At 43.8% G+C, this 212,045-nt stretch carries 186 protein-coding genes, 3 tRNA genes, 1 other RNA gene and 1 pseudogene; 88 read left to right on the top strand and 103 right to left on the bottom strand.

The features are described 5' to 3' along the window. Positions 1 to 389 precede the first annotated feature (389 nt). On the bottom strand, positions 390 to 1,271 hold the full coding sequence (gene pssA / locus EV690_RS15660) for a CDP-diacylglycerol--serine O-phosphatidyltransferase (RefSeq protein ID WP_131913946.1): 882 nt from the start codon (positions 1,269 to 1,271) through the stop codon (positions 390 to 392). A gap of 157 nt (positions 1,272 to 1,428) precedes the next feature. On the opposite strand from pssA, the gene EV690_RS15655 reads away from it, so the two are divergent. Next, positions 1,429 to 1,707, top strand: coding sequence for a hypothetical protein (locus tag EV690_RS15655; RefSeq protein ID WP_131913945.1), 279 nt, complete (start codon positions 1,429 to 1,431; stop codon positions 1,705 to 1,707). A gap of 23 nt (positions 1,708 to 1,730) precedes the next feature. On the opposite strand, the gene clpB is transcribed toward EV690_RS15655, so the two are convergent. The 3 genes from clpB to rluD form a co-directional block, all read right to left on the bottom strand. After that, entirely contained in the window at positions 1,731 to 4,304 is a 2,574-nt protein-coding gene (gene clpB, locus EV690_RS15650; RefSeq protein WP_131913944.1) for an ATP-dependent chaperone ClpB, read from the bottom strand. Between the two features lie 84 nt (positions 4,305 to 4,388). Next, the gene (gene pgeF, locus EV690_RS15645; RefSeq protein ID WP_131913943.1) at positions 4,389 to 5,111 is read right to left on the bottom strand and encodes a peptidoglycan editing factor PgeF; all 723 of its coding nucleotides are present in this window, start codon (positions 5,109 to 5,111) and stop codon (positions 4,389 to 4,391) included. Between the two features lie 17 nt (positions 5,112 to 5,128). Next, positions 5,129 to 6,100: a 23S rRNA pseudouridine(1911/1915/1917) synthase RluD gene (gene rluD / locus EV690_RS15640; protein WP_131913942.1), complete on the bottom strand. Its 972-nt coding sequence runs from the start codon at positions 6,098 to 6,100 to the stop codon at positions 5,129 to 5,131. A gap of 126 nt (positions 6,101 to 6,226) precedes the next feature. On the opposite strand from rluD, the gene EV690_RS15635 reads away from it, so the two are divergent. Then, positions 6,227 to 6,967, top strand: a complete 741-nt coding sequence (locus EV690_RS15635; protein WP_131913941.1) for an outer membrane protein assembly factor BamD — start codon at positions 6,227 to 6,229, stop codon at positions 6,965 to 6,967. Between the two features lie 47 nt (positions 6,968 to 7,014). On the opposite strand, the gene EV690_RS15630 is transcribed toward EV690_RS15635, so the two are convergent. Then, positions 7,015 to 7,353 carry a P-II family nitrogen regulator gene (locus tag EV690_RS15630; protein ID WP_131913940.1) on the bottom strand — a complete coding sequence of 113 codons (339 nt, stop codon included), beginning with the start codon at positions 7,351 to 7,353 and terminating at the stop codon, positions 7,015 to 7,017. Positions 7,354 to 7,477: 124 nt separating this feature from the next. Between EV690_RS15630 and EV690_RS15625 the strand changes: the two genes are divergently transcribed. Further along, positions 7,478 to 8,017: a GspH/FimT family protein gene (locus EV690_RS15625; protein WP_165872780.1), complete on the top strand. Its 540-nt coding sequence runs from the start codon at positions 7,478 to 7,480 to the stop codon at positions 8,015 to 8,017. Here the strand turns inward: EV690_RS15625 and EV690_RS15620 are convergent. From EV690_RS15620 to murJ, 10 genes are all read right to left on the bottom strand, one after another. Continuing rightward, positions 7,985 to 8,407 (bottom strand): type IV pilin protein, encoded by a 423-nt coding sequence (locus EV690_RS15620; protein ID WP_165872779.1) that lies wholly within the window; start codon positions 8,405 to 8,407, stop codon positions 7,985 to 7,987. The genes EV690_RS15625 and EV690_RS15620 overlap by 33 nt on opposite strands. After that, the gene (locus tag EV690_RS15615) at positions 8,392 to 8,793 is read right to left on the bottom strand and encodes a hypothetical protein (protein WP_131913937.1); all 402 of its coding nucleotides are present in this window, start codon (positions 8,791 to 8,793) and stop codon (positions 8,392 to 8,394) included. Before EV690_RS15615 ends, EV690_RS15620 begins: the two co-directional genes overlap by 16 nt. After that, complete coding sequence (locus tag EV690_RS15610; RefSeq protein ID WP_131913936.1) at positions 8,787 to 9,728, bottom strand: PilW family protein; 942 nt, start codon at positions 9,726 to 9,728, stop codon at positions 8,787 to 8,789. Before EV690_RS15610 ends, EV690_RS15615 begins: the two co-directional genes overlap by 7 nt. Continuing rightward, complete coding sequence (locus EV690_RS15605; protein WP_165872778.1) at positions 9,671 to 10,111, bottom strand: hypothetical protein; 441 nt, start codon at positions 10,109 to 10,111, stop codon at positions 9,671 to 9,673. The genes EV690_RS15610 and EV690_RS15605 overlap by 58 nt, the downstream gene beginning before the upstream one ends. 114 nt (positions 10,112 to 10,225) lie before the next feature. Beyond that, on the bottom strand, positions 10,226 to 11,161 hold the full coding sequence (gene ispH / locus EV690_RS15600; RefSeq protein WP_131913934.1) for a 4-hydroxy-3-methylbut-2-enyl diphosphate reductase: 936 nt from the start codon (positions 11,159 to 11,161) through the stop codon (positions 10,226 to 10,228). Between the two features lie 2 nt (positions 11,162 to 11,163). Then, complete coding sequence (gene fkpB, locus EV690_RS15595) at positions 11,164 to 11,604, bottom strand: FKBP-type peptidyl-prolyl cis-trans isomerase (RefSeq protein WP_131913933.1); 441 nt, start codon at positions 11,602 to 11,604, stop codon at positions 11,164 to 11,166. Then, positions 11,601 to 12,098, bottom strand: a complete 498-nt coding sequence (gene lspA / locus EV690_RS15590) for a signal peptidase II (protein ID WP_131913932.1) — start codon at positions 12,096 to 12,098, stop codon at positions 11,601 to 11,603. Before lspA ends, fkpB begins: the two co-directional genes overlap by 4 nt. Then, positions 12,099 to 14,915 (bottom strand): isoleucine--tRNA ligase, encoded by a 2,817-nt coding sequence (gene ileS, locus EV690_RS15585; protein WP_131913931.1) that lies wholly within the window; start codon positions 14,913 to 14,915, stop codon positions 12,099 to 12,101. Further along, positions 14,912 to 15,874 carry a bifunctional riboflavin kinase/FAD synthetase gene (gene ribF / locus EV690_RS15580; RefSeq protein ID WP_131913930.1) on the bottom strand — a complete coding sequence of 321 codons (963 nt, stop codon included), beginning with the start codon at positions 15,872 to 15,874 and terminating at the stop codon, positions 14,912 to 14,914. The genes ileS and ribF overlap by 4 nt, the downstream gene beginning before the upstream one ends. A gap of 50 nt (positions 15,875 to 15,924) precedes the next feature. Beyond that, complete coding sequence (gene murJ / locus EV690_RS15575; protein ID WP_131913929.1) at positions 15,925 to 17,502, bottom strand: murein biosynthesis integral membrane protein MurJ; 1,578 nt, start codon at positions 17,500 to 17,502, stop codon at positions 15,925 to 15,927. Between the two features lie 184 nt (positions 17,503 to 17,686). On the opposite strand from murJ, the gene rpsT reads away from it, so the two are divergent. After that, positions 17,687 to 17,947 (top strand): 30S ribosomal protein S20, encoded by a 261-nt coding sequence (gene rpsT / locus EV690_RS15570; RefSeq protein WP_131913928.1) that lies wholly within the window; start codon positions 17,687 to 17,689, stop codon positions 17,945 to 17,947. A gap of 72 nt (positions 17,948 to 18,019) precedes the next feature. Here the strand turns inward: rpsT and EV690_RS15565 are convergent, their stop codons facing one another. The 4 genes from EV690_RS15565 to nhaA form a co-directional block, all read right to left on the bottom strand. After that, positions 18,020 to 18,295: an ArsR/SmtB family transcription factor gene (locus EV690_RS15565; protein WP_207907530.1), complete on the bottom strand. Its 276-nt coding sequence runs from the start codon at positions 18,293 to 18,295 to the stop codon at positions 18,020 to 18,022. Between the two features lie 35 nt (positions 18,296 to 18,330). Then, positions 18,331 to 19,230 carry a transcriptional activator NhaR gene (gene nhaR / locus EV690_RS15560; protein ID WP_131913961.1) on the bottom strand — a complete coding sequence of 300 codons (900 nt, stop codon included), beginning with the start codon at positions 19,228 to 19,230 and terminating at the stop codon, positions 18,331 to 18,333. Positions 19,231 to 19,566: 336 nt separating this feature from the next. Continuing rightward, a complete protein-coding gene (locus EV690_RS15555; RefSeq protein WP_131913927.1) occupies positions 19,567 to 19,926 on the bottom strand; it encodes a hypothetical protein in 360 nt (119 codons plus the stop codon). Positions 19,927 to 19,936: 10 nt separating this feature from the next. Then, positions 19,937 to 21,139 carry a Na+/H+ antiporter NhaA gene (gene nhaA / locus EV690_RS15550; protein ID WP_131913926.1) on the bottom strand — a complete coding sequence of 401 codons (1,203 nt, stop codon included), beginning with the start codon at positions 21,137 to 21,139 and terminating at the stop codon, positions 19,937 to 19,939. A 217-nt stretch (positions 21,140 to 21,356) separates the two neighbouring features. Here nhaA and EV690_RS15545 point away from each other — a divergent pair, with 217 nt between their 5' ends. Beyond that, positions 21,357 to 22,208: a thymidylate synthase gene (locus EV690_RS15545; RefSeq protein ID WP_131913925.1), complete on the top strand. Its 852-nt coding sequence runs from the start codon at positions 21,357 to 21,359 to the stop codon at positions 22,206 to 22,208. Positions 22,209 to 22,399: 191 nt separating this feature from the next. Here the strand turns inward: EV690_RS15545 and lgt are convergent, their stop codons facing one another. From lgt to rppH, 3 genes are all read right to left on the bottom strand, one after another. Next, positions 22,400 to 23,209 carry a prolipoprotein diacylglyceryl transferase gene (gene lgt / locus EV690_RS15540; protein WP_131913924.1) on the bottom strand — a complete coding sequence of 270 codons (810 nt, stop codon included), beginning with the start codon at positions 23,207 to 23,209 and terminating at the stop codon, positions 22,400 to 22,402. Between the two features lie 80 nt (positions 23,210 to 23,289). Continuing rightward, on the bottom strand, positions 23,290 to 25,545 hold the full coding sequence (ptsP, locus tag EV690_RS15535; protein ID WP_131913923.1) for a phosphoenolpyruvate--protein phosphotransferase: 2,256 nt from the start codon (positions 25,543 to 25,545) through the stop codon (positions 23,290 to 23,292). Positions 25,546 to 25,720: 175 nt separating this feature from the next. Further along, the gene (gene rppH, locus EV690_RS15530; protein WP_131913922.1) at positions 25,721 to 26,260 is read right to left on the bottom strand and encodes an RNA pyrophosphohydrolase; all 540 of its coding nucleotides are present in this window, start codon (positions 26,258 to 26,260) and stop codon (positions 25,721 to 25,723) included. A gap of 673 nt (positions 26,261 to 26,933) precedes the next feature. Between rppH and mutH the strand changes: the two genes are divergently transcribed. Continuing rightward, positions 26,934 to 27,608 (top strand): DNA mismatch repair endonuclease MutH, encoded by a 675-nt coding sequence (gene mutH, locus EV690_RS15525; RefSeq protein WP_131913921.1) that lies wholly within the window; start codon positions 26,934 to 26,936, stop codon positions 27,606 to 27,608. A gap of 230 nt (positions 27,609 to 27,838) precedes the next feature. Further along, entirely contained in the window at positions 27,839 to 28,162 is a 324-nt protein-coding gene (locus tag EV690_RS15520; RefSeq protein WP_131913920.1) for an isoamylase early set domain-containing protein, read from the top strand. Positions 28,163 to 28,312: 150 nt separating this feature from the next. On the opposite strand, the gene rplS is transcribed toward EV690_RS15520, so the two are convergent. The 6 genes from rplS to EV690_RS15490 form a co-directional block, all read right to left on the bottom strand. Beyond that, positions 28,313 to 28,666, bottom strand: a complete 354-nt coding sequence (rplS, locus tag EV690_RS15515; protein WP_131913919.1) for a 50S ribosomal protein L19 — start codon at positions 28,664 to 28,666, stop codon at positions 28,313 to 28,315. Positions 28,667 to 28,704: 38 nt separating this feature from the next. After that, positions 28,705 to 29,466, bottom strand: coding sequence for a tRNA (guanosine(37)-N1)-methyltransferase TrmD (gene trmD / locus EV690_RS15510; protein WP_131913918.1), 762 nt, complete (start codon positions 29,464 to 29,466; stop codon positions 28,705 to 28,707). A gap of 8 nt (positions 29,467 to 29,474) precedes the next feature. Then, positions 29,475 to 30,002, bottom strand: coding sequence for a ribosome maturation factor RimM (gene rimM / locus EV690_RS15505; RefSeq protein ID WP_131913917.1), 528 nt, complete (start codon positions 30,000 to 30,002; stop codon positions 29,475 to 29,477). A gap of 24 nt (positions 30,003 to 30,026) precedes the next feature. Beyond that, positions 30,027 to 30,278 carry a 30S ribosomal protein S16 gene (gene rpsP / locus EV690_RS15500; RefSeq protein ID WP_131913916.1) on the bottom strand — a complete coding sequence of 84 codons (252 nt, stop codon included), beginning with the start codon at positions 30,276 to 30,278 and terminating at the stop codon, positions 30,027 to 30,029. Positions 30,279 to 30,407: 129 nt separating this feature from the next. Continuing rightward, entirely contained in the window at positions 30,408 to 31,547 is a 1,140-nt protein-coding gene (gene tyrA, locus EV690_RS15495) for a bifunctional chorismate mutase/prephenate dehydrogenase (RefSeq protein WP_131913915.1), read from the bottom strand. Beyond that, on the bottom strand, positions 31,540 to 32,622 hold the full coding sequence (locus tag EV690_RS15490; protein WP_131913914.1) for a 3-deoxy-7-phosphoheptulonate synthase: 1,083 nt from the start codon (positions 32,620 to 32,622) through the stop codon (positions 31,540 to 31,542). The genes tyrA and EV690_RS15490 overlap by 8 nt, the downstream gene beginning before the upstream one ends. A 285-nt stretch (positions 32,623 to 32,907) precedes the next feature. Between EV690_RS15490 and EV690_RS15485 the strand changes: the two genes are divergently transcribed. From EV690_RS15485 to EV690_RS15475, 3 genes are all read left to right on the top strand, one after another. After that, positions 32,908 to 34,563, top strand: coding sequence for a sensor histidine kinase (locus EV690_RS15485; protein ID WP_131913960.1), 1,656 nt, complete (start codon positions 32,908 to 32,910; stop codon positions 34,561 to 34,563). Then, positions 34,541 to 35,254, top strand: coding sequence for a two-component system response regulator BtsR (gene btsR / locus EV690_RS15480; RefSeq protein ID WP_131913913.1), 714 nt, complete (start codon positions 34,541 to 34,543; stop codon positions 35,252 to 35,254). Before EV690_RS15485 ends, btsR begins: the two co-directional genes overlap by 23 nt. A 134-nt stretch (positions 35,255 to 35,388) precedes the next feature. Then, positions 35,389 to 36,816 carry a carbon starvation CstA family protein gene (locus EV690_RS15475; RefSeq protein ID WP_131913912.1) on the top strand — a complete coding sequence of 476 codons (1,428 nt, stop codon included), beginning with the start codon at positions 35,389 to 35,391 and terminating at the stop codon, positions 36,814 to 36,816. A 61-nt stretch (positions 36,817 to 36,877) separates the two neighbouring features. Here the strand turns inward: EV690_RS15475 and hldE are convergent, their stop codons facing one another. Continuing rightward, entirely contained in the window at positions 36,878 to 38,314 is a 1,437-nt protein-coding gene (gene hldE, locus EV690_RS15470) for a bifunctional D-glycero-beta-D-manno-heptose-7-phosphate kinase/D-glycero-beta-D-manno-heptose 1-phosphate adenylyltransferase HldE (RefSeq protein ID WP_131913911.1), read from the bottom strand. A gap of 143 nt (positions 38,315 to 38,457) precedes the next feature. On the opposite strand from hldE, the gene lpxL reads away from it, so the two are divergent. Then, on the top strand, positions 38,458 to 39,396 hold the full coding sequence (gene lpxL, locus EV690_RS15465) for an LpxL/LpxP family Kdo(2)-lipid IV(A) lauroyl/palmitoleoyl acyltransferase (protein ID WP_131913910.1): 939 nt from the start codon (positions 38,458 to 38,460) through the stop codon (positions 39,394 to 39,396). On the opposite strand, the gene glnE is transcribed toward lpxL, so the two are convergent. The 3 genes from glnE to EV690_RS15450 form a co-directional block, all read right to left on the bottom strand. Beyond that, positions 39,390 to 42,254 carry a bifunctional [glutamate--ammonia ligase]-adenylyl-L-tyrosine phosphorylase/[glutamate--ammonia-ligase] adenylyltransferase gene (gene glnE, locus EV690_RS15460; protein WP_131913909.1) on the bottom strand — a complete coding sequence of 955 codons (2,865 nt, stop codon included), beginning with the start codon at positions 42,252 to 42,254 and terminating at the stop codon, positions 39,390 to 39,392. The two genes, lpxL and glnE, sit on opposite strands and share 7 nt — an antisense overlap. Further along, the gene (locus tag EV690_RS15455; protein WP_131913908.1) at positions 42,251 to 43,774 is read right to left on the bottom strand and encodes a methyl-accepting chemotaxis protein; all 1,524 of its coding nucleotides are present in this window, start codon (positions 43,772 to 43,774) and stop codon (positions 42,251 to 42,253) included. Before EV690_RS15455 ends, glnE begins: the two co-directional genes overlap by 4 nt. A gap of 374 nt (positions 43,775 to 44,148) precedes the next feature. Next, positions 44,149 to 45,660 carry a CYTH and CHAD domain-containing protein gene (locus EV690_RS15450; RefSeq protein WP_224054989.1) on the bottom strand — a complete coding sequence of 504 codons (1,512 nt, stop codon included), beginning with the start codon at positions 45,658 to 45,660 and terminating at the stop codon, positions 44,149 to 44,151. A gap of 297 nt (positions 45,661 to 45,957) precedes the next feature. On the opposite strand from EV690_RS15450, the gene EV690_RS15445 reads away from it, so the two are divergent. From EV690_RS15445 to EV690_RS15425, 4 genes are all read left to right on the top strand, one after another. Next, positions 45,958 to 46,635 carry a TIGR00153 family protein gene (locus EV690_RS15445; RefSeq protein WP_131913906.1) on the top strand — a complete coding sequence of 226 codons (678 nt, stop codon included), beginning with the start codon at positions 45,958 to 45,960 and terminating at the stop codon, positions 46,633 to 46,635. 24 nt (positions 46,636 to 46,659) lie between these two features. Then, positions 46,660 to 47,922 (top strand): inorganic phosphate transporter, encoded by a 1,263-nt coding sequence (locus EV690_RS15440; protein WP_131913905.1) that lies wholly within the window; start codon positions 46,660 to 46,662, stop codon positions 47,920 to 47,922. A gap of 465 nt (positions 47,923 to 48,387) precedes the next feature. Further along, positions 48,388 to 49,002, top strand: coding sequence for a TIGR04211 family SH3 domain-containing protein (locus EV690_RS15435; protein WP_131913904.1), 615 nt, complete (start codon positions 48,388 to 48,390; stop codon positions 49,000 to 49,002). Between the two features lie 302 nt (positions 49,003 to 49,304). Then, positions 49,305 to 50,735 carry a sugar porter family MFS transporter gene (locus tag EV690_RS15425; protein WP_131913903.1) on the top strand — a complete coding sequence of 477 codons (1,431 nt, stop codon included), beginning with the start codon at positions 49,305 to 49,307 and terminating at the stop codon, positions 50,733 to 50,735. Between the two features lie 16 nt (positions 50,736 to 50,751). Here EV690_RS15425 and EV690_RS15420 read toward each other — a convergent pair whose 3' ends face one another. Beyond that, entirely contained in the window at positions 50,752 to 51,306 is a 555-nt protein-coding gene (locus EV690_RS15420) for a general secretion pathway protein GspB (RefSeq protein ID WP_131913902.1), read from the bottom strand. Continuing rightward, a complete protein-coding gene (locus EV690_RS15415; RefSeq protein WP_131913901.1) occupies positions 51,303 to 52,871 on the bottom strand; it encodes an ExeA family protein in 1,569 nt (522 codons plus the stop codon). The genes EV690_RS15420 and EV690_RS15415 overlap by 4 nt, the downstream gene beginning before the upstream one ends. Positions 52,872 to 52,945: 74 nt before the next feature. Between EV690_RS15415 and EV690_RS15410 the strand changes: the two genes are divergently transcribed. Continuing rightward, positions 52,946 to 54,163, top strand: a complete 1,218-nt coding sequence (locus tag EV690_RS15410; protein ID WP_131913900.1) for a multifunctional CCA addition/repair protein — start codon at positions 52,946 to 52,948, stop codon at positions 54,161 to 54,163. Between the two features lie 60 nt (positions 54,164 to 54,223). Here the strand turns inward: EV690_RS15410 and EV690_RS15405 are convergent, their stop codons facing one another. From EV690_RS15405 to EV690_RS15395, 3 genes are read right to left on the bottom strand one after another with little or no spacing between them, the layout of a single operon-like run. Next, entirely contained in the window at positions 54,224 to 55,402 is a 1,179-nt protein-coding gene (locus EV690_RS15405) for an FAD-dependent monooxygenase (protein WP_131913899.1), read from the bottom strand. Between the two features lie 17 nt (positions 55,403 to 55,419). Further along, positions 55,420 to 56,628: a 2-octaprenyl-6-methoxyphenyl hydroxylase gene (gene ubiH / locus EV690_RS15400; protein ID WP_131913898.1), complete on the bottom strand. Its 1,209-nt coding sequence runs from the start codon at positions 56,626 to 56,628 to the stop codon at positions 55,420 to 55,422. A gap of 14 nt (positions 56,629 to 56,642) precedes the next feature. Then, complete coding sequence (locus EV690_RS15395; protein ID WP_224055039.1) at positions 56,643 to 57,200, bottom strand: UPF0149 family protein; 558 nt, start codon at positions 57,198 to 57,200, stop codon at positions 56,643 to 56,645. Between the two features lie 201 nt (positions 57,201 to 57,401). On the opposite strand from EV690_RS15395, the gene zapA reads away from it, so the two are divergent. From zapA to serA, 6 genes are all read left to right on the top strand, one after another. After that, positions 57,402 to 57,704 carry a cell division protein ZapA gene (gene zapA / locus EV690_RS15390; RefSeq protein ID WP_131913896.1) on the top strand — a complete coding sequence of 101 codons (303 nt, stop codon included), beginning with the start codon at positions 57,402 to 57,404 and terminating at the stop codon, positions 57,702 to 57,704. Between the two features lie 6 nt (positions 57,705 to 57,710). Further along, positions 57,711 to 57,891: non-coding RNA, 6S RNA (gene ssrS, locus EV690_RS15385), on the top strand. 167 nt (positions 57,892 to 58,058) lie between these two features. Continuing rightward, on the top strand, positions 58,059 to 58,829 hold the full coding sequence (locus EV690_RS15380) for a DUF481 domain-containing protein (RefSeq protein ID WP_131913895.1): 771 nt from the start codon (positions 58,059 to 58,061) through the stop codon (positions 58,827 to 58,829). An 11-nt stretch (positions 58,830 to 58,840) separates the two neighbouring features. Further along, positions 58,841 to 59,467, top strand: coding sequence for a 5-formyltetrahydrofolate cyclo-ligase (locus tag EV690_RS15375; protein WP_224054988.1), 627 nt, complete (start codon positions 58,841 to 58,843; stop codon positions 59,465 to 59,467). 33 nt (positions 59,468 to 59,500) lie between these two features. Next, positions 59,501 to 60,154, top strand: coding sequence for a ribose-5-phosphate isomerase RpiA (rpiA, locus tag EV690_RS15370; RefSeq protein WP_131913894.1), 654 nt, complete (start codon positions 59,501 to 59,503; stop codon positions 60,152 to 60,154). A 237-nt stretch (positions 60,155 to 60,391) separates the two neighbouring features. Next, positions 60,392 to 61,624: a phosphoglycerate dehydrogenase gene (serA, locus tag EV690_RS15365; RefSeq protein WP_131913893.1), complete on the top strand. Its 1,233-nt coding sequence runs from the start codon at positions 60,392 to 60,394 to the stop codon at positions 61,622 to 61,624. 49 nt (positions 61,625 to 61,673) lie between these two features. Here serA and EV690_RS15360 read toward each other — a convergent pair whose 3' ends face one another. From EV690_RS15360 to tkt, 4 genes are all read right to left on the bottom strand, one after another. Next, positions 61,674 to 62,342 (bottom strand): SIMPL domain-containing protein, encoded by a 669-nt coding sequence (locus EV690_RS15360; protein WP_165872776.1) that lies wholly within the window; start codon positions 62,340 to 62,342, stop codon positions 61,674 to 61,676. A gap of 440 nt (positions 62,343 to 62,782) precedes the next feature. Further along, a complete protein-coding gene (gene fbaA / locus EV690_RS15355; RefSeq protein ID WP_131913891.1) occupies positions 62,783 to 63,859 on the bottom strand; it encodes a class II fructose-bisphosphate aldolase in 1,077 nt (358 codons plus the stop codon). A 125-nt stretch (positions 63,860 to 63,984) separates the two neighbouring features. Then, entirely contained in the window at positions 63,985 to 65,148 is a 1,164-nt protein-coding gene (locus tag EV690_RS15350; RefSeq protein ID WP_131913890.1) for a phosphoglycerate kinase, read from the bottom strand. Between the two features lie 541 nt (positions 65,149 to 65,689). Then, positions 65,690 to 67,681, bottom strand: a complete 1,992-nt coding sequence (gene tkt / locus EV690_RS15345; protein WP_131913889.1) for a transketolase — start codon at positions 67,679 to 67,681, stop codon at positions 65,690 to 65,692. Positions 67,682 to 68,599: 918 nt separating this feature from the next. Here tkt and clcA point away from each other — a divergent pair. The 9 genes from clcA to EV690_RS15300 all read left to right on the top strand — a co-directional run bounded on the left by clcA (position 68,600) and on the right by EV690_RS15300 (position 76,363). Next, positions 68,600 to 70,030, top strand: coding sequence for a H(+)/Cl(-) exchange transporter ClcA (gene clcA, locus EV690_RS15340; protein ID WP_131913888.1), 1,431 nt, complete (start codon positions 68,600 to 68,602; stop codon positions 70,028 to 70,030). A 95-nt stretch (positions 70,031 to 70,125) separates the two neighbouring features. Then, a complete protein-coding gene (gene metK, locus EV690_RS15335) occupies positions 70,126 to 71,277 on the top strand; it encodes a methionine adenosyltransferase (protein WP_131913887.1) in 1,152 nt (383 codons plus the stop codon). 58 nt (positions 71,278 to 71,335) lie between these two features. After that, complete coding sequence (locus EV690_RS15330) at positions 71,336 to 71,833, top strand: SprT family zinc-dependent metalloprotease (protein WP_131913886.1); 498 nt, start codon at positions 71,336 to 71,338, stop codon at positions 71,831 to 71,833. Positions 71,834 to 71,848: 15 nt separating this feature from the next. Next, positions 71,849 to 72,583: a 16S rRNA (uracil(1498)-N(3))-methyltransferase gene (gene rsmE, locus EV690_RS15325; RefSeq protein WP_131913885.1), complete on the top strand. Its 735-nt coding sequence runs from the start codon at positions 71,849 to 71,851 to the stop codon at positions 72,581 to 72,583. Then, complete coding sequence (gene gshB / locus EV690_RS15320) at positions 72,583 to 73,542, top strand: glutathione synthase (RefSeq protein WP_131913884.1); 960 nt, start codon at positions 72,583 to 72,585, stop codon at positions 73,540 to 73,542. The genes rsmE and gshB overlap by 1 nt, the downstream gene beginning before the upstream one ends. A gap of 27 nt (positions 73,543 to 73,569) precedes the next feature. After that, complete coding sequence (locus EV690_RS15315; protein ID WP_131913883.1) at positions 73,570 to 74,133, top strand: YqgE/AlgH family protein; 564 nt, start codon at positions 73,570 to 73,572, stop codon at positions 74,131 to 74,133. Between the two features lie 5 nt (positions 74,134 to 74,138). Beyond that, positions 74,139 to 74,558 (top strand): Holliday junction resolvase RuvX, encoded by a 420-nt coding sequence (gene ruvX, locus EV690_RS15310; RefSeq protein WP_131913882.1) that lies wholly within the window; start codon positions 74,139 to 74,141, stop codon positions 74,556 to 74,558. A gap of 263 nt (positions 74,559 to 74,821) precedes the next feature. Then, the gene (gene sbmA, locus EV690_RS15305; RefSeq protein WP_263433859.1) at positions 74,822 to 75,838 is read left to right on the top strand and encodes a peptide antibiotic transporter SbmA; all 1,017 of its coding nucleotides are present in this window, start codon (positions 74,822 to 74,824) and stop codon (positions 75,836 to 75,838) included. 348 nt (positions 75,839 to 76,186) lie between these two features. Next, a complete protein-coding gene (locus tag EV690_RS15300; RefSeq protein WP_131913880.1) occupies positions 76,187 to 76,363 on the top strand; it encodes a DUF3545 family protein in 177 nt (58 codons plus the stop codon). 626 nt (positions 76,364 to 76,989) lie between these two features. Here the strand turns inward: EV690_RS15300 and EV690_RS15295 are convergent. Continuing rightward, a complete protein-coding gene (locus EV690_RS15295; RefSeq protein WP_131913879.1) occupies positions 76,990 to 77,547 on the bottom strand; it encodes a DedA family protein in 558 nt (185 codons plus the stop codon). A gap of 279 nt (positions 77,548 to 77,826) precedes the next feature. Between EV690_RS15295 and EV690_RS15290 the strand changes: the two genes are divergently transcribed. Beyond that, a complete protein-coding gene (locus EV690_RS15290; protein ID WP_131913878.1) occupies positions 77,827 to 78,837 on the top strand; it encodes an NAD-dependent epimerase in 1,011 nt (336 codons plus the stop codon). 300 nt (positions 78,838 to 79,137) lie between these two features. On the opposite strand, the gene EV690_RS15285 is transcribed toward EV690_RS15290, so the two are convergent. The 7 genes from EV690_RS15285 to pepA form a co-directional block, all read right to left on the bottom strand. Further along, complete coding sequence (locus EV690_RS15285; RefSeq protein ID WP_131913877.1) at positions 79,138 to 80,865, bottom strand: ArnT family glycosyltransferase; 1,728 nt, start codon at positions 80,863 to 80,865, stop codon at positions 79,138 to 79,140. Positions 80,866 to 80,869: 4 nt separating this feature from the next. Continuing rightward, on the bottom strand, positions 80,870 to 81,544 hold the full coding sequence (locus EV690_RS15280) for a TVP38/TMEM64 family protein (RefSeq protein ID WP_131913876.1): 675 nt from the start codon (positions 81,542 to 81,544) through the stop codon (positions 80,870 to 80,872). Next, positions 81,541 to 82,272: a glycosyltransferase family 2 protein gene (locus EV690_RS15275; RefSeq protein ID WP_131913875.1), complete on the bottom strand. Its 732-nt coding sequence runs from the start codon at positions 82,270 to 82,272 to the stop codon at positions 81,541 to 81,543. The genes EV690_RS15280 and EV690_RS15275 overlap by 4 nt, the downstream gene beginning before the upstream one ends. 560 nt (positions 82,273 to 82,832) lie before the next feature. Further along, positions 82,833 to 84,011 (bottom strand): lysophospholipid acyltransferase family protein, encoded by a 1,179-nt coding sequence (locus EV690_RS15270; protein WP_131913874.1) that lies wholly within the window; start codon positions 84,009 to 84,011, stop codon positions 82,833 to 82,835. Positions 84,012 to 84,088: 77 nt separating this feature from the next. Further along, a complete protein-coding gene (locus EV690_RS15265) occupies positions 84,089 to 86,944 on the bottom strand; it encodes a valine--tRNA ligase (protein ID WP_131913873.1) in 2,856 nt (951 codons plus the stop codon). Positions 86,945 to 86,995: 51 nt separating this feature from the next. Beyond that, positions 86,996 to 87,433, bottom strand: coding sequence for a DNA polymerase III subunit chi (locus tag EV690_RS15260; protein ID WP_131913872.1), 438 nt, complete (start codon positions 87,431 to 87,433; stop codon positions 86,996 to 86,998). Positions 87,434 to 87,480: 47 nt separating this feature from the next. After that, positions 87,481 to 88,986, bottom strand: a complete 1,506-nt coding sequence (gene pepA / locus EV690_RS15255; protein ID WP_131913871.1) for a leucyl aminopeptidase — start codon at positions 88,984 to 88,986, stop codon at positions 87,481 to 87,483. Between the two features lie 165 nt (positions 88,987 to 89,151). Between pepA and lptF the strand changes: the two genes are divergently transcribed. From lptF to EV690_RS15205, 10 genes are all read left to right on the top strand, one after another. Beyond that, on the top strand, positions 89,152 to 90,264 hold the full coding sequence (gene lptF / locus EV690_RS15250) for an LPS export ABC transporter permease LptF (protein ID WP_131913870.1): 1,113 nt from the start codon (positions 89,152 to 89,154) through the stop codon (positions 90,262 to 90,264). Next, positions 90,248 to 91,324, top strand: a complete 1,077-nt coding sequence (lptG, locus tag EV690_RS15245) for an LPS export ABC transporter permease LptG (RefSeq protein ID WP_131913869.1) — start codon at positions 90,248 to 90,250, stop codon at positions 91,322 to 91,324. Before lptF ends, lptG begins: the two co-directional genes overlap by 17 nt. 141 nt (positions 91,325 to 91,465) lie before the next feature. Further along, positions 91,466 to 91,552 (top strand) — tRNA-Leu (locus EV690_RS15240). Between the two features lie 568 nt (positions 91,553 to 92,120). Next, positions 92,121 to 92,423 (top strand): hypothetical protein, encoded by a 303-nt coding sequence (locus EV690_RS15235; protein WP_131913868.1) that lies wholly within the window; start codon positions 92,121 to 92,123, stop codon positions 92,421 to 92,423. A gap of 22 nt (positions 92,424 to 92,445) precedes the next feature. Continuing rightward, entirely contained in the window at positions 92,446 to 92,847 is a 402-nt protein-coding gene (locus EV690_RS15230; protein WP_131913867.1) for a phage holin family protein, read from the top strand. Next, positions 92,837 to 93,088: a hypothetical protein gene (locus tag EV690_RS15225; RefSeq protein WP_131913866.1), complete on the top strand. Its 252-nt coding sequence runs from the start codon at positions 92,837 to 92,839 to the stop codon at positions 93,086 to 93,088. The genes EV690_RS15230 and EV690_RS15225 overlap by 11 nt, the downstream gene beginning before the upstream one ends. Before the next feature lie 20 nt (positions 93,089 to 93,108). Further along, complete coding sequence (locus EV690_RS15220; protein WP_131913865.1) at positions 93,109 to 93,669, top strand: BON domain-containing protein; 561 nt, start codon at positions 93,109 to 93,111, stop codon at positions 93,667 to 93,669. Between the two features lie 42 nt (positions 93,670 to 93,711). Then, positions 93,712 to 94,158, top strand: coding sequence for a hypothetical protein (locus EV690_RS15215; RefSeq protein WP_131913864.1), 447 nt, complete (start codon positions 93,712 to 93,714; stop codon positions 94,156 to 94,158). Positions 94,159 to 94,420: 262 nt separating this feature from the next. Continuing rightward, the gene (locus EV690_RS15210; RefSeq protein WP_131913863.1) at positions 94,421 to 95,758 is read left to right on the top strand and encodes a sigma-54 interaction domain-containing protein; all 1,338 of its coding nucleotides are present in this window, start codon (positions 94,421 to 94,423) and stop codon (positions 95,756 to 95,758) included. Between the two features lie 292 nt (positions 95,759 to 96,050). Beyond that, on the top strand, positions 96,051 to 97,292 hold the full coding sequence (locus tag EV690_RS15205; protein ID WP_131913862.1) for an L-lactate MFS transporter: 1,242 nt from the start codon (positions 96,051 to 96,053) through the stop codon (positions 97,290 to 97,292). Between the two features lie 61 nt (positions 97,293 to 97,353). On the opposite strand, the gene EV690_RS15200 is transcribed toward EV690_RS15205, so the two are convergent. Beyond that, positions 97,354 to 98,139, bottom strand: a complete 786-nt coding sequence (locus tag EV690_RS15200; protein ID WP_131913861.1) for a LytR/AlgR family response regulator transcription factor — start codon at positions 98,137 to 98,139, stop codon at positions 97,354 to 97,356. Between the two features lie 16 nt (positions 98,140 to 98,155). Next, positions 98,156 to 99,805 (bottom strand): LytS/YhcK type 5TM receptor domain-containing protein, encoded by a 1,650-nt coding sequence (locus EV690_RS15195; protein ID WP_165872781.1) that lies wholly within the window; start codon positions 99,803 to 99,805, stop codon positions 98,156 to 98,158. 332 nt (positions 99,806 to 100,137) lie between these two features. Between EV690_RS15195 and gpmA the strand changes: the two genes are divergently transcribed. The 4 genes from gpmA (at position 100,138) to EV690_RS15175 (ending at position 105,209) form a co-directional block, all read left to right on the top strand. Continuing rightward, a complete protein-coding gene (gpmA, locus tag EV690_RS15190; protein ID WP_131913860.1) occupies positions 100,138 to 100,893 on the top strand; it encodes a 2,3-diphosphoglycerate-dependent phosphoglycerate mutase in 756 nt (251 codons plus the stop codon). Positions 100,894 to 101,045: 152 nt separating this feature from the next. Continuing rightward, on the top strand, positions 101,046 to 102,119 hold the full coding sequence (locus tag EV690_RS15185; protein ID WP_131913859.1) for an FUSC family protein: 1,074 nt from the start codon (positions 101,046 to 101,048) through the stop codon (positions 102,117 to 102,119). Between the two features lie 115 nt (positions 102,120 to 102,234). Further along, on the top strand, positions 102,235 to 103,689 hold the full coding sequence (gene glgA / locus EV690_RS15180) for a glycogen synthase GlgA (protein ID WP_131913858.1): 1,455 nt from the start codon (positions 102,235 to 102,237) through the stop codon (positions 103,687 to 103,689). 68 nt (positions 103,690 to 103,757) lie between these two features. Then, entirely contained in the window at positions 103,758 to 105,209 is a 1,452-nt protein-coding gene (locus EV690_RS15175; protein ID WP_131913857.1) for a M17 family metallopeptidase, read from the top strand. Here the strand turns inward: EV690_RS15175 and EV690_RS15170 are convergent. The 3 genes from EV690_RS15170 to EV690_RS15160 all read right to left on the bottom strand — a co-directional run bounded on the left by EV690_RS15170 (position 105,170) and on the right by EV690_RS15160 (position 109,621). Continuing rightward, complete coding sequence (locus EV690_RS15170) at positions 105,170 to 105,940, bottom strand: tRNA-uridine aminocarboxypropyltransferase (protein WP_131913856.1); 771 nt, start codon at positions 105,938 to 105,940, stop codon at positions 105,170 to 105,172. The two genes, EV690_RS15175 and EV690_RS15170, sit on opposite strands and share 40 nt — an antisense overlap. 147 nt (positions 105,941 to 106,087) lie before the next feature. Then, a complete protein-coding gene (locus EV690_RS15165) occupies positions 106,088 to 107,695 on the bottom strand; it encodes a bifunctional diguanylate cyclase/phosphodiesterase (protein ID WP_131913855.1) in 1,608 nt (535 codons plus the stop codon). A gap of 507 nt (positions 107,696 to 108,202) precedes the next feature. Beyond that, entirely contained in the window at positions 108,203 to 109,621 is a 1,419-nt protein-coding gene (locus EV690_RS15160) for an FAD-dependent oxidoreductase (RefSeq protein ID WP_131913854.1), read from the bottom strand. 267 nt (positions 109,622 to 109,888) lie between these two features. On the opposite strand from EV690_RS15160, the gene EV690_RS15155 reads away from it, so the two are divergent. Beyond that, positions 109,889 to 110,413 carry a DUF2937 family protein gene (locus tag EV690_RS15155; protein ID WP_165872775.1) on the top strand — a complete coding sequence of 175 codons (525 nt, stop codon included), beginning with the start codon at positions 109,889 to 109,891 and terminating at the stop codon, positions 110,411 to 110,413. A gap of 4 nt (positions 110,414 to 110,417) precedes the next feature. Here EV690_RS15155 and EV690_RS15150 read toward each other — a convergent pair whose 3' ends face one another. After that, entirely contained in the window at positions 110,418 to 111,572 is a 1,155-nt protein-coding gene (locus EV690_RS15150) for a GNAT family N-acetyltransferase (protein ID WP_131913852.1), read from the bottom strand. A 74-nt stretch (positions 111,573 to 111,646) separates the two neighbouring features. Here EV690_RS15150 and EV690_RS15145 point away from each other — a divergent pair, with 74 nt between their 5' ends. After that, positions 111,647 to 112,348 (top strand): hypothetical protein, encoded by a 702-nt coding sequence (locus EV690_RS15145; protein WP_131913851.1) that lies wholly within the window; start codon positions 111,647 to 111,649, stop codon positions 112,346 to 112,348. Between the two features lie 25 nt (positions 112,349 to 112,373). Here EV690_RS15145 and EV690_RS15140 read toward each other — a convergent pair whose 3' ends face one another. Further along, a complete protein-coding gene (locus EV690_RS15140; RefSeq protein ID WP_131913850.1) occupies positions 112,374 to 112,700 on the bottom strand; it encodes a hypothetical protein in 327 nt (108 codons plus the stop codon). A gap of 597 nt (positions 112,701 to 113,297) precedes the next feature. Between EV690_RS15140 and EV690_RS15135 the strand changes: the two genes are divergently transcribed. Next, positions 113,298 to 114,215, top strand: a complete 918-nt coding sequence (locus EV690_RS15135; protein WP_165872774.1) for a LysO family transporter — start codon at positions 113,298 to 113,300, stop codon at positions 114,213 to 114,215. Here the strand turns inward: EV690_RS15135 and arcB are convergent. From arcB to EV690_RS15120, 3 genes are all read right to left on the bottom strand, one after another. Beyond that, positions 114,205 to 116,592 carry an aerobic respiration two-component sensor histidine kinase ArcB gene (gene arcB / locus EV690_RS15130; RefSeq protein WP_131913848.1) on the bottom strand — a complete coding sequence of 796 codons (2,388 nt, stop codon included), beginning with the start codon at positions 116,590 to 116,592 and terminating at the stop codon, positions 114,205 to 114,207. The genes EV690_RS15135 and arcB overlap by 11 nt on opposite strands. A gap of 114 nt (positions 116,593 to 116,706) precedes the next feature. Next, a complete protein-coding gene (locus EV690_RS15125; protein WP_131913847.1) occupies positions 116,707 to 118,554 on the bottom strand; it encodes a sensor domain-containing diguanylate cyclase in 1,848 nt (615 codons plus the stop codon). Between the two features lie 137 nt (positions 118,555 to 118,691). Continuing rightward, the gene (locus EV690_RS15120; RefSeq protein WP_131913846.1) at positions 118,692 to 119,609 is read right to left on the bottom strand and encodes a TIGR01212 family radical SAM protein; all 918 of its coding nucleotides are present in this window, start codon (positions 119,607 to 119,609) and stop codon (positions 118,692 to 118,694) included. A gap of 395 nt (positions 119,610 to 120,004) precedes the next feature. On the opposite strand from EV690_RS15120, the gene gltB reads away from it, so the two are divergent. The 5 genes from gltB (at position 120,005) to EV690_RS15095 (ending at position 128,498) form a co-directional block, all read left to right on the top strand. After that, positions 120,005 to 124,471 (top strand): glutamate synthase large subunit, encoded by a 4,467-nt coding sequence (gene gltB, locus EV690_RS15115; RefSeq protein ID WP_131913845.1) that lies wholly within the window; start codon positions 120,005 to 120,007, stop codon positions 124,469 to 124,471. A gap of 21 nt (positions 124,472 to 124,492) precedes the next feature. Then, positions 124,493 to 125,905, top strand: a complete 1,413-nt coding sequence (locus tag EV690_RS15110) for an FAD-dependent oxidoreductase (protein WP_131913844.1) — start codon at positions 124,493 to 124,495, stop codon at positions 125,903 to 125,905. A gap of 160 nt (positions 125,906 to 126,065) precedes the next feature. Further along, the gene (locus tag EV690_RS15105; protein WP_131913843.1) at positions 126,066 to 126,584 is read left to right on the top strand and encodes a YbaK/EbsC family protein; all 519 of its coding nucleotides are present in this window, start codon (positions 126,066 to 126,068) and stop codon (positions 126,582 to 126,584) included. A 19-nt stretch (positions 126,585 to 126,603) separates the two neighbouring features. Next, positions 126,604 to 127,380: a hypothetical protein gene (locus tag EV690_RS15100; protein WP_131913842.1), complete on the top strand. Its 777-nt coding sequence runs from the start codon at positions 126,604 to 126,606 to the stop codon at positions 127,378 to 127,380. Beyond that, positions 127,377 to 128,498: an ATP-binding cassette domain-containing protein gene (locus tag EV690_RS15095; RefSeq protein WP_131913841.1), complete on the top strand. Its 1,122-nt coding sequence runs from the start codon at positions 127,377 to 127,379 to the stop codon at positions 128,496 to 128,498. Before EV690_RS15100 ends, EV690_RS15095 begins: the two co-directional genes overlap by 4 nt. Before the next feature lie 42 nt (positions 128,499 to 128,540). On the opposite strand, the gene EV690_RS15090 is transcribed toward EV690_RS15095, so the two are convergent. Both EV690_RS15090 and EV690_RS15085 read right to left on the bottom strand, forming a co-directional pair. After that, a complete protein-coding gene (locus EV690_RS15090; RefSeq protein ID WP_131913840.1) occupies positions 128,541 to 129,827 on the bottom strand; it encodes a peptidoglycan DD-metalloendopeptidase family protein in 1,287 nt (428 codons plus the stop codon). Between the two features lie 300 nt (positions 129,828 to 130,127). After that, entirely contained in the window at positions 130,128 to 130,568 is a 441-nt protein-coding gene (locus tag EV690_RS15085; RefSeq protein ID WP_131913839.1) for a Fur family transcriptional regulator, read from the bottom strand. A 212-nt stretch (positions 130,569 to 130,780) separates the two neighbouring features. Here EV690_RS15085 and EV690_RS15080 point away from each other — a divergent pair. From EV690_RS15080 to EV690_RS15060, 5 genes are all read left to right on the top strand, one after another. Further along, positions 130,781 to 130,856: transfer RNA gene (locus tag EV690_RS15080), tRNA-Phe, on the top strand. A 4-nt stretch (positions 130,857 to 130,860) separates the two neighbouring features. Then, positions 130,861 to 130,936 (top strand) — tRNA-Asn (locus EV690_RS15075). 128 nt (positions 130,937 to 131,064) lie between these two features. Beyond that, positions 131,065 to 131,763 carry a 5'-methylthioadenosine/S-adenosylhomocysteine nucleosidase gene (mtnN, locus tag EV690_RS15070; RefSeq protein WP_131913838.1) on the top strand — a complete coding sequence of 233 codons (699 nt, stop codon included), beginning with the start codon at positions 131,065 to 131,067 and terminating at the stop codon, positions 131,761 to 131,763. Continuing rightward, on the top strand, positions 131,760 to 132,716 hold the full coding sequence (locus tag EV690_RS15065) for a cobalamin biosynthesis protein CobD/CbiB (protein WP_131913837.1): 957 nt from the start codon (positions 131,760 to 131,762) through the stop codon (positions 132,714 to 132,716). Before mtnN ends, EV690_RS15065 begins: the two co-directional genes overlap by 4 nt. A gap of 20 nt (positions 132,717 to 132,736) precedes the next feature. Beyond that, positions 132,737 to 133,531, top strand: coding sequence for a cobalamin-binding protein (locus tag EV690_RS15060; RefSeq protein ID WP_165872773.1), 795 nt, complete (start codon positions 132,737 to 132,739; stop codon positions 133,529 to 133,531). 197 nt (positions 133,532 to 133,728) lie between these two features. Here the strand turns inward: EV690_RS15060 and cobA (EV690_RS15055) are convergent, their stop codons facing one another. From cobA (EV690_RS15055) to asrA, 4 genes are read right to left on the bottom strand one after another with little or no spacing between them, the layout of a single operon-like run. Continuing rightward, positions 133,729 to 134,460, bottom strand: coding sequence for a uroporphyrinogen-III C-methyltransferase (gene cobA, locus EV690_RS15055; RefSeq protein ID WP_165872772.1), 732 nt, complete (start codon positions 134,458 to 134,460; stop codon positions 133,729 to 133,731). Between the two features lie 13 nt (positions 134,461 to 134,473). Further along, complete coding sequence (asrC, locus tag EV690_RS15050; RefSeq protein WP_131913834.1) at positions 134,474 to 135,484, bottom strand: sulfite reductase subunit C; 1,011 nt, start codon at positions 135,482 to 135,484, stop codon at positions 134,474 to 134,476. A gap of 10 nt (positions 135,485 to 135,494) precedes the next feature. Beyond that, positions 135,495 to 136,310, bottom strand: a complete 816-nt coding sequence (asrB, locus tag EV690_RS15045) for an anaerobic sulfite reductase subunit AsrB (RefSeq protein ID WP_224054987.1) — start codon at positions 136,308 to 136,310, stop codon at positions 135,495 to 135,497. Continuing rightward, positions 136,307 to 137,356, bottom strand: a complete 1,050-nt coding sequence (gene asrA, locus EV690_RS15040) for an anaerobic sulfite reductase subunit AsrA (RefSeq protein ID WP_131913833.1) — start codon at positions 137,354 to 137,356, stop codon at positions 136,307 to 136,309. Before asrA ends, asrB begins: the two co-directional genes overlap by 4 nt. A gap of 413 nt (positions 137,357 to 137,769) precedes the next feature. On the opposite strand from asrA, the pseudogene EV690_RS15035 reads away from it, so the two are divergent. Continuing rightward, a pseudogene (locus EV690_RS15035) lies at positions 137,770 to 137,973 on the top strand (AraC family transcriptional regulator); the annotation flags it as partial. A 37-nt stretch (positions 137,974 to 138,010) separates the two neighbouring features. Here EV690_RS15035 and EV690_RS15030 read toward each other — a convergent pair. From EV690_RS15030 to erpA, 3 genes are all read right to left on the bottom strand, one after another. After that, the gene (locus EV690_RS15030; protein WP_131913832.1) at positions 138,011 to 139,036 is read right to left on the bottom strand and encodes a S66 family peptidase; all 1,026 of its coding nucleotides are present in this window, start codon (positions 139,034 to 139,036) and stop codon (positions 138,011 to 138,013) included. Between the two features lie 35 nt (positions 139,037 to 139,071). Next, a complete protein-coding gene (locus tag EV690_RS15025) occupies positions 139,072 to 140,289 on the bottom strand; it encodes an MFS transporter (RefSeq protein WP_131913831.1) in 1,218 nt (405 codons plus the stop codon). A gap of 881 nt (positions 140,290 to 141,170) precedes the next feature. Next, positions 141,171 to 141,503: an iron-sulfur cluster insertion protein ErpA gene (gene erpA, locus EV690_RS15020; protein ID WP_131913956.1), complete on the bottom strand. Its 333-nt coding sequence runs from the start codon at positions 141,501 to 141,503 to the stop codon at positions 141,171 to 141,173. Positions 141,504 to 141,705: 202 nt separating this feature from the next. Here erpA and hemL point away from each other — a divergent pair, with 202 nt between their 5' ends. Further along, complete coding sequence (hemL, locus tag EV690_RS15015; RefSeq protein ID WP_131913830.1) at positions 141,706 to 142,986, top strand: glutamate-1-semialdehyde 2,1-aminomutase; 1,281 nt, start codon at positions 141,706 to 141,708, stop codon at positions 142,984 to 142,986. Positions 142,987 to 143,033: 47 nt separating this feature from the next. On the opposite strand, the gene EV690_RS15010 is transcribed toward hemL, so the two are convergent. The 3 genes from EV690_RS15010 to mrcB form a co-directional block, all read right to left on the bottom strand. Beyond that, the gene (locus EV690_RS15010; protein ID WP_131913829.1) at positions 143,034 to 144,929 is read right to left on the bottom strand and encodes a HAMP domain-containing methyl-accepting chemotaxis protein; all 1,896 of its coding nucleotides are present in this window, start codon (positions 144,927 to 144,929) and stop codon (positions 143,034 to 143,036) included. 567 nt (positions 144,930 to 145,496) lie between these two features. Next, positions 145,497 to 146,222: an OmpA family protein gene (locus EV690_RS15005; RefSeq protein ID WP_131913828.1), complete on the bottom strand. Its 726-nt coding sequence runs from the start codon at positions 146,220 to 146,222 to the stop codon at positions 145,497 to 145,499. A 197-nt stretch (positions 146,223 to 146,419) separates the two neighbouring features. Continuing rightward, positions 146,420 to 148,741, bottom strand: a complete 2,322-nt coding sequence (mrcB, locus tag EV690_RS15000; protein ID WP_131913827.1) for a penicillin-binding protein 1B — start codon at positions 148,739 to 148,741, stop codon at positions 146,420 to 146,422. A 215-nt stretch (positions 148,742 to 148,956) separates the two neighbouring features. On the opposite strand from mrcB, the gene EV690_RS14995 reads away from it, so the two are divergent. From EV690_RS14995 to EV690_RS14985, 3 genes are all read left to right on the top strand, one after another. Continuing rightward, on the top strand, positions 148,957 to 150,234 hold the full coding sequence (locus EV690_RS14995) for an O-acetylhomoserine aminocarboxypropyltransferase/cysteine synthase family protein (RefSeq protein ID WP_131913826.1): 1,278 nt from the start codon (positions 148,957 to 148,959) through the stop codon (positions 150,232 to 150,234). A gap of 87 nt (positions 150,235 to 150,321) precedes the next feature. Continuing rightward, the gene (locus EV690_RS14990) at positions 150,322 to 151,113 is read left to right on the top strand and encodes an AraC family transcriptional regulator (RefSeq protein WP_131913825.1); all 792 of its coding nucleotides are present in this window, start codon (positions 150,322 to 150,324) and stop codon (positions 151,111 to 151,113) included. Between the two features lie 66 nt (positions 151,114 to 151,179). Next, a complete protein-coding gene (locus EV690_RS14985) occupies positions 151,180 to 151,824 on the top strand; it encodes a LysE family translocator (RefSeq protein WP_131913824.1) in 645 nt (214 codons plus the stop codon). 196 nt (positions 151,825 to 152,020) lie between these two features. Here the strand turns inward: EV690_RS14985 and EV690_RS14980 are convergent, their stop codons facing one another. The 7 genes from EV690_RS14980 to lsrA all read right to left on the bottom strand — a co-directional run bounded on the left by EV690_RS14980 (position 152,021) and on the right by lsrA (position 158,647). Then, on the bottom strand, positions 152,021 to 152,761 hold the full coding sequence (locus EV690_RS14980) for a beta/alpha barrel domain-containing protein (protein ID WP_131913823.1): 741 nt from the start codon (positions 152,759 to 152,761) through the stop codon (positions 152,021 to 152,023). Next, entirely contained in the window at positions 152,751 to 153,059 is a 309-nt protein-coding gene (gene lsrG / locus EV690_RS14975) for a (4S)-4-hydroxy-5-phosphonooxypentane-2,3-dione isomerase (RefSeq protein ID WP_131913822.1), read from the bottom strand. Before lsrG ends, EV690_RS14980 begins: the two co-directional genes overlap by 11 nt. Before the next feature lie 122 nt (positions 153,060 to 153,181). Further along, the gene (gene lsrF / locus EV690_RS14970) at positions 153,182 to 154,060 is read right to left on the bottom strand and encodes a 3-hydroxy-5-phosphonooxypentane-2,4-dione thiolase (protein WP_131913821.1); all 879 of its coding nucleotides are present in this window, start codon (positions 154,058 to 154,060) and stop codon (positions 153,182 to 153,184) included. A 12-nt stretch (positions 154,061 to 154,072) separates the two neighbouring features. Then, a complete protein-coding gene (gene lsrB, locus EV690_RS14965; RefSeq protein WP_131913820.1) occupies positions 154,073 to 155,098 on the bottom strand; it encodes an autoinducer 2 ABC transporter substrate-binding protein LsrB in 1,026 nt (341 codons plus the stop codon). After that, complete coding sequence (locus EV690_RS14960) at positions 155,088 to 156,116, bottom strand: ABC transporter permease subunit (protein WP_317986197.1); 1,029 nt, start codon at positions 156,114 to 156,116, stop codon at positions 155,088 to 155,090. Before EV690_RS14960 ends, lsrB begins: the two co-directional genes overlap by 11 nt. Beyond that, positions 156,113 to 157,096 (bottom strand): autoinducer 2 ABC transporter permease LsrC, encoded by a 984-nt coding sequence (gene lsrC / locus EV690_RS14955; RefSeq protein ID WP_131913818.1) that lies wholly within the window; start codon positions 157,094 to 157,096, stop codon positions 156,113 to 156,115. Before lsrC ends, EV690_RS14960 begins: the two co-directional genes overlap by 4 nt. A gap of 48 nt (positions 157,097 to 157,144) precedes the next feature. Further along, on the bottom strand, positions 157,145 to 158,647 hold the full coding sequence (lsrA, locus tag EV690_RS14950; protein WP_131913817.1) for an autoinducer 2 ABC transporter ATP-binding protein LsrA: 1,503 nt from the start codon (positions 158,645 to 158,647) through the stop codon (positions 157,145 to 157,147). A gap of 240 nt (positions 158,648 to 158,887) precedes the next feature. Between lsrA and EV690_RS14945 the strand changes: the two genes are divergently transcribed. Both EV690_RS14945 and lsrK read left to right on the top strand, forming a co-directional pair. Then, entirely contained in the window at positions 158,888 to 159,853 is a 966-nt protein-coding gene (locus EV690_RS14945) for a sugar-binding domain-containing protein (RefSeq protein WP_224054986.1), read from the top strand. 49 nt (positions 159,854 to 159,902) lie between these two features. Then, complete coding sequence (lsrK, locus tag EV690_RS14940; RefSeq protein ID WP_131913954.1) at positions 159,903 to 161,453, top strand: autoinducer-2 kinase; 1,551 nt, start codon at positions 159,903 to 159,905, stop codon at positions 161,451 to 161,453. 4 nt (positions 161,454 to 161,457) lie between these two features. Here the strand turns inward: lsrK and hrpB are convergent, their stop codons facing one another. Next, positions 161,458 to 163,920, bottom strand: coding sequence for an ATP-dependent helicase HrpB (gene hrpB / locus EV690_RS14935; RefSeq protein ID WP_131913816.1), 2,463 nt, complete (start codon positions 163,918 to 163,920; stop codon positions 161,458 to 161,460). A 100-nt stretch (positions 163,921 to 164,020) separates the two neighbouring features. Here hrpB and EV690_RS14930 point away from each other — a divergent pair, with 100 nt between their 5' ends. The 9 genes from EV690_RS14930 to panD all read left to right on the top strand — a co-directional run bounded on the left by EV690_RS14930 (position 164,021) and on the right by panD (position 170,843). Beyond that, positions 164,021 to 164,533, top strand: coding sequence for a 2'-5' RNA ligase family protein (locus EV690_RS14930; RefSeq protein ID WP_131913815.1), 513 nt, complete (start codon positions 164,021 to 164,023; stop codon positions 164,531 to 164,533). A 20-nt stretch (positions 164,534 to 164,553) separates the two neighbouring features. Beyond that, positions 164,554 to 165,294, top strand: a complete 741-nt coding sequence (gene sfsA, locus EV690_RS14925; RefSeq protein WP_396022815.1) for a DNA/RNA nuclease SfsA — start codon at positions 164,554 to 164,556, stop codon at positions 165,292 to 165,294. 125 nt (positions 165,295 to 165,419) lie between these two features. Then, a complete protein-coding gene (gene dksA, locus EV690_RS14920) occupies positions 165,420 to 165,866 on the top strand; it encodes an RNA polymerase-binding protein DksA (protein ID WP_131913813.1) in 447 nt (148 codons plus the stop codon). Positions 165,867 to 165,904: 38 nt separating this feature from the next. Then, positions 165,905 to 166,780 carry a tRNA glutamyl-Q(34) synthetase GluQRS gene (gene gluQRS / locus EV690_RS14915; protein WP_131913812.1) on the top strand — a complete coding sequence of 292 codons (876 nt, stop codon included), beginning with the start codon at positions 165,905 to 165,907 and terminating at the stop codon, positions 166,778 to 166,780. Between the two features lie 69 nt (positions 166,781 to 166,849). Further along, the gene (gene pcnB, locus EV690_RS14910; protein WP_396022821.1) at positions 166,850 to 168,247 is read left to right on the top strand and encodes a polynucleotide adenylyltransferase PcnB; all 1,398 of its coding nucleotides are present in this window, start codon (positions 166,850 to 166,852) and stop codon (positions 168,245 to 168,247) included. After that, a complete protein-coding gene (folK, locus tag EV690_RS14905) occupies positions 168,247 to 168,753 on the top strand; it encodes a 2-amino-4-hydroxy-6-hydroxymethyldihydropteridine diphosphokinase (protein WP_131913810.1) in 507 nt (168 codons plus the stop codon). Before pcnB ends, folK begins: the two co-directional genes overlap by 1 nt. A 31-nt stretch (positions 168,754 to 168,784) precedes the next feature. Beyond that, positions 168,785 to 169,582: a 3-methyl-2-oxobutanoate hydroxymethyltransferase gene (panB, locus tag EV690_RS14900; RefSeq protein ID WP_131913809.1), complete on the top strand. Its 798-nt coding sequence runs from the start codon at positions 168,785 to 168,787 to the stop codon at positions 169,580 to 169,582. A gap of 5 nt (positions 169,583 to 169,587) precedes the next feature. Next, positions 169,588 to 170,433, top strand: a complete 846-nt coding sequence (panC, locus tag EV690_RS14895; RefSeq protein ID WP_131913808.1) for a pantoate--beta-alanine ligase — start codon at positions 169,588 to 169,590, stop codon at positions 170,431 to 170,433. Between the two features lie 29 nt (positions 170,434 to 170,462). Further along, a complete protein-coding gene (gene panD / locus EV690_RS14890) occupies positions 170,463 to 170,843 on the top strand; it encodes an aspartate 1-decarboxylase (RefSeq protein WP_131913807.1) in 381 nt (126 codons plus the stop codon). A gap of 50 nt (positions 170,844 to 170,893) precedes the next feature. Here the strand turns inward: panD and fur are convergent, their stop codons facing one another. The 8 genes from fur to hpt all read right to left on the bottom strand — a co-directional run bounded on the left by fur (position 170,894) and on the right by hpt (position 177,113). Next, complete coding sequence (fur, locus tag EV690_RS14885) at positions 170,894 to 171,316, bottom strand: ferric iron uptake transcriptional regulator (protein WP_224054985.1); 423 nt, start codon at positions 171,314 to 171,316, stop codon at positions 170,894 to 170,896. Between the two features lie 271 nt (positions 171,317 to 171,587). Continuing rightward, on the bottom strand, positions 171,588 to 172,244 hold the full coding sequence (locus EV690_RS14880; RefSeq protein ID WP_131913806.1) for a PadR family transcriptional regulator: 657 nt from the start codon (positions 172,242 to 172,244) through the stop codon (positions 171,588 to 171,590). A gap of 161 nt (positions 172,245 to 172,405) precedes the next feature. Continuing rightward, entirely contained in the window at positions 172,406 to 172,987 is a 582-nt protein-coding gene (locus EV690_RS14875; RefSeq protein ID WP_131913805.1) for a protein-methionine-sulfoxide reductase heme-binding subunit MsrQ, read from the bottom strand. A gap of 11 nt (positions 172,988 to 172,998) precedes the next feature. Next, positions 172,999 to 173,997: a protein-methionine-sulfoxide reductase catalytic subunit MsrP gene (msrP, locus tag EV690_RS14870; RefSeq protein WP_131913804.1), complete on the bottom strand. Its 999-nt coding sequence runs from the start codon at positions 173,995 to 173,997 to the stop codon at positions 172,999 to 173,001. A gap of 131 nt (positions 173,998 to 174,128) precedes the next feature. Then, the gene (gene trmB, locus EV690_RS14865) at positions 174,129 to 174,815 is read right to left on the bottom strand and encodes a tRNA (guanine(46)-N(7))-methyltransferase TrmB (protein ID WP_224054984.1); all 687 of its coding nucleotides are present in this window, start codon (positions 174,813 to 174,815) and stop codon (positions 174,129 to 174,131) included. Further along, complete coding sequence (locus tag EV690_RS14860; protein ID WP_131913803.1) at positions 174,799 to 175,572, bottom strand: ABC transporter permease; 774 nt, start codon at positions 175,570 to 175,572, stop codon at positions 174,799 to 174,801. The genes trmB and EV690_RS14860 overlap by 17 nt, the downstream gene beginning before the upstream one ends. Further along, positions 175,569 to 176,513 carry an ABC transporter ATP-binding protein gene (locus tag EV690_RS14855; protein ID WP_131913802.1) on the bottom strand — a complete coding sequence of 315 codons (945 nt, stop codon included), beginning with the start codon at positions 176,511 to 176,513 and terminating at the stop codon, positions 175,569 to 175,571. Before EV690_RS14855 ends, EV690_RS14860 begins: the two co-directional genes overlap by 4 nt. Before the next feature lie 69 nt (positions 176,514 to 176,582). After that, positions 176,583 to 177,113, bottom strand: coding sequence for a hypoxanthine phosphoribosyltransferase (hpt, locus tag EV690_RS14850; RefSeq protein WP_131913951.1), 531 nt, complete (start codon positions 177,111 to 177,113; stop codon positions 176,583 to 176,585). Between the two features lie 304 nt (positions 177,114 to 177,417). On the opposite strand from hpt, the gene EV690_RS14845 reads away from it, so the two are divergent. Next, the gene (locus tag EV690_RS14845) at positions 177,418 to 178,041 is read left to right on the top strand and encodes a TetR/AcrR family transcriptional regulator (protein ID WP_224054983.1); all 624 of its coding nucleotides are present in this window, start codon (positions 177,418 to 177,420) and stop codon (positions 178,039 to 178,041) included. Between the two features lie 71 nt (positions 178,042 to 178,112). Here EV690_RS14845 and mpl read toward each other — a convergent pair whose 3' ends face one another. Continuing rightward, positions 178,113 to 179,468 (bottom strand): UDP-N-acetylmuramate:L-alanyl-gamma-D-glutamyl-meso-diaminopimelate ligase, encoded by a 1,356-nt coding sequence (mpl, locus tag EV690_RS14840; RefSeq protein ID WP_131913801.1) that lies wholly within the window; start codon positions 179,466 to 179,468, stop codon positions 178,113 to 178,115. A 93-nt stretch (positions 179,469 to 179,561) separates the two neighbouring features. Between mpl and ppa the strand changes: the two genes are divergently transcribed. Both ppa and EV690_RS14830 read left to right on the top strand, forming a co-directional pair. Then, entirely contained in the window at positions 179,562 to 180,092 is a 531-nt protein-coding gene (ppa, locus tag EV690_RS14835; RefSeq protein ID WP_131913800.1) for an inorganic diphosphatase, read from the top strand. Between the two features lie 410 nt (positions 180,093 to 180,502). Then, a complete protein-coding gene (locus EV690_RS14830; protein WP_131913799.1) occupies positions 180,503 to 181,318 on the top strand; it encodes a TIGR03899 family protein in 816 nt (271 codons plus the stop codon). Here EV690_RS14830 and cobA (EV690_RS14825) read toward each other — a convergent pair. After that, the gene (gene cobA / locus EV690_RS14825) at positions 181,257 to 182,195 is read right to left on the bottom strand and encodes a uroporphyrinogen-III C-methyltransferase (RefSeq protein ID WP_131913798.1); all 939 of its coding nucleotides are present in this window, start codon (positions 182,193 to 182,195) and stop codon (positions 181,257 to 181,259) included. The two genes, EV690_RS14830 and cobA (EV690_RS14825), sit on opposite strands and share 62 nt — an antisense overlap. A 134-nt stretch (positions 182,196 to 182,329) precedes the next feature. Next, on the bottom strand, positions 182,330 to 183,298 hold the full coding sequence (locus EV690_RS14820) for a 2-hydroxyacid dehydrogenase (protein WP_131913797.1): 969 nt from the start codon (positions 183,296 to 183,298) through the stop codon (positions 182,330 to 182,332). A gap of 544 nt (positions 183,299 to 183,842) precedes the next feature. On the opposite strand from EV690_RS14820, the gene EV690_RS14815 reads away from it, so the two are divergent. Then, positions 183,843 to 185,072, top strand: a complete 1,230-nt coding sequence (locus EV690_RS14815) for an MFS transporter (RefSeq protein ID WP_131913796.1) — start codon at positions 183,843 to 183,845, stop codon at positions 185,070 to 185,072. Between the two features lie 202 nt (positions 185,073 to 185,274). Here EV690_RS14815 and EV690_RS14810 read toward each other — a convergent pair whose 3' ends face one another. The 7 genes from EV690_RS14810 to EV690_RS14780 form a co-directional block, all read right to left on the bottom strand. Then, positions 185,275 to 186,285, bottom strand: coding sequence for an ABC transporter ATP-binding protein (locus EV690_RS14810; protein WP_224054982.1), 1,011 nt, complete (start codon positions 186,283 to 186,285; stop codon positions 185,275 to 185,277). After that, a complete protein-coding gene (locus EV690_RS14805) occupies positions 186,282 to 187,964 on the bottom strand; it encodes an ABC transporter permease (protein WP_131913795.1) in 1,683 nt (560 codons plus the stop codon). Before EV690_RS14805 ends, EV690_RS14810 begins: the two co-directional genes overlap by 4 nt. Next, positions 187,964 to 188,932: an ABC transporter substrate-binding protein gene (locus EV690_RS14800; RefSeq protein WP_224054981.1), complete on the bottom strand. Its 969-nt coding sequence runs from the start codon at positions 188,930 to 188,932 to the stop codon at positions 187,964 to 187,966. Before EV690_RS14800 ends, EV690_RS14805 begins: the two co-directional genes overlap by 1 nt. A 214-nt stretch (positions 188,933 to 189,146) precedes the next feature. Continuing rightward, a complete protein-coding gene (locus EV690_RS14795) occupies positions 189,147 to 189,908 on the bottom strand; it encodes a phosphoadenylyl-sulfate reductase (protein ID WP_131913793.1) in 762 nt (253 codons plus the stop codon). Then, positions 189,901 to 191,583, bottom strand: a complete 1,683-nt coding sequence (cysI, locus tag EV690_RS14790; RefSeq protein ID WP_131913792.1) for an assimilatory sulfite reductase (NADPH) hemoprotein subunit — start codon at positions 191,581 to 191,583, stop codon at positions 189,901 to 189,903. Before cysI ends, EV690_RS14795 begins: the two co-directional genes overlap by 8 nt. After that, complete coding sequence (locus EV690_RS14785; RefSeq protein ID WP_131913791.1) at positions 191,583 to 193,367, bottom strand: assimilatory sulfite reductase (NADPH) flavoprotein subunit; 1,785 nt, start codon at positions 193,365 to 193,367, stop codon at positions 191,583 to 191,585. The genes cysI and EV690_RS14785 overlap by 1 nt, the downstream gene beginning before the upstream one ends. A gap of 327 nt (positions 193,368 to 193,694) precedes the next feature. Further along, positions 193,695 to 194,390, bottom strand: a complete 696-nt coding sequence (locus EV690_RS14780) for a TIGR04219 family outer membrane beta-barrel protein (protein WP_131913790.1) — start codon at positions 194,388 to 194,390, stop codon at positions 193,695 to 193,697. A gap of 288 nt (positions 194,391 to 194,678) precedes the next feature. Here EV690_RS14780 and EV690_RS14775 point away from each other — a divergent pair, with 288 nt between their 5' ends. The 7 genes from EV690_RS14775 (at position 194,679) to EV690_RS14745 (ending at position 202,450) form a co-directional block, all read left to right on the top strand. Then, positions 194,679 to 195,383, top strand: coding sequence for an enoyl-CoA hydratase/isomerase family protein (locus EV690_RS14775; protein ID WP_131913789.1), 705 nt, complete (start codon positions 194,679 to 194,681; stop codon positions 195,381 to 195,383). A gap of 3 nt (positions 195,384 to 195,386) precedes the next feature. Next, the gene (locus EV690_RS14770) at positions 195,387 to 197,189 is read left to right on the top strand and encodes an ATP-binding protein (protein WP_131913788.1); all 1,803 of its coding nucleotides are present in this window, start codon (positions 195,387 to 195,389) and stop codon (positions 197,187 to 197,189) included. 20 nt (positions 197,190 to 197,209) lie between these two features. Next, positions 197,210 to 198,556: a sigma-54-dependent transcriptional regulator gene (locus EV690_RS14765; RefSeq protein WP_131913787.1), complete on the top strand. Its 1,347-nt coding sequence runs from the start codon at positions 197,210 to 197,212 to the stop codon at positions 198,554 to 198,556. A 143-nt stretch (positions 198,557 to 198,699) separates the two neighbouring features. Beyond that, positions 198,700 to 199,269, top strand: a complete 570-nt coding sequence (gene efpL, locus EV690_RS14760; RefSeq protein WP_131913948.1) for an elongation factor P-like protein EfpL — start codon at positions 198,700 to 198,702, stop codon at positions 199,267 to 199,269. A gap of 204 nt (positions 199,270 to 199,473) precedes the next feature. Then, positions 199,474 to 200,463 (top strand): TRAP transporter substrate-binding protein, encoded by a 990-nt coding sequence (locus EV690_RS14755; RefSeq protein ID WP_131913786.1) that lies wholly within the window; start codon positions 199,474 to 199,476, stop codon positions 200,461 to 200,463. A 53-nt stretch (positions 200,464 to 200,516) separates the two neighbouring features. Beyond that, positions 200,517 to 201,059: a TRAP transporter small permease gene (locus EV690_RS14750; RefSeq protein WP_131913785.1), complete on the top strand. Its 543-nt coding sequence runs from the start codon at positions 200,517 to 200,519 to the stop codon at positions 201,057 to 201,059. A gap of 2 nt (positions 201,060 to 201,061) precedes the next feature. Further along, positions 201,062 to 202,450, top strand: a complete 1,389-nt coding sequence (locus tag EV690_RS14745) for a TRAP transporter large permease (protein WP_131913784.1) — start codon at positions 201,062 to 201,064, stop codon at positions 202,448 to 202,450. Positions 202,451 to 202,726: 276 nt separating this feature from the next. Here the strand turns inward: EV690_RS14745 and ilvN are convergent, their stop codons facing one another. Then, positions 202,727 to 203,221 carry an acetolactate synthase small subunit gene (gene ilvN / locus EV690_RS14740; RefSeq protein WP_165872771.1) on the bottom strand — a complete coding sequence of 165 codons (495 nt, stop codon included), beginning with the start codon at positions 203,219 to 203,221 and terminating at the stop codon, positions 202,727 to 202,729. Then, the gene (locus EV690_RS14735; protein WP_131913782.1) at positions 203,221 to 204,936 is read right to left on the bottom strand and encodes an acetolactate synthase 3 large subunit; all 1,716 of its coding nucleotides are present in this window, start codon (positions 204,934 to 204,936) and stop codon (positions 203,221 to 203,223) included. The genes ilvN and EV690_RS14735 overlap by 1 nt, the downstream gene beginning before the upstream one ends. A gap of 449 nt (positions 204,937 to 205,385) precedes the next feature. Here EV690_RS14735 and leuA point away from each other — a divergent pair, with 449 nt between their 5' ends. Next, entirely contained in the window at positions 205,386 to 206,966 is a 1,581-nt protein-coding gene (leuA, locus tag EV690_RS14730) for a 2-isopropylmalate synthase (protein ID WP_131913781.1), read from the top strand. After that, positions 206,923 to 207,936, top strand: coding sequence for a hypothetical protein (locus EV690_RS14725; RefSeq protein WP_131913780.1), 1,014 nt, complete (start codon positions 206,923 to 206,925; stop codon positions 207,934 to 207,936). Before leuA ends, EV690_RS14725 begins: the two co-directional genes overlap by 44 nt. A gap of 46 nt (positions 207,937 to 207,982) precedes the next feature. On the opposite strand, the gene EV690_RS14720 is transcribed toward EV690_RS14725, so the two are convergent. The 4 genes from EV690_RS14720 to EV690_RS14705 all read right to left on the bottom strand — a co-directional run bounded on the left by EV690_RS14720 (position 207,983) and on the right by EV690_RS14705 (position 211,510). Further along, positions 207,983 to 208,276 carry a PilZ domain-containing protein gene (locus EV690_RS14720; RefSeq protein ID WP_131913779.1) on the bottom strand — a complete coding sequence of 98 codons (294 nt, stop codon included), beginning with the start codon at positions 208,274 to 208,276 and terminating at the stop codon, positions 207,983 to 207,985. Positions 208,277 to 208,300: 24 nt separating this feature from the next. Then, positions 208,301 to 209,689 carry a PhoH family protein gene (locus tag EV690_RS14715; RefSeq protein ID WP_131913778.1) on the bottom strand — a complete coding sequence of 463 codons (1,389 nt, stop codon included), beginning with the start codon at positions 209,687 to 209,689 and terminating at the stop codon, positions 208,301 to 208,303. A gap of 283 nt (positions 209,690 to 209,972) precedes the next feature. Beyond that, a complete protein-coding gene (locus EV690_RS14710; protein ID WP_131913777.1) occupies positions 209,973 to 210,830 on the bottom strand; it encodes an undecaprenyl-diphosphate phosphatase in 858 nt (285 codons plus the stop codon). A gap of 89 nt (positions 210,831 to 210,919) precedes the next feature. After that, positions 210,920 to 211,510 carry a DNA-3-methyladenine glycosylase I gene (locus EV690_RS14705; RefSeq protein ID WP_233458714.1) on the bottom strand — a complete coding sequence of 197 codons (591 nt, stop codon included), beginning with the start codon at positions 211,508 to 211,510 and terminating at the stop codon, positions 210,920 to 210,922. Positions 211,511 to 212,045: the final 535 nt, after the last annotated feature.

Genomic DNA, 212,045 nt, shown 5'->3' with positions numbered 1-212,045 from the left:
TTTGCAAATCATCTTCTGTGAGTGCCCACACAGATTGCTTGATAGATTGTTAAAGAACGTTGCCTCTTCAGCACTTTGCCGTTGAAGCGGATGCGCATCTTACGCATCAGCGGAAAGTCTGTCAACGATTATTTTCGTTTTTTGCTTTCCGTTTCTGCCGCGATAAACCCGGCTGAAACCCTGATAGAGCAACCGTTGAAGCGGTGTGCCGTATCAGTGGTGGTGCATTATAGGGATACGGCAGTTTTACGCAAGCGATTTTTGTGATTTTATAGAGAAAATACAATCGTTCGCTGAGTTTTCATACAAACAGTCTTCTTTTGCGTCTTTTTAGACTAAAAAAGCCACCAATCGGTGGCTTTTTCATCACGCAAGTAGAGCCAGTTGCGTTAGCTTTTCTTTTCATCTGTATTTTCAAGATCGGTCACATTCAGCGGTTCTTGAGTTGTCTCTTTATTTTCTGGCTCTTTATTTTCTGTCTCAGCATCAAATTCATCATCTGAGTCATCATCTTCACCCACTACATGTTTCATTTTGAGCTTACGAACCGTGCGGATGGTGTAAACAGGCCCTGATATGGCGTAAATAGTAAATACACAAAAGAGAACTAATGCCGGGCGTAGCGCAACAACAACGATACCTAAGACTATCAAAAGTACCACAACGAAAGGCACCTTGCCTTTAAGATCAACACCTTTAAAACTGTAGTATCTAAAATTCGATACCATCAAAAGTCCCGAACAAACCGTCAAGATAGCCGCCACATATCGTAGCGAATGTAACTGTTCAGGATCCCAACCGAAATTTTGTCCAAGCCAAACCATTCCAGCGACGATCCCGGCTGCTGATGGACTTGCCAGTCCCTGGAAATAGTGTTTATCAACTTTCCCCACCTGAGTATTAAAACGAGCCAGTCGCAACGCTGCACTAACAGCAAAAATGAAGGCAGCTAACCAACCAATTTTGCCCAAGTCATGCAAAGCCCAGTTATACGAAACGAGTGATGGTGCAATACCAAATGAGATCATATCCGACAGTGAATCATACTGAACACCAAACGAACTCTCGGTACCCGTCATGCGAGCAATACGCCCATCTAACCCATCAAAAATCATGGCGACAAAAACGGCAATCGCTGCCGATTCAAATCGGCCATTCATTGATGCTACAACAGCATAAAACCCTGAGAATAAAGCCGCTGTCGTAAAAAGGTTCGGCAACAGATAGATTCCCCGAGCTTTTGCTGAGTTGTTATTTTTCATTTCACTCATATATTTAACCTAAATCTTGAGATTGGGGAGCTTGTCAAATGACGAGTAAAATAGCATAACTGTCATAAATTTACATCGTTTCATATTGTCATTTATCAATTGGTGTCTATTAAGTAAAAGTTACTATACTGTAATAAAAGTTCGCTAAAGGTGCATTATGACATCAGAACAATTAGCCTCGTTGCTCAAGTTAACATCAGTGCAACTGGACGCGCTAAAAAAGGTTGAAGCGCGTTATATTGCATCTTCTGATGAATTATTTAGCCAAGATCTTTCGGCACGGCAAATGTACAAACAGCTACGAGGCATATCTCAGCAAAAGCATACATCAATCTGTCAGTTACTTACGCCAGAACAGAAAGAGCATTATCTGCAGCTCACTGAACAAGAGCACCAAAAATTTAAGGATAATTTTAAAATGAAAATGGGAGCTTAAATCTCGCTCCCGTTTTTCGATGCTCACTGATTTATGGTCAGTTTGTCGCCACTGACATCAATTTTCAGTGGTTTTTCTGGCGTGAATGAACCAGATAGCAGCCCTTCAGCCATTGGATCCAGGAGTTGATTTTGAATCACACGTTTTAATGGTCTAGCGCCATAAACTGGGTCAAAGCCATTATTCGCCAGTTTATCTAAGGCCTTATCAGAGATCGAAACCGTAAAGCCTTGTTCTTGTAAACGTGGCATCAAACCATCAATCTGGATTTTCGCAATTTGACGAATACAATCTTTGTCCAGTGGATGAAAGACAACCGTTTCGTCAATACGGTTCAAAAACTCAGGTCGGAAATGGCTAGTTAAGACCCCCATAATCACCGACTTCATCTGGCTATAGCTTGATTCATTAAAGCCTTCTTGGATAATGTCCGAGCCTAGATTCGAAGTCATAATGATCACCGAATTGCGAAAGTCAACCGTACGCCCTTGTCCATCGGTTAATCGCCCATCATCAAGCACTTGTAACAGGATATTAAATACATCGCTATGCGCTTTTTCGACTTCATCAAGTAAGATTACGGAATATGGGCGACGACGGACGGCTTCGGTTAAATAGCCGCCCTCTTCATAACCAACATATCCGGGGGGAGCACCGACAAGGCGAGCAACAGAATGTTTTTCCATAAACTCAGACATATCAATACGCACCATCGCTTCATCGGTATCAAACATGAACTCTGCCAACGCTTTACACAATTCAGTTTTACCGACCCCTGTTGGTCCCAGGAATAGAAATGAACCAATCGGCCGATGCGGATCGGATAATCCAGCACGGCTACGCCGAATGGCATGCGCCACTGCATTAATCGCTTCATTCTGGCCCACCACTCGCTGATGCAATTCTTCTTCCATCCGCAACAGTTTGGCCCGTTCACCCTCAAGCATTTTATTTACAGGAATACCGGTCCAACGAGAGAGCACTTCGGCTATTTCATTTTCTGTGACTTTATGCCGTAATAATGTCATATCCTGCATTTCTGCCTGAGAGGCTAAATCTAATTGCCGTTCCAACTCAGGAATTCGGCCATATTGTAACTCTGACATGCGATTAAGATCACCCGCCCGACGAGCAACGTCTAAATCCAGACGAGCCTGTTCGAGATCGGATTTAATATGCTGCGTTCCAGACAGTGCAGCTTTTTCAGTTTTCCAGACCTCTTCAAGTTCACGAGACTTTTCTTCACGCTCTTTGAGCTCTTCTTCAATTTTCGCAAGTCGCCCTTGGCTAGCAGGGTCTTCTTCTTTTTGCAGGGCATTCTGCTCTAGTTTCAGCTGAATAATACGTCTGTCTAATCGATCGAGTTCTTCAGGTTTCGAATCAATTTGCATCCGGATGCTAGAAGCTGCTTCATCAATTAAGTCAATTGCCTTATCCGGCAGCTGACGGTCAGAAATATATCGGTTCGATAAATTCGCCGCAGCCACAATGGCTGGATCGGTAATTTCTACTGAATGGTGTAATTCGTAGCGCTCTTTCAAACCCCGCAAAATCGCAATGGTATCTTCAACACTGGGCTCTTCAATCAGCACTTTTTGGAAGCGCCGCTCTAATGCCGCGTCTTTTTCGATATACTGGCGGTATTCATCCAATGTGGTTGCGCCAACACAGTGTAAATCTCCTCGAGCCAATGCCGGTTTCAGCATGTTACCAGCATCCATCGCTCCATCGCCTTTACCGGCACCGACCATCGTGTGCAATTCATCGATGAATAAAATGACTTGCCCTTCTTCTTTTGAGAGTTCATTCAGCACTGCTTTTAAGCGCTCTTCAAATTCCCCGCGATATTTAGCACCAGCGATGAGGCTGCCCATGTCCAAAGCCAACACTCGTTTATGTTTAAGTCCTTCAGGAACTTCGCCATTGATAATCCGTTGGGCTAAGCCTTCGGCAATAGCGGTCTTACCCACCCCCGGTTCACCAATCAAAACGGGGTTGTTTTTAGTTCGCCGCTGCAAAACTTGTACGGTACGCCGAATTTCATCATCACGGCCAATTACTGGGTCTAGTTTGCCTTGTTCGGCACGTTCAGTCAGGTCGACAGTATATTTTTCCAATGCCTGGCGTTGATCTTCAGCATTTTGATCATCAACTTTTTGGCCACCACGCGCTTTTTCAATCGCTTTCTCTAATTTGCCTTTGTTGGCCCCTACTTCACGTAAAATTTCCCCTAGCGGACCTTTATCATCAATCGCCGCTAATAGAAAAATTTCCGATGAAATGTATTTATCTTTGCGTTTCTGAGCAATTTTATCGCACATATTAAGCAATGAAATGAGCCCATTCGATAATTGAATATCCCCCCCAATACCAGTAACTTGGGGTATTTTTTCTAGCTCTTTATTCAATTTCGAACGCAGTGCACTGCCTTCGATACTCGCGTCTAACAAGATGGGGCGAATTGATCCCGAATCTTGATTTAATAACGCCACCATCAGGTGGACAGGCTCAATGTATTGGTGGTCTCGGCCCAAAGCTAACGACTGGGCGTCCGAGATCGCCAATTGGAATTTACTGGTGAATCGATCTAAGCGCATAACGCCTCCACATCAATGACCATTTAATCAATTTACTATTGATGTGGGTGCAATTGGGATAACATTCAAGAGTAAACGCAAGAATTATTCCAACCAGATAGCTGCTGCCATCCGACCGGTTTGCCCATCTCGCCGATAGGAGAAGAAATGAGTGGAATCATGATAGGTACAAGCTGGATGAATCGTAACGTGTTCAACACCTAGCTGATTCAACTGTAATTGAGCCAACAATTTAAGATCAGCTAAATAGCGATCACCATCCGCTTGAAAAGCATTTTGCGCAGTATCGCCCATCAGCTTGGTAAACGCAGTGAAGACCTCCGGGCCAACCTGAAACGCATCAGCACCAATAGCAGGTCCTAACCAAGCCACTAACTCATTGGCAGGGCAACCTAACTTGGCTACGGCATGTTCGATAATACCTCCCGCCAAACCTCGCCATCCACCATGCACAGCGCTAACAGCTCGTCCTTGTTTATCAGCTAATAGAATAGGTAAGCAGTCAGCCACCATCACGACACAAGGAATATTTCGCCCTCGTGTATAGCTACCATCGGCTTCCACACCTTCTTTACAAAGTCCGGCATCGGCCAGTTTTATGCTATGAACCTGATTAAGCCAACAGGGCATACTCGGCAGATAGCTGGCGAAATCACGTCGATTACGGGCTACATGTTCTTTAACATCCCCCACATGAGAACCAAGATTATAACTCTCATAAGGTTCTTGGCTATAGCCAGACAAGCGGTCTGTATAGACCGCTTTAACGGTATCAGGGAAGACTGATTCTATATTATAAACGGCCATGATTTACCCCTTAATACTTATATTTGCCAGTCGTGCGCCTCACTGTCTCGACGCAATGCATCAGCAACTTTCACCATATCACTGGGAACCTCAGCTTGCCACTGCATCATTTCACCACTAATCGGATGAGCTAGCCGCAACATTGCCGCATGCAGAGCTTGGCGCTGAAAACCACGCAGAACTTGCACGAGTTCATCACTGGCCCCTTTAGGCAAACGTAACCGCCCCGCATAAACGGGATCGCCAACCAGAGGATGACCAATATGAGCCATATGTACGCGGATCTGGTGGGTCCGTCCGGTTTCAAGACGCAACCGTAATCGAGTATGCTGACGGAATTTCTCAGCAACGCGATAATGTGTCACCGCTGGCCGCCCAAAAGGATCAACCGCCATTTGGGTGCGTTTGGTTTTATGCCGCCCAATAGGCTCATCGACCAATCCACCCGCGGTCATAGAGCCAATGGCAATCGCTTCATATTCACGGGTAATTTCCCGCTTTTGCAATGCATCAACTAAATGAGTCTGAGCGGCAACTGATTTCGCCACGACCATCAAGCCAGTCGTATCTTTATCTAATCGATGCACAATCCCAGCTCTGGCCAAAGTACGACTTTGCGGGTAATGATATAAAAGCCCATTAAGAATAGTGCCAGAGTGATTACCAGCACCAGGATGCACGACCAAACCGGCCGCCTTGTTGATCACCAAAATATCATCGTCTTCATAGACAATATCCAGCTCAACGGGTTCAGGTTGCCAATCAATGACATCTTCAATAATTGCATTCAGAGTGAGCGTTTCACAGCCCTGCAATTTTTCACGTGGTTTATCTGCCACTCGGCCATCGATATAGACCTGCCCTTGAATAATCCACTCTTTAAGACGTGAACGAGAATAATCGCTAAAAAGCTCCGAAAGCACCTGATCAAGGCGCATTCCGGCATGCTCTTCAGTAACGTTGGCCTGTAATTCTATCTGTTGACTCATAGCAACCACTTGTGATTTAAATAGCTAATTTAGCAAAGTTGGGTATTTTAGCTTTTCTTTTGGAAAAGCATAAAGGATACTTTAATTTTTATGTACATTGTTATTTAGGAAACTCCCATTCTGCTTATGCGTTATAGTCATATTTTTGCCAGCTTTTCGCTTTGCGTAGCGCTATTAACTGGCTGTTCTAGTACTCATGATAAACCTGCCGTCCCAGATAAACCGGCCGCTCAACTCTATAAAGATGCCCAAGAAGCTTTATCTGTCAGCGATTACCAACGAGCAGAACAATATTTTGAGGCTCTGGATAACCGTTATCCTTTTGGTCCTTATGCAACACAAGTCCAACTCAAACTGATTTACATCTATTACAAGCGCGACGAGACTGAAAAAGCTTTGGCTAATATTGACCAATTCATTCGCAATAATCCAACCAGCAAGTCGCTTGATTATGTTTATTATATGCGAGGTCTGACCAATATAGCGGCCGACTATAATTTTATGCAGTCGCTCTTAGGGATAGATCGTGCCAGCCGTGACCCTAGTTATTCAGAAGCGGCATTTAAAGATTTTAAAATTATCCTCGAGCACTATCCAAACAGCAAATATGCAGCCGATGCTCGAAAACGAATGATCGCATTAGAAGATAAGTTAGCTCGCCACGAGATTGATATTGCTCACTATTATATGAAGCGAGAAGCTTATTTAGCGGCAATTAACCGGGCTAAGAATATTTTAACCACCTACCCTAAGAGTTCTCAGACCAAAGCAGCGCTCAAAGTGATGGTGCAAGGATATAAAAAGTTAGGCTTACCGCAACTGGCTCAACGTAGCCAAACAGTATTGGATGCCCAACCCGCTTCTTAAAGACCTACGGGCGGCGATGGTTCTGCGCTCGAACCATCGCCACTATATTAAATTGCGCTTTGATCCATTTCACCCGTGCGGATCCGCATCGCGCGTTGTATTTCCAGAACAAAAATTTTCCCATCACCGATCTTACCAGTCCGAGCTGTGTGCGTAATAATTTCTATACAACGCTCAACATCATCATCCTCAACCACCATTTCAATTTTTGCTTTGGGTAGAAAATCGACTGTATATTCAGCACCGCGATAGAGCTCTGTATGACCCTTTTGTCGTCCAAATCCTTTCACTTCTGTCACTGTCATCCCGGTTATACCGACATTAGCCAATGCTTCTCGAACATCATCCATTTTAAAAGGTTTAATAATTGCAACGACCTGTTTCATCTTGCTCCCTCACTTGTCTAACATCTCGATGTCAATAAAAGCAGCTGTATGCAATAAACAGCTATTGATTTTTATTAATATAATTAACAATATAAATTACACCCAGTCGTTTATACTATATGCTATGTACTGCACCCATCACAAACAACATATTGCCAAACCAATAAAAATATCCGGGCTCTCATTAACCGAAATGCTGATAGCAACCTCTCTGGTAGCTCTGTTTGCCCGATTTTCGTTGTCATCAAACAGTCAGTTTATTCAATCCCAGCAACGCCAACAAGCGGCTCAGTCATTAATCAACAGTTTGGGTTGGGCTAAACTACAGGCACTACAAACTCACAGTATTGTTCAGATCTGTTCTTTAAAGGACACTCAAACTTGCCAGCACTCATGGTTAAATCAGATCAATATTTTTATCGATAACAACGGCGACGGGCAGATGAATGAGAATGATAAGTTACTAAAAACAATTGAGTTGCCTCACGCAGTGGTTCTTCGAGGATCGCGAAATCAGATCCGAATTAATAGCCGTGGATTTGCCTATGGCTACCAACAAACTCTTTATGTTTGCGAAGGTCAACAGGCTCAAGCGCTGATCATCAGCCCTGTCGCGAACTTCCATTTAAAATCAACTCAATGCCCCCTGACAACTGGTCTCTGAACCATCTACACGTAGTACTTTACACGGTCCATTCACCTTTATGGTAATTTGTTCAACTTGAGGATCATCTTGCAATTGCAGTGATAAGGGCGTCGCATTTAATGAAGGTAGATGGTCATTATCCAAGGTTAATTCAAATTGATAACCGACTACACTGCTAGCACTAAAAGACATTTCGGTTAAACTATCTGGCCAATGCTCATTGTCCAGATAATATTGCTCCATTGTCTCGCGAAGGGTGTACAACGTCACAATAGCCTTTTGTCGATGATATTCACCTAGCCAATTACGATAACTAGGTAGAGCCATCACCATCAATAGTGCACTGATAGCCAGAGCAATTATCAGCTCTATTAAGGTCCACCCTGAACTCTTTACTGATTCATCCATAATACATGACCTACAGGCTGAGTCAGCTGACTTTTGGCACATATCCCAACTGATGAGGGAGGCAATGCTTTAATCATTCCTATATTAAGCTGATGATTCCCAATAATAATATGAGTGGTATAGACACCACATAGTTTGTGACTATTTTTGAAACAGGCGCCTTGACATAGCCATTGTCCCGGGGCATTACTGTCAATATTATGATTAACCCAAGTTGAACCTTGATTAATTAGCTTCATGCGCGCGACATTGCTATCTCGACTCATGGTCACGGTCTCCGCTGTTTCTCGACCGAGTTCAATGATATTTAGTGTCGCAATCGTCATCATTATCAACAAAATCAATATGCTGACCATCACAATTCCTGAGTTTGCACGGATTAACACGGCCCTTCCCCAGGCGATAATGCAACGAGCTGATTAAATGCGATGCGCCGATAATGGTCATTGAATGGGCCAACTCTCTTACCTGCCAATGTATACTGGTTAGTATTTAGATAACTCGGATCAGGGTTCAACGCTTGCGCCAGCAATCCTAAATGGATCATTCTCACTTTTACCCAGCTCTGCCTATCCATCTGGGATAATGCGACCCAGGTAAGTTCCCCACTTGCTGAACACAATCCAAATTGCATATTAAGCTGTGTGATCGCTTGAATTAAAACACCTCCTGTTGCCCCTTTCACTCCATCCGCATCTGCATATAGGCGCATCAAGCCGATTTTTTTACCATCGTGTACTAAAAAAAACCATTCACTCTGATAAGCCCAATAATTCACAGCACCATTACTTTGAGTCTTTTGCCAAATCACGCCTTTATCCGGTTTGGTTGTCACCGGACCTGTCAGTTCGCGCAGCTGTATCACAGGCGAGCCAGATAACAGTGGGTGAGTATGTGTTCCTATACAACCCATTTGACTGGTATTTGAAGGAACAGCAAAGGCTTCTATAACAGCGGCAAAACCATCCTCATCGGATATAACGGGTAATTGTGCAAGTTGACACAAATCTTGATTAAGCCCGACAAGCGTCTTCTCATTAAATAGGTCATTCAGTCCTGCCCAGGAGCCAGTATTAGTAATGGAATAAGCAATAAGATTCACCGCAGCCTCTCCACGCAGGCGAATATTAGCGTATTGCACAATTCGTTGTTGCTGCACCAGCAAATTCAGATACCAGTGGTACCCACCGGCTAAAATCAGCAGAGCCAAACTCAAGGCAATCATAACCTCGACTAAGGAATATCCTCGCGATTGCATCTGTTTCATGGCATCAACTGTAATTGGCGGGATAGACTTCGGGACACACAGCGACTTAGACATATATTACTTTGCCAGCGAATGGTCCAGTGAGCCAAGCCGGATGAGTTGACATTCAAGGTAACCGAAAAATCATTCACAGCCAGTTTTTGTTCTTGAATCACTTCTACTAAACTGGCAAAACGCGAGTCATGAATGACTCTTTTATCCAAATTATAATACCAATGCCAAGCCCCTCTCTCCCGCCAGTGAGCATGTTGGGCAATGGCCAACGCTAAAATTGATTGATTTATCGCCTCAATATCTTGTAGTTGTTCATCGCTGCGTTGGCTCACTAACATCGCTTGCACACACTGAACTTGAGCAGTCATCACTACCGCTAACAACATGCCCGCAATCAAAACCTCAACCAGACTAAACCCAAGATTTCTCACAACAATGTTCATATTAAAATGACTATTAATTATTAATATTTTTATCATTAATGTCAAAAATACTCTTGGCATAGGCATAAAAAAACCTCCCGGAGGAGGTTGGTTTTATCTCTTAGGCAGAACCACTTAAATGATTCGCAACTCGCTTGGCACTTCAAAGACAATACTTTCTTCTCGCCCCACCGCTTCGTTCACAGTAGTTGCGCCCAGTTCCTGTAAACGGCTAATCACATCTTCTACCAAAACTTCGGGCGCCGAAGCACCTGCGGTAACGCCAATTTTACTGTCTTGGTTAAACCATTGGGCATCAATATCTTCGGAGCTATCAATCAAATACGCAGGCGTTCCTAAACGGGCTGCTTTTTCACGTAAGCGATTTGAATTAGAGGAATTTGCTGAACCAACAACCAGCACCACATCCGCATTTCTAGCCAAATTTGAGACCGCATCCTGACGATTTTGCGTGGCATAGCAAATATCATTCTTACGCGGTCCCTGAATATTAACAAAGCGTTGCCGCAGCGCATCAATCACATCAGCAGTATCATCCACAGATAGCGTCGTTTGCGTGCAGTAAAATAGGTTATCAGGGTTTTTAATCACCAATTGAGCAACATCATCAACCGTCTCAACCAGATAAATCCCGCCTTCAGGGTTATCATACTGCCCCATCGTGCCATTGACTTCAGGATGGCCATGATGACCAATTAGGATACACTCGGTGCCGCGCCGACTCGCTCGCGTCACTTCCATATGAACTTTCGTCACCAAAGGACAGGTGGCATCAAAAATTTTCAGTTGCCGTGCTTTGGCTTCTCGACGGACTGCCTGCGCAACACCGTGCGCACTAAAAATACAAATAGCATTTTCTGGTACTTCATCGAGCTCATCAACGAAAATCGCCCCGCGCTGACGCAGCCCATCGACTACAAAGCGATTATGAACCACCTCATGGCGCACATAAATGGGGGCTTCAAATAATTCTAGAGCACGCTCGACGATAGAAATAGCTCTATCAACCCCAGCACAAAAACCACGTGGGTTTGCTAAAATTATCTCCACTTTTACCTCCGCACAGGTGCATCACAAGAGATGATTTCAACCGCAAAAATAATTGGCTCTCCTGCTAAAGGATGATTGAAATCGACAGTCACACTATCACCTTCAATGGCCTGAATAATTCCTGGCAACTCAGCCCCGTTTGGCTGTGAAAATCCCATCACCATACCGGTTTGCAGCGTTTCATCAGATGGAAATTGGTCTCGAGTGAAATAACTTAACCGTTCGTTTGAGTGCTTTCCAAATGCCTGCTCAGGGCTCAGTTCCCACTGCTGTTTATCCCCGGCATTAAGGCCGAATAAATGACTCTCAAAATTTTCTGGAAGATGACCATCACCAATCGTGATATCAACAGGATTCCCTCGCTCATAGGTCGATTCAACGACCTGCCCGTCTGTTTTTACCAGCACAAAATGCAGACATACCTTCGAGCCTTTCTCAATCATGACGATTCCTTACTGGGGCGTTTGCTAGGGTGAATAAAGCTGTCGAGGATCAGTAACACCGCCCCAATACAGATACAACTGTCGGCGACATTAAATGCAGGCCAATGGTAACTACCATAATGAAAATCAAGAAAATCAATCACATAACCATACAGCAAGCGATCTATGACATTTCCCAATGCCCCACTAATGACTAATGCATATCCAGCGGCACTCAGCGGCTGAGGTTCTCTCATCCGTTTCAAGCACCAAACTAGGACCAAACAGACCACCACCGCCAGGGCACTAAAAAACCAGCGCTGCATTCCGCCCTGAGAATCAAGAAAACTAAACGCAGCTCCATAATTATGCACATAGACCAGATTAAAAAAACTCGTCACAGTCTCAGACTGAAACAAAGCCATAGAACTGGCCACGATATGTTTGCTGATCTGATCGATCAGCAACATCACAGCGCTGAGCCATAGCCAGCGCAATGCATTGACGCGGGCCATTTAAGCAAATTCGCGCTGTTCACCAGCGCCTGCTACGTTAGTGACACAACGGCCGCACAAACTCGGATGTTCAGGATCAGCGCCTACATCCGTACGATGCTGCCAGCAGCGCTCACATTTTTCACCCGGTGCTTTTTCTACTAACACTTTAAGTGTATCAAGTTCAGTATCTTGCGCATTATCTGGGGCCTGCGCCAAATCAACCACCGACGCATCACTGGTTAACAGAACAAAGCGTAACTCATTCCCTAAACGTTCCAGATCCGCTTTGAGTTTACCTGATGCAAATAAAGTGACTTTGGCTTCAAGCTGCCCACCAATTTGTTTTTCATTACGGGCTTGCTCGAGAACTTTATTCACTTCATCACGAGCCTTTTGAAGCTCCTGCCAGTAGCTGTCTGCCTGACTATCTGTTTGACAGCCAAAGCCTTCATACCAAGTTCCAGTGAAGACAAACTCATCACGCTCACCCGGCAAAGCCTGCCAAATTTCATCGGCGGTAAAGCTCAAGATAGGGGCAATCCAACGCGTCAACGCTTCAGCAATGTGGAACAAGGCACTCTGACAGGAACGACGAGCATGACCATCGGTCTTAGCGGTATACTGGCGGTCTTTAATAATATCCAGATAAAAACTACCTAGCTCAATTGAGCAGAAATGCATCAGTGTCTGGTAAACCACATGAAATTGATAGTTTTCATAGGCTTCAATAATGGTCTGCTGAGTTGCCAGTGCACGTTGTACCATCCAGCGGTCCAGCGCCACCATATCATCGGTAGCAACCATATCGGCAGTGGGTTCAAAACCACTTAAGTTAGCCAATAAAAACCGCGAAGTATTACGGATACGACGATACGCATCGGCGGCATGTTTGATGATTTCATCAGAAACCGTCATTTCTGCCGTATAGTTAGTTGAAGCAATCCACAACCGCAGAATATCAGCACCTAACTTGTTCCAAATATCCTGTGGTGCAATCCCGTTGCCCAGTGACTTCGAGAATTTCTTCCCTTCACCATCCACAGTAAACCCATGAGTGAGCACCTGCTTATAGGGTGCATGGCCATTGATCGCAGTCGAAATCATCAATGAAGACTGGAACCAACCACGATGCTGGTCAGAGCCTTCCAAATACATGTCGATATCATGACCGGCCAATTCTTCCCGTTCACTGGCAACACTAAAATGCGTTGAACCGGAATCAAACCAAACATCCAGAGTATCTTGAACTTTGCGATAGTCTTTGGCTTCGTTACCGAGCAAATCTTCTTCACTTAAATCAAACCATGCTTGAATACCGGTTTCTTCAACACGCTTAGCCACTTCTTCCATCAACTCAACGCTGCGAGGATGGAGTTCGTTCGTGTCTTTGTGAACGAACAAAGTAATAGGCGTTCCCCAAGTACGCTGACGAGAGATACACCAGTCTGGACGATTAGCCACCATCGATTCAATTCGATTTTGTCCCCAAGCAGGGATCCAGCGAGTTTTTTCAATTTCACTTAAGGCTTGGTCACGCAATCCAGCTTTATCCATACCGATAAACCATTGCGGCGTCGCACGGAAGATAATCGGAGTTTTATGGCGCCAGCAATGTGGGTAGCTGTGCACAATTTTAGCTAAGTAGAATAAATTCTTCTTCTCGCGCAGCAAATCGAAAATGGCATCATTCGCTTTGAAAATATGCATCCCTTCAAAATACGGGGTCCCAGGCAAATAAACGCCGGTAGGACCTACAATATCTCGGGATTCCACATTGTATTGCTGACAAACAATGTAGTCATCCTGACCATGTGCTGGAGCAGTATGCACACAACCAGTCCCCGATTCAGTCGTTACATGGTCGCCTAAGATAATAGGCACTTGATAATCGTTAAATGGATGCTCTAATTGCAGCAACTCAAGCGCTTGCCCCATGCATGAACCTAACACTTTGTAGGCTTCAATACCGACTCGTTGCATCATTGGCTCAAGTAAATCTTCAGCGCAAACTATTCGTTCAATCCCTTCAGGACCACTCAATTCAACCAATACATAACTTAACTGAGCATTGACTGAAACCGCACAGTTAGCGGCTAGAGTCCAAGGCGTCGTAGTCCAGATCACAACAGAGATTGGACCTTCTCCTACAGTTGTGCCGAATTTGCCCGTTAACTCAGCCGGATTTGCCGCGGGGAAACGCACATCGATAGCAAAACTTTCACGGTCTTCATATTCAACTTCAGCTTCAGCCAATGCTGAACCGCAATCTAAGCACCAATGCACCGGTTTAGAGCCACGTAACAAGTGACCGTTATCCACAATTTTAGCCAATGCGCGAATGGTGTTTGCTTCGGTCTTAAAATCCATGGTTCGATAAGGATTTTGCCAATCACCGACCACTCCCATCCGAATAAAGTCCTTGCGCTGGCCATCAATTTGTTTAGCGGCATACTCACGACATTTTTCACGAAACTCAGCGGCGCTCACTTTGCGGCCAGGTTTACCCACCTTTTTCTCAACCTGAAGCTCAATCGGCAATCCATGGCAATCCCAACCGGGAATATAAGGGGCATCATAATCAGAGAGCGTTTTCGATTTGACAATGAAGTCTTTTAAGATTTTGTTAACCGCATGCCCTAGGTGAAGGTTGCCGTTCGCATAGGGAGGACCATCATGCAAAATAAATGATTTTTTCCCTTTTTTGGCGGCCCGAATAGCCTGATATAACCCTTTTTCCTGCCAACGTTGCAGCATGGCTGGCTCACGGTTTGCCAGATTGCCTCGCATCGGAAAATCAGTGCTTGGCAAATTTAACGTATCTTTATAATCGCTCATCGATCCACAGTTCCAGTTAGATAATCTTGGTTATTAAACCAAATTCTTGCCCGTCGGATATCCGCATTAACTTGTGTTTTTAGCGAATCCAACGAATCAAATTTTATTTCGTCTCTTAATTTCCAAAGTGGTTCAACCACTAAGCGCTGCCCATATAACGACAGCTTTTGATTGAGAATATGTACTTCTAAAAGCAGCTCCCGGCCATTTGCTGTCGGTCGCTTGCCAAGGTTTGCAATCGCGGGCCAAACCACATCTTTCTCGCCGACTCGACGCACCAGCACAGCATACACACCGCGCAACGGGCTTGAGCCTCTAGGCAATCGTAAATTGGCAGTTGGAAACCCCAATGTTCGGCCCAACTGCTGCCCATAACTGACTTTGGCACTAATTTGATAACGACGGCCCATCCATTGGCTGACCCGGTCAAAATCGCCATCGTGCAATGCCTGACGAATCCCCGTACTACTCACACGCAGCCCTTTTTGACAAAACGACTGGGTATTTTGGACTGAAAACCCATACTTTTCACCAGCGTTGCAGAGCATGTCGTAATCCCCTCGCCGGGCCTGACCAAAGCGAAAATCATCACCGATCACCAAGTGGCTCACCGCTAATTTGTTCACCAACAAGTGTTCGATGAATTGTTCCGCGCTGTAGGAAGAAAACTGCTGACAAAAACGCACCACAAGCAGCTGATCAACACCAAGTGCCGCAAGCTGACAATACTTATCTCGAAACGAACTGATCCTTTCCGGAGCCCGGTCCGGTGCAAAAAATTCCATAGGCTGCGGCTCAAAAAGCATGACAGTTGCTTTTTTACCTGCGACTCGAGCTTTATCCAATAATTGCGTAATTACCTGCTGATGACCACGGTGGACACCGTCGAAATTACCAATAGTTAACACGCTACCCGCATGTTCAGCTCGAATATTGTTTATGCCTCGGATCAATTTCATCAATCAATACAGCCCAATCAAGCGACGCTAAACGCCGAATTATAGCTTGTTTATTCGTCAGATACAGCCCCGCTGGAGCTTTTCAAATGGGATAATCTTCCGCCCAAGGCTACCAGAGATACCCCATAGACTACAATCGCCGCAATAATTCCCCCGACCAGCCAATACAAACTATGTAAAAACGTTAAATGGATCCAGTTATTCCAAGAGGGTAAAAAATAATAAAGTCCAGCAGCCATAATAATACTCGCCAGAGCCACCCGAGCCAAAAAGAGCCAGCTATAACGACTAATGCGATACACCCCAGCTTTCACTAACCCCCGATATAACAAACAAGCATTCAAAAGTGCTGATAACGCAGTCGCCATGGCCATGCCAATGTACCCAAAGGGAACGATAAAAATCCCATTTAAAACAATATTAGTCACCATGGCAATCACCCCATAACGCACTGGCGTTCGAGTATCTTGACGAGCATAAAAACCCGGCGCAAAAATTTTGATCAGCATAAAAAAGAGCAAACCACAGGAAAAAGCGACCAAACTATAAGTCGCATGATGTACATCACTCGCATCAAAAGCGCCGCGCATAAATAACACCCGCAACATCGGAGTCGAGAGAATAATCATCCCAGACATCGCCGGGATCCCTAACAACCCAACCATACGAACCGCCCAATCCATCGTGCGAGCGAACTCCTTCGGGTTTTTATCCACATGACGCTCAGACAAACTCGGTAAGATGACAGTGCCAATCGCAATTCCAAACAACCCTAAAGGAAACTCCAGCAAACGATCAGAGTAATACAACCAACTAATCGAACCACTGACTAAAAAACTGGCCATAAAGGTATCGAACAGCAAATTAATTTGGCTCACCGAGACACCAAATAATGCCGGCAACATCAGTTTACGAATTTTCATCACACCTGGATGTTTCCAGCCCCAACGAGGCCAATGCAACATTTTAAGGCGTAATAAAAATGGCAGTTGAAACAAAAATTGTAACAGCCCACCGAAAAATACCCCCCAAGCCAACCCGACCTCTGGCTGAGCTAGATGAGGCGCATAATAAAGGGCAGCACCAATCATGGCGACATTTAAAAATACAGGAGTAAACGAGGCAACCGCAAAACGACCAAAGCTATTTAAAATCGCCCCGGCCATGCCCGTAAAAGTAATGAACCACAAATATGGAAACGTGATTTTTAATAGCAACGAAGCAAGTACAAATTTATGCCCATCAGGACCATGATGTAACCAATCGATAAACCACCCCGTCCCGAAGATCATTGCGACAACCGGAGAGGCCAGTATCCCGATGAAAGTGACAATCGTTACAATCAGCCCTAACGTGCCACTCACCCGAGCAACCAACTCGCGCAGTTCATCCTCAGACTCTTGCTGCTTATATTGGGTGAAAACCGGAATAAATGCTTGAGCAAAGGCACCTTCAGCAAACAACCGGCGTAAAAAATTAGGGATACGATTGGCGAAAAAAAACACATCAGCCGCAGTGCCAGCACCTAACAAGTTGGCAACAACAACATCTCGAATTAAGCCCAGCATGCGCGAAATTAATGTCATGGAACTGACAATTGCGCCAGATTTTAATAATTTTCTACTCAAATTTGCGGTTACCTCAAGAATCAGCCATGACTTAGGTGCCAGAAGCTGCTAAAATTGCGCCCCAGTTTAACCTTGTGCGTTAAGAAATAACAGATGATGCAGCTTGGTTAAATTTTGTTTGACATCACACGAGAAAAAAGGCATATTCCACGGCCTTTAAGAGATTCGAGTTCGGGAGTAAACCTTGGCTAATATTAAGTCAGCTAAAAAACGTGCTCTTCAGGCTGAAAAACGCCGTAAGCACAATGCTAGCCGCCGCTCCATGATGCGTAGCTACATGAAAAAAGTAGTTGCAGCTGTTGCAGCCGGCGATAAAGAAGCAGCGCAAGGCGCTTTAAAACAAGCGCAGTCAGTTCTGGATCGTGCCGCAACAAAAGGGCTGATCCATAAAAACAAAGCAGCTCGTCATATGAGTCGCTTGAACGCTCAGATCAAAGCGCTGTAAGCTTTTTGATCGACAAAAAGCCGGCTTCAGCCGGTTTTTTTGTATCTGCTATATACGCAAGATTGAGTTGTCTTAGCAATAAAGTCGGTGAAGTAATTCTAAAATGGCTTTTGCGTTATCGCTGGCAATCGAATAGTAGATTGTCTGCGCTTGTTTACGCGTCTTAACGATGCCTTCCCGACGCAGCCATGCCAAATGTTGAGATAAAGCCGACTGGCTGAGATCGACACATTGATTGAGTGCCCCGACTGAATATTCATGTTCAACCAGATAACACAAAATAATCAATCGATGCTCATTGGCCAAAGCTTTTAGCAAAGCGAGGGCTGCTGCAGAATTTTCCTGCATTTCCTGCATCGACACAGTTATATCTTGTTCACTCATCACTCATTAATTCCAGCAAATAATTCACTAAAATTTTGCTCACAAAGTCGTTTAACAGCTGGATGCTGGATCATCCTTTGAGCAAAAATAACATAATATTCTTCTTTGATCGCTTCTGTCGTTCCCAGTTGATACACTAAACCACCACGCATAATATCTTCAGTATAGATCGATGGTGCCACAAAGATACGCCTTTTTTGACAGCCAAAAGCCGTCATTAATGCTGCATCATCAAATTCTCCCATAATATTAACGCTCAACCCTTGCTCTTCAAACCAACCTAACAGTTTACGCCCCAACGCACTGCGCCGAGAAGGAATAAGCAATGGCCGAGTTTCAAGACACGCAGGGAAAGCGAACTCGTCCAGTGGTTCAGAGCTAAAAAAAGCCACACCACATTCCCCTAACCACTTACTAAATAAGGTATCTTGCTTATCGCTATCGAGTGCGCAATCCGACAGGATCATATCCAGCTTATGTTCACTGAGTTGCCCTAACAGCATCTCATGGGTAGATTCAATGCAACGCAACTGCAGACGACCATCTTTAGGGATCACCGACTCCAAAACTTTTGCGGCCAACGATTTACTTAACGCATCCGCAACACCGACTTCAAACAGCTGATTTTCCTGCCCTGAGTAGTTAATAATATCCATCATCTCATAGCTTAACGAAAACATCTTGTCAGCATATTTGAACACTAACTGTCCCAGTTCAGTTGGCAATAACTTGGGGCCTTTACGAATAAACAACGCACCTTTGAAACGTTCTTCTAATAGTTTTATCTGCCCAGTAACCGTTTGTGGTGTTAAAAACAGCGCCTGCGCAGCGGCCGTGACAGACCCTCTTTTATAGGTCATCCAGAAGTAATAAAGATGATTATAATTCAGGTGCGCCATAATGAACTCATCAACAAATTGAATATCCGCTCTTTTAAACTGCCCTAAATTTAACCATTCAACCATTATGGCTAGGGGCCAAATGGTTGACTAACAACAACGCTGTCAGCAGTATAGTTAAGCCATAAAACGACAAACAAATTATTAATACTACAGCTTCGTATCAGGAAGGTCTACCAATGATAGTTTTCTGAGGTTCTCACAGCTTTCAATTTGCCAATACGATTAACTGACAGAATAACAACGACCACGAACAGGGCTTATCGAGCAGTTCACCGCTCGCCCAAGCCCTGTCAACCAAAATAGTCTGTAACCCTTACACTCTAAGCCGATTCATTAGTCACAACCATTTAGCTTTTTCAACTCACTCTCCAACCAGATTTGCTGGTTAGGTAATAGTTTCTGTTTTTTAGCCCAGTTTTGCCAATGGATCATCGTATTCTGATCGCAATATTGCCCTTGCGCCCATTGATAGCGCTGCCCCCCTCGACTTTTAAGGGCGCGTTCGCTAAACGCATCTTGCATATCAGCCTGATCTTTCAACTCACTTAGGCTATCAATAACTCCCTGCAAATATGCCTGACATAACTCCGGCTGCTTCTGGCAATTATACGGATTATGCATCTGCGCATGTACTGGGAGCAGGACACCTGCTCCAGCTGCGGTTAAAATGCCAATCATCAGTTTTTTGACCATGGATTGCTCCTTAGTGATCAACGGGTGAAGACGCCTCCAATGCGGACGATGTCTTAGGCTTGTGGGTGGTAACTCTCAACAGCATATAGCCACAACAGGCCGCCAAAAAAGAACCGAGTAAAATCGCTAACCGCGCTTGATCAATCTGCGCCTGCATACCTGGATAGGCCAACGAAGTAATAAAAATCGACATTGTAAAGCCAATTCCCGCTAAGACACTCGTTGCAAAAAGCTGCTTAAACTGAGTGCCCTGAGGTAATTTAGCCGCTTTTAACTTAATCGCCAGATAGCTGGCTAAAAAGATCCCAAGTGGCTTACCTATAAATAATCCCAGCATCACCCCTAATGAGAGCGATATATGAAAGACCGATTCAGCATCCACTAAGTTAATGCCCGCATTAGCAAAGGCAAAAATAGGCAAAATGATATAGCCAGAAACCGAGTGCAGCGAATGCTCTAAACGCTCCAAAGGCGAATGCGAATGACCTTTAACACGCAAAGGGATCGTCAATCCCAACAAGACGCCGGCAATAGTGGCATGGACACCTGATTTAAGCACCGCAATCCACAAAATAACCCCTAACAATAAATAAGGTGTGAGTGAACTGCAGCCTCGTTTATTTAAAATAATCAACCCAATTAAGGCAAGCCCAGCACAAGCCAATGCCACAACAGACATGCCATGAGAGTAAAATGCCGCAATGATAATCACTACGCCTAAATCATCTGCGATAGCCAACGCCAGAAGAAACACCTTCAAACTACTCGGTACTCGTTTTCCTAGTAGGGCCATAATCCCTAACGCAAAAGCAATGTCAGTTGCCGCAGGGATTGCCCAACCATTTTTAAGCTCAGGAGAATCGTGGTTAAACAACAAAAAGATGAGCGCCGGGACGACCATCCCTCCCAACGCAGCAAATATTGGCAAACTAGCTTTGTCACGGCTAGACAGCTCGCCCTCTAGAACTTCACGTTTGACTTCAAGACCAATCACTAAAAAGAATATTGCCATTAACCCATCATTGACCCATAGCAATAACGGTTTCTCAATGTTGAGCGATGCAATCCGAACCTGCACCGGCATATCAAACAAGTGCACATAAAGATGGTTCAATGGTGAATTAGCCATGACCAGAGCAACTATGGCAGCGATAATTAGTAAGATGCCGCTGGCAGCTTCCATTCTTAAAAAACGATCAATAAATTCGCGCACATTCATTCCTCATCAGTACTTGATATATCGTTAGTTTAACGACTTTGTGCCTATTAAAAATTCACTTCTAATTGAGATAATATAAGGTTTAACCGAATATAAATATTCCTAACTACCATAATAGCCGACGTTAACGACACAAAGATTGCCTGACCATCTCATAAAACTTAGGCTAACATGGTAAAATCCACCACCCTTAAGACAAAAACTATTTTCTATGAAGCAATATCTCGATTTATGCCGCCGGATCATTGACGAAGGGATCTGGGTAGATAACAAACGCACAGGGAAACGCTGCCTAACAGTCATTAATGCCGATCTGAGTTATGACGTTGAAAATGGGCAGTTTCCATTAGTCACTACGCGCAAAAGCTTTTGGAAAGCAGCAGTTGCAGAGATGATAGGGTATCTGCGAGGGTATGCTAGTGCCGCTGATTTTCGCCAGATTGGAACCAAAACATGGGATGCCAATGCCAACAACAATCAGGACTGGCTCAACAATCCCCATCGCAAAGGTGAAGATGATATTGGTGAAGCCTATGGCGTAGTTGCCAGAAACTGGCGATGTGCCGACGGCTCACGCATTGATTTATTGCAACAAATCGTCGATGACCTCAGTCAAGGTCAAGATAACCGTGGCGAGATCCTCACATTTTACAATCCTGGCGTATTTGACCGTGCTTGTCTGCGACCATGTATGTATAGCCATCACTTTTCGCTGCTCGGCGGTACATTGTATTTAAATAGTACTCAGCGCAGTTGTGACGTCCCCCTTGGCCTTAACTTCAATATGGTTCAGGCTTATTTTCTACTGGCGATTATGGCGCAAATAACTGGCAATAAACCGGGGAAGGTCTACCATAAAATCGTAAATGCTCATATTTATGAAGACCAATTAGAACTGATGCGAGATGTACAACTAAAACGAGAGCCTCTACCGGCCCCTACTTTTCATATCAATCCCGAAATCAAAACTCTTAAAGATCTGGAAAGCTGGGTCACACTAGATGATTTTAAAGTCGAAGGCTATCAGCATCACGACCCTATCAAATACCCATTTTCAGTTTAAGCAAGTAATGAGCTGGTTGGGTTGCATATCACTTAAATATTAAACACCCCAGAACAGCTCCTTTATAGAATCCCCAGAGTACAGGGATTCTATCTAACCGCTTGTCAATTGTGTCATCCATATTCTTTGATCTCATCGCCCCATAAGGCAAGCGCTCCTATCATTGAACAGAATGACACAAATTGAGGTGTCTATTTTTCAATTAAACGCCGCTTTGCTCGGCGATATGACCAAATTAAAATCCAGGCACCAATGATAATCATTGGAATCGACAAGATCTGTCCCATCGTCGTGCCGAAGCTAAAAAAGCCCAACTGCGGATCAGGCTGACGGAAACATTCAGCAAAACAGCGAAAGCACCCGTAGAGAAACATAAACATCCCCGAGACTGCGCCCAGAGGTGGTTTTCGGCGTGAATAAACTTGCAAGATAATGAGCAACAATACACCTTCTAACAAAAATTCGTAAATCTCAGAAGGATGTCGAGGTAGTGGGCCGGCATCGGGATAGATCAATGCCCACGGCACATCAGTCACCCGGCCCCACAACTCACCATTAATAAAGTTACCGATACGTCCCGCACCGAGTCCAAAAGGCACTAAAGGTGCAACGACATCGGCGACTACGAAGAAGTGGCGGTGAGTCTTACGGGCAAAATAGAACATTGCCAAAATCACACCAATTAAACCACCATGGAATGACATTCCGCCATCCCAGATTTTAAAGATATATACTGGATGAGAAATAAATAGCGGAAACTGATAAAACAGAACATAGCCGATTCGGCCACCTAAAATCACACCTAAAAAACAGTAAAACAGCAGATCGCTAACCTGATTGCGATTCCAGTCGTTATCATCCCGATCAGCGTAACGGTTGGCACAAAACAGTGCGAAGATAAAACCGACTAGGTACATCAAACCATACCAGTGAACTTCAATAGGTCCAATGGAAAATGCAACCGGGTCGATATGCGGATAATGCCAATATGTCCTCACAATAAAGCCCTTCTACCAAACTACATCATCAAAAAGAGGAGTTGATTGTGCAAGGTTCCATGCCAGAACACAAGCGCTTGCTACTATCGATGTCCCCGAACTAAATGCAATAAGTCGTACTGTTCTAAATAATCAGATAAGATCGTTTGTACCTGTTGCCGATCCCCACAGGCTAGTAATCGCTCTTTTAAAGCGCCTAGTTCATTGAGATCAACTCGACGGATGAGGTATCTAATTTTTGCCAGATTAAAGCTACTCATGCTTAAATGACGATATCCCAAAATCAACAACGCAATAGCGCCCATTGGATCGCCGGCCATTTCACCGCAGACACTCACGCTAGAATGAAGCGCCTGCCCTTGCATGAAGATGTAATTTAAGGCTCGAATAACCGCTGGATGACAAACCGAATAGGCATCACTCACACGCTTGTTATTGCGATCTACAGCCAACAGATACTGGGTCAAGTCGTTAGAACCAACTGACCAGAAGGCGACCTTTTTAGCCAGCTCAGGCAAAATGAATAAAGCAGATGGCACTTCGATCATCACCCCCAGCTTAGGTCGACTCACTCCGGTTTTGTCGGGATTCTCTTCTAATACCTCTTGCCAAGCGCGATCCATCAAGACAAGCGCCTGCTCAACTTCCTGAATCGAGTTGATCATTGGCAACATTATCGATAGGTTTGAATAAACGAGTGCAGCCCGATACATCGCGCGGCACTGCACCATAAAGATCTCTGGATGATCCAACGTCATACGTATCCCACGCCACCCCAAAAATGGGTTGTCTTCATGGATGGGAAAATAAGGCAACTGCTTGTCACCACCTACATCCAAGGTGCGCATACACACGGGTTTACCATGATAACTGGCTAGAATTTTTAAATAGCTTTGATATTGTTCAGACTCAGATGGAAAGCGGTTTTGTAGCAAGAATGGCACCTCAGTGCGATACAACCCAACACCATCAGCAACACTTTCCGCGCGATCAGCATCACTGCTTAACCCCGCATTAACCAATAATTCAATCACTTGTCCATCACGCGATATTGCAGGTTCATGAAGCTCTTGATTAATTTGAGCATTCATCACCTCTTCCTGTCGCAGTAACTGACGATATTCACTACGTAAAATGGCATCTGGCTCAACAAATATATTGCCAGTATAGCCATCAATGATTAAGAATCGCTGTGCCAACAAGCCAATCTCAACATTCACGCCCATCACCGCAGGTATTCCCATAGTTCGCGCTAAAATCGCAGCATGTGAGTTACTGGTCCCGTTTCGCGCGACAATCCCTGCCAGTCGCTCACGAGGAATGTCGCCGAGCATAGTTGCTGTCACTTCTTCAGCCACGACGACGAATGAACGTTCAGGGAATTGATTTAATTGGGGTTGATTCAGATGCATTAATAAACGCTGGCAGAGATCTTTAAGATCCACGGCACGTTCTTTTAGGTAACTGTCACTGAGCGCTTCAAATTGTTTAAGATATTCTTTGTAGACCAGTTGTAAAGAGCTTGACGCACTATACCCCTGCTTAATTTTTAAGCGCAGTGATTTAACAAAACTAACATCATTAAGCATGCCCTGATAAACTTCAAAGATAGATAAAACATCTCGCGGAAGTTGTTTGCCAAGACGCAATGTCATCGATTCTAGATCAGAGCGTGTTTTAGCAAAGGCATTCTCCAACAACTCAAGCTCTGCATCAATTTGTGTGGTAGTCGCAAGTTCAAGTTCAGTTAGCTCAATCGGCGGTTGTAAAACCCAACTCTGAGCCATACCAATCCCTGATGCACCAGCAATACCACGAATAGTGGCTCGCGGCAAAGATGGTGATTTTTGCATCATGTCAGTTAAATTAACATGGCGTAAGGTGCTTGAAAGGTGTGCAGCCAGAGTCACCAGAAACGCTTCTTCGGTATCACTAAATGAACGAACATCCGATTGCTGAACAACTAGGACCCCCAACAATTCGCGGTGATAAATAATAGGCGTCCCCAGAAACGATTTAAACGAATCCTCTTTGGCTTCAGGAAGGTATTTAAAACTCGGATGCTGATAAACATCGGCAATATTAAGGGGCTCTTCTCGCCGGGCAACCAACCCAACGACGCCTTCATCGAAACGGATCCAAGTCCGCCCCACCGCGGAGGGCGCTAAACCATCGCTGCCGCGCAAGACTAAATGCTGATGCTCATTATCAGCTTGATAAATACTGCAGCAATCAACCTGCATCGTGGCACGCACTTCGCTTACTAAAAACTGGATAGCTTGTTCCAATGAAGAGGCCTGGGCCACGCGTTCGATGACTCTTCGCAACTCGGTTAACAACGAACTCTCCTTATACTGCTGCCAATAAAGCCTGTCTGAATCATGAAACCATCGAGAAATCCTTGCAGACAAACTTATGAAAGATTATATGATACCGCTAAAAACCTCCCTTAAGAGTGATGAGGAACCACTCTTAAGACTCGGAATCACACAAGCGCAATATCATCACATGGAGTTATGAAGTTGCAGAGCGAACCTGACGGGACTTTTTTCGCCGTCGCCGATTAGGACGTTCTTTCATTCCTCCCATTAACTGAGGCGCAAACTCTTTAAGTGCTTTGCGATAAACATCTCGCTTAAATGACACAACTTGCCGAACTGGGTACCAATAGCTGACCCAACGCCAATCATCAAACTCCGGATGTCCACAACTATCAAAACAGATTCGAGATTCTTTGCCTTCAAGGCGGATCAAGAACCATTTTTGCTTCTGCCCCAGACAAACCGGTTTACTGTCCCAACGAACTAATCGTTTTGGCAATTTGTAACGTAACCAATGTCGGCTTACAGCAAGTATTCGAACATCATCAGATTTTAGTCCAACTTCTTCGAATAATTCCCGAAACATCGCTTGTTCAGGCGATTCACCGTCGTTCACACCTCCCTGGGGGAACTGCCAAGAGTGCTGACCATAGCGCCTGGCCCACAACACCTGCCCTCGTCTGTTACAAATGATGATGCCAACATTAGGACGATAACCATCACCATCAATCACTGAAATACCTTCAGTTATAATTCCAAGATATAGACTGATTCTTTCACATCTGTGCAGTGGCAGCAAACCAATAATGAGTATCAAGAAGAATAATTGTCAAGAATAAGAGAGGCAATCAGCCACTGACGAGAATATGTTCAATAATAACTTGTACTTTTTCCAAAAAATCTGTGGATAAACACTTGGATAACCTATCAGTTACACACAAATAACTATTTAACTGTGAATAAAGTAGTCTCTATATCACTTTTATATAAAATATATCTCTATGTTTTAAAAGATATTTTTTGAAATTATTATGCTGTAAATCACTCTTTAGGAAAGCCTTCCTGAAAACCGAATAAAAAAACACCAAATTGCACTTATCCCCCAATTTTCTGTCACTAAACTGGTTATTGATCCACCAGCAATAAGTTTTGCAACATTTCAACATCGATAAATCCGTCATCACTTAGGTTATTCAATAAATTTGTGGATAAGTCTGTGATCTCTCTCTGAGTCATCGGGCATAACCCGTGCACGAGTTAAATTGTCAGTTATCTATTTTATTTTTATTTATTTAACTTAATGTTTTTAATACATTTTTAAAATACCTATTGATATAAAAAAATCCCCCACTCAAATTCCATTAACTGTTGTACAATAATTGTCTGCATTGCATCATTAGGTTGTTATGAATAACGCTCCACAATCAATTACCGAACTACTTGAACGCGCCCAAGCTATCGCTGGTTTATCACTACAAGAACTAGCCAACCAAGTGCAAATTGAGCTTCCCCTAAATGCCAAAAAAGAAAAAGGATGGACAGGACAGCTCATCGAGTTATCGCTGGGAGCCACAGCTGGCAGCAAGCCGATACAAGATTTTCCACAGCTAGGAGTTGAGCTCAAATCTTTGCCGATTGACCGTTCAGGTCGCCCCCTAGAGAGCACTTACGTATGTATGACTCAACTATTGCATGCTCATGGCGAAACCTGGCAACAATCCAGTGTCCGCAATAAACTCTCGCACGTTTTATGGGTGCCTGTTTTAGCAGAACGTTCTATTCCAATTGCTCAGCGGATCATTGGTCATGCCCTGTTGTGGTCACCCGATAAAGAAGAAGAGGCAACACTTCGTCAAGATTGGGAAGAACTGATGGAAGCGGTTGCATTTGGTCGCGTGGATGAAATCACCGCTCGTCATGGTCAAGCTTTACAGCTGCGCCCTAAGGCGGCCAATAGCAAGGTCAGAACCCAAGCCTATGGTCGAGATGGCCAACTGATTGAAACCTTGCCACGAGGTTTCTATTTGCGCCGCAGTTTTACCCAGGCACTGCTAGAGAAGCATTTTGCCAATCTCAGCTAAAAAGAATGTGTGATGTACAGACCAGATAGCCCACTTTCCCGCAGTCTATCTAGGTTATATAGCCTTTCACATCCCCCACGTTGACTTATTACGTATTGTGGGCTACGCCAGAGTTAAACAATTTTAACCTTTCGATAAATCTTGAACTATGCTCAAATAATACTGAGTATAAAGTGTAAAATTTCTGTTTAACCTAATTTCAATTGTTTTTAGCTGAGGAGCATTAAGCAATGACGTTAAAAAAACAGTACCTGAAATCACGCCCAGAAGTTCGCGTTACTTTCGAGGTCAGTAAACAGGCTGCCCATGATGCCGCCCGGGTTTATCTGTTAGGTGAGTTTAATGACTGGACACCCATTGAGTTGGAACATCTGAAAAACGGCAAGTTTAAAACCACTATCAATCTCCCGACTGATAAAAAACCAAGCTATGAATTCCGTTATAAGCTCTGTTCGTCAGATGGTCATGAGATGTTTGAAAATGACTGGGAAGCCGATGCGTATTATCCAAATGTATATGGTGAAGAAAACTCAGTTGTAACAGTGACTCATTAATCAGATCTGTTTTAGCGTTTATGGATTAATGCCATGATGACATGGAAGGTTGGTTGCAGCCCTTAAAAAGTGAGTGTCAGCGTGATTTTAACTCAGGCATAAAAAAACCAGGCACATGGCCTGGTTTTTACTATCCGTTTAAAAGAAAACTTATTTTTTATCCAGTTTTTCTTTAATACGTGCTTTCTTACCTGACAGATTACGCAGGTTGTAGATTTTGGCACGACGGACATCACCACGACGTTTCACAGTAATGCTGTCAATTAACGGGCTGTGAGTTTGGAATACACGTTCTACGCCTTCACCGCTAGAAATCTTACGTACAGTGAAAGATGAATGTAAACCTCGGTTACGTCTGGCGATTACGACGCCTTCAAAAGCCTGCAGACGTTCACGGTTACCTTCTTTTACCTTAACCTGAACAACTACAGTATCCCCTGCAGAAAATGCAGGAACATCTTGTTTCATTTGCTCTTGTTCGAGCGCTTTAATGATATTACTCATAATTTCTCATCCTAGTATTAACTGAAACTGTCGTGTGTTTACTCGTTATTTTCACGAATATACTCAGCAAGCAATGCCTGCTGTTCGTCAGTCAGAGCTAGAAGTTCTAATAACTCTGGTCGTCTTTGGTATGTCCGTCCCAGTGATTGTTTTAAACGCCAACGCGCAATTGCTTTATGGTTGCCACTGAGTAATACCTCAGGGACTGTCTGCCCATCTAATACTTCCGGACGCGTGTAATGCGGACAGTCTAACAACCCTTGTGAGAAAGAATCCTGTTCAGCTGAAGCTTTATCCCCTAACACTCCGGGAACAAGTCGACTGATCGAGTCAATTATCGCCATCGCCGGGAGCTCTCCACCACTTAGGACATAGTCCCCAACCGACCACTCTTCATCCACTTCAGAACGAATTAATCGCTCATCAATTCCTTCGTACCGGCCACAGAGAAAAATTAATTTTTCACTCTTAGCCAATATTGCTGCGCTAGCCTGATTAAAAGTCTTTCCTTGAGGTGAAAGATAAATCACCCGAGCATCCGAGCCAGCTGCCTGCTTCGCTGCACTAATTGCATCTTTAAGCGGCTGAACCATCATCAACATTCCTGGACCACCGCCATAAGGGCGATCATCCACGCTGTGGTGACGATCATGGGTAAAATCACGCGGATTAAACCGCTGAATTTCAAGCAGTCCGTTACGCACGGCCCGCCCTGTCACCCCATACTCACTAATGGCATCAAACATCTCTGGAAATAGACTAATCACGCCAATCCAAAGTGTTGGTGATAGCTCTGTCATCTCGGACACTAAAAACCAGGGTCCCAATCAACTGTAATAATTTGAGCACATTGATCAACACTATCGACCATTTGCGACTCAACAAACGGAATTAACCGCTCTTTCTTGCCAAACGCATCTTTTAAGTTTGCTTTAACAACCAATACATCGTTGGAGCCAGTTTCCATTAAGTCGGTCACCTTACCCAGATCATACCCTTGGCGGTTCACAACTCGCATGCCCAGCAGATCTCGCCAATAGAATTCATCTTCAGCAAGCTCTGGCAATTGTTCCGCCGCAACGGCAATCTCTAACCCGGTTAACGTTTGCGATTGCTCGCGAGCATCAAAACCAGATAGTTTAACAATCAACGAATGATTATGGCGTCGCCACTCTGTTACTTCGACTGGATTAAACTGACCATCTTTGCCAACCATCCATGACGAGTATTCAAAAATTGCTTCGGCCTGTTCGGTAAAAGAGTTCACTTTCAACCAACCTTTAATGCCATACACAGCACCTAAGCGCCCTACGATGACGGTTTCCGGATGACTCATCTCTCTTACCTTTTTAACTAACGATTAAGCCGCAGCTTGTGCGTCTTTAATCAGTTTTTCAACACGAACTGAAACAGTCGCGCCCTGGGAAATCCAGTGTTTGATGCGATCTAAATCGATACGCAAATTTTCTTCTGACTCGTTTTTAGCAATTGGGTTATAAAAACCAACGTTTTCGATAAAACGGCTGTTACGAGCACAACGGCTGTCAGCGACAACAACCTGATAAAATGGCCGCTTTTTAGCGCCACCGCGTTGTAAACGAATGGTAACCATATCGTTCCTCACTTGTTTGTAAATTTTGCTCCACATGGAGCACCCGCTAATTGAAGCCGCGAAATTTTACTCTTTTTAGAAGAAAATGCAAGCCAAAGCGAATCCTCTGGCTTGTTTTTAAGAAAGGTCTCAACGGCTCTGATGATGGCGCTGATCGTGTGCCTGAGCTAGCAAATTACGACTTTCGATTAAAAATTGTTGTGCATAATCGCCAAACCACTCTTTAACCTTATCAAACTCAGCAACAAATGCCTGAGTATCATGCTGTTCAAGCAATTCAATTAGCTGACCGAAACGCTGATGATAACGGCGAATCATTGCCAGATTCTCTGGCTGCGCCATAATAATATCAGCATAAAGTTCTGGGTTCTGAGCAAACAATCGCCCCACCATGGCCAACTCCAAGCGATAAATCGGTGAGCTTAAATCCATCAACAGATCCAGATTAGGCGCTTCATTGGATAGATGTACGCCATAGGCAAACGATGTAAAGTGTCGTAGTGCCTGGATCAGTGACATTGCATGATCATGTGCAGGTGCAGGCGCAGGATATAAATGAGCGCCCCAAATACGGATCTGTTCAATGAGCCATTGATAACGCTCACTCGCGCGCCCATCACTAAAGACGACAACCTGCTTGGCCAAACTGGTCACATCTGGCCCAAACATAGGATGTAACCCTACCACAGGCCCCTTATGTGCTTGTAACATTGCTTTTAATGGGCCAGCTTTAACACTGGTTAAATCTGCCAAAATACAGTCATCAGCCAGAGTCGTTAGTTTCGCTATCACCTCTTCGGTGGTATGAATCGGAACGGATACGACAACTAACGAGGCCCCAGCTAAAATGGCTTCGGCATTTGACCAATCATCTTTTTCTAAAACCCGCACATCGTAACCAGATGCTTTAAACATCCGAGCAAATAAGCTCCCCAGTTGACCCGCGCCACCAATCACCACAATCGGTCCAGCATCTGGGTTAACTTGTTTAAAGCCACTGTCATTTTCACTACTATAAGATTCGCGCATCACTCGCCGCAAAACATCTTCAATCAACTGTTCAGGAACGCCTTGAGAGAGTGCTTCTGCACGGCGTTTGGCAATCATGGAAGCTTCTCGTTCGGGGACATAAATCGGCAAGCCGTGCTGACTCTTAACCTCTCCCACCTGTTTAACCAAACTTAGCCGCTGAGCGAATAAATCGATCAATTGCTGATCAACACTATCGATTTGAACACGCAGCTCTGCTAATGGGTCTTTGTCACTCATCACCAGACTCCCAGCGTATGGGTAAGACCGTTTTCAGCGAGCTCGCCATCTCCTCAAGCACTTGCTCCGTTGATTGCCAGTCAATACAAGCATCTGTCACAGAAACGCCATAAGCGAGCTCTTCGATAGGCAGATCGCAAGACTGGTTTCCTTCGTGAATATTACTTTCTAACATCAAACCAATGATGGAACGGTTACCATCAATAATCTGATTGACTACATTTTTTGCAACACGAGGCTGCAAACGATGATCTTTATTGGAATTGCCATGGCTACAGTCAACAATCATGCAAGGTCTTAAGCCGGCTTCACGCATTGCATCTTCAGCTAAAGAGACATTAACAGAATCATAGTTTGGCTGTTTACCACCGCGCAAAATGACATGACCATCCGGATTCCCTTGAGTTTGTAATAAACTCACCTGCCCTTGCTGGTTAATCCCCATAAAACGATGTGACGCCGCGGCAGAGCGCATCGCATTAATAGCAGTTTGTAAACTGCCATCGGTACCATTTTTAAATCCGACTGGCATCGACAAACCACTGGCAAGTTCACGGTGCGTCTGTGACTCAGTGGTACGCGCGCCGATTGCAGACCAGCTAAATAATTCGCTTAAATACTGTGGACTAATGGGATCCAACGCCTCTGTTGCAGCTGGCAAGCCCAGTTCAGCAATCCATGTCAACAGCTCGCGGGCACGGTGCAATCCTGTTTCAATATCGAAGCTATTATCCATATGAGGATCATTGATAAATCCTTTCCAACCCACCGTTGTTCGAGGTTTTTCAAAATACACCCGCATCACGATAAACAGTTCATCCCGGTATCGTTCATGAAGCGCTTTAAGACGCCGAGCATAATCTTTCGCTGCATCTAAATCATGAATGGAACACGGACCGCAGATCACCAAAAAACGGGAATCGCGTTTATGACAAATATCCGCAATTGTTTTGCGTGAGTGCAGTACAAACTGCTCGGCTTGCTTTGACAGCGGCAATTTAGCACGTAACTCAGCTGGTGTGATCATCACCTGTTCTGAACGGATATGTTTATCGTTGATCAAATCGGTTTGCATCTGACCTATTCACTCCTCGGTATGGCCTTAATAGCCTGATTATTTATTCTGAATAAAATTGTTGGGAAAGCTCACCATACCAGCGCCGGTGGCTTTTGCAAGCGCCAATATTCATTGGCTCAGCTCAAAGAAACTGCTGTTTTTTTGAACTTTCGCACAATTCTTGCAATCTCAGGTGTGAATGCCCATTGAATGATGAATAATTGCTCAAAGTAATGCTTAAAAAGGGATATTAGCGTGAACTTTGTGCCTCACGGATTTTTGATTCTCTCATTAGTCCAACAAATGAGTTTATTTCTGGTTATCGCTTATTTGCTTAGCAAGACACCGCTATTCATTCCTATCGTGCAATTATCCGAAAGACTCCCGCATCGCATCTGCATTTATTTATTATTTTCAGCTTTTTGTATTTTAGGCACCTACTTTGGCAAACCCGTAGATGGGGCCATCGCCAATACTCGTGCAATTGGCGCCGTATTAGGGGGGTTATTTGGGGGGCCAGTGGTCGGCTTTTTAGTCGGATTAACGGGGGGATTGCATCGTTATCAATTAGGTGGTTTTACTGATTTTGCGTGCGCGATATCAACCTGTTGCGAAGGGCTGTTAGCCGGTTGTATTCATGCCATTTATCGTAAACGACGACCGTTAAATGATCGCCCCTATTCGCCTATATTCGTATTTATTGTCACTTTTATCGCGGAAGCCATGCAGATGTTATTACTCTTACTATTGGCAAAGCCCTATCCGCAAGCACTCGCCTTGGTCAAGACGATCTATTTGCCCATGCTCATTGCTAACCCGATCGGAGCCGCTTTATTTATGGCAATGATCACGGACCGAAAATCAATCCATGAGAAATTCAGTTCCAATTACTCTCAGCGGGCGCTGCACTTAGCACAGCGCATTGTTGGGGTCTTACCTGATTTAAATACCGCCAGTGCCAAACAGATGGCTGAAATATTACGCCAAGAAACCGGGGTTTCGGCAGTGGCCATTACTAATTGTCATCAAGTCCTGGCATTTACTGGCTTGGGTAACGACCACCACTTAGCTGGCACGCCTATTACATCTCAGTTGACCTATCAAGCCATTGTCAATAATCAGGTTATGTTTGCCGACGGCCAACAAATTCACTATCACTGCCAATGCTCAACGAACTGTCCACTTGGCTCTGCATTGGTGATCCCACTTCGCTGCGCTGGCGAAGTGATCGGAACCGTTAAATTATATGAATCTAAACGTAAAATGTTTTTATCCATTAACCGAACGCTAGGCGAAGGCATTGCCCATATTATTGAAGAGCAACTGGTGAGTTCGCGAGTCATCCAACAGCAAAATTTACTCACCCAAGCTGAACTGAAATTGGTCCGCGCCCAAATCCATCCACATTTTCTATTCAATGCCTTGAATACCATCACAGCGGTGATTCGCAAAGATCCTCATCAAGCTCGCCAATTAATTTATGATTTAGCCCTGTTCTTACGCACCAGTCTCAAGCAACAACCAGAGCAGACCACTCTGGCCGATGAGCTTAAACTGACACGAGCTTATCTGCATATCGAGCAACTTCGCTATGGTGACCGGCTCAGCATTCACTGGGATATTCCAGCCTGCTTTATGGCTTCTCCCTTGCCTAATTTTACATTGCAACCTTTAGTTGAGAATGCCCTCAAGCACGGATTAAGTCAGAAGCTAAAAGATGCTCGATTAAGTATTTATATCCGTCAGGACGAGGATCAAAATAGTTTAATTGTTGAGGATAATGCTGGATTATTTCCTGAACAGCCCAATCACGGGTTAGGACTGAATATCGTCAAGACCCGTCTACAAAACTTTTTAGGTCAGCAAGCCGATCTTGAGATTGATTGTTGCCCAGGTATTTATACCCGAGTCGGTGTCCCGCTATCAGGAGAGAATCATGCTCAACGCTATATTAGTTGATGATGAACCTTTGGCCAGAGAAGAGCTCAAAGCAATGCTTGATGAAGATGGACGAGTGAAGGTAGTCTGTGAATTTGATAATGCCATCGATTGTTTGAGCCAATATCGGGATTATCAACCAGATGTGCTATTTGTCGATATTCATATGCCTAAAATTGATGGGCTTGAACTATTATCGATTATGCAAAATGAACCCAATATACAAATTGTATTAGTCACTGCTTATGATGATTATGCACTCAAAGCCTTTGAAGCAGCAGCTTTTGATTATCTACTCAAACCAGTTGAAGAATTGCGCCTAGCAAAAACCATCGAGCGTCTAGAAAATATAGCATCCCTTAAACAAAGTGCTCGGCATAGCCCTCTGAATTTATTGCCCTGTTTGTGCCAACAGCAACAGCAATGGGTCCGCTGTGAAAATATCGAATATGCATTTTCTGATCTCAGTGGCGTCCATGTTTTTGATGGGCAGCAGTTGTTACATACACAGCTCACTTTAAAAACACTCGAAGCTCAATTGGGACTAATGCGTTGTCATCGCCAATATCTTATTGACCCCCAAGCTATTCATCACCTGACGCTCACAGAAAATGGTAACGGGGAACTTGTCACCTATAGTGGAGCCAAAATCCCCGTTAGTCGCCGCTACATGCGTGCACTCAAAACTTTTTTAGCCATTAATGTGGAATGAGCTAAACCGCTAACCTCGACATTTCGACCACTGGGTTTCTCATACTGACCGCTCATGTAATTGTCTATGGTAAATCATGTCCAACCGCTCTTAAATCAGTCTAGGGAGAACTGTATAAGTATGGAGAGTGCAAGATGCTGTGGTTCATTTTTTGTGTAGCATTATTATTAGTGGGATATTTTACTTACGGCAAAATTGTTGAGCGGATTTTTGGTCCCCAACCTAATCGTAAAACTCCTGCAACAGAGATGGCTGATGGTGTCGATTATGTCGCCATGTCCGATAAAAAGATCTATCTAGTACAACTACTTAATATTGCTGGTCTCGGCCCTATTTTTGGCCCCATTTTAGGGGCGCTATATGGGCCGTCGGCAATGTTATGGATTGTTTTTGGAAGTATTTTCGGCGGTGCAGTCCATGATTATTTTTCTGGAATGCTGTCCATACGTGCAAACGGCGCCTCGGTTCCCACCGTTGTGGGCAACGAATTGGGCCAATTTGCAAAACACTTTATGAATCTGTTCGCAGTGATTTTGCTGCTACTTGTCGGTGTGGTCTTTGTCCTAGGGCCAGCAGAATTACTAGCGAAAATGATGAATGTGCATGTCGGCTGGTGGGTGGCGGCTATCTTTGCCTATTATATTCTCGCGACTATCGTCCCAATTGATAAAATTATTGGTCGTTTTTACCCCATCTTTGGCGCATTACTGATCTTCATGTCCGTTGGATTAATGATCGGGTTAGTGGTAAGTGGTCACCATTTCTATAATCAGGGCCTGCATTTTTTCACGAATATGCACCCCAAAGACTTACCCTTATGGCCATTATTATTCATTACCATTGCCTGTGGTGCTGTATCTGGTTTTCACGCCACTCAGTCACCGCTGATGGCTCGTTGCATGCAGAATGAACGTTCCGGACGTTTTGTCTTTTATGGGGCGATGATTGGTGAAGCCGTGATTGCACTGATCTGGTGTACTTTGGGACTCTCGTTCTATCAAGACACAACGGCCTTAAATGCCACGATTACCCATGGCGGCCCGGCAGCGGTTGTGCATCAAGTATCCATTGCTCTATTAGGTGGCGTAGGGGGAATTTTAGCCATTCTAGGGGTTGTGGTGTTACCAATCACCTCTGGAGATACCGCATTTCGTAGTGCTCGCTTGATTGTGGCAGAATTTCTAAAACTCAGCCAAAAATCAATATTTCATCGTTTATGGATCGCGATTCCGATGTTTATAGTGGGTTATCTGATTACACTTGCCCAATTTGGCGTTATATGGCGTTACTTTGGCTGGGCGAATCAAACCACAGCAATGATCATGCTATGGGCAGGAGCAGCTTACTTAGCCAAAGAAGGCAAATTCCATTGGATTTGTACTTTGCCTGCTGCCTTTATGACTGCGGTGACATTCACCTATATTGCGCATGCAACCATTGGCTTTAACCTACCAATGAGTATTGCCACGCCAGTAGGGCTGGCCATTACTCTGATTGCACTGATTGCGTTTTGGCTTAAATTCAAAGGCCCGTATGCACAAGCAAGATTAGAAAATCATTAAAATATCAATAACTAGACCTGAGAATGAATTCATTCTCAGGTCTACCGGCAACAAGGGGTAGTTATTCGTTTTTGCCGGTTTTTTTAATCGCTTCAATAATTTTACTGGTCGAACAGCCATCTTCAAAATTCAACACTTTAACATCGCCGCCATTAGCAAGAACTTCTTTATGTCCAGCAATCTGCTCCACCTGATAATCCCCCCCTTTCACCAATAGATCTGGTAATAGATCCGCAATTAATTGCTGCGGGGTATCGTCACTAAAGCTAACGACCCAGTCCACTGCCGCTAATCCAGCAAGTACTGCCATCCGTCGTTCGAGCGGATTAATGGGCCTCGTACTGCCCTTAAGTCGCCGCACTGATTCATCATCATTCACAGCAACAATTAACCGATCCCCTAAACTTTTTGCTTTACTCAAATAAGAGACGTGCCCAGCATGCAAAATATCAAAACAACCGTTGGTCATCACCACTTTCTCACCACGACTGTGAGCTATCTGTATGGCCTCTTGGAGCTGCAACTGGCTGATAACACCATAACCGCTGTCATTTCCCCCGTAGATAAATTTAGCCAACTCTTGAGCAGAAACAGTTGAAGTCCCCATTTTACCCACGACGATACTCGCAGCGGCGTTCGCTAATGCGCAGCTCTGAGCCAGTGATTGCCCTGCAGACAGACTTGCCCCAAGCGTGGCAATGACGGTATCGCCGGCCCCTGTCACGTCAAAGACCTCTTTCGCTTGAGCTGGCAAATTAAGTGGCTTTTTCCCCGGTTCTAACAGCGTCATCCCATGCTCACTGCGAGTCACCAGTAATGCCTGTAACGCCAATTTTTCAATCAGAGCAAACCCTTTATCGGCGATTTCTTGTTCACTTTGACAGGGCCCGACCACGGCCTCAAATTCAGAGAAGTTCGGTGTTAATAACGTTGCTCCATAGTAACGGCTAAAATCGGTGCCTTTCGGATCAACTAATACAGGGATATTGCTCTGTTTAGCTGCACTGAGCAGCGCTTTCACTTGTGCCAAAGCCCCTTTATTATAATCTGATAAGATCACGACCTGATGACAACTTAAATGAGACTTAAATTTAGCAATGAGCTCAGCGGCATCGACACCGTGAAAACTTTCTTCAAAATCCAGACGAATGAGCTGTTGATGGCGACTCATCACCCGCAATTTAGTAATCGTCGGATAATCGTCAAATTTGGCAAAATCACAGCAAACACCAACTTGTGAGAGAATATTATCCAGCGAATCGGCTGCTTCATCATTACCAGTCATTCCTAATAATGTTGACTTTGCGCCCAGAGCCACGACGTTTAAAGCAACGTTGGCCGCCCCACCCGGACGCTCTTCGTTGCGTTTAACATTCACAACCGGAACAGGTGCTTCAGGAGAGATTCGCCCGGTGCCGCCATGCCAGTACCTATCTAACATGACATCCCCAACCACGAGAACTTTCGCCGGCGCATATTCAGGAAGATCTACTTGCATTACCAATCCTATCGTTTCAAACGCTTATTCTGTTATTAATAGCTCAAAGTCTATCATAGGGGCTTTCAAAAACAGCGAATTTTCAACTACAATAGCCCCCTTTAAACAAGATCGACAAATTTTTTGGGTTAAACGGTATTTGAATGGCAATCACCACACCTCCTCGCCTCAAATGGCAAGCATTTCTGCCAAAACATTGGGGCGCCTGGTTGATCATTGGGTTTCTCTATTTTTTATCAATTTTACCTTCCCGCCTCTCGTGGGCGTTGGGTAAAGCAATTGGCCGGTTAGCCAAACGAATACTTAAATCACGCCGCCATATCGCTCGACGCAATCTTGAGATCTGCTTTCCCGAGGCCAGCAAAGAGCAAGTCGAACAATGGGTCGATGAGACTTTTGAGCATTTTGGACTGGCGATGGTCGATACAGCAACGGCTTGGTTCTGGTCGCAACACCGATTTGTTAAACACATGCAAGTTGAAGGAGGCGATTACTTAGAAAAACTGCGTCGTGACGCGCCTAAGGGTGGCATCCTCATCATCAGCATGCATTTTTATACTCTAGAATGGCATGCTCGTATGTATGGCACCCTCGACCCAGGAGTTGGGGTCTATCGCCCAAACCGGAGCCCGGTCTATGAGCATTTCCAGCACCGAGCACGCATTCGCTGCAACCATTATTTGGTGGATCGCCATGATGTCCGCGGTATGGTGCAGGCGCTGCGCAAAGGCGAAGCACTCTGGTATGCTCCGGACCATGATTATGGTAAAAAGGTGTCTATTTTTGCACCTTTATTTGCCCAACCCAATGCTGCAACAGTCAAAGGCACATCCACATTGGCAAGGGTCAAAGGGGTTCGACCAATTATTAGTTACGCACGACGCAATAAGGCCAAACCGGGCTATACACTCGTAATCAAACCATTTGAACATAATGGTGAGTTTCCAAGTGGTGATGAAATAGCAGATGCAACCGCTGTAAACCAGCAGATCGAACAAGCAATTTTGCAGCAGATCCCCGAGTACATGTGGATCCATCGACGCTTCAAATCACGCCCTGACGGTGAAGCATACCCTTACTGAGTAAGTGCATCTAACAATGTTTGAAACAGCTGCTGTACCGCATGCATCGACACAGATACATTCTCATCAAGCAATGCTCTAGGAACCAAAGTGCTTTGTCCATCGAGAACTCGATGATGGCCAGTGCGGCGTAAATAGATATAACTTTGGCAAAGTAATTGCGATTGCTCCTTGGTAATTATTTCAGCATCTGTCGCTGCACTGAAAATGCGAATATTGTCGGGCCAACGCAGCAATTCAGGTACCTTATGAGCATAAGCCAACACCAATAACTGGGCGATAAACTCAATATCCACCATCGCCCCAGAGGAATGTTTCAAGTCAATATGCTGAGCATCAGAGCGGTCCAAATGCGCTCGCATTTTCTCCCGCATCTGTTTAATCTGCTCAGCTAATGCTGATAAATCTCTTCGCCGAGATAGCACTTCTTGGCGCAGCACAATAAAATGCTCGCGCAACATATCATCCCCTTCCAGCATTCGGCTGCGTACTAACGCCTGATGCTCCCAGGTCCAAGCTTGAGTCCGTTGATAATCGGCAAACGCTGACCAAGAACTAACTAATAATCCAGCATTACCCGATGGACGCAAACGCATATCGACTTCATACAAAATACCTGAACGAGTCCGAGTCTGAAATAAATGCATAATACGCTGCGCCAAGCGAAGGTAAAATTGTTTACTATCAATCACTTTAGGCCCAGAGGTCGGTTCATAAGTCTCACAATTATGAATAAAGACCAAATCTAGATCTGAACTGTAACTCAGTTCAATGCCTCCCAGCTTGCCATATCCAACAACAGCAAAACCTCGTTGAATATCATCGCTCACCCCGGAGGGATAACCATATCGCTCCACCATTTGTTGCCATGCTAAATTGACCACCTTTGCAACCAATGCCTCGGCGAGCACGGTTAAATGGTCGCTGACTTTCATAAGAGACAACATATCTGCGATGTCAGCTGCTGCAATGCGTAGCATCTGAACCTGTTTAAACTGACGTAGAGCATCAATTTGTAGTTCAAGATCATCTGCAGCAATACGTAACATATACAGGTCAAGCTCTTGCGTATAAGAATTTTCAGCACAGACTCGGTGCAAAAGTTGTGGATCAAGCAACTCATCTAACAATAAAGGATAACGACTAAGCTGCTCTGCCACCATGGCACTGGCATCACATAATTTCAGAAGCTGTTTAAGGGCCCCAGGATTTTCCAACAGCAGTTGCAAATAGGTACTACGAGACAGAATTTGAGCGAGCAAATGTAAAACGCGCTGACACAACCGCTGAGGATGCTCATAGGCTAATAACATTGGAATCAACCGCGGCATCAATCGGTCAAGCGTTACCTGACCTTTTTCCCCGATCAGTCGCTGATTAGCCAAAGTGCGAAACTCAACCAAAGACGCCGCCATCTCAACGTCTAACTCATCGGTTAATATCGAGTTGTGAGCATCTAAACTCGCTTGCCAAAGGATTTCATAGCGATTATCAATAGGCGTTAATTCACATAAAGAATGCCCAAAAAGCTCATCAAAACAACCGCTAACATCAGCCAATACAGACTCAATAGTCTGATAGGCACTGGACCAATCGGTTTGCCCCATCACCCAAGCTAGACGAGTTTGATTGAGCTCATCTTGAGGTAATAACTGGGTTTGCTGATCATCCAATTCCTGCAGATAATTTTCAATGCGGCGTAAAAACAGATAACTGTCTTTTAAAACTTGGTAATGCTCTTGGCTAATGATATTTTCACTTCGTAACAGCTCAAGTGATTTAAGCAGGTTCGTTTGCTGCAGAGCGGGTAGCCGTCCCCCCCAAATCAGCTGCTGGGCTTGCACGATGAACTCTATTTCACGAATACCTCCGCGCCCCAGCTTGATATCCCCCCAACGTTGTTTGCGGTGCACTTCAGAGAGAATCAAAGATTTCATACGACGCAGTGCATCCACCACACTAAAATCGATATAACGACGAAAAACAAAAGGCCGCAATAGTTGTTTTAGTTGCTGATTTGCCACTGTATCGTTAATACAATGGGCTTTGACCATAGCGTATCGTTCCCAATCCCGACCATGATTTTGGTAGTAATCTTCAAGCGCGGAATAACTGACGGCTAGTGGTCCGGCCTCTCCAAATGGTCGCAGCCGCATATCAACTCGAAAAACAAATCCACTCATTTCAGGGTGTGATAAGAAACTAATGAGTTGTTGCCCTAAACGGATAAAATATTGTTGGTTTGGTAACTCTCGACGCCCTCCCTTTGTATATCCCTGTTCGCGATAACAAAAGATCAGATCAATATCTGAAGAAAAGTTGAGTTCCTTCCCTCCAAGCTTCCCCATTGCCAATACGTGAAGGTTTTGTACCTGCCCATGGTCGTCAACGGGCATCCCATATAATGGCTGGTTATGGCAAACAAGCCATTTGAGGGCGACATTAATGGCTAGCTGGGCAAATTCTGACAGGTATTGTACACTCTGCGTCACCTCAATCTGGCCTGAAAGCTCAAGCCAGGCAACGCGTAACATAAATTGCGAGCGATATTCTCGGAGCCAACGACGGGCTGATTTTTCATCTAGTCGCTCAATCGCCTGCCAACAATATGGCTCATCAAGCCAATCAGCAAGCTCATTGACCGTTGCCGCCAAGGCAGCATGCCAAGCCGGATTTTGCATCAGCCGCATATAAATAAAATCACTGACCGCCAATGCTGCGATGACAAGATCTTTCTCAACAACTAACGGTTCATCTTTTTTTTCGGTGAACTGTTCAAATCGCTGCATCCCCAGTTGCTGAAGCGCTGGCCAATGATGAAGTTGCTTAAGCCACGATTGATGAGAATGCGACATCATGATTCAGTTCGACTATCCAGACGGAACTCTGCTGCCATTTGTCCCAATCCTTGCCCATGGCTAGAGAGCACCTGTGATGTTTCATATAATTCATCAATCACTGTGACACTCGCTTTTATCAGATCTTTAAGCTGAATTAAGTTCTCATCCATTTCGCGAGTCACCTCACGTTGTTGTTCCGAGGCCGTTGCGATGAGCGTATTCATCTGAGTGATCTGCGAGACCTGTTGGACAATCTGATTGAGTTCATCCCCTGCATTGCTGACCTGTTCAACACTTCGTTGGGCATATTGAACGCTTTCTTCCATCATTTGACTCGCCAGGCCTGCGCTTTCGCGAAGCTGAGCAATCATCGAATGGATTTCAACCGTTGCGTTTTGTGTACTTTTCGCTAGATTACGAACCTCATCGGCAACCACCGCAAACCCTCGGCCATATTCACCTGCCCGAGCCGCTTCAATCGCGGCATTAAGTGCCAGTAAATTAGTCTGCTCAGAAATACTGTTAATGGTTTCAACGACCGAGCCAATCTCATTCACGCGTTGTTCGACAGCCTGTACGGAATCACTGGAGCGAGAAATATTATCTGCCAGCTGGTTGATCGTTTGAATACTAGCGTTCACATCATGATTACCTTGGCTCGCGAGTTCATTGGCCTGTTGCGCTGCAGTCGCTGCCTGTTCAGCATTATTGGCCACATCATTGACTGTTGCCGCTACTTCACTCATCGCGGTGGCCAGCTGATCAACCTGCGCAAATTCCTCTTGGGTTGCTTCTTTAGTCTCATCCATACAAATGGTCATCTGGTCGGCAACCGTCTGTAATTCCTGGGTCATTTTACCCTGTGTAATCAAGACCTTCTCAAGATCAAGGCGTGTCTCATTCGCAGCCGTTTCAATACTCCCAAATTCATCATTAGAATGCATCAGCTGCGGTTGAGTAAAATCTTTAGTGGCCATTAGACGCAACTGCTGGCGTAATAATTCAACTTGTTTAATTAAAACCTTAGCGGCGGCAACCATAAATACAACGAAAAACACAGCAATAACCAACGTCACAATAAGACTACGCTGGAAAAACCGTTTAGCCCCTGCAACAATTGGCTCTTCTTGCTGACTTAAAACTAAAATCTCTCCATTATTAAGTTTTACAGCGTAACGAAACACATTCCCCGAGGAAGTGAGCTGAGATAACTTAGGAATGGCAGATAGTTCAGCCCCGGCAATGACCTGCTGACTCTTGTCAACAACAGAGAGTTGATAATGAACATTGGAATCAATCAGTGTTTTCAGGTAAACCGGGTTATGCAACTGCTGGTTGGACAAATCAGCTAATTTCTGCGCATCCTGACGCATAGTCTGAGCTTGAGTCGTCATTGCATCCTGCCTAACTAAGTAACTATCTAGATACAATTTACCAACTAACACAATGAGGCTTGAGAAAATAAGCAGATAAATCTTATGCTTTAGGCTGATCCTAGTTAGTAACTTTTCCCATCGTGACAACATTGCAGATTTCATCTGAGGGTCCTTTGCATTAATTAAAACAAAACAACTGTCGTAAATTATTCGCTATTGTTTGTTTATCGGAACCATATCGCAAAAGTTTAAGTGATTAGTCCTTGTTTTCACGATAAATTCACAATAATAGCGAAACAATTTACATTGCTGCCTTATACATCCCATGTCTAGACCCCAGAAGACAGACTGATCCGCTCCAGAAAACCTAATCTAGTTTAGATTAATACATCTTTCGGGGGAGCATCAAAAATAAACACCAATCATATTATGAAAATTATAACTTATTTTATAAACTACTGAGTTTTATTAGAATAAACAAAGAAAAAGCTGCTTTTAGCAGCTTTTTTTATCAACCTGTGACAGAAATAACAAATTTATGAGACATGATGCAGAAGCCAGTAATCGGCTTTGCTTAACGCTTGGGTACGGGTAAATTCCATCGCATCAGTAATAGAGTCTTGCTTACGTTTGAGCCATTTATGCAGCTGCTTGATTTCATCTTTATTTTCACGACTATCATCAGCTAATTCAGCAATCGGTTCCAATAGCCGCAAATCTTCGATACCGCCGAGTAAATCTAGCCACAAGGAACGAAACTCATCACGACTACTTGGCTCAAACAATGCTCCAAAACAATTGCCCAACATCATATTCCGTTTCAGTTGCCCGGCCAAACGAGTATACTGATTGAAATCCAAAGAGAGTTGTTCACCAAATTCAGAATCACGCAATTTTTGCCAGCACTCTTGCAAGGCTGTACTAGCATATTCATTCAGGCTCAACGCCGTTTTCGCTTGCATATCTTCTTTTTGATACACCCATTGAATCAGCCCTAACATCAAACGGTTATAACGTTCACAAGATAATAATTTTATCACTTCATCCGAATCAGGAAGCTCGCTCAGACGTTGCTCCAACTGCCGGAAAATCGTCCGTTTATTGGTCAATTTACGAATAAATTTACCCTGATCATCGATCAGTCCCTGGATATGGCAAGCCTCATCTAGCCATCCCAACTGGCGAATGAGCCATAATAAGTCGTCATGCCAGGAACAACTAAATTCGACCACATCTTGGTACATTGAAATCTCTTGGTGAATCAACTGAGCGGCCTGTTTGAGTTCGCTTAATGCACGATAAGAAAGAGTATCAATATAGACTTGCTGGTGGCGTTGCCAATGTGAAAGCGCATAATCGACACTTTTATGTAAAGCAGTTGGCAACGAATCGTCATTTTCTAGCGGCACAAATCCTAATCGAACCGGCTGCTCGCCAGGAAGGCCATCCGCTAACGTATAACCTCGTTTTGCTTTGCTAGTAGAACCTAAGATTAGCGAATTGAGTGAACTGAGTTGTTCTGCTAGATAAAACAGTTGCCCTACATCACCTTTGACCAGTTCCAGTTCTAATTCACAAATCGGTTCCTGGCGATCATCAACCTCTAATTTTCCCGAATCCAAAGCAACTTCAACGAGCGTTTCATTTTGCAAATCCACAAGCCAAGTCGTACGTTGAAAATCGGTTACAAAAATTGGGAGTAACGCATCTTCCAACTCCGTCAGCTCAACATCTTCAGGCCAAGGCAAGTTTTCAAATCGATTAAGTTGCGGCCGAGTCCCTTCAATCACTTGGTTATATTCAGGGCGATCATGCAGTCCCCCGACGACTCGACCAGCGGTTTTAACCGTCTGAACATTTTGCTCATCACCACTGCGAATTCGAAGTCCCATTCGCCAACGTCGAAGTTGGCGCTGCTTGGTATCAAAATAGACACTGCGCAAGTTTCGAACTTCATGCTGTAAGATCGGAAAATTAGCCAAAATCGGTTCGATTTGGGCCACTGAATCATCCCGTAGATAGAACTTTAGTTCAATTTCACTATTCATAGTCCAACAAGTGTTGCTGAGAGTCATAATATTGCAATTTACGCAGGATATCATACTCGTTAAACAATCGCGTCATATCAAAAAAATACCATCCCTATTTTTAGTTATCTGGATATCGATATATCCATACTAACTTCATGATATAAATATATATTCATGCCTATAACGAGTGACCTAAAATGGCTTTTTATTGAGCTGTTTGCTATTATGAATCCATAAAGAAAGTACAGAATTTACTTGCATGAACGCTTATATCGGTTAAGATTCGCGGCGCAATAGTCAGACAGAATAAACGCTATGCCAAATACATTACTTGGTTTATTTGCCAAATCGCCAATTAAACCCTTAGAAGAGCATATCAGCAAAGTTCATGAATGTGCTGAAAGCTTAGTTCCTTTTTTTGAAGCTGTTTTCGCTGATAACTGGGATACAGCAGGAAAATACCGGGAACAGATCAACCGTCTTGAAAAAGAGGCTGATAGTTTAAAACGGAATATTCGGATGAATCTTCCTGGTGGTATTTTTATGCCAGTTGAACGATCTGATTTGCTTGAATTGCTAACCCATCAAGACCGTATTGCAAATAAAGCAAAAGATATCAGTGGTCGAGTGGTTGGCAGACAACTCTATGTGCCAAAAGAGTTACATGATCTCTTTTTGCCCTACCTAAAACGCTCTCTTGATGCGACAGCAAAAGCCCAAGAAACCATTCACGAATTAGAAGATCTTCTGGAAACAGGCTTTCGCGGACGAGAAGTCGACTTGGTCACCAAAATGGTCACTGAGCTCGATCAAATCGAAGATGATACTGATACCATGCAAATCCGTCTTCGACTCAAACTTCGTCAATTGGAAGCTCAACTTAATCCGGTCGACGTCATGTTTTTATATAACATGATCGAAAAAGTCGGCGAACTGGCAGATCAAGCGCTTCGCGTTGGTGCCCGTATGGAATTAATGATTTTCCGAGCTTAAGTCTTATCTTCAGGTTGTTCAATTATGGAAATAATTGCGAATTATGGCGCCATTTTGGTGGCGCTTGCCGCTATATTTGGCTTTGTTATGGCCTGGGGCATTGGTGCCAATGACGTTGCCAATGCCATGGGCACATCGGTCGGTTCGGGTGTCTTAACGATTAAACGAGCCGTACTCATTGCGATGATCTTTGAGTTTTCAGGCGCATATTTAGCCGGTGGCGAAGTCACCAATACAGTTCGTAACGGGATTATCAATCCAGCCTTATTCGCTGATAAACCAAATATCATGGTTTTTGGCATGATTGCAGCGTTGTTAGCGGCTGGGGCTTGGCTATTAATTGCCTCTTATAAAGGTTGGCCTGTCTCAACAACTCACTCGATCATTGGGGCCATCATCGGTTTTGCCTGCGTCACGGCTGGACCACACACGGTTGAGTGGTCAAAATTATCCGGCATTATCGGCAGTTGGATCGTCACACCAATTATTGCTGGGGTGATTGCTTATCTGCTGTTTACCAGTGCTCAGTTACTTATTTTTAAGCATGAAAATCCCATTCTCGCCGCCAAACGCTATGTCCCGGTCTATATGTTTATGGCCGGTTTCATCCTGTCTCTGGTGACCATCAAAAAAGGGCTATCGCATGTTGGGCTAAATGTCGGAGATATGCAGGGCTATTTATTGGCCATCGGCATTGGTCTGGCGATTGCCATCATTGGTCGATTGTTGATTAATCGACTGCATATTGACCCCCATGCCGATCAGCAGATGCATTATACCAACGTCGAAAAAATCTTTGGTATTTTGATGATTATGACTGCCTGTTCAATGGCTTTTGCTCATGGCTCTAACGATGTCGCTAACGCGATTGGTCCGCTAGCCGCTGTAGTAAGTATTATCGGCCATGGCGGAGTGATCGGAACTCAAGCACAAATAGCTTGGTGGATTCTCCCGCTTGGTGGATTAGGAATTGTTGCTGGCTTGGCAATTCTTGGACATCACGTCATTGCCACCGTCGGCAAAGGCATTACCCATCTGACGCCAAGTCGTGGTTTTGCTGCCGAACTTTCTGCGGCAACAACAGTCGTCATTGCGTCTGGAACAGGTTTACCTATTTCGACAACTCAGACACTGGTCGGTGCCATTCTTGGAGTAGGAATGGCGCGAGGCATTGGGGCATTAAATTTAGGTATTGTGCGAAAAATTGTTATCTCCTGGGTGATCACCCTTCCTGCGGGGGCTGTTTTTGCAATCATTTTCTACTATATTCTTAAAGCTTGTTTTTAATTAAACAGACATTTGGGTTCAGGTGTTGTTAGGCATTAAATTTGTCAAATCACACCTGAATCACTAGGGACTGTTGACCTTTGGTGGTTGAATTTTGTTCAAATTAAACGCATTTTGAACGCGGCGCCCCTTGCGTCGCTTAATGAGTTAAGCAAGCAGGGGGCAACAAAGTTCAGGACGCGTTTAAATGAACCCCAAGGGCAGTATCTGAGAGGGATTTATCCAGCGTTAAACGTTCTTTGTGGAGAATAACGACACGGCACAACGTTTACCTTGCCTAAATCCCTCTCAGATTTCTGCAAAACTAATCACAAAAGGTCAACAGTCCCTAGAGCTCTTTGCCGTTCAGTTGAAATTGATGTGAGATCATTTGCTATTACATCAATGGTGGTTGAGCGACATTCACGAAAGACTTACACTAAATGTCTTTATTCCCTTTGATTCGCAACGAAAACGAGATAGCTTGTGAGATACAAACTACTGCTTTCAGTCTTGACCGCAGGACTTAGCTTCAGCACATTAGCTGCACCACGTTATGTAACCAATGATTTATTCATTTATATGCATTCTGGTCCTGGAAATAATTACCGGATTGTCGGGACAGTCAACGCTGGTGAGAAGGTCAATGAAATTGAATATGACAAGGACAGTCAATTTGCCCACATTAAAGTTGCTAATTCAGATAAAGATGGTTGGATAGAAGCAGATAAGCTTACCAACACACCAAGTTTACAAATGCAACTTAACACCGCAACCGCGCAGCTTAAATCAACTCAACAAAAGCTCAGTGCTCTGAAACAGTCATCTGAGCAAAGTGCGAGCGATAAAACTAAGCTGATTACTGACTTGCAACAACAGTTAAAAACGGAACAACAGCGCACGGCTGACTTGAATACCCATCTAAATAAACTTGTTAGTGAGAATAAAAAACTGACCATGAAATTAGGCAATATTCAGCAGAACGTGCAGATGCAGTGGTTGATTAAAGGCGGTATTGTCGCTGGGGGAGGATTAATTATTGGTTTAATTATTCCTTATCTGCCTCGCCGACGTAAACGCAGTAGTGATCGCTGGATGTGATTTTTTGGAGTTGGTCAAGCCAACTCCTATTATTTTTATTGCTATATATATAGATTAATCCGCTATCTATTAACATATTCTTTCTTTTAAAACCCCATAAAATTTATATAACTAATTGATTTAAAAAATTAAAATCATTTAGTTACATAGACATTATTTAAAGTATGTACAAAATAGCTACACTGATAGACAAGATTGCCACCCCTAAAATTATGTGAATCGGCTCAATCTACTGATTTATAAAGCCCCATAAGATGTCGCCTTGCAACAAGCACATCTTACCTTCTCAAGGGGTTTTAATTATGTCATCAACTAAAACAAGTTTAGTGACTATTGCAGCAGCCTTCGCCGGATTGTTGTTTGGTCTGGATATTGGGATTATCTCTGGTGCTTTACCATTTATCACTCAAGATTGGCACATTACGATCCATCAACAAGAGTGGGTAGTCAGTACCATGATGTTAGGTGCAACACTGGGATCAATTGCTAACAGTTGGTTGTCATCTCGTCTGGGGCGTAAACACAGTCTCTTATGGGGTGGCGCTTTGTTTGCCATCGGTACGGTCGGCTGTGCAGTCTCGGTGAATATTAACATGATGTTAGTCTTCCGAGTCATCCAAGGGTTTTCGATTGGGATCGCATCTTACGCGGCTCCCCTGTATTTGTCAGAAATGTCCGATAAAGCAGTACGTGGTAAAAAAATTGCCATGTATCAAGTCATGGTTAATATCGGTATTGTGGTAGCGTTTTTGTCGGATACTTTCTTTAGTTTATTCGGTAATTGGCGCGCGATGTTTGCAGTATTGGTTATTCCTGCCGTTATCTTAATTTTTGCAGTCTGGTTCATGCCTAAGAGCCCGCGTTGGCTCGCCGCTAAAGGCCGCAGCACTGAAGCTAAAAATATTCTACTGTCGCTACGCCAAACAGACCGAGAAGCGAATCAAGAATATCAAGATATTATGGCTAGCCTAAAAGTAAAAGAAGCTGGATTTGACTTATTCCGCGGCAATAAAAATTTCCGTCGTAGTGTGGCTCTCGGGGTTGCGCTGCAGTTTATGCAGCAGTTCACTGGAATGAACATTCTAATGTACTATGCTCCCACCATTTTCAAAATGGCTGGATTTGAAACCCATATGGAGCAAATGATCAGCACCGTATTTGTCGGGCTAGCATTTGTCATTGTGACAACATTAGTCTCTCGCGTAACTGATACATGGGGACGCAAACCCGCACTTAAAATTGGGTTCTTCATTATGGGGGCGGGAATGTTCTGCTTAGGGGGGCTACTTGAGTTAATTAAACACGGCCATACCGCTCCATTATTTGGTTATTTAGCCGTTGTCATGGCAATTATCTGTATTATCGGTTACGCCATGAGTGCTGCCCCTATGGTCTGGATTTTATGTTCTGAAATTCAGCCTCTAAAAGGCCGTGACTTTGGGATTGCTTGTTCAACCACAATGAACTGGGTATCAAACATGGTGTTAGGAGCAACCTTCTTAAGCCTGATTAATGGGATTGGTACAGGAAATACTTTCTGGTTATACGCCGCCTTGAACATCATCTTTATCGTCGTCACCATTATATTTGTTCCTGAAACGAAAGGGGTTGAACTAGAACGTATTGAAGCGAATCTAATGGCCGGAAAAAGACTGCGGGATCTGGGCGACACCGATGATGGCTCGATGCCAATCACAGCCACAATCACCAAAACCGCCGATCACAGCGCCTAGTCATCTCAAGATAACTTTATGGTTTGAAATCTTCCAAAGCCGGCTGCTCAACCAGCCGGTTTTTTATTTTAAAGATGGTTTTACCATATAAAATTTTCACCACGGTCATCCCGAGAAAGTGGTCTCCCTGATGCAGGGTACGACCATTCAACTGAATGTAACTCAAGCTAGGGTCTGATGAAAAAACATGTGCATTGTAGACAAATGCCGGGATATGCATTGTTGCACCTATGTCAGTTAAAGCGATAATCGGTTGCTTAGATCGCTTCCTCGAATCAGACAATGGCTGCTTCGCTATCACAGGCACATGCTGAGCATCCGCCGTTTGGACATCACCGCTCTTCTCAGCCAACTGTTGCTCCCTTAGAGCGATCAGATCCACTTTTTTAGCCTCGGGTTGTTCGATCGCATGCAATGCTGGAAAATCGATTTTCTGCCCAATTGGCGCAAGTAGTTTAGGTTGGGCTAAATGGATTTTACTCCAATACCCGCCATAACCTGTAATAACTATCCCAGCTATCAGCAATGCGCTATAGCCAAACCAAAAGCGAGAAGAAGTCGATGAGTTCATTTGCTGGCCTCTAGGTTCGGTTGTTCTGAATGCAATAAATGACTTAGCACTAGGCGTGTTTGAATGGTTGCAACTCCATCGGCTTTTAACCCTTGTTCACGCTGAAATCGAACAACTAGTTGTTGTAAACTTTTGCTATATTTAGACGAATCAGGAATTTTTTGACCGTAAAAAAGCGCTAATTGCCGAGCCAAGGCAAGAACTTTAGGTCCCGAATCTCCATGTTTTAGCACGACATCAGCATCATCTTGATCAGGCTTCCAAATAAGCTGATACTCTCCCGTCCAATGCGATTGCAGCCAATGTTTGGTCACAGACAGAGAATGCTTACCTAAATACAATTGTACGGAATTCCCTGAAACTGAACGTAGCAGAGCATAAGCTCGCATCCCTTGCTCCTGGATCCTTAACTGAACCGGATAATCCCATTTAATGAGTTGTGAAAGTGAAGTATGTCCCTTAAAGCAAGCTAGATGAATGGCCGGCAACAACTCACAACGAGCCTGAGATAACGGCACAGCATATCCCCACAAACGAATCAGTTGGGCCATCGCTATCTTGGGTTGCGAAGACTGAGAAATTAGATCTTGCCAGCGTTGCTTATTTTGCTGGCGAGTTTGATTAAAGTCTAACTGAGCCTGATCACTGACAGCTCTAGGGGTTAGCTTCCAAGCGATTCCAAATGAAGCAAGCATTAAAACCACTAAAACCGTTCCGAAAAAAGTGCCCCTATAGCGTTTCTGAGGAATTTTATCATTCCCAAGTAATTCCAGTTCACTAGCACTTTGCTTAAGAAGCGCGAGTGAAACTTGTTTTTCTCCCGCCATATATGTTTCTAATAAGGCTCGGTCACACAACAGGTTGATCAAGCGTGGAATCCCACCACTGTATTGGTGAACTTTACGAATAATCGATGCTGAGAATAGTGCTCGATCACAGCCAGCCACCTTTAATCGATAGACAATATAGTCTGACGTTTCATCGACGTTAAAAGCCAGTAATTGATAGCGTGCGGTAATGCGCTGCGAAAGTTGACGAAGCGCTTTTTGTCGTAACATGAGTTGTAATTCAGGTTGCCCTACCAATACGATACGCAATAATTTTTGCGTATCCGTTTCCAGATTGGTTAACAGCCGTAAGAGCTCCAGAGCTTCCATACTTAATTGCTGCGCTTCGTCAATTAGCAGCATCGCACTACCACCTTGGTCATGTAGCGATTGCAAATAGGCAACCAAGACATCTGTGAGAATTTTTAATCCAGCTTTCTTCGGATAATGGAGACCAAACCCATCACAAACAGCCGCTAATAGTTCGGTGCCATTGAGCTGCGGATTTAACAGTGTTGCGACGGCTATTTTACTATCCAAGTCACGCAACAACGTCCGAGCCAAAGTCGTCTTTCCCGTGCCGACTTCACCAGTTAACAAAACAAAACCGCCAGTATCACTTAAACCATATTTGAGGTGGGCTAAGGCTTCTTGATGGCGAGGACTGATAAATAAAAAATCAGGATTAGGGGCTATCGAAAACGGCATCTCCCGCATATTGAAATAGCTCTGATACAATTTTACACTCCCCTACACCTGCGCTTAATTAAAGTCTGTATAATACCTATCTGAATACGAAGTGGGAGATGTTTGTGCAAATTTATCTAGTCGGTGGCGCGGTGCGAGACAAGTTACTTGGCTTGCCCGTGAATGATTGCGATTATGTTGTCGTTGGGGCGACCGCTCAGCAAATGCGGGATAAGGGGTATCAACAAGTTGGTAAATCCTTTCCTGTGTTTTTGCATCCTAACACCGGCGAAGAATATGCGTTAGCTCGCACCGAACGCAAAAAAGGCCATGGATATACAGGGTTTGTCTGCGAATTTGGGCCAGATATCCCATTAGAAACAGACCTGCAACGTCGTGATTTAACCATTAACGCAATTGCTCAAAGTGCATCAGGCAGTCTAATTGACCCTTATCATGGTCGCCAGGATCTTGAAGATAGAGTACTGCGTCATGTATCCCCAGCCTTTGCTGAAGATCCACTACGAGTTTTGCGAGTCGCTCGCTTTGCGGCTCGTTTTGCACACTTGGGCTTTTCGATCGCTGACGAAACCATACTACTGATGAGCGAAATGGCAAACTCCGGCGAGCTACAAAGCCTCACGGCTGAGCGCATCTATAAAGAGATGGAAAAAGCACTAAAGAGCCAATCCCCTCAGGTGTTTTTTGAGACACTTCGCCAATGTGGTGCACTATCTATTATCTTCCCAGAACTTGATGCCTTATTTGGTGTTCCAGGCCCTGCCCACTGGCATCCAGAAATTGATACGGGCATCCACTCGCTACTGGTCTTGGAGCAAGCAGCGCTAGTAAGCACTGACATAGAGGTTCGATTCGCCGCCTTGTGTCATGACTTTGGCAAAGCTTTGACCCCACCAAATGAATGGCCAAGTCATCATGGTCATGATAAACGCGGGGTTCAGCCAACTAAGGCATTGTGTCAGCGGCTTAAAGTTCCCACTCATATTCAAAACTTAGCAGTGCTAGCTTGTCGCTGGCACATTCAGTGCCATAAACAAGCCGAGCTTAGTGACGAGCAATTGCTAAACTTATTTGACCAATGTGATGTCTGGCGAAAACCAGAGAGATTCGAACAGTTATTAGATGTTTGCCAAAGCGACATTCGAGGACGCACCGGCCATGAGCAAGATGATTATCCCCAAAAACGAGTTTTGCTGAGTTATATTAAACAGTTACAGCAAATTCCAATCCAAGAAATCATTCAAGCAGGTTATAAGGGCGGGCAAATTAAAGAACAGCTCACTTTACGAAGGCTCCATAGACTATCTGAGCTTCGCGCTTAACGACCATTGTTGTCCCCATCGCCGATAGGGAACAGGGACAACGATAAGCAACTGAGAAGACTATCCCAGATCTAGGGCTTTAGCTAACCAGCGTTGCTTGACCATTGGCAATTGATCGGTCACTCGCATACCTATTCCTCGGAGTAATTTCTTAGCTGGTGCTGAACCACTAAAGAGCTGTTTAAAAAATTCCATGGCGCTAATCATGACCATTGCCTGAGTTTTGCGCTCTCTCTCCCACGAACGCAGGAATCTATACTCACCCAAATCTTCTCCCTGCTGACTCAGCTGACACAAAATCGCAGCGAGCGCTTTAGCATCCGCCAGTCCCAAATTCACCCCTTGACCAGCCAATGGATGAATGGTGTGAGCAGCATCACCAATTAACGCAAAACGCTCCCCGGCAAATTGTCGAGCGTAGCGCATCCGCAGCGGGTAGCACTCAAGCGCGGAGACTCTCTGACATTGTCCTAATTGGGCGTCAAAAGCTACAGTCAGCTCTTGGTTAAAACGAGCCGTATCGAAAGATTGCAATTGCTCTGCACGAGATTGCTCAACTGACCAGACAATCGAGCACAAATGTGGATCACTGAGCGGTAAAAACGCCAACGGACCTTGCGGAGTAAAAATCTGTCTCGCGCAGTTCTGATGAGGGAGTTCTGTGCGAATAGTAGCGACCAGCGCGTGATGCTGATAATCCCAAAACGTTAATGGCACATCCAATTGTTCACGTAACCAAGAATGAGCCCCTTCAGCCCCGACGACCAATTGCGCGGTCACAACGCCTGTTTGTTCAAACTGTAACCAAGCATCTCGCGGACCTTGCTCAAACTTAACACAGGCCTCATTGATCACTGATACATTGGACTGCTGACTGACCTGTTGCCAGAGACTGTCTCGAATAACTTCATTTTCAATAATATGACCTAATGCTGGTAAGATAGCCTGCTGACAATCAAAATCGATTTTAGCAAAACTATCTTTTTCCCATACATGCATCCGCTGGTAACTCTGCAAACGTTGCTTTTCGATAAGTTTCCAGGCCCCTAGCTGATTGAGAAACAACTCACTGGCCGGACTAATTGCACTCACTCGAAGCGCAAAGTCACGTTGCTCTGCCAAAGGCTCAGGTAAGTGAGGCTCTACAACTGCAATATTTAATGCACTTTTTTCAAGGCCTCGCGCTAAGGCCAGTCCCACCATACCGGCGCCTAAAATCACAACATCAAACGTTTGCATTCCTTTTCCTTAAACTGTCAGTGAGTGAAATGGCTTTCATTATTTTCCACCTTAAGCATGCCCAATGTCTGGCGAACCAACGACGTTTTCAACACTGGAATCTTAGCCAAAGCGGCTAAAGCGGCATTTCTAGCAACCACAGATAACTTATCTCTACTGGAAAAACCAATTGCCAAGGCACTCGTTAAACCAACCGTGGTTGCTATATCCTCTCGGCGCATCATCCGATAGCGATTTAGCAACGCAAAATCCCCTGGATCGTCAGTATCTTTTAATAGCTGAGCCAACGTTGCAGCATCACGAATGCCTAAATTAAACCCCTGCCCTGCAATGGGGTGCAAACTATGGGCCGCATTACCAATAATGACGCTGCGATGGCTAAATAGTGCGCAGCGAGTGGTTAAAACAAGTGGATAAATATCCCGTTTGCCGACCACTTCAAATCGCCCAACCCGATATCCGAACATTGTTTGTAAGCGTGTTAAAAACGTTTCATCCGTGCACTGTCGTAATGGCTCGACTTGCTCATGGCTGACACACCAAACTAATGACCAACGGTTATCCTGCATTGGCAACAGTGCTACCGGACCATGTTCTGTAAAACGTTCAAACGCTCGACTCTGGTGAGGATGATTGCATTGCACATTCGCAATAATAGCACTTTGCCCAAAGTCGAGCGTATTAGAATCAAGCTTCATTTGTGCTGCAACATCAGAAGCCCCCCCATCAGCACCGACGACTAATTTCGCTTCAAGAGTTCGACCATCAGTTAGCGTTACCCGTTGTAGCGCTTTGGATGAATCGATTTGCTGAACTTTGGCCGGACAAAACAGTGTCACGTTTTCAAGCTGTCTCAGATGTTGATGTAACACCCGGCCTGCGTGGGCTAATTCAATAACCGCACCGAGTTGATCAATGGCATATTCATCGTGATGAATCGATATCTGACCTATATGACCACGATCAGAAACATGGATATGCTTAATCGGTTGCGCATAACAGCCAAGCTCAGACCAGATCCCTGCCTGCTTATAAATATCGATACTTCCAGCAGAGAGAGCAATAGCTCTAGCGTCGAAACCAGGATGATGTCCGTAATCAAGAGAATTCGCTTCAACTAATGCGATTTTAACGGGCTTAGAGCTAACGTTAGTTAATAACAACGCCAGTGAGGCACCAGCCATGCCAGCGCCACAAATTAAAATATCAAAAGATTCTGATTGCATGGTCACAAACGTACTTAATGTAAAGTTTTGCTCGCAGGATTAGATGGACGCAAAGCATAATGGTTAAAACAGGCCATGGCCCCTACTCGAACATACTCAAGGACTTCAAAGAACGCCTGTTCATTCACTTCATCTTCGCTATCAAACTCTAACGAAAGTTGAGCAATCTGATTAAAGTCATTGATCAGTTCTTGAATATCATCCGGGGCCTTACTTAATTCCTGACAGACCAACGCGAATCCGACTAAAAAGTTCTGCACCCACTGGGCTAGTGCTTCACTACGCTCATCGAGAGGATCATTGTCCGAAGGGACCCATGGATAAAAAGCAAATTGATTGTCTCGGTATAGCTGCTCACTCACCACAACCAATTTCTCTATTTTACGTTGCAATGCAACAGGAAGCGCATAACCATCGTTAAATAGGTCATTGAGATGGACATGCCAGCTTTGATCATCGACAGGTAAACCTCCTGCCAGTAATCCAGAGAGTAATCCATGTACTTCAGCGGGAGTGGCTATGATATGCTCAGCTAAAATTTCACCAAACTCAGCATAATCCGGGTAAGTCATCTCTTTCACGATATAAGCCTATATACCTTAATTGAGCTATGATCCTATCATTGCTAGCGATTTTTCACTATGTTGAAGCGAATAAAAGTGTAAGATATTGTTCATATAGCAGGCAAATAAAAACTGAAAGAGGCATCTCAGCTTGCAAGCTAGACATCGGCACTATATAGTCTCGGCAACATAGATAGGCAGGCCATCACGATGAGTAAAGCAGTAGATATCATCCTTTTAGGAAAAACATATCGCGTTGCTTGTCCTGAAGGACAAGAACAAGCACTGCATGAAGCAGCCGCAGAGCTAGCCGCTCGACTAGCAGAGGCTCATGCCAAAATGCCAAGTAACAATGAACAATTAGCGATGATGGTTGCGCTAAATCTCAGTTCTGAACTTCTTTGTGAAAAACAGAAAAATATCGAGTATGCTAAAAATATGGATGAGAGAATTCGTTCTCTGCAAAACACAATCGAACAGGCATTATTGGAAAATAGTTCGATAAATCGTTAAACTGTTTAATACCTGGGGTGAGCGTCAGTCAGTTGCTCCTCTGCCGATACTACAGTATAAGGGTTATACTTTATTGCTATTGAGCAAGCTCAGCACGTACTGAGAAGCCTACGGTAACTAAATTTATAGCCCGCCTTGAACTTTTCGGTTCAAGGGAAAAACTTGACAGCGCCACCCTGGGTTCTCTTCTCTTTCTTGCACAGATATTTCTCACAGGAATAACTCACAGCATCAGATAAATCTCACCCACCTTATTGGTGATAACTGATGAGCATTGTTATGCTTTCCGTTATAGTAAAGCTATTGATTTATTTATCCAGTGCCACCAATAACGGAGCTATTAGGGCCTGGTAAATGAAATATGAACGATCATGCTGGAGGTTGATTCTGAAAAAGGTAACAGTTGGCGTTCTGTTGGCGCTATTGTATTCAACCCAAGTTAATGCATTTGAAATTAACGACTCTGATTTGCAAAAAAAAGGGTATGCGGGTGAGGCTGAAGCAGGCGTGAATCTCGCCACAGGCAATAGTGATACATCCAGTGGCCACGGTCGTCTAGTCATGGATTTTTTCTATGGTAAATGGCGGCACAACACGGATTTTGAAGCCAATTATGCGAAAGATTCAGGAAAAGTAAGTGCCGAAAGATACTATGCAAGTTACAAAGTGAACCGCGATTGGAGCAAAAATCGTTATACATACGGATTGGTCACCTATGAAAATGACCGATTTAATGGAATCGATAACACCATTACCACATCACTCGGTTACGGTTCTCGGGCATTCCAGAACGATACTCAAACGATGGACATCGAATTAGGTCCAGGTTGGCGACATAACGAATCTTCGGATGGTCGCGATGAAGGTATTTTCCATCTTGGCCTAGATTATACTTGGAACATTACATCCAATGCCTCCTTTCATCAGACACTTTCCAGTGACATTGGTCAGTACAATACAATGAGTCGCAGTGAAACATCACTCACTAGTAGTATCTGGGGACCATTAGCCTTAAAAACCAGCGTCACATTAACGCATCAAACCCACCCATCCTTGAACGATAGTGATGATACGCCAGAACATTTAGATACAGTCACGTCAGTTACATTGTTATATAATTTCTAAATGAATCAATCATGTTTGAAGACAGTCATATGGACGAAACACAGAGTAGCGAGCAGCTCAGACAGCTGATTCGTCGCGACATCCGCTCGCGGCGACAAACATTAAGTTCTCGTGAACAACAGCATGCTGCCCAATGTGTTTGCCAACGACTACTCATGCATCCGCAGGTCAAACAGCATCGTCACATCGCGCTGTATTTAAGCTTTGATGGTGAGTTGTCAACAAAACCGCTCATTGAAGCACTCTGGCGCCAAGGAAAACAGCTTTATCTGCCAGTATTACATCCTTTTTGCCACGGACATTTACTATTTCAACAGTACAGCGCCCACACCCCACTTGTTGCTAATCGCTTTAATATCCTAGAGCCAAAACTAAATTGTTCACAGATTTTACCCGCTAACCAGCTAGATATTTTAGTAATGCCGCTGGTTGCGTTTGATCAATACGGGAACCGCTTGGGAATGGGAGGCGGCTTTTACGACAGGACGTTAAGTAGCATATCAAACAACGTAACAAGTATTGGTATCGCCCACGATAGTCAACGCTATCCAAACCTGCCGATTGAAACATGGGATCAACCGCTTGATTGTATTATCACGCCATCACGACTCTGGGAATGGACACATAAAAGGGTATAATTGGTCAATAAATATCAGATTGAGATAATCTTTATGACCCAAGATGAATTAAAACAAGCCGTTGGTCAAGCGGCTATAAAATATGTCAAACCCGGAACCATCATCGGTGTCGGAACGGGTTCGACAGTGAACTATTTTATTGATGCACTCAAACCCATTGCCAGCCAACTTGATGGTGCAGTTGCAAGTTCAGTTCAATCAGCTGAACGATTGCGCAAACTTGGTATTGAGGTGTTAGATCTAAACAGTGTTGACCGACTTGACATCTATATTGATGGGGCTGATGAGATAACACCACACAATGCGATGATCAAAGGCGGCGGAGCCGCACTGACTCGGGAAAAAATTGTCTCTGCTGTCGCAAAAACTTTTATCTGTATTGTGGATCAAAGTAAACAGGTCGATGTACTCGGACAATTTCCATTGCCGGTTGAAGTGATCCCCATGGCACGTAGCTATGTCGCTCGCGAGTTGGTTAAACTTGGCGGCATGCCTGAATACCGTCAAGGCGTAGTCACTGATAATGGCAATATCATTTTAGATGTGCACAATTTTGAAATCCTTGACCCAGTTGCAATGGAAAAAGCCATTAATAACATTCCTGGTGTTGTCACCAATGGCATTTTTGCCTTGCGTGGCGCTGACCAAGTGATTATTGGAACCAGCCAAGGCATTACTGAACGCTAAAAGCTCGAACCATCCGCCAGCCTACCGCTGGCTTTTTTATTTGGATAATACGGTCTAATTCAGAGTAAATGTCTAAATATAAATTTGAACATAAAGGATTCAGATCACATTTACGCGATATACCAAATTTATCACTTATCCCCCTCAATTCCGGGAAAATGATACATTTCCCCGGGATCACTTTTCTGCTAATTTATAACTCTGTTATGCAGCACACATTCGGAGTAGATCGAAACCATGTCAAAATTTTCACTCGATAAAGATAAAATAAAAATTCTGTTGCTCGAAGGGTTACACCCCAGCTCTATCGAAAGCTTTCATAGTGCGGGTTATACCAATATTGAACAGTTAAAAACATCCTTGAGCAAAGAAGATCTCATTGAAAAAATTAAAGATGTCCACTTTATCGGGATTCGATCGCGTTCTCAGCTGACTAAAGAAGTTTTAGCTCATGCGGAAAAACTAGTCGCAATCGGTTGTTTTTGTATTGGTACAAATCAAGTCGATTTAGACGCGGCAAGGGACTTGGGGATCCCGGTATTTAATGCTCCATTCTCAAATACCCGTAGCGTTGCCGAGCTTGTCATCGCTGAAACAATTTTGTTGTTACGTGGCATTCCCTCTCGTAATGCCAAAGCCCATCGTGGCGAGTGGCAAAAATCAGCTAATAATGCCTTTGAAGCTCGTGGTAAAACATTAGGGATTATTGGTTATGGCCATATTGGAACACAATTGGGAATTTTAGCTGAAACCGTAGGAATGGAAGTTATTTACTACGATATTGAACCTCAGTTATCGCTGGGCAACGCCCGACAAATCAGCACGATGAAAGAACTTTTAAATCGTGCTGATGTGGTCAGCTTACATGTTCCAGAAACCCCTCAAACTAAATTGATGTTTGGTCAAGAAGAGATTGCGCAAATGAAAGATGGCGCGATGCTCATTAACGCATCTCGAGGCAGTGTCGTTGACATTGATGCACTCGCTCAAGCATTAGCAACAGATAAAGTTGCTGGTGCAGCGATTGATGTCTATCCAAGCGAACCCAAATCAAATAAAGAAGAGTTTGTATCACCGCTTCGTGAATTTGATAACGTTCTGCTCACGCCACACATTGGGGGAAGTACCCAAGAAGCTCAAGAGAATATCGGTACCGAAGTAGCATCCAAGCTGGTGAAATACTCTGATAATGGCTCAACATTGTCTGCAGTAAACTTCCCTGAAGTGTCGCTACCAGCCAATACTGATGGCGCGAGTCGTTTGCTCCATATCCATCACAATCAGCCCGGTGTGATTACTAAAATTAACCAAATCTTTGCAGATGATGAATTCAACATTGCCGCCCAATATCTGCAAACAGCCGGTGGTATTGGTTATGTGGTCATTGATGTACAAACCACTCAGAGCCACACAGCGCTGGAAAAACTAAAAGCAATTGATGGAACTATTCGCGCTCGCGTATTGTATTAAGGTAACTCTTTGCTTTTTATTTGAAGCCTGCTTTTTGCAGGCTTTTTTATTAGTCGAGCGTAAAGTGAACCAACACCGAGTCATCAATACGAAGGCTTTCACTCTGGTAACTATTAGAACTGAATTTTGCTTCTCGAAGTAATTGAATCGGTTGATTGGGCATGCGATTGTTATAATCAATCGAATCAACTGACACCACCTTTTTATTGAGAGCTTTTGCAAATTGATGGGCAATAAGTTGGGCATTTTTAAGCGCTGCAAGGCGAACTCGCTCAGTTAATTTGGCGCGCTTAGAACTATCATACCGAATTTGCGTCACGCTATCTGCTTCTTGCAACCCGCTTCCGAGAACATCACTTAACTTGGCGAGATTCATAATCTTTACAATAACCGGGCGCCTTGCCTGATAGCCGCTCAATTGACGGTTCTTATTGGTATCCAGCGAATAAACAGGCATGACTCGAAGTTGACCACTACTAAAATGAAGCCATGATTGATGACCAAGTTCATTTTGCAGAGCCCGCACACGCTGATCCGCTTGTTGCTTTGCAGTGGATGCTGTCTTAGCTGTCTTAGACACTGTAAACATAATGGTTGCCATATCAGGCATCACTTGCATTGATGCATTTCCTGTTATGGTCAATGTTGTCGCCAAGGCTTGGCCACTTAGCAGTAGTCCACAAAGCGTAGCGATAAACCATATTCGTGACATAAACATAGGAACCTCTTTCATAAGGACAATATCAATGAGCTTAGCGATCCATCGAGAAGTTGCAACAGAACCGCAGAATAAATACAAAAAATGCAAGGCCACAGCAAATTAGATAGAAACATTGAAAATTCACATCCAATAAGCAATAGAATATTCTTCATATATCAAGCTGACGATGTTAGGTAAAAACCGTCATCTTGTTTCGTGACCACATCCTTTAGTCGTTTTACTCGCTAGGATCTTATGCTTAGCCATGACACACCATACTTACCAACAGGTCGAATTAAAGTCACTTGGCACATCAGCTTTGCTAAAATATAGTAGAAAAATAACCCGCTTCTTATCCATATATCCACTCTGATGAGCACCTTGGCGGCTCATCGAAGATAAAAAAACCGGCCAAATGACCGGTTTTCTTCACAATGCTAACGAACTAACTTAATGGATTACAGTACATCAATCGCATTCAGAGCATTGAACGCTTCTTCTAAGCGTTTAACCATTGATTCTTCACCTTTACGTAACCAAACGCGAGGATCGTAGAATTTTTTATTTGGTTGGTCGTCGCCTTTAGGGTTACCAATCTGGCTTTGCAGATAACCTTCGTTAGCTTTGTAATAGTCTAATACACCGTGCCAGTTCGCCCACTGAGTATCAGTGTCGATATTCATTTTAATCACACCGTAGCTGATTGCTTCGCGGATTTCTTCTAGTGAAGAGCCTGAACCACCATGGAATACAAAATCCAATGATTTTTCTGGTAAATTGAATTTTTCAGACACATGTTTCTGAGAATCGCGCAAAATCGTTGGTTTGAGAACAACGTTGCCTGGTTTATATACACCGTGTACATTACCGAATGAAGCAGCAATAGTGAAACGTGGGCTAATCGCATGCAATTTTTCATACGCGTAAGCAACATCTTCTGGCTGAGTGTACAAAGATGAAGCATCCATATGGCTGTTATCAACGCCATCTTCTTCACCACCAGTACAACCCAGTTCAATTTCCAGAGTCATGTCCATTTTAGCCATACGAGCTAAATATTTAGAACTAATTTCGATGTTATCTTCAAGAGACTCTTCAGAAAGATCCAGCATATGAGAGCTAAACAATGGTTTGCCAGTTTCAGCAAAATGTTTTTCACCAGCATCTAATAAGCCGTCGATCCAAGGCAACAATTTTTTAGCTGCATGGTCAGTATGCAGGATAACTGGAACCCCATAATGTTCGGCCAAGTTATGAACGTGTTTTGCACCGGAGATAGCACCTAAGATCTGTGGCTGCTGACCTTCCAGTTTAATGCCTTTACCTGCTAAAAATGCCGCACCACCGTTGGAAAACTGGATAATGACAGGCGATTTAACTTTAGCCGCTGCTTCTAATACAGCATTGATAGTATCCGTGTTAACACAGTTAACAGCAGGCAGAGCGAAGTTATTTTCTTTCGCTATCTTGAATACTTTCTGGACGTCATCACCAGTTAATACACCGGGTTTGACCGCATCAAAAATTTTAGACATAGTAAGGGTTCCCATCCTGTCTCTTTTAAAATGTAGATAATCATTCTAACAAATTACCTGACCACTGTGATCAGCTGGCAGATAATTAACCAGAGGAACAGCTCATGAGCTGTTCCTTCTAGATATTATTTTTTAGCGCGTTCTTCTAACATTGCAACAGCAGGTAGCGTTTTACCTTCAACGAATTCAAGGAATGCACCACCACCAGTTGAAATATAAGATACTTTATCTTTGATACCGAATTTATCGATAGCTGCTAGTGTGTCACCACCACCGGCAATCGAGAATGCATCACTTTGAGCAATCGCATTTGCAATCACTTTAGTCCCTTCAGCGAACTGATCAAATTCAAATACGCCAACAGGGCCATTCCACAGAATAGTTTTAGCATTCTTAAGAATATCGGCCAACTGAGCAGATGAATCAGGCCCCAAGTCAAAGATCATGTCATCATCAGCCACATCTGCAACTGATTTAGTCGTTGCCGGCGTTTTTTCATCGAACTCTTTGCCAACAACAACATCGGTTGCAACAGGAATTGAACATTCATTCATCAACTCTTTAGCTGTATCAACCAAGTCTGCTTCATATAGAGATTTACCAACATTACCGCCATTAGCCGCAATAAAGGTATTGGCAATACCACCACCGACAACTAATTGGTCAGCAACCTGTGACAGAGATTTCAGTACAGTCAGTTTAGTTGAAACTTTTGATCCACCGACAATCGCAACCATTGGCCGAGCTGGATGATCCATTGCTTTACCAAGAGCCTCGAGTTCGCCTGCTAATAAAGGACCCGCACATGCTGTTTGTGCAAACAGGCCTACGCCATGGGTAGATGCCTGAGCTCGGTGAGCAGTACCAAACGCATCCATGACATAAACATCACATAGTGCAGCCATTTTTTTAGCTAACGCTTCGTCATTTTTCTTTTCGCCTTTGTTAAAGCGAACATTTTCCAAAACTACGACTTCGCCAGCATTTATTTCGATGCCATCTAAATAATCTTTAGCTAAACGCACAGGCGCATCTAATGCCTCATTGAGGTAATCAACCACTGGCTGCAAAGAAAATTCAGGGTTGTATTCACCTTCAGTAGGACGGCCTAAATGAGAAGTAATCATCAACTTAGCACCTTTTTCCAGAGCTAGTTTGATGGTAGGAATAGATGCAAGAATACGTGCATCAGAGGCTACTTTACCGTTTTTTACAGGAACGTTTAGATCTTCACGAATTAAGACTCGTTTACCGCTGAGATCAAGATCAGCCATTTTGATAATTGTCATTATCAGTCCTCTTCATATATTTAAAGCTAAACTTTATTAGCCGGACCTTGCCGACTAATTCGATTCGATGCCATCAAGGCTACTGCCAAACTCATATCATGGAAGCTTGTAGAGTCATTGGCCTTGACCAACATGTTGTTAAAACAATGCTACCTATAATCTACCTTGAATGCATTCCAACATGACTTGATTTACATCAGAAACTGTAAATTTTTTACGTTCAGATGCAATTATTTTATCAATCTTTGTCACGATAACTATTAGCGAAAGATAGAAAATTAAAGTGATTAAACCCCATTTATCGGTATTTACTCTAGATGAATACGATATAGATCGCAGGTTATCCACACTCTATGAGTTTCATATCCTAAAATGCTGTTATTGATCTATTTCTTTCAATCCGATCATTTGTAGTAATACTACCACATTTAGAGTCATAACAGAGGCTCTTTTGCGGCTATTTTTACGCTAGAAATAACATTTTTCAGATATAAAAAACCCGCTAATCAAAGCGGGCTTTTATCTTTCGTGCAATCAGTTATTACAGCGCCAAAGCTTTCGCCACGACATTTTCAACTGTAAATCCAAACTCTTTAAACAGTTCTTCAGCCGGAGCTGATTCCCCAAAGGTATGCATACCAACGATAGCACCATCAAAACCGGTGTACTTCGTCCAAAAATCAGCAATACCAGCTTCAATTGCAACACGTTTACGCACAGCACTTGGTAATACGGCTTCTCGATAGGCTTCATCTTGCGCATCAAACAATTCCGTACAAGGCATCGAGACTACGCGAACCGCTTTACCCTGTTCAGCTAATTGCTCTGCGGCGTTAACCGCCAGCTCAACTTCGGACCCGGTAGCAATCAAAATTAAGTCGGGGGTAGTATCACAATCTTTTAGGATATACCCACCACGAGCAACATCTTTAAGCTGCTGTGCATCACGACTTTGTGGTGCTAAACCCTGACGCGAGAAAATTAATGCACTAGGGCCATCTTGGCGCTCAACAGCACTACGCCACGCAATTGCCGATTCAACGGTATCACAAGGACGCCAAGTCTGCATATTTGGTGTCAGACGCAAAATAGAAGTCTGTTCAACCGCTTGGTGTGTTGGACCATCTTCTCCCAAACCAATCGAGTCATGGGTATAAACGAAGATAGTTTTCGCTTTCATCAATGAAGCCATGCGAACAGCATTACGTGCATATTCCATAAACATCAAGAAAGTTGCACCGTATGGCAGCAACCCGCCATGCACAGCCATACCATTCATAATGGCAGACATCCCAAATTCACGAACCCCATAATGCAAATAGTTACCACAGGCATCATCATGCGTGATTGCTTTGGAATCATTCCAGATCGTTAAGTTAGATGGTGCTAAATCAGCAGAACCACCTAGCAGTTCAGGCAATTTTGGCCCGAAGGTATTTAAGACGATCTGAGACGATTTACGAGTCGCCACTTTTTCTTGCGTTTCTTGTAACTCTTCAATTTTTTGATCGGCAAATGTAGCCCAGTCTTCAGGGAGTTTCCCTTCCATACGACGGGTGAATTCGCTGGCTAACTCAGGATATTGCTCCTGATATTCGCTGAACAATTCATTCCACTGCTGTTCAAATTGTTCGCCTTTATCTTTGGCATCCCATTGTGCATAAATATCGTCTGGAATTTCAAAAGGAGGGTATTCCCAGCCCAACTGCTTGCGAGTTAAGGCGACTTCTTCATCACCTAAGGCCGCACCGTGGCTATCATGAGACCCGGCTTTATTCGGTGAACCAAAACCAATGACAGTTTTAAGACAAAGCAGAGTAGGTTTGTTATGTTCCAAGCGAGCCTGTTCAATAGCACGACTAATTGCCGCACTATCATGACCGTCGACCCCAGAGATGACATGCCATCCATAAGCTTCAAAGCGTTTGGCGGTATCGTCAGTAAACCAACCTTCAACATCACCATCAATAGAAATGCCATTATCATCATAAAATGCGATGAGTTTACCTAAACCTAACGTTCCGGCTAAAGAGCAACTCTCATGAGAGATACCTTCCATCATACAACCATCGCCTAAAAAGCAATAAGTATAATGGTCAACGATATCAAACCCTTTACGATTAAAATGGGCAGATAATGTTTTCTCAGCAATCGCCATACCCACGGCATTGCTAATTCCTTGCCCTAAAGGGCCAGTGGTTGTTTCAACGCCAGCGGTATAACCATATTCTGGATGACCTGGAGTTTTAGAATGCAATTGACGGAAGTTCTTCAACTCTTCAATAGGCAAATCATAACCAGTTAAATGCAACAATGAATATAGAAGCATTGAAGCATGACCATTTGATAAAACAAATCGGTCACGGTCAGCCCATTTGGGATTGCGTGGATTATGTTTTAAATAGTCACGCCAGAGAACTTCGGCAATATCAGCCATACCCATAGGGGCGCCTGGATGACCAGATTTAGCTTTTTGCACGGCGTCCATACTTAACGCCCGAATCGCATTAGCAAGCTGTCGACGGGAAGACATTGATTTCTCCTGATGAATGAATTGATTATATAGTAATACTCACGTCTACCCATTGTCACAAACTCCCACGACCGACTCAACGTTTATATCAACAAAATGATCTGTGGATAACAAATTAGAAAGATCGACGAATAATCACAACGATATAGCTATATAATCCATTAAATTCAACTTTATATTAAGGCCGTTAGCCTTTAGTAATTAGTTTTACAGCAATCTGAGAGGGTTTTAGTTATGTTGTGTTGCGTCCGCCACAAATGGCATTTAACGCTGGACAATTCACTCTCAGATACTGCCTTATGAGTTCATTTAAACGTATTTCGAACAAAATTCAACTACAATAGATAACAGCCTCGATAGTTTGACATTGTATTAGATAGCTAATACGTGCGTCTCTTGTCGGTAATTTTTCAGCGCTATTGTCCATTTCAAGCTATTTTTCATCCTTCCCAAGCCACATATTCTCATCTCGATTTAACATAAAAAATACATCTGAGTGATGGAATATGCTTGTTTCCTGACCAGGTTATTTGTATGCTTTACAAAATGATTGACATCACATTTTTAAAGCTAATGAATTGTTAGTTCTGCGTTCATGAGCCGTTTTTCAGTCAAATTCCCTATGCTTTTATCGTACAAGTTATGCCAGCTAGCAACCAGAGAGGCGTTATGACACTCTTCATTAACTGGCAACGTCTTAGTACTGCTCCTTAAATAGTGAAGGGAATACGTTTCATTAACTCCAGAGCCGATAATTCGTTTGTAAATGCAATTGTTTATAAACTCACCTACTCGATTGTGCACAGAAAGAAACGATTTGTTGATGTTTGTCATAGCAAAAAAACCTGACGACCATAAGCTTAACGCCGTCAATTTTTTATGATCCATCTCACAATTTAACTGTTAGGTTCAGGCCAAATGCCCAGATCTCCAAATTTCCGTTTTTTTCAAGGCGGGCTCCTCAAACACAGAGCGACCCCAAAAATATTTACAACTCAAGCAGACTATGTCGTCCTACTCGGTCTATCTGCAATTGTAGGTGCTATTTCTGGCCTTATTGTGTCAACTTTTGAATATGCGATTAATTTCCTTGCCCATTATCGCATGCATTTTTTTGATAGCTGGGGACTGCCCCATTTTGTCATCGCTATATTGATTATTATTGCTGGCGCAATTTTCGCTGCGGTCGGCTTCTGGCTAACGGGGAAACTCGCTCCAGAGTCATCAGGAAGTGGGATCCCTCATATTGAGGGTGCGCTAGATGGATTACATGATATTCGTTGGTGGCGTGTACTACCGGTTAAATTTATCGCCGGGGCCCTCACTTTAAGCTCCGGAATGGTGCTGGGCCGCGAAGGGCCATCAGTACAAATTGGTGGGGCTGTCGGGCGTATGTGTGCCGGTTCAGCCAAACGTTATCAACATGCCACCCACGTGCTCACCGCCTCTGGGGCCGCTGCCGGGTTAGCCGCTGCATTTAATGCCCCTTTAGCAGGTATCTTATTTATTATTGAAGAGATGCGACCACAATTTCGCTATAACATCACTTCATTTAAATGTGTCACGCTAGCAACGTTGATGTCGACCATCGTATTGCGCTACTTCCATGGTCAAAATGCAATTATGGAGATCCAAAGCTACCAAATTCCACCACTGGGATCGCTGTGGCTCTTTTTATTGCTGGGAATTATCTTTGGGATTATCGGGATCAACTTCAATAACTGGGTCTTGCAGTTGACAGCAATGTTCAAGCGCTATCACCGCAATAACATGTTACGAATGACCATTACCGGCGCTATTTTTGGGGCGATATTTGCATTCCTACAGCTTTATTACCCTTCCATGGCCATGGGCGGTATCATTCATATCACCGAATTTGTAAAACATCCCATGCCTTGGGTGATTCTAGTGATGTTTTTTGCCTTGCGCATGGTTGCAACACTCGGATGTTTTTCATCAGGTGCCCCTGGTGGGGTATTCGCACCGATGCTGACATTGGGAACATTGTTAGGCTTAGCATATGGTGCCATTGCCGCACACTTCTTCCCTAACTTGGTGGGTGAACCTGGCGTTTATGCCGTGGCTGGCATGGGTGCTTTGTTTGCTGCAACTGTCCGAGCACCGGTAACAGGGATTGTCTTGGTGGTCGAAATGACTGATAACTACCAACTGATTTTGCCACTATTAATGACTTGTCTGGGAGCCACCTTTATTGCTCAGTTACTCGGTGGAAGTCCGCTATACTCAGCGCTGCTCAAACAATCACTACTGAATAAAGAAAATCGGCAACCAGCAGCAAAAGACATGGTCAAGCAAAGTACACCGCCCAATTCGGATAGCAATGCATGATACAGAAAGTACTGGATAATTTTGCTGAATAATCTAGAATAGACGTCCAGATGGGCACACATCTATTTCTAATTCTTTGATTAAGAGAGTTTTCCATGGCTACACATTTGTTTACATCTGAATCAGTCTCAGAAGGACATCCCGATAAAATCGCGGATCAAATCTCTGATGCGGTCCTTGATGCAATCCTTACTCAAGATCCTATGGCCCGCGTTGCCTGTGAGACATATGTCAAAACCGGTATGGTTTTAGTGGGTGGTGAAATTACGACTTCAGCATGGGTGGATATTGAAGAGATTGCTCGTCGAACTGTTCGTGAAATCGGATATACCGGCTCTGAAATGGGTTTTGATGCAGATTCATGCGCTGTATTAAATGCTATTGGCAAACAGTCTCCAGATATTAATCAAGGTGTGGATCGCGCCGATCCAAAAGCACAAGGTGCAGGTGACCAAGGTTTGATGTTTGGTTATGCAACTGATGAAACGGATGTCTTGATGCCTGCTCCTATCACTTACTCGCACCGGTTAGTTGAACGTCAGTCACAAGTTCGGCGCGACAAAACACTGCCGTGGTTGCGTCCAGATGCGAAAAGCCAAGTCACCTTCGCCTATGAAAATGGTAAAATCAAAGGGATTGATGCAGTCGTTTTGTCTACCCAACATAGCGAGGACATCAGCCAGAAAGAGCTTCAGGAAGCGGTGATGGAAACCATCATCAAACCCGTATTACCCAGCGAATGGCTCAGTGATAAAACGAAATTCTTTATTAACCCAACAGGCCGTTTTGTCATTGGTGGCCCCATGGGGGATTGTGGTCTAACTGGACGTAAAATTATCGTAGATACATACGGTGGCATGGCTCGTCATGGTGGTGGGGCATTCTCAGGCAAAGATCCATCAAAAGTTGACCGCAGTGCAGCATATGCAGCACGCTATGTTGCCAAAAACATCGTTGCAGCAGGTCTGGCTAATCGTTGTGAGCTTCAAGTGTCATATGCAATTGGCGTGGCGGAACCGACATCAATTAGTGTTGATACCTTCGGGACCGGCAAAGTGAGCGATGAACGGTTGGTTCAGTTAGTTCGTGAAAACTTTGATTTACGTCCTTACGGATTAATCGAAATGCTCGATTTAAAACGGCCTATCTATCAAGAAACAGCAACATTCGGCCACTTCGGACGGAATCAGTTCCCTTGGGAAAAAACGGATAAGGCGAACTTGCTCAAGGAAGCAGCTGGGCTGTAAAATCGCTTTTTAAGGCTATCGATAAAGGCGCCAATGGCGCCTTTTTATTTTTATACTTATGCATGAAATAAGCGCCGCCTGCGAAAATTATATTCGTATGGCAGAAAAATATTTTAAGCGAACCTTTGCTCGGCCTGCAATTAAAGTGAATTTGCGCGGCAAAGCTGCTGGCCAGGCCCGTCTCGATCAAGCCGAGCTGCGCTTTAATCGCATTCTCTATGAAGAAAATCGTGACCACTTTATTAAACAGACCGTTGGACATGAGGTCGCCCATTGGATAGCTTACTGCCTTTGGGGCAACGTTCGCCCTCACGGCAGCCAATGGCAACAAATTATGCAGCAGGTTTTTAACTTACCTGCTATTCGCTTGCACACGTATGATGTCGGTCGTGTGCAGGGGCAAACTTATCCATATCGTTGCAACTGCCGTCATTACCAGTTGTCAACACGACGTCATCGCGCTATTTTGCGTGGCCGCTATTATCTGTGCCGAGATTGCGGAGCAGTGTTAGTCGCTGTTGAAGATGACAATGTTCCCCGTTTGCCCGATCAGTAAAGGATATCTAAACGCATGCGTATTCCAAGAATCTACCATCCCTCACAATTAGCAACACAGCAGCAGGTATTGCTTAGCGATGACGCGACGGGACACATTGCTCGTGTCTTACGCCTTAAAGAAGGCCATCCCGTTATTTTATTTTGTGGTGATGGCTTTGATTATGCCGGAGAGATCACCACATTAACGAAACGCAATGTTGAGGTCCGGCTCGATTCGAGTAATGATAAACGCCAGATTGAATCGCCACTTCATATCCATTTAGGTCAAGTCATCTCCCGGGGTGATAAAATGGATTTCACGCTACAGAAATCCGTGGAGCTAGGCGTCGATGAAATTACCCCGCTACTCAGTGCCCGTTGTGGCGTCAAATTGCCTCCAGAGCGATTGGAGAAAAAACGCCAACAGTGGCAAAAAATTGTCATTAGTGCCTGCGAACAATGTGGCCGAGCCATTATCCCTACCATCAATCCAGTGTTGGAACTAAACCAATGGGCAAGCGAACAAACCAACGAACTGAAGTTGAATTTACACCCACAGGCCCCATATACCATTAAGAGCATACCGAGACCAGAACAAGGGATCCGGTTGTTAATTGGACCTGAAGGAGGTTTGAGTGAACAGGAAATTACTCAGATGAGTGATCTCGCGTTTGCAGAAATCCAGTTAGGCCCGCGTATCTTAAGAACAGAAACCGCCGCTCTTTGCGCTATAAGTGCACTACAGAGTCAATTTGGAGATTTAGCATAATGACCATTAAGCTCGGAATTGTCATGGATCCAATTGAAGAGATCCATTTTAAAAAAGATACATCGCTGGCCATGCTGTTAGCTGCGCAGAGCCGCGGATACGAGCTATATTATATGCAGATGGGCGATCTCTTTTTGCGCGATGGACAGGCCTGGGCTCAAATGAGTGAAATAACAGTTGCCGATAACCCAGACGATTTTTATCAATTAGGTGAAGTCGCAACACGCGAGCTTAAAGAACTCGATGTCATCTTAATGCGCAAAGATCCACCATTTGATACTGAATATATTTATGCAACCTATATACTTGAAAGAGCAGAGGATAATGGCACGTTGATTGTCAATAAGCCGCAAAGTTTACGCGATGCCAATGAAAAATTATTCACCGCCTGGTTTAGCGAGTTTACACCGCCAACCCTGGTGACCCGTAATGCCAAGCAGTTAAAAGCGTTTCATCAGCAATATCGCGATGTCATCATGAAGCCGTTAGATGGCATGGGCGGAACGTCAATCTTCCGGGTAAAAGAAGAAGATCCAAATGTATCAGTGATTATCGAAACGCTCACTGAGCGAGGTAGCCAGTTTTGCATGGTACAAAGCTATCTTCCCGAGATTAAGGATGGTGATAAACGCATTCTCATTGTCGATGGCGAGCCCATGCCTTATTGTTTAGCCCGTATTCCTCCCCAGGGAGAAACTCGAGGTAATTTAGCCGCTGGTGGCCGTGGAGAAGCTCGGGAGCTCTCAGAATCCGACTGGCGAATTGCCCGAGCTATTGGTCCAACTCTGAAAGAAAAAGGGCTGATTTTCGTCGGACTAGATATCATCGGAGATCATGTTACCGAAATCAACGTGACGAGTCCGACCTGCATTCGAGAAATTCAGGCTGCGTTTGGGTTTGATATTGCGCAGCAACTAATGCTAGCGATCGAACGTCGTTTAAACGAGCGCCAGCACTAGGGAATAGCATTCCCTTGAGGAGGAGCAATGGAAAATTTAAAAAACCAGTTTTTAATTGCAATGCCTAGTTTTACAGACCCTTATTTTAAGCAAACAGTTGTCTACGTTTGTGAACATAACGAAGATGGTGCAATGGGTCTAGTGGTCAATGTTCCTGTCGATTTAACCATCGATAGCTTACTGACCCAAATAGATATGATGGATAGCCATCGGGATCTCCAAGAGTTGGCTGGTCATCAAGTCTATCAAGGAGGCCCTGTTGCGCAAGAGCGGGGGTTCGTACTGCACACACCCCAAGATGGGTTTAATAGCTCTTTAGCATTAAGTAATCAAGTTATGATTACGACGTCTAAAGATATACTCAATACCTTGGGAACGGATAGCCAACCAGAACATTACCTAGTCACATTAGGGTATGCTGGCTGGTCTGCTGGCCAGCTTGAACAAGAGATAGCCGACAATGCATGGCTAAATATTCCAGCTGATCCAGATATTATTTTTAATACACCCACCCATCAACGCTGGGAAGCTGCGGCTCGTCAGTTAGGATTTGAACCCTGGCAACTCACCTCTGATATCGGACATGCATAATTGTTATGACAGTATCAATTCTTGGCTTTGACTTTGGCACCCAAAGCATTGGTGTTGCAATTGGCAACCCCATCACAGGAAGTGCCAGTGCATTAAAGGCACTCAAAGCCCGTGATGGAATCCCCAATTGGGATGAGCTAGGCAACATTATCCAACAGTGGCAACCACAGCGCTTAGTGGTGGGCTTACCTTTAAATATGGATGGTAGCGAGCAAGCCATCACAACTCGCGCTCGTAAATTTGCCAATCGATTACATGGCCGTTACGGATTACCAGTTGATTTGCAAGATGAACGACTCACGACTGTCGATGCTCGCGCCACTTTATTTGAAAAAGGCGGCTATCGAGCCTTGGGAAAAGGAGCCGTCGATAGTGCAAGTGCCGTGGTCATTGTTGAATCTTGGTATGCGCAAGGAACAGATTAATCACCCAGTAGATTTACTTCTTCCCCTTTTGTTGTGGTAATGTGGGAATTTCGCCTACAGGCGATCTTTACACAAAGATTACTCATAATTACAAAGAAATTCGTATGATAGTCAATGCCTGAGTGAAACGAAGGCATTTTCAGTTAGCGTTACATAGAAACAAAGTTGCCAGTTACTTTTCAAAATTCTTTTTTCCAATATGGCACTTTTTTCGCTACTGATGACCTAACAATATCAGCGTTACAATTTTGCATTACACAATAATAGGATTTGGGATGTTTCGATCATTCTTTTTGAATAAGCGGTGGTTGCATTGGTCTGTTCTAGGCACATTGCTCATTTTGGGAGTCACATGGTACAAAGTAGAAATCGATGTCAAAGTAAATGAATGGTTTGGTTCATTTTATAACCTCATTCAAGATGCTCTTTCCAAATCGCATTCAGTCACTCTCCACGACCTATTAATGGGTTGTCTCGACTTTTTCAATATTGTTTCTGTTTACATCATTGTTGCCGTCTTACTGGATTTTTTCGTCCGCCATTATGTCTTTCGCTGGCGCCAAGCCATGAATGATTATTACATGCAGTATTGGCCGCAAATTCACCATATTGAGGGGGCATCTCAACGTATTCAGGAAGATACTATGCGCTTTGCTAGAATTGTTGAAGGACTAGGCTCGAGTCTAGTCCAATCCATCATGACACTCATCGCATTCTTACCTATTCTGTGGGTGCTCTCAAAGCAAGTCACTCAACTACCATGGATTGGAGCAGTCCCCCACTCGCTGATCTACCTAGCTATACTTTCGGCCATTTTCGGCACTGTTTTATTGGCATTAGTCGGCATTAAATTACCGGGATTGGAGTTTAAAAACCAAAGGGTAGAAGCCGCTTATCGTAAAGAGCTAGTCTACGGCGAGGATGAAGCAGACAGAGCCCATCCTGAGACAGTCAAAGAATTATTCCAAAATATCCGAAAAAACTACTTCACTCTGTATAAACACTATCTTTATTTCGATATTGCCAAGTGGTCTTATCTACAATACACCACCATTTTACCCTATGTCTTTCTCGGCCCGACCATTGTCGCCGGAGTCATCACACTAGGGGTTTTACAACAAATTTTGCGAGCTTTCGATAAGGTTGAAAATTCGTTTCAGTTTCTGGTCTACTCATGGACCACCATTGTTGAACTGCTTTCAATTTATAAACGTCTTAAGGCTTTTGAAAAGCAGATCCAGCAAGCGCTGCAAAGCAGTGAGCAAGCCTCGGCTAAATAGGCCTATTTTATAGGGGAAATTTTCCCCTATAAAATCTAATCACTTCTGCATTTCAATACAAAGCTGTTCATCTCTCTCTCAAGCCTCATTTTTAGCCAAAAATGATTTTATAACCAGTGATATTCACTGAATTTAACGTAAATGCAACAGAACTTTTAAATAAATGTTCCATTTTAGATCTCCATCTTCAAATCATAGAACTATCATTAGTTAAATTCATCTTCGTTTAGAAACGAAACCTTTTACTTAGAAATAATTATATCTTGTCAAAAAATTGCAACTAAAACACTTTACTTTGAAAACCAATATGGTAATTAAATAACCACTATTAGCCTGAGTGAGGGTCCTATGGAACGTTTAGATTTTGATACATTAGGCATGAGTGAACCAACCACAAAGGCGTCTAAAGGTAGTAAAAAAAGACGTTGGCGAGAAATCGAAACCATCAAGGAGCGGATGCGTTTAAAACAGGAGCTATTGTCAATTGATTCAACACTCGAGTTGGACGACGAGTTAGAACTATAACCTTTTCATTTATCTCACTAATAGACACAACCAATAAATCTGGCAGATCAAGCATCTGCCAGATTCCTTTTAAAAGAGCTCAATAAAAATAATCTAGCTAGGGACTGTTGACCTTTTGTGATTAGTTTTGCAGAAATCTGAGAGGGATTTAGGCAAGGCTAGAAACAAAATAGCGAAGCTCAAAGGCTTCGCTATTAGGATATAATCGACTTTAATCAGGCGGTTGTCAGCTCGGGCTCCCATTGCTCAATCAGAGGTTTTTGAGCAAGAGGGTCTTCAGAGTCCGAACTGTCTACTACTTTTTTGCAATATCCTTTTTACAAATATACGTCCCTAACTTAGGGAGCGCGCTTTTTGAACCATTTGATGACTGAGAGCAAGGACGAACAGAAACAGAAACGCCAGATGCTCCACGGAAACACGATCTAACCATTATTTTCTCCAACAATCCGGGGATGTGAATTTAAATGCAAGAAATTTGCCATAGCTTATAATTCCGCCAATTAAAGTATTGCGATAAAAATGCGACCAACATCACAATATGCTGCTAATTTAATCAAATTATGATTCAATATGGAACCGGATAGCATCTAGTTTTACAAAAAAATTAAAATTTTTTTCTTTAATTATCGTTTTTGCCGTCTTAAATACAGTCCAAGCACGATAACGACAGCAAATACGACTAATATGCTCAAAAACCAATATTCATAATGGTGCATTTGCTCCAAAATAACCTGTATTGCTTGGCCAAACCAATAGCCAAGTAATCCAACCGCAATTGCCCAAACACCAGCACCTAATAGATTCAACGGCACATACAACTTAGGGGAGATCCCTGCCGCCCCCAACACAAATGGTGTCACAGTCCGAATGCCATATAAAAAGCGGAATCCCAATATCAATAAGATCTGGTGGCGGTTGAGCAACCTAAAAATTTTTCTCACTTTGCGCTTATACTTTGGACGGGCATTGATCCACTTCATTCCTTTATGTCGACCAATCAAGAAATACAACTGATCGCCAAATAATGTCCCTAGGAACGCAGCCCCCACCACACCATAAAGATTCAAGTAGCCATGGTGAGCAAGCACACCGGCTAAAACTAAAATAGTCTCCCCTTCGAAAAAGGTGCCTACAACTATCGCAAAATAACCATAGTGAGTAATTAATTCTTGCCAGTTCAAATACACCTCTCACACATTGAATAGGAGCAATGAGATACCATTGAAGGTCAACTCCAAGGTATACTAGAAAACGTTTATAGCTTTTAACCATACGTTGGCGTCAATCACCATAAACGAAATTAACCATCATTAGTTAAAAGTAACTTTTTGGTTTTTTCTGGGCGTTTTGAGCAACTAAAGCGAAGAAGTGTTTTTATATTCACAGAAAATAACAGCAACTGCAGCCTTATATTTCGGGCCGCCAGAAAACTGCGTTATTATTGCATTAAAGAGAGTCACATGAAATATTTAGTCACAGGCGCAGCAGGATTTATTGGCGCAAAAGTAAGCGAGGTCTTACTCAGTTTAGGTCATCAGGTTATCGGGATTGATAATCTCAATGACTACTACTCTGTTGAGCTGAAAAAAGCGCGCCTTAAACCGCTTTCACAAAATTCCGATTTTTGCTTTTTTCCCATTGATATAGCCGATCGTGAAGCGATTGCCAACCTGTTTAAACAAGAACAGTTTTCACGCGTGATCCATCTTGCTGCACAAGCGGGAGTTCGTTATTCCATTGAAAACCCACTCGCTTATGCGGATAGCAATCTACTGGGATTTGTCAATATTCTAGAAGGATGCCGTAATCAAGGGGTAGAACATCTGGTTTATGCTTCATCCAGTTCGGTTTATGGGCTAAATAAAAAAATGCCCTTTTCCACACATGATTCAGTTGATCACCCCGTTTCATTATATGCTGCCACAAAAAAATCGAATGAACTCATGGCACATTGCTACTCACACCTTTACGCCCTACCGACCACCGGCCTACGATTTTTTACCGTTTATGGGCCATGGGGGCGGCCGGACATGGCATTATTTAAATTTACCAAAGCGATCTTAGCCGGCGAGCCCATTGATATTTATAATCATGGTAATCTCAGTCGAGATTTCACCTATATCGATGACATTGTCGAAGGGGTTATCCGCATTCAGGATAATATTCCGTCTCAAAATCCCGACTGGGATGCTAATAATAGTACAGCGGATCGAAGTTCAGCCCCCTATCGGGTTCTAAATATTGGCAATGGAAACCCAGTAGCCCTCATGGATTACGTCGAAGCGTTAGAAAAAGCCTTAGGCCGCACGGCGAAAAAGAATATGTTGCCCATGCAGCCAGGCGATGTCCACGCCACTTGGGCCGACACGCAAGAACTCTATGAGTTAGTGCATTACAAACCACAAACCTCTGTACTAGAGGGCGTTAAATCATTTGTTGACTGGTATCTGGATTACTACCACATTCAATAAGTAATCAAATTATCTAACAATAATAGCTAGGGACTGTTGACCTTTTGTGATTAGTTTTGCAGAAATCTGAGAGGCATTTAGGCAAGGCAAACGTTGTGCCGTGTAGTTATTCTCCACAAAGAACGTTTAACGCTGGATAAATTCCTCTCAGATACTGCCCTTGGGGTTCATTTAAACGCATCCTGAACTTTGTTGCCCCCGGCTTGCTTAACTCATTAAGCGACGCAGGGCGCGCCGCGTTCAAAATGCGTTTAATTTGAACAAAATTCAACCACCAAAGGTCAACAGTCCCTAGTATAATTATTTAATCATATGATAGCGTTTAATCTGTTCAGGTTTTGGGCATTGTTTCGCCAATGCCTTTTCTCCTAACAGCCACCAAGTGCGCCGATAACCACGTCCCAATTCAACACCTTTGGAAAAATCAAAACAGTTTTGCTCACCCGACTGAGCGGGAACTAAAATAAATCGATGCGGCTTCTCTTTCATCCATAGCCAAGCATTTTCAAGCTGTTCATCCCTAGGGGCAAGGTAACTAAACTGGGTCAAACTAATTGGCGATGCCAATAAAAATTGCTCTTTAAAATCAACTAAAGCCAACTCACCTTGAGGGCCAATTAACTGGCTAGCCTCTTGCATAATCGGTCTGGCAGCTGTTCTAAGGGGATTTAAAAGTGGATATCCCACCAGAGAAAACCATAGCCATCCCCAGAAACTGACTATAGCCAATTGATATAGCGCACATTGCCGGCGCGACCACAACAATAGCCCACCAGCAACCAAACCGCCAACCAGTAGCATCAAACCAAAACTACTAGCCAGAGGCAAAACATCATCCATGCCACTGGTTTTACGGGCTGCTAATTTCATCACAGCCGGATAGTGCACCCACAATAAGATACCGGCGATAACTAACACAACACAGATCAAAACAATGACTGCTCGGGTTAAATAACGAAGCCAGCGTGACCAAGAAAATTGCGCTATATAAGGTGCTACGGCTATTGCTAACATCGGTAAGGCTGGCAAAATATAAACGCCGCGTTTCCCCGGAGTTGAGCTGAAAAAAGCAATCACTAATACGCACCAAGCCAATAATGTCGCGACTCGGACGTCACAGCACTTCTTCCAAAAAGTTTTATTTAACAACAGCCACGGCAACGGAAACCATAAAATTGGGAAATGTAATAAAAAATAGTACCAAGGATGCCGATGTGTCCATGAATGGGCATAACGATTCATCGTCTGATGAAACAGAATATTTTCTTTGTAAGCAATAAAATCAGGATTAGCACTATGATCGGCGATATAGACCATCGGTACCAACCAACAGGCGACAACCGCTAACAATGCGATTGGTCCCAACCATAATTGCCAACTCACCGAACGACCAAAATCATAGCGTTTACTAAAGTGTAAAAATAAAATTGGGAGCAACAAGAAGACCGGTAAAAAACCAACACCCTTGGTAATGATACCTAAGCCCATAAAAGCCCAACCGAGATAATAAAGCTTCCAATTAGTGCGCACAAAAAAGTGTTTGAGCAATGCATACATGGCGATTGTCACCCACGTTGCTAACATCGCATCAATCTGTGCTGATTTCGCTTGCAGAATAAACTGAGGGGCAACTAGCAGTCCTAGACAAGCGAAGCTTGCAACACGGACATTCCAGAATTTTACAGCCAAATCAAACACACACCAGATAATAACCAGTGAGCACAAAATATTGGGCAACATAAAGGCTAATTTCATGTTGCCGAGCAATGCATAAAAAATAGCGATCGCCCACATAAATACAGGCGGTTTATCTGGATATAACTCCCCGCCTCGCAACGGAAAAAACCAATGCCCAGAAGCAACCATCTCACGAGCAGCCTCCGCAAACCGAGGTTCATCAGCTGGCCACGGTGAACGCAACCCTACCCCGGCAAACAAAACAATAGCAAAAGCGATTAGAATAAATATGAGTACTTTACGGTAATTATCTTCTTGCAGAGCGCTCTGATAAGAGGTCCATAAACGCATAAAGTCAGTCCTTAATCATGTTCTCTACTTTGCGCTGCATATGACTTCGATAAAGCCAACCACCGACCAATAAACTGACAATACCCAGTACAATACTGATCGTTAATTGATATTTATCCGCCTTACCGAAGCCAGAACCAGCCAAAGCAAAAATAATCGTTTGAGGAAGATAGCCAAGTGCACTCCCCGCAATAAAGGGTAGAAACCGTAATGCGACACAGCCAGAGAGTAAATTGGTAATAATATTACTGCCAACAGGTAATAATCTAAGCAGCAAAACTTTTAAGAAAGGTTGATGTTTGACAAGGTTATGAAATTTGCCAAGCTTAGACCCGAAACGATGTTCGAGCGATGCTCTCAAACCGAAACGAGCTAAACTGTACGCACAACTCGCCCCTAACAAACTACAAAGCAAACTCGCACCGATACCCAGCACGGCACCGAACACATAGCCTAACATTGCTGCCATTAGCTGTCTGGGACCACCGAGTCCGGTGAAAACCACACCAAATAATAAAACGGATAACACCGCCCCCATACCACCCGAACGGATATAATGAGACATCCAACGATGGTCGGCTAAATGCTGCCAAAACGGGTTATTAATTTCAAAAAAAATCGCGACTAAAATAGCTAACAGCAAGACTATCTTAAGACCGCGCTTTGTTTTTTGGATCATCGTGATTGAACCGATCTAACTTTGGGGTATTTAGCTCGTTTAATCAGCCACATCACGCCTAACATATCAGAAATTCCCACCCAAGCACGATTCCAGGCGTTATATTTTGAAATGCCTGCTTGACGGTCGCGGTGATGAACTTCATGTACCACAATCTGTCCATCAATCCGGCAAATCAGAGCCGGCAAAAAGCGATGCATGTGATCAAAATAAGGTAACTTCATAAAAGTTGCTCGAGGAAAGACTTTCAGGCCACAGCCAGAATCTGGCACGCCATCATGTAACATCCGCTGGCGAATTCGATTTGCCAAACGAGACTGGAATCTTTTCCAAGCCGTGTCTTTGCGATTTTTACGATAGCCAGCAATACAAAAATGTGGATTATCCAGCTCCTGAGCTGCAGCTAACATTCCTGGAATATCGGCTGGATCATTTTGCCCATCTGCATCCAAGGTCGCAATCCACTCGCCTTGGGAATAACGCACTGCAGAGCAAAGGGCGGTACTTTGGCCACAGCTTTGCTCATGGCAAACTACATGCAAACTCACTCCGAGTTGTTCTGCAGTAGTTAATGCCTCATTCACAGTGCCATCGGTACTACCATCATCGGTCAGCACAACCTCGTAACTATACTGCCCTTGTAAAGCAGCATATATTTCTTCAATTAGATGGCCTATGTTGCCTTGCTCATCTTTAGCAGGAATAGCAACAGAAATTTGTACACTCATGAATAACCCAATATAAAAAAATTCTTCTAGCTACACGATCTATATGAAAGAATGCGAAGCCCCAAGCAGATCTACAACCTGAACACTTTAAAAAAGACTATTTTATAACAAATAGAGTACTATTTAGAAGTTTCAAATTTGTATATCAATACATACCAATTCGATTGATATCCGTAAAGCTTAGTTAAAAGCAGCATTTCTTACTCACAAAACTATTTCAATTATGCCATTAAAAACAGCATAATACATGACAGCATCATGAACTTGAATGCTTTTCAATCTAGAACTAACTATACAAACTAAAGATTGAAAAATGTCAAATTAAACAGTAACTCTCAAAAACATGAAACTTTTTTGATAAAATCATTAACAATCAGAAAGTTAAAATTTCCGAATACAACAGAAACTTCAATCCATCTGTTATTGAAAATAAACTCATAGTTTAATTACAGAGATTTCACTAAATAAAGTGAGACAATTATCTCTCAATAATTACTTAATTTAAAAAACATCTGACCGGCACGCCACTGGACAGATGCTAGATATTGACAGAATGGACATCAACTAGCCCGGTTAGTGGGGATAAAAGTCTTCTCGGCAGCTGTTTCCCAATTTTGTTTTTGCAAAACAGGATTAGCATACATCGCTAGCAGCTGCTGGCGCTCAGCCTCATCAAGCCCCTGTAAACGGCTTTGGATATGCGCCAAAGCATCGGCATTAAGCGCTTCACATTCTTTCCCAACCAGTAAATCAGCCGCCGCATAATTGGTATCGTGCAGACGATATAATTGATGGATCGCTTTATCGATAATCAAGGCCATTTCGCCACTATCTTCACTAAACTCATCAAGAGGCTGACCAAATGCCACATGCACTCGCCCTTTATTGCCCATAATTCCTTTCACAATACTGCGAGTATCTTCTCCTGGCGCTTTTTGATAGTCGCCAGTCTGCGCTTTCACTGCCAACTCATGAGCCTTCATCGCATCACAGGGATCATATTGGTAAGAGATTGCAACTGGCACAATTTTTAAATTCTGCATCGCCAGCGCAAATGACTTCGTTTCCGGGCGCTGACCTAACTGTAACATTTTCAAAACAGCCGAATCAGTTTTATCCAAACCATCTTTAGAGCGCCCTTCTCGATGGGCGATCCAAATGGAACAGCTATCATTGATTGATTCACTGATATAACGACTCAGCTTTGTTAAAGCAGCCATTTTTTCGCGGCGATTACTAATTGAACGTCTAACAATAAATGTTTTATTAAGGCGCATTAAATCGCCAATATATTGCTCGGAGAGCAAGTTATCACCCGCTGCAATCCGAGCTGTTGGAAATCCTTCTAAATGCAACGAGTAATTAACAAACGTTGGATCCATCACTATATCGCGGTGATTGGAAATAAACAGATAAGCCTGTTTAGGATCAAGCTCACTTAATCCTTCATAGGTTAAAGATTCTGTTGTCGTTTCAATCGTGCGCTGAATATAGGAAGTCAAGCGGATCTGAACGTCATCAACACCATTTACTTTTTTAACATAACCGTTTAAATAACCCCGAATCACGCGTCGAGTCAATGTGGGGATGAACCGATTTAAACGTGGAAATTTAAACTGAGCCAGAGCGCCAATCAAGCGCTGATCATTGGCCAGACGCTTTAACACCGCCGGCACTTCATGATCATGATATGGACGAATATCCTTGTAAATATCGTCGCTAGAAACAGCTTTGGTCATAATTATTTGAGTAATCCGAATTACGGATAAGAGCAACCCGCAGATTGCTCTTATCTTTATTTATATCGCCGCAATATTTATAACGCAGCAATCGTGGCTTGTTGCTGGCGCAGTTTATCTACGGTCAGTTCCAGTTCGGCCTGTTTAGCGCGCTCTTTGTCAATAACCATCGCAGGCGCTTTGTTGACAAAATTTTCGTTGCTGAGTTTCCCAGTCACCCGCTGGAGATCGCCTTGCGCTTTTTCAAGCTGGCGTCCGATTCGGGCTAATTCAGCTTCTTTATCAATAAGCCCCGCCATCGGAATTAATATTTCCATCTCACCTAACAGCGCTGTCGCACTAGCAGGAGCTACTTCATCCGCTTGTAACAGCTGAATTTGCTCAAGTTTGGCTAAAGAAGATAAAAAAGCTTTGTTTTCTTCTATACGTCGATTATCGCTGTCACTGGTATAACGCAATAATACTGACAGTGGTTTATTTGGGCTAATATCCATTTCGCCACGGATATTACGAATCGCTAAAATAAACTGTTTAAGCCATTCCAAGTCGTTCATCGCCATCTCATCCACTTTATCCGCTTCATATTGTGGATAAGGTGCCAACATAATGGTGTCAGCTTTGAGGCGACAAAGCGGTGCGACACGCTGCCATATCGTTTCGGTAATAAAAGGAATAATTGGATGCATCAATCGCAGCAAACTTTCCAGTACATTCACCAGAGTATAACGAGTTGCGCGCATTTGCGCTTCGCTACCTTTAAATAATATCGGTTTCGTCAACTCCAAATACCAGTCGCAGAACTGGTTCCAAGTGAATTCATAAAGCGCTTGGGCGGCTAAATCAAATCGGAAACTATCCAATGCTTCCCGGCATGCTTTGACCGTTTGCTGATACTGTCCTTGGATCCAACGATCCGCTAATGAAAAATCCATTGGCTGATCATTTTGCCCACAATCCTGCTCCTCGCACTGCATCAATACATAGCGGCTAGCATTCCATAATTTATTACAGAAATTACGGTAACCTTCTAAACGATGCATGTCCCAGTTAATATCACGCCCAGTTGATGCAATCGCAGCCAAAGTAAAACGCAACGCATCCGTTCCATGAGCTTCGATGCCATTAGCAAATGTTTTACGGGTAATTTTTTCAATTTTCTGGGCCAACTGAGGCTGCATCATATTCCCAGTACGTTTGGTCACCAATGATTCTAAATCGATCCCATCTACCATATCGAGAGGATCTAAAACATTCCCCTTCGATTTAGACATTTTAGCACCGTTTTCATCCCGAATAAGTCCAGTCACATAGACGGTTTTGAACGGAACTTGTGACTTACCATCTTTATCCTTCATAAAGTGCATGGTCATCATAATCATCCGGGCCACCCAGAAGAAAATAATATCAAAACCAGTCACCAGCACATTAGTTGGATGGAAGGTTGCCAGATCGTCGGTTTGTTCTGGCCAACCTAAGGTACCAAACGTCCACAATCCAGATGAGAACCAGGTATCGAGCACATCCTCATCGCGGCGCAGCTTCACACCTTCGTCAAGCTGATGTTTCTGGCGAACTTCTTGCTCACTGCGGCCGACATACACTTGACCAGCTTCATCATACCAAGCGGGAATTTGATGGCCCCACCACAACTGACGGGAAATACACCAATCCTGAATATCGCGCATCCATGAAAAATACATATTTTCGTATTGCTGTGGTACAAATTTGATTTCACCATCTTCTACAGCACGAATCGCTTCTTCGGCTAATGGCTTGGTCCGGACATACCACTGGTCAGTCAGCATTGGTTCAATGATCACTCCACCGCGGTCACCATAAGGAACCGTATTCGGATGATCTTCAATTTTTACTAACAATCCAGCCGCTTCAAAATCAGCGACAATCGCATCCCGGGCCGCGAACCGCTCCATACCGCGATATTTTTCAGGCAACACGTTATCATATGCATCACTGGGTTCACCTTGCGTGGTGAACACTTCAGCCTGCTCGCGAATATCGGCATTGAGAGTGAGAATATTAATCATCGGCAACTGATGACGTTTACCAACTTCATAGTCGTTAAAGTCATGTGCCGGCGTAATTTTTACGCAGCCGGTGCCTTTTTCCATATCCGCATGTTCATCGCCTACAATTGGAATCCGGCGATTCACGATAGGCAACAGGATCTCTTTGCCAATCAATCCATTATAGCGGGGATCAGCGGGGTTAACCGCAACCCCTGTATCACCCAGCATCGTTTCTGGGCGGGTGGTTGCAACCACTAAATAGTCTTTTCCTTCAGCAGTTTGTGCGCCATCGGCCAGTGGATATCGCAGGTGCCACATTTTGCCCTGCTGTTCTTTATTTTCCACTTCTAGATCAGAAATTGCAGTATGCAGTTTAGGATCCCAATTCACCAAACGCTTACCGCGATAAATCAAACCTTCTTCGTAAAGACGTACAAATACTTCTTGTACAGCATCCGAAAACCCTTCATCCATCGTAAAGCGTTCCCGTTCCCAATCTAACGAATCCCCTAAACGACGCATCTGTTTGGTGATCGAACCGCCAGAGTGGTTTTTCCACTGCCACACTTTTTCGATAAATTTTTCACGGCCATAGTCATGTTTGGTTTTATTTTCTTCGGCCGCAATTTTACGCTCCACGACCATCTGAGTCGCAATCCCAGCGTGATCCGTTCCAACCTGCCATAGAGTATTTTTGCCCTGCATCCGTTGGTAACGAATCAACGTATCCATAATGGTCTGCTGAAAAGCATGCCCCATATGCAAACTGCCTGTGACATTCGGGGGTGGGATCATAATAGTGAATGATTCTTTGCTGGTATCACCATGGGGTTTGAAATATCCTTGCGCTTCCCAATGCTGATAAAGAGCTTGTTCAATAGATTGCGGATTATACGTTTTTTCCATCGGATTACTGACTCTAACTGTTATTTTTAACAATATGAAAATTCATATTGTCTAAATGTCCAAAGATTCAGTCTGAGGCATCAGACCAAGTCGTCGATATGCTTTGTATCGTTCGCGGGCTTGTTGTTTGCCAGCTTCATCTGCGGGTACAAAGTCAACAATATGTTGATATAACTCTAAATTAGGTGCTATCTGAGCATTCAGATGAACCAAAGTTTGGCGCCGATTATGCCCACTTTGCCAACCGATCTCTACCGGAGCACCCGCTCGAGGGCCCTCACCGACCAGATTATGAGCCACAAAGCTCTCAGCATCGAACTGCCAGAGGCGCTCATCCAAAGCTTCAGCCTGCGACTTTGTTTCAGACAACACAAAAACCCGCTCATTATTGTAATAGTGGCGGGCGATAACATGGCAAACAGCATCTAGCATTTTAGCGCTTTCTGACACTGCATCATCGGGCATAATATAAAATGTTACTGCTTTCATATATAAAAAGGAGCCAAATAGGCCCCGCTATTCTACACGTTGGAAGATTAATCTTCGAGTTCAATCCCAGCTTTATTCATCAACAACTGGATTAAGAGTGGCACAGGGCGTCCGGTAGCACCTTTTTTGGGCCCAGATTTCCACGCTGTTCCGGCAATATCCAAATGCGCCCAATTATATTTTTTCGTGAAATGTGACAAAAAACATCCTGCAGTAATCGCCCCGGCGGCTCGATCGCCGACATTAGCTAGATCGGCAAAATTACTTTTGAGCTGTTCATCATACTCATCATTAAGCGGCAATCGCCAAGTCTTATCACCACTTTGCTCTGCGGCACTCAAAACTTCATGGGCCAATGGATTATGTGGACTCATTAACCCTGTAGTGTGATGTCCTAGGGCGATAATACAAGCACCGGTTAGTGTCGCAATATCAACCACAAATTCCGGATCGAATCGTTCCACATATGTCAATGCATCACACAGCACCAGTCGCCCTTCGGCATCTGTATTAAGGACTTCAACTGTCTGACCCGACATAGTCGTCAATACGTCTCCCGGACGATACGCGTGTCCAGATGGCATGTTTTCACAACCAGCTAATATGCCAATCACCCGGACCGGCAATTCCAACTCAATCACCGCTTGCATGGTACCATAGACGCTGGCCGCACCACACATGTCATATTTCATCTCATCCATACCAGCGGCGGGTTTTAATGAAATTCCCCCGGCATCGAAGGTTAGACCTTTGCCCACCAACACGATTGGTTTTTGCTCTTCCATCCCCGGAGGACAATACTCAACAATACTCATAACCGACTCATTCGCGCTACCACGGCCAACTGTCAGATAAGCATTCATACCCAACTCTTGCATCTGTTTTTCGTCGACCTTTGTGAATGTTACGGCTGGATGGACCGCCAATTTTTCGGTCTGTTCAGCAAGATAACTCGGGTTACAAATGTTGGCAGGTAAATTGGCTAAATCTTTGGCTTTGCTCATTCCTTGTGAAATCGCCATTCCATGGGCAATGGCTTTTTCACCCACAGCAAGCTCTCGACGAGTCGAGACATTAAAAACCAAACGGCGAAGCGGACGGCGAACTTCATTGGGTTTGCTTTTTAGCTGCTCAAAGGTATAGAGCGAGTTGAGTGTTGTTTCTACCGCTTGGCGAACCTTCCAATAGGTTCCCCGCGCTTTTACATGCAGTTCAGGTAAAAAACAAACCGCTTCCATTGAGCCGGTATCATTCAAAGTTGCGATAGTTTTTTCAATGATCTGCCGATATTGGCGCTCATCTAAATCTCGTTCTTTCCCACATCCGACTAATAAAACTCGTTCACTTAACACATTTGGAACATGATGTAACAGTAGAACTTGACCGGCTTTGCCTTCGAGATCGCCTCGACGTAACAGTGCACTAATGTATCCGTCGCTGATCTTATCTAGTTGTTCGGCAATCGGAGATAAACGTCGAGGTTCGTAAACTCCGGCAACGATGCATGCGCTGCGCTGCTTCTCCGGACTACCGCTTTTTACACTGAACTCCATGAAGACTCCTTTATACTGCGTTAATATAGCGAACTTGCTAGAATGGTCTTTTCATAGATCGTGATAAACTAGCTTTGCCATATGAGAGCAAAATTCGCAAAATAGAAAGTTTATCGTAATTGTTGCGTGTTTCCAGCAAAAAACAACGTATAAAGTGGGTCGCCGGTGTTAATTTTTCGCTATTTATTCAAACAGACAATTAAAACCCAGTTTGCAGTGATGCTGGTTTTGATGCTGATTTTTATCAGTCAGAAGTTTGTCCGGATCTTGGGGGATGCCGCAGATGGCCATATTCCCGGAGCATTCGTGGCTAAGTTATTGTTATTAAATATCCCTAATTTGGCGATTCTAATCCTGCCGATCAGCTTCTTTATTGGTGTTTTATTTGCCCATGGCCGGCTCTATGCCGACAGTGAAATGAGTGTTTTATTTGCCTGTGGCTATAGTCCGAATAAAATTTTAGGGATTACAGCTGCGGTTGGCGCAGTAACCTTCATTTTAGCAGGTGCGAATACATTATTTTTAACGCCTTATGTCAATAGTATCGAGCAGCAAGTGATGGCAAATGTGAAAGCCGATAGCGGTATCTCCAGCATCACTCCGGGCCGTTTTGTCGAACTTAGTAACCAAGCCGTCGCTTTCGTTGAAAATATTACGAACAATGGCAAAAATATGGAAAAAGTATTTGTCGCCCATAATCCTCCTGCAGACAAAGGCCAGCCGTCGATCGTCATGGCTGCCCGTGGCAACTTAAAAGAACGCCCCAATGGTTCTCAATGGTTGGATCTAAGTGATGGTACTCGTTACGAAGGCAATCTGAACGACTTGGATTACAAAGTCATGCGTTTTGACCGCTATAGCGTTCGGCTCCAAGAGCGCTCAGCAAAAGAACAGCGTGAAAAAATCCGAGCCATGCCGACGGCCAAACTATTTGGCAGTGATAATCCGGATAAAATTGCTGAGCTACAATGGCGTATAGCAATGCCTGTTTCGGTTATTATTCTGGTATTAATGGTGGTGCCTTTAGGCGTCATTAACCCTCGACAAGGCCGTTATGCCAAACTTTTTCCAGCGATTATGTTGTATCTAAGTTATTACCTCTTAATGAGCGCAGCCCGTTCATCACTCGAAGATGGTCGCATCCCTTGGTACCTTGGAATGTGGTTGGTGCACCTTTTGATGTTAGTCATTGCAGGTAGCTTTTTATTTGTTCGAAGCGAGAAATTTTTAACGGTCAAAGCAGTCTTAAAGGGAGAGCGTCGTGTTTCGAATCATTGATTGGTATGTTGGCCGCACTATTTTAAAAACGACGCTTCTGGTTCTTGTCACACTGCAAGGTTTAAGTGCCATTATTAAATTTGTCGACCAATTAGGTGACGTCGGCAAGGGTAACTACCAAATTCTTGATGCCTTGTGGTATGTCGTATTATCGATCCCTAAAGAGTTGGAACTATTCTTTCCGATGGCGGCTCTGTTAGGCGCCCTGATTGGTTTAGGTAACCTTGCCACCAGTAGTGAGCTGGTGATCATGCAATCGATTGGTCTATCAAAAGCTAATATTTCAGCGGCCGTGATTAAAACAGCGGTTCCGATGATGATTATCATGATGTTGTTGGGTGAATTTGTGGCTCCCAAAGCTGATTTAATGGCTAACACGATGCGCTCAGCCAAAAAATCAGGCGGAGCCATGATCGCCGTCCAAAATAGTGTCTGGGCAAAAGACAAAAATAGCTTTGTGAATATTGGCCAGGTTCGGAATGGCAAAGAACTTCGGCAAGTTACTGTTTACTATTTTGATAAAAATCAGACGCTTTACCAAATCCTTCGAGCACCTGAAGCGCAATATCAGAAAAACAGCGGCAACTGGAAAATGACAGATGCTTCAATGACATTGCTAAGTGATCGACAAATTCAGCGCAAGCAGTTAGGTACCTATGACTGGTATTCCTCGCTGACCCCGCAGAAACTGGGAGTTGTGGTTGTTAAGCCACTAAACCTACCTATTTCTGGACTTTATTCATATATCAATTACCTGCATCAGAATCAGCAAGACGCAGCCCCGTATGAGCTGGCGCTGTGGCGAAAAATCATGATGCCATTTACAGTCGTCATTATGATGCTACTGGCATTATCGTATATTTTTGGTCCATTGCGTAGCGTCAGCATGGGCGCTAGATTAATTATGGGGATCATGACCGGATTTGGCTTCTATGTACTCAATCAGGTGCTAGCATCGGTGAGCTTAGTCTATAAAATGCCACCGATTATCGGTGCAGTAGGCCCCAGTCTGATGTTCTTTGCGGTAGCAGTCTATATGATCAATCGACGAATAAAATAACAATGCGCTGTTTTTCTGATCGTGTTGAGCATAACTTAAGCAAACAAACCGATTTCTATCACAATCGGTTAATTTTTTCTTGCCAATTACGCAAGCAACCTTATAATGCCTCTCGCTGAGTTGGTAAAGACCAGCGACAATGCCAGTGTGGTGAAATTGGTAGACACGACGGATTCAAAATCCGTTGCCTTTGCGGGCGTGGCGGTTCAAGTCCGCCCACTGGTACCATTGTTTTTTGTTAGCACCTTTCTTTCTAAGTATCATTCCTATCTAACATTTATCTAATGTATTAATTTTTCTTATATTTATTACATACAACAGATATAGACTCTTTTTCAAAATCATCTCGTTTTCATAAGAAACCATCGCGTGTTTTAGTCGCGTTCTTTGCTCATACCTCAACGTCTCTCATGCCACATATTGTTTTGGACAACTCTCCTGTCAAATACACACATTCGAACAGGAAATAAATCATTCTTGCTCATCGAGTGGCTTACCGTTGCGATGATAACGGTCAAAGAACATTTGATAGAATATTTTTAAACAAGTGACGTGACATTAACTTTGTACATTCAAACAATCTAACTGAATCACTCATTCATAAGCTAATCATCATATCGTCTTTAATTATTGATAAATAAATCTGTAAAAATTACAAAAACTATGTGAATTTTACATACCTAATGCCCCTCCAAAATCTCATAAACAAAATAAATTTAATATATTCAGTCAGTTAAATAATTGGCATGGTTTATGACTGCTTATTTTAGTTAATACAAACCATGGGAGAATAATTATGGCTGATGAAGCAGATACAAAAAGCAGCAATAAAATGCATCAAGGTGTTGATAAAGCAGCCCAAAGTGCACATGACGCCATTGACAAAGCTTCTCAAATTAGTGGTTCTAGCGAAGAGAAACTCGCAGAAATTGCCCGTGAAATGAGAGAACAAGCAGACAAACTCAGTGCTAAAGCATCAGATGTATCGAAACGTTCAACTCAAGCAGCCTGTGATTACACCAAAAATCATCCGGTCAAGAGCTTAGGATTAGCGTTTGCAGCGGGTGCTATCGTCACAGCACTGTTACGTCGACATTAATAGAGCTAAACAGAGCCAATCTATGCACGGCGAGATACCTCAACAGACTGAACAGACGCATACGCCTTTCTCAAACCTTTTGAGCATTTACCAACAATGGTTTGAAAACTGGTTAAAGCTTGCCGAACTTGAGAGCCAGTATGCGTTTAGTAATGCCATTAAAGTACTTATTCTATCTATTGCCGCAGTGGTTATATTACTCAGTGGCTGGGGATTATTCCTAGCCTTCGTTATCAGTGTGGGATACCTGTTAGGTATCTCGCTGGTATGGTTGCTTGCAATAGGGACCTTCGTTCATCTGATATTGGCCTTTGCACTATGGCGCTTAGCAAGCGTTTATCTGGCACGTATCACCTTCAAACGCTCAGCACAGGCTCTTATGAACTATCCACAGAACCACCAGGAGAGTGATCATGGGCTTTGATAAACAGTTGCGCCAAAAATTAGATGCCCAACAGCAAAAGCTGCAGGATATAAAAAGACATAGAGATCTTACGCAACAAGAATGTATTCGCTTAATCAAACACAAAGCTGCCACACCACAAGCTTTACTCACCGCGGCTTTGTGTGGAGCATTCGTAGCAAGTTCGCCTAATTCTAAAGCAACACTTTCAAACGCACTCATTCAATTAGGGCGCCAACTCATGCCCCTACTATTGAAATAACAACCGGTTTAGGAGCATTTATGAAACTTACCCAAATAGCCGCTGTTATGGCTTTAACAACAGTTTTAGCCGCTCCCAGCGTATTTGCTCAATCTTGGCAAGGCAAAGCCAAAGATGCCTGGCTCGATGGTAAGGTAGAAACAGCCATTGCATTAAACCAAGCTTTAAATAGCTTTGAAATTAATACCGATGTATCCGAGGGCAAAGTAACACTGACAGGCACCGTAAAAACCGATGCTGAAAAAGAACTGGCAGGCGAAATTAGTAAAAATGTCGATGGTGTTCAGTCTGTGGATAATGAACTAGCAGTGCAATCGGATGTCAGTCTCTCAGATAAGATGAATCACGCAGGAAAAGCATTTGCTAATAAGTGGAATGATTTAACCACTATCGCCATGATTAAAGCACAATTTGCAGCCAGCAAAAGTTTAAGCGTGACCGATATTCATGTGTCGGCTAACAATGGAGTTGTGACTCTCACAGGGCATGTTGACAGTTTAGCGGCTAAGGATCTCGCAGAGTCAAAAGCAATGCATCATGATCACGTTAAAAAAGTAGTTAACAAACTGCGGGTTGATTAACTCAAACCCAAGTTTATGGGATGTTGAACATGGGAAATGATAATGGCCAGTCATGATACTTTACTCAGCCAAGAATTGTTTAGCGCTTGCCAAAGCGGTATGCAGTTTTATCAAACCCTGCAACAAAGTACAGAACAATATGTGCCGAAGAAAATCAGTCGAGACATGTTTAACTGTCGAGATAAAATTATGTCTCGACTGAATCCCCAAGTATTGTCATCCACGCAGAGTCTCACGGACCAGAAAAAAGCATTGAAGCAGTTGCGGATGAATTACCAACAAAAATATGCTAAAATGCATCATAAATTAACCAAACAGGATATTTTTGAGTTACTACTTTGTGAGCAAAGTCTTCTTAATTACTTCCGTTTGGTTATTCGAAAACAGGCCGATCAATCGCTTGCAAGAGAATTAGCCAGTTATCTCGCATCACTGCAACTAACTTGTGATCAATGTATTCATCTTTTAGCAGACTGGCCTGACCAATAAACCGATAGCGGTTTATTCACTGAGCTGTGACATGTTTAAGTATCTAACGATCAGCTCATATGTTTAACGAACCATAAGGAATCCATGATTAATTTTATACTTAGACCAATAAAAACCTTTTTCCCTTTAACAATGCCTTTTATCTTATTAAGTGCTCTACTGATTATCTTGCGTTTAAATATAGTGAGCTAAGGGTTTCTTACAATAGGAAAGCCTACTAGTCAATGTTATATTGTTCCTCATTCTTTTGAGGAGACGCCAGATGGCCGAACTGCTGTGGATTAGCGACAACGAACAGCTATATACGTTACTTCATCCAGTTTTAAAAAAAATTGGATTCTCTGTCACCTGCCACACTCATTTGGGCGATGTACAAAGTAGCGATGATGCAATCGATCTGGTTGTATTTGCACCCAGTCAGTTTGGCCAACAAGACTATCTGAATTTTATCGATCACCCACTATCAAATAGTGCAGATTGGATTTTGATCAGCGATGGTAACCCCAATCGTTGGTGCGATAAAATGATGAATCATGGTGTTGCATATCACTTTCGTCAACCACTTGAGCTTGAGCATATTGGGGAAGTTTTTCAGGAATTTGCCAATGAATACTGTACTGATAATCGCCCTCCCAAAGAGCAAGCACTTAGTTCACACTTAGACCAATTCGGTCTGCTATTGGGTTCAAGTGCACCGATGCGCAGACTCTATCGGCTTATTCGTCGTGTGGCGCCAACAGATTCGAACGTGTTGCTGATTGGTGAAAGTGGCAGTGGTAAAGAATTGGCTGCACAGACGATCCACCAGCAAAGTTTACGGGCCGATAAACCGTTTATAGCGGTCAATTGTGCCGCTTTTAGTAGCGAATTGATTGAAAGTGAGTTGTTTGGCCACGAAAAGGGGGCCTTTACCGGAGCGATTGCCAACCGAGATGGGTTGTTTGCCCAATGCCAAAGCGGCACGTTATTTTTAGACGAAATTACGGAAATGCCACTGGCTTTACAGAGTAAATTATTACGAGTCTTGGAAACCGGTGAATACCAGAAATTAGGCAGTGAACAACCGCAGTCGGTTAATGTACGCATCGTTGCAGCCACTAACCGAGATCCACTCAGTGCCATTGAAGAAAATTATCTACGTGAAGACCTGTATTTTCGATTAGCTCATTTTCCTATCCAATTGCCCGCATTAAATCAACGTGGTGATGATATTCTGGCTCTTGCAAAACATTTTTTAGCTTATCGTAATCAACAAACTGGTGCATGTATCACTTTAACACCTGAAGCCGAGCAGCAACTGAGCCAGTATAGTTGGCCTGGTAATGTCCGTGAACTCAAGCACTGCATCGAAAGAGCTCATATTCTTGCCAATAATCAGATCACGCTCAATGAGCTGCCCACGATCACCCAACCGTCACAGATCCACCCAACTTCAATCGGCCCAGGCACGTCTATTAAAGAAGCCGAAAAAACGTTGATTATTGACACGCTCAAAGCATGTGAAAATAACAAAACAAGAGCCGCTGAACTGCTGGGAATTAGCGTCAAAACGCTCTATAACAAATTACATAGCTACGCGATTAAAGACGACGAAATCTAGTTTTAGATTGTCTCAATGACGACGTAACTAGGTTCGGTCGTCATTAGCCATTTTGCTTTATTAACATTCATTGATGCTTGTTAAGTAAATTTAACATATTGATCTATATCAAATAATAAAATCATGCATCCATTGCTGTTGATTTTTGGTAAGTCATTCATTCCTTATAAATGCCATTCATTCCATTGTGAAAACCACTCATTTTATCTTTAAACCAACCTATTGCTCAGCCTTCTTAAAAGCGGTTTATTAACCACAGATAAGGTTAATAACTATTGGGAAGGAGTCTGTAATGACCCATAGCAAACAGCAGCAACGGATCAGGATGATGACACTGATTGGTACAATCATGGCTCAATTTGCATTAGGTTCAGTTTATACTTGGAGCCTATTTAACTCAGGGTTGGCAAGTAAACTTCACGAACCCGTGAACAAGGTCGCATTTTCATTTGGTTTGCTCAGCTTAGCACTCGCTGTTGCTTCTTCTATTTCTGGGAAGTTACAAGATCGCTTTGGCGTGCGCAACGTCACTATCGCCGCGGCCGTTTTAATGGGTGCCGGCTTAATGCTCACCTCGATTAGTGCCAATTTATGGTCTTTATATCTATTCGCTGGCATCATTTTGGGACTGGCCGATGGCACCGGTTACCTGATGACCCTCTCCAACTGTGTAAAATGGTTTCCGGAACGAAAAGGACTCATTAGTGCTCTTTCTATCGGTGCATACGGACTGGGTAGTTTAGGCTTTAAATATATTAATTTATTCTTATTGAACCATTTCCATCTAGCTCAGACATTTCAGATCTGGGGGATGTTGTGTTTAGCCATTATCCTCATCGGAGGATTGATGATGAAAGATGCCCCTGTTGCTGGCAATCAGTCCGCAAAAGTTGCATCAGCAGCCCAATCTCGTGAATTCACGCTGGCAGAATCAATCGTTCACCCACAATTTTGGATGTTGGCGCTCATCTTTTTAACCGTTTGTATGAGTGGCTTATTTGTTATCGGGGTTGCCAAAGATATTGGTACAAATATGGTTCATTTATCGTTAGCAACAGCCACTCAATCGGTCGCGGTTATCGCGTTGGCAAACTTACTGGGTCGCTTAATATTAGGTGTTTTATCTGACAAAATGGCGCGAATCAGAGTTGTTAGCATTGCGCTGGTGTTAAGCTTATTTGGGATTGCACTTTTATTGTTCCATACCAGTGGCAGCATGAGTTTCTATCTAGCCATCGCTTGTATCGCCTTTAGCTTTGGCGGCACTATTACGGTGTTCCCATCATTAGTCAGTGACTTCTTTGGGATGACAAACCTGACCAAAAACTATGGAGCAATCTATTTAGGATTCGGAATCGGTTCCCTGGCAGCGTCCATGGTTTCAAGTCTATTAGGTGGGTTCGTACCAACTTTCTATCTCATATTAGTCTTGCTGGCCATTTCTCTCGTCATATCCTTAATGGTTCGTCAACCCGGAACAGTTCAAAATAAAGGTTTCGAACATCAAGGACTCTTTGCTCAGCAATCTCACTAAATCGTACCACTTTTATTGACCGCTGCATTAGCAGCGGTTTTTTTTATCTGTAAAAGCCTTATCAGCAAATCTGCATCAACTCTCGAAACAACTTAAGGTTAGACCGACTCACCGGAATCATTGTATTCACATGTCGCAGCCGGAGTTGGTAGGTCGAGTTAAAACCTGGAATTATTTCTGCAATTTGCTCCAAATTGACGCAATAAGAACGATGACATCGGAAGAATTGCCGCTCAGGTAACCGTTTAACGACCTCACTCAGCATCTGATTCAGACTATACTGACCTTTCGCTGTGACCACATAAGTGACTTTTTCATTCGCTTCAAGATAACAGATATCCGCAACCTTAATCACCACTATTCTGCCATCTGATGAGGCAACACTTAAAGCACCTTGGTTCATCGTGCTAGGTGCGACCGAAACCAGTGGTTCTTCGCTGACAAGCGGTGGCTCACTATTTTCCAGCTCAGACGTCGGTTGTGTTTTGCAGGCCTGCTCTAGTTTGTTTAAAACACCTTGAACGCGCTTTTCGCTCACGGGCTTTAACAGATAATCAAATGCTTCTAACTCAAAAGCATCCACCGCATACTCTTTATAAGCCGTTGTGAATACGATATATGGTCGTCTGGCAAATTGGTGAATATTCTTTGCTAATAACATACCGTCAATTGATGGCACATTAATATCCAAAAACGCGATATCTACTTCATTGGACTGCAAAAATTTAAATGCCTCTAACCCATCGTCAAAGCATCCCACGACTTCGATCTGGCTATATTTCTCAATTAAAAACGCTAATTCCTGCTGCGCTAGAGGTTCATCTTCAACAATGATGGCTCGCATAATTACTCTATGTCATCTGTTAGCTGCGCTGAGGCGTCAGCGGAATAGTAAATTTAACTTCAGTCCCCGGTTCTAAGCGTCTGACCTTCAGTTGTTCGCCGTATAACATTCGCACCCGCTGGTCAACATTACTCAAACCGATATGCTTACTGCCTATGGTGCCCTCATGCAGTTGCTCGATCAGTGCCGGAGCAATGCCAACCCCACTATCACACACCGAGATCTCCGCTTGGGGCGGATTGTCCTTACGGATGACTTTAATCCGCACTTCACCAGGGCCTTTTTTAGGCTGAATACCATGGCCAATGGCATTCTCCACCAACGGCTGAATCATCAGACTAGGGATTTTAATATCCAATGGCTCGACTTCAAAGGTAACCTTAAGCTTGTTGCCATAGCGGGCTTTTTCAATGGCAATATAATCACGAACCTGCGCCAGCTCCTCATCAATGGGAATAAGTGCTTCATTATGAGTCAAGTTATAACGCAGAAAATCTGCAAGTCTGCTGATCAGTTCCCTTGCTTCATCTGGACGCATCCGGATTAATGAAGAAATTGCATTTAATGTATTAAACAGAAAGTGAGGGTTAATTTTATTCTGTAGTGCTGAAAACTCCGCTTTAGTTGCAGCTTGCTTGAGTTTCTCGACTTTAGCCACTTCCATTTGGGTTGAGATGACATGCGATAAGCCTACTGCCATTTCACGCAGTGCATTGGTGATTTTATAACGCCGTTTATAGTAAATTTTTAGTGCGCCCGTCATACTACCAGACTCATGTAGCGGAATGATCAGCAACGAATGAAAACCGTCGAAATCGGCTTCGTTATGGATCAATATCTTATCTTTAACCAAAGCGGCCCGAGTATAACGACTCATACCTTGATAGTTTTTCCAATATTCGTGCTCATATTCACCAACGAACGCCAGTACATCTTTGGTATCAGTAATAGCCACAGCATCCGCCTCAATGTCATGGCGGATTATCGCGCAGACCTTGCGCATCGACTCACGACTACTCTCTCGAAAATAGGGCAATGTTTTGTTGGCAATATCCAGCGCTAATTTGGCCTGAGTGGCTGCCACTCGATCATTTTCATTATCAAGACTTTGTACCAGCTGAATCATCAATCCAATGGAGACCTCACCGATGATCATCGGCATGGCAATCGTTTTTACAATCAAAAGACCTTGGTGACGATCTTCAACAAAAATCAGAATCAAAGTCATGGTCAAAACTTCGCAAAGCAAACCCGCACAGATCCCCCAGATCCAGTACTGCTGTTTTTTGGCACGGATATGAATAACAGCAGATAAAAGCCCCGCCAATATACTCGTAATCAGACAGGGTAATGACGTTGGTCCATGGATATCAATCAGATAACGATGCAAGCCAGAAATGATCCCGGCGGGGATCCCGACGACAGGACCAAATAATATGCCACCTGACATAATGGCTATAATCCGCACATTCACCAGTGAACCATCGACATGAATCCCTGTATAAGTGCTAAATACCGCAAATAGCGTAAATAAAAGAGCTATGGCTCCTGATTCCAGTGGATGGTGATTTTGTTTGCGAAACAAACTCTGAAAATGGCTTGTGCGAGTCAGTAAAAACAATACCATTAAGATTAAAGCAGCTCGCTCAAACACCCCAACCAACATCATAAATTGCTGGTAAAATGACAAATCGCTCTCCTTTGGATGACTTCCACATCGATCCTAATGACTTTTATAGTCACAAACGTTGATCTGGATGAAACGTGATAATTATCAATTGCTTTTTATTCTTAGTGAGTAGTAAAAAATTACCGGCCTGCTGGGCAATCAGCATCGGCGAGTGGCAAAAATAGTTCAGTACTTGACGGATGCGTCACAGGCAACGAAGATAACCAACAACAACACAATAATAAACAGCAACGTTTCTTGTAACTCTGTTGCTAAAAATATAAGTGGAGCAAAAATCAATCATTAGCATAAATCAATCATGAGGAGAAATCATGGCCACGATTAAACTAGTATTAATTCGCCATGGCGAAAGTCAGTGGAATCAAGAAAACCGTTTTACCGGATGGGCCGATGTTCCCCTATCCGCCAAAGGGATAGAAGAAGCCAAACAGGGTGGTCAACTGCTAAAAGATGCCGGATTTACATTTGATATTGCTTACACCTCCCGATTAAAAAGAGCAATTAAAACACTCTGGTTGGCTCTTGAAGAGTTAGATTTAATGTGGATTCCAGTCGTTCGTAGTTGGCGCTTAAATGAACGCCATTATGGTGCTCTGCAAGGGTTAAATAAAGCAGAGACCGCAAAAAAATATGGTGATGAACAAGTCCTCATCTGGCGCCGTAGCTTTGATACCTTGCCACCATTGCTCGATGAAAGTAATGAGTATTATCCAGGCAATGATCCACGTTATCAGGATTTAGAATCGAATCAGTGGCCCAAAGCTGAAAGTTTAAAAACCACCATTGATCGTGTGCTACCCTACTGGGAAGATGTCATTGCTCCTGACTTAAAAGCGGGTAAAAAAGTACTGATTGCGGCCCACGGTAATAGTATTCGGGCTCTGGTCAAATACTTAGATAATATTTCAGAAGATGACATTGTCGGTTTAAACATCCCAACCGGTGTGCCCCTTGTTTATGAGTTTGATGAAAACCTCAAACCCCTTAAACATTACTACTTAGGTGACCAAGCTGAACTAGAAGCTAAAATGGCTGCAGTTGCCAAACAAGGTAGCGCTAAACAGTAATATCGTCTCAACATTCAGTAAGCGTTTTAATACGCTTACTGAATATTTGTATTTTTATAAAATAAAAGCGTATCAACTCTTTTATGTCATGGCGCTGTCCGCTAAAATTGCCGCTTTCTTGCCCACTCTTTAATCACTGAAACGGTACAATAGTGTCTTTAAGTCACAAAATCGGTAAATTCGAAAATATTCTGTATCGCCACTACCGAGTGGCCCACGGTGTTCGCATTGGGTTAGCGTTTGTCATTACGTTGATGGCGATTCGTATCAGTGGTATTCCCGAAGGTAGCTGGCCATTGATTACATTGGTCGTATTACTCGGACCGATGTCATTTTGGGGCAACGTCAAACAGCGTTCATTGCATCGAATTCTAGGAACGATCCTAGGGGCTAGTTCTGGGTTGATTGCCCTTTATCTCGAACTCTATTCTGTACCCTTAATGTTGATTTGGTGCGCGCTAGTCATGTTTTTTTCCGGCTACTTAGCGCTCGGCAAACGTCCATATATGGCCATGTTAATCGGGATTACTTTAGCCGTAGTGGCTAGTGCCGAGCCAGGAGATATCACCACCGCACTGTGGCGTGCAGGAGATGTGATTTTAGGGGCAATTACCGCACTATTGCTGACCAGCATCTACCCACAGCGTGCGTTTATTCACTGGCGATTACAGATGAGCGATGCGTTAAATTCACTGGGTAAAATTTATGGAGCATATACCTCTATAAACTTAGTCGAACGGCCTCACTTAGCAAATCGCCTGCAGATAGAACTCAATCGTGTGATAAAAATGCGGGCATTTATTAATGCGGCTAGCCGAGAAACACACATTAAACATGCGCAGTTCGATCGTCTCCAGACCGTTTGCAGAGATCTCATTGGCACATTTGAGCTACTAATTGAGAGTTATTGGGCATCACGTGATGGTCGATTTTGGATGATTAACGCACAGTTACTCCGCCAAACTCGCCGGATCATCCAGCAGCAGCTGAGTAACTTATCCGTCTTTTTAATCAATGGATCCAGTCATACTCAACCGTCTTTGACTCAGGAGCTCGAAGAATTAGTCACTCAGCTTGAGCAATACACCCCGGATACTCAGCGTTACCAGCAAGATGCGATTTTCTCTATTTATGGCTACATCTGGCTCAGCCGTAAGATGTGTGAACAGATAGAAGAGCTGGAACTTTTAATCAACTCCATGATACTCACAGAAAAACCGAAATAGTGACATGTAGTGCAGCCTATGACGGAGACGAGTATGATGACTAAATTCAGAAATTTGCACTGTTTTTTGCTACTATCAAACAGCAAGGCAGGCAAAGAATCAAAAGGAGTGGTGGGTGAGCAAAGAATCAGTCAATGTCTTGTTTGTAGCTTCAGAAATTGAAGGATTTATCAAGACTGGAGGTTTGGCCGATGTTGCCAAGTACCTGCCTCTTGCGCTTCGTAACCTGGGTCATCGGGTCACGTTGATCATGCCTTTTTTTCGCAATATCGCGCATCGGGACGAGGCTCAATTTATCGATCGTTTCAGCATTAAAACTGAAGCCGGTTTTGAAAAAGAGATAGGGCTATGGCAGTTAATGCTCGAAGACATCTGTGTCTACTGTATCGAACAACACGACTACTATGATCGCAGCCAGCCCTATAGTGAAGGAGAATATGGTTATCCGGACAATGGTGAACGCTTTGCATTTTTCAATTTATCGGTGTTAGAAGCGGCTGCGCGATTGGATTTGGATGTTGATATCATTCACTGCAACGACTGGCATACCGCCCTCATCCCTTATCTGGTCAAAACCCAATACCATGCGCATCCAAAGTTAGGTCAGGCGAAAACGGTTCTAACGATTCATAACGCCATCTTTCAAGGTCAATTTGAGCGTCGCCAATTTGAAATGTTTGGTGATCTGATTGCACCACTGGTAGATACACTACTCGATGGTTACCAGTGCCTTAATATGCTTAAAGCTGGGATCCGCTTTAGTGATAAAATTACCGCGGTCAGCCCTAATTATGCTAACGAATTACTCACTCGCTTGGGAGCTCATGGCCTGCATGAATTTTTTCAGCAACGTCATAGTGATTTAACCGGCATACTCAATGGTTGCGACTATAAAGATTGGAATCCAACAACAGATAGCATGCTGCCAGCACATTACAGTTGTGATGACCTGAGCGGTAAATGGCAATGCAAAGAAGCATTACAAAATGAGCTGCAATTACCTGTAAACCAAATACCAGTGTTTGGCATGGTCTGTCGCCTCACCGAGCAAAAAGGGTTTTATATTTTACTCCCGGCATTAGAACTGTTTTTACGACACCATGTTCAAGTTGTTATCATTGGAACGGGAGACAGTCAAATTGCTCAACAGTTGGATCGACTCCAACAGCGTTATCCGGATAAGTTACGTTTTGTAAATGCCTACTCCAACCCTCTGGCACATCTCATTGAAGCCGGAAGTGACTTTTTTTTAATGCCCTCGTTATTTGAGCCCTGTGGACTCAATCAGATGTATAGTCTTGCCTATGGCACGATTCCCATTATACGTGGCGTAGGCGGTCTACAGGATACAGTCGTTGATTACGACCAAAACCAAGATGACGCCGATGGGTTTATTTTTTACCCGCCAGAGAGTAGCGAATTACTCAATCTATTACGCAGGGCTCTGCTCGCCTATCTTGAAGAACCGGAGCAACTATCGCTCATGCGAAAACGAGCGATGCAACGCGAATTTAGCTGGGATAAAGCAGCCCATCAATACTGTGATATCTATACTCAGGCACTCAATTAATACAACTGACAGTCCTAGAGCTAAGTGCTATCCTAGCTCTAACTGTTTTTATTGTATGCACAGTACTTATGAAGCCTTTTTGTTATCCTTCTTTATCTGTTCAAGCTGCTGCGGCCCATCTAGATAATGACGTTGTTAGAATATACCTCAGTTGTAACAATCATACTCAATTACCAAGCCATGTTGTTTCTCAATTTACAGAGCAACAGGCTATTTTCCCTAACAACACCTTCTGGAGCATTACCCAACCTTATCCAGCATTACTATTAAATGCTCAACAGGTCAGCGAAAATACCATGTTTGCCAAACTCACATGGGCAAGAAAGCTCATTGAGCAGGCAAATCTTTCGAAACTGCAAAAAATAAGTTTTGAATGCAATGATGCCGTATTACAAGAGGCTTTTATTAGTGCGTGGTTGGCAGCAAATTACACATTACCAAATTACAAACATAACTCAGAAGAAATTCACTCAAGTGAAAAAACCTTATATTTGTCAGATGTTGCCTTAAGTGATCAGCAAATAGCCCAGCTGCGCGCCGAAGCAAAAGGGAATGCACTCGCCCGCTACCTAGCCTGGCAACCGGCCGATATGCTCAATCCGAAAAGCTACCAACGATTAGCGCAACAATTGGCCAGTCAATATAATTGGCAAATCGATATCTATAATGAAGATACGCTAGCACTGCTGGGGGCGGAAGCTTTTTTAGCTGTGGCCAGAGGCGATCATCATCCATGTTCCATTATTCGACTCCGTTATGTTCCCAATATGCCGAAACATCACATCGCGCTGGTTGGCAAAGGGATCTGTATGGATACCGGGGGCTACAATTTAAAAAGCAACATGAGTGGGATGCATATGGATATGGGAGGCTCCGCAGTAGCGCTAGGCTCATTGCTGGCAGCGAGCGAACTCAACCTCCCATACCAAATAGACTGTTACCTCGCCCTAGCAGAAAACCATGTTGACCCAAAAGCCTATAAAGCAGGTGAAGTTGTCAAAGCGCTCAACGGAACAACTATCGAAATTGTCGATACCGATGCTGAAGGTCGCATGGTGCTAGCCGATACGCTGAGTTTAGCTAGTCGCGAAAACCCTCAATTAATCATCGACTATGCAACTCTAACAGGTACTTGCAAACGTGCGCTTGGAAATAACAGGAGTGGTCTGTGGAGTAATCGTTTTGATTGGCTCATGGCGCTCACTCAGATTGGAGAACAATGCGGAGAGCGTATCTGGCCACAGCCGTTAGATAGTGATTATGACGACGATTTTCGCTCACAAATCGCTGATGTAGCCCAATGTGCTGCGGAACCAGGGCCTGACCATATTCATGCAGCCCGCTTTTTATTGCGCTTTATCAGCCCCCATGATAATTGGATCCATATTGACTTAAGTGCCTTTAATCCTAAAACAGCTCTTGCTCACCAACCTACGCCCATTAGCGGATTTGGAGTGCGCTACACCCAACGGCTAATGAATCAGCTAGATTCTCTTTTAGCCAACGATAAAGCATGCTGATACTCTTTTTGCAGTTGTATTAATGGCCTGCGATTTTTTATCAATGAAGTTTTGGATGTTGCCATTAAACTGACTTCGCAAAAAATTTCGAACCAACGCAATAAGGCGTCCGCATTCGCCAATTCATCAGCCTCTTTGAGAGCTAAAGCAGCGACTTCGGCAGTAGCCAATTGAAAATCTAAACTTCCCTGACGTAGATTATAAGTCGTCGGCGGTTTGGATAAATGAAATGACAGTAGCGGAAAATGGTGTAACCAAGGGCTTTTGCGATACATTTTGTGCGCCTGTCGCCAAGTTCCATCGAGCAAAATAAAGAGCGGTTTTTTAGCACCTCCCGTTAAAAGTTGCTCTTGCGTTACCGAAGGTTGCGTCGGCAAAGCATTTGCCCGTGGATAGACCACTATCGGCTGATAATCATCACGCTGTAAAAGCGCAAGCAACGCTTGGGGCGGCTCTGTACGCGACCAGGAAAAAGCATGGGTATCTGCGATCAGATCCGCAATTAAGCGCGCACTATTGCTAGGTTTTAGAATTTCAGCATCATACATCACCAAACAAAAAGCACAATGTGAAGGTACCAGTTCACGCAAATGGCACTGGCAATGTTCAATGGCTAGTAAACAATCAGGACAGCGAATGACTTGATGACCACGAGCTAAATAAGGGCGAGTACTTTTAGCGATACGTTCAAGATAGAGGCGTTGCACAGCATGAGGGAACACAGAAACCATGATTTCTCCAAGCCTGATAAAGAAGCTTGCTCATCAGTCAGAGCCAGAGGAAGATCCGATATGCAAAGCGTCTATAGCAAATAAAAATTATGGCTATCATAAATTAATTTTCAGCCAAAAGCCCTATTTTCTATGCCGAACGACTTTTCACGATTTAAACTGCTCCAAAAGTTTTTGGTAAGACTGCGGATGCCCAAAATAGAATCCTTGAAACATTTTACAGCCAAGGGCTTTTAGTGCATGGAGTTCTTCAGCGGTTTCTACCCCTTCGACAATAACTTTCATATCTAAGCTGTTGGCCAGTTCTACCGATGCCTTAATGATATTAGAATGAATGGATGAGTCCAAAACATGGGATACAAACAAACGATCAATCTTTAATATAGAAATAGACAAGTCCACCAATTGGGCAAGTGATGCATGTCCGGTGCCGAAATCATCAATGAGCACCGTAACCCCGGCCTGAGCAAGCGAACTGAGCCGCTGTTTCGTTTGAGCTAACTGTCCAACCATCGAAGTCTCTGTTAGCTCCAACCCTAGACGCTGACGTAACAGAGCAGACTGACTGTAACATTTTAGCAGCATCTGATAAAACCGTTCATCCAGTAATTCGGGGCCAGCAAGATTGATCGAAAGAGGAACGTGGCCTAACCGGTCATCCCAGTCTGATAACAACTCGCAAGCCCGAGCCCAAACCAACTGAGCCAACCAAGCATACCAATTGTTTAAATCCACATAAGGCAAAAATTCATCAGGAGGAATCACCTCCCCATTAGAGTCTTCTAGTCGGCACAAACACTCATAACCAACAATTTTGCCACTGGCTAATGTCTGGGGTTGTAGCCATAAATCCAATTGCTCATTCTCAAGCGCCTGATAGATACGATTCTGTTGACGATTCCGATGGGCTATAACCATCTGATATTCATCTCGATAGCACACATAAGGATACGATGGACTGGTATGAGCCATCGCAATGGAACACTCTTCCATCAGTGCCTGAGCGGTTTCTTGATTACGGTAAAGTGTTGCCCCCGCCCGCCAATCCAGATGCATCCCTTGGAGATCCTGACATGAAAGTTCATCACGTAATAGCTGTGATAAATTCTCATAGAGCCAGTTTTCAAGAGACTCAACCGGTTGATTTAATACCAATAGAAATTTAGCGCCAGGAAACCGATAGATATGTATCGAACTGGAGCTCATGGCCTTAAATGATTCGCCAAGTTCTCGAAGCAGCTCGTCACCACTTTGCATCCCCACCAAAATATTAATGGCACGTAAATTATGCAATTTAATTAAAACCAGTGCACAAGGAGCACTGTATAAGCGATGTTGATCCCGTCGGTACCACGCATAATGATTCGCGAGGCCTGTCAGAGCATCATAAAAAAATGGTCGCTCACGCACCCCCAGTGGCTGGTTAAAGTATTTGAGTTGCGGCTTTGCTCGCACCAGATATATTTGGTCTTTTGCATCCAGTTTATCAACATATAATAAAAATAAACTTTGCTGAGAAGAATCCTGAATCAGTGACACAACCTGACAATGTTTATCTTGCGTGGATAATTCTTCCCGTCCCATATCAAAAATATGCCAAAGATTTTTTGTCTGTTGATCACTAAGTAAAGGTTCAGCAGCCACATTAGCATCTAACAAGCGACCTTTAGCATCACACACAAACGCTGGCGTTAAGCACTTATTAAATAGCTCACGTTTATGGGAACTTTTAAAGTGGTAGGTACTCGTTAACATATAAAAAAAGCCAATTATTATATTCAAAATATCTATAGGGAAACTGCTTCCGTCAGTGTAAAAGAGAATTCCTATCCAGCGTCAGGTTTCCCTAACGATATACCCTACTCTTTTAAAGAACTCCCACCTTAACCACACACCAAGAAAAGCCACTACAAAAACATATTGCGCAACGCTCGATCAACATAAATCAGAAAAATCACTCATATATGGCCAAATATACTAATATGCGAACTAATTCTAATCAATTAGATTATCACATAAAAGATTAATACTTAGATTTCCATTACAAGTCAATATATTAATACTTTTGACATACTATCAAGGAAATTGCTGATATTCTAATCATAAGTTAAATATGAGAAACAGGTCACTTAATGAGAAACTGCAGAGCAAACAATAGTCACAGCGAACCAAGTAAATAAGGGAAGATGAAACGGTAAGATGCTTACCGTTATAATTATCTATATTACTAGTAGGTGAATAGCAGCTAACTTGTGGATATTTTTAACACTGAGTCGCCAGAGCTTTCGGATATTGTCGGCGCAATGCAATTTCTTCGGCCAGCTCATCGATCAATTCAATAGCAAGTGAGTTAATCGCTTGGAGTTCAATAGAAAGATTCTCTGACAGTTGTGTCAATTTCCCTATGTCTGAGAGAATATCATCTGCCGCATCCAGAGCTGATGAAAATTTTACAATTTCACTGCGAGCATAACGACTGGCGGCGAAGCTTGCACCACTTACTCGCTGGTTTAGATCACTACCGGGGATCTGCTGAGCACCAGAGAGCGGTTTAACAATCACCTGAGCATTTTTAAAAGACGGAACAAACTCAGCTAGATAATGAATGGCAGCCTGAGTTCGTTGTGAAGCCAAATCAGGACTCCACTGGCCAAAGGCAAGCTGCAATATCTCAGCATTGAGCTGCGGCTGAGCACTGCGCGTTGAACTTCTTGAGACTCCCTGCTCAAATAAAGTGACCCCCGGAGTCATACCATGTAACTGAAACACGCCTTGTCCATATGGGGTTAATTGTGCCATACCATGTTTCGTACCTCGCAGACCATGAATCACTACTTCAGGCCACGGACACTGCTGCTGTGGCCATTCGGCCAGATAGGCTGCTTTAAATTCAACCATTCGCGCCGATTCAACACCCAGCAAATCATCAATTACACCACTTTGATACCCTGCTGCATTGACTAGATAATCAACATCGAGACTGTTAGATAGCCCCTTTTGCCGATAATGCACTCGCCAACCATGCTCGATAGCCTCTATTTTTTCAACATCACTATGAAGATGAACACGCACAGAATCTAAGTTTTGAGTTGCTAAAGAGACACAAGCCGCGACCCGAAATAAACTCACACCATATTCTTGAACTAACACCAAGGGAAATTTTAGTTTATTCAGGTCCAGTTCACGCAATGCATTAATCAACCAATGTTCAGCCGTTTTTGGCTCAACAACAGCCGGTAACGTTGCCAGCCGTTCAGCATCTTCCTGGCTGACTAACTGAAAATAATCATCAACTCGACCAATTACTTCATTCAGAGGATCGGCTTTGACTAACTGGCGATAATGCTCTCTTAATTTTTGAAACCGTGGCAGTAATTGTTCAATATTCCCCGGATCTCGCTGCGGGATGGCGATTAATGTGGGACGATAGCGCATTGAACCAGAGAAACTTCGCGCCGTGTAGATCGATTGCTCTAACAGAGCTAAACATTGTTCATCACTTAACTCTCGGTATAAACTGCCTCCAGCATGCAAATGACAAATAGGAGGACCATTCACCAGCTCAGGGCCTTTTTCTAGTAAACTGACATTAATGCCTGACTCGGCTAGTCGCAAGGCACACACGCTACCAGCTACTCCGCCCCCCACTACAGCAACCCGAAAATTTTTTGTCGATTGCATGAGTTCAACCCGATTACATCAATAAATTTTATTATTTTAAGCCTTTAATATCTAAAATAAACAGACAAAAAATGAGAGTACTAGCTATTTACTCTACTATTAACATCAGCGGCCTTAAAAAGAAAGAGAACATAAGCGTTTAAACTAACATCAGATGATGATTACCGAAATTTCATAAAGGTATGCTATAAATATGATGTATTTTTTATCACTTAGATGATTCTTACCATTGGATGGCCTTTGCATCGCTGCTTTCACGGAGTTCTTATGCGTTTTTTACTTGGAATCATTGATCGTCTGTTGTTTGTAGCTGTTTTTATTTTAGCTATGCAAGTACCGCAGTTTATCAGCCTGTATCAACAAAGAGTTGAAGGATATCTGCAGTCAAATCAAAGTGTTTTGGATAAATTCAGTACCATTGCTCACAACCAAAATTTAGCCTCTTTAGACAAACTCGTCATTCAACTGCAAAACAGTAAAGGTAGCGCCAGCAAACAGACGGCTCAGTTTATACAGACGACGCAAAAGGAAACGCAAGAACTCGCTATCTCAGTGCAATCATTAGACAGTCCAAGCTTAGGCAAACAGCTCTGGGCATTAATTCGTTATCCTCAGCCAAAACTATTGCTGTCAACGTTAGATCATTATCAACCCGGAATCATAATTAACCAGTCGGCACTCATGTGTGGGATTATCTTTGCCATCATATTTATGTTCGTAAAAGCATCAATCGCGAAGTTATTTCGCCGGCGCAGACGTTTATTTCGAGCCAGTGATAACCCACTACGTTAATCAACTATGAGCGCAAGTCATCGATAACATGCTTAAACGGCAAGATATTTAACGCCTGCTGATACTGCTCTGTCATATATGCACGTTCCTGATTGAGCAACTCAGCTAATGCGTTCGAAAATTCAGGATGCTCCAAACGATGGTAGGAATAACAATAAGTTGGTTCAAAGCCACGCAGCAATTTATGTTCTCCTTGGGCACCTGCATTAAAGTGTCTTAGCTGCTGCTCAATGCAATAATCAATGCCTTGATAATAGCAAAGCTCGAAATGTAATAATTCCGCATGTGCCAAAGATCCCCAATAACGACCATAGAGGGTATCTTTATCTTTAAAGAACAAACTAGCCGCAATCAGCTGCTCTTCATATGAGGCAAATACAACCATAATTTGCTGACTTAATTGTTTACGAACCAAAGCGAACCACTGCTCATTGAGATAGCCTGAATGGCCACTATGTTCCAGATAAGTCTGTTGATAGCATTTCACAAGGCATTGCCAGTGACGCTCACTCATTGTCTCGCCACTTAACCGCTCAACCTCAATACCATAATCAGCAACCGCGCGACGTTCTTTACGGATCATTTTGCGCTTTCGGGAGGTCAATCTGGAAAGAAAATCATCAAAATTGTGATAATTCTGGTTATGCCAGTGATACTGAATTTGACAGCGCTTCATTAAGCTTTCAGAAGCTTGCCAATGAGCAGGTGTAAATAACCAGTGCATGCCACTGAAATGATACTTATCTCTTAATTGCAAAAGATCATGCTCCAAGCGCTGCCAAACGCGTTCTGCATCAACATTAGCCGCCATTAACAGCCGCTCATCCGTAATCGGGGTAAACGGCACAGAGCTAATCCATTTAGGATAATATGCAACACCAGCGCGCTGATAACTATCCGCCCAGCCCCAATCAAATACATACTCACCAAAAGAATGATATTTAATATACCCAGGAACTGCTGCGACTAATTGCTCGTTATCCCACATCAACCAATGACAAACCTGCCACCCGGTATTCGCTCCCACACAACCGCTTTGCTCAAAAATATTGAGAAAATCGTACTGAACAAATGGCCCACATTCTTTAACTAACGCTTGCCATTGCTGCTTTGGACAATCATCAAGATTCTGGATCCAGCCACTTTTCACCTCTGACATACAACCTCCCAGAAAGGTTTGCTCTCAATTGTCGAGTCTTTTATCCTATCAGATTAAAATCACAAATAACCTTCATGATGAGAATAACTAAAACCCTACAACTAGCCTTGTTGCTAGTCCTTGTAACTGGCCAAGCTCTCGCCGCAGATGATGTCAAAATATCTAGCCTACCAGCAGATGATTTAAATTTTAGTGATTGTCCAAGCGACGCTTTTACCTTATCTAGCTTAAATGCACACGCATTGGACCAACCGTTAACCCAAGCAGCAATCGCACAAATTAAACGCTCTGGAGCACTCTTAGTGTCTAATTTGAGCAGTGCAAAAACATCTTCTCAGATGAAAATTTTACGTCAACAACTCGGCGCTCATTGGAAGTTGCAATTAAGCCGAATTGAAAATGGCTTCCAGAGCGCTATGCTATTTAGGCCAACTAAGTTTCAGGCAGTTGGAACATTTAATCAGTCCAGTGGGACTTCGTCTAACGTGTGGGTTATTCTGGCACAGGCAAACGGCCAATCTTTGGCACTTATAAGTACGATTCACGGCCCCTATAGTAGCAATTTATTAGTTCAGCAAAAAACCGCAGCGCAACGTCATCAAGTCATACTCGCAGGACAGCTCCCCCCTCTTAAACTAGTGCACCATTATCAATATCAACAACAAAAATCCAAGCTATCACTACTCTCTCGAGGCCTAACGGTCTGTGCAACTGATGAATTTCCGCTAGCCCATAATCATTATTTACAATGGCTTAGTATTACTTTTGGTTCATAAAAAAAGCCCCTTTACGGGGCTTTCATTATCGAATAACACGTTGGCGGAGTAATCTCCGCCTGCTCGTTGGGGGCCAATTCACATTCTGCATACGACCGCTGATGGTCATCTGGCGGCGACGTCCCTGAGTTTTAACGACATCGGTTCGACGTGGCTTTTTAGGTTCATCAGCTTTGTAGACCACGGATTGAGAAATACCAATATCGCGGCGCAAATGGGGATTCATTCCATCGCCTATCGATATTTGATTTTTCCGCATCTGTTTGAGCCACTGACGAGTTTGCAGACGGTCTTGATAATCAAGTAAACCATCAATCAGCCACTGAGTGAGTTTTAATCGAATTGATAACATAATATTTCCCTATTTTACAGTTATAAATAATTGGGAAACACAGTGATGCGAAGAGTCTATACCTTGTGAACTACGCATCAGCTGCGCAGCCCAATAACACTCTTAGCCTAAAAATCTAACAAAGATGGTTTAAGCAGAGTCCATAGCTTGCGTCAGCACGCAAAGAATCAGTGTGAATAATACGAGTAAGCACTAACTTCATCGGATTATCTCGAAACCATATGATGCGGAGGTATAACACGGAGATAGATCGATGCTAAGAAGGCTTAATGTAATATGTGTCATAAATGTATTCATACAACCTCCTTAAATTGATCTAATAACTTGAAATGTTTTGCGAATAATAGCAATTAGAAATAACAAAAGCTATTAGAAATAGCACAAAATGCAATTATTCTGTATTCTGTTTTAATTTATTGCTATTCATCTAAAAAACTAGCCATTATATTGATATCCCTCTGTGCCACTATTGAACAGAGAACTCAGGAACTTCAAAAACAGAGATGGAGGCTGTTGAATAAGGTATATTTATATAAAGTTAGGTTTATGATACCTTCCAATTTCTTTTCAATGCCCCATATTCGTCAGAGAAAGTACATGTTTTTCAGTATTGCTTTAATTCTTGCCCCACTTTTTATCGGGTATTCCGTGGAGGTCAAGCGACCGCGGCTGCTCCAATTAATTAATGCCAGCTTGAGCAAACTGGTTTATGTTATTTTGGCTTTAATGGGCTATAACTTAGCTTTTATAGACAATCTGGCTAGTAATTTTACTCGATTAATCCTGATCTGTTCTGTTTTTATTAGTATCATTACTTTTTTTAATTTAGCCGGATTATTTTTATTTCGCCGTCACTTTCATTGGTCTAAAGAAATCACTGAAGTTGGGACATTTCAGTTGAATCCAGGCATGTTTAAAGACTCTGCCTCAATGGTTTTAATTGTTGCCGTTGGATTTACTCTTGGATTTCTCGGCCATTGGACTCTCCCTTATCAGAGCCAGCTCAGTGATTATGTTCTGATGTTTTTACTAGCACTGATTGGCCTCCAACTTCGCGCCAGCGAACTGACATTAAGGCAAGTATTCCTTGATCGTCGAGGGATGTTAATTGCCGTGATCGTTTTTGTTAGCACGCTTCCGGCGGCATTATTGGCAGGTTGGCTCTTGGATATACCTAAACCACTAGCGCTTGCTTTAAGTAGTGGCTTTGGCTGGTATTCATTGTCCGGTATTTTAATTAGTGGCCAAGTCAATGCTCTCATGGGAAGCAGTGCTTTTTTTATTGATCTTTTGCGCGAGCTAATAGCGATTGTCTTAATTCCACTGTTAATGCCAATCTCTAAAAGTGCTGCAATTGGCTATGGCGGCGCAACATCGATGGATTTTACCCTGCCAATTATCGCCAGAAGCGGCGGCACGCAATGCGTACCAGTGGCAATTGTCAGTGGTTTTTTGCTGTCTCTAGCATGTCCAGCCTTGATTGCCATCTGGTTGTCCATTTATATTAGTGGCTAAATTGTTCTCGATGCTCATGTAGCCAAACGCGAAGCGTTGCAATATCCTGCTCTCGAGCCTGCATGAGCTCTTCAAACCAGCGCGTTAAATTAGACTGCCAAGCCGGCAAATCAGGGCTTTGCATCTGATTTGCTAAACGCTGCATACGCGCCAGCCCCACAGAACCAGCCGCGCCCTTAATTTTATGAGCTTCACTGACAATACCATCGTTATCTTGAGCCATTAAATTCGAATGCAAAATCTCCAGATATGGGTCAATCGTCTGTTCAAAGAGATCCACATTTTTTGCCATGCCATCGGTACCAAGCGCCTGACAAAACTCGTTTAAGATCTCTTCATCTAAAATCAGTGAATCACGACTGTGGCTCACAGGCGATGCTGGGGGCGCACTGCGCGACTCATCCATACTCGGTAAGCAACTACTACCAGATATTGAAAACAACTGATTAAAAACCTTATTCACCGCTATGATCGACAACGGTTTACGCACCACATCGACCATGCCATGTTTCTGGTAATCTTCTTTACGATTCACCACGTTCGCGGTCAATGCAACCATGGGCGGCAGATCATCTTTAAAACGTCCCTTAAGGGCATCTGCCAGCTCTAACCCAGTCATATCAGGTAACTGGATATCCAGTAATAATACGTCAAAGTCATCGTTGGCCATCACTTGTTCAATGGCCTGCTGACCGGTTTTCGCGACCTTAACCTCATGTCCTTGTTTTTCTAGGAGAGTTTTAGCAACCTGGATATTCAACTCAACATCTTCCACCAACAGCAAATGCAGTGGTGGCAGTTCATCATCCTCTTCGACTTGCTCTGCGTCACAAATCTGCATGGGCAAACGGATAGTAAAACAGGTTCCTTTGCCCAATTCACTGGTCACGCTTATCTGGCCATCCATTGCTTCAACAAACTGTTTTGAGACTGCTAAACCAATACCCGTTCCGGTTGCTTGCGCTTTATTATCCACCTGGTAATACATAGCAAAGATATTCTCTAGCTCATCATGAGGAATACCAATCCCCGTATCCGCTATATCGAAGGTCAAAACACAGTGATCCGCGGTTCGCTCATGGATGTTCAGACAAATCGTCATCCCGCCTTGCTGGGTAAATTTAGTAGCATTACTAATCATATTCCAGAGTACTTGACGCAATCGAGTCGCATCTGTCTCAACCCACATAGGCAATTGCTGAGGATAATCAATACTAAAAGATAAATTTTTCGATTCCAGCTGCAATGCAGCCAAACGCTCTAGGTCATGTAAGAAGGCGGGGAGCTCCATTGGAGCTTTATTGATATTAAAACGACGTCGATCAAGCTTATCTAAATCGATCACATCATTGAAGATATTACCCAACGTCACTGCGCTAATGTAAATCGTCTGCAGTTGCCGACGTTGCTCAGGATTAAGAGGGCTATCTAATAAAATTTGACTCAACCCTACAACCCCATTTAATGGGGTGCGAAGCTCATGGCTAAGAGTTGAAATAAACTCTGTTTTCTCGCGACTCGCCCGCTCTAAGCTTTCCTGATAATGCTTACGCTCAGTAATATCACGACCAAACCCAAGTAACCCCAGCCGATGACCATCCGCGCTATAAAATGGCACTTTGTGCAATTCAAAGTATGCTTTACGACCATCAGGGTATGTCAACCACTGAGCATAAGTCATGCTTTCATCACTGGTGAACACCTCTTTATCAGTTTGCATCTCAAACTGTGCGACATCGTCACTATAAACTTCAATGGGGGTTAAACCAATCATCTGTTGTTCAGTTTTCCCCGTCAGTTTTTCCATTGCAATATTACAACCAGAAAATTGTCCAGACTGATTACGATAGAAAACTAAATCAGGAGAAGTATCAATAAAGCTGCGTAACAGTGCACTGCGCTCTTCAAGTTCATCTTGTGCTTGCTGGCGAATCTGCACCTCCTGACGAAGTTCTGCCATGGTACTCTGCAAGGCATGTTCAGCACGGGTGCGTTCAACAATCTCACTGTTTAAAAGTGCAATGTTTTCTTTTAACTTTTTGTTAAGCTCTAAATCACGAGTCCGCATTTTTTCAAGTTTTCGGATCATTTTAGTCAAACGCTGACGAGAATCTTCTAACTGATCCACCACCACCGACATAAAAAAAACGGCCCAAGGCGTAATCACCAAACCAAAAAAAACTGAACGAATGACATCATCTTTAGATGCCATAGACCCCGTTAGAAACAGAGTTAAGACCATCTGAATAGCTAACGCTGCAACAATAATTAACGTTGCCAAACTTAGGGTAAATTTAACTAATCCAAGACGAGAGAGAAGATGTACATAGTAATGAGCCAGATTACGCAGCGGCTTGACGATTAAATTATCATCCATATTGAGTATCCATGAATTATCTCACTGTGATGAACGTGTTTGCTGTCCATGACAGTCTAAAAAATGGTTTGCTAAGAATCCATTATGCCAGAGCCAAGAGCTAACCTATATCAGTTATACAGGCTTTGGCCGCTTTGATATAAATGATTCAATATCGGCCAATTCACTAATGAGAGCTCCCTGACAATTATTCCGGCCACTATGCTTAACCTGATATAGACAGTGATCAGCGGTGCGAATCAGTTCCTGACAAGGGTAATGTTCAAATAACCGAGTACTGGAAACTCCAATACTCACGGTTAAATAATCTTCCACCTCAGAATAGACATGTTCAATCTTGCATTCTCTGATTTTATCCAGAACTTGCTGTGCAACCTGCAAAGCTCTGGATAAGTCGGTGTGAGGCATGAGAATAATAAACTCTTCGCCACCATAGCGGGCAACCCAATCACTGCGCCGTTTCGCAACAGATTTCAAAACCTTAGCGACTTCTATGAGCACTTTATCCCCGGACTGATGGCCATAATTGTCGTTATATTGTTTAAAGCAGTCGATATCAATCATCAACATGGCCAACGGTTCACCACTTCGCCGATGCATATTCCACTGTTGAGAGAGAACCTTATCGAAGCTACGTCGATTAGCAACTTGCGTTAGCCCATCTAAAAAGCTCAATTTTTCTAGCCGTTTAACCGTACGAGCTAACTGATATTCACTGCGCTTACGTTCAGAAATATCTCGACCAATCATTACGATTCCTTGTGCCCCCGTCACGTTATCATGATACGGAGCTTTACGGATTTCATACCAGCGCTCTTCAGTGACATCATTCACCAACTGAGTCGTTCTAAACTCATAACTAATGCCCTTGCCCGTTGCAAAAATTTCCCGATGTTGCTCTTGATGAAAATCAACTCTATTCGGGTCGAGTAACTCATTAAGATTCCGCCCAGCCACATCCGATTGAGGACTGCCAAGTAATCTTGCAAAAGGCCCATTACCTCCGGTCACCACGCCATTGGCATCAATAAAGCCGATCGGGTCCGGAGAGGCATTAAAGACGGAACGTATTAAGTTATTTTGTCGATGCAGTTCTTTCTCGGTCGCAATTCGGTGTTGATTTTCTTGCTCCAAAGCTTGATTGAGTTCATGCCAAAGTGTCACGTCAGCAGAAATACTCATCATTCCCAAGGTATTATGCTCACTATCACATAGTGGATAGCCGTTAGTTTCTAATAGACTACGCTGACCATCACTACCAACAATCCACTGACGCACGGGTTCGGCTTTGCCAGCTATAACCTGTTCGACCAACTGCTGATGAAATTGCATCTCTGAATCGGTAAAAAAATCATGGAGCGATTTTCCCGTCATATCTTGTGCTTGCAATCCATGATAATTAGCCCAAGCCTGATTACAGCCAAGGAGCTGATGATTACGATCACAGAAGTACACAAAATTAGGCAACGAGTTAAAAGCATCGTGCAAACACTCAACTTGCTTTTTTAAGCATCGATGAACAGCAGCACTTTCTTCGTCATCAAAACAATGAATAAACCAAACCTGTTGACGCAAATAGTGGCCACGCCGGGCGTATACACGCACAGTGCGCCAATGTGAACCACTTTGAAATTGCCAATGAACGCCACTATTGTTAGTGAGACTCTGTCCCAATTGTTTAATTAAAGAATTTGCCAGTGTTTCATTTAAAAGCTGCCAGCGACGTTTTTGGCGAACTAAGGGGAGCATCTCGCACGCCAAAGAATTAGCGTATAAAAACTGCTTAGTATGCGCATTGAAAATAAAAATGGCGCCAGGACCATTCTGGATAAACAGTTGCCCCAACAATTGTGGCAACTGATGGCGCAAAATAAATAGAATTAATAAAATAACAACGCAAATAGCCAAAGCACCCGCCACCATCCAGGAGGTCGGGAAGACTACTTGAACAAGCTGATCCATTGAAACATCCTTTTAATGACCAGACAATGCCGGCTCACATCTGTAACCGATAAGGAGCTTTTAACAGATCCTCATCGCTCCTCATATTCTGCATATCAGCGCCTTGATGTGAATAGCTATTTCAGGTGAATTTTTACTCATACTTTTGAACTCAAACCACTCCCCTGTTTACCATATTTACTCAGATAATTACCGATAGCTGTCAAAGGTGGCCATTGCTGAGCACACCAATTTGGACTTAATAACATCGGTGGACGAGCAGTGGCACAAACCCGGTGGAACACCACATCCCATGGGGTCTGTTCAATTAGCATCGCAGCATTTTTAACATATTCATCTAATGACAGCGTCGAAAGTCTTCCCGCTTGCCAAGCCTTCGCCATAACGCTGCCTTGCACCACCATCAATGGGTGCAATTTTAATCCACTTACCCCGTCACTCAGCACCTGCTGTAGAGTGTTGGCATAGTCATCAGGCCCTTCCCCTGGCAACCCCAAAATCAAATGAGTGCACACTTTTATTTGATAACGATGTGCTTTTTCAACAACACGCTGATAAGCACTATAATCATGTCCACGATTAATTCGCTTTAAAGTTCGCGCATTAGCACTTTGTAACCCCAACTCCAGCCAGACTTCTTTGCCTTGGCGCTGATAGTCACTCAATAGCTGAAGCACCTCATCACTGACACAATCGGGGCGCGTTCCAACACAGATACCAATGACTTGCGGCACATTTAAAGCTTGTTGATAAAGCTGATAGAGCTTTTGATATTCACCATAAGTGCTCGTGTAGGCCTGAAAATACGCCAGATATAAAATATCCTGATGCTTCATCTCGGCCTTGCGTTGAGACAGTTGCTCAGCAATCGATAGATCTGATGGAACAGCAGCAGTAAATGAATCGACATTACAAAATGTACACCCTCCCCGGCCAATCGTGCCATCACGGTTCGGACAGGTAAATTGGGCATCAATGGTTAACTTACGCACCCGCGTTGCATAGCGAGAACGAAAATAGCTTCCAATCGTATGCACAAAATCAGTTAACTGCACATGTATTCCCTTGCTAATTAATACAAATGCTAGTTTAATCAGCCAGATTATTCAGGGTGCCAGCTCAGATCAAAGCAAATTAAAATAATATTAAAATAGATATTCTTCAGATAAACTTATCCTTACGACAGTTCGCTAGCTTTTGAGCTATAACTGGCGCAAAAATCTAAACTTGCTCGCCAACATGGTAGAAAATTCATCGTATTTGCATGGTTTTTAGTATCATTGCCTCATTTGGTAATTGACCTTGGTCACATTTCTCGATAGTTTGTGAGATTCGCCAGAGACCAAACTCAATAACGGAAACTGGTTTAACGACTATAACTATAACGCTTAATTCACCTCCCTTATCACAACAACAGCAACCATAATCGGGAAGTGCAAGGAGAAGTGTCATGTCAGTTTATGACTCGACCCTGGAAAAAGATAATTGTGGCTTTGGCCTGATCGCCCATATGGAAGGCGAAGCCAGCCATAAACTAGTGCGCGTTGCAATCTCTGCTTTAACGCGTATGCAACATCGTGGAGGGATCTCAGCCGACGGTAAAACCGGTGACGGTTGCGGTCTGCTAATGCAAAAACCAGATGCTTTTTTCCGGGCCATTGCTGAAGAGAAAAAATGGAGTCTTGGCCGGAAGTATGCGGTTGGGATGATCTTTTTAAATACCGATCCGATCTTGGCTGAGAATGCTCGCCAGGTCATCAAAAAAGAACTCGAACAAGAAACATTAACCGTTCTGGGTTGGCGAGAAGTTCCTGTCGAAGACAGTGTGCTAGGTGATTTAGCCAAATCAAACCGCCCCCAAATCGAACAAGTCTTTATTAATGCACCCGCAGGATGGGTTGCGAAAGATATCGAACGGCGCCTGTATATTGCTCGTCGACGCATTGAAAAACAACTGGATCCAATTGATCCAGAATTTTATATCACATCGTTATCAACACTGACGACTGTCTATAAAGGCTTATGCATGCCTGCGGATCTAACCCGATTCTATCCAGATTTGGGTGATATTCGCATGCAAAGTAGTATCTGTCTGTTCCATCAACGTTTCTCAACCAACACATCACCAAAATGGCCGCTCGCTCAACCATTTCGCTTTTTAGCCCATAATGGTGAAATTAATACGATTACCGGTAACCGCCAATGGGCCAAAGCGCGTTCTTATAAGTTCAGCTCTCCTTTGTTGCCAGATCTACAAACGGCCGCCCCATTCGTCAATACAGAAGGTTCCGATTCATCGTCACTGGATAACATGCTTGAGCTGTTTTTAGCGGGAGGGATGGACCTGTTCCGAGCTTTCCGCTTATTGATTCCACCAGCATGGCAACACCATCCGGATATGGATGACGACCTCAAAGCCTTTTATGACTTCAACTCCATGCACATGGAGCCATGGGATGGTCCAGCAGGGATTGTTATGAGTGACGGTCGTTTTGCCGCTTGCGGCTTAGATCGTAACGGTTTACGACCTGCTCGTTATGTCATTACCAACGACAAGCTGATTACTTTAGCATCAGAGGTTGGGATATGGGATTATTCACCCGATGAGGTTCTTGAAAAAGGTCGGGTTGGTCCAGGTGAACTGCTGGTCATTGATACCTACACTAGCAAGCTGTGGACTTCGTTTGAAATTGATCAGGATTTAAAAGCTCGTCATCCCTATCGACAGTGGATTAACGAAAACTTCCACCACATCAAGCCCTTTGAAGAGCTTGATGGTGAACATGTTGGGCATCGCAATTTTAGCAATGCTGAACTGCTGGTTTATCAAAAACAATTTGGTTACAGCAAAGAGGAATTAGAACAAGTCCTTGATGTTCTTGGCGAAAATGGCCAAGAAGCGGTGGGTTCTATGGGAGATGACACGCCCATGGCGGTGTTGTCCAGTCAGAGCCGTAACTTTTATGACTATTTCCGGCAAAAATTTGCGCAGGTCACTAACCCGCCTATCGACCCATTGCGTGAAACACATGTCATGTCATTGGCAACCTGTATTGGTCGAGAGCAAAATGTCTTTCAAGAAACCACCGGTCACGCGGCTCGTTATACATTTAGCTCACCCATTTTAGTCTATAGTGACTTCCGCCAGTTGCTTGAGTTAGATGAAGAGCATTATCGTTCTAGCATTATCAGTCTAAATTATCAGCCTAGTGAAGGCCTTGAAGCTGCTATTAAACGGATTTGCAACGAGGCTGTCACGACTGCTCGGATGGGGACGGTGCTCATTGTGCTCTCGGATAGAGATCTCAGCAAAGAAACCCTTCCCATCCCGGCGGCAATGGCTGTTGGGGCCGTGCAAAACGCCTTGCTGGAAAATCAGCTACGTTGTGATGCGAACATACTAGTTGAAACAGCATCTGCTCGAGACCCGCATCATTTTGCGGTTCTACTCGGTTTTGGTGCAACAGCGGTTTATCCATATTTAGCGTATGAGTCTCTGGCGTATCAAGTAGAAAATGGCAGCATTAGTCATGACCTACGGACGACGATCCAAAACTATCGCTATGGGATCAACAAAGGCCTTTACAAAATTATGTCCAAAATGGGCATTGCAACTGTCGCCAGTTACCGCTGTTCTCAACTATTCGAAGCCGTAGGGTTAAACGAATCAGTTGTGGATCTTTGTTTTAATGGAGTCGCCAGCCGGATTAGCGGCGCTGACTTTGATGATATCCAACAAGATCAACTAAACCTGTCTCGTCAAGCTTGGCTCAAACGTCGTAAACTGCCAGCAGGCGGCTTACTCAAATATGTCCATGACGGCGAATATCACTCTTATAATCCAGATATTGTGAAAACGCTCCAGGCAGCTACTCGTAGTGGTGATTATCAGCAATATAAGGCATTTGCTAAGCTAGTCAACGAACGACCTGTTGCCACGTTGCGCGACTTACTCAAGCTGACACCACCTGAACAGCATGCTATCGCCTTAGATGACGTTGAACCAGCGAGTGCCCTATTCCCTCGTTTTGATACAGCGGCAATGTCCATTGGGGCACTCGGACGAGAGGCTCACGAGACATTGGCAATCGCCATGAATCGGTTAGGAGGACAATCCAACTCAGGTGAAGGGGGCGAAGATCCCAACCGCTTTAACAGTGAACGCAACTCTAAAATTAAACAGATTGCCTCAGGTCGTTTTGGCGTAACCCCACACTATCTGATGAATGCTAGCGTGATCCAGATTAAAGTTGCTCAAGGCGCTAAACCTGGCGAAGGGGGACAGCTTCCTGGACACAAAGTGAGTGTCGAAATCGCCAAGCTACGTTATGCCGTTCCGGGTGTAACCCTGATTTCACCGCCACCACACCATGATATTTATTCAATCGAAGATTTAGCGCAGCTAATTTTTGACTTAAAACAGATCAATCCTGAGGCACTTATCTCGGTCAAACTGGTTTCAGAACCTGGTGTGGGAACCATTGCCACGGGAGTGGCCAAAGCATATGCCGATCTCATTACCATTTCAGGTTATGACGGAGGCACCGGGGCAAGTCCACTAACTTCGGTGAAATATGCCGGTAGCCCTTGGGAATTAGGCCTTGCAGAAACCCAGCAAGCACTCGTTGAAAATGGCCTTCGCCATAAGATTCGGCTGCAAGTCGATGGTGGGCTAAAAACAGGGTTGGATGTGGTCAAAGCAGCCATTTTGGGAGCTGAAAGCTTTGGTTTCGGCACCGGACCAATGGTCGTTTTAGGTTGTAAATATCTACGTATTTGCCACTTAAACAACTGTGCAACTGGGGTGGCCACGCAAGATGAGATGCTGCGCCGTAAACACTTTGCAGGTGAAGCAGAAATGGTTATGAACTATTTCCGTTTCTTAGCGCAAGAAGTTCGTGAGTTACTCGCCTTTTGTGGCGTTAGCAAGCTCACAGACTTGATTGGACGCACTGAACTTTTAACGGCTATCGAAGGTTTCACCAGTAAACAGAGTAAATTGGACTTAAGCGGTATTTTATACAAACCGCAATCCCCCAATAATGAAGGATTGTTCTGCAAAACTTCGAACCCAACCTTTGATAACGGGCCGCTCAATCAAAAAATTGTCGAAGATTCAAAAGAGGCCATCGAAAATAAAACCGGTGCTTCATTACGCTATGAAATTCGCAATACTGATCGCTCCGTTGGTGCAACACTGTCAGGCACCATTGCGAAAAAACATGGTAACCAAGGAATGGCCAGTGATCCGATCGAAATTAATTTTGACGGGACAGCCGGTCAAAGTTTTGGAGTTTGGAACGCAGGTGGCGTGAACCTGATTTTAACCGGGGATGCTAACGACTATGTAGGTAAAGGCATGACAGGCGGCAAGCTGGTTATCCGCCCTCATATAGGAGTAGCCTTTCAGTCACATATGGCAACGATTGCAGGCAACACCTGCTTATATGGAGCAACTGGCGGTAAGCTTTATGCGGCTGGCAGAGTTGGTGAACGCTTTGCCGTTCGTAACTCGGGTGCTCATGCCGTTGTCGAAGGACTTGGCGACAACGGTTGTGAATATATGACTGGGGGGATTGTCACTGTCCTAGGCCGCTCGGGAGTGAACTTTGCGGCTGGAATGACAGGGGGATTTGCCTATGTCTTAGATGAAACAGGTGATTTTGAACAACGCACCAATACCGATATGGTTGAACTAATCGATATCAGTGAGTTAGCGATTCACCAAGAACATCTAAGAGGCATTATTAATCAGCATTGGCAAGAGACAAACAGCCCACGCGCTGAAACGATTTTAGCCGACTTTGATCATTACTTACCGATGTTCAAACTTGTCAAACCGAAATCTTCGGATGTGAAGTCACTGCTTGGCCACACCAGTCAATCAGCGGCCGAACTTCGGATCCAAGCGCAGTAAAGAACAGAGGACAAACATCAAATGAGTAAAAATGTGTTTCAATTTGTTGATGTTGAGCGTATTGATCCACCGAAAAAGCCAATTCCGGTGCGCCGTCAGCAGTTTATTGAAATTTATGAGCCATTTAATGACAATCAGGCCCAGCAACAGGCTGACCGATGTCTGTCATGTGGTAATCCTTATTGTGAATGGAAATGTCCCGTTCATAACTATATTCCGAACTGGTTGAAATTAGCCAATGAGGGGCGAATTTTAGAAGCAGTTGAACTGTGCCATGAAACCAACAGTTTACCCGAAGTCTGCGGCCGGGTTTGTCCGCAAGACCGCCTGTGTGAAGGCTCGTGTACACTGAATGACGGTTTCGGGGCAGTGACTATTGGTAACGTCGAGAAGTACATTACCGATAAAGCGTTTGCGATGGGCTGGAAGCCTGATCTATCCGATGTCGAACCGACCGATAAAAGGGTTGCCGTTATCGGAGCAGGTCCAGCTGGCCTTGCTTGTGCTGATATTTTAGCTCGAAATGGCGTTAAAGCGGTTGTTTATGACCGTCATCCTCAAATCGGGGGGTTGCTGACCTTTGGAATTCCGGCCTTTAAGCTCGATAAATCAGTAATGCAACAACGCCGAGAAATTTTCGAAGGAATGGGAATTGAGTTCCGCCTTAGTACTGAAATTGGTAAAGATATTCAGTTTGAAGAACTGACCGAACAATACGATGCTGTCTTTATTGGTGTCGGAACATATCAGTATATTAGAGGGGGGTTACTCAATGAAGATGCGAAAGGGGTTTACGACGCATTGCCATTTTTGATTGCTAACACCAACCATCTACTTGGTTTTGATAATGAGCAATATCCGTACACCGATTTTGCCAACAAAACAGTGGTCGTCTTAGGGGGTGGTGATACGGCAATGGACTGTGTTCGCACCGCGATTCGACAAGGTGCTCGTAAAGTCTATTGTGCCTACCGACGCGATGAAGCCAATATGCCGGGCTCTCGCCGAGAAGTAAAAAATGCCAAAGAAGAAGGAGTTGAATTTCTCTGGAATCTGCAACCTCTGGCCATCAATACCAAGCACGATCAAGTCTGCTCAATTGAAGTTGTTAAAACTGCGTTAGGTGAACCCGATAGCCATGGTCGCCGCCGTCCGCAACCGATTGAAGGTAGCAACTATGCACTTGAGTGTGATGCTGTCGTGATGGCATTCGGTTTTAAACCTGATCCAAAATCATGGTTAACCGAAGGTGGTGTTCAGACCGATGACAGCGGCCGCATTTTAGCTCCTGAACAAGGTAGTTTTGCCTATCAGACTAGTAACAGCAAAATATTTGCAGGTGGTGATGCGGTCAGAGGTTCTGATTTAGTGGTAACGGCTATCGCTGAGGGTCGCAAAGCAGCGACAGGAATTTTAGATTATCTCGAAGTCTAAAAACCGGCTCCATATAATGATAAAGCCCTGTAAGCAGGGCTTTTTTCTGCCTGCAAGATCTTCATTGCCCCACCAATATTTATCGATAATAACTGATAAGTCCCTGTCTTTAGATACAAAATTATACTGCAGCATTAACGTACCGTGTTATTCTTAATGGATGAATCAATACGATCCTTTTTTAGAAAAAAGACAATGCATTGCGGGTGCTCTCGCCACATTGAACATCTCGTATCAATGCTATCAACATCCGCCTTTAGCAAATTGTCATCAAGCTGATGAGCTTTCGTTAGTACGTGAAGGGACTCGTATAAAGACGCTTTTTTTACAAGATAATCCAGGAAAGCGCCATTTTTTACTGGTTGTCCCGGGGCATATCCATGTTGATCTCAAACAGCTTGCTAAAAACAACCTGACTAAAAGACTTGGCTTCGCTTCAGCGCGACGATTGCACAAATATCTTAATTTAACGCCGGGCAGCGTCTCGCCATTAGGGGTAATCTTTGATAAAGATCAGAAAGTTGAGTTATGGATTGAACAAAACCTGTGGCAAGATGCAAAAGCCCTACAGTGTCACCCAGGTGACAATCGGCAAACTTGGGTGATCGATAAAAATGATTTAGAGCGCTTTTTTCATTGGAGCGATCACGAATTCAAACTCGTATCACTAAACGAGTGATAAAAGGAGATTAGCTAGCATGGTGCCATGGTCACTATGGGAAAAACTAACCACAGCCCCTTGGCTATCAATCAATGCCGCCGGGCAATTTGTGCAATGGTTTAATCATCTGCTTATGCTCATACCTTTTGGAGCGGTTATTGCGGTCGCGCTGGGAATCAGTTTAATTCGCAGACGCTGGTGGTCGGCTGTTGCGGCGGTAGTGATCCCGATGGTCGCCTACAGCTTGAATATTTGGGAACTATTTATTGAACAGCTCGGTTGGTGGCTTCTGATTTGGCTCATTAGTTTTGCCTTGTGTCGCACAGCCACCCACTACTTAATGTTAAGTACGACTTGTTTAAAAATAGCCAACCGCTGTCAATTTTTCTGGCCACTCTACGTTGGATTGTGCTCAATCGTTATTTTCCATCCCAGCTGGTTAGTCGGTGTTGCAAGTGCACTGATAGCACTCATTCCAACCTTTATTTGCCAGAGATTACGACTATTTGCACAATTACCCTCTAAACCTCTCGAACAAGCTCAGATGCTCGGGGCAAATAAGGCTCAGCGCATGCAATGGGTGGCCAAACGTTGGCTAACGCCGCGCCTGCAAAATTGGCGCGCCAGGACATTGCAGCAAAGCCTGCTTTATTGTGCTTTTGCTGGAATGATTGGTTTACCTGGATTGGGGCAACATTTCTATCAAGGCTTATCCCAAGGACAGCATGCAATGGTCGGCCAGACCATTCTGACTTTGCTACTGTTACAATTGCTATTATGGAGCATCGATCATGCTCATAAAGAGGTCTTATGAGCCAAATTCAGATATCTAATTTCGCATTAGCAGAGAAGTTCAAGAATCTCGTCGACCTGACTATTGGCGGGGGACAACTCGTTGCCTGCTACGGCGATATTGGCTCGGGGAGCGAAGAGATGCTCAAGGTCTTATTCGGTGAAAAAAGTCCGTTGCAAGGTAAAGTCCGCTACAACGGCGAGCCGATCCCCCAGCAAGCCAAAGCCCTAGAACAGTGGCGTCATAAAGGAGTCATGCTCATCTCCTGGCGACTACCATTGCTTGAATGGCTAAGCGTTAACGATAATCTATTGTTTATCTTGCAAGTACGAGGTTACTCAGTACGTCAAGCCCAAGAGCGAATTCACCAAGCTCTTGAAGAAGACCAGTTACTCGCATCCCTAGATAAACAACCTCAAGAACTTTCTCATGTACAACATATCCAACTGCTACTGTGGCGTGCTTTTTTATGTCAACCAGAGCTGTTACTTATTGAATCGCTGTTAAACGAACTGCCCAAATCATTGCAAGAAAAATGGAACACCCGTTTACACCAACTTTGTCAAACCCGACAAAGTATTGTCATGATCCATACGACCAATCTTGCAACATTATGCCATCAAGTTGATTACTTACTGTTATTTGAAAATGGCAACTGCACCTCTCATGGCACACCCGCTAAATTACTCGTAGAAGATAATTTACCCGCACTGCACACATTGGTTGCGAACATCAATCCGCTGCAGGCTCTCACGGCTGGTCATCTGGCCAAATGGCCCGCTCTAACCCTAGATATTCACACCATGCCTGACAGCGCATTAAAAGCAATGCAACAGGCGCGTAGCAGTTATGCCTATCTGCTAAATGGGAAGAAACTCATGGGAGGATTATCACTTTATCAGGTCAATCGGGCATTACAGCAAAAAAGCGCAACACTGAACGAATTTTTAGACCTACTGCCAACCATCACTGACGATCGACCTTTTAGTGAAGTCATTGCTGAAGGTCCGGCGAAACAACGTGACTTAGCGGTGATCGATGCCAAAGGTAAATACTTAGGCCAACTGCGGCACAAGCAAGTTTTAGCCAGTTTACAAGATCTACTGAACAATGTGATGAGCGATACCCCCCAACAGTAAAACAAAAAAAAGCCTGCAATGGCAGGCTTTAGAAAGTCATATCTAGGGACTTTTGTCCATAACTGTCAATAGCTTATGAACTTCTTGCTTAAATTTTGGCATATCTTTGCGTGAAACCGCAGCCGCCATCGGGATCTTAGTGCTCATCGGATTAACAGGTCGGTTATTAATTCGGAACTCATAATGCAGATGAGGCCCCGTCACCCGCCCAGAAGCACCTGATAAGGCAATGACCTGCCCACGTTTGACCGGCTCACCACGATGCACATACGACTTACTCAGGTGCAAATAACGGGTCATATAGGTGCTCCCGTGTCGAATCACAATATATAGCCCCGCGTATGGGTGATGAATAACCCGCGTCACAATACCATCTCCAGTTGCCAATATTTTTGTGCCAACCGGGCAGGCAAAGTCAGTTCCATAATGCGGCATAATGCGTCCCGTGACCGGATGACGACGATGCAAATTAAATGGCGAACTAATGCGATAATGGCGACGCGTTGGATAACGCAAGAAAGCACGCGTGAGGCTCTGACCTTTTTCATCAAAATATTTGCCGTTATCAAACAAAAACGCATTAAAATGACGTCCTTGATTAATAATTTGCACCGCCAACAGATTACTCTCCCCCGTCGGCTGACCTTTAACAAATTGATCTTCAATCACAACTTTAAATGGGTCACCTGAGCGTAGTTCCCGACTGAAGTTAATTTTGTCTTTAAACATTTGGCCAATTTGCTCAATCTGTGCGGGCGTTAGCCCTAACTTGCGCGCTGACAAATAAAGGCTGCCATGAATCTCACCGCTGACAACGTGCTGTTTCCAAACCCCTTCTAAGCGAACAACCTTCGAGTCGTAACTGCCATCTTCAAGTAAATTAAAATCAACGTAATAGCCAGGATTAAAATACACTTGGAAACGAGTGAGCTTATCTTTATTGCGCCAGAAACGCAGTTTATCGCCGGGGTTTAGAGTATCTAATGCCTGAGTCTGGTCACTTTCTAAAATATTGCGCATCTGCGTTTGACTCAGCCCCAGCTTTTGAAAAATGCCGCTCAATGTATCACCAGCGACAATCGTGTATTCATTATCGGGAATCTGAACATCACTAACGGGTTTTATTTCTGGACTGTCTGAAACAAAATCATCACTAGAATTACCAGCCTGTTGACCATGGGGCAACGCCACTTCGCCAGAGAGATTAGAAGACGGAGACCAACAGATAACAGCGATAACGATAACAATTAATGATAATAATATTCGCTGATGTCGTTTCGGTAACTGACGCCAACGAGATAATATTTGTTTAAACTTCTTTAAAGGCATATAACTTCTTTCTTAAATAAGACCTTCTATCAGAGTGTTGGCTTGTTTGAACATTGAGTGTATCAAGTTGAATATAAGGATTGTTCAATATATTAATTTATACTGAAATGAACGACGTCAGTCCTCTATATCAGTCAAAACTGTTCGTCTGTAGCACCACACATTCAGAAATCATCCGTACAGCCCTGTCTCTCAATGATCGTAGCCGCACCACTCGTGGCTGGTCTTCACACCCACTCAAACCAACTGCAAAATTTCGCTATTAATCTACAATAACTCATGATGAGATGATAGTAGGGACTACTGACAATTCTGACAAATTCCATGTAATTCAATGGCGTGATGAATCAAATGAAATCCATGTTCTTTAGCACTCTCATTGAGATGAGCCTGCATATGCTCACTTAAAGGGATCTCCTCAACTCTCCCACAAACCTGACAGACCAACAATTGAGGCTGATGGGGATGCTCAAGATGGGAACACACCAGAAACTGATTGGTTGATTCGATCGAATGAACCAACTTAGCATCTTGTAAAAATTTGAGTGCACGATAAATCGTTGGTGGTTTAACTGAGGGTTGTTTCGAGCGCATTGCATCGAGAATATCATAAGCACTCATAGGCATATGACTATCAACTAAAATAGCCAATACATCACGCCGATTTGGCGTTAAACGTTGCCGATTCTGTTCACAATAACGCTCGGCACTTTGCACTAAATAGGCTAATGGCTGTTGCATAAGCTTACCGCAGTTCGATTCATAAACCGTTATGTTATTACACTACCTAACAAATGAGTAGTCTCCCCATTCACACAATCGTGATTTTTGCCGTTCTGAGTCTTTAAAAATGATAAGCAGAGACGAAACTGGTTGAAACATAGCCAAACGAACAAAATCGTTAAAAATAGGGTTGACTTCAATCTGCAAAAAACGTTTAATAGCGACCCGTCGCCCAGATAGCTCAGTCGGTAGAGCAGAGGATTGAAAATCCTCGTGTCGGTGGTTCGATTCCGCCTCTGGGCACCAAAATTCCTCCTTAGCTCAGTTGGTAGAGCGACGGACTGTTAATCCGCAGGTCGCTGGTTCGAGCCCAGCAGGAGGAGCCAAATTCAGAAAGCCCGCTTTTTAAGCGGGCTTTCGTCGTTTTGGACATAGGTAAAATACCAAGCATGGAAGAGCAAGCAACTCCCTGCTAAAATTCCAAACAATCATTTCCCTTTCTCAAGAGATATTTATGACAACCGCCATCATTGGAGCGATGGAGCAAGAAGTGACCGCTCTGCGCAATCAACTTACAAATTTAGAGACCTATACTTTCGCTGGCTGTGAATTTTACTCAGGTCGGCTCAATGGCCATGACGTCGTCGTCACTCGCTCAGGAATAGGTAAAGTGGCCGCAGCCATTGCCACCAGTGTTGTGATACAACGCTATCAACCAAGTGCAGTGATCAATACCGGCTCTGCGGGCGGTTTTAATCCTCAATTGCAGATCGGTGATGTAGTCATTTCAAGTGAACTGGCCTATCACGATGTTGATGTAACCGCCTTTGGTTACGAAATCGGTCAACTTCCGGCTAACCCTCCCCGTTATCAAGCTGATGCAGCACTGATTAGTGCCGCTGAACGCGCCGCACGCAAGGTGAGCGATCATCAAGTTATCAAAGGGCTAATTACCAGTGGTGATACATTTATGTGTCAACCCGAACGCATTCAACAAGCCCGAGATCACTTCCCTGAGATGGAAGCTGTTGAAATGGAAGGTGCAGCGATTGCTCAAGTTTGTCATCTCGCCGAGGTTCCATTTGTGGTGATCCGAGCATTATCGGATATTGCCGGACAAGAATCACCACAGTCATTTGATGAATTTTTAGAAACTGCCGCTAAAAATTCAGCGGCATTGGTTGAAGTGTTGTTGGACGAGTTGAACGAATGAACGAGCAATGGCTAAGCGTCATCGCTCTTTTATTACCTATTGGGGCAGCCATTGCTGAATGGCTGCTCGGTCTGCCGCGACTGTGGCATCCCCTTTATTATTTCCAGATCGTTGCTAACGCATTATCCAATCGGGTCAATCGCGCTGAAAATGGCCCGAAACAGCAGCAACTTGCGGGTTCAATGGCAATGTGGCTATTGCTAGCCGTTATTTTACTCACCTATTGGGGATTATCGGTATTAGCCGATATGCCACTTTTGTTAGATGGGATAAGCTTGTTTTTATTGCTCACTTGGCGCCCTCTCATGCATGATCTCAAACAGGTAAGCGAGAAACTGCAAAAAGGCCAGCTCCCTCTTGCCAGACTGCAACTAGCACATTGGGTGCTCCGCGATACTCACCAGCTTTCACAAGCACAAATTACCGCAGCCGCCAGTGAATCACTCATTATTCGTCTAGCCCATGGTTGGTTTGCCACACTTTTTTGGTATGCACTATTTGGCATTTATGGCGCACTGACATACCGAATCATCGAACTATTACACCAAACTTGGAACCGCAAACTGGCTGATTACCAGCAGTTCGGTAAAAGCAGCGATCAAATTCATCACCTGCTTGCTTACGTACCCGACCTTTTACTGGCTTGGCTGATGTGCCTGATTGGCTCACCGGGCAAAAACTGGCACCAGTATCAATTAGGCTTTCGCTGGCCAAGAACCCCCAGTGGACGTCTGATTGGGATCACCGCCAGCTGGTTAAATGCCCAGTTAGGGGGGCAACGCTATTATCAGGGGCTGATCCGCTCCTTTGCTCTATTCGGAGCCAAAAATCAGGTGACTTTGACTAGTGATTTTAAACATCTTTGCATTCGCTGTTATCTCGTTGCAGGTTACTACCTCGTCCTTGTGATCTACCCAATATTATTATGTCGCTACATCATCATCGGCTTATAAAAGCAGTTTTATTGATTCTATTGAGCGCATGCGCTCAACCTGTCCAGGCACGTTCTGAGCGAATTATCAGCCTAGCACCCAATTTAACTGAATTTGTTTATGCATTAGGCGCAGGTTCAGATTTAGTGGGCGTAATCGCCCACAGCGATTACCCGAAACAGGCACAACACAAACCCATTATCGGTAATTATCAACACCTGGATATTGAAAAGATCCTCTCTTTAAAACCCACTGTGATTTTAAGCTGGGCTGCTGGCAATCCATCTCAACAATTAGCAATCTTGCGCCAGTTTCACATCCCTATTGTGGATATCTCACCACAACATATCTTACAACTTCCAGCAATTACTCGGAAAATCGGCCGAGCCATTGGCCGTGAACAACAAGCCGAAGTTCTTGCTCAACAAGAACAGGCTCAGCTCGATCATTTTACCAAGGACTATGCAAACAAAACTAAAATCAGAGTTTTTTATCAGATTTGGCAGCATCCATTGATCACTATCTCGGCTAAAAGCTGGTTGAACGATGCTCTGCAACTGTGTGGTGGTACAAATATATTCGCCAATGCGACAACGGCTTATCCCCAAGTCAATTTAGAACAAGTCTTATCATCTCAGCCGCAGGCAATTATTTTATCGAGTCGCAACAAACAAGGGGCTAAAATCTGGCAACAATGGAACACACCCGCCAAGCATCACCTGATTCTATTAAATCCTGACTGGATCAGTCGTTTCGGACCACGATTAGTCAAAGGGATTCAACAGTTGTGCCAACAACTCAACACCCTAAGGCTCTCAAAGCACGATACGCCATAAAATGAGAATATGTCACGTCGCTAATAAGCAATAATGAACCCGTGACATCCAATTAGCGATTAGCGGTAAGTCGCAGAAACTCAAGATAGATAAAAATTGGGCATATCCATGCCCTCTACTATTGTATTAAAACTTATATCCACATCTGCAGGCCAATCACTCTATCCATATACAAATGGCTTGATTTTATTAAAGTACTAGGCTGACGTATTCACCACTTGTCCAACAATTAATAAAGCGGGACTGTGCACAGTTTCAGCGAGATCGGTCAGCTCCTTGAGGGAACCCTTAACCACCCGCTCATCGCTATGCGTACCACGTTCAATAAATACCACGGGCATGGTTTCACTCATTCCTTCACTTAACAGTTGCCGTTGAATCGTAGGAGCCTGGCGAACCCCCATGTAAAATACTAGCGTCTGATCTGGCTCGCTAAGCGCATGCCAATTCAGCTCGCCCTCGGCACATGGATGCGCGGTCATAAATGTCACTCGCTTAGCGAAATCACGATGGGTTAAAGCAATCCCCGCTGAAGCGGCGCAACCAAGTGCTGCGGTAATTCCAGGTACAACATGCACAGTTACCTGCTGCTCTTGTAATGTTGTCATCTCCTCACCGCCACGACCAAACACAAACGGATCGCCCCCTTTAAGGCGAACCACACGCTGTTTAACTTGAGCACGTTCGAGTAATAGCGAAATGATGGCTTCTTGAGAAATACAGTGATTACCGACCTGCTTACCTACAAAAATTTTCTCAATACTATCAGGCACCAGAGCCAAGACCTCATCAGATACTAAGCGGTCATAAAAAATGACGTCTGCTTGACTAATATACCGCAGTGCTTTGAACGTCAAGAGTTCAGCATCACCGGGACCGGCTCCGACCAACGCCACATCACCAGGAGCAAATAATAGCTGTTTTTTCACTTTTGCCTCGCTATCAATGGGCTGGTTTCACGTGGATATTGGCTGCATACTCATCTTCAGACCAATACATATACTGGGCTACCATTGCTTCAGGATTTAAAGTAATTCCTTGCAAAACACGCTCTTTAAAGTGCAAATAGCCTCCCGCATCAATTAAATGTCCCATATGCAGATAGATAGGTTTTCCCCCTAACATCTCTTTTTCAAAAGCAAAAATGTTAGCAATGAGCTGCGTTATCACCTCTTCACTCACCCAATTGAGGAATATTTTACCTACGCGAGGGGTCTTCTTACTGGTTCGGCCACCGAGACGAATTTGATAAAGCTGCTGTGGTTGACGCTGCCAAGCAAGCGTCGGACACGCCAACACGCATTCACCACACCCAATACAAGCGCTTTGATCTTTTACCGCCTTACCATTTTCAAGCCTCAAACAGCCAACCGCATGGCTGGCACAACTCTTCACGCAAGCCCCACAGCCAATACAACGTTCAGCATTAAATTTCATTCTGGCGACCCCAACAATGCCAATGTCGGTCATTGACGCTTTCGCGCAATCATTTGGGCATCCCGCTAATACGATCTTAAGATGATATGGACTTGGATAGATGAGCTTTTCCAGCCTTCTCGCCATTGCCGTGGTATCGGTATTGCCTTTCTGACAAATTTGGTTGCCTTGACAGGCGACGATATTCCGTCCACCAATCGCTTGATAGCCGGCTTTGGTATCGGCAACATCGACATGGCAAAGTTCCAGCTCAATTTCGCGTAAAAAGGGTTCCAGCTCAGCGTTTACTTTATCCATATCTTCGTAATGGATCCCCGGCATAGCGAGTTTTTGCCGTGTGGTTAAGTGGATTTGCCCATTACCATATGTCTGGGCAATATGCTGCGCAACCGACAGCAAATGCGCAGGCAATATGCCGCCAGGAATACGCACACTCACCATGGCTTCACCACGAACTTTAGACAGCCGGTATTCGTTCTGTGCTCGTGCTTTAATAATATCAACATCAATACTCATCGCCTTCTCCTTAATCGATAAAGCTCTGCGCCGTTGCATAATTAAATACCGGACCGTCAACGCAGACATACACACTCCCCATTCGGCAGTGTCCGCATTTACCTGTAGAACAAGCCATCCGCCGCTCATAGTCGACCCAAATTTGCTCTTTCTGAAACCCTTTGTCCTCAAGCATCTGAACGACAAACTTAATCATTACCGGTGGGCCCACGACAATCACGGATGTTGTTGCGACATCGAGCTTTAAATGGCGCAGGTGGTCGGTTACGCGTCCAAGCGAAAAATGCTCATCTGCTTCACCTTCATCCAGCGTCACAATCAGATGGTGAACTTTGTCCCAAAGTGACATTTCATCTTTGTAGAGCACACTTTGACGGTTTTTATAACCGAGGATCATATCCAGCCGATTAATCTCGCTCGGGTTTTCACTAAAATAACGAAGTAGCCCTTTCACTGGCGCAACCCCAGTGCCACCGGCAACAACTAATAGATTTTGATGCATAAAACGCTCAAGCGGATAGCCGTGACCATAGCTGCCACGAAGCCAGAAAACATCACCAATTTGCTTTTCAAATAACGCCCCAGTGACCTTACCCACATTGCGGATTAGCAAATCTATCCAACCATCACCACAATCTGAAACTGAAATTGGTGCTTCCCCAATCATTGGCAAAGAGACTTCGACAAACTGCCCAAGCTGCGCTGGGAGATCCGTCTGGATACGAAAAGTCCACTCCAATTGCGTATGTTTTTCGATAGCAATAATCGGATAAGGCGAACTCATAAGCTCCGGTTGGTTCGTCTGACACAGGCATTGTTGAGTCATGATAAGTTCTCCTTGGCAATGGCCTGTTGAACGGCCTGAGTCATTTTATTAATGATGTGAGAAAATTTAATATATTGTGGACAGCGGTCATCACAGCGCCCACAGCCAACACACATCTGCTCATTACCAAAACGTTCTTTAAAGTCATTCACTTTATGTAAGGCACGATAACGCATCCGTTGGCTAGCTTGATCACGAAAATGGTGCCCTCCAGCCATATCCGAAAACCCTGGGATCATGCAACTTGCCCATTGCCGTCGCCGTTCACCACGCTGAGAATTTTCCGCATAAGGCACATCAAAGATGCTATAGCAGGTACAAGTCGGACATCCAGTTGAGCAACGCCCGCAACTAATGCAACGACGAGAGTATTCATCCCAAATCGGATGATCAGCTAATATGTTGCGCACTTTTTGAGGGTCGTCACACACTTGCTCTGGTAATGTAACCTGCTCGCGATTGTGAGTGACAAATGAAGGCTGGTAATCACTGGGCTTGCCTATACCCGTAAAGAAAGGAGTCAGAATTTCATTTTTAATATGAACCTGTGCCCCGGTTTCACTAAAGCGAATAGCCGCTGCATAATCATCCGTTTGATTCGTCCCCATGGAGACACAAAAGCAGTTCTCAAAGGATTCTCGACATTCCATTAGAACAAAATGAATGTTCTGACGAATTTTCTGATAGTTATAATCGCTGCCAGGGCCATTATATAAATACATCTGATCTAAGCGTGACATCGCATTGATATCGCAAGCACGCGCAAAAATTAGAATTGGGCGAGTATCAACCTCAGCAATTTGAATTGTATTTTTTTCAAAATAAAAGAGAGTTTCAGTAATTGGCGTAATCACTGTTCGAGGAGACATGTGTGATTTTTCTTGCCACACAATCTCTTGCCAAGAGCTGACGGGCTGATAAACAATATTATCTGTATCAGAAAACCGCCCACCTCGATATTCAGCTTTCGGTGCATAAACTCGCCAATTAGGAGTGAGTTTCGTTAGTACCTGTGTCAATTCATCAGGGGTTATTTCAATAGACATGATTATTCTCGTATTAAAATATACGACTAATTAATCTATACCTGTTATTAATTTTATTAAAATTGATATTCGTGATACCCAAAATCAATTATTTTTATAGAAGAATAAAATAAAAATGCATCTTAATTAGTATTTAAAATCTTGTTATAGCCATTTAATATAGATAACCAATTGTTTAATTTAAGAAAATATAAATAAAATAACTCTATGAAAATCAAAAAATATTATTTTATTAAACAATATATATACTTTTATGTAACAGAATAAACAATTTTTGACATATAATTATGTTTAAGTTTTTAAATTGAAGAATAAGTCATCTAAATATTTTTATATTTTATTTTAAGTTGATCACAAAAGGACTCCTAAAGAGAAGCCCTTTCATGCCAACACCAACTTACAAAGTTCGCTGACATCAAGCCAGAATGCTAATGGCTCGGCAGTCAATGACCGCCGTCAGTGCCAACTATGCGGTTTGTTACGAGAGCCCCTCACAGTTTAATCGCGAATTTAAACGCCTATTGGGTCTGCCGCCGGCTGAAGAAGTAAAGCGAATGAAAGCCCATTTCGCGATTCCACCAGCTCAAGCGATAAATGACTATGTCTCATCCCACTAAATAAGAATGGTAAGCCCTCTAACTGGATGGAATACTCTTAATTAAGGGTTTGAATGAGCTCGCCGCCCTCAGTACTGACATTCACTTCAGCATAAGCGCCATTAAATAGAGTCAAGTTCGGCGGCAAATGCCCAATATCGACATCATAAACCACTGGAATATTGAGCGAATCAGTCACAGCAAGTAATGCCTGCTCGGTAGAAATTTCCTTGCCACATGAATCTAACACGGCACTTCGCCCGATCAAAAGCCCTGAGCATTTATCGAATACCCTTTTATATTTGAGGCTTTGCAATGCCCGTTTATAGACACTCGGAGCCATCTCGACATTTTCCAAATAGAGAATCAAGCCGTCACTTGCATACTGGTGATACCATTGGTCGATATCAAAAAATTCAGTTCCAACAAGATGCATCATCGTATCAAAACACCCGCCAATCAGACGGCCGCTAAATGTCGTTTTTTGATTCCCAGATAACTTCCAACAGGTGCGCTCAGTCAGATTAAAGACAAAGTTAGGGTCCGACACAAAGCCGCTGCCATCGACTTGATAAAACTCCGAAGAGTTTTGAGTAAACGATGCTCCCGGCTGCAAGCTCAACCAGTGCATCGTATTGGCAGTGAGCGGTTCTTGCTCATTAGGATGTAAATTCATCAAATTGGCACAATGAACACTCGCCCAGCCCAGTTTACTGCTCAGTGCTATCAGAATCGTGCTAACATCAGAAAAGCCAAATAACCATTTGGCTCGAACCTGTTTTAGCCGTGTAAAATCAAGTAGCGGCAAAATATCCATAGCAAATTCACCACCCCATGGCGGAATAACAGCATCAATCGAATCATCACATAAAAAATCCATCAACTCAGTTGCTCGCTCTTGAGCTGTAGCACTGACATGTTGATGATTTTGCCGCAAACACTTGCCTTCGATAACATCAAACCCCTGTGCTCGAAGATGATTAATGACAATATCTAATCGCGGATGCAAATGAGAAGGGACGCCTGAAGAAAAAGCCGTAATAGCAACTTTAGAACCGCATCGCAACGCAGATGGATAGATCATGACATCTCCTTTTTATTTCCTTTTAACATCAAACATTACACACTGATTGATCTTGCCAGCTCCTTTGCAGAAGCTCGATCTTGACGCAAAATCCGCATCCCCCAAAACGCCGCCAGCAGAACCACAATTCCGGCTAAAACTGGCACACTAAACCCAGCTCGAGCACCAAAGGTATCGATCACTCGACCAGAAATCGTCCCCCCTAAAGCAACCCCACAGCCAATACCTGTTGAGACCCAGGTCAGCCCTTCTGTAAGCTTTGCCGGGGGCAAAATTAAACTACACAGATTCATCACGATCACTACGGTGGGGGCAAAAGACATTCCAGCCACAAAAGCCGTCCCCGTCATCACCACAACATTTGGTGAAATCGCTGGCAACAGAATAGTCACCGCAGTGGCAATAGCGCTGATCAACAATTGATTTTCCATTGGAATTTTAACCCTGATCAAACCAAACACTAATCCCGCCACCATTGAACCCAGCGCATAAGCGGCCAAAATGAAACTCGCGGCTTGAGGAAGATGCTGAGCTTTGGCAAATGCCACGACCACCACATCCATTGCTCCCCCAATAGTTCCCAACGCTAAAAATGACAGTAAAATGACGCGAATACTGGCAATCGCTAACACTGAACCTTTCTGAACAGGCATATCTTTATTGATCTGTGGTTCACTTTTGCGCTGACACAAGAAAATGGTTAACCCAAAAATTAAAATAATCACTGCCAGCAACGGCCCCGCTTCGGCAAATAAACTGGTACTGAGCCCGATGGATAATGTCGGTCCAATCACATAGGCTGCTTCAGTTAAAACTGAATCTAATGAAAAAGCTGTATGCAGCATGGGACTATGTCGAAATAATTCGGTCCAACGCGCGCGTGCCATAGCTGACATATTCGGCATTGTCCCGGCCAAAGCAGCAAAAATAAAATACCACGGTAATGCTGCATTAAAATGCACCACTGCCAACAACACCAAGAGCATGGACATACTAAAAGAACTGACAAATGGCAACACTCGACTTTGTCCAAAACGATCGACTAATTTAGAAATTTGTGGGCTTAAAAATGCGTTAACCAGGGTATAAGTAGCAGCCACGCCACCAGCTAACCAGTAAAGTTGATGATGCTGTACGAGCATTGTGATCAGACCAATACTAACCATTGCTTGAGGAAGCTTGATAAAGAAGCTCGTCATCATCAGAGCAACAGCTCCAGGAGTTGCCAACATCCGGCGATAAGGGTTTGCCATGCTATCTACATTAAAATGAATGAAGACTCCAATAATGCACATACTTATTAAGGTTTTTCAATCAAGTTACGAATGATTCAGATGATTTAGTTCCTTGGCTACCAACGAGTATTGGTGAGAATTATAAATCCACATAAATCCAAGCAATCACAAGCAGTTATTTGGAAAGTCTGATGACCTAGGGACTGTTGACCTTTTGTGATTAGTTTTGCAGAAATCTGAGAGGGATTTAGGCAAGGCAAACGTTGTGCCGTGTAGTTATTGGCCACAAAGAACGTTTAACGCTGGATAATTTAACGCTGGATAAATTCCTCTCAGATACTGCCCTTGGGGTTCATTTAAACGCATTTTGAACAAAATTCAACCACCAAAGGTCAACAGTCCCTAGAAGCACACACCATAATTTTGATGCAGAGCCGTTCTCTCACCGATTAAAAATGCGTGTTTAAGATAAAAAAAACCCCGTTGAACCCAACGGGGTGAGAGCAAAAGGAGAAGCGAGAACACTTCTTTAGTAGAACCATGTCATTTCTTATCGAAACACTTCATGAGCGTTCACCAAAAGAAACAGTGGATATCAAATCCACGCAATAATACATGAAAATCTCATACCAATATTTTAAAGATTCCACAAAAAAGATTTAAAAACTAATTATTTTAAAAAATCAGATGAATAATCAAAATATGAATCCATAATATATCCATATTAGTTTAATATTCTAATTTAGAATGAGTGATTTCAAGATATGTCTATGCAGTGGCCAGCCATGATGCTTGCATTGTTGACAGGTTATCGTGCCCCGAAGATAATCACTTGCACTAAAACAGCACAGCACCGAATCATTCGGCGCATGTCTGTTGAAGGAAATTAAAGCAGAGCATTAGATAGAAAATGAAGAGCCACAACCACAGGTAGTTTTAGCATTCGGGTTATTCACTAAAAACCGAGAACCTTCCAGCCCTTCGGTATAATCGACAGTACCACCGACTAGAAATTGCAAACTCATCGAATCAACAACCATCGATACACCATCATTGTCGACCTTGGTATCGCCTTCATTGATCTTTTCATCGAAGGTAAAGCCATAGGAGAAACCGGAGCATCCACCGCCAGTGACATAGACCCGCAATTTTAAATTTGGATTTTCTTCTTCTGAAATCAGCGCTTTGACTTTCGCAGCTGCCGCATCAGTAAACTGAATCGGAACAGGCATAGAATCAGACACGTTTATTACCTCAAACTTGATAGATGGATAAATTATCCAATACCTGAGTAAAGAGTTCAAGTATTACCATCATGATCCAAATGGGTATATATAATGGGTCATTTTGCAAGAGCGCGTTTAGCGTATATGGATAATTTGCTATGATGTGCAGCTATTCGATTCACTAATTTTACGGGCAAGGATCTCGCTTATGTCTCGTTCAGATGAACTATTTCAACAAGCTCTGAAATCTATCCCTGGAGGGGTAAACTCGCCAGTTCGTGCATTTAAGAGTGTAGGCGGTTCACCACTTTTTATTGACCGCGCTGATGGCGCATATATTTATGATGTTGATGGCAAAGCCTACATCGATTATGTCGGTTCTTGGGGACCAATGATTATGGGCCATAATCACCCAGCGATCCGTCAAGCCGTGATTGACGCAGTGAACCACGGCCTAAGCTTTGGGGCTCCAACCGCCATTGAAACGACCGTCGCCGAACAAATCCATGCCCTAATGCCTTCGATGGAAAAAGTGCGAATGGTCAACTCCGGCACAGAAGCCACCATGAGCGCAATTCGCTTAGCACGAGGCTACACGGGTCGCGACAAATTCATTAAATTTGAAGGTTGCTACCATGGTCATGCGGATACACTGCTAGTAAAAGCAGGCTCTGGAGCCCTCACATTGGGTGAGCCTGACTCCCCGGGCGTCCCTGCTGATTTCGCCCGCCATACCTTAACTGCGACCTATAACGATCTCGACTCAGTCAAAACATTATTTGAGCAAAATCCTGATCAAATTGCAGCAATCATTGTTGAGCCAGTCGCGGGGAATATGAACTGTATTTTACCCAACCCTGGGTTTTTACCCGCTCTACGTGCGCTATGCGATCAATATGGTAGTTTATTAATTATTGATGAGGTGATGACTGGTTTTCGCGTTTCTCGCGGCGGGGCGCAGGAATATTATAACGTCACCCCAGACTTAACCACCCTTGGCAAAATCATCGGGGGAGGCATGCCAGTGGGGGCATTCGGTGGGCGCAGCGAGATCATGGATTATCTGGCTCCTCTAGGCCCGGTTTATCAAGCCGGAACATTATCAGGAAACCCGGTCGCAATGGCTGCTGGGCACGCCTCTTTAAACTTAATTAGTGATGAAAAAGTTCACTTACACCTACAACAATCCAGTGAACAACTTGCACAGGGACTTCGTGAACGCGCCCAAAGGCAAAATGTGAACCTAATCGTCAACCAAGTGGGCGCGATGATGGGCTATTTCTTTACTGATTTACCGCAGGTCACTTGTTTTAGCGAGTCATGTCAAAGTGATAAAGAACGATTTAATAAGTTCTTTCATTTGATGCTGGAGCAAGGGATCTATCTTGCACCTTCGCCATTTGAGGCAACCTTCATGTCCGCAGCACATGGCCAACGGGAAATAAACGCTACATTGGATGCCGCTGATTACGCATTTTCAAAACTGTAGCTGACAGACTTAAAGAGCCGCTAAAGCGGCTCTTCAATTGATTCTAATCAGATAATTTTAAAGCGTTCCGTGAGTTGTTTCATATGCGTACTCAATTCACTGAGCCCCTGAATCGCCTGCTCAGCTTCTTGCGAGGCACCAGCCGTTTCATCGGCAAGATCACGCACTGATATAACCCGCTGATTAATATCTTCTGAAACCTGACTTTGCTCTTCTGCCGCTGTTGCAATCTGCTGGGACATATCCTGTAACTGCGCCATTGATTCACTAATTTGCTTAAAGACTTCAAGCACAACCTGCGCTTTATCGGCATTATCCGCTGATTTATCACGGCTTTGAACCATCATTGACAAAGAACCATCTGCGCGCTCTTGTAGTCGAGTGATCAGTGTTTCGATCTCCTCTGCGGACTGCTGAGTGCGACTGGCCAAATTACGTACCTCATCTGCAACCACAGCAAAGCCTCTCCCGGCTTCACCCGCTCGTGCTGCTTCAATGGCAGCGTTAAGCGCTAGCAAGTTGGTTTGATCCGCAACCTCTTTAATGACGCTTAAAATATTACCCACATTATCTGAATCTTTTTTGAGTTCATTCATCACAATCGTCGTTTGATTGAGGTCGTCCGCAAGACCTGAAATCAGCGAGACAGCCCCAGTTACCATCTCGCTCCCTTTCGAAACTTGGCCATCGGTGACTAATGCTGTGTGGGCGGTTGATTCAGCATTATTGGCAACTTCGTGCACAGTCGCTGCCATTTCATTAATCGCAGTGGCAACCTGGTCTGTTTCTTGATGCTGGGCACTCATTTTCGCAGCACTTTGCGCAATAGAATTAGATAACTGATTAACAGCACTACTCAGTTGGCTAACCCCGGCAACGATCTCGCCGATCACCTCCTGCATATCATTACTCAATTTTGCAAACAGATTATGCAGTTGGCCTAATTCATCTTTGCGCTCAATATGGTGAATATGAGCCAATTGACCATTTGCTAAATTGGTCGCCATCTTCATCACGCCAGAGAGCGGAACGATGGTCAGATAACGAATAAACCAGCTAAAGAAAATCCCCACAGAAATAGCTGCAAGTGACACAATTAATAGCATCAGCAAAGTGCGATCGGTAACATGGCGTTGTTCGACCTTTTGAATTTCACTGATTTTATCAAAATGGGCATTCATCTTAGCTGCAATAGCTGCAAAATCATGCTGCTCCTGTACCGCTTCTGTCATTCGTAGGCCGTACTCATGAATCAACTGCATATAAGTTTGCAGTGTCGTTTTTAATTCAGAGACAATCGTTGCACTGTCTGTATTTGAACGACTAATTTCATCTAGAATGCCATCCAGTTGACGTGCTTTATCTTCGGCATCACTCATGGTCAACGGTTTATTTCGTGCCGCTTCAAGCTGTAATGTGGTATTTAACAACGCAAAAATATGTTCTGCTTTGGCCGCTAGTAACAAACTCTTGCTATCGTTGTTTTGTTCCAAAGTCTGCATCAGTTGTGGAAAATCATGAGCAATCGTCTCAACAGATTCAAATGACTTTTGGGTAATCGCACTGGCCTGTCTAATTTTGCTCTGCAGCTGATTAAACGCATCTTCATACTGTTTCAGATGAGCTCGCCCCGTTCCATAACCACTATTAGCACCCAAAACTTTTTGGTATTGACTAAACAGCTGCTTATAATGATCAAGTTTATTGCCAAACACAGCAGCATCAGCTTCATTGTGTGAATTAATGTATTGCTGGCGAGAGAGGTTAAGTTGGAGCAATGTTGTTCTCACCTTAGAAAGATATTTCATATGAGCAGCCTGCTGATTGACCTGCTCCAAACCGTAATAGCCTGTCAAGGCAACAATAACAGTTAAAACTAAGACAACACCGAACCCCGAGGCTAATTTATTACCTATCGAGAGGCTTTCAAAAAAACGCTTCATACGCTAACTCCTTTTAAACTATCAGTCTTTATCTATGACCAAAGTTGCTCCCTCGCATACATATACAGCTTGACCAGAAATGCTCTGTAAAATCAATTTTGAGGAAGACAAGTAAGGGACATCAATTTCTAATCAGAATCATTCATCACTTAAAAAGAATTAACATACGGCTCTATATTAGATAGGAATTCTTTATGCCTATTTATTCAAACAGATAAATTAGATATTTTTTAATACGTTAGTATCAAACATATCTTTTAAATGAATACATCTAGTACTTTTAAGTGAAATTGAAATTGTTTACCAGATATTTATTTAGCATAAACAACTAAAAACAAAGAAAAATTCATCAAGATAATTGACTAGAGTATGGTACACGAAAGGATTAATAATGGCACTCATAAAGTACTGTTTCTTGACCATTAAGCCAAGAGTACCCGCTAGTTATTGACTCTATTTTGATTGACTATCATTATCAATAAAAAAGCCAGTGATAGAGTATCACTGGCTTTTAAATCATTTAAAAATGCGCTTGTTCTTATTTCTTGATACAACCATACCGTCTCTTTATGACTGGACAGTTAATTCAACACGACGGTTTTCTGCACGCCCCTCAGGGGTTTTATTCGAAGCAATCGGGTCTTTTTCACCAAAGGCTTTGCTTTTAATCATGTTGGCGTCTACCCCATGTTGAACCAGATACTGCTGTACCTGCTGGGCACGCGATTGACTCAGACGTTGATTATATTTTACAGGACCAGTGCCATCGGTATAACCACTGAGCTCAATGTGCGTCGGATGGTTACTCAAAACCTGTGCATAGTAGCCAAGGATTTGTTGATCTTTGGGGGTCAGCATACTTTTATTCAGTTGAAAATGAACCGGATCAAATCCGACAATCGCAGTTTTATTTTCATTTAAATGGACATGTTGAGCCATTGGACCGGTCAACACGATCATTGCCGGTTCTTCAACCGTATTCGCTGGTGTGGACTGTGCCGGAGTAGATTCTGCCGGAGTGGATTCTGCCGGAGTAGATGCTGGTGCAGTCGTAGCTGTTTTTTCAACCGCAGGTTGTGCACTCTGTTCAGTCATAGCATCATCACGATGGTTATAGGCCAGTAACTGATTAGGTGCGCCCTGCGCATTAGGATCAGAAGGTCTAGCGCCATCTTGTGGAGCGCGTATAAAGACAGCATTTTGTGCATCTGAATTGGCAGCAAAAGCACTCGCGCTTGTTAAACCTGTCCCCACTAAAATTCCCAGTATGACTGCTATCGATGTTTTTTTCATTCCAACCTCATTTGATGTCCAATTCGTTCGTTGTAATGAATAATAGTGCGTGAGTGCTGACGGTGCTATATCGGATTTATCAGATAAAGCCACCCCTTATATATGGACAAATCTATACCCTATTCGCGAGGGATAAATAGTGATGGCCTGATTTTCACTTAGTGTGCTTGGTATTCACAAACACCACAGTAAATGACTTAAAATACTTTTCTAAAAAATGCCCCAAGTCCACCACTTTGACAGGGCTGTTTATTCTGAGCAAACGACTCAGGAGCTGGCAACAAAACACTACCTTTACAATGGCTATCGACAACTTTGCCAGTGTCAGGTGAAAAACTGAGCCAACTTAAATGTTCCGGAGTCACTAACCGCAATGATTGGGCTCCAGTCGCTTTGAGATAGTTTGCAAAAATAGGAAGCGCCGCAGTTGCCCCTGTCACATGAGCGGGTTTATTATCATCTCTTCCCACCCAAGTGGTTACCAGTTGTCTATCATCAAATCCAACAAACCAGCTATCACGCAAATCATCGGTGGTGCCAGTTTTACCCGCTACACTCACATGTGGAAGACGCCATTTGAGCGAATGTCCAGTCCCAATCCGTGCCACCTGTATTAGATTAAATAAAAGTTGATAGGTGGGAACGGTCGCAAAGCGCCGTTGGGCTTGACTCTGATGGCGATAGATCACTTTGTTATGGGCATCAACTACCGATGAGATGCTATAAAGCGGTTGATAAACGCCTTCATTAGCAATCGTCTGATATATTTGAGCAACCTGCATTGGCGAAAGTTCTACCGCACCGAGTAACAACGATGGGTAGGGTTTAAGGGACATATTAAGACCGGCTTGATGCAGCGTATCAATGACCTTATCCACACCGATTGCCATCCCCAAACGCACTGTCGGTACGTTGAGTGATTCTGCCAACGCTTTATAAAGCATGACTGGGGAGCCAAATTTACGACTATAATTATGGGGCTGCCAATCTTGTCCATCTGCTAATTTCACCGTGAGTGGGCTATCATCTAACAACTCACCTGGAGAATGGCCCATCTCATAAGCAGTTAAATAGATAAATGGTTTTAACAAAGAGCCAACCTGGCGATGGGCGTTCAATGCCCGATTAAAACCAGTATCATCTCCAGCACGACTGCCCACTAACGCGCGGATTGCGCCACTATGGCGATCGGTAACCACCATCGCAGCCTGCAGATGAGGTTGATGCATAGCCTGCAAACGTGCTTTGACCGCATGCTGTGCCTGACGCTGCGCAATCGGCTCAAGCGTGGTGAATATCCGTAATCCACTAGCTTTTTGCCAGTTTTGAAAATGCTTATCTAACGATTGGCGAACCAGTTCCACAAACCCCGGAATGTGCTGATAACCCATATCACCACGAGGTACTAGGTCTAACGGGCGAGCCACCATTTCCTGATACTGATAGCGGTCAAGATACCCAGCTTGAACCATCAAGCGCAAAACTACATCTCGCCGCTGGCGCGCACGCTGAGGATGCCGCCACGGATCATAGTAAGAAGGGCCTTTCACCAGAGCCACCAGCAAAGCTTGCTGGTCCATGCTCAAGTCATTCACTGGACGGCCAAAATAAAAGTAACTAGCTAAGCCAACCCCATGCACCGAACGACTACCATTTTGCCCCAAATACACTTCATTTAAATAGGTTTCCAAGACATCCTGTTTAGAATACCGAAGGCTGATCAGGAGCGCCATGTAAGCTTCTTGAATCTTACGCCAGAGGGTTTGACGGCGGGTTAAAAAGAGGTTTTTAGCTAATTGCTGGGTGATGGTACTCCCCCCCTGAACCGTATGCCCTGCCATGAGGTTTACCACAAATGCGCGAGCGATACCGGTTAAAGAAACCCCCTCATGGTGGTAAAAATCTCGGTCTTCAGTTTGAATGAGTGCCTGCGTCAATGATTTAGGGATTTGCGACAACGGGACAAACAGACGATCTTCACTACTCCCCGTTGAAATCCTATCAATCAGCACCGGGTCGAGACGCAAATGCGATAAGGGCGCCCCCGTATCCCGATTCTGAATCTTCACTAAGCGCGTTTTGGAAAAGGTTAATAATACGGGGACAGCTCCCTGCGAACCATCAGGAAAAGTAAAAGGTCGGCGAACCATCGCAATTTTATAGTCAGAGGCTGAAAACTCTCCAGATGAGATAGGATGAGTCACTTTACGATAATTGAGCTGTTTTAATTCTCGCTCGACTTCTTGACGCGTTAGACGAATATTCGGGTATAGATTCAATTCACGGCCATAAATGACGGCTGGCAGTTGCCACTTGTGCCCCTCGAATCGATAGCGAATTTTACTATCAAGATAAACGCCCCAAACCCCCATGATCACCACAAAGACCACAAAAAATTTAATCGCTAGCCCACTAAAACGCCTGCGACGAGGAGTCTTTTTAGCATTCGAGCGGCGTTTTGACGACGATGTTTTTTTGACACGAGGTTTCGATTGCTGGTTTTGTGGTTTTTTTACCATAAAAAATTCAAGGGCCATCTAACATAAGCGCTAAAAGGCTATCATAGGCTTCGTGTGACAGCTATATGTAATCAGAGCTTTACACATAGTAGCCGGGTAGATTTGACACGCCTATACCCAATTGCCCTAATCACAACTTAATTTGTCCCTGACCTTTAATCTAAAACCCTGTAAAGTATTAGTTAGATAACTATCAGTATTTATAAGGAGTAACGATGAAAGATGAAACCATCGCTATCCATGGCGGATATCAAAGTGAACCAACGACTAAATCGGTAGCGGTCCCTATTTATCAGACAGCGGCTTACGAATTTGACAACGCTCAACACGGTGCCGATCTGTTTGATCTGGCCGTACCTGGTAATATTTATACCCGGCTCATGAACCCTACTAACGATGTCTTAGAAAAACGGCTCGCAGCATTAGAGGGCGGTGTTGGTGCTTTAGCCGTCAGTTCTGGCGCAGCCGCGATTACCTATGCCGTGCAAAATTTAGCGCAGATGGGTGATAATATTGTGTCAACGCCACAATTATATGGAGGCACCTACACTCTATTTGCACACATGCTGCCTCGACAAGGCATTGAAGTACGTTTTGCCGAAGATGACAGCCCGCAAGCCATTGCAAAACTCATTGATAGCAACACGAAAGCCGTTTATTGCGAGAGCATTGGCAATCCAGCGGGCAATATCATTGACATTGAAGCGCTAAGTTTAGTCGCGCATGCCCAGAGTGTGCCATTAATTGTAGATAATACTGTCGCTACACCAGCGCTTTGCAAACCATTCGAGCATGGTGCTGATATCGTAGTGCATTCACTGACTAAATACATTGGTGGACACGGCACGACGCTAGCGGGTGCCATTGTCGATTCAGGAATGTTTGATTGGACTGCCGACCGAGGCCGTTTCCCACAATTTAATCAACCTGAAGCGTCTTATCATGGTGTCGTTTATAGTGAAGAGTTTGGTGCCGCCGCCTATATTGCCCGAGCTCGTACAGTTTCACTGCGCAATACAGGTGCTACTTTGGCCCCCATGAATTCATTTTTAATTATGCAAGGGCTAGAAACACTGGCACTTAGAATGGAGCGCCACTGTGAAAATGCAATAGCCGTCGCGCACTATCTCAAAGAACATGACCTAGTTGATTGGGTCAGTTATGCCGGATTAAATGATAGTCCATTTTATCCGCTCGCTGAACGGTATATGAAAGGCAAGGCCTCATCTATTTTGTCATTTGGTCTCAAAGGTGGCTATGCCGCAGGGGTTAAATTCTACGATGCATTAAATCTATTTAAGCGGCTGGTTAACATCGGGGATGCCAAATCACTGGCTTGTCACCCAGCATCCACAACCCACCGCCAGATGAGTCAATCAGAACAAGCCGAAGCCGGCGTAAAACCCGAGATGATTCGACTGTCAGTCGGAATTGAACACATTGACGATATTCTCGCCGATTTAGCGCAAGCACTGGATGCCAGTCAAGCTTAAGCAAAACTAGGCCCCATTGATCATTTTTTACAAGCGCTACCAATATTTGATAGTTAAGCTAATGACAAAGGGGCCAAATCAACCACTATGGATAAAATTTACTATCAAAGTAGCGCAGAAACAGGCATTGATTTAATCCATGGTTATTACCAACAATTTGCCTTTGAGCGCCATTATCATCTTGATTACCATATTGGTCTAATCACCGCTGGTGAACAGCGCTTTTTATATCGTGGCGAACATCATCGAATCGGTCCTGAGGAACTCGTAATCATGCCGCCAGATGAACTGCATGATGGCTATGCACCTCATCTTCAGGGGTATCAGGTCCGCGTTTTTAGCATTGATCCCCAGTGGTTCGATTCTCATTTAAATTTAGTGAACCCCACGACTTTATCCTTTAAACAGCTGATCATTCGTGACCGCACACTCTTCTATCAGCTGATTCAAGCCCACCTGCTCATGCATGATGACACGCTCAGTCAACTCGCTAAAGATTGCATCCCCTACGAAGCACTCTCCGTGTTAGTGGAACATTATGCAACCACTAAAGAACGTCCAGCAGTGCAATTAGGTCAACAGACTTTGACAACATTGCGTGAATTTATGTTGGCCCATTTAGATCAACCCATTCATTTACATCAGTTATCAGATATCTGCCAGCTGAGTCCAATCCAGTTTCAACGCCGTTTTAAAGCAGCAATGGGCATTACCCCTCATGCTTGGCTATTACGGTTACGCCTCGAACAGGCAATGAATCTAATCAAAGCGAAAATTCCTGGAACAGATGTCGCTCAACAAGTAGGGTTTTACGATCAGGCCCATTTTAGCAAAGCATTTAAACGTGCCTATGGCGTTTCCCCTTCACAAGTGAGTTAGTCACTATTTTACAAGCACTGACATATTCTGGCTGCGACAATCTGACTTTTATCGCGGAGATGTTCCATGAACCAAACACATGTGCTGATTACACTCGCTTTCGTTCATTTTGTCGCACTTTTAAGTCCAGGTCCTGACTTTGCGTTAGTGGTCCAAAATGCCAGTCGATATGGTCGAGAACGCGGCATTTATATCGCACTGGGATTATCGCTGGGAATTTTAACTCATTCACTGTTAAGCATTACTGGCATCAGCTTATTAGTTAACCAGCACCATAACTGGTTTACAGTTATTGAACTGTTGGGTGGCAGTTATCTACTTTATTTAGGGAGTACAGCGATTAAGGAAGGGTTGAGCCGACGTACCCCAGCCGATGTTGCACAACATAGCGTTTTATCACTTAAAAGTAATCGACAAGCGCTATCTAAAGGTTATTTAACCAACATGCTTAATCCTAAGGCACTGGTATATTTTGTGAGTTTAGTTTCAACACTCATTCCAGCCTATTTTCCGCTAGTAGCAAAAGCCCAGGCAATCACGATACTGTGGGGGTTATCATTTGGTTGGTTTGCGGCCTTGGCTTGGCTCTTATCATCCAAGCGAGTTCATCTAAAATTACAAAAGGCAGGTCGATATGTTGACCTGTTTTGTGGCGCTACTTTTATCCTGATTGGACTCACGATACTCTGTCGCACCGTTTTAACCATTTAGTAAAATTAATTGGTATTTTGGCATAATAGGTGATGCGTTTGACAAATGGCCGACCTATTAATTAATAAGGATTTCGAACAAAAGAGCAATAGAGTCCAAAGCTGAGCAAGCTCTGAATATAAACCAAGGCTCACCTGTTATCATCTATCTCGCCCTTGGTTTCGCAAGGGCGCTTTATCGAATTTAGAGTAAAGATTTAAATATGTGTCTGCATGGCCTGCAGGTGCTTTGGCCAAGTCTTTAACCGCTCAGTCAATCGATGATCACGAAACAACCCACTACCAGCTACAAGCCAATCAATATCCATACCTAATTGACTAAGTTGGGCCAAGCTCTCATCGTTAATTCCACCATCTAAGGCAATCATTTTATCTTTGCGTCGCTCCCCTAATATATTCACTAGTTGTTGCACACGCTTAGCAAGCTCTATAGCACTGAGTTTCTCCCCTGTATGTAGATCAAAGGTAACGAGTGTGAACAGATCCACATCGTCAATATAGCGAGTAAACACCTCTATATCACTCGTGGGCATTATCGCTAAGCCAATCAGCAATGGATAACTTTTTCCCTGAAATTCGGCTGTTTTATCTTTAAGAAATGTTAACGTAGCGTCCAGCGATTGAGCATTTTCGATTTGCAGTGTGATTGCATTCGCCCCACTTTGATAACTCTTTTGCGCCATCTCAAAATTATCTCGAACCATCAAATGCACATCTTTAAAAACATGGCTATCAAACTGCTTCAAAGCTGTTTCTGAAGTGGTAAATAATGGCCAGTGATAGCCATCTGCAATATCAAAATGGAGAAGATCAACCTGATGCTGTTGCAATTTCGTCAGTGTCTGCGGCAGTTCTAACCATCCTGATGCAAGGATCGCAGCACTAATCGACTGGTGCTTTAAGTGCTGCAATAACTGCTTTTTACATTCATGACTCATCAGGCTGCTCCGGCAAGACCCAGTCAAATATCCGCTTTGAACGTGCCTGACTCATAATCGGTTCCAGTTCTTTGACACACCGCTGATAATGAGCAGTAGTCCGATGTTCACTTAACGCCTGCTCACTTTGATAGACTTCATAGGCATAAAATCGTGTTTTGACAACAGGATCACGCAACACATCAAAACGCACATTACCCGGTTCATTTCGAGTCCCGATGTGATTGCGGGTAAATACTTCTAAAAACTCTGATTCTTTGCCTTCTTTGATATTGATCTCTACCAGCATCGCGAACATATTCATCTCCTTACAATATTAACCTCTAGTTGGTTGATCAGATGTCGCATAACGAAGCACTCAACCGTCTTAACTAACAACAGCCTCGACGGTTGAATGTTCGACATCTATCAAGCCTATACCTAGCCGTTCTTTTGATCTAAGAAAAACTGGTACGCATGTTCCGCATTTTCGCCTTGGTGGACAACACGTTTTACCGCATTTAGCATCGCCAATGGTTGCTCTGATTGGAAAATATTACGTCCCATATCAACACCTTGAGCCCCTTGATCGACCGCACGATAACACATCTCTAGCGCTTCTTTTTCGGGCAATTTTTTCCCTCCAGCGATCACAATAGGAACAGGGCATCCGGCTGTGACTCGTTCAAAACCTTTCTCAACATAGTAGGTTTTTACAATTTGAGCCCCCATTTCAGCAGCAATACGAGTAGCTAAAGAGAAGTAACGCTGATCACGGGCCATCTCTTTTCCAACCCCGGTCACGGCCATCACAGGCATTGCATAGCGCATTCCTTGATCGACTAACTGAATGATGTTCTTAATCGATTGGTGCTCATACTCTGAACCAATATAAATCTGGGCAGCCACTGCACTTGCATTAAGCCGCAAAGCATCTTCCATAGAAACTGCCACAGCTTCATTGGACAGTTCGCCCAAAATTGAATTGCCACCAGACGCTCGCAAGACCACCGGTTTTTGTACCTGAGAAGGCACAACACTACGCAAAATCCCACGAGTACACATCAACACATCCGTCTCATCAAACAGTGGTGCAATATTGACATCGATTCGCTCTAACCCTGTGGTTGGCCCTTGAAAATAGCCATGATCAAAAGCCAACATCACCGTTTTAGCAGACTCCGGATTAAAAATTCGAGCTAAGCGAGACTGCATTCCCCAATCCAATGCCCCCGCACCTTTAAGATAAAAAGCACGATTAGACTGTGGTGTCTTTTCATAAAAATTCTTACCATCTTTAATGTCATCAAGATCGGCCATAATTGTCCCCTGTTAAAAATGATATTTATCGATATTGTCTTTGGTAAAGACGACGCGTTTCGGTAGCAAAATGATGCCGTTCCCTTTAGCTTCGTAGTGATAGCCTTGAACACTATTAGGAGAGACTTTGACTGTTCCGACTCCCGGGATCTGTATCTTTTCGCCGATTTTCAGTGTTTTGCCTTTTAGCAATTGATCGGTGATAGCAACCGCGATTTTCCCTTGTTCAACAACATCCCATAAGCCAAATTCCTTAACTGTGCCGCGTTTGACATATGGACGCATCACATTCGGTGTGCTAAATCCAACGATCGCAATCCCCTTGCGATTTAAATTCTCTGCAGCCTGAGCAGCGGCAGGTAATGCATTCGCATCAGGGGCAATAATGGCATCCAGATCTGGATAAGCTTTGAGGATCCCTTGCGCTGTTTGCAGTGACTTAACAGCATCGTTATAGCCAAATTGGGTTGTCACAATCTTCCACCCTGGATGCTCTGCTTTAATTTTTTTCTTAGCGACGTTAACCCATTGGTTTTGATCGGTTACCGTTGGACTTGAGTAAAAAAAGGCAACTTTGGCATTCTTTTTGTGAACCTGATCGGCCGCCATATTCACCAACATTGCCCCCAGTTGGTCAGGCGTGCCTTGGTCAATATAATAGCTACGACACTCAGGACGTGTATCAGAGTCCCAGGTCAGGACTTTCACGCCGCGACGCATTGCCCGTTTAAGGGTTGAACATAACCCATCGGGTGAAACCGCGGAGACGACAATGGCTTTATACCCTTGGTTCACGAAGTTATTAATCAATCGAACTTGACCAGACACGCTCGGCTCTGTCGGCCCATCATAGGTCACATCAAGTCCTAGCTGTTTGCCCATCTCTTTGGCGCCATCACCACCACTGGTGAAGTACCCAACCCCCACTAGTTTTGGAATGAAAGCGACTCTATCTTTTGCCCAGGTAGGCAGTGACAATAGAACGCTGGCTGACAGCAGTGCCGAAACTACAATACATTTATGGTTTTTAATAAACATGCTCATTACTCCCTTTGATCTCACGGTTTTCGTGACGAAACGACTTTTTTAGATAGTGCATAATAGTGTCGCTGTAGTGGCTTACCGATTTAACAATCAATACGCAGATCAACAACCCGCCAGATACCGCGTTCGACATTTCGGTGGATACACCGACCATCTGCAGCCCTTGCTGTAGATATCCGATGAGAAAAGCGGCCAGGGCGCTGCCAAAAATTGACCCTTCCCCGCCATAGATATTCGCTCCGCCCAAAACTGCAGCCGTAATCACTGGCATCAGAAAACTACTGCCCAGATCAGAACGAGCAGAACCAAAATAGGAAACAAGCATCAATGCAACTGCCGCTGAACTGATCCCCATTAACATATAATTAATGAGGGTGATGCGATTAACATTGATGGTGCTATAACGACTGGCTCGCATATTTTGACCAATAAAGAAAATGCTGCGGCCAAAATTCAGGCGATGCAAAATGATATAAAAAATGAAGACAAAAACAGTGAAATAAATAATGGGGAGCGGAATACCTAGAGCCAAACCATTCGAGATACTATCAACATATCCTGGAAAATCACTAATCCCCTCATAGCCAGTTGCGCCAGCCGTTCCTGATATCAGTAGGGCTGCTCCAGAATATAAATACATCGTCCCTAGCGTAATCACTAATGGATTAACTCCAGTTAAGATAATTAATAAAGCATTCAGCAATCCACAACCTGCGCCAATGATAAATGTTACCAGCACAGCTAAATAAAAAGGCATATCACTTTTATATAAAACCCCTAATGAAATTGCACAGAGTCCGACAACCGATCCAAATGAAAGGTCGATCCCACCCGAGACAATAATCATAGTTAAAGGAACAGCCAGAAAGGCAATATAAATAAAGTCATTTGTTCCATATAATAAAACATTAAAATTGAACATCCTGGAATTAAATAACCCAAATAATATAATTTCCAGAACAATAATGATCAGCAGCCAGATCTCCCAGCTTATATTTTTAAGTTTCATTATTGGTCACCTCTATGAATAAATCGTGCATATTTCTTCTCTTTGATACTTTTTTGAACCATCATTCGAAGCCGACCATCTAAAACAATCACCAGAATGACAATTAAACCTGCAATGAAGTTATTCCAATAAGCAGGAAATTTTAAGAGCACCAGAATAGTATCAATTTGAGTTAGAAAATATGCCCCAAGGACTGCCCCCCATAAACTGCCGACCCCACCCAACAAACTGATCCCGCCTAATACACAAGCGGCAATCGCCTTCATCTCCATCCCATTGCCAGTTGAATTGGGAATAAAACCAATCTGGGAGGCAAACACCATGCCTGCCATGGCCGCCATCATGCCATTGATAGCAAAAGCGAGTATAATGGTCTGTTCAGTTTTAACCCCCATCAAACGGGCCCCTTGGAGATTATCCCCTACTGCATAAAACTTTCTGCCATAGGCGCTGCGAGAGAGTAACAAATAAAATAGAACCCCCATCATCAAGGCAAAAACTCCCGATGTATTCACATTTGGTAATAAATTATATGAAAGCACTTTAATTGTATTAGGAAGGTCTTCAATCCATTTACCTTGCGTAATCAGCAACATAACTCCTTTATAAAGACCGAGAGTTCCTAATGTCGCAACAATGGCGGGGATGCGTAAAACAGCCACGACAACACCATTAAATATTCCGCAGATAATGCCAACTAACAAAGCCATAAACATAGCAACATATACGGAACTACCATGAGTCATTAATGTTCCGCAAATCACAGCAGAAAGTCCCATGGTTGAACCTACAGAAACATCAATATTGCGAGTAACAATGACAAATGTCGCCCCAATCGCTAACAATATTAATATTTGTGATGAATTATAAATCATAAATAGATCAGACACGCTCAATGAGCGAGTTATAGCAATGACAATAAACAGTAGCGCAATTGCCATTAATAATGTGAGCTCTCTTTTATCTTTAAAGAAATCAAGCATGGGTTCACCTTTCATCGAGCCTATGACTCTCAAATTTTAATTCTTTAATTAATAAGCCATGTTCATAATATTATTTTTGTTAATTTCTAAACCACTCAGGCTATTACTTACTTGTCCATCATTCATGACATAAACGCGATCAGAGAGTAATTCAATCTCTTCCACATCAGAGGAAATTAATAATATGGCAACACCTTGCCCTGCGATTACTTTAATAATGTTGTAAATATCTTCTCTGGCAGAGACATCAACACCACGGGTGGGTTCATCGATAATAAATAATTTAGGTCGGGCCTGTAGACATTTAGCGATCAATACTTTTTGCTGATTCCCCCCAGAGAGAGTTCGCACAGGTTGCTGACCATCGGTAAATTTGATACCAAGCGCACGCCGATACCGTTCTAAAATCCCCTGTTCTTTGGCTCCATCACGCCACATCCCCGCACTTTGATAGCTCAACCCACAAACATTCCACAAGATTGAGGCATCCAGATGAAGTCCGGAAATTTGTCGATCTTCAGGTAAATAAACAATGCCCGCAGCTAAACGCTCGCGGGCGTGACGATGAGTATAATCTTGCCCCAAAAAGGTAATCGCTCCTTCATATGCATGGCGCAATCCATAGATAGTCTCAGCAAGCTCAGTTCGACCAGAGCCAACCACCCCTCCTAAACCGACGATTTCACCATAGTGCACATTAAGTGAAATATCCTTAAAGCCTTCCCCTGTTACTTGTTCGAGTTGTAAAACCACTTGTGAGCTATCTTTATGCTTAAGGTCTGGCATCTCTAACCACAAATTTTGCTCATCACTGAGTTTGCTGTTTTTGTAGTCAGGGGTGATTGAAGCAATGACATCTTCTTTTTTAATCTTCGAGAGCGTCTGAGCGAGTGATATAACCCCATCTCTCATCACCGAAACATAATCGGCAACTTCCCAAACTTCACCAAGCTTATGGCTGATAAAAACAATTCCCACCCCTCTCTCACTCAGCCGTTTCATCTGAACAAATAATTTTTGTGACTCTTTTGGTGTTAACGAGGCGGTAGGCTCATCTAAAATCAAGATTGATGAGCGTCGAATCAATCCCCTTAATATTTCAACCAACTGTTGATCCGCGACTTCAAGAGCACCACAATTCGCGTCCAAATCAATATCAATATTAAATTCGTTGATGATAGCTTTCAGATCACTGATGTGTTGGCTGTTTTTTTCCATGCCAAACAAGATATTTTCTTTCACACTCAAATTGGGAAATAGCAACGGTTCTTGAGGGACCAGATAGATCCCTAATCGATGCGCTTTGGTTGGGGTTAAGCGGGAATGACTCTGACCATTAATCACCAATGTACCTGAGTCAAATGATAGATTTCCGGAAATGATCTTCATTAATGTCGATTTACCCGCGCCATTGCCCCCCAGTAAAGCATGCACTTCCCCCGCATAGAGCTTAAAACGTATATTTTTCAATACATCAACACCGGAGAAGGACTTACTGATGTCCGTCAACGATAAAATTTCGGCGCGTGAATCTTGATTGCTATCAGTCATATAAATCTCACAACAGATTGATAATTTGATTCAAGTAAAAATCATATGTTCAATTTATAGTTAATAAAAAATATAAATACCCAGACTTTTGTCACATAAAAATTATTTTGATGTAAAAAATTGGTTAAAATAGTGCTTTTTATTTAGACATTCGATCTGGTTCACGATTTTAAAAAGATGTTATAATGAACAAATGATAAATAATATATCATTTGTTTAGTTTTTATAGGTCGTATTATTATGATGAGTGAATCTCAAATTCCAGTCAGTGAAGCATCGTCATCCGAAGAGGCATTATTAGCTCGCGTGGCTTGGTTTTATTATCACGATAATCTAACTCAAGAAGAGATTGGCAAGATCGTTGGATTGTCTCGTTTAAAAGTATCCAGACTGCTCGATAAGGGGCGTAAGAACGGCATTATTAAAGTGTATATCAACTCAAAATTTACAGGTTGTTTTGCACTGGAAGAATCACTCAAACGCCGTTTTGCACTTAAGCACATTAAGGTCTTACCCCATTTAGACACAGAGTTGCTCAACGAACGGCTCGGAGTCGGGGCAGCCCAATTGCTTGCCAGTGTTGTCCAGCCAGGACAGGTCTTGGCGATTGGTTTTGGTGATACCGTCATTCGAACCATGCAACATTGCAATTTCTTTTTCAAAGACAGTCAGTTAAATATAATTACTTTAAGTGGTGGGGTCGGTACTTACATGCGTGGCATCGGTCAACTGGAAGAGTCCTGTCGCATTAATATCATTCCGACACCGCTTCGTGCATCGAGCGTCAATGCCGCAAACATGTTTAAAAAAGAAGAGAGTGTCAAAGACATGATGCTCGCCGCTCAAAGTGCAGATTTAGCCATATTAGGTATTGGTTCAACGAGTCAGAGAGAAAATTCAACATTAATCAAGACCGGTTATATCGATAGTGCAACGCAGTTGGAGCAGTATCAAACTGCAGGCGCCGTTGGCGATATTCTCGGATATTTTATCGATGAACAGGGTTTGGTCAAACGTGACTTTAAAATACACGATGAGTTAATCAGTCTACCATTGGAGCGACTCTCCAATATTCCAACTGTGATTGGGGTCGCCGGTGGACCTGATAAAGTTGACTCGATCTTCGCTTCGCTGAATGCCAAGCATATTAATGCATTGGTGACTGATGAAAAGACCGCCGGAGCTATTTTAACGAAATCATTATAAAGACCACAGCCACCCTAAGGATCAAATAATGAATAAACATGGTTACTTAATGGCATTAGATGCTGGTACAGGCAGTATGCGGGCGGTTATTTTCGATCTGCAAGGCGAGCAGATTGCCACCTATCAACAAGAATGGATTCATCCTGTTGACCCAGATATTCCAGGTTCCATGACATTTGATCTGCCCTATAGTTGGCAAATAAGCTGCCAATGTATTCAAGGGGTGTTATCGCAAAGTGGGATCAGCAACAAAGATATTCTTGCTGTTTCTAGCTGTTCGATGCGCGAAGGTATTGTTCTGTATGACAACGACCGCGTTCCCATTTGGGCCTGTGGTAACGTAGATGCCCGTGCAACTCGCGAAGTCAATGAGCTTAAAGAGCTACGTGATCACCAATTCGAAAATCAGCTTTATAAAATTTCAGGACAAACGCTAGCGCTCAGTGCCATACCAAGGCTGCTTTGGTTGGCTCATTACCAAGGTGATCTATACCGCCGAGCCAGTTCCATCTCAATGATTAGTGATTGGCTCGGGTTTATGCTGACCGATCAATTAGCGGTTGATCCCTCGAATGCAGGAACCACGGGGATGCTCAATCTCGTAACCCGAGATTGGCATCCAGAATTACTCGATTTAGCGGGTCTGAAATCAAATATCCTCTCGCCTGTCAAAGAGTCAACGATGCCTCTGGGTGAAGTGACTGCCCAAGCCGCCCAACAAACAGGCCTTAGGCAAGGCACACCGGTTATCGTCGGAGGCGGTGATGTCCAACTCGGCTGTATTGGCTTGGGGTTAACAGAACCGAGTCAAGCCGCCATTATTGGCGGAACCTTTTGGCAACAGGTGGTCAACCTCCCTCAACCAATTACCGATCCCAATATGAATGTGCGCATTAATCCTCACATTATCCCATCCTTGGTACAGGCGGAATCGATCAGCTTTTTTACTGGCCTGACCATGCGCTGGTTTCGAGACGTGTTTTGTGAAGAAGAAAAGCTCGTCGCGAAAAAATTAGGGATCTCCCCTTATACGCTCTTGGAGCAGATGGCCCAAAAAGTGCCATTAGGCTCAAATGATGTCGTCCCAATCTTCTCTGACGCAATGCATTTTAAATCGTGGTATCACGCGGCTCCCTCGTTCATCAATATGTCGATTGACCCCGATAAATGTAATAAAGCCGTACTATTTAGAGCACTCGAAGAGAATGCAGCAATCGTCGCTTCATGTAACTTAGAACAAGTTGAGAAATTCTCTGGGGTGAAATTAGACTCGATCATCTTCTCTGGAGGTAGTTCACAAGGCGCTTTGTGGTCACAAATTTTAGCCGATGTCACAGGACTCTCGGTCCATATTCCTAAAGTCAAAGAATCAACAGCTCTGGGGTGCGCGATTGTGGCAGGTGTCGGCATCGGGGTATTTGATTCGCTGCAAGAAACCAGCAAAAAATTTGTCCAAATTGAAAAAGTGTATCACCCCAATCAAGAAAATCATCAGCAGTATCAACATCATAAACAAAAATGGCTGGATATTTACCACCAGCAACTCCAGCTCGTTGATAGTGGTTTGACAACCTCACTATGGAAAGCCCCAGGCTTATAGTGATTCATCGCTGGAGCTGTCGCTTGGTTTTATGTGTTGCGATGCTATCAAGAGGATCTTCAGGCCACGGATGCTTGGGGTAGCGCCCACGCATCTGTTTGCGCACTTCGGGATAAGCGTTTTGCCAAAAACTAGCCAGATCCTGCGTGAGCTGTAAAACATGCCCTCCTGGGGATAACAGCTCAATGGTAATGGCCACCTTATGCGCCACAGTTGGACTTTGTGGTTGTCCAAACATCTCTTGAAGTTTCAGTGAAATACGCGGGGTTTCACCGATCTGATAGCCAATGGCAACGTCGCGACCAGAGGGCGCTTGATAATGAGTAGGCGCTAACGAATCAAGTAACTGTAACTGCGCGAAGCTACATAGCGATTTAAAGATACCTAGCCAATCAAGTTGCTTTAATGTCTTATACTGATAAATCCCGTCTAAATAAGGCCACAACCAATCGGATAATCCAGATAATAACGCATCATCACTCAAATCAGGGAATGAGCAATCACCAAGCCACTGATTCAAACAGATCACTCGCGTCCTAAAAGCCTGAGCTTTAGCAGATATAGGGAGCCAACTCATTCCACGTTGAGCAATCAACTTAGACCAGCCGTGAAGTAGCGCCTCTTGTGAACGCTCACTATCATTGACACATTGAACTACAATAGCCCCAAGACATCTTCTCTGCTGAGAGATAAAGGCTTGTCGACGCTCATCGTATTCACAGACTTTTTCATGATAAAACCACTGCGGATAAAATTGTTCTAGTTGCTCTAAAGTGATCTCAGCACTTAAATAGAGCTGCCCTGTCGAACGGCCTTCTTGCCAGCCCAGCTCTAAAGCAATAATCCAATCTGAGTAAACCCGCGCATTTTGCAACGCAAACCCATTCGCCAGCAGATAACGATCCCCCTGACGATGTGCGATGCGATCAGGCATTGCTGCAGCCAATAACACGCCATCGAGCGGATGTTCTATGCGTTCATCAAGCGCATCGGCACCAATAACGGTTTGATAAATTCGCCCTTGCCGAGCAATTTGGCGACGAGTATTGCCATCAAGCGTGCGCAACATTTGGTGAAAGTCACTCTCGGCACTGATCACTCTTTGTTCCAGAACTGCCGCTAAATAAGCGCCCCGAGCCAGAATCTCTCGAGTTGCAACCTTGGCCAATTGGACCGCTTGGTACAACAACGCACAAATTCTAGGATCTGCACTCCAATTGCCGGTATGCCGCGCCATCGGAGTTAAATGACCCGCTGTATCCAAAAACCCCAGCTGCGCTAACAGCTCTTCAGCACGAGCTAGTGCCCCCGTTGGCGGGCGGTCAACCCAATGTAACGAAGCGGGATCTGAGCCTAACAGTTTAAGTTGTGCCAAAAACGTTGTTAAATCGCTCCGCAAGATCTGAGCATCATTAAAGCGAGGACGGTGGTTAAACTGCTCTTCACTATATAATCGGACACACCAGCCTTGAGACAACCGTCCTGCGCGACCCGCTCGCTGTTCAGCTGATGACTGACAAATCATTTTAGTATTAAGACGAGTCACCCCGCTAGCCCGATGATACTGAGCCACGCGCTCCAAACCACTGTCAACGACGACGGTGATGCCTTCAATCGTTAACGAAGTCTCTGCAATATTAGTCGCTAACACGATCTTTTGCTGCCCATCAGGCATGGCCTGTATGGCCTTTTGTTGGTGCTCAATCGTTAGCTGTCCATAAAGTTGGTAAATACTTACATTTTTACCAAGTTCCATTTTATCAAGTAATTGTGCAACCCGTCGGATTTCACGAGTCCCTGGTAAAAAAGCCAGAAGACTACCATTATGCTGCCCGATCAGCGATTGGATGACCGCAGCGCAATGGCTCTCAATAACCCCTGAGTTAGGCAAAGGAGCATAATCAACCTGTACCGGGAAAGTACGCCCTTGTGAACGAATGAGCTGCGCCTCGGGTAATACTTTTTGTAATGCTGAGATATCAAGCGTTGCCGACATCACCAATAATTTGAGTGATTCATTTACTTGAGCAGCTTCAAGGCATAATGCTAACCCTAAATCGGCATTTAAACTTCGCTCATGAAACTCATCAAAGATCACCAAGCCCACCGTTTCGAGCATTGGGTCATCCTGCAGCATTCGCGTTAAAATACCTTCAGTGACAATCAGCAGTCGCGTGGCTGAGGAACGTTGTGACTCGCCGCGCATCTGATAGCCGACCTGTTGGCCCACAGGTTCGCCAAGCATCTTTGCTAAGAACTGCGCAATATGCCGAGCCGCTAGCCGACGAGGCTCAAGCATAATAATCAGTCCATTTAATTGCGCTTTTTGTAAAATGGCCAAAGGGACCGCTGTCGACTTCCCGGCGCCAGGGGGAGCCACCAATAACAATTGTGATTGCTCAGACAAGCCTTGAAGTAAATTATCTAAAATACTGACGACCGGAAGAACCGAAAGCGGATTTGTCATAACGTAATGCACGGCGTTTCATAAAATAAACTTCTGCTTAGTGTATATAAAAGTATTCTAGGGTCAAAACTTACGATACATCAGCTCGAAGGGGAGAAATATGGCACAATCACGTTACTTTTTTGCGATTACAGTCAACCCATCTCACCATCAACAACTGCTCACTCTGCAACAAAAATGGCTAACCTATTTAGTGACAGAAGACTTAGCCCACCATCATGTGCGGTTAATTCCACCTGAGAACTTTCATCTAACCCTACACTTCTTAGGTCCACAAACGACTTATGAGCTACAACAAGCAAAAGAACTCGCTCGTGAGATAAATGTGAATACCTTTATTGTGCAATCGGATGGACTCGGCTACTTCGCTAAAGCAAAGACGGGATACTTAAGCATCCAATGTTGTAAGTCTTTGTATTTATTAGCTCAACAATTAGGCAACTGCGAGCCTTATATCCCACACGTAAGTCTCATTAGAAAACTAACTCAGGCGGCTCTGCCCAATGTCAAGCTCCCGTTACTGAGCTGGCAAGTCAACGGATTTGATCTGTATTGTTCTGTCGGAAATGGCGCCTTATATCAACGGATTGAGCACTTTTCATTGGGCAACTGACAGCACAGCTCTGTTCAGTTATGATATTTTGTCAAATTGAACATGGTGTGCTTGTGAAATTTTCTCCTCCTTTAATCAGTGGAACACTCATTCGCCGCTATAAACGTTTTTTAGCGGATGTTGAACTCGATGATGGCTCAGTCATCACGGCTCATTGTGCGAATACGGGGGCAATGACCGGATGTGCTCAACCTAATTGGCGAGTCTGGCTTCGCGATAGCCAGAATCCTAAACGCAAATGTCGCTACAGCTGGGAACTTGTTGAAAATGAGCAAGGGCAGATGATCTGTATTAATACAGCTCGAGCCAATGAAGTCGTCGCCGAAGCCATCCATAACCAGCAAATACCGGCACTAAATGGGTATGCAACGATCCAAAGAGAAGTGAAATATGGCCAGGAAAACAGTCGTGTTGACTTATTACTTCGCGCAGAAAATCGGCCAGATTGCTACATTGAAGTAAAAAGTGTCACCCTATTAAGCAAAGATGGTCTAGGCTTATTCCCTGATGCAAAGACGAGCCGTGGGCAGAAGCATTTACGCGAATTAACCGCGATCGCACAAACACAGCAGCGCGCTATATTATTATTCGCTGTTATGCACCATGGGATTGAAAAAGTCAGTATTGCCCACCATATAGACCATCTTTATGGTGAGTTACTCAAACACGCAATGGTAGCGGGTGTCGAAGTCATTTGTCAGCGCTTCGACTGTAATCGAGAACAGATCGTAGCAGATTTGCCAGTACCTTTTGCAATATGATGAAACCCAGCAAAACTGCACAATTTCACCGTGTTTCAATTGCGCTAGTAAAAACTTTCTGGTATAGATAGCGGCCATTGGATTTTCGACGGCCAAACGTCGAGGACTAATTTAGGAGAGAAGGCATGCCTGAAGGCAAAAAAAAGACGCTAGGTGTACTTTCTATCGCAGGCGTTGAACCTTATAAGGAACAACCCGGCGAAGAATATATGAACGAACGCCAACTTGAACACTTCCGAACAATTTTGGAAGCGTGGCGGCGTCAGTTACGCGAAGAGGTCGACAGAACTGTCACCCATATGAAGGATGAGGCAGCTAACTTTCCTGATCCGGTTGACCGCGCAGCTCAAGAAGAAGAATTCAGTTTAGAGCTACGAACTCGTGACCGAGAGCGTAAACTGATTAAGAAAATTGAGAAAACTCTGCTGAAAATTGACGAAGATGAATTCGGTTTTTGCGATTCATGTGGTGTCGAAATTGGGATCCGCCGATTAGAAGCACGACCAACAGCTGATTTATGTATCGACTGTAAAACCTTAGCTGAAATTAAAGAAAAACAGATGGCAGGTTAATGGTTGTAGATCAGGCAGCTTTGCTGCCTGGTTAAATTATGACGAACAGTGCATATATTGGACGTTTTGCCCCTTCCCCGTCCGGTCCTCTCCACTTCGGCTCGCTAGTTACGGCTGTTGGCAGTTTTTTGCAAGCCCGACATTATCATGGCCGTTGGCTCGTGCGTATTGAAGATATCGATCCTCCTCGAGAAGTTTCTGGAGCGAGTGATGTTATTTTGCAGCAACTGAATGATTTTGGGCTACATTGGGATGACCAAGTCATCTACCAAAGCCAGCATCTTAATCGCTATCAGCGCCAAATCGATACATGGTTAGCAACTGGCGATGCCTATTATTGTCAATGCACCCGCAAGCAAATTCAAGTTCGTAATGGTGGCATCTATGATGGCCATTGTCGCTTCTTGGCGCTTGAAAACAAGCCAGGGCGTGCCATTCGGTTACATTGTAATGAACCTACGTATGGTTTTATGGATCAACTTCGAGGATGGCAGCCCCTTAAAAAAAATCTTGCTCACGAAGATCTCATTATATTTCGCCGCGACGGTTTATATGCGTATAATTTAGCCGTTGTATTGGATGATATTGATGCCCATGTCAGCGAAATTGTCCGAGGCAGTGACCTGCTAGAGCCAACAGCACGTCAATGTAATCTTTATCGGATGCTCAAACGACGCGAACCGGATTATCTGCACCTACCATTAGCATGTGATAGTACTGGACGCAAATTAAGTAAACAGAATCATGCTCCAGCACTCAGCCAAACGCATATTCTTAAGCAACTCCATGATGCTTTGGCATTTTTAGGGCATCAAGTACCCAATAGCTGGCAGCAACTGCCGCCACCAATATTATTGGCCAAAATGGCCCAAGTCTGGGATAAACGAAATATCCCACCCCATCTGAGCAACTGAGATCGTTTTCATTTGCATCAAGCTGGGCTATATTAGCGACCTATCCGGATAATAGGGGGAGGAATAACTATTTTTCGCCGAATTTTTAAAGCATGCAGTCATATTCTGCAGCAGCACGAAGCCGAACAAAGTGGTCTAGGTAAAACCATCATTCCACGTTCTGAGCATACCATTTCACGTCAGGACATTAGTGACAATGCCTTAAAGGTGTTGTACCGCTTACATAAAGCGGGCTACGAGGCCTACCTAGTCGGTGGGGGTGTACGCGACTTACTACTTGGGAAAAAGCCCAAGGATTTTGATGTCACAACGAATGCCACCCCAGATGAGGTGAAAAAACTATTTCGCAACTGCCGTCTAGTCGGACGCCGATTTAGACTTGCCCATATTTTATTTGGTCGTGAAATTATTGAAGTGGCAACTTTTCGTGGCCATCACGATGAATCAGAAAACGACAATAAACAGCATTTGCAGTCTGATCAGGGAATGCTGCTGCGTGATAACGTTTATGGCTCATTAGATGAAGATGCCGAACGCCGCGATTTTACAATTAATGCCCTCTATTACAATATTGCTGATTTTTCGCTTATTGACTTTGCGAATGGCCTGAAAGACATCCAAGAAAAACGAATCGCACTCATTGGCCCCCCTGATACTCGTTATCATGAAGACCCCGTACGAATGCTTCGAGCCGTGCGGTTTGCCGTGAAACTAGGATTTAATATCAGCCATAGTACGGGTGAACCCATTCATCGTTTATCTGGATTACTGCGCGATATTCCGGCGGCACGATTATTTGAAGAATGCCTAAAAATGTTCTTAGCTGGTGAAGGTAAAAATACCTTCCTTGGACTCAAAGAACATGGGTTACTGATTCCTTTGTTTCCACAACTCAAACCGCTATTAGCCAGTGGTGGCGAACACAGCACAACGCTTGAATTTATCACCGCGGCTCTAGAGAGCACAGACCGGCGCGTTCGCAACGAACAGCGAGTCACCCCTGCGTTTATTTTTGCAGCAATTCTCTATCCGGTACTAGAAATTCGTATTCAAGAGTTACTCACCGAATTGTCACTGCCAAGTACAGATGCTCTGGCAATGGCGATGAACCAAGTACTAGCGACTCAATGTAAGAGTATTGCGATTCCACGGCGCTTTACGAGTGCCATTCGCGAAATTTGGGAATTGCAGGGCCGATTAACAAGGCGTCAAGGTAAACGAGCACAGCGATGCTTCGAACATCCGCGTTTTCGAGCGGCTTATGACTTTTTAGAACTGAGAGCAAAAACCAGTGGTGATAAAGAACTTCTGGATCTCGTGCAATGGTGGACGCAATTTCAAAACGCCAATGACAAAGAACGCTTTAATATGACCAAAGCCCTTGGCAAAGGGACTAGAGCAGCCAGCAAGCGTCGTCGTCCGAAAAAGCGCAAGCCCAATACATCAGCCAATCACCGAGATGTGTGATGAACACTCTTTGTTATATTGCGCTAGGTAGTAATTTAAATGACCCCCGCAGACAATTGGTCAGCGCCCGTCGAGCTCTCAGCGATATTGCTCAAATCCAAGTGATCGCTGTATCAGGGCTTTATGCCAGCAAACCGATGGGACCGCAGGATCAACCTGACTATCTTAATGCGGTCATTGCCATTGAGACCACACTTGAACCACTCGCGCTGTTGGATACAACTCAAGCGATTGAGCAACAACAGGGACGGGTGCGAAAGGCTGAACGTTGGGGCCCCAGAACTCTAGACTTAGATATTCTGCTTTTTGGTCAACAAATACTCGACTTTCCCCGACTATGTGTGCCACATTATGGTCTGCAAGTGCGTGAGTTTGTCGTTTTACCGCTGGCCGAAATCGCGCCATCGTTAGTATTACCCGACGGGGTACACATTGCCAAACTGGCCAAGCAGATAAAACGCAACGGATTATATCGCCGGGAAACAGCACAGCAGTGGACCCATTAAGGTTCATTGTTGATGGTATAGCGGAGGAGACATTGTGGCAATTACCATCACTAAACTGGCTGCGATGAAAGCCGCCGGAGAAAAAATAGCAACACTGACAGCTTATGACTCAAGCTTTGCCCATTTATTTGATGATGCTGGCATCGATGCCCTGTTAATTGGCGATTCCTTAGGGATGGTCGTTCAGGGACATTCATCGACCCTACCCGTCAATGTGGATGATATTGCCTATCACACCCAAGCGGTAGCTCGTGGCTGTAAAAATGCACTCATTCTTGCTGACATGCCTTTTATGTCGATGCCCTCATTAGAAAAGACCTTGCTCAATGCAGCCACATTAATGCGCGCGGGTGCCAACATGGTCAAAATTGAAGGCGGTCAGTGGTTGTGTGAAACGATTCAAGCTTTAGTTGAACGAGCCGTTCCAGTCTGCGTTCATATGGGGCTCACTCCACAATCGGTTCATCTGTTCGGTGGCTACAAAGTTCAGGGGCGTTCGGCCCAACAAGCGGCCGATTTTATCGCCCAGGCCAAAGCCGTCGAAAAAGCTGGTGCTCAACTATTAGTGGTTGAATGTGTGCCCGCCTCTTTAGGTAAAGCCCTCAGTGAAGCATTAACCATTCCAGTAATTGGCATTGGCGCAGGTGCACAGACCGATGGTCAAATCTTAGTCATGCATGACATGCTAGGCATTACTCCTGGTAAACTCCCTAAATTTGCTAAAAATTATATGGCACAAGCCAATAGCATCCCTGACGCTATCGGCCAGTATATACAGGAAGTTCGTCAAGGCTCATTTCCGAGTTCAGAACATATCTTTAACGAATAAATACGATGCAAACGTTTAGCCAAATCGCACCACTTAAAACGCTGATCCGGCAGTATAAAGCTGACCAATTACGCGTAGCGCTAGTCCCAACCATGGGACACCTTCATCCAGGACATTTACACCTGATTGAATATGCCAAACAAATCGCTGACAAAGTTGTTGTTTCTATTTTTGTCAATCCATTGCAATTTGACCGTCCGGAAGATTTGCAAAATTACCCCCGCTCTTTTAAAGCCGATCAGCAAAAGCTTGCTGAAGCTCAAACTGATATTTTGTTTGCTCCTGATGAGCACACCATGTATCCCAATGGCTTAGATAGTCCAGCCACAGTGCATGTCGCCGGCTTAAGTGAAGCCCTTGAAGGCGCACAACGCCCCGGACATTTTCTGGGTGTGACAACCGTTGTTGCCAAGCTATTTCACATTGTTCAGCCAGATGTCGCTTGCTTTGGTGAGAAAGATTTCCAACAGCTTGCGATTATCCGTCGCATGTGTGAAGAGTTAATGTTTCCAATTGAAATCGCGTCTGTGCCGATCGTTCGCCACACAGATGGATTAGCCATGAGTTCTCGCAATAGTTTACTGAGCAAAACGCAGCGGGCTCAGGCGCCCTTATTCGCCCAAACACTACGTTGGGCCGCCCAACAATTAGCCGCTGGTCTTGCTCCTCAGCAAATCAGTCAGATGAGCACACAAAAGCTCAATGAATTAGATTTTAAAACCGATGCTATTGATATTGTAGATGCTGATTCACTAGGACCTTTGAGCCCAGAGAGCCAACGAGCGGTGATTCTCGCTGCAGCCTATCTCGGCGAAATACGACTCATCGATAATTTGGTCGTCAAACTTTAATTGCAAAACTAAGATTTAAGGAGTTATGGATGCAGTTAACTATGCTCAAATCGAAACTACATCGCGCGCGCGTCACTCTGGCAGAGCTGAACTATGAAGGCTCTTGTGCGATTGATAAAGAGTTCTTAGAAGCCGCTGGGATTTTAGAATATCAGGCCATTGATATTTATAACGTGGACAATGGTGAGCGTTTTTCAACCTATGCCATTGCGGCTGAACCGGGTTCCAAAATAATATCCGTCAACGGTGCTGCAGCTCGAAAAGCAGCTGTTGGAGATAAACTGATCATCTGCACCTTTGCCACAATGGATGAAAGTGAGGCAAAAAATCATCACCCTCAAATCATATTATTTGATGAAAATAATACGATGAAAGGTACTAAAGATAGTATTCAGATGCAGATGGCATAACCATCAAGATTGCTTGTCCTCAAACGGGGATAAGCAATCGTTCTCAACGTTTACGTATGCTTTTGACACGCACATTCACCATAAATATAGAGTGTTTGATCGACAATTTTCAGCTGATGAGAAGCAGCGATCTGCTTTAACCGATCAGAGATTATATCATCTTCAAATTCAATCACTTCACCACACTGATTACAGATGAGATGAGCATGCTGACGGTGCAGATTTAATTCAAACATCGCCACTTTGCCATCAAAATAATGACGTTTTAATAATCCAGCTTGAGTAAACTGCTCTAACACCCGATAAACCGTTGCCAATGCAATCGGTTGACTTGAGTTTAAAAAGCTCTGATAAACGAGCTCTGCACTTTGATGGGGATGACTCTGGGCCATAAAGCAGCGTAAAATCGCAAGGCGTGGTAGTGTCACTTTAAGTCCAGCTTGTCGGAGTAATGTCGTTGGATCACTCATCATTTTTCTCTATTACCTTTTTCAATCCAATCATAAAACCTTTAAACACATCCCGAAGCGAAGCAGTGCAAAATTGGATACCTGCGATGTTCGAGCACCATTTCTGAATATAGCTATACCCGAAAAATTAAGATGGCTACGCAAACGAGCTCTTCCCACTATCGATAAAATTTCGTCATGATCAGAGAAGTTAAGCCCCTAAACTGATTTATCCACCGGCTATCCAAAATTGCTTTGCATGTCATTTCGTAGTGCTATCCAACCCTTAACAAGTTCATTTTGGCTCATTTTCTTCATTGAGCTGTTCAAGTTGCTCAGCTGTTTTCGTTAAAATCTCAATGTGGGCAGAAAAATCCATCTGCGACTGTTGATTTAACATCTGTTGACGGAGTGCTTTTTTAATCCGATGCATCGATTCACTCAATTGGTCGTACTGCTGCGTATTTTGTGGTTTGCCAAATTGCGCCAGTCGCTCTTTTAATTTATCGATATAATTGCGCTGTGAGTCAACCTCTTGGCTTCCAAGTTGTGTCAGTTGATAGACTTTTCGTCCACCTTCCCCACCATCTTGCACTTCAATCAACAGTTGGTCTTCAAGTACATTCAAAGTTGGATAAACCACCCCTGCACTCGGCGAATACAAACCAGAACTAGCTTTTTCAATCACTTTCATCAACTCATAGCCATGACAAGGATGATCTTCGATAAACGCTAAGATCATCAACCGCAAATCTCCATGGGCAAACAACCGGCCCAATTTATGGCGACGCCCATGTTTACCTCTGTGGCCACATTCTCGAGTTGAGTCTTCGCAGCACGCTTGATGATGCTGTTCACAGCTTCTTCCCCGGCCACACCCTCGTCCGCCTTTTTTCCTCTGTAAACCGTGACCTCGAGGAGAATCATGATGTCTACCTAGTGTATCTTTCATTTGTTATCCCTTATTTTCGATATATCTAAAAAAAGATATATCTAAATTAGCCTAAGATAAAAAAATGATCAAGTTTAGATATATCGAAAATTAAAAAAGAATAAAAAAGAAGAGCGCCGTAGATGACAAATAGTCCATGAACTACGGCAAAAGATAGCGGATTATGTTCTTTTAATCAGAAACTTACGAACACGAAATGACAATAACACCAAACCGATAGCACCATAGAGCACAGCATCGAAATAACTTGAGCGAACCTGCCAATAGAGATGGACCCAAGCAAGAATAAAAGCCAGATAAATCAATTGATGTAACTGTTGCCAACGTCGGCCAAGTCGTCGCATCCATCCCCGAGTCGAGGTGATTCCCAGAGCAATCAGAATCAGTAACGCTGGCATTCCCACTAAAATATACGGCCGTTTAATGATCTCTTCGCCTAACATCGCTAAATTACCACCGAGAATAAATTGATAGTATGAAAGCAAATGAGCCAATCCATAAAACAGCGCAAATAACCCTAACATACGCCGATGCGGCATCAACCAACGCCATTTTAAATAGCGAACAAGAGGGGACACAGCCAAAGTGATCAATAAAAATCGCATCGCCCAGAAACCAGTTGCAAGCAAAATAGCTTTCGCCGGATCCCCACCCAAGGTCTGATAAACAGCACCATAAACCAGCTGAGCAAACGGAATCAGCGCAACAACAAAAATAGTCCAGCGTCTTAGCCGCACAGGCATATTGAAATCCTTCAAAAGTTTTTCCGCAGATCCATCCCTTTGTACAAACTCGCGACCTGCTCATATCCATTAAACATGCGAGTTGGAATAATATTAGGGTGAAATAATCCGGATGGTAAACGACGCTCTTCTTTCTGACTCCAACGCGGATGATCAACATGAGGATTTACATTGGCATAAAAACCATACTCATTGGGAGCAATTTGTTGCCAAGTATTCAAAGGTTGTTGTTCGACAAGTTCGATTTTAACAATGGATTTGGCACTTTTAAAACCGTATTTCCAAGGAACCACCAATCGCAATGGGGCTCCGCTTTGATTTAACAGATTTTTACCATACAACCCGACTGCTATTAGTGTTAACGGATGCATCGCTTCATCCATTCGTAACCCTTCAACATACGGCCAATTGATCGTACTGAAAGCACTATCTTGCCCGGGCATCTGCTTCGGACGATACACGCTGGTAAATTTCACATATTTGGCTCGGCTGGTTGGTTCAAACCGTTTGAGTAATTTATGCAAAGGAAAGCCAATCCAAGGTAAAACCATCGACCAAGCTTCCACACAGCGCAATCGATAAATGCGCTCTTCTAAATCGATATTTTTCAATAACTCGTCTAAATCGTAATGCCCTGGTTTGTTCACTTCGCCGGCAATTTCAACCTTCCATGGAAATGGCTGGAAGTTCCCACTATTTTTAGACGGATCATCTTTGTTATAACCAAACTCATAAAAATTATTGTATGTAGTTGCAATATTATAAGGTGTTAACGCCTCTTTAATCGGCTGCGTGTTGGCACGGGAAGCAAGGATTTTTTGTTTGAGCCAATTGGGCACTGACTGGGTAAATGAACCAGCATTATTTTCTGGTTTAGCCATTGCAACCGAAGGCAACAAAGCACTCAACCCAAGGACCATTCCGCCTTTCATAAAGGAGCGGCGTGCCTGATAGATAGCTTCAGGGGTAACATCAGACTCAGTCAGCTGATCTCGCTTCTTGATAACCATATAAACTCCTCAAGTTGTGAATTGCGCACAGGAGGTGGAATGCAACAACTTTGTTAGCTATTCGTTTAATTATGGTTAATCATTGCAAGCTTATAGAAAAAAATAAAGCCCTTCATTGAAGGGCTTTATTTTTATAGGGATGGCTTCAGTTGCGCACTTAATTGCCAAAGTGTCTGGCCACTAGCCTGATACTTGCGCTCAAACGGCGTCAATGGGGTTTCACTCTCAAATTGCTTGATTTGTGCTCCGATGCCATAACAGTTAAGCGCAGCGGCACATTCCTGAACATACAACGCCCAGTTACTGCGAACAGTTAACTCCCCTCCCAAGGCGACTAAAAATGGAAACGCATTGCAAGCATACCAACGCCTCTGCAGATGAGCCGGTTTTGGCCATGGTGTCGGATACAACAAGAAATGCTTGGCCAGTTTAAATTGATGCTGATTCAGTAATTTCCACAGATCAAACAGATCTGCCCGTAATAATAGATAATTGTCCTGTGTATTAGCATAAGCATGGTGCTTATCCAGACGAACACCTGATTTATCCACCCCAATCACCCAAGCATCTGGATGCATTTGAGCAATGCTTGCTGTACTTTGCCCTACCCCACAACATGAGTCGAGGATGATAGGCCGCTGAGGTTTATCTGCAAGCCAATGCTGTAAAGCGGCAAAAGCAGCCTGGCTATGTGCAGCTACAGGTCGCATAGAAACTGACTGCCGATGACGATTCACCACCTCCAGCAGTCGATTGTGGATCCCCAGCTGTGGTGAAGTCACCCTTTTGGAGCACATTTGATTAGCTTCGAAGTCCATAACCACGCTTAATTAATAGATGAGCCCAAATATATAAGCCAACGACAAAGGCTGATAACACACCAAAGGAAAACCATAATGACACATCTTTTATGCCTAAGAACCCGAACCGAAAAGCACTGACCATATAAACCACCGGATTAAAATGGGACACACCTCGCCAGAAATCAGGTAACAGCGTAATAGAGTAGAAGACGCCGCCTAGATAGGTCAGAGGTGTCAGCACAAAAGTTGGGACAATACTGATGTCATCAAACGACTGGGCATAAATAGCATTAATCAATCCCCCCAACGAAAAAACCGCCGAGGTAAATAATACGGTCGTAACAACAACGACCAAACTGTGGACATGAAATGGCACAAAAAACAGTGAAACCAAACTCACCAGCAGTCCCACACATAAACCACGAGCCATACCTCCGCCGACAAAACCTAAAATAATCACATAATTAGGAATCGGAGCCACTAACATTTCTTCAATGTTGCGCTGAAATTTAGCACTAAAAAAAGAAGAGGCGACATTCGAATAGGAGTTGGTAATGACCGCCATCATAATCAGGCCGGGGACGATAAACTGCATATAACCAACACCAGCCATCACACCGACGCGACTGCCGATAATGTTACCGAAAATAACAAAATACAACGTCATGGTAATGGCCGGTGGTACAATCGTCTGAACCCAAATTCGCGTGAAGCGGTGCACTTCCTTGGTTATGATACTTTGAAAAGCGATCCAATATGTTCTCGCGTTCATGATTTGCTCCTGCCGTTTTCAACCATCGTGACAAATAACTCTTCTAAGCGGTTTGCTTTGTTTCGCATACTAGCAACGCTAACGCCTTGTTCACTGAGTTGGGTAAAAACACTATTAAGATTCCCTTCCTTACTGAGCGTAACTTCCAGAGTGGTGCTATTGATCATATGGCTGTCAACACCAGTCAGTTCAGGAGCAAAACTAGGTTTAGCCAGATCGAGAATAAAAGTCTCTTTGGTCAATTGCCCAAGCAACTCTCGCATCGTGGTGTTCTCAATCAAAACCCCATTATCGATAATTCCAATATGCCGACATAGCATCTCGGCTTCTTCAAGATAGTGAGTCGTGAGAATAATTGTCGTTCCCTGCTCATTAAGTTCACGCAAGAAATCCCACATAGAGCGGCGCAATTCAATATCCACCCCTGCGGTGGGTTCATCGAGAATCAACAACTTTGGCTCATGCATCAGCGCTCGCGCAATCATCAATCGACGCTTCATTCCACCTGAAAGATTACGGGCACGCTGATCACGTTTTTCCCATAAACCCAGTCGCGATAGATGCTCTTTAGCTCGTTCATTGGCGACGTCTTTTGTCACGCCGTAGTAACCGGCCTGCTGTACAACTATTTGTTTAACCGTTTCGAATTGATTAAAGTTGAATTCTTGCGGCACAAGACCAACCTGAGATTTGGCTAACTCCAGTTGATTATCCAAATCATAACCAAAAATTTGAACCCGACCGGAAGACTTATTAACCAATGAGGTAATGATACCTATCGTTGTTGATTTGCCAGCACCATTCGGTCCCAGCAAGGCATAGAAGTCGCCTTTTTTGACAGTTAAGGTCAAGCCTTTGAGAGCCTCGACACCGCCCTTATATATTTTTTTTAGCGACTCAATTTCCAAAGCCTGTGGTTCGTGCTCCACTGGACTATTCATAAAGCTCCTATTTGAGTTTTCATAAAAATGGAGAAGGACAACTGATGAATCGATTCTTGCAACGGGCTGTTATTCGGGAATCACTTTGCCAATATAAGGTAAATTACGATAACGCTGTGCGTAATCAATACCGTAACCAATCACAAACTCATCAGGGATAGAAAAACCAACCCAGTCAACAGGAACCTCGACCTCTCGCCGTGATGGTTTATCAAGTAATGTACAGATAGCAAGACTATTCGGGTTGCGCAGCAATAACATCTCTCGCACTTTACTTAAAGTATTGCCTGTATCGATAATATCTTCAACAATCACCAAATCTGCACCGCTGATATCTTCATCAAGATCTTTCAGAACTCGAACATCTCGGGTGGACTGCATTGAATTTCCATAGCTGGACACATTCATAAAATCTAGAATGACTGGACGGTTAATCTGACGACAGAGATCAGCAAGAAATAAACAAGAGCCCCGCAGCAAGCCAATTAAAATCAAGGGGCGCTCAGGATCAGCATAACGCTCATTGATCTGTTCACCGATCACATGCACCTGTTCGGCAATTTGTTTTTCTGTAATTAAAAGCTCTATAGAATGCTTCATCATATAAATGATATCCATTATAAAAAAGTGAATATTTTACTCTATTTTTTGAACAATTAGCGAATCCGTCCATGAATTGCTGAATTATATCTGAGTGTTCAGTCGGTTATGTAATTTTGTGTAATTTGGGCATTTCATTCTGTTATTTTTGTAATGAATAATCTATCATTAACCCAATTTGAGAAGATTATTGCTAGTGTTGCCGACATAATGGTATACACACTATGTAATTCTTCCAAATTTTCTAAAAACAGGCCTTGAGCCAATTATAAATAAATTTAAAGTAACTAAACGAGTAACGATTATGGATACCACAAACAATAACGACGTACGTCGTCGTACACGTCTGTCTCCAGAAGCCCGCAGAAAACAGCTGATGGAATGTGCAACCAAAGTTTTCTCCAAACGCGGTATTGGTCGTGCTGGCCATGCAGAAATTGCCGAACTGGCCAACGTTTCTGTCGCTACCGTGTTCAATTATTTTAACACTCGCGAAGATCTCGTCGATGATGTCTTAGCCGAAGTAGAAAAACGCATTCTAGCATTAGTGAATAGTACTTTCAGCCAAGATAAAACACCGTTGCAGAGCATTCACGATTATGTTGAAGAATTAGTAGATACCACCTTCAACGAACCGGATGTTGTTCACATCTGGCTAGAGTGGAGCTCCTCTGTTCGTGAGGATGTATGGCCTCGTTTTACTAAAATTCAGAGCCGTATTAACGAAATCATCGGTCAGTCTCTGCAAAAAGGGTTCGAAAAAGACGAACTCACGAGTGCCATGAATGCAGACAATGCAGCTCAAGCCTTGACCGCCTCTTTCTATCTGTCAGTACAAATGGTTAATCGTCCTGACCAACCTTCTCGCGAAGTGGTCATCGATTTCATCAATGATTATGTGACGTCTTTACTGCGTCCATTATGTTAATTTGAGCCGATAGCTACTATATAAAAACAGCGCCCAATCTGAGGCGCTGTTTTTATATCTCGGATAAACACTTACTTGTCTGTTTGCAATGCGCTAAGGAGCTTTTCCCGAAGTCCAGCAAAGCCACCATTACTCATCAGTACAATGTGTTGGCCATCTTGCCGGTGAGCTAATAAATCCGCAACCACCAATTCAATATCACTGTAACAGCGAGCACTCTTATCATTGGCAAATAGTCCAGCAACATCCCAATGTGCATCACCACTGTAGATAATTTTCTGATCCGCTTCTTTTAAACTACTGAGTAAGCTCTTTTGATGAACCCCTAGCTTCATCGTATTTGAGCGAGGCTCTAAAACAGCGATGATCGGTGTATCTGCACCGAGATTTGCCCGCATTGCCTGCAAGGTGGTTTCAATAGCGCTGGGGTGATGGGCAAAATCATCATAAATGGTAACCCCATTCAGTTCAGCTAGCTTTTCTAGACGCCGCTTGGGTGGAATAAAATCACTCAAACAGGCAATGGCATCTGCAGGACGAATCCCAACGTGGCGAGCGGCAATAATAGCCATTAAAGCATTTCTCGCATTGTGTATGCCGATCAATTGCCAATGTACCTTTGCTTGCAACTGCCCTTGAAAAATTACTTGGAACTGCTGCCAATCATCAACACATTTTTCGATCTGCCAATCGGAATCAATACCAGTACGAACAAGTTCACTCCAACATCCCATCGCTAAAACTCGATTCAGCGCTTGGCTATCTCCCGGTGCAATAATTTGACCATTTCCCGCAATAATGCGAACTAGATGGTGAAATTGCCGCTCTATCGCAGCTAAATCAGGGAAAATATCCGCATGATCATATTCGAGATTATTTAAGATTGCCGTACGAGGACTGTAGTGCACAAATTTAGAACGTTTATCAAAAAAAGCACTGTCATACTCATCTGCTTCAACCACAAAAAAAGGCGTGTTTCCCAATCGTGCGGTCTGAGCAAAATTGGGCGCTACGCCTCCGATTAAAAAGCCTGGTTCAAGGCCATTGGCTTGTAATATCCAAGCTAAAATACTGGCAGTTGTCGTTTTACCATGCGTGCCTGCGACCGCTAAAACCCAACGTCCACCTAAAATATGATCATGTAGCCATTGAGGACCACTGGTATAGGCAATCCCTTGATTCAAAACAGCTTCAACACAAGGATTGCCCCGACTTAAAGCATTACCAATGAGCACTAAATCGGGTTGACATGCAAGTTGCTCAGGATCATAGCCCTCAATTAACTTGATACCGAGCTCATGGAGCTGAGTACTCATCGGTGGATAAACATTTTGATCACTGCCACTAACCCGATGTCCGGACTCAATAGCAAGTTTGGCGATTCCTCCCATGAATGTGCCACAAATCCCCAAAATATGAATATGCATTGTATTATTGCTCGCCTCATTCGACTGGTGATTATTACTAAGGTCGTTATAATAAGCTCACTTATACACTACATTTATCTGTAAGGAAAACTCATGAGCCTGAACGATGTTCCTGCTGGCAAAAGCCTGCCGGATGATATCAATGTTATCATTGAAATCCCTGCCAATGCTTCTCCGATTAAATATGAAGTTGATAAAGCGAGCGGTGCCGTTTTTGTTGACCGGTTTATGACAGCTCCCATGTTCTACCCTGCTAACTACGGTTATATCAACCATACCCTGTCGTTAGATGGCGACCCTGTTGACGTTTTAGTTCCGACTCCCTATCCATTGCAAACAGGTGTCGTTGTTCGTGCTCGTCCAATCGGCGTTTTAAAAATGACTGACGAATCTGGTGAAGATGCCAAAATTATTGCGGTCCCAGTGAGCAAACTGAGCAAAGAATATGATCATATTCAGGATATCGATGATCTGCCAGAATTGTTGAAAAACCAGATCCAACATTTCTTCGAAAATTACAAAACCTTAGAAGCAGGAAAATGGGTTAAAGTAGAAGGGTGGGATAACAAAGCAGCTGCTGAAGCTGAAATTACCTCATCATATGAACGTGCCCAGAAAAAATAATTTTTTAGGTAGACAAAAGGCCTCTGATTTTGAGGCCTTTTATACAGGACTAAAACAACATCGCTAACATGACTAATAATGCAAAGTAAGCCCCTAGCAAACATACTGTCTTTGCATATTTTGATACCCATCTGATGTACATCAAAACAGATAATTCCTCAAACAAACATAATTTGTTAACTTTGATACAACATAATTTAACATATCCGCATCAATTTACAATCAAGTAAGTCATTCGACACATTCAGCAGCAGCTCTTCTGCTATGCATTTATTTATCTATTTTTAATAATTAGATTAAAGTTAAATCAATTTAAGCCGTTATATAACAGTAGAGCGAGAATTCATCTTGCTATTTACTTAACGCTTTGTGTTTTACCCATCATGACCGAAGGAACATGCTGAAACGCCATGAGCGAGACGACGATCAAAACCGATTCATCGGTCACCTCTGCAAAACAACACACTTTGCAATTGGCGAAGCGCCACGGCTTACACACGCTTATTGAAGATCCGTCGCCTGAAAGTAGTTATATCCAGCGAGCACTGGCTCGGGAGCGCTTAGAAAAAGCCAGAGTGCAAAAAAATTTAGAACAGATCATGGCTCGAGCCGAACGAATTTGTGGTGATGAAGCAGGCAGCCGAATTGATCCTGACTGGTTCAGTGCTTATTTGGATTTGGCCAAAACCAGCCAAACTCCGGCGATGCAACGACTCTGGGCACAAATTTTATCGATGGAAGTGGTGACTCCTGGGCATTTCTCGATTAAAGCGTTAAGAACTCTTACTCAAATGACCCAACGTGAGGCGAAATGGTTTCAGCGAGCAGTGCAATTGGCCAGTCGTATGGGTGGCGAACAAAGCCATAAATTGTTAATTGGGGCAATTCGCCTTCCCGGGCGATTTGCCATTCATCGTCAGCGTGTCAGACGGTTATCTTTGGGGCGCTATCGCCTAGCCTATAATCAAATTATGCAACTGGCTGAACTAGGACTAATTTACGACCGAGAATTAGAAAGCAGCTTTGCCGCTCAATTTGACTTAAGTTTTGAGCAAGGAGGGAAGATGTGGCTATTGCGTCCTCGTTACCGCCAGTGCAAACTTTTATATTACCGCATGACCCCCATTGGGGATGAACTTGCACAACTGATTGAACCAACCCCAATTACTCATTATCAAGATGATTTAACGCAGATGCTGCAAGATTTTTTTGATCTGCAAAATTAAACCACGACAGTTCCTCACTCAGCTTAACAACCTCACCAATGACCAATAAAGCTGGCGATGCAGCTTGTTCGGCCAATCGAGACAGCTGTGATAAATGACCACAGAGCACTCTTTGATTGTGCCGTGAGCCATTTTCAATCACCGCCACTGGCATCCGCTCACTCATTCCGTGTTCTTTTAAACTTTGCTGAATTTGTGATGCAGCAAGTCGCCCCATATATACCACCAATGTATGATTGGAAGCGACCAATGATGCCCAATCGGGTGACTTGCCATCTTTTTTGCAATGTCCCGTTACAAAGGTTACTGCTTGCGAGTAATCACGATGCGTCAGAGGAATACCAGCATACGTTGTACAACCTGATGCCGCCGTAATCCCTGGAACGACTCGGAACTTAACACCACTTCGAGCCAGCTGTTCAAGCTCTTCACCACCGCGACCAAAGATAAAACTATCACCACCTTTTAGGCGTACGACGCGAAGACCAGCAGCTGAACGCTCAATCAGGATCTCATTAATCCGAGACTGCGGAACACTATGATAAGATGCAGCCTTACCCACACAAATTCGCTGGCAATCGCTATGAATCAGATTCAGTATCTCACTGCTAACTAAACGATCATAAACCACAACATCTGCCTCATTGAGCATCTGCAATGCAGCTAGCGTCAGCAGTTCCGGCGCACCGGGACCAGCCCCAACCAAGGCGACTTCCCCTTCTTTTAGTGGCTCGGCAACCCCCAAAATGTGGACATCACGTGTCTTTGCTCGATCAGCCAAAAACAAGTTGATACTTTGCCTCAACCAATTCATTGGGCGGCGGGAGTAACGACGAGGCGTCGTATCAGCTTTAAGAAACAGTGAAAATAAAGCCATAGTTTATCTACTAATAAAAGAATCTGCCTAGCACTATACCGAGCGATACCACAATGGCTAAAGAACCATTATCTATCGTATAGATGATTATGATCTAAAAATGAGATTTTTATGGCAATCTATGTCAATCGTCCCTATAGAGACCAAGCCGATGGATTCACACAATGGTGAACATTTTTATGCACGAGTGCATCAACCAAACTATTCACCGCTAACTCAGCCATTGCTTCACGGGTTTGGGTAGTCGCAGAGCCAATGTGGGGAAGCGCAACGACCTGTGGCATCGAGAGTAATTTGGAATCAGGGTCAATGGGTTCTTGATGAAAAACATCCAATCCTGCAGCAGCAATTTTTCCTCCCTCCAGAGCGTCGATTAAAGCCTGCTCATCAACCACATCCCCGCGAGATGCATTAATGAAAACCGCCGAAGGTTTCATCTTTTCAAACTGCTGCGTGCCAATCAAATGATAAGTTTGTTCCGTAAGTGGCGTGAGCATCACAATAAAATCAGCACGCGCAAACAGCTCATCCAACGCGACTAATTGAGCGGCAAACTGCTCTTGGGCGATTTCTTTGGGATGACGATTATGATAAAGCACCGGCATGCCAAAGCCTAAATGAGCCCGTCGGGCAACAGCCATCCCAATCCGCCCCATGCCAACAATCCCAATCGTTTTATGGTGAACATCGCGACCAAAATACTGATCAGACAAACTGCGATGCCACTGACCAGAGCGCACCCAAGTCGCAAGCTCTACCACTCTTCGGGCACTGGATAGCATCAATGCAAATACCGTATCAGCGACGGTTTCATCGAGCACACCCGGCGTATGCGTTAAAATCACCTGACGATTTGTTAACGCATCAATATCATAGCTGTCATAACCAACAGACACCGTTGACGCAGCTTTAAGTTTAGGTAACTTCGCCAATTGCTCTTCGCCTAGGGTAAAACCACCAGAGGCTAAAACACCTTGAATTTCTTGGCATTTTTCTTCAGATAGTTCATCAATATGATTCACATAAAGCACATTGAAATACTGTTCGAGAACTTGCTTATGTGTATCGGAAATCTTGGCAAAAACGGCAACCGTGGATTTCATAACTCCCCCTGAAATGGCAAAAATAGTGTGATTAGATAAACACTTAAGGCTTAAAACACCCCGCTAGACTAGCCGTAACACCAACAAGCGACGCAGTTCTATAAGAGCATATCATTTGCAAGCGCAGATGGGAGCTAAAAAAGAAACTTAGATACGACTTTATGATGACATCTATCGCTTGCGATAAAGGCCAAGATGACGCCAATCACACGGTTTAAACGAGAACAAAGGCAACTTATTTCATAATTCCCACAGGACAATCCCCTAAATATTGTCCCACCACATCCATTTATGCACTTATATGTCATTTTTATGGATATTTAAGCTATCAAGACTCAAATCCGTGATGTTGCTAAAAGAATACAACTTTTAAACATTGTATATATATACCTCATAACAAATAAACAAACTTTGTAACAAACCACTCAGGGTATTTTCGCTTCGACTTTAGACCGTTGTTTAACACTAAAGTGGCCTCGTCGTAAAAAAATGCCAACTATTCAAATACAACAAGCCCCGCGGGCTTTCTCTAGAGGAAGACCTTATGTTCAATTGGACTTCAACTCAGCGCAACGTTGCTTTTGCCGGCGTTGCAAGCTGGACGTTAGATGCCTTTGATTTTTTTATTCTAGTCTTTGTTTTAAGTGACATTGCAAATAATTTTCACACCTCCATTACAAAAGTGTCAGTGGCCATTTTGCTGACTTTAGCAGTCAGGCCCATTGGCGCTTTAATTTTTGGTCGCCTAGCTGAGAAGTATGGCCGACGCCCCATTCTGATGAGCAATATTATTTTCTTTTCAGCCTTCGAATTACTTTCAGCTTGGTCTCCAAACTTGATGATTTTCATGGTGTTCAGAGTGTGCTATGGCATCGCTATGGGCGGCATTTGGGGGGTTGCGTCAGCATTGGTCATGGAAACTATCCCAGATCGATCCAGAGGCGTGATGTCTGGAATATTCCAGGCAGGTTATCCAGCTGGATATCTGATCGCTTCAATTATTTTCGGACTGTTTTATGCGACAGTCGGTTGGCGAGGCATGTTTGTCATCGGTGCAATCCCTATTCTGTTACTGCCATTTGTCTACTTTAAAGTTCCCGAGTCTCCAACCTGGTTAAATAATCAACATCGTAAAGAAAAAGTAGCACTATGGCCAATTATTCGTCAAAACTGGAAAGTCTGCGTGTTTATGGTAGTCCTGATGACGTGCTTCAACTTCTTTAGTCATGGGACTCAAGATATGTACCCAACTTTTCTGAAGGTACAGCAACATTTCTCAGTTCATACGATTAGTATTATTGCTATCAGTTATAATATTGCAGCAATTTTGGGTGGGATCTTTTTCGGTTCGATTTCTGAAAAAATTGGTCGTAAAAAAGCCATTGCGATTGCCGCCTTGCTCTCTTTACCAGTGCTACCGTTATGGGCATTTTCAAGTGGCTCTATAGCAGTAGGCATCGGAGCATTTCTGATGCAATTTATGGTTCAAGGTGCTTGGGGTATCGTTCCTGCCTATTTGAATGAATTAGTGCCTGAAGGTGTGCGAGCAGTTTTACCAAGCTTTGTCTATCAGACGGGGAATTTATTAGCTTCGGTCAACGCTACCGCGCAAGCGTATATTGCCTCTACTCATGGTGGCGATTATGGTTTAGCAATGGCAGTTGTCGCAGGAACAGTGGCTATTTTGATTGCCTTGTTGGCTTATTTTGTCGGCCCAGAAACCCGCGGAATAATCATATCAGGGGCAGTATCCAAAAAAGAAAGTGTGATCTGATGATATCGCATCATTGCAATGCCGGATGTTTTGACTGGCATGACAATTTATAAAAAGAAAATAGCCCGTCTCTTCGGGCTGTTTTCTTTTGGAACCATCGAGCTATATCTCGCATAACTCTGGGCAAGGAAGTTCAGTCCCCCATACAGGTGACCACCGCAGTTTCCCCTAAGCCACTAATCAGCATGAACGGAGCACCAGATTATGTCATTCGCGAAGTCGGATAAGGATTTAATGATTTTAGCGCATGCCAGTTTACTGCAAGGCTAATCAGCTGATGAGCTTTAAGTGGCTGATCATGATAAAAACGCAAACGTATGCCCGCTAACATAGCTTGAATCTCATACTGGTCAGCTAAGAAATTCGAAGTGACAACTTCCGCCTTAATTGAACCAGCTGGATCAAGCGCTAGTGCTCGGCGAGGAACCAACCAAAGAGTCGCATCATCCCGCTCAAGCAGGCTACCTGGGACAATATTGCCGCAATCTAAAAAGCTAGCAATCCACTCATCATCAGGATGACGAAATAAATTTTCAGGGGAATCAAATCGATGAATTTGCCCATCTTTTAACAACGCTATTTTATCGGATAATAACTGTGCTTCACGGCGGTCATGCGTGACATACAGGCATGTTAACCCCAAAGAACTGGCTAACATTTTAATCTGCTGTCCCAACTCATCGCGTAAGTTTGCATCCAGATTAGATAACGGCTCATCAAATAAAATACATTGCCGCTCAGCAGCCAGTGCCCTGGCGATCGAAACCCGCTGTTTTTGCCCTCCAGAAAGTTGTGCCGGGCGATAATCGCTATAGGTATCCAGTTGCACATAATTCAGTGCCCGACGGACTTTTTCGCCAATTTGCGCCCGGCTATACTGACCCGAGATTTTAAGTGCAAAAGCAATGTTGTCATAAACACTCATATGTGGCCAGAGTCCATAATCTTGGAAAACAAACCCAAGTTTTCTGCGCTGGGATGGCAAAAAAATTCCCTGCGACGTATTCATAAATTGTGTATGAGATGTCGCAATGCATCCCGAATCCGCTCTTTCAAGACCGGCAATAATACGTAGTAAAGTCGTTTTGCCACATCCAGATGGGCCAAGCAGCGTGACAAACTGCCCTTTCTGGACATCCAGATTAATGTTTTTAAGTACCGATTGATTGGCAAAACTCTTGCTAAGCTGTTCTATCTTAATAGATTCGATCATGACGAAACCTTTTTCTGCAGCCACTGCCCAAGACTGATCAGTGCGCCACAAAGAACAATGGTGATCAGGCTCATCGCCATGCCGATATTCACTGAACCCTGATCGAACTGATTAAATACGTAGGTTGCCACCGTTTCAACCCCAGGAGGGGCTAGCATTAACGAAGCCACCAGCTCACGAGTTGTAATCGCAAAAACAATCACTCCTGACGCGAAAGTAACGGACGAGAGTGACGGCAATAAAATTTTCCATAACACCTGCCAATCGTTAGCCCCATGAATAAATCCAGCTTCATCCAGACTCTCCGGATAACGCCGCAAAGCAGCAGTTAACATTCGCATCGGATAGGGCAACATTAGACACAGATAAGCCAATAATAAAATAGCTAGAGAGTTATAGGGGCTCCAGTGCCAAAACGGCTGATTCCAAGTGAGGATGAGTCCCACTGCAACGGCCATACCCGGAATAGCATTGGGTAAAACCGTCAACAGCTCTAAAATACTAACCCCTTTAGGGCGAAGACGAATCAATGTATAGCTTGCCACCAGCGCAATCAAACTACATAAAACTGCGGCGGCCAACGCGAGTGATAGACTAGTGATCAACGCTCGGAGCGCATCGCTCACCCCCGAAAATAACTGTATAAACGCCCCGAAGCTTAGGTTATTCCAATGCAATCCTCCTGATTGCGTCTTCATCAATGCCGAAAGCGTAATGGCTAACAGAGGTAACCCCACACTCACCCCGATCCAAAACCCAAAGAAGGTAAGCTTACTGAACTGATGTGAACCATGGCCGACCGCTGGGTTAGCTATTTGACTGCCATCTAAATGCGCGCTGTAACGAGCGTTCAGCAACCGATAACACTGATAAGCAATCACTGCCAGAGCAATTAACAACAACGATAAAATAGCCGCACCATTCAAATCGATAGGCCAGTCCGACAACTTATTGTGGATCGCGGTCACCATCACTTCAAAACCAAACCGCCGGCCAATAATATCTGGGGTACCAAACTCTTCAATCGATAAGACAAAGATCATCAATGCACTGGCAATGAGCGCTGGCATAATCAGCGGCAACCGAATTTTGTAAAACCGTTGCCATGTATTTGCGCCATAGATCAGAGCCGCTTCCATATAGCCCCGCCCCGTTGCTGCTAGCGCAGTATTGGCGCTAGCATAGGTCAGGGGGAAAAGATGTAACCCCATAACCAGACTCAATCCGACCGGTGAAAAAAGTAGCTGATGGAAATTAAAACCAAACCACTGCTCAATAAAACCATGTGACTGACCAAGTATGATCCACGCCATAGCACCAATATAGGGAGGTATCAAAAGCGGAACCATGAGCAACATATCAACCATTCGCCCTAATCCAGCACTCAGACTCTGACGAACTATCGCCAGTGGCAAAGCAATCACCAATGTCCAAACGATCACACCACAAGCTAGGATCACCGAGTTAATCGTTGCTCTAACAAGAGTGCTGGAGTGAAATTGCGCACTAAACTGACTAAAAGGAGCCGCAAAGCTCCCTTCATTTAAATGCGGAAAAATAGCGTATAAAACAATGGCGATCACTGGCAATGCGACAACCACCAGCAGTACCAATAACGAACCATACAGCATCACATAGCGCAGGCCCTGATCGCGAATTTGACTCGGTGCCACTTGCATCAATCACGCATAATTTGAGCAAACTTGTTTTTCGTTTTAACTGCATCTTTAGCCGCATTAGCTAAATCAAAATGCAGAAACTTAATGTCGTTATAACCAGGACGCAGTGCTTTCACATCGGTACGTGCAGGTAAGATGAACTGCTTAGCAACCAGTTGTTGGCCCTGTTTGGAGAGCACATAATCAACAAACTCTTTAGCAAGTTTAGCGTGTCGGGTTGACTTCATAATCATGATCGGACGCGGCGCGAGCACCGTTCCTTCTTTGGGATAAACCACATTAACATGCTCACCTTTTGCTTTTGCCCCTAACACCACATAATCAACCGCGCCAAATACGACCGAACGACTCCCCTGCAATACCGGAGCTAAAGCCGCTTTATTAGCGCCAGGAATGATGATGTGATTGGCTTTAAGTTGCTTAAACAGTGTCCAAGCTTTATTACCTTCATCCGCGACCAGACCTTCGACTAAAGTTAGCGCACTGCCTGATGCAGCAGGATCGGGCATCGTCACTTGTCCGGCATAAGCAGGCCGAGTCAAATCTTGCCAGCTGTGTGGCACAGGAACCTTGCTATCTGTGTTATAGGCAATTGAAAGCACAGCTGCTCCTTGAGCGACATAGCCAGGGCCTTGCAGACGTTTTGGCACATGTTGCGCATTAGGTGAGTGGTAAGGGAGTAAATCACCCGATTGGCTAAGGCTCAGCGCATGTCCCCAAGAAGATGAGATCATTACATCCACATGGGGATTGTTTTTCTCCGCCATATAGCGGGCCATAATTTTACCTGCCGTGGCCTGGTACAGATTAACTTGAGCGCCAGTTTTAGCTTCAAATCCTTTAATTAATTCAGCAGAAAGCTTTTTCGGCCCAGCGGAGTACACCGTTAATGTCTGTGCACAAATACCAGCAGAGACCAGGCTTAAACCCAAGAAAACCAATGCACTACAACTTTTTTTTAAAAACACTGAAAGCCACCTTTTGTCCATAAAAAGAATAAACAGTAAGCTTCCAGTTAAGCGAGGAAATATGAACTAAGAATGACTAAAAAGTGACAAAATGATGACACGCCCCATAAACCTGGAACCGCGCACCTTGGATCAAAAATAACGATGAGAGAAGTTATGCAAAATTATAAAGAAAAGCTTGGGGAGACTTCCCAAGCCAGAAATAGAAATACCGTTAAATACCACTGCCATGGTGTTCTTCATGGATACCACATTCACGTTTCAAGCCAAAAAAGCGGGTGTCCTCTTCACTCATTCCTGGCTCGAGCGGCCGAGAAGTATGCCAATCACCAACAGAAACATAACCTTTTTCCCATAACGGATGATAGCTAAGATCATGTTTTTTCAGATATTGATACACCTGTCGATTCGTCCAGTTGATAATAGGAAGAACTTTAAAGCGCTCATTTTGCACTTGCAGCACCGGTAGATGAGCTCGGCTTTGCGATTGTTCACGACGTAATCCAGAGAACCAAGTGTGGATATTGAGTTCATGAAATGCTCGTTCAATCGGCTCTACTTTATTCATTTGATTATACCGAGTTAAGCCGTCTATCCCCTGCTCCCACAGTTTGCCATAGCGAACTTCCTGCCAAGCGGGCGTCATGGGGTTCGTATAAACTTGTAAATTTAAATTCAGTTTTTCAGTGAGTTGGTCAATAAACTGATAAGTTTCATCAAACAAATACCCGGTATCAATCAGCACGACTGGAATATTAGGGCGAATTTGCGTCACCATATGTAGCAACACAGCCGCCTGAATACCAAAACTAGAAGAGAGCGCATGATTCTCTGGCAAGTTTTCAATTGCCCAACGAATCCGCTGCTCGCTTGATAAATTTTCTAATTCATCGTTTTGTGCAGCGAGCCAACTTTGCTGCTCTTTTTTGTTGAGTTGTGGCCATTGGCTGGCCACATCATTTAGTGTCTCAAGCATGAAATTCACTCCCCTGATAGACAGGTGCGATAATCCCGGCACGAACCACATAATCACCAAAGGCTTCCTCGTTTTCGCGCTCTTTTGCATAACGCGCAAACAAGCCATCTAATTCGGTCAGAATTTGTTGTTCATCGATGTTTTCGCGATAGAGTTTGTTCAGGCGAGTCCCCACAGGACTAGCACCTAAATAAAGGTTGTAATGTCCAGGACCTTTGCCGACAAACCCAATTTCAGCGGCAAATGGACGAGCACAGCCATTTGGACAACCCGTCATGCGCATCACAATGGGTTGGTTGGCGAGCCCATGGTTTGCCAAAAGCGCATCCACTTTAGTAATCAGTTGGGGAATATAGCGCTCACTTTCGGCCATCGCTAAACCACAAGTTGGTAACGCTACACACGCAATCGATAATTTGCGTAACCAAGTTAAATCCTCTCGAATCAGACCATATTGACTGGCTAGCTGCTCAATTTTCGCTTTATCCTGTTCATGGACATTCGCAACCACAATATTCTGGTTAGCCGTCATCCGTAGATCGCCCTGATGAATTTTGGCTATCTCACGAAGGCCCGTCATCAGTTGCCCCTGCTCAGTATCGGCAATCCGTCCGTTAGGGAGATAACAAGTCAAATGCCAACGGCCATCATACCCCTGTTGCCAACCAAACCGATCACCACGAGTCGTCCACGTCACCTCAACAGCAGGTGCAAAACTCACCCCAGAGTGTTTCTCAACTTCTGCTTTAAATTTCTCAAGACCCATATCATCGATGGTATATTTAAGGCGCGCATGTTTCCGGTTTTCTCGATCCCCATTATCTCGCTGAATAATGAAAATAGCTTCTGCGATCGCTTGGGCTTGTTCAGGACGAATAAACCCAAGTACATCCCCCAGACGCGGATAAGTTTTAGTATCGCCATGCGTCGTTCCCATACCACCGCCGGCAGCCACGTTATAACCGACAATTTCTCCATCTTGGAGAATGGCGATAAAACCTAAGTCGTTGGTAAACACATCCACATCGTTATGTGGCGGAACAGCTACTGCAATTTTAAATTTACGCGGCAGATATGTTGGCCCATATAAAGGCTCGACATCCGGTTTATTCAATGGTTCTTCATCTAAAAAGATCTCAGCATAAGCACGACTTTGAGGCATAAAATGCTCAGATAAGCTCTTGGCAAATTCATACACCTTTTGATGAACCTGTGATTCAACCGGGTTAGGGTTACACATCACATTTCGGTTCACGTCACCGCAGGCGGCAATCGAGTCAAGCAGACGCTGATGCAGCTTCTGAATCACCACTTTCAAATGACGCTTTAAAATACCGTGAAACTGGAATGTCTGACGCGTTGTTAAACGAATATTACCGCGGGTCAGATGCTGAGCAATTTCATCAATAATCAACCACTGCTCGGGCGTACAGACCCCGCCCGGCACTCGGGCGCGCAACATAAAACTATACAGTGGCTCAAGCTTCTGAGATTTGCGCTCATTGCGCAGATCACGGTCATCTTGTTGATAGAAACCATGAAATTTAGTCAATTGGGTATCATCTTCAGCAATTGCCCCTGTGAGCGGATCATTGATCCCCTCTTCAATCGTGCCACGCAGAAAGTGACTGCGAGCTTTAATTGTTTCATTTGCTGATACTTTGCTATCACTCATCAGTAAACATCCTTCTGGTAACGTTTGTCACAGCGGAGTGATTTGAGCCAATCTTCTGCTTCTTTTTGGCTCATTTGCCCCTGCTCGCTTGCGATACTTAATAATGTTTGTTCGACATCTTTGGCCATGCGTGTTGAATCGCCACAGATATATAGGTGTGCCCCTCGATTCGCTAACCAGTCATACACCTCTTTTGAACGTTCTCGCAGGCGGTCCTGAACATAAACTTTATTCGCCTGATCCCGCGAGAAAGCTAAATCAATGCGACTGAGTAATCCTGATTTCACGTAACCTTGAATTTCGCTTTGATAGAGGAAATCTTCGGTAAAATGGGGATTGCCAAAAAATAGCCAGTTATCACCACTGCTACCTTCTGCATCCCGCTGCTGCAAGAAAGCACGAAACGGCGCAATACCAGTGCCCGGGCCAATCATAATCACTGGAGTTGAGTGATCTCGCGGCAGTTTAAAGTTGTGATTCGCTTCCACGAAGATCTTCACACTTTGACCTTCACGAAGACGAGATAGAAATCCAGAGCAGCCCCCAAAACGCTCAGCTTCACCTTGCTTGAAACTGACCACAGCAACGCACAAATGAACTTCGTCTTCTACTTCAGCCTGACTCGAAGCAATGGAGTACATCCGTGGCGTGAGGCGGCGCAACGCACCAAGCAGTTCATCTGCAGAGACTGAAGCCGGATACTCACTAACAACATCGATAATCTGATGGGTCGCGGCATACTCGCGTAATAACGGTTTTTGCGCTTTCAACTGTTGAAGTTCATCGGCACCACTTCGATCGGCCCAAAATTCAACAAATCCAGGCGGAGTCTGGGTCAGTTCGTAAAATTGCGTCAAAGCCGTTCTTAATGTAACCGATTGCTCATCAATGATGACCGATTGCTCAGCATCAAGCGAAAGAACACCTAAAAGGTCCTCGACCAGTGCCATATCATTTTCAAACCAAACGCCCAGTGCATCGCCGCTTTGATAAGTCATTCCAACACCATCGAGATCAAATTCAATATGTCGAATATCTTTTAGCGAATGACGGCCAGTAATTTTCTGATTAGTTAATACGGTAGCAGTGGCTGGATGAGCGCGATCATATTTAGTCTCTACCCGCGGATTTGAAAGCTCATCTGAATTTGCCGCTGAAAGTTCGCTCGATTGTGCTTTAAGGATTTCTAACAACGACTGCTGCCATTGGCTAGCCGGTTGTTCATAATCCAGATCACAATCCACACGAGGTAATAGCGGCTGAGCACCAAGCGCTTGCAGTCGCTCGTCAAAATCTACACCACATTTACAGAAATGCTCGTAGCTACTATCACCCAAAGAGAGAACAGCATAGTGAAGATTTGGAATTTTCGGAGCCTTTTTCGAGACCAAAAAGTCGTGAAACTCCATGGCATCATCTGGTGGTTCGCCTTCTCCATTGGTGCTGGCAACTATCACCAGAAATCGTTCTTTTTTGAGCGACTTGGACTTGTAATCAACAATATTTTGTAACTGCACAGGCACATTGTGTTGTTGTGCTTTGTCAAATAACTGCTCGGCAACAGCTTTAGCATTCCCTGTTTGCGAAGCATATAAAATCGTGACATATGTGCCACTCGCCGCCGTCACAGTCGGCGCGGTTTGCTCAGACGCATTTTTAGCATACAAATAACCACTAACCCAAGCCTGCTGCAGCGGACTTAGATCACCGAGCACTTGCTCCAGCGCTTTAAGCTGTTCGCTACTTAAAGGACAGCTTAAAGCGTTGAGATCCTGTAAAGACATAGCTGATTCCTAATTTTAAACATCTAATTATCAATGATTATCACTCAGTTAAGTCGATACCCACACAACCGAATAAGAACACTACGATTAACGATGTGTAACAATCACTGATCAACTAACCAGCTCAGCCCAAGTTAGCTAGTCTGTCTTATTATGAGTTGACTTCGACTGAGAATGGACAGTCTACCGGAGAGCGATTCGTGAACAGAAAGAATAAATAGGGATGCTTTATAACAGTATGGAATATTACATTAAGAATATATAAATAAAAAAAGCCGGATCATAACTCATCCGACTCTTATCAACTATCAACGGTGCAATGAAACCTTAAAAGTGTAAACCAATACCCATAAACCAACCCTGTGCAGTTTGTTTCAGATCCATACCACCAGCATCATCTAAATCCATATTTAAGACACGATAACCGGCGCGTAATTGTAGATCAGTCACCACCATGGGCAATACATCGTAAGAAATCCCAATTTCTGTATCAGCCACATGATCACCATCAAAGTGCATCAATGAAGTGTTGCCAAAAATCTGTACGCCAGTCATCGGCAAATTGACGTTACCCGCAAGATAAATTGTAGGAATCGTTTTAGTGTAATCTTTAGAAGAACCGACGCCACGAATTGTCCCTTTAAAATGTTTGATATTCAGACCATAGTCCAGACCAAACGCTGGGTTATCAAATAACTGATAATAAAAAACGCCATCATACATCTGTTGATCGCTGGTGATATGGGTCCCACCAGAGCTGCCATCGGTATCAAGATCCTGATAACGTAACATTACATTCGGAATTAATGGGATCGGGTGCTCGAACGAAACATAGAGCCCTGGACGAATGTTAGTATCGTAATCAGGATGATAGGTTGTCCCATCTTTTTTCACTGATTCACCATTGTGAGAGGTATTCCAGAAATCAACCCCAGCCTTTAAACCTAGCGTATCCGCCTGAGCGACAGTTGAACCAAACACCCCAGCCAAGGCAAGAATGGTCAACGCTGCAAATTTTTTCATAATTATTAGTCCGATTAGTCGTTATTTTAAGCAATTAAACACTTCGTAAGTGTAACCGAAAAATCTATGATTGCCGACTTTCTCTATCGACTAATATTTTCCGAGCTTGAGCACAAATCCCGAAAAAATAAAGTAAATAACTCGACAAAGATCGCTTTTCTAAGTGTTTTTCATCCCAAATATTCATGATTTTGTCAAACTAGTACTTGAGTCTCAGTCAGGTTTGAATGAGGTAATGTTGATATCCTATCACTAGCCAGGGACAAACCGGTTCGCTAGGAGGTGTTTATGATTCAGTCTCAATTAGTTAACCATATTTTAACAGTCACATTAGACCGCCCTGAAAAGGACAACTGCTTTACCTGCTCAATGTTTCGATTAATGCGCGATAGGCTTAAAGAAGCAGCCAATGATAGTAATATTCGTGTCATTGTGATTGATTCACAAGGGGAACATTTTAGCCTCGGCGAAGACCTCCAAGATTTAGCAGCGTCAGAACTAGATTATCGTCATCCTGCTCTGACGTTTATGCGCGAATTTGCTATTTTCCCTAAACCAATCATTGCCAATGTCCACGGCAATGCATTTGGCTTTGGAATGGCATTGCTCTTGCATTGCGATCTGATTGTGGCTGACGTAAATAGTCGTTTTCAACTCCCATTTATTCGTCGGGAACTGATGCCATTATTTGCGAGTAGCTCTTTATTGCCGCAGCGTTTAGGCCCGCAGCGCGCAGCGGCGCTACTGTTGCTCTGTGAACAGTTTAGCGCTGAACAAGCCTGCCAGTGGGGGCTAATCAATCAGGTTTGCCATCGCCAGGAACGCGATTTACTCGTTGAAAAATGGAGTAATCAACTGGCCCAGTTACCTGAATTATTAGTTCGCCAAACCAAACAATTATTGTCTAATGCCACCAACATCAACGATACTGTATTAAAAGATGAATGGCATTTATTTCAGGAAAACCTCAACATTCCACAACTACAGGATTAGTATTTGGGGAAAAGCAAAAAACAATTTGAGCTACTCACACTCATTCGATTTGGCTCTTATTTAGCATTATGGTTATTGGTGATGCTCGCTGTCGCACTGACAACGAGCCACCAAAAACGCCAGCAACACCAGATCGAGCTCACCGCCGAGCTCAATCGTATGGAACAAAATATTGTTCAAGAGCTAGCACGCTTCACTCATTTGCCACGCCTCGGTGCTGCCCACCCTAAACTGCAACAAATTGAAAATGTAATCCCTCATTCCAAGCGCTCGATTGAACTGTCAAAACTACTAAAAAAACTCAATCGACTGCAGGGCAGTGACGTGACTTACTTGTTAAATCGCAAAGCACAGACCATTGCCTCAAGTAATTATGAGCAAAAAGATTCATTTGTAGGTGATAACTACGCTTATCGTCCTTACTTTCAGCAAGCAATACGCGGTGAAGATGGTCATTATATTGCATTAGGTTCTCGTTCAGGTAAGCGCGGCTACTATTTCTCAGCACCGGTTTACCACGCTGGACAAATCGTGGGCGTATTAGTGTTAAAGGTTCGCCTGAGTATTATTGGTTCCAGTTGGCAATACACCAATGCCGACTATCTGGTCTGTGATGAAAATGGCGTGATTTTTTATGCCTCTCGTAAATACTGGCTCTATCATAGTTTAAAGACACTCCCAAAAGACGTTCAAGCGAAGCTCCTTGCTTCTCGCCAATATGGAAAAAATCACATCAGCGCCATCGCCAGCGGAAAGAGTTCCCCAAACACCCTCGAGTTATATGATGCCCATGGCCAACTACAACGTTTTCAAAGCGTGAGCCAACAACTTGAGCAGCCTAAATGGAAACTTTATGCCTTATTGGCAAATCAATTTCCGTGGCAAGCGGTGTTAAGAGCCGAACTAGCGACCTTTTTCATTGGGTTGCTAGTGATGTTAATCCTACATTACTGGCAGAATTTACGTGACCGACGCTTATTACTAGCTAAACTTAACCAGCAATTGGAACAAAAAGTTGCCCAACGAACCCGTCAGCTGACAAATAGTAACAACCAGCTAAAACAGGCACTATTACGCTACCAACAAACTTCGCAGACACTGAAACAAACCGAAGCTGAACTTAAGCAGGCCGCCAAACTAGCGATGCTTGGCGAACTATCGGCTGGGCTCAACCATGAGCTAAATCAACCACTCACCGCCATCCTAACCTATGCGCAAAACTCGCAAAAATTACTGACACGAAACCAACTGGCACTGGTCGATGACAATCTGTCACAAATCGTTCGAGCAGCAGGTCTCATGCGCGATATTATCGCTCGCTTTAAAATTTTTGCCCGTAAAAGTGAACCGGTTACCCAGTTAACGGCGGTCAAAGAAGTCATTAAGGCAGCCGTAACCCTCTTGCATAACCGCTTTTTACGTATAGGTGTATTACCTCAGCTTGAATTAGATGATCCTCTTTGGGTTAATGTAGATCCAGTGCAACTTGAACAGGTATTGATTAATCTGCTTAACAATGCGATTGATGCTTTAAGTAGCGAATATGCGCCGCAAATTGGCATTCAAAGCTATCAGAAAGATGATACGGTCTATATTAAAGTATGGGATAACGGCTGCGGCTTGCAGGATGAACAGTTAGACGCGCTATTTGATCCATTCTACACCACCAAAAAACAAGGGCTGGGATTGGGAACCACCATTTCTCAACGTATTATTGAAGGGTTTAATGGCAAACTTAGTGCTCACCAACATCCCAACGGAGGCGCTTGTTTTGTCATCCAATTACCAGTCGCCAGTGATCGTTAATATCAATAAGGAGAGACAAAATGAGTATACCGGTGATGTTAATAGATGATGATCCGGATATTCTACGCTCGTTAGGCCAGACACTAATGATTGAAGATTTCCCCTGCCAGAGCTTTTCAAGTGCTGTAACCGCCTTAAAAAATCTCGATAGCGACTGGCCGGGGGTTATTATTACAGATATCAATATGCCACAAATGGATGGTCTAACCTTTATGCATCGTGCTTTAGCTATTGATGCTGACTTACCGATCATCTTGCTAACTGGTCATGGTGACATCTCAACAGCTGTGCAAGCCATGCGAGATGGAGCCTATGATTTTCTAGAAAAACCATTTTCCAGTGATCATTTGCTGGAAGTTGTCGCCCGCGCGGCAGAAAAACGCCAACTTACCCAAGAAAACCGCTCACTTCGCCAAGAGATCGAAGCACAAAGTAGCCCAGGCCCGCGAATTTTAGGTATATCGGCATCGATGGTCCATCTTCGCAAAATACTCACACAAATTAAGGATATGCCCGCAGATGTTTTGATTCATGGTGAGACAGGCAGCGGCAAAGAACTTATTGCTCGCTTTTTGCATGATCATAGCAACCGCCGTCAGGCTAACTTTGTCGCCATTAACTGCGGTGCTATTCCTGAAACGATGATCGAAAGTGAACTGTTTGGATTTGAAGCTGGAGCATTTACCGGCGCCAATAAAAAACGAATTGGCAAAATTGCTTATGCAGATGGAGGGACTCTCTTTTTAGATGAAATTGAAAGTATGCCGATGCCACTACAAATCAAATTATTGCGAGTTCTCGAAGAACGTAGTGTCGAACCATTAGGCTCGAATCAAACGGTCGCGCTTAATATCCGGATCGTTGCTGCAACAAAATGCGATCTCAAAGCCGCAAGTGATGAAGGTTGGTTCCGCCGCGATCTCTATTATCGGCTCAATGTCGTCACAATTGAAATTCCACCACTTCGCGAACGTCGTGAAGATATCCCACTACTTTGGGAAAATTTTATCAAAGTCGCCTGCTCACGTTATCAACTGGAGCCACCCAGCTTATCCAAAACAGTCTTAACCGAGCTAGCAGGATACGACTGGCCTGGTAACGTGAGAGAGCTGCGCAACCTTGCTGAACGTTTAGTACTGATGGGCGAGGATGCCCTTAAGCAAATTTCATCGGCTGAACAACAAGGTGCTAATTTAAGCCTCAGCGAACAGCTCGCCCGTTTTGAAAAAACATTGCTGCAAGATGCCCTGACTCGTCATCAAGGCAACCTTAAAGCAGTGCAGGAAGATCTCAACATGGGACGCAAAACCCTTTATGAAAAAATGCGTAAATACCAACTGGATAAGCAAGATTTTAAAGATGATTAAATATCAGTGCCCAAATCCCTTTGGCGCGTTAATATAGCGGCCTATTCCTGAGCTTTAGCCAATTTGAGAGACATTCCAAGATCATGCTGGAGTCGGTTCTATTGTGCTAATGTGTGGACAATTTTATGAATGAGGAACGGATTGTGCCAAAAGCAAACGAGTTAAAAAAAGGGGCGGCTGTCCTTTATAAAGGTAAAGTGTTACTGGTCAAAGACATTGATGTTTCTAGCCCTAGCGCTCGCGGTGCATCAACACTATATAAAGTTCGATTCACTGACTTGGCAAGTGGACTGAAAGTTGAAGAACGATTTAAAGGGGATGACCTTTTAGATGATGTTGATGTCAGTCGCCGGGCGGTGAGCTTCTCTTACATTGATGGCGAAGAATATGTCTTTATGGATAATGAAGACTTCAGCCAGTATATATTCAGCCATGATAGCATTGCCGATGAATTATTATTTATCACCGAACAAACCCAGGGATTACAAGTCTTAACGGTTGATGGCAAAGGTGTGGCAATTGAACTACCTGCATCAGTTGAACTCGTGATTGAAGAAACCTCACCTTCCATTAAAGGTGCTTCAGCTAGCGCTCGAACGAAGCCTGCGCATTTTGCCACGGGGCTGGTCGTACAGGTTCCTGAATATATCTCAAATGGTGAAAAAGTTCGCATCAATACCAGTGAGCGAAAATTTATGAGTCGTGCAGATTAGCGTTTATAAATGGGGGGAAATCCCCCCATTTATAAAGAGCAATGAGTCGCTTTCTTCCCAAAATTCCTAGCATAAACCTTCTAAAAAAGTCCTTTTGAAACATTTATTACAATAAAAACATATCGTTAAAAAATTGTAAAAAAATTGGTACAGCAATTGCTGTATTAGGTTGTCTACCTTACATGGATTAATAAGGACACAACCATGACTCTACTCAAATCGACACTAAGCATTCTCGCTGGAGCAACATTGCTGTTGAGCACACAGCTTATGGCCGCACCTATTGAACTAAAATTTTCACATGTTGTGGCAGAAAACACCCCCAAAGGGCAAATGGCAATTAAGTTTCGCGATCTAGTCAATGAACGGTTAGCAGGGAAAGTGAAAGTAGAAGTCTTCCCAAACGCTCAGTTATTTGGCGATAACAAAGTTCTCGAAGCTATGCTGCTCGGCGATGTACAGATGGCTGCGCCATCACTGTCCAAGTTTGAACGCTACACGAGTAAACTCCAAATTTTTGATCTGCCATTTCTCTTTAAAGATATGGCGGCAGTGGATCGCTTCCAACAAGGCCCTGATGGACAGCAACTACTAAATTCGCTTAAATCGAAAGGGCTCATTGGCCTAGGATACTTACACAATGGACTCAAACAGTTATCAGCCGATAAGATGCTCAAAGTCCCAGAAGATGCACGTGGGCTGAAGTTCCGAATCATGTCATCGGATGTCTTACAAGCGCAATTTGAACAGGTAGGTGCGATACCGATCAAAAAACCGTTCTCAGAAGTATTCACACTGCTGCAAACCCGCGCGATTGACGGTCAGGAAAACACCTGGTCAAACATCTACTCTAAAAAATTCTATGAAGTCCAGCCCTACATCACCGAAACCAACCACGGACTTTTAGACTACTTAGTAGTCACCAGCACCGAATTCTGGACGGGTCTACCTGATGATGTTCGCACAGAGCTTAAAAAGTCACTGGACGAAGCTATCGCCTATGGCAATAAAATTGCCGCCCAAAAAGCACGCAGTGATAGACAAGCTATCATTGACTCTGGCCGCAGCAAAGTCATTGAACTCACTGCTGCTGAGCGTCAGCAATGGGTGGAAGCAATGAAGCCGGTCTGGAAAAAATTCTCTAAAGAGATCGGTCAGGATCTGATCAACTCTGCCGTCCAATCTAATCAATAAGTAACCCTCTCTGGCCACCTTGGTGGCCAGATCTTCCGACAAGGAGAGCACCCATGAAACTAATCAACTGGCTTCATCACTTTGAAGAACGCCTAATCGGAACCTTGCTTATTGCAATGACGCTTTTGGTGTTTGTTGAGGTGATACTGCGGTTTGGTTTTAACACAGGGATTGAATGGGCCCAAGAAGTCACTCTCTATCTCTCAGCCTGGATGGTATTACTAGGTGCCTCTTGGGGGATTCGAGAAGGTGCTCATATTGGGGTCGATGCCTTTGTGAAACTACTCCCCAGCCGTCAGCGTCGGATTATCACATTGATCGCTATCGTATTATGTTTGATTTACTGTGCACTATTCATTCAGGGAAGCTGGGTTTATCTCTCTAAGATGGCCAAGATCGGAATTGAAATGGATGATGTTCCGTTGACCAAATGGAAAGCCATGAGTGTTTTAATGATTGGGTTTGTGCTATTAGCCATTCGCTTTGCACAACTAGGCTGGGCAGTCATTACCGGTAAACAAGATGGCTTTGTCCTAGCAGACGAGGGGCGCGACAGCATGCACCTTGTTGATGATGAATCACCCGGGGAGAAATAATCATGACAACTCTCACCTTATTTGTATTGTTGTTGTTATGTATGCTAATGGGAATGCCCATCGCCATTGCGCTAGGGTTTGCCAGCATGACTACTATTTTGTTGTTTTCCAATGACTCATTAGCATCGATTTCACTTAAATTATTTGAAGCAACATCTGAACACTACACTCTGCTCGCGATTCCTTTCTTTATTCTCTCGTCGGCTTTCTTATCCACTGGTGGTGTAGCTAGACGACTGATTAATTTTGCGATGGATAGTGTCGGCCATATTCGTGGCGGACTCGCGATGGCGTCAGTAATGGCTTGTATGCTTTTTGCCGCAGTTTCAGGCTCTAGTCCAGCAACCGTTGCAGCCATTGGCTCAATTGTTATCGCCGGAATGGTCAAAGCGGGCTACCCCAAATCTTTAGCTGCTGGGGTGATTGCCAATGCCGGGACCTTAGGGATTCTCATTCCACCCTCAATTGTGATGCTCGTGTATTCGGCCGCCACAGAGGTGTCTGCATCACGAATGTTTATGGCAGGTTTTATCCCTGGAACATTAATGGGATTAATTCTGATGGTAGCGATTTACATCGTTGCTCGGGTGAAAAAACTACCTGCTCAGCCTTTTCCCGGGATCCGGTGCTGGTTCCACTCAATGTTCCGAGCCATCGGTGGACTCATGTTAATCGTGATCGTCCTTGGCTCTATTTATGGTGGGATAGCAAGCCCCACAGAAGCGGCCTCGGTCGCAGCTGTCTATGCATTTTTTATCGCTATCTTTGGGTATCGAGATATTGGCCCTCTCAAGGGCGTTCCTTGGCGCAAAGAAAATGAGAAACTTTCCACAGCAACGATTCGTAACCTCTACTTATTGCCTAAATCAATGATCGAATCAATTTGGCACAAAGAGGTTGCACATGTCGTCAAAGATGCTGCAAAAGTCAGCATTATGCTGCTATTTATTATTGCCAATGCAATGTTATTTGCCCATGTACTAACCAGTGAACGGATCCCTCACTCAATTGCAGAAACGATTGTCTCACTAGGCTTACCTGCTTGGGGATTTCTGCTCGTAATGAATATTCTGCTGCTAATAGCAGGGAACTTCATGGAACCTTCTGCTATTTTGCTGATTATGGCTCCAATTCTTTTCCCTATCGCAACCCACCTAGGGATTGATCCGATTCACCTTGGGATCATTATGGTGGTAAATATGGAAATCGGCATGTTAACCCCACCGGTTGGGCTCAATTTATTTGTTACAGCAGGGATAACCGGTAACAGTATTGGTTGGGTGATTCGCGCCTGTCTGCCTTGGCTAGCTCTGCTGCTGGGATTTTTAGGACTCATCACATACATACCACAAATATCACTCTTTTTACCTCAGCTACTCGACGGGATGTAACGTTACACTCGCAGCCCCGCCTAGGCGGGGCTTATTCTTACATCTAACTTTTACCTCGCCAATCGCGCAATCGCCACTCATAGACTCAAGCGCTGACATGCTAATTCAGAGCTAATATTCAATAATCCAAATGAACATGAAAAGTATTTAGATAGGGTAAATCAATGACATTAGCGCTCAATTTATTGCCACTTGCTCTGCAACAATTCACCCTCAGTTAATCTAAAAAGCCAGCAAAACGCTGGCTTTTTATATCACTCAAAATCTATCTAGATATTAGATATAGAGCATTTTATCGCTACGACTGATCCCACAGGTTCCGCTTCGTACCACTTCAAGCACGGTTGTTAGTTCAGCTAACGTTCGAATACAAGCATCCACCTTTGGCCCATCACCGGTTATTTGCAAAACATATTCACTCGACGTGACGTTCACAATCTGCCCGCGAAAGATCTCACTTAAACGCATGACCTCGGCGCGCATCGCACCTTGTGTCTGCACTTTAATCAATGCAATCTCACGTTCAATATAGGCACTGTCAGTTAATTCAGAGACCTTTAGAACATCGACCAATTTATGCAGTTGTTTGGTGATCTGTTCGATCATCCGCTCATCACCAAAAGTGGTAATTGTCATACGTGACAGGGTTGGATCATCTGTTACAGCGACAGTTAAGGAGTCAATGTTATAACCTCGCTGGGAAAATAACCCCACAACTCGAGACAACGAACCCGCCTCGTTTTCAATTAAAATAGATATTATTCGCCGCATCAGGTTCTCTCCGTTTTGCTCAGCCACATATCTTGCATCGTTCCCGTTTTTATCTGCATTGGATAGACATGTTCATCAGGGTCCACCATAATATCCATAAACACAACCCGGTCACGGTTAGACAATGCCCATTTAAATGCCTCATCGAGCTGATCTGGTGAGTTAACCTGAATTCCCAGATGGCCATAGGCTTGTGCAAGTTTGACAAAATCAGGCACTGACTCCATATATGACTGAGATTGTCGGCCGCCGTAAAACATCTTTTGCCACTGTTTAACCATCCCCAGAGAGCGATTATTCAACGACACAATAATCACCGGAATATGATATTGCATACACGTTGAAAGTTCCTGAATATTCATCTGAATTGAGCCATCACCAGTCACACAAACAACCGTGGCTTCAGGATGAGCAAACTTAACGCCAATGGCAGCCGGCAAACCAAAGCCCATCGTGCCAAGTCCTCCGGAGTTAATCCAGCGCCGCGGCTTGCTAAATGGATAATAAAGAGCGGTGAACATTTGGTGTTGGCCTACATCCGATGCCACATACGCATCTCCGTCAGTTGCACGATACAGTGCTTCAATCACCTGCTGGGGCTTAATGACGCCATCTTTGGTGGTGTATTCTAAACACTTTCTGGCCCGCCACTGCTCAATTTGTTGCCACCACGAAGCAAGATTCTCGGCCTCAGGCAGCTCTTGTGATGCCATTAACTCTTGCATTTGTGCTAAGACTGCATCCACGGTTCCAACAATTGGAATATCTGCAGCAATCGTTTTAGAGATAGACGTTGGGTCGATATCGATATGGATAACCGTGGCATCAGGACAAAACTTCGTGACATTATTCGTTACACGATCATCAAAACGCGCCCCGATAGCAAAAATCAGATCACTATGATGCATGGCAAGATTCGCCTCATAAGTGCCATGCATTCCAAGCATTCCCAGAAATTGTGGATCATCTCCGGCAAAGGCACCGAGTCCCATCAACGTTGAGGTCACAGGCAGATTAATCTGATGAGCTAAATCGCGCACAGCCTCGGAGGCATTCGCTAAAATAGCCCCGCCACCAATGTACAAAACAGGGCGCTTAGCTTTAAGCAAGGCGCGCAGTGCTTTTTTAACCTGTCTCGGGTGTCCTTTTACGGTTGGATTGTACGAACGCAGACTGATTGACTTCGGATACTGATAAGGAAATTTATTCTGCGGATTCTGCACATCCTTCGGTAAATCAACAACCACTGGCCCAGGACGTCCAGTCGATGCAATGTAATAAGCTTTTTTAATAATAGTTGGAATATCGGCTGCATTCTTCACCAAAAAGCTATGCTTGACGACAGGTCTGGACACCCCAACCATATCGGTTTCCTGAAACGCATCATCACCAATCAGAGAGGTTGCCACTTGACCGGATAAAATAACCAGCGGAATCGAGTCCATATATGCGGTTGCGATCCCAGTAATGGTATTCGTTGCCCCTGGGCCAGAGGTTACTAGCACGGTCCCGACTTCTCCGGTTGAACGCGCATACCCATCTGCCATATGCACAGCAGCCTGCTCATGACGCACCAGCACATGTTCAATATCTGAGTTATCAAACAAGGCATCATAAATATCAAGTACAGAACCTCCCGGGTAGCCAAAAATATGCTTAACCCCTTGATCCTGTAGCGATCGGACGACCATTTCGGCGCCAGATAACTTCTCCATGCCAGCCTCCAGGCTCTTCATTGTGTTCTATTTTGTTGTTTTAATCGTTTATGTGAACCACATTAACACGTTCACGCTATAGATATAGCAAATTAAATATCAAAAGAATAAAAACATCAAATTTAACTTTAAAAAAGATTATTTATTGCTAACTTTTAACTGTATTGGATTTTTTATATCTTTTTTATTTTATATATTGGAATATTTAAAAAAGATAGTATACTCACTATTATTCCGGTGAAGATTTAACCATATTTCCGGTTTTTGAGGATGGGAATGATGCAATCATTATGGACTTTACAGCTTATCTTACGATTATCAGGCTTAAACCTACTAGGCTTGAGAGCGGGTATATTGATTGATTAGTTCACACTGAAACATCATTAACCCGCTATTTAACAGCGGGTTTTTTTATAACTGAATACTTTTAAAACGAAAAGGATCGCCCCATGACTGACCAGGTAATCATTTTTGACACAACTTTACGAGATGGAGAACAGGCCTTAGCAGCAAGTCTGACCGTTAAAGAGAAGTTACAAATTGCTCTGGCTCTAGAAAAATTGGGTGTTGATGTTATGGAGGTTGGATTTCCGATCTCCTCACCAGGTGATTTTGAATCCGTACAAACCATTGCTCGAGAAGTAAAAAATAGCCGAGTTTGTGCGCTTTCTCGCGCCTTGCCTGCCGACATTGATGCAGCAGCAAAAGCATTGCAGGTTGCTGAGGCATTCCGCATCCATACCTTCATCTCAACTTCCGACGTCCATGTCCAGAGTAAACTGCGTCGCAGTTTTGATGATGTCATGGAGATGGGCATTAGAGCAGTTAAACACGCCCGCCAATATACCGATGATGTTGAGTTTTCCTGTGAAGATGCAGGACGAACACCCATAGACAATTTGTGCCGTATGGTAGAAGCAGCCATTAAAGCTGGTGCAACCACTGTCAATATCCCGGATACCGTAGGTTATACATTCCCAAGTGAATTCGGCAATATTGTCAATCAGTTGTTCAACCGTGTTCCGAATATTGACCAAGCGATTATCTCGGTACATTGCCATGATGATTTGGGGATGTCGGTCGCAAACTCACTGACAGCAGTGACACAGGGCGCTCGACAAATTGAATGTACGATTAACGGTATTGGTGAACGCGCAGGCAACACTTCACTCGAAGAAGTTGCCATGGCCATTCAAACTCGCAGCACACAACTGAATGTAAAAACCAATATCAACTCGCAGGAAATCTATCGCACCAGTCAACTGGTCAGCCGTTTATGTAATATGCCCGTTCAACCGAACAAAGCAATTGTCGGCTCAAATGCATTTTCTCATTCATCTGGGATCCACCAAGATGGGATGTTAAAAAGTCAAAATACCTATGAGATTATGACTCCCGACAGCATTGGACTGCCCAAAAACGTGTTGAACCTGACTTCTCGTTCAGGTCGACATGTCATTAAGCACCGCATGAACGAACTGGGCTATAGTGAAAGTGACTATAACTTAGATGAGCTTTACCAAAGTTTTCTGGAACTGGCGGACCGCAAAGGTCAAGTCTTTGACTATGATTTAGAAGCATTAGTGTTTTTTAATAACCAACGGCAAGATGAAGACTTCTTCAAGCTGGAATATTTAAGTGCTCAATCAGGTTCTGAAGTCGTCTCTACCGCAACCGTTAAACTGCGCTGTGGTGAGGATGTTATGACGGAGGCTGCCACAGGTAACGGCCCTATCGATGCTGCGTATCATTGTCTGAGTCGAATGACGGGATATGCCATCACGATTGACGATTATTCAATTAAAGCGGCCGGTGGTGGCAAAGGGAACCAGAAGTCAGATATTAAAGATGCTTTAGGCAAAGCCGATATAGTAGCGAAATATCAAGGGCGCACTTTCCATGGGATGGGACTGGCAACCGACATTGTTCAGGCCTCTGCCAAAGCATTTGTGCATGTATTAAATAATATTCATCGGGCCGAAACGATTGCCAAAGAAAAGGAAAAACTGCGGATTTCTAAAACTGCCTAAGCCACTCAATCCAATAATAGGATCAGCGCTCATAATAGCGCTGATCCTCTTTGGGCTGACGATTCCAGTCAGTGCCAAACAGCTATCATTTCACCGTGTTGGCGCAAAATTAAGCTACGTTTGGCAAACGGGGGGCAATCAACCACAGCAAGCAACCTTCGACTTGCAGCAATATCCCAGAAACTTAAGCTTTTTTACCGCCTTCAGAACTCATGACGCTCTTGCATTTATCGCTCGAGGTATGCAAGAACTGGCGAAAAAGCAAGATCCCAAAAAAGCGATTATCGATATAACGGCTTATGCGACACGGTTAAGCTGGAAAATACGCACCCGTAGTCAATCTGAACGACAGGACCTAAACCAACAACTCAATAGCATTTATAGAAAACGCTATGCTGAATATTTGGCCGATCACCGTATGCGCCTGTTGAAGATGCCATCTGGGGAATCTGGCATTATACCCGATCACCCCAAACTAGCTCAGGAAAGTGCTCCCTATCTGGAAGATTTTGCCACCTATTTTTTCCCAAAAACCACGCAACCCAATTCAAATGCTAAGTTAAAAAAACAGCTCAATGCACTATTGGCATTTATTCAAAGCATTCCATACAACAGGCTGCAAACAAAAGGACAATATCGAGGAGCCGGTTTTATGACACCGATTCAGGTCTTGCGTAATAATATGGGCGATTGTGATAGCAAAGCGACTTTGTTGGCAGCAATTTTACTCAAAGCCCAGCCGAAGCTCAAAACAGCATTCGTTTATATTCCTGGGCATGCTTTCCTAGCCATTCAATTAGGCGCAAATGGCGATGAGCAAACCATTCATATCAAGCAACAACCTTGGTTAGTATTGGATCCGACTGGACCTGCTATTATGCCAGTAGGCAAGGTATCTCAAGGTACTTTACGCTACATTAAGAGTCACTATTTTAAAACACTGCCAGTCAATCAGAAAACCGTACAATAGGAAGCTGAACCTTAGGCTCAGCTTTTGTCTAATCCTAAAACAAGTTTTAATCAACTTTTGAGAACGCAACTCCGACTAAGATTCCCTCCGGATCTGGCTGCAAATGCACAACACGGCCTTGCGCTTGTAAAGCGAGCACCCCTGGACGGCCTGGTTTCAATTCAAGCGTCACTTGATCGCCTAGTTGTAGTTGGGTTTCTTTAAACATAATTCCCATACCACTGGCACTTAAGTCATGACATCGCCCATAGGATTCAATATTGGCAAAACGCACTTGAACGGGGGAATCGACCATCATCCGAATAAACGAGCGTTTCTCCATCTCTGCACTAACAACCATTGGTTCTCTCCTATCACATGCAAGTTAAAGTTCACTTTCAGCAAAGGACGCAAGACGACTGCGTACTACGCCGTTCAGATAAACATTTGCGCTACCTTCAAAGTTCTTAAACCGCTCGACGATGTAGGTTAAACCGGATGTCACAGCCGTTAAATAGTTACTATCAATCTGAGATAAGTTACCGCAGCATACAAGCTTGGTTCCCTCACCACAGCGAGTAATAATCGTTTTTAACTGTGACGCTGTTAAGTTTTGGCACTCATCTAAAAATACAAAAGAATTCTGAATGCTGCGTCCACGCATAAAGTTTACTGATTTAAACTGGATATTGGCTTTATCCATAATATAGTGCAAAGAACCGTCCATTGACTCATCTTGTCTGTGAAGTACTTCTAAAGTATCGGTTACCGCAGCCAACCACGGCATCATTTTCTCCTCTTCGGAACCCGGCAAAAAACCGATCGATTCTGCAATTTCCGGAGTATTACGAGTGACAATCACTTTACTGTAAATGCCTCTTTCGATGACCAACTCAAGCGCACTGGCCATTGCTAGCAGCGTTTTACCACATCCAGCGGGGCCGGTAAGGATCACTAGTTCAATATCTGGGTCAAGTAATGCATCAAGTGCCATAGCCTGATAAATATTCTTGGGGTGAACGCCCCAAGCACAACGCCCCATTAAGCGTTCATAGCCTAAATCCTGTAGAGTAATTTCAGTCTCATTCTGGTTGATGACCCGCGCGGCAAAGCTCTGCGTGTCATCAATAATATATTGGTTGATATATGCCCCTTCGAGCAAGTCAGCTGAAATTTTATGGTAAGTATCTCGTCCTTCACTGACACTTTCACAATCATTCACCCGTCCCCAAAAACTCCCTTCAAGATGATTAAAACCTTTAGCTAAAAACTGAATATCGTCAATTAACTGATCGGAACGATAATCCTCAACACCTGCCAACCCTGCTCCTTTGGCTTTCAGACGCATATTAATATCTTTGGTAACTAGCACCACCGAGCGCGGCTCATGCAGCTTTTGCAAATACAAAGCGGTATTAATAATACGGTTATCGGGCTCATCAGCAGTAAAACTTTTCGCCTGCTGATCCAACGTATGATCGGCAAATATTGCTATCTTTCCACTGGCATGTTGTTCCGTTGCATTGGCCAACGGCAAACCGTCCTGAATCATTTCAGGTGAGGCATCAACGAAAATATTTTCTAGTGTACGAATAGCGACACGAGCATCTCGACTCACATCTTTATGGCGATCCTTAATGCGATCCAACTCTTCAAGAACCGTCATAGGAATAACAACATCGTGTTCTTGAAATTGGTATACAGCAAGAGGATCATGCAAAAGGACATTTGTATCGAGGATATATAACTTCGTAGAGACTGTCTTCCTTCCCATAAGGGCCCTCCGTCTATGGCAGAGATCATCAGCTTTTGCTTAAGTCTTTTATGACTACACCATGGTTTGTAATAAAGCACAAGTTTTCGTCGACTCCGGGGCGAAAATCGGAGACCTAATTTGAGTTTAGACTATCTAAAGAGAGCTTTTATGACAAAGGTGGAGATGGCGATTCAAGAGGTCAAAAAATCGCCATATTGGTTATGAATTGATGAAGAAGAGTTTACTAAAAATCATATAACTGGCGCTTAACACGCGACAATCAAGCGCTTATATTTAATAATTAACTAAATGTGAAAACTAGTGCACTGACCACAATGCAATAGCAGCCAAACCAATGCCAGCGACCATTTTCCAGCCAGCTAGAAAGCCAGCGCATCGCCGCAAGACCGGCTAAAAAACTAAAGACCATACCTAACAACCCCATACCAAAAGCATGCCCTAATGAAATACTTAGATGATGAGTTCCGGCAGCAACTGCTGAAGAATCGTATTTAAATATCCGATACCCTTCTTTAGCAATCACAACAGGCGTTAGGATCACCGCTAACGCAAAGCTAAACTCTTCGGCTCGCTGACGGTTCACCCCCAGTAACAAACTGGTTGAAATTGTTGCCCCTGATCGAGAAAAACCACGAAAAGGTAAACATAAACCCTGAACAATACCAATAATCAATGAATGAGTTGCACTAATATCATTGTGTTGGTGTTTTTGTTTTAAGGAAGAAATAATAATCAGTACACCGACAGCCGCCAGTGAGGCTGCAATTAAATGTAAATTGCCAAATAACTGTTCAATCTCAAAATGAGGGGATGAATGGGCCATCAATTTTTTAGCGCCCAATAAAAAAGCAAGACCAATAACACCTGTTGCAAAAGTGGCAATAATGAGCCGACTTAAATTCAAGAAAAATTGTTGCGTAGATTGAAAATAGGTTTTCTTCCAACTTTTCCAAAAGTACACGATCACCGCAAACATCGTCCCAGTATGTAGCATCACGAGTAATAAAGTCATGGCCGGGGCAGTGGGATCTAATCCCATTAATTTTTCAGCAAGAATAACATGTGCAGAGCTTGAAACAGGCAACAGCTCAGCAATCCCTTGCACAATGGCTAGGATAAGAATTTGAACGATATGCATGGTAATTTAAATAAGATCCATAAAGAGATGTAAAATAATTTTTTATTTTAACAGTAATTGAGTTCAAGGTAAGACCCGTAAATCGGGTTTTAGTTCTGCCAGCCCACTATATTGTCACCAAAGCTATAAGCAACGAGCTGACTGAGCTCCTGATAAGATCGACCGCTTTGTTCCTGAAATTGAAGAAACATCGCCTGAATAGCCAAATGAGAGCGTTTGCTATGTAGACCACCGTCAATTACGTCACAAGCACGACAATAGCCTTCAATATCTCGCGATAATACAAACGTATCTTTACCCATTGCACGCAACGCATAAGCGCCCGTATTACCGCCAAGACGCGCTCCATGGATTTTTAACTCATTCCATAACTGCACAATATCTTCACTAGGAAAATTTGCTATAAATGTACTAAAACTACCATGTTTTTGCGCAATATCGTGGATCATTAAACAATTATCTCTAATTGTCTTCACCTTCTTAAAGTTACGAATGATCCGTGGGTCACTGGCTTTACGCTCGAGCATTTCCGGTGGCATTAACAATAATTTTTCGATTGAAAAATGCCAAAACACTTCTTGAAATCCAGCCCATTTGGCATCAACGACAGACCAATAAAAGCCACTTTGAAAAATTTTCCGGGTAAACTCTTCTAGCCAGGCAGAATCATCTATTGCCATAAGCTCATCATTAGTTCGAGGCTTAGATAGTAACTTCTCCAAAGCCTCAATCGATCCCTTTCGTTCAGCAGCACGCTGATATAACGACTGATAACTCTCAACCACTACTTTACAACCGATATTTAATGACACATGTATTGAACATAATTATATAAAAATTCGGTAGTAAATAGGAGCAAAAGCAATTAGATAGTGGATACAAATTTAGCTGAGTGCGTAACGTAATAAAAAAGTGAAATGGAATAATCACCGACATCCCTTCCCAAAATAGAGTGTGTCAGCCATCGAGTTCAGGTGGAAGTCACCCCCAAGGTATTATTTCAAGCGGTTCGATAAAGCACAGAACATGCTTTGGCCAATAAGAGAGAGCAGAATGAGCGCTGGAAGATAGACACGAGGGAACACCAGGCAGTGTCCCGTCAATCAACAGCAATCCGGGACAGGGACAAAATCCCACCCATAAAAAAAGCCCCATCCAACGGATGGGGCTCAATTCGAAGCCTGGCAGTGACCTACTTTCACATGGGGAAACCCC

Source organism: Celerinatantimonas diazotrophica, assembly GCF_004339545.1.
GTDB classification, from domain to species: domain Bacteria; phylum Pseudomonadota; class Gammaproteobacteria; order Enterobacterales; family Celerinatantimonadaceae; genus Celerinatantimonas; species Celerinatantimonas diazotrophica.
The sequence above is the reverse complement of the archived record's forward strand: the minus strand, read 5'-3'. Positions and strand labels throughout refer to the sequence as shown.

What these genes read in the sequence shown, in the direction of transcription:
- EV690_RS15170 (WP_131913856.1), bottom strand. Translation starts at nt 105,940, where the DNA reads ATGGTTTCTGTGTTCCCTCATGCTGTGCAACGCCTCTATCTTGAACGT.
- EV690_RS14845 (WP_224054983.1), top strand. Translation starts at nt 177,418, where the DNA reads ATGGATACCACAAACAATAACGACGTACGTCGTCGTACACGTCTGTCT.
- sfsA (WP_396022815.1), top strand. Translation starts at nt 164,554, where the DNA reads ATGATATTTTGTCAAATTGAACATGGTGTGCTTGTGAAATTTTCTCCT.
- EV690_RS14855 (WP_131913802.1), bottom strand. Translation starts at nt 176,513, where the DNA reads ATGAATAGTCCAGTGGAGCACGAACCACAGGCTTTGGAAATTGAGTCG.
- pssA (WP_131913946.1), bottom strand. Translation starts at nt 1,271, where the DNA reads ATGAGTGAAATGAAAAATAACAACTCAGCAAAAGCTCGGGGAATCTAT.
- rluD (WP_131913942.1), bottom strand. Translation starts at nt 6,100, where the DNA reads ATGAGTCAACAGATAGAATTACAGGCCAACGTTACTGAAGAGCATGCC.
- hpt (WP_131913951.1), bottom strand. Translation starts at nt 177,113, where the DNA reads ATGAAGCATTCTATAGAGCTTTTAATTACAGAAAAACAAATTGCCGAA.
- EV690_RS15140 (WP_131913850.1), bottom strand. Translation starts at nt 112,700, where the DNA reads ATGTTATCAATTCGATTAAAACTCACTCAGTGGCTGATTGATGGTTTA.
- lsrA (WP_131913817.1), bottom strand. Translation starts at nt 158,647, where the DNA reads ATGACTGATAGCAATCAAGATTCACGCGCCGAAATTTTATCGTTGACG.
- ppa (WP_131913800.1), top strand. Translation starts at nt 179,562, where the DNA reads ATGAGCCTGAACGATGTTCCTGCTGGCAAAAGCCTGCCGGATGATATC.
- EV690_RS15395 (WP_224055039.1), bottom strand. Translation starts at nt 57,200, where the DNA reads ATGACTTACCCGGATTATGCTGAGTTTGGTGAAATTTTAGCTGAGCAT.
- EV690_RS14930 (WP_131913815.1), top strand. Translation starts at nt 164,021, where the DNA reads ATGGCACAATCACGTTACTTTTTTGCGATTACAGTCAACCCATCTCAC.
- EV690_RS14820 (WP_131913797.1), bottom strand. Translation starts at nt 183,298, where the DNA reads ATGAAATCCACGGTTGCCGTTTTTGCCAAGATTTCCGATACACATAAG.
- EV690_RS14995 (WP_131913826.1), top strand. Translation starts at nt 148,957, where the DNA reads ATGAAAGATGAAACCATCGCTATCCATGGCGGATATCAAAGTGAACCA.
- rimM (WP_131913917.1), bottom strand. Translation starts at nt 30,002, where the DNA reads ATGAGTCATCCGGAAACCGTCATCGTAGGGCGCTTAGGTGCTGTGTAT.
- EV690_RS14780 (WP_131913790.1), bottom strand. Translation starts at nt 194,390, where the DNA reads ATGAAAAAATTTGCAGCGTTGACCATTCTTGCCTTGGCTGGGGTGTTT.
- EV690_RS15610 (WP_131913936.1), bottom strand. Translation starts at nt 9,728, where the DNA reads ATGTCTAAGTCGCTGTGTGTCCCGAAGTCTATCCCGCCAATTACAGTT.
- tyrA (WP_131913915.1), bottom strand. Translation starts at nt 31,547, where the DNA reads ATGAGTGACAAAGACCCATTAGCAGAGCTGCGTGTTCAAATCGATAGT.
- EV690_RS15220 (WP_131913865.1), top strand. Translation starts at nt 93,109, where the DNA reads ATGAAACTTACCCAAATAGCCGCTGTTATGGCTTTAACAACAGTTTTA.
- EV690_RS15085 (WP_131913839.1), bottom strand. Translation starts at nt 130,568, where the DNA reads ATGCAACAGCCATTAGCCTATTTAGTGCAAAGTGCCGAGCGTTATTGT.
- ribF (WP_131913930.1), bottom strand. Translation starts at nt 15,874, where the DNA reads ATGAAATTGATCCGAGGCATAAACAATATTCGAGCTGAACATGCGGGT.
- lsrK (WP_131913954.1), top strand. Translation starts at nt 159,903, where the DNA reads ATGGCATTAGATGCTGGTACAGGCAGTATGCGGGCGGTTATTTTCGAT.
- EV690_RS15545 (WP_131913925.1), top strand. Translation starts at nt 21,357, where the DNA reads ATGAAGCAATATCTCGATTTATGCCGCCGGATCATTGACGAAGGGATC.
- EV690_RS15125 (WP_131913847.1), bottom strand. Translation starts at nt 118,554, where the DNA reads ATGGATCAGCTTGTTCAAGTAGTCTTCCCGACCTCCTGGATGGTGGCG.
- EV690_RS14860 (WP_131913803.1), bottom strand. Translation starts at nt 175,572, where the DNA reads ATGAACGCGAGAACATATTGGATCGCTTTTCAAAGTATCATAACCAAG.
- trmD (WP_131913918.1), bottom strand. Translation starts at nt 29,466, where the DNA reads ATGACAGAGCTATCACCAACACTTTGGATTGGCGTGATTAGTCTATTT.
- EV690_RS15265 (WP_131913873.1), bottom strand. Translation starts at nt 86,944, where the DNA reads ATGGAAAAAACGTATAATCCGCAATCTATTGAACAAGCTCTTTATCAG.
- mutH (WP_131913921.1), top strand. Translation starts at nt 26,934, where the DNA reads ATGAATAACGCTCCACAATCAATTACCGAACTACTTGAACGCGCCCAA.
- EV690_RS14830 (WP_131913799.1), top strand. Translation starts at nt 180,503, where the DNA reads ATGAGCGAGACGACGATCAAAACCGATTCATCGGTCACCTCTGCAAAA.
- trmB (WP_224054984.1), bottom strand. Translation starts at nt 174,815, where the DNA reads ATGGACTTCGAAGCTAATCAAATGTGCTCCAAAAGGGTGACTTCACCA.
- EV690_RS14715 (WP_131913778.1), bottom strand. Translation starts at nt 209,689, where the DNA reads ATGGGAAGGAAGACAGTCTCTACGAAGTTATATATCCTCGATACAAAT.
- EV690_RS14875 (WP_131913805.1), bottom strand. Translation starts at nt 172,987, where the DNA reads ATGCCTGTGCGGCTAAGACGCTGGACTATTTTTGTTGTTGCGCTGATT.
- EV690_RS15605 (WP_165872778.1), bottom strand. Translation starts at nt 10,111, where the DNA reads ATGAACATTGTTGTGAGAAATCTTGGGTTTAGTCTGGTTGAGGTTTTG.
- EV690_RS15565 (WP_207907530.1), bottom strand. Translation starts at nt 18,295, where the DNA reads ATGCAGGAAAATTCTGCAGCAGCCCTCGCTTTGCTAAAAGCTTTGGCC.
- ubiH (WP_131913898.1), bottom strand. Translation starts at nt 56,628, where the DNA reads ATGCAATCAGAATCTTTTGATATTTTAATTTGTGGCGCTGGCATGGCT.
- EV690_RS14745 (WP_131913784.1), top strand. Translation starts at nt 201,062, where the DNA reads ATGACAACTCTCACCTTATTTGTATTGTTGTTGTTATGTATGCTAATG.
- ileS (WP_131913931.1), bottom strand. Translation starts at nt 14,915, where the DNA reads ATGAGCGATTATAAAGATACGTTAAATTTGCCAAGCACTGATTTTCCG.
- EV690_RS15445 (WP_131913906.1), top strand. Translation starts at nt 45,958, where the DNA reads ATGCCAAATACATTACTTGGTTTATTTGCCAAATCGCCAATTAAACCC.
- EV690_RS14805 (WP_131913795.1), bottom strand. Translation starts at nt 187,964, where the DNA reads ATGCAAGTGGCACCGAGTCAAATTCGCGATCAGGGCCTGCGCTATGTG.
- EV690_RS15380 (WP_131913895.1), top strand. Translation starts at nt 58,059, where the DNA reads ATGAAATATGAACGATCATGCTGGAGGTTGATTCTGAAAAAGGTAACA.
- zapA (WP_131913896.1), top strand. Translation starts at nt 57,402, where the DNA reads ATGAGTAAAGCAGTAGATATCATCCTTTTAGGAAAAACATATCGCGTT.
- EV690_RS15210 (WP_131913863.1), top strand. Translation starts at nt 94,421, where the DNA reads ATGGCCGAACTGCTGTGGATTAGCGACAACGAACAGCTATATACGTTA.
- rpiA (WP_131913894.1), top strand. Translation starts at nt 59,501, where the DNA reads ATGACCCAAGATGAATTAAAACAAGCCGTTGGTCAAGCGGCTATAAAA.
- lspA (WP_131913932.1), bottom strand. Translation starts at nt 12,098, where the DNA reads ATGGCCCGCGTCAATGCATTGCGCTGGCTATGGCTCAGCGCTGTGATG.
- EV690_RS15285 (WP_131913877.1), bottom strand. Translation starts at nt 80,865, where the DNA reads ATGCGTTTATGGACCTCTTATCAGAGCGCTCTGCAAGAAGATAATTAC.
- EV690_RS15160 (WP_131913854.1), bottom strand. Translation starts at nt 109,621, where the DNA reads ATGCAATCGACAAAAAATTTTCGGGTTGCTGTAGTGGGGGGCGGAGTA.
- EV690_RS14945 (WP_224054986.1), top strand. Translation starts at nt 158,888, where the DNA reads ATGATGAGTGAATCTCAAATTCCAGTCAGTGAAGCATCGTCATCCGAA.
- EV690_RS15635 (WP_131913941.1), top strand. Translation starts at nt 6,227, where the DNA reads ATGCGTTATAGTCATATTTTTGCCAGCTTTTCGCTTTGCGTAGCGCTA.
- EV690_RS15110 (WP_131913844.1), top strand. Translation starts at nt 124,493, where the DNA reads ATGAGTAAAAATGTGTTTCAATTTGTTGATGTTGAGCGTATTGATCCA.
- clpB (WP_131913944.1), bottom strand. Translation starts at nt 4,304, where the DNA reads ATGCGCTTAGATCGATTCACCAGTAAATTCCAATTGGCGATCTCGGAC.
- EV690_RS15205 (WP_131913862.1), top strand. Translation starts at nt 96,051, where the DNA reads ATGACCCATAGCAAACAGCAGCAACGGATCAGGATGATGACACTGATT.
- EV690_RS15275 (WP_131913875.1), bottom strand. Translation starts at nt 82,272, where the DNA reads ATGAGTGTACAAATTTCTGTTGCTATTCCTGCTAAAGATGAGCAAGGC.
- EV690_RS14880 (WP_131913806.1), bottom strand. Translation starts at nt 172,244, where the DNA reads ATGAAAGATACACTAGGTAGACATCATGATTCTCCTCGAGGTCACGGT.
- mtnN (WP_131913838.1), top strand. Translation starts at nt 131,065, where the DNA reads ATGACAACCGCCATCATTGGAGCGATGGAGCAAGAAGTGACCGCTCTG.
- EV690_RS15215 (WP_131913864.1), top strand. Translation starts at nt 93,712, where the DNA reads ATGGCCAGTCATGATACTTTACTCAGCCAAGAATTGTTTAGCGCTTGC.
- hemL (WP_131913830.1), top strand. Translation starts at nt 141,706, where the DNA reads ATGTCTCGTTCAGATGAACTATTTCAACAAGCTCTGAAATCTATCCCT.
- EV690_RS15655 (WP_131913945.1), top strand. Translation starts at nt 1,429, where the DNA reads ATGACATCAGAACAATTAGCCTCGTTGCTCAAGTTAACATCAGTGCAA.
- hldE (WP_131913911.1), bottom strand. Translation starts at nt 38,314, where the DNA reads ATGCAAGTAGATCTTCCTGAATATGCGCCGGCGAAAGTTCTCGTGGTT.
- EV690_RS15475 (WP_131913912.1), top strand. Translation starts at nt 35,389, where the DNA reads ATGCTGTGGTTCATTTTTTGTGTAGCATTATTATTAGTGGGATATTTT.
- EV690_RS14755 (WP_131913786.1), top strand. Translation starts at nt 199,474, where the DNA reads ATGACTCTACTCAAATCGACACTAAGCATTCTCGCTGGAGCAACATTG.
- EV690_RS15260 (WP_131913872.1), bottom strand. Translation starts at nt 87,433, where the DNA reads ATGAAAGCAGTAACATTTTATATTATGCCCGATGATGCAGTGTCAGAA.
- EV690_RS15405 (WP_131913899.1), bottom strand. Translation starts at nt 55,402, where the DNA reads ATGCAAACGTTTGATGTTGTGATTTTAGGCGCCGGTATGGTGGGACTG.
- tkt (WP_131913889.1), bottom strand. Translation starts at nt 67,681, where the DNA reads ATGTCTTCCCGTCGACAGCTTGCTAATGCGATTCGGGCGTTAAGTATG.
- fkpB (WP_131913933.1), bottom strand. Translation starts at nt 11,604, where the DNA reads ATGATTGAGAAAGGCTCGAAGGTATGTCTGCATTTTGTGCTGGTAAAA.
- EV690_RS15330 (WP_131913886.1), top strand. Translation starts at nt 71,336, where the DNA reads ATGCATGAAATAAGCGCCGCCTGCGAAAATTATATTCGTATGGCAGAA.
- EV690_RS15175 (WP_131913857.1), top strand. Translation starts at nt 103,758, where the DNA reads ATGAAGCCTTTTTGTTATCCTTCTTTATCTGTTCAAGCTGCTGCGGCC.
- EV690_RS15300 (WP_131913880.1), top strand. Translation starts at nt 76,187, where the DNA reads ATGGAACGTTTAGATTTTGATACATTAGGCATGAGTGAACCAACCACA.
- EV690_RS15105 (WP_131913843.1), top strand. Translation starts at nt 126,066, where the DNA reads ATGAATCAATACGATCCTTTTTTAGAAAAAAGACAATGCATTGCGGGT.
- gpmA (WP_131913860.1), top strand. Translation starts at nt 100,138, where the DNA reads ATGGCCACGATTAAACTAGTATTAATTCGCCATGGCGAAAGTCAGTGG.
- EV690_RS15630 (WP_131913940.1), bottom strand. Translation starts at nt 7,353, where the DNA reads ATGAAACAGGTCGTTGCAATTATTAAACCTTTTAAAATGGATGATGTT.
- pepA (WP_131913871.1), bottom strand. Translation starts at nt 88,986, where the DNA reads ATGGAGTTCAGTGTAAAAAGCGGTAGTCCGGAGAAGCAGCGCAGCGCA.
- cobA (WP_131913798.1), bottom strand. Translation starts at nt 182,195, where the DNA reads ATGGCTTTATTTTCACTGTTTCTTAAAGCTGATACGACGCCTCGTCGT.
- EV690_RS14990 (WP_131913825.1), top strand. Translation starts at nt 150,322, where the DNA reads ATGGATAAAATTTACTATCAAAGTAGCGCAGAAACAGGCATTGATTTA.
- panC (WP_131913808.1), top strand. Translation starts at nt 169,588, where the DNA reads ATGCAAACGTTTAGCCAAATCGCACCACTTAAAACGCTGATCCGGCAG.
- EV690_RS15290 (WP_131913878.1), top strand. Translation starts at nt 77,827, where the DNA reads ATGAAATATTTAGTCACAGGCGCAGCAGGATTTATTGGCGCAAAAGTA.
- EV690_RS14980 (WP_131913823.1), bottom strand. Translation starts at nt 152,761, where the DNA reads ATGAGTCATGAATGTAAAAAGCAGTTATTGCAGCACTTAAAGCACCAG.
- hrpB (WP_131913816.1), bottom strand. Translation starts at nt 163,920, where the DNA reads ATGACAAATCCGCTTTCGGTTCTTCCGGTCGTCAGTATTTTAGATAAT.
- gshB (WP_131913884.1), top strand. Translation starts at nt 72,583, where the DNA reads ATGACCATTAAGCTCGGAATTGTCATGGATCCAATTGAAGAGATCCAT.
- fbaA (WP_131913891.1), bottom strand. Translation starts at nt 63,859, where the DNA reads ATGTCTAAAATTTTTGATGCGGTCAAACCCGGTGTATTAACTGGTGAT.
- EV690_RS14985 (WP_131913824.1), top strand. Translation starts at nt 151,180, where the DNA reads ATGAACCAAACACATGTGCTGATTACACTCGCTTTCGTTCATTTTGTC.
- EV690_RS14775 (WP_131913789.1), top strand. Translation starts at nt 194,679, where the DNA reads ATGATTCAGTCTCAATTAGTTAACCATATTTTAACAGTCACATTAGAC.
- ruvX (WP_131913882.1), top strand. Translation starts at nt 74,139, where the DNA reads ATGACAGTATCAATTCTTGGCTTTGACTTTGGCACCCAAAGCATTGGT.
- EV690_RS15440 (WP_131913905.1), top strand. Translation starts at nt 46,660, where the DNA reads ATGGAAATAATTGCGAATTATGGCGCCATTTTGGTGGCGCTTGCCGCT.
- ilvN (WP_165872771.1), bottom strand. Translation starts at nt 203,221, where the DNA reads ATGCGGCGAATAATATCTATTTTAATTGAAAACGAGGCGGGTTCGTTG.
- EV690_RS15625 (WP_165872780.1), top strand. Translation starts at nt 7,478, where the DNA reads ATGTACTGCACCCATCACAAACAACATATTGCCAAACCAATAAAAATA.
- EV690_RS14785 (WP_131913791.1), bottom strand. Translation starts at nt 193,367, where the DNA reads ATGTCTTTACAGGATCTCAACGCTTTAAGCTGTCCTTTAAGTAGCGAA.
- lsrC (WP_131913818.1), bottom strand. Translation starts at nt 157,096, where the DNA reads ATGCTTGATTTCTTTAAAGATAAAAGAGAGCTCACATTATTAATGGCA.
- EV690_RS14735 (WP_131913782.1), bottom strand. Translation starts at nt 204,936, where the DNA reads ATGGAGAAGTTATCTGGCGCCGAAATGGTCGTCCGATCGCTACAGGAT.
- EV690_RS15315 (WP_131913883.1), top strand. Translation starts at nt 73,570, where the DNA reads ATGGAAAATTTAAAAAACCAGTTTTTAATTGCAATGCCTAGTTTTACA.
- EV690_RS15145 (WP_131913851.1), top strand. Translation starts at nt 111,647, where the DNA reads ATGATGAGAATAACTAAAACCCTACAACTAGCCTTGTTGCTAGTCCTT.
- folK (WP_131913810.1), top strand. Translation starts at nt 168,247, where the DNA reads ATGAACACTCTTTGTTATATTGCGCTAGGTAGTAATTTAAATGACCCC.
- EV690_RS15280 (WP_131913876.1), bottom strand. Translation starts at nt 81,544, where the DNA reads ATGATCCAAAAAACAAAGCGCGGTCTTAAGATAGTCTTGCTGTTAGCT.
- lsrB (WP_131913820.1), bottom strand. Translation starts at nt 155,098, where the DNA reads ATGTTTATTAAAAACCATAAATGTATTGTAGTTTCGGCACTGCTGTCA.
- erpA (WP_131913956.1), bottom strand. Translation starts at nt 141,503, where the DNA reads ATGCCTGTTCCGATTCAGTTTACTGATGCGGCAGCTGCGAAAGTCAAA.
- EV690_RS15520 (WP_131913920.1), top strand. Translation starts at nt 27,839, where the DNA reads ATGACGTTAAAAAAACAGTACCTGAAATCACGCCCAGAAGTTCGCGTT.
- lsrF (WP_131913821.1), bottom strand. Translation starts at nt 154,060, where the DNA reads ATGGCCGATCTTGATGACATTAAAGATGGTAAGAATTTTTATGAAAAG.
- asrA (WP_131913833.1), bottom strand. Translation starts at nt 137,356, where the DNA reads ATGTCTATTGAAATAACCCCTGATGAATTGACACAGGTACTAACGAAA.
- mrcB (WP_131913827.1), bottom strand. Translation starts at nt 148,741, where the DNA reads ATGGTAAAAAAACCACAAAACCAGCAATCGAAACCTCGTGTCAAAAAA.
- fur (WP_224054985.1), bottom strand. Translation starts at nt 171,316, where the DNA reads ATGATGAGTGATCCAACGACATTACTCCGACAAGCTGGACTTAAAGTG.
- EV690_RS14795 (WP_131913793.1), bottom strand. Translation starts at nt 189,908, where the DNA reads ATGCTTGAGACACTAAATGATGTGGCCAGCCAATGGCCACAACTCAAC.
- EV690_RS15360 (WP_165872776.1), bottom strand. Translation starts at nt 62,342, where the DNA reads ATGTTTATGTCACGAATATGGTTTATCGCTACGCTTTGTGGACTACTG.
- EV690_RS15135 (WP_165872774.1), top strand. Translation starts at nt 113,298, where the DNA reads ATGTTTTTCAGTATTGCTTTAATTCTTGCCCCACTTTTTATCGGGTAT.
- EV690_RS15010 (WP_131913829.1), bottom strand. Translation starts at nt 144,929, where the DNA reads ATGAAGCGTTTTTTTGAAAGCCTCTCGATAGGTAATAAATTAGCCTCG.
- EV690_RS15155 (WP_165872775.1), top strand. Translation starts at nt 109,889, where the DNA reads ATGCGTTTTTTACTTGGAATCATTGATCGTCTGTTGTTTGTAGCTGTT.
- EV690_RS15555 (WP_131913927.1), bottom strand. Translation starts at nt 19,926, where the DNA reads ATGGTCAAAAAACTGATGATTGGCATTTTAACCGCAGCTGGAGCAGGT.
- EV690_RS15025 (WP_131913831.1), bottom strand. Translation starts at nt 140,289, where the DNA reads ATGGCAAACCCTTATCGCCGGATGTTGGCAACTCCTGGAGCTGTTGCT.
- rpsP (WP_131913916.1), bottom strand. Translation starts at nt 30,278, where the DNA reads ATGGTTACCATTCGTTTACAACGCGGTGGCGCTAAAAAGCGGCCATTT.
- panD (WP_131913807.1), top strand. Translation starts at nt 170,463, where the DNA reads ATGCAGTTAACTATGCTCAAATCGAAACTACATCGCGCGCGCGTCACT.
- EV690_RS15375 (WP_224054988.1), top strand. Translation starts at nt 58,841, where the DNA reads ATGTTTGAAGACAGTCATATGGACGAAACACAGAGTAGCGAGCAGCTC.
- metK (WP_131913887.1), top strand. Translation starts at nt 70,126, where the DNA reads ATGGCTACACATTTGTTTACATCTGAATCAGTCTCAGAAGGACATCCC.
- serA (WP_131913893.1), top strand. Translation starts at nt 60,392, where the DNA reads ATGTCAAAATTTTCACTCGATAAAGATAAAATAAAAATTCTGTTGCTC.
- mpl (WP_131913801.1), bottom strand. Translation starts at nt 179,468, where the DNA reads ATGCATATTCATATTTTGGGGATTTGTGGCACATTCATGGGAGGAATC.
- leuA (WP_131913781.1), top strand. Translation starts at nt 205,386, where the DNA reads ATGACTGACCAGGTAATCATTTTTGACACAACTTTACGAGATGGAGAA.
- gluQRS (WP_131913812.1), top strand. Translation starts at nt 165,905, where the DNA reads ATGACGAACAGTGCATATATTGGACGTTTTGCCCCTTCCCCGTCCGGT.
- EV690_RS15005 (WP_131913828.1), bottom strand. Translation starts at nt 146,222, where the DNA reads ATGAAAAAAACATCGATAGCAGTCATACTGGGAATTTTAGTGGGGACA.
- EV690_RS15100 (WP_131913842.1), top strand. Translation starts at nt 126,604, where the DNA reads ATGGTGCCATGGTCACTATGGGAAAAACTAACCACAGCCCCTTGGCTA.
- EV690_RS15090 (WP_131913840.1), bottom strand. Translation starts at nt 129,827, where the DNA reads ATGCCTTTAAAGAAGTTTAAACAAATATTATCTCGTTGGCGTCAGTTA.
- EV690_RS15150 (WP_131913852.1), bottom strand. Translation starts at nt 111,572, where the DNA reads ATGTCAGAGGTGAAAAGTGGCTGGATCCAGAATCTTGATGATTGTCCA.
- EV690_RS14720 (WP_131913779.1), bottom strand. Translation starts at nt 208,276, where the DNA reads ATGGTTGTTAGTGCAGAGATGGAGAAACGCTCGTTTATTCGGATGATG.
- EV690_RS14815 (WP_131913796.1), top strand. Translation starts at nt 183,843, where the DNA reads ATGTTCAATTGGACTTCAACTCAGCGCAACGTTGCTTTTGCCGGCGTT.
- asrC (WP_131913834.1), bottom strand. Translation starts at nt 135,484, where the DNA reads ATGAGTATTGATGTTGATATTATTAAAGCACGAGCACAGAACGAATAC.
- EV690_RS15490 (WP_131913914.1), bottom strand. Translation starts at nt 32,622, where the DNA reads ATGCAAACCGATTTGATCAACGATAAACATATCCGTTCAGAACAGGTG.
- arcB (WP_131913848.1), bottom strand. Translation starts at nt 116,592, where the DNA reads ATGGATGATAATTTAATCGTCAAGCCGCTGCGTAATCTGGCTCATTAC.
- EV690_RS14750 (WP_131913785.1), top strand. Translation starts at nt 200,517, where the DNA reads ATGAAACTAATCAACTGGCTTCATCACTTTGAAGAACGCCTAATCGGA.
- EV690_RS15450 (WP_224054989.1), bottom strand. Translation starts at nt 45,660, where the DNA reads ATGAATAGTGAAATTGAACTAAAGTTCTATCTACGGGATGATTCAGTG.
- EV690_RS15065 (WP_131913837.1), top strand. Translation starts at nt 131,760, where the DNA reads ATGAACGAGCAATGGCTAAGCGTCATCGCTCTTTTATTACCTATTGGG.
- EV690_RS14710 (WP_131913777.1), bottom strand. Translation starts at nt 210,830, where the DNA reads ATGCATATCGTTCAAATTCTTATCCTAGCCATTGTGCAAGGGATTGCT.
- EV690_RS14810 (WP_224054982.1), bottom strand. Translation starts at nt 186,285, where the DNA reads ATGATCGAATCTATTAAGATAGAACAGCTTAGCAAGAGTTTTGCCAAT.
- EV690_RS15425 (WP_131913903.1), top strand. Translation starts at nt 49,305, where the DNA reads ATGTCATCAACTAAAACAAGTTTAGTGACTATTGCAGCAGCCTTCGCC.
- EV690_RS15620 (WP_165872779.1), bottom strand. Translation starts at nt 8,407, where the DNA reads ATGGATGAATCAGTAAAGAGTTCAGGGTGGACCTTAATAGAGCTGATA.
- clcA (WP_131913888.1), top strand. Translation starts at nt 68,600, where the DNA reads ATGCCCAGATCTCCAAATTTCCGTTTTTTTCAAGGCGGGCTCCTCAAA.
- EV690_RS15455 (WP_131913908.1), bottom strand. Translation starts at nt 43,774, where the DNA reads ATGAAATCTGCAATGTTGTCACGATGGGAAAAGTTACTAACTAGGATC.
- rsmE (WP_131913885.1), top strand. Translation starts at nt 71,849, where the DNA reads ATGCGTATTCCAAGAATCTACCATCCCTCACAATTAGCAACACAGCAG.
- EV690_RS15195 (WP_165872781.1), bottom strand. Translation starts at nt 99,805, where the DNA reads ATGATGTTGGTTGGGGTGTTTGAGCGAGCTGCTTTAATCTTAATGGTA.
- pgeF (WP_131913943.1), bottom strand. Translation starts at nt 5,111, where the DNA reads ATGGCCGTTTATAATATAGAATCAGTCTTCCCTGATACCGTTAAAGCG.
- EV690_RS15235 (WP_131913868.1), top strand. Translation starts at nt 92,121, where the DNA reads ATGGCTGATGAAGCAGATACAAAAAGCAGCAATAAAATGCATCAAGGT.
- asrB (WP_224054987.1), bottom strand. Translation starts at nt 136,310, where the DNA reads ATGACTCAACAATGCCTGTGTCAGACGAACCAACCGGAGCTTATGAGT.
- nhaR (WP_131913961.1), bottom strand. Translation starts at nt 19,230, where the DNA reads ATGGCGCACCTGAATTATAATCATCTTTATTACTTCTGGATGACCTAT.
- EV690_RS15485 (WP_131913960.1), top strand. Translation starts at nt 32,908, where the DNA reads ATGAGTTTATTTCTGGTTATCGCTTATTTGCTTAGCAAGACACCGCTA.
- gltB (WP_131913845.1), top strand. Translation starts at nt 120,005, where the DNA reads ATGTCAGTTTATGACTCGACCCTGGAAAAAGATAATTGTGGCTTTGGC.
- EV690_RS15420 (WP_131913902.1), bottom strand. Translation starts at nt 51,306, where the DNA reads ATGAACTCATCGACTTCTTCTCGCTTTTGGTTTGGCTATAGCGCATTG.
- EV690_RS15350 (WP_131913890.1), bottom strand. Translation starts at nt 65,148, where the DNA reads ATGACAATTATCAAAATGGCTGATCTTGATCTCAGCGGTAAACGAGTC.
- lpxL (WP_131913910.1), top strand. Translation starts at nt 38,458, where the DNA reads ATGGCAATCACCACACCTCCTCGCCTCAAATGGCAAGCATTTCTGCCA.
- lsrG (WP_131913822.1), bottom strand. Translation starts at nt 153,059, where the DNA reads ATGTTCGCGATGCTGGTAGAGATCAATATCAAAGAAGGCAAAGAATCA.
- EV690_RS15225 (WP_131913866.1), top strand. Translation starts at nt 92,837, where the DNA reads ATGGGCTTTGATAAACAGTTGCGCCAAAAATTAGATGCCCAACAGCAA.
- msrP (WP_131913804.1), bottom strand. Translation starts at nt 173,997, where the DNA reads ATGGTTATCAAGAAGCGAGATCAGCTGACTGAGTCTGATGTTACCCCT.
- rplS (WP_131913919.1), bottom strand. Translation starts at nt 28,666, where the DNA reads ATGAGTAATATCATTAAAGCGCTCGAACAAGAGCAAATGAAACAAGAT.
- EV690_RS15165 (WP_131913855.1), bottom strand. Translation starts at nt 107,695, where the DNA reads ATGTTAACGAGTACCTACCACTTTAAAAGTTCCCATAAACGTGAGCTA.
- EV690_RS15270 (WP_131913874.1), bottom strand. Translation starts at nt 84,011, where the DNA reads ATGACCAAAGCTGTTTCTAGCGACGATATTTACAAGGATATTCGTCCA.
- cysI (WP_131913792.1), bottom strand. Translation starts at nt 191,583, where the DNA reads ATGAGTGATAGCAAAGTATCAGCAAATGAAACAATTAAAGCTCGCAGT.
- btsR (WP_131913913.1), top strand. Translation starts at nt 34,541, where the DNA reads ATGCTCAACGCTATATTAGTTGATGATGAACCTTTGGCCAGAGAAGAG.
- glnE (WP_131913909.1), bottom strand. Translation starts at nt 42,254, where the DNA reads ATGATGTCGCATTCTCATCAATCGTGGCTTAAGCAACTTCATCATTGG.
- dksA (WP_131913813.1), top strand. Translation starts at nt 165,420, where the DNA reads ATGCCTGAAGGCAAAAAAAAGACGCTAGGTGTACTTTCTATCGCAGGC.
- EV690_RS15030 (WP_131913832.1), bottom strand. Translation starts at nt 139,036, where the DNA reads ATGATCTATCCATCTGCGTTGCGATGCGGTTCTAAAGTTGCTATTACG.
- EV690_RS15230 (WP_131913867.1), top strand. Translation starts at nt 92,446, where the DNA reads ATGCACGGCGAGATACCTCAACAGACTGAACAGACGCATACGCCTTTC.
- EV690_RS14765 (WP_131913787.1), top strand. Translation starts at nt 197,210, where the DNA reads ATGAGTATACCGGTGATGTTAATAGATGATGATCCGGATATTCTACGC.
- EV690_RS14705 (WP_233458714.1), bottom strand. Translation starts at nt 211,510, where the DNA reads ATGGCAATAGATGATTCTGCCTGGCTAGAAGAGTTTACCCGGAAAATT.
- EV690_RS15095 (WP_131913841.1), top strand. Translation starts at nt 127,377, where the DNA reads ATGAGCCAAATTCAGATATCTAATTTCGCATTAGCAGAGAAGTTCAAG.